General features: G+C 47.8%; 222 protein-coding genes, 1 tRNA gene, 2 pseudogenes and 1 riboswitch (2 of these 226 only partly in view). Of the genes and pseudogenes, 70 read left to right on the forward strand and 155 right to left on the reverse strand.

Annotated features, from left to right (window positions below; genetic code table 11):
• From EDC33_RS04190 to EDC33_RS04205, 4 genes are all read right to left on the reverse strand, one after another.
• Nucleotides 1-526, reverse strand: the 5' end (the start) of a protein-coding gene (locus EDC33_RS04190) for a dihydrolipoamide acetyltransferase family protein (RefSeq protein WP_124010256.1). It extends 821 nt beyond the left edge of the window; the window shows 526 of its 1347 coding nt (coding positions 1-526); the start codon lies at nucleotides 524-526; the stop codon falls past the left edge of the window.
• Nucleotides 527-546: 20 nt separating this feature from the next.
• Nucleotides 547-1524, reverse strand: a complete 978-nt coding sequence (locus EDC33_RS04195; protein ID WP_040107001.1) for an alpha-ketoacid dehydrogenase subunit beta — start codon at nucleotides 1522-1524, stop codon at nucleotides 547-549.
• A 3-nt stretch (nucleotides 1525-1527) separates the two neighbouring features.
• Nucleotides 1528-2637 (reverse strand): pyruvate dehydrogenase (acetyl-transferring) E1 component subunit alpha, encoded by a 1110-nt coding sequence (pdhA, locus tag EDC33_RS04200; RefSeq protein WP_040107000.1) that lies wholly within the window; start codon nucleotides 2635-2637, stop codon nucleotides 1528-1530.
• A 170-nt stretch (nucleotides 2638-2807) separates the two neighbouring features.
• Entirely contained in the window at nucleotides 2808-3434 is a 627-nt protein-coding gene (locus EDC33_RS04205) for a YkyA family protein (protein WP_124010257.1), read from the reverse strand.
• 108 nt (nucleotides 3435-3542) lie between these two features.
• Between EDC33_RS04205 and def the strand changes: the two genes are divergently transcribed.
• Entirely contained in the window at nucleotides 3543-4094 is a 552-nt protein-coding gene (gene def / locus EDC33_RS04210; protein ID WP_040106998.1) for a peptide deformylase, read from the forward strand.
• A 49-nt stretch (nucleotides 4095-4143) separates the two neighbouring features.
• Here def and EDC33_RS04215 read toward each other — a convergent pair whose 3' ends face one another.
• Nucleotides 4144-4407 (reverse strand): hypothetical protein, encoded by a 264-nt coding sequence (locus EDC33_RS04215; RefSeq protein WP_124010258.1) that lies wholly within the window; start codon nucleotides 4405-4407, stop codon nucleotides 4144-4146.
• 280 nt (nucleotides 4408-4687) lie between these two features.
• Between EDC33_RS04215 and EDC33_RS04220 the strand changes: the two genes are divergently transcribed.
• Together EDC33_RS04220 and rnjA are read left to right on the forward strand one after the other, a co-directional pair.
• Nucleotides 4688-4903, forward strand: coding sequence for a DNA-dependent RNA polymerase subunit epsilon (locus EDC33_RS04220; protein ID WP_040106996.1), 216 nt, complete (start codon nucleotides 4688-4690; stop codon nucleotides 4901-4903).
• Nucleotides 4903-6582 (forward strand): ribonuclease J1, encoded by a 1680-nt coding sequence (gene rnjA / locus EDC33_RS04225; protein WP_040106995.1) that lies wholly within the window; start codon nucleotides 4903-4905, stop codon nucleotides 6580-6582. Before EDC33_RS04220 ends, rnjA begins: the two co-directional genes overlap by 1 nt.
• A 34-nt stretch (nucleotides 6583-6616) precedes the next feature.
• Here the strand turns inward: rnjA and EDC33_RS04230 are convergent, their stop codons facing one another.
• The 10 genes from EDC33_RS04230 to auxA all read right to left on the reverse strand — a co-directional run bounded on the left by EDC33_RS04230 (nucleotide 6617) and on the right by auxA (nucleotide 17259).
• Nucleotides 6617-7276, reverse strand: a complete 660-nt coding sequence (locus tag EDC33_RS04230; RefSeq protein WP_040106922.1) for a potassium channel family protein — start codon at nucleotides 7274-7276, stop codon at nucleotides 6617-6619.
• A gap of 24 nt (nucleotides 7277-7300) precedes the next feature.
• Entirely contained in the window at nucleotides 7301-8326 is a 1026-nt protein-coding gene (locus EDC33_RS04235; RefSeq protein ID WP_124010259.1) for a cytochrome d ubiquinol oxidase subunit II, read from the reverse strand.
• Nucleotides 8323-9678 (reverse strand): cytochrome ubiquinol oxidase subunit I, encoded by a 1356-nt coding sequence (locus tag EDC33_RS04240; RefSeq protein WP_124010260.1) that lies wholly within the window; start codon nucleotides 9676-9678, stop codon nucleotides 8323-8325. Before EDC33_RS04240 ends, EDC33_RS04235 begins: the two co-directional genes overlap by 4 nt.
• A 149-nt stretch (nucleotides 9679-9827) precedes the next feature.
• Entirely contained in the window at nucleotides 9828-11123 is a 1296-nt protein-coding gene (locus tag EDC33_RS04245) for an MFS transporter (protein WP_124010646.1), read from the reverse strand.
• 78 nt (nucleotides 11124-11201) lie between these two features.
• Complete coding sequence (ptsP, locus tag EDC33_RS04250; protein WP_124010261.1) at nucleotides 11202-12929, reverse strand: phosphoenolpyruvate--protein phosphotransferase; 1728 nt, start codon at nucleotides 12927-12929, stop codon at nucleotides 11202-11204.
• A complete protein-coding gene (locus EDC33_RS04255; RefSeq protein ID WP_094905896.1) occupies nucleotides 12929-13195 on the reverse strand; it encodes a phosphocarrier protein HPr in 267 nt (88 codons plus the stop codon). The genes ptsP and EDC33_RS04255 overlap by 1 nt, the downstream gene beginning before the upstream one ends.
• A 228-nt stretch (nucleotides 13196-13423) precedes the next feature.
• Nucleotides 13424-13876 (reverse strand): hypothetical protein, encoded by a 453-nt coding sequence (locus EDC33_RS04260; RefSeq protein WP_124010262.1) that lies wholly within the window; start codon nucleotides 13874-13876, stop codon nucleotides 13424-13426.
• 75 nt (nucleotides 13877-13951) lie between these two features.
• Nucleotides 13952-15130 (reverse strand): class I SAM-dependent rRNA methyltransferase, encoded by a 1179-nt coding sequence (locus tag EDC33_RS04265; protein WP_124010263.1) that lies wholly within the window; start codon nucleotides 15128-15130, stop codon nucleotides 13952-13954.
• Nucleotides 15130-16032, reverse strand: coding sequence for a formimidoylglutamase (hutG, locus tag EDC33_RS04270; protein ID WP_124010264.1), 903 nt, complete (start codon nucleotides 16030-16032; stop codon nucleotides 15130-15132). Before hutG ends, EDC33_RS04265 begins: the two co-directional genes overlap by 1 nt.
• A 3-nt stretch (nucleotides 16033-16035) precedes the next feature.
• Nucleotides 16036-17259 (reverse strand): lipoteichoic acid stability factor AuxA, encoded by a 1224-nt coding sequence (gene auxA / locus EDC33_RS04275; RefSeq protein ID WP_094905900.1) that lies wholly within the window; start codon nucleotides 17257-17259, stop codon nucleotides 16036-16038.
• A gap of 195 nt (nucleotides 17260-17454) precedes the next feature.
• Here auxA and EDC33_RS04280 point away from each other — a divergent pair, with 195 nt between their 5' ends.
• Nucleotides 17455-17643, forward strand: a complete 189-nt coding sequence (locus tag EDC33_RS04280; protein WP_040106913.1) for a hypothetical protein — start codon at nucleotides 17455-17457, stop codon at nucleotides 17641-17643.
• 238 nt (nucleotides 17644-17881) lie between these two features.
• Here the strand turns inward: EDC33_RS04280 and purD are convergent, their stop codons facing one another.
• Genes purD through purE form a run of 11 tightly spaced genes read right to left on the reverse strand, consistent with a single transcriptional unit; the run spans nucleotide 17882 to nucleotide 29031 of the window.
• Entirely contained in the window at nucleotides 17882-19132 is a 1251-nt protein-coding gene (gene purD, locus EDC33_RS04285; protein ID WP_124010265.1) for a phosphoribosylamine--glycine ligase, read from the reverse strand.
• 55 nt (nucleotides 19133-19187) lie between these two features.
• A complete protein-coding gene (gene purH, locus EDC33_RS04290) occupies nucleotides 19188-20666 on the reverse strand; it encodes a bifunctional phosphoribosylaminoimidazolecarboxamide formyltransferase/IMP cyclohydrolase (RefSeq protein WP_124010266.1) in 1479 nt (492 codons plus the stop codon).
• Nucleotides 20647-21234: a phosphoribosylglycinamide formyltransferase gene (gene purN, locus EDC33_RS04295; RefSeq protein ID WP_124010267.1), complete on the reverse strand. Its 588-nt coding sequence runs from the start codon at nucleotides 21232-21234 to the stop codon at nucleotides 20647-20649. Before purN ends, purH begins: the two co-directional genes overlap by 20 nt.
• Nucleotides 21224-22246: a phosphoribosylformylglycinamidine cyclo-ligase gene (gene purM / locus EDC33_RS04300; RefSeq protein ID WP_124010268.1), complete on the reverse strand. Its 1023-nt coding sequence runs from the start codon at nucleotides 22244-22246 to the stop codon at nucleotides 21224-21226. The genes purN and purM overlap by 11 nt, the downstream gene beginning before the upstream one ends.
• A gap of 1 nt (nucleotide 22247) precedes the next feature.
• Nucleotides 22248-23666, reverse strand: coding sequence for an amidophosphoribosyltransferase (purF, locus tag EDC33_RS04305; RefSeq protein WP_124010269.1), 1419 nt, complete (start codon nucleotides 23664-23666; stop codon nucleotides 22248-22250).
• A complete protein-coding gene (gene purL / locus EDC33_RS04310; protein ID WP_124010270.1) occupies nucleotides 23645-25822 on the reverse strand; it encodes a phosphoribosylformylglycinamidine synthase subunit PurL in 2178 nt (725 codons plus the stop codon). Before purL ends, purF begins: the two co-directional genes overlap by 22 nt.
• The gene (purQ, locus tag EDC33_RS04315; RefSeq protein ID WP_124010271.1) at nucleotides 25806-26483 is read right to left on the reverse strand and encodes a phosphoribosylformylglycinamidine synthase subunit PurQ; all 678 of its coding nucleotides are present in this window, start codon (nucleotides 26481-26483) and stop codon (nucleotides 25806-25808) included. Before purQ ends, purL begins: the two co-directional genes overlap by 17 nt.
• On the reverse strand, nucleotides 26483-26740 hold the full coding sequence (purS, locus tag EDC33_RS04320; protein WP_040106905.1) for a phosphoribosylformylglycinamidine synthase subunit PurS: 258 nt from the start codon (nucleotides 26738-26740) through the stop codon (nucleotides 26483-26485). The genes purQ and purS overlap by 1 nt, the downstream gene beginning before the upstream one ends.
• A complete protein-coding gene (gene purC, locus EDC33_RS04325) occupies nucleotides 26740-27444 on the reverse strand; it encodes a phosphoribosylaminoimidazolesuccinocarboxamide synthase (RefSeq protein ID WP_124010272.1) in 705 nt (234 codons plus the stop codon). Before purC ends, purS begins: the two co-directional genes overlap by 1 nt.
• Complete coding sequence (gene purK, locus EDC33_RS04330; RefSeq protein WP_229716635.1) at nucleotides 27441-28562, reverse strand: 5-(carboxyamino)imidazole ribonucleotide synthase; 1122 nt, start codon at nucleotides 28560-28562, stop codon at nucleotides 27441-27443. Before purK ends, purC begins: the two co-directional genes overlap by 4 nt.
• A complete protein-coding gene (gene purE, locus EDC33_RS04335; protein WP_229716634.1) occupies nucleotides 28549-29031 on the reverse strand; it encodes a 5-(carboxyamino)imidazole ribonucleotide mutase in 483 nt (160 codons plus the stop codon). Before purE ends, purK begins: the two co-directional genes overlap by 14 nt.
• 285 nt (nucleotides 29032-29316) lie before the next feature.
• Here purE and folD point away from each other — a divergent pair, with 285 nt between their 5' ends.
• Entirely contained in the window at nucleotides 29317-30168 is an 852-nt protein-coding gene (folD, locus tag EDC33_RS04340; protein ID WP_124010274.1) for a bifunctional methylenetetrahydrofolate dehydrogenase/methenyltetrahydrofolate cyclohydrolase FolD, read from the forward strand.
• Between the two features lie 124 nt (nucleotides 30169-30292).
• On the opposite strand, the gene EDC33_RS04345 is transcribed toward folD, so the two are convergent.
• From EDC33_RS04345 to EDC33_RS04360, 4 genes are all read right to left on the reverse strand, one after another.
• Nucleotides 30293-31267: a nuclease-related domain-containing protein gene (locus EDC33_RS04345; protein ID WP_124010275.1), complete on the reverse strand. Its 975-nt coding sequence runs from the start codon at nucleotides 31265-31267 to the stop codon at nucleotides 30293-30295.
• Between the two features lie 118 nt (nucleotides 31268-31385).
• A complete protein-coding gene (locus EDC33_RS04350; RefSeq protein ID WP_124010647.1) occupies nucleotides 31386-32342 on the reverse strand; it encodes a calcium/sodium antiporter in 957 nt (318 codons plus the stop codon).
• 105 nt (nucleotides 32343-32447) lie between these two features.
• Complete coding sequence (locus tag EDC33_RS04355; protein ID WP_094905912.1) at nucleotides 32448-32837, reverse strand: hypothetical protein; 390 nt, start codon at nucleotides 32835-32837, stop codon at nucleotides 32448-32450.
• Between the two features lie 152 nt (nucleotides 32838-32989).
• Nucleotides 32990-34126 (reverse strand): globin domain-containing protein, encoded by a 1137-nt coding sequence (locus tag EDC33_RS04360; RefSeq protein ID WP_124010276.1) that lies wholly within the window; start codon nucleotides 34124-34126, stop codon nucleotides 32990-32992.
• 184 nt (nucleotides 34127-34310) lie between these two features.
• Here EDC33_RS04360 and EDC33_RS04365 point away from each other — a divergent pair, with 184 nt between their 5' ends.
• Together EDC33_RS04365 and EDC33_RS04370 are read left to right on the forward strand one after the other, a co-directional pair.
• The gene (locus EDC33_RS04365) at nucleotides 34311-34721 is read left to right on the forward strand and encodes an RrF2 family transcriptional regulator (RefSeq protein ID WP_040106896.1); all 411 of its coding nucleotides are present in this window, start codon (nucleotides 34311-34313) and stop codon (nucleotides 34719-34721) included.
• Nucleotides 34722-34726: 5 nt separating this feature from the next.
• Nucleotides 34727-35485, forward strand: a complete 759-nt coding sequence (locus EDC33_RS04370; RefSeq protein WP_124010277.1) for an immunoglobulin-like domain-containing protein — start codon at nucleotides 34727-34729, stop codon at nucleotides 35483-35485.
• A gap of 151 nt (nucleotides 35486-35636) precedes the next feature.
• Here the strand turns inward: EDC33_RS04370 and EDC33_RS04375 are convergent, their stop codons facing one another.
• Nucleotides 35637-36149 carry a type 1 glutamine amidotransferase domain-containing protein gene (locus tag EDC33_RS04375; protein WP_124010278.1) on the reverse strand — a complete coding sequence of 171 codons (513 nt, stop codon included), beginning with the start codon at nucleotides 36147-36149 and terminating at the stop codon, nucleotides 35637-35639.
• A 151-nt stretch (nucleotides 36150-36300) separates the two neighbouring features.
• Between EDC33_RS04375 and EDC33_RS04380 the strand changes: the two genes are divergently transcribed.
• Nucleotides 36301-36540 (forward strand): hypothetical protein, encoded by a 240-nt coding sequence (locus tag EDC33_RS04380; RefSeq protein ID WP_124010279.1) that lies wholly within the window; start codon nucleotides 36301-36303, stop codon nucleotides 36538-36540.
• A 32-nt stretch (nucleotides 36541-36572) separates the two neighbouring features.
• On the opposite strand, the gene EDC33_RS04385 is transcribed toward EDC33_RS04380, so the two are convergent.
• Entirely contained in the window at nucleotides 36573-37016 is a 444-nt protein-coding gene (locus EDC33_RS04385; RefSeq protein WP_124010280.1) for a hypothetical protein, read from the reverse strand.
• A 92-nt stretch (nucleotides 37017-37108) separates the two neighbouring features.
• On the opposite strand from EDC33_RS04385, the gene EDC33_RS04390 reads away from it, so the two are divergent.
• The 3 genes from EDC33_RS04390 (at nucleotide 37109) to EDC33_RS04400 (ending at nucleotide 37971) form a co-directional block, all read left to right on the forward strand.
• The gene (locus EDC33_RS04390; protein WP_094905918.1) at nucleotides 37109-37303 is read left to right on the forward strand and encodes a hypothetical protein; all 195 of its coding nucleotides are present in this window, start codon (nucleotides 37109-37111) and stop codon (nucleotides 37301-37303) included.
• Nucleotides 37304-37380: 77 nt separating this feature from the next.
• Nucleotides 37381-37563 (forward strand): CsbD family protein, encoded by a 183-nt coding sequence (locus EDC33_RS04395; RefSeq protein ID WP_094905919.1) that lies wholly within the window; start codon nucleotides 37381-37383, stop codon nucleotides 37561-37563.
• Nucleotides 37564-37683: 120 nt separating this feature from the next.
• Nucleotides 37684-37971, forward strand: a complete 288-nt coding sequence (locus EDC33_RS04400) for a hypothetical protein (RefSeq protein ID WP_094905920.1) — start codon at nucleotides 37684-37686, stop codon at nucleotides 37969-37971.
• A 52-nt stretch (nucleotides 37972-38023) separates the two neighbouring features.
• On the opposite strand, the gene EDC33_RS04405 is transcribed toward EDC33_RS04400, so the two are convergent.
• From EDC33_RS04405 to EDC33_RS04415, 3 genes are all read right to left on the reverse strand, one after another.
• Entirely contained in the window at nucleotides 38024-38755 is a 732-nt protein-coding gene (locus EDC33_RS04405; protein ID WP_124010281.1) for a hypothetical protein, read from the reverse strand.
• Nucleotides 38756-38915: 160 nt separating this feature from the next.
• Nucleotides 38916-39242, reverse strand: a complete 327-nt coding sequence (locus tag EDC33_RS04410) for a cupin domain-containing protein (RefSeq protein ID WP_124010282.1) — start codon at nucleotides 39240-39242, stop codon at nucleotides 38916-38918.
• 99 nt (nucleotides 39243-39341) lie between these two features.
• Nucleotides 39342-40766, reverse strand: coding sequence for an APC family permease (locus EDC33_RS04415; protein WP_124010283.1), 1425 nt, complete (start codon nucleotides 40764-40766; stop codon nucleotides 39342-39344).
• 103 nt (nucleotides 40767-40869) lie between these two features.
• Between EDC33_RS04415 and EDC33_RS04420 the strand changes: the two genes are divergently transcribed.
• The gene (locus tag EDC33_RS04420) at nucleotides 40870-42204 is read left to right on the forward strand and encodes an outer membrane protein assembly factor BamB family protein (protein ID WP_229716633.1); all 1335 of its coding nucleotides are present in this window, start codon (nucleotides 40870-40872) and stop codon (nucleotides 42202-42204) included.
• Between the two features lie 135 nt (nucleotides 42205-42339).
• Here the strand turns inward: EDC33_RS04420 and EDC33_RS04425 are convergent, their stop codons facing one another.
• The 3 genes from EDC33_RS04425 to EDC33_RS04435 form a co-directional block, all read right to left on the reverse strand.
• Nucleotides 42340-43923, reverse strand: a complete 1584-nt coding sequence (locus EDC33_RS04425) for an SLC13 family permease (protein ID WP_124010649.1) — start codon at nucleotides 43921-43923, stop codon at nucleotides 42340-42342.
• 159 nt (nucleotides 43924-44082) lie between these two features.
• On the reverse strand, nucleotides 44083-45483 hold the full coding sequence (locus EDC33_RS04430; protein WP_229716632.1) for a YfcC family protein: 1401 nt from the start codon (nucleotides 45481-45483) through the stop codon (nucleotides 44083-44085).
• Entirely contained in the window at nucleotides 45458-46672 is a 1215-nt protein-coding gene (locus EDC33_RS04435) for a M20 metallopeptidase family protein (protein WP_124010285.1), read from the reverse strand. The genes EDC33_RS04430 and EDC33_RS04435 overlap by 26 nt, the downstream gene beginning before the upstream one ends.
• 1126 nt (nucleotides 46673-47798) lie before the next feature.
• Here EDC33_RS04435 and EDC33_RS04440 point away from each other — a divergent pair.
• Entirely contained in the window at nucleotides 47799-49100 is a 1302-nt protein-coding gene (locus tag EDC33_RS04440; RefSeq protein ID WP_124010286.1) for an acetamidase/formamidase family protein, read from the forward strand.
• 39 nt (nucleotides 49101-49139) lie between these two features.
• Here EDC33_RS04440 and EDC33_RS04445 read toward each other — a convergent pair whose 3' ends face one another.
• The 4 genes from EDC33_RS04445 to EDC33_RS04460 all read right to left on the reverse strand — a co-directional run bounded on the left by EDC33_RS04445 (nucleotide 49140) and on the right by EDC33_RS04460 (nucleotide 54091).
• Nucleotides 49140-49508: a PH domain-containing protein gene (locus EDC33_RS04445; RefSeq protein ID WP_211328324.1), complete on the reverse strand. Its 369-nt coding sequence runs from the start codon at nucleotides 49506-49508 to the stop codon at nucleotides 49140-49142.
• Nucleotides 49509-49860: 352 nt separating this feature from the next.
• On the reverse strand, nucleotides 49861-51198 hold the full coding sequence (locus EDC33_RS04450) for a sodium/glutamate symporter (RefSeq protein ID WP_124010287.1): 1338 nt from the start codon (nucleotides 51196-51198) through the stop codon (nucleotides 49861-49863).
• A gap of 95 nt (nucleotides 51199-51293) precedes the next feature.
• Entirely contained in the window at nucleotides 51294-52277 is a 984-nt protein-coding gene (locus EDC33_RS04455) for an LLM class flavin-dependent oxidoreductase (protein WP_124010288.1), read from the reverse strand.
• A 35-nt stretch (nucleotides 52278-52312) separates the two neighbouring features.
• Nucleotides 52313-54091, reverse strand: coding sequence for an SLC13 family permease (locus EDC33_RS04460; RefSeq protein ID WP_094905929.1), 1779 nt, complete (start codon nucleotides 54089-54091; stop codon nucleotides 52313-52315).
• 240 nt (nucleotides 54092-54331) lie between these two features.
• On the opposite strand from EDC33_RS04460, the gene EDC33_RS04465 reads away from it, so the two are divergent.
• From EDC33_RS04465 to EDC33_RS04475, 3 genes are all read left to right on the forward strand, one after another.
• On the forward strand, nucleotides 54332-54547 hold the full coding sequence (locus EDC33_RS04465; protein WP_040106881.1) for a hypothetical protein: 216 nt from the start codon (nucleotides 54332-54334) through the stop codon (nucleotides 54545-54547).
• Between the two features lie 82 nt (nucleotides 54548-54629).
• Entirely contained in the window at nucleotides 54630-55103 is a 474-nt protein-coding gene (locus EDC33_RS04470; protein WP_124010289.1) for a glutathione peroxidase, read from the forward strand.
• A 44-nt stretch (nucleotides 55104-55147) separates the two neighbouring features.
• Complete coding sequence (locus EDC33_RS04475) at nucleotides 55148-55768, forward strand: pyridoxamine 5'-phosphate oxidase family protein (protein ID WP_094905930.1); 621 nt, start codon at nucleotides 55148-55150, stop codon at nucleotides 55766-55768.
• Between the two features lie 109 nt (nucleotides 55769-55877).
• Here the strand turns inward: EDC33_RS04475 and EDC33_RS04480 are convergent, their stop codons facing one another.
• On the reverse strand, nucleotides 55878-57335 hold the full coding sequence (locus EDC33_RS04480; RefSeq protein ID WP_124010290.1) for a protein adenylyltransferase SelO: 1458 nt from the start codon (nucleotides 57333-57335) through the stop codon (nucleotides 55878-55880).
• 164 nt (nucleotides 57336-57499) lie between these two features.
• Here EDC33_RS04480 and EDC33_RS04485 point away from each other — a divergent pair, with 164 nt between their 5' ends.
• From EDC33_RS04485 to EDC33_RS04510, 6 genes are all read left to right on the forward strand, one after another.
• Nucleotides 57500-58684, forward strand: a complete 1185-nt coding sequence (locus EDC33_RS04485) for a M20 metallopeptidase family protein (protein WP_124010291.1) — start codon at nucleotides 57500-57502, stop codon at nucleotides 58682-58684.
• A gap of 30 nt (nucleotides 58685-58714) precedes the next feature.
• Entirely contained in the window at nucleotides 58715-59425 is a 711-nt protein-coding gene (locus tag EDC33_RS04490; protein ID WP_124010292.1) for a DUF5058 family protein, read from the forward strand.
• 24 nt (nucleotides 59426-59449) lie between these two features.
• The gene (locus EDC33_RS04495) at nucleotides 59450-60166 is read left to right on the forward strand and encodes a small-conductance mechanosensitive channel (protein WP_124010293.1); all 717 of its coding nucleotides are present in this window, start codon (nucleotides 59450-59452) and stop codon (nucleotides 60164-60166) included.
• The gene (locus tag EDC33_RS04500) at nucleotides 60167-61417 is read left to right on the forward strand and encodes a M20 family metallo-hydrolase (protein ID WP_124010294.1); all 1251 of its coding nucleotides are present in this window, start codon (nucleotides 60167-60169) and stop codon (nucleotides 61415-61417) included.
• 326 nt (nucleotides 61418-61743) lie between these two features.
• Nucleotides 61744-62811 (forward strand): LLM class flavin-dependent oxidoreductase, encoded by a 1068-nt coding sequence (locus tag EDC33_RS04505; protein ID WP_124010295.1) that lies wholly within the window; start codon nucleotides 61744-61746, stop codon nucleotides 62809-62811.
• Complete coding sequence (locus EDC33_RS04510; protein ID WP_124010296.1) at nucleotides 62808-63374, forward strand: NADPH-dependent FMN reductase; 567 nt, start codon at nucleotides 62808-62810, stop codon at nucleotides 63372-63374. Before EDC33_RS04505 ends, EDC33_RS04510 begins: the two co-directional genes overlap by 4 nt.
• Nucleotides 63375-63401: 27 nt before the next feature.
• Here the strand turns inward: EDC33_RS04510 and EDC33_RS04515 are convergent, their stop codons facing one another.
• The 6 genes from EDC33_RS04515 to EDC33_RS04540 all read right to left on the reverse strand — a co-directional run bounded on the left by EDC33_RS04515 (nucleotide 63402) and on the right by EDC33_RS04540 (nucleotide 70830).
• Nucleotides 63402-64397: an aldose epimerase family protein gene (locus tag EDC33_RS04515; protein WP_124010297.1), complete on the reverse strand. Its 996-nt coding sequence runs from the start codon at nucleotides 64395-64397 to the stop codon at nucleotides 63402-63404.
• Between the two features lie 17 nt (nucleotides 64398-64414).
• Complete coding sequence (locus EDC33_RS04520) at nucleotides 64415-65809, reverse strand: sugar porter family MFS transporter (RefSeq protein ID WP_124010298.1); 1395 nt, start codon at nucleotides 65807-65809, stop codon at nucleotides 64415-64417.
• 44 nt (nucleotides 65810-65853) lie between these two features.
• Nucleotides 65854-67275 (reverse strand): L-arabinose isomerase, encoded by a 1422-nt coding sequence (gene araA, locus EDC33_RS04525; RefSeq protein ID WP_124010299.1) that lies wholly within the window; start codon nucleotides 67273-67275, stop codon nucleotides 65854-65856.
• Nucleotides 67276-67288: 13 nt separating this feature from the next.
• Entirely contained in the window at nucleotides 67289-67990 is a 702-nt protein-coding gene (locus EDC33_RS04530) for an L-ribulose-5-phosphate 4-epimerase (RefSeq protein ID WP_031548215.1), read from the reverse strand.
• A gap of 13 nt (nucleotides 67991-68003) precedes the next feature.
• Nucleotides 68004-69599 carry a xylulokinase gene (locus EDC33_RS04535; RefSeq protein ID WP_124010300.1) on the reverse strand — a complete coding sequence of 532 codons (1596 nt, stop codon included), beginning with the start codon at nucleotides 69597-69599 and terminating at the stop codon, nucleotides 68004-68006.
• Nucleotides 69600-69747: 148 nt separating this feature from the next.
• Nucleotides 69748-70830 carry a GntR family transcriptional regulator gene (locus EDC33_RS04540; RefSeq protein WP_037342183.1) on the reverse strand — a complete coding sequence of 361 codons (1083 nt, stop codon included), beginning with the start codon at nucleotides 70828-70830 and terminating at the stop codon, nucleotides 69748-69750.
• Between the two features lie 185 nt (nucleotides 70831-71015).
• Between EDC33_RS04540 and EDC33_RS04545 the strand changes: the two genes are divergently transcribed.
• Nucleotides 71016-71243, forward strand: coding sequence for a DUF3953 domain-containing protein (locus EDC33_RS04545; protein ID WP_124010301.1), 228 nt, complete (start codon nucleotides 71016-71018; stop codon nucleotides 71241-71243).
• A 150-nt stretch (nucleotides 71244-71393) separates the two neighbouring features.
• Complete coding sequence (locus tag EDC33_RS04550) at nucleotides 71394-72509, forward strand: M24 family metallopeptidase (RefSeq protein WP_124010302.1); 1116 nt, start codon at nucleotides 71394-71396, stop codon at nucleotides 72507-72509.
• Nucleotides 72510-72556: 47 nt separating this feature from the next.
• On the opposite strand, the gene EDC33_RS04555 is transcribed toward EDC33_RS04550, so the two are convergent.
• The 4 genes from EDC33_RS04555 to EDC33_RS04570 form a co-directional block, all read right to left on the reverse strand.
• Entirely contained in the window at nucleotides 72557-74560 is a 2004-nt protein-coding gene (locus EDC33_RS04555) for a CocE/NonD family hydrolase (protein WP_124010303.1), read from the reverse strand.
• A 1-nt stretch (nucleotide 74561) separates the two neighbouring features.
• Nucleotides 74562-76079, reverse strand: coding sequence for a BCCT family transporter (locus tag EDC33_RS04560; RefSeq protein WP_124010304.1), 1518 nt, complete (start codon nucleotides 76077-76079; stop codon nucleotides 74562-74564).
• A gap of 266 nt (nucleotides 76080-76345) precedes the next feature.
• Nucleotides 76346-77083 carry an SDR family NAD(P)-dependent oxidoreductase gene (locus tag EDC33_RS04565; protein ID WP_040106869.1) on the reverse strand — a complete coding sequence of 246 codons (738 nt, stop codon included), beginning with the start codon at nucleotides 77081-77083 and terminating at the stop codon, nucleotides 76346-76348.
• Nucleotides 77084-77243: 160 nt separating this feature from the next.
• Nucleotides 77244-78167, reverse strand: a complete 924-nt coding sequence (locus tag EDC33_RS04570; protein WP_124010305.1) for an AEC family transporter — start codon at nucleotides 78165-78167, stop codon at nucleotides 77244-77246.
• A 179-nt stretch (nucleotides 78168-78346) separates the two neighbouring features.
• Nucleotides 78347-78443, forward strand: a riboswitch (TPP riboswitch).
• Between the two features lie 80 nt (nucleotides 78444-78523).
• Here EDC33_RS04570 and EDC33_RS04575 point away from each other — a divergent pair.
• Entirely contained in the window at nucleotides 78524-79108 is a 585-nt protein-coding gene (locus EDC33_RS04575; RefSeq protein ID WP_124010306.1) for a YkoF family thiamine/hydroxymethylpyrimidine-binding protein, read from the forward strand.
• A gap of 45 nt (nucleotides 79109-79153) precedes the next feature.
• On the opposite strand, the gene EDC33_RS04580 is transcribed toward EDC33_RS04575, so the two are convergent.
• On the reverse strand, nucleotides 79154-79579 hold the full coding sequence (locus tag EDC33_RS04580; protein WP_124010307.1) for a VOC family protein: 426 nt from the start codon (nucleotides 79577-79579) through the stop codon (nucleotides 79154-79156).
• Nucleotides 79580-79757: 178 nt separating this feature from the next.
• On the opposite strand from EDC33_RS04580, the gene EDC33_RS04585 reads away from it, so the two are divergent.
• The gene (locus tag EDC33_RS04585) at nucleotides 79758-81245 is read left to right on the forward strand and encodes an aldehyde dehydrogenase family protein (RefSeq protein WP_124010308.1); all 1488 of its coding nucleotides are present in this window, start codon (nucleotides 79758-79760) and stop codon (nucleotides 81243-81245) included.
• Between the two features lie 260 nt (nucleotides 81246-81505).
• Here the strand turns inward: EDC33_RS04585 and EDC33_RS04590 are convergent, their stop codons facing one another.
• From EDC33_RS04590 to EDC33_RS04600, 3 genes and pseudogenes are all read right to left on the reverse strand, one after another.
• Nucleotides 81506-82165: an O-methyltransferase gene (locus tag EDC33_RS04590; protein WP_124010309.1), complete on the reverse strand. Its 660-nt coding sequence runs from the start codon at nucleotides 82163-82165 to the stop codon at nucleotides 81506-81508.
• 79 nt (nucleotides 82166-82244) lie between these two features.
• Nucleotides 82245-82928 (reverse strand): annotated as a pseudogene (locus EDC33_RS04595) (MFS transporter); the annotation flags it as partial.
• 172 nt (nucleotides 82929-83100) lie between these two features.
• A complete protein-coding gene (locus EDC33_RS04600; RefSeq protein ID WP_124010311.1) occupies nucleotides 83101-83616 on the reverse strand; it encodes a DUF1572 family protein in 516 nt (171 codons plus the stop codon).
• A 363-nt stretch (nucleotides 83617-83979) separates the two neighbouring features.
• Here EDC33_RS04600 and EDC33_RS04605 point away from each other — a divergent pair, with 363 nt between their 5' ends.
• From EDC33_RS04605 to EDC33_RS04625, 5 genes are all read left to right on the forward strand, one after another.
• On the forward strand, nucleotides 83980-84897 hold the full coding sequence (locus EDC33_RS04605) for a DUF7916 family protein (RefSeq protein WP_124010312.1): 918 nt from the start codon (nucleotides 83980-83982) through the stop codon (nucleotides 84895-84897).
• Between the two features lie 135 nt (nucleotides 84898-85032).
• Nucleotides 85033-85215, forward strand: coding sequence for a helix-turn-helix transcriptional regulator (locus EDC33_RS04610; protein ID WP_094906064.1), 183 nt, complete (start codon nucleotides 85033-85035; stop codon nucleotides 85213-85215).
• A 23-nt stretch (nucleotides 85216-85238) separates the two neighbouring features.
• A complete protein-coding gene (locus EDC33_RS04615; protein WP_124010313.1) occupies nucleotides 85239-85736 on the forward strand; it encodes a hypothetical protein in 498 nt (165 codons plus the stop codon).
• 40 nt (nucleotides 85737-85776) lie between these two features.
• Entirely contained in the window at nucleotides 85777-86130 is a 354-nt protein-coding gene (locus EDC33_RS04620) for a hypothetical protein (RefSeq protein WP_124010314.1), read from the forward strand.
• Nucleotides 86131-86259: 129 nt separating this feature from the next.
• Nucleotides 86260-86550: a hypothetical protein gene (locus tag EDC33_RS04625; RefSeq protein ID WP_124010315.1), complete on the forward strand. Its 291-nt coding sequence runs from the start codon at nucleotides 86260-86262 to the stop codon at nucleotides 86548-86550.
• A gap of 35 nt (nucleotides 86551-86585) precedes the next feature.
• Here the strand turns inward: EDC33_RS04625 and EDC33_RS12620 are convergent, their stop codons facing one another.
• Nucleotides 86586-86744 carry a hypothetical protein gene (locus tag EDC33_RS12620; RefSeq protein WP_170156349.1) on the reverse strand — a complete coding sequence of 53 codons (159 nt, stop codon included), beginning with the start codon at nucleotides 86742-86744 and terminating at the stop codon, nucleotides 86586-86588.
• A gap of 108 nt (nucleotides 86745-86852) precedes the next feature.
• On the opposite strand from EDC33_RS12620, the gene EDC33_RS12625 reads away from it, so the two are divergent.
• Nucleotides 86853-87029: a hypothetical protein gene (locus EDC33_RS12625; protein WP_170156350.1), complete on the forward strand. Its 177-nt coding sequence runs from the start codon at nucleotides 86853-86855 to the stop codon at nucleotides 87027-87029.
• Nucleotides 87030-87074: 45 nt separating this feature from the next.
• On the opposite strand, the gene ric is transcribed toward EDC33_RS12625, so the two are convergent.
• Nucleotides 87075-87767, reverse strand: a complete 693-nt coding sequence (ric, locus tag EDC33_RS04630) for an iron-sulfur cluster repair di-iron protein (protein ID WP_124010316.1) — start codon at nucleotides 87765-87767, stop codon at nucleotides 87075-87077.
• A 207-nt stretch (nucleotides 87768-87974) separates the two neighbouring features.
• Here ric and EDC33_RS04635 point away from each other — a divergent pair, with 207 nt between their 5' ends.
• The gene (locus EDC33_RS04635; protein ID WP_124010317.1) at nucleotides 87975-88835 is read left to right on the forward strand and encodes a PPK2 family polyphosphate kinase; all 861 of its coding nucleotides are present in this window, start codon (nucleotides 87975-87977) and stop codon (nucleotides 88833-88835) included.
• A 175-nt stretch (nucleotides 88836-89010) separates the two neighbouring features.
• Here EDC33_RS04635 and EDC33_RS04640 read toward each other — a convergent pair whose 3' ends face one another.
• Nucleotides 89011-89844, reverse strand: coding sequence for a dihydrodipicolinate synthase family protein (locus EDC33_RS04640; RefSeq protein ID WP_124010318.1), 834 nt, complete (start codon nucleotides 89842-89844; stop codon nucleotides 89011-89013).
• Between the two features lie 203 nt (nucleotides 89845-90047).
• Here EDC33_RS04640 and EDC33_RS04645 point away from each other — a divergent pair, with 203 nt between their 5' ends.
• The 4 genes from EDC33_RS04645 (at nucleotide 90048) to EDC33_RS04660 (ending at nucleotide 95620) form a co-directional block, all read left to right on the forward strand.
• Nucleotides 90048-90734, forward strand: coding sequence for a DUF1028 domain-containing protein (locus EDC33_RS04645; RefSeq protein WP_124010319.1), 687 nt, complete (start codon nucleotides 90048-90050; stop codon nucleotides 90732-90734).
• A 182-nt stretch (nucleotides 90735-90916) separates the two neighbouring features.
• Nucleotides 90917-92437, forward strand: a complete 1521-nt coding sequence (locus EDC33_RS04650; RefSeq protein ID WP_124010320.1) for a hypothetical protein — start codon at nucleotides 90917-90919, stop codon at nucleotides 92435-92437.
• A gap of 370 nt (nucleotides 92438-92807) precedes the next feature.
• Complete coding sequence (locus EDC33_RS04655; protein WP_094905957.1) at nucleotides 92808-93881, forward strand: YkvI family membrane protein; 1074 nt, start codon at nucleotides 92808-92810, stop codon at nucleotides 93879-93881.
• A gap of 161 nt (nucleotides 93882-94042) precedes the next feature.
• Nucleotides 94043-95620 (forward strand): multicopper oxidase family protein, encoded by a 1578-nt coding sequence (locus tag EDC33_RS04660; protein WP_124010321.1) that lies wholly within the window; start codon nucleotides 94043-94045, stop codon nucleotides 95618-95620.
• Nucleotides 95621-95714: 94 nt separating this feature from the next.
• On the opposite strand, the gene EDC33_RS04665 is transcribed toward EDC33_RS04660, so the two are convergent.
• Entirely contained in the window at nucleotides 95715-97214 is a 1500-nt protein-coding gene (locus EDC33_RS04665; protein ID WP_124010322.1) for an aldehyde dehydrogenase family protein, read from the reverse strand.
• A 294-nt stretch (nucleotides 97215-97508) separates the two neighbouring features.
• Here EDC33_RS04665 and EDC33_RS04670 point away from each other — a divergent pair, with 294 nt between their 5' ends.
• Nucleotides 97509-98558 (forward strand): RNA polymerase factor sigma-54, encoded by a 1050-nt coding sequence (locus EDC33_RS04670; RefSeq protein WP_170156351.1) that lies wholly within the window; start codon nucleotides 97509-97511, stop codon nucleotides 98556-98558.
• A 20-nt stretch (nucleotides 98559-98578) separates the two neighbouring features.
• Here EDC33_RS04670 and dapA read toward each other — a convergent pair whose 3' ends face one another.
• The 5 genes from dapA to EDC33_RS04695 are packed head-to-tail and all read right to left on the reverse strand — an operon-like array spanning nucleotide 98579 to nucleotide 103814.
• Nucleotides 98579-99460: a 4-hydroxy-tetrahydrodipicolinate synthase gene (gene dapA, locus EDC33_RS04675; protein WP_124010324.1), complete on the reverse strand. Its 882-nt coding sequence runs from the start codon at nucleotides 99458-99460 to the stop codon at nucleotides 98579-98581.
• Complete coding sequence (gene nhaC, locus EDC33_RS04680; protein ID WP_124010325.1) at nucleotides 99444-100865, reverse strand: Na+/H+ antiporter NhaC; 1422 nt, start codon at nucleotides 100863-100865, stop codon at nucleotides 99444-99446. The genes dapA and nhaC overlap by 17 nt, the downstream gene beginning before the upstream one ends.
• Before the next feature lie 17 nt (nucleotides 100866-100882).
• Nucleotides 100883-101626 carry a hypothetical protein gene (locus EDC33_RS04685; RefSeq protein WP_124010326.1) on the reverse strand — a complete coding sequence of 248 codons (744 nt, stop codon included), beginning with the start codon at nucleotides 101624-101626 and terminating at the stop codon, nucleotides 100883-100885.
• Nucleotides 101623-102639, reverse strand: coding sequence for a proline racemase family protein (locus EDC33_RS04690; protein ID WP_124010327.1), 1017 nt, complete (start codon nucleotides 102637-102639; stop codon nucleotides 101623-101625). Before EDC33_RS04690 ends, EDC33_RS04685 begins: the two co-directional genes overlap by 4 nt.
• The gene (locus EDC33_RS04695) at nucleotides 102636-103814 is read right to left on the reverse strand and encodes an NAD(P)/FAD-dependent oxidoreductase (RefSeq protein ID WP_124010328.1); all 1179 of its coding nucleotides are present in this window, start codon (nucleotides 103812-103814) and stop codon (nucleotides 102636-102638) included. Before EDC33_RS04695 ends, EDC33_RS04690 begins: the two co-directional genes overlap by 4 nt.
• A gap of 126 nt (nucleotides 103815-103940) precedes the next feature.
• On the opposite strand from EDC33_RS04695, the gene EDC33_RS04700 reads away from it, so the two are divergent.
• From EDC33_RS04700 to EDC33_RS04715, 4 genes are read left to right on the forward strand one after another with little or no spacing between them, the layout of a single operon-like run.
• Nucleotides 103941-105317 (forward strand): sigma-54 interaction domain-containing protein, encoded by a 1377-nt coding sequence (locus EDC33_RS04700; RefSeq protein ID WP_249036073.1) that lies wholly within the window; start codon nucleotides 103941-103943, stop codon nucleotides 105315-105317.
• Between the two features lie 51 nt (nucleotides 105318-105368).
• A complete protein-coding gene (locus tag EDC33_RS04705) occupies nucleotides 105369-105644 on the forward strand; it encodes a (2Fe-2S)-binding protein (protein WP_040106845.1) in 276 nt (91 codons plus the stop codon).
• The gene (locus EDC33_RS04710) at nucleotides 105637-105969 is read left to right on the forward strand and encodes a (2Fe-2S)-binding protein (protein ID WP_124010330.1); all 333 of its coding nucleotides are present in this window, start codon (nucleotides 105637-105639) and stop codon (nucleotides 105967-105969) included. Before EDC33_RS04705 ends, EDC33_RS04710 begins: the two co-directional genes overlap by 8 nt.
• Nucleotides 105962-107143 carry an NAD(P)/FAD-dependent oxidoreductase gene (locus tag EDC33_RS04715; protein WP_124010331.1) on the forward strand — a complete coding sequence of 394 codons (1182 nt, stop codon included), beginning with the start codon at nucleotides 105962-105964 and terminating at the stop codon, nucleotides 107141-107143. The genes EDC33_RS04710 and EDC33_RS04715 overlap by 8 nt, the downstream gene beginning before the upstream one ends.
• 178 nt (nucleotides 107144-107321) lie before the next feature.
• On the opposite strand, the gene EDC33_RS04720 is transcribed toward EDC33_RS04715, so the two are convergent.
• The gene (locus EDC33_RS04720; RefSeq protein WP_148087048.1) at nucleotides 107322-107522 is read right to left on the reverse strand and encodes a hypothetical protein; all 201 of its coding nucleotides are present in this window, start codon (nucleotides 107520-107522) and stop codon (nucleotides 107322-107324) included.
• Between the two features lie 168 nt (nucleotides 107523-107690).
• Here EDC33_RS04720 and EDC33_RS04725 point away from each other — a divergent pair, with 168 nt between their 5' ends.
• Nucleotides 107691-107888: a hypothetical protein gene (locus EDC33_RS04725; RefSeq protein ID WP_148087049.1), complete on the forward strand. Its 198-nt coding sequence runs from the start codon at nucleotides 107691-107693 to the stop codon at nucleotides 107886-107888.
• Here EDC33_RS04725 and EDC33_RS04730 read toward each other — a convergent pair.
• Nucleotides 107872-108510, reverse strand: a complete 639-nt coding sequence (locus EDC33_RS04730; RefSeq protein ID WP_124010334.1) for a hypothetical protein — start codon at nucleotides 108508-108510, stop codon at nucleotides 107872-107874. The two genes, EDC33_RS04725 and EDC33_RS04730, sit on opposite strands and share 17 nt — an antisense overlap.
• A gap of 234 nt (nucleotides 108511-108744) precedes the next feature.
• On the opposite strand from EDC33_RS04730, the gene EDC33_RS04735 reads away from it, so the two are divergent.
• Complete coding sequence (locus tag EDC33_RS04735) at nucleotides 108745-110313, forward strand: hypothetical protein (RefSeq protein ID WP_124010335.1); 1569 nt, start codon at nucleotides 108745-108747, stop codon at nucleotides 110311-110313.
• A gap of 45 nt (nucleotides 110314-110358) precedes the next feature.
• Here EDC33_RS04735 and EDC33_RS04740 read toward each other — a convergent pair whose 3' ends face one another.
• The 3 genes from EDC33_RS04740 to EDC33_RS04750 all read right to left on the reverse strand — a co-directional run bounded on the left by EDC33_RS04740 (nucleotide 110359) and on the right by EDC33_RS04750 (nucleotide 112272).
• Nucleotides 110359-110913 carry a GNAT family N-acetyltransferase gene (locus EDC33_RS04740; RefSeq protein WP_124010336.1) on the reverse strand — a complete coding sequence of 185 codons (555 nt, stop codon included), beginning with the start codon at nucleotides 110911-110913 and terminating at the stop codon, nucleotides 110359-110361.
• 72 nt (nucleotides 110914-110985) lie between these two features.
• Nucleotides 110986-111558 (reverse strand): DUF6241 domain-containing protein, encoded by a 573-nt coding sequence (locus EDC33_RS04745; RefSeq protein WP_124010337.1) that lies wholly within the window; start codon nucleotides 111556-111558, stop codon nucleotides 110986-110988.
• Between the two features lie 156 nt (nucleotides 111559-111714).
• Nucleotides 111715-112272 carry a GIY-YIG nuclease family protein gene (locus EDC33_RS04750; protein WP_170156352.1) on the reverse strand — a complete coding sequence of 186 codons (558 nt, stop codon included), beginning with the start codon at nucleotides 112270-112272 and terminating at the stop codon, nucleotides 111715-111717.
• A 281-nt stretch (nucleotides 112273-112553) separates the two neighbouring features.
• Between EDC33_RS04750 and EDC33_RS04755 the strand changes: the two genes are divergently transcribed.
• Nucleotides 112554-112763: a helix-turn-helix transcriptional regulator gene (locus EDC33_RS04755; protein ID WP_124010339.1), complete on the forward strand. Its 210-nt coding sequence runs from the start codon at nucleotides 112554-112556 to the stop codon at nucleotides 112761-112763.
• Nucleotides 112760-113182, forward strand: coding sequence for a hypothetical protein (locus EDC33_RS04760; protein ID WP_094905970.1), 423 nt, complete (start codon nucleotides 112760-112762; stop codon nucleotides 113180-113182). Before EDC33_RS04755 ends, EDC33_RS04760 begins: the two co-directional genes overlap by 4 nt.
• A gap of 200 nt (nucleotides 113183-113382) precedes the next feature.
• Here the strand turns inward: EDC33_RS04760 and EDC33_RS04765 are convergent, their stop codons facing one another.
• Nucleotides 113383-114075 (reverse strand): copper homeostasis protein CutC, encoded by a 693-nt coding sequence (locus EDC33_RS04765; protein ID WP_170156353.1) that lies wholly within the window; start codon nucleotides 114073-114075, stop codon nucleotides 113383-113385.
• Between the two features lie 102 nt (nucleotides 114076-114177).
• Nucleotides 114178-115368: a DUF5780 domain-containing protein gene (locus EDC33_RS04770; protein ID WP_124010341.1), complete on the reverse strand. Its 1191-nt coding sequence runs from the start codon at nucleotides 115366-115368 to the stop codon at nucleotides 114178-114180.
• A 112-nt stretch (nucleotides 115369-115480) separates the two neighbouring features.
• Between EDC33_RS04770 and EDC33_RS04775 the strand changes: the two genes are divergently transcribed.
• Nucleotides 115481-116377, forward strand: a complete 897-nt coding sequence (locus tag EDC33_RS04775) for a phosphotransferase family protein (protein WP_124010342.1) — start codon at nucleotides 115481-115483, stop codon at nucleotides 116375-116377.
• Nucleotides 116378-116436: 59 nt separating this feature from the next.
• Here EDC33_RS04775 and EDC33_RS04780 read toward each other — a convergent pair whose 3' ends face one another.
• From EDC33_RS04780 to EDC33_RS04790, 3 genes are all read right to left on the reverse strand, one after another.
• A complete protein-coding gene (locus EDC33_RS04780) occupies nucleotides 116437-116697 on the reverse strand; it encodes a GlsB/YeaQ/YmgE family stress response membrane protein (protein WP_124010343.1) in 261 nt (86 codons plus the stop codon).
• A 193-nt stretch (nucleotides 116698-116890) separates the two neighbouring features.
• Nucleotides 116891-119011, reverse strand: a complete 2121-nt coding sequence (locus EDC33_RS04785; protein WP_124010344.1) for a bifunctional glycosyltransferase/CDP-glycerol:glycerophosphate glycerophosphotransferase — start codon at nucleotides 119009-119011, stop codon at nucleotides 116891-116893.
• Nucleotides 119012-120598, reverse strand: coding sequence for a glycosyltransferase (locus EDC33_RS04790; RefSeq protein WP_249036075.1), 1587 nt, complete (start codon nucleotides 120596-120598; stop codon nucleotides 119012-119014).
• A 209-nt stretch (nucleotides 120599-120807) separates the two neighbouring features.
• Between EDC33_RS04790 and EDC33_RS04795 the strand changes: the two genes are divergently transcribed.
• Nucleotides 120808-121731: a YsnF/AvaK domain-containing protein gene (locus EDC33_RS04795; RefSeq protein ID WP_124010346.1), complete on the forward strand. Its 924-nt coding sequence runs from the start codon at nucleotides 120808-120810 to the stop codon at nucleotides 121729-121731.
• A 53-nt stretch (nucleotides 121732-121784) separates the two neighbouring features.
• Here EDC33_RS04795 and EDC33_RS04800 read toward each other — a convergent pair whose 3' ends face one another.
• Nucleotides 121785-122546, reverse strand: a complete 762-nt coding sequence (locus EDC33_RS04800; protein ID WP_124010347.1) for a LolA family protein — start codon at nucleotides 122544-122546, stop codon at nucleotides 121785-121787.
• Between the two features lie 305 nt (nucleotides 122547-122851).
• On the opposite strand from EDC33_RS04800, the gene EDC33_RS04805 reads away from it, so the two are divergent.
• The gene (locus tag EDC33_RS04805) at nucleotides 122852-123274 is read left to right on the forward strand and encodes a hypothetical protein (protein WP_124010348.1); all 423 of its coding nucleotides are present in this window, start codon (nucleotides 122852-122854) and stop codon (nucleotides 123272-123274) included.
• A 40-nt stretch (nucleotides 123275-123314) separates the two neighbouring features.
• Here the strand turns inward: EDC33_RS04805 and EDC33_RS04810 are convergent, their stop codons facing one another.
• The 3 genes from EDC33_RS04810 to EDC33_RS04820 form a co-directional block, all read right to left on the reverse strand.
• On the reverse strand, nucleotides 123315-123677 hold the full coding sequence (locus EDC33_RS04810; protein ID WP_124010349.1) for a hypothetical protein: 363 nt from the start codon (nucleotides 123675-123677) through the stop codon (nucleotides 123315-123317).
• Nucleotides 123678-123690: 13 nt separating this feature from the next.
• A complete protein-coding gene (locus EDC33_RS04815) occupies nucleotides 123691-124215 on the reverse strand; it encodes an acyl-CoA thioesterase (RefSeq protein ID WP_124010350.1) in 525 nt (174 codons plus the stop codon).
• Between the two features lie 117 nt (nucleotides 124216-124332).
• Nucleotides 124333-125211, reverse strand: coding sequence for a LysR family transcriptional regulator (locus EDC33_RS04820; RefSeq protein WP_124010351.1), 879 nt, complete (start codon nucleotides 125209-125211; stop codon nucleotides 124333-124335).
• A 220-nt stretch (nucleotides 125212-125431) separates the two neighbouring features.
• Here EDC33_RS04820 and EDC33_RS04825 point away from each other — a divergent pair, with 220 nt between their 5' ends.
• Nucleotides 125432-126742 (forward strand): S8 family peptidase, encoded by a 1311-nt coding sequence (locus tag EDC33_RS04825; RefSeq protein WP_124010352.1) that lies wholly within the window; start codon nucleotides 125432-125434, stop codon nucleotides 126740-126742.
• A gap of 415 nt (nucleotides 126743-127157) precedes the next feature.
• Here EDC33_RS04825 and EDC33_RS04830 read toward each other — a convergent pair whose 3' ends face one another.
• Together EDC33_RS04830 and nadX are read right to left on the reverse strand one after the other, a co-directional pair.
• Complete coding sequence (locus tag EDC33_RS04830; protein ID WP_124010353.1) at nucleotides 127158-127892, reverse strand: MBL fold metallo-hydrolase; 735 nt, start codon at nucleotides 127890-127892, stop codon at nucleotides 127158-127160.
• Nucleotides 127893-127935: 43 nt separating this feature from the next.
• Nucleotides 127936-128712: an aspartate dehydrogenase gene (gene nadX / locus EDC33_RS04835; RefSeq protein WP_124010354.1), complete on the reverse strand. Its 777-nt coding sequence runs from the start codon at nucleotides 128710-128712 to the stop codon at nucleotides 127936-127938.
• A 148-nt stretch (nucleotides 128713-128860) separates the two neighbouring features.
• On the opposite strand from nadX, the gene EDC33_RS04840 reads away from it, so the two are divergent.
• Entirely contained in the window at nucleotides 128861-129166 is a 306-nt protein-coding gene (locus EDC33_RS04840) for a monooxygenase (RefSeq protein WP_124010355.1), read from the forward strand.
• A gap of 59 nt (nucleotides 129167-129225) precedes the next feature.
• On the opposite strand, the gene EDC33_RS04845 is transcribed toward EDC33_RS04840, so the two are convergent.
• The 5 genes from EDC33_RS04845 to EDC33_RS04865 form a co-directional block, all read right to left on the reverse strand.
• Nucleotides 129226-130767 (reverse strand): maltose/glucose-specific PTS transporter subunit IIC, encoded by a 1542-nt coding sequence (locus EDC33_RS04845; RefSeq protein ID WP_124010356.1) that lies wholly within the window; start codon nucleotides 130765-130767, stop codon nucleotides 129226-129228.
• 34 nt (nucleotides 130768-130801) lie between these two features.
• The gene (locus EDC33_RS04850; RefSeq protein ID WP_124010357.1) at nucleotides 130802-131629 is read right to left on the reverse strand and encodes a MurR/RpiR family transcriptional regulator; all 828 of its coding nucleotides are present in this window, start codon (nucleotides 131627-131629) and stop codon (nucleotides 130802-130804) included.
• Nucleotides 131630-131648: 19 nt separating this feature from the next.
• On the reverse strand, nucleotides 131649-132341 hold the full coding sequence (locus tag EDC33_RS04855; RefSeq protein ID WP_124010358.1) for an N-acetylmannosamine-6-phosphate 2-epimerase: 693 nt from the start codon (nucleotides 132339-132341) through the stop codon (nucleotides 131649-131651).
• A gap of 212 nt (nucleotides 132342-132553) precedes the next feature.
• Nucleotides 132554-132733, reverse strand: a complete 180-nt coding sequence (locus tag EDC33_RS04860) for a hypothetical protein (protein ID WP_040104852.1) — start codon at nucleotides 132731-132733, stop codon at nucleotides 132554-132556.
• 43 nt (nucleotides 132734-132776) lie between these two features.
• The gene (locus EDC33_RS04865; RefSeq protein ID WP_124010359.1) at nucleotides 132777-133322 is read right to left on the reverse strand and encodes a dihydrofolate reductase family protein; all 546 of its coding nucleotides are present in this window, start codon (nucleotides 133320-133322) and stop codon (nucleotides 132777-132779) included.
• A 195-nt stretch (nucleotides 133323-133517) separates the two neighbouring features.
• Between EDC33_RS04865 and EDC33_RS04870 the strand changes: the two genes are divergently transcribed.
• The gene (locus EDC33_RS04870; RefSeq protein WP_124010360.1) at nucleotides 133518-134558 is read left to right on the forward strand and encodes an acyltransferase family protein; all 1041 of its coding nucleotides are present in this window, start codon (nucleotides 133518-133520) and stop codon (nucleotides 134556-134558) included.
• Nucleotides 134559-134643: 85 nt separating this feature from the next.
• Here EDC33_RS04870 and EDC33_RS04875 read toward each other — a convergent pair whose 3' ends face one another.
• Nucleotides 134644-136083, reverse strand: coding sequence for a 6-phospho-beta-glucosidase (locus EDC33_RS04875; protein ID WP_124010361.1), 1440 nt, complete (start codon nucleotides 136081-136083; stop codon nucleotides 134644-134646).
• 176 nt (nucleotides 136084-136259) lie between these two features.
• Here EDC33_RS04875 and EDC33_RS04880 point away from each other — a divergent pair, with 176 nt between their 5' ends.
• A complete protein-coding gene (locus EDC33_RS04880; RefSeq protein WP_124010362.1) occupies nucleotides 136260-136964 on the forward strand; it encodes a GntR family transcriptional regulator in 705 nt (234 codons plus the stop codon).
• Between the two features lie 128 nt (nucleotides 136965-137092).
• On the opposite strand, the gene EDC33_RS04885 is transcribed toward EDC33_RS04880, so the two are convergent.
• Nucleotides 137093-138028 (reverse strand): nucleoside hydrolase, encoded by a 936-nt coding sequence (locus tag EDC33_RS04885; RefSeq protein ID WP_124010363.1) that lies wholly within the window; start codon nucleotides 138026-138028, stop codon nucleotides 137093-137095.
• 112 nt (nucleotides 138029-138140) lie between these two features.
• On the opposite strand from EDC33_RS04885, the gene EDC33_RS04890 reads away from it, so the two are divergent.
• Nucleotides 138141-138602: a hypothetical protein gene (locus EDC33_RS04890; RefSeq protein ID WP_124010364.1), complete on the forward strand. Its 462-nt coding sequence runs from the start codon at nucleotides 138141-138143 to the stop codon at nucleotides 138600-138602.
• A 61-nt stretch (nucleotides 138603-138663) separates the two neighbouring features.
• Here the strand turns inward: EDC33_RS04890 and EDC33_RS04895 are convergent, their stop codons facing one another.
• The 22 genes from EDC33_RS04895 to EDC33_RS12855 form a co-directional block, all read right to left on the reverse strand.
• Nucleotides 138664-140598: an aconitate hydratase gene (locus EDC33_RS04895; protein WP_124010365.1), complete on the reverse strand. Its 1935-nt coding sequence runs from the start codon at nucleotides 140596-140598 to the stop codon at nucleotides 138664-138666.
• A gap of 184 nt (nucleotides 140599-140782) precedes the next feature.
• Nucleotides 140783-141214 (reverse strand): RDD family protein, encoded by a 432-nt coding sequence (locus EDC33_RS04900; RefSeq protein WP_124010366.1) that lies wholly within the window; start codon nucleotides 141212-141214, stop codon nucleotides 140783-140785.
• Between the two features lie 139 nt (nucleotides 141215-141353).
• Nucleotides 141354-141424: transfer RNA gene (locus tag EDC33_RS04905), tRNA-Thr, on the reverse strand.
• A gap of 210 nt (nucleotides 141425-141634) precedes the next feature.
• Nucleotides 141635-142441: a LolA family protein gene (locus EDC33_RS04910; RefSeq protein ID WP_124010367.1), complete on the reverse strand. Its 807-nt coding sequence runs from the start codon at nucleotides 142439-142441 to the stop codon at nucleotides 141635-141637.
• Between the two features lie 107 nt (nucleotides 142442-142548).
• Nucleotides 142549-143001 (reverse strand): hypothetical protein, encoded by a 453-nt coding sequence (locus tag EDC33_RS04915; protein WP_124010368.1) that lies wholly within the window; start codon nucleotides 142999-143001, stop codon nucleotides 142549-142551.
• A gap of 412 nt (nucleotides 143002-143413) precedes the next feature.
• Nucleotides 143414-144538, reverse strand: a complete 1125-nt coding sequence (locus EDC33_RS04920; protein ID WP_124010369.1) for a M24 family metallopeptidase — start codon at nucleotides 144536-144538, stop codon at nucleotides 143414-143416.
• Nucleotides 144531-145946, reverse strand: a complete 1416-nt coding sequence (locus EDC33_RS04925; RefSeq protein WP_124010370.1) for a sodium:solute symporter family protein — start codon at nucleotides 145944-145946, stop codon at nucleotides 144531-144533. Before EDC33_RS04925 ends, EDC33_RS04920 begins: the two co-directional genes overlap by 8 nt.
• 240 nt (nucleotides 145947-146186) lie before the next feature.
• Entirely contained in the window at nucleotides 146187-146756 is a 570-nt protein-coding gene (locus tag EDC33_RS04930; protein WP_124010371.1) for a YdcF family protein, read from the reverse strand.
• 108 nt (nucleotides 146757-146864) lie between these two features.
• Nucleotides 146865-147872, reverse strand: coding sequence for a GNAT family N-acetyltransferase (locus EDC33_RS04935; RefSeq protein ID WP_124010372.1), 1008 nt, complete (start codon nucleotides 147870-147872; stop codon nucleotides 146865-146867).
• A gap of 55 nt (nucleotides 147873-147927) precedes the next feature.
• A complete protein-coding gene (locus EDC33_RS04940; RefSeq protein ID WP_124010373.1) occupies nucleotides 147928-149082 on the reverse strand; it encodes an aminotransferase class I/II-fold pyridoxal phosphate-dependent enzyme in 1155 nt (384 codons plus the stop codon).
• A gap of 151 nt (nucleotides 149083-149233) precedes the next feature.
• Nucleotides 149234-150403, reverse strand: coding sequence for a glycosyltransferase family 4 protein (locus tag EDC33_RS04945; protein ID WP_124010374.1), 1170 nt, complete (start codon nucleotides 150401-150403; stop codon nucleotides 149234-149236).
• A 62-nt stretch (nucleotides 150404-150465) separates the two neighbouring features.
• Nucleotides 150466-151770, reverse strand: a complete 1305-nt coding sequence (locus EDC33_RS04950; RefSeq protein WP_124010375.1) for a hypothetical protein — start codon at nucleotides 151768-151770, stop codon at nucleotides 150466-150468.
• 12 nt (nucleotides 151771-151782) lie between these two features.
• Nucleotides 151783-152991, reverse strand: coding sequence for a lipopolysaccharide biosynthesis protein (locus EDC33_RS04955; RefSeq protein ID WP_124010376.1), 1209 nt, complete (start codon nucleotides 152989-152991; stop codon nucleotides 151783-151785).
• Nucleotides 152981-154828 (reverse strand): polysaccharide biosynthesis protein, encoded by a 1848-nt coding sequence (locus EDC33_RS04960; RefSeq protein WP_124010377.1) that lies wholly within the window; start codon nucleotides 154826-154828, stop codon nucleotides 152981-152983. Before EDC33_RS04960 ends, EDC33_RS04955 begins: the two co-directional genes overlap by 11 nt.
• 299 nt (nucleotides 154829-155127) lie before the next feature.
• On the reverse strand, nucleotides 155128-155844 hold the full coding sequence (locus EDC33_RS04965; protein ID WP_124010378.1) for a CpsD/CapB family tyrosine-protein kinase: 717 nt from the start codon (nucleotides 155842-155844) through the stop codon (nucleotides 155128-155130).
• A 28-nt stretch (nucleotides 155845-155872) separates the two neighbouring features.
• Nucleotides 155873-156547, reverse strand: coding sequence for a YveK family protein (locus EDC33_RS04970; RefSeq protein WP_124010379.1), 675 nt, complete (start codon nucleotides 156545-156547; stop codon nucleotides 155873-155875).
• A gap of 216 nt (nucleotides 156548-156763) precedes the next feature.
• Nucleotides 156764-157417 (reverse strand): PIG-L deacetylase family protein, encoded by a 654-nt coding sequence (locus tag EDC33_RS04975; RefSeq protein ID WP_124010380.1) that lies wholly within the window; start codon nucleotides 157415-157417, stop codon nucleotides 156764-156766.
• A 15-nt stretch (nucleotides 157418-157432) separates the two neighbouring features.
• On the reverse strand, nucleotides 157433-158338 hold the full coding sequence (locus EDC33_RS04980; protein ID WP_229716629.1) for a methionyl-tRNA formyltransferase: 906 nt from the start codon (nucleotides 158336-158338) through the stop codon (nucleotides 157433-157435).
• Between the two features lie 14 nt (nucleotides 158339-158352).
• Nucleotides 158353-158937 (reverse strand): sugar transferase, encoded by a 585-nt coding sequence (locus EDC33_RS04985; protein ID WP_229716628.1) that lies wholly within the window; start codon nucleotides 158935-158937, stop codon nucleotides 158353-158355.
• Between the two features lie 88 nt (nucleotides 158938-159025).
• Complete coding sequence (locus tag EDC33_RS04990; RefSeq protein ID WP_124010381.1) at nucleotides 159026-159793, reverse strand: formyl transferase; 768 nt, start codon at nucleotides 159791-159793, stop codon at nucleotides 159026-159028.
• Nucleotides 159793-160764: a polysaccharide deacetylase family protein gene (locus tag EDC33_RS04995; protein WP_124010382.1), complete on the reverse strand. Its 972-nt coding sequence runs from the start codon at nucleotides 160762-160764 to the stop codon at nucleotides 159793-159795. Before EDC33_RS04995 ends, EDC33_RS04990 begins: the two co-directional genes overlap by 1 nt.
• Nucleotides 160765-161531: 767 nt before the next feature.
• Entirely contained in the window at nucleotides 161532-161660 is a 129-nt protein-coding gene (locus EDC33_RS12855) for a hypothetical protein (protein WP_282957576.1), read from the reverse strand.
• Nucleotides 161661-161928: 268 nt separating this feature from the next.
• On the opposite strand from EDC33_RS12855, the pseudogene EDC33_RS05000 reads away from it, so the two are divergent.
• A pseudogene (locus EDC33_RS05000) lies at nucleotides 161929-162369 on the forward strand (IS30 family transposase); the annotation flags it as partial.
• Between the two features lie 115 nt (nucleotides 162370-162484).
• Here the strand turns inward: EDC33_RS05000 and EDC33_RS05005 are convergent.
• Complete coding sequence (locus EDC33_RS05005) at nucleotides 162485-162865, reverse strand: hypothetical protein (protein WP_124010383.1); 381 nt, start codon at nucleotides 162863-162865, stop codon at nucleotides 162485-162487.
• A 261-nt stretch (nucleotides 162866-163126) separates the two neighbouring features.
• Between EDC33_RS05005 and EDC33_RS05010 the strand changes: the two genes are divergently transcribed.
• The 3 genes from EDC33_RS05010 to EDC33_RS05020 all read left to right on the forward strand — a co-directional run bounded on the left by EDC33_RS05010 (nucleotide 163127) and on the right by EDC33_RS05020 (nucleotide 167042).
• Nucleotides 163127-163846, forward strand: a complete 720-nt coding sequence (locus tag EDC33_RS05010) for a GntR family transcriptional regulator (protein WP_124010384.1) — start codon at nucleotides 163127-163129, stop codon at nucleotides 163844-163846.
• A 178-nt stretch (nucleotides 163847-164024) separates the two neighbouring features.
• The gene (locus EDC33_RS05015) at nucleotides 164025-165431 is read left to right on the forward strand and encodes a sodium/glutamate symporter (RefSeq protein WP_229716627.1); all 1407 of its coding nucleotides are present in this window, start codon (nucleotides 164025-164027) and stop codon (nucleotides 165429-165431) included.
• 15 nt (nucleotides 165432-165446) lie between these two features.
• Nucleotides 165447-167042, forward strand: coding sequence for an amidohydrolase (locus EDC33_RS05020; protein WP_124010385.1), 1596 nt, complete (start codon nucleotides 165447-165449; stop codon nucleotides 167040-167042).
• 540 nt (nucleotides 167043-167582) lie between these two features.
• Here EDC33_RS05020 and EDC33_RS05025 read toward each other — a convergent pair.
• The 15 genes from EDC33_RS05025 to EDC33_RS12630 form a co-directional block, all read right to left on the reverse strand.
• Nucleotides 167583-167795, reverse strand: coding sequence for a hypothetical protein (locus EDC33_RS05025; protein ID WP_124010386.1), 213 nt, complete (start codon nucleotides 167793-167795; stop codon nucleotides 167583-167585).
• Nucleotides 167796-168098: 303 nt separating this feature from the next.
• Nucleotides 168099-169238, reverse strand: a complete 1140-nt coding sequence (locus tag EDC33_RS12920) for a transposase (RefSeq protein WP_428842415.1) — start codon at nucleotides 169236-169238, stop codon at nucleotides 168099-168101.
• A complete protein-coding gene (locus EDC33_RS12860) occupies nucleotides 169192-169665 on the reverse strand; it encodes a transposase family protein (protein WP_084185067.1) in 474 nt (157 codons plus the stop codon). The genes EDC33_RS12920 and EDC33_RS12860 overlap by 47 nt, the downstream gene beginning before the upstream one ends.
• A gap of 94 nt (nucleotides 169666-169759) precedes the next feature.
• A complete protein-coding gene (locus EDC33_RS05040; protein ID WP_124010388.1) occupies nucleotides 169760-170473 on the reverse strand; it encodes a hypothetical protein in 714 nt (237 codons plus the stop codon).
• A gap of 566 nt (nucleotides 170474-171039) precedes the next feature.
• Nucleotides 171040-171927 carry a UTP--glucose-1-phosphate uridylyltransferase GalU gene (galU, locus tag EDC33_RS05045; RefSeq protein ID WP_124010389.1) on the reverse strand — a complete coding sequence of 296 codons (888 nt, stop codon included), beginning with the start codon at nucleotides 171925-171927 and terminating at the stop codon, nucleotides 171040-171042.
• A gap of 24 nt (nucleotides 171928-171951) precedes the next feature.
• A complete protein-coding gene (locus tag EDC33_RS05050) occupies nucleotides 171952-172971 on the reverse strand; it encodes a GDP-mannose 4,6-dehydratase (RefSeq protein WP_170156354.1) in 1020 nt (339 codons plus the stop codon).
• On the reverse strand, nucleotides 172964-174322 hold the full coding sequence (locus tag EDC33_RS05055; RefSeq protein WP_124010391.1) for a UDP-glucose dehydrogenase family protein: 1359 nt from the start codon (nucleotides 174320-174322) through the stop codon (nucleotides 172964-172966). Before EDC33_RS05055 ends, EDC33_RS05050 begins: the two co-directional genes overlap by 8 nt.
• A 301-nt stretch (nucleotides 174323-174623) precedes the next feature.
• On the reverse strand, nucleotides 174624-175715 hold the full coding sequence (locus EDC33_RS05060) for a polysaccharide pyruvyl transferase family protein (protein ID WP_124010392.1): 1092 nt from the start codon (nucleotides 175713-175715) through the stop codon (nucleotides 174624-174626).
• A gap of 64 nt (nucleotides 175716-175779) precedes the next feature.
• Complete coding sequence (locus tag EDC33_RS05065) at nucleotides 175780-177072, reverse strand: lipopolysaccharide biosynthesis protein (RefSeq protein WP_124010393.1); 1293 nt, start codon at nucleotides 177070-177072, stop codon at nucleotides 175780-175782.
• A gap of 31 nt (nucleotides 177073-177103) precedes the next feature.
• Complete coding sequence (locus tag EDC33_RS05070; protein WP_124010394.1) at nucleotides 177104-178021, reverse strand: glycosyltransferase family 2 protein; 918 nt, start codon at nucleotides 178019-178021, stop codon at nucleotides 177104-177106.
• A 140-nt stretch (nucleotides 178022-178161) separates the two neighbouring features.
• Nucleotides 178162-179064 carry an ATP-grasp fold amidoligase family protein gene (locus tag EDC33_RS05075; protein ID WP_124010395.1) on the reverse strand — a complete coding sequence of 301 codons (903 nt, stop codon included), beginning with the start codon at nucleotides 179062-179064 and terminating at the stop codon, nucleotides 178162-178164.
• 239 nt (nucleotides 179065-179303) lie between these two features.
• The gene (locus EDC33_RS05080) at nucleotides 179304-180380 is read right to left on the reverse strand and encodes an EpsG family protein (RefSeq protein ID WP_170156355.1); all 1077 of its coding nucleotides are present in this window, start codon (nucleotides 180378-180380) and stop codon (nucleotides 179304-179306) included.
• Nucleotides 180381-180433: 53 nt separating this feature from the next.
• A complete protein-coding gene (locus EDC33_RS05085) occupies nucleotides 180434-181615 on the reverse strand; it encodes a glycosyltransferase family 4 protein (RefSeq protein WP_124010397.1) in 1182 nt (393 codons plus the stop codon).
• Between the two features lie 248 nt (nucleotides 181616-181863).
• Nucleotides 181864-182658, reverse strand: coding sequence for a glycosyltransferase family 2 protein (locus EDC33_RS05090; RefSeq protein ID WP_124010398.1), 795 nt, complete (start codon nucleotides 182656-182658; stop codon nucleotides 181864-181866).
• Nucleotides 182659-182885: 227 nt separating this feature from the next.
• Complete coding sequence (locus EDC33_RS12630) at nucleotides 182886-183074, reverse strand: hypothetical protein (RefSeq protein WP_124010399.1); 189 nt, start codon at nucleotides 183072-183074, stop codon at nucleotides 182886-182888.
• Between the two features lie 69 nt (nucleotides 183075-183143).
• On the opposite strand from EDC33_RS12630, the gene EDC33_RS05100 reads away from it, so the two are divergent.
• On the forward strand, nucleotides 183144-184103 hold the full coding sequence (locus tag EDC33_RS05100) for an IS30 family transposase (RefSeq protein WP_124010400.1): 960 nt from the start codon (nucleotides 183144-183146) through the stop codon (nucleotides 184101-184103).
• Nucleotides 184104-184225: 122 nt separating this feature from the next.
• Here the strand turns inward: EDC33_RS05100 and EDC33_RS05105 are convergent, their stop codons facing one another.
• The 8 genes from EDC33_RS05105 to EDC33_RS05140 all read right to left on the reverse strand — a co-directional run bounded on the left by EDC33_RS05105 (nucleotide 184226) and on the right by EDC33_RS05140 (nucleotide 191879).
• Complete coding sequence (locus tag EDC33_RS05105) at nucleotides 184226-185110, reverse strand: ATP-grasp fold amidoligase family protein (protein WP_124010401.1); 885 nt, start codon at nucleotides 185108-185110, stop codon at nucleotides 184226-184228.
• An 11-nt stretch (nucleotides 185111-185121) separates the two neighbouring features.
• The gene (locus EDC33_RS05110) at nucleotides 185122-186210 is read right to left on the reverse strand and encodes a glycosyltransferase family 4 protein (protein ID WP_124010402.1); all 1089 of its coding nucleotides are present in this window, start codon (nucleotides 186208-186210) and stop codon (nucleotides 185122-185124) included.
• A complete protein-coding gene (locus tag EDC33_RS05115; protein ID WP_124010403.1) occupies nucleotides 186210-187079 on the reverse strand; it encodes an NAD-dependent epimerase/dehydratase family protein in 870 nt (289 codons plus the stop codon). Before EDC33_RS05115 ends, EDC33_RS05110 begins: the two co-directional genes overlap by 1 nt.
• Nucleotides 187076-187690, reverse strand: a complete 615-nt coding sequence (locus EDC33_RS05120) for a sugar transferase (RefSeq protein WP_124010404.1) — start codon at nucleotides 187688-187690, stop codon at nucleotides 187076-187078. Before EDC33_RS05120 ends, EDC33_RS05115 begins: the two co-directional genes overlap by 4 nt.
• A 159-nt stretch (nucleotides 187691-187849) precedes the next feature.
• Nucleotides 187850-189664: a polysaccharide biosynthesis protein gene (locus tag EDC33_RS05125; protein WP_124010405.1), complete on the reverse strand. Its 1815-nt coding sequence runs from the start codon at nucleotides 189662-189664 to the stop codon at nucleotides 187850-187852.
• A 21-nt stretch (nucleotides 189665-189685) separates the two neighbouring features.
• The gene (locus EDC33_RS05130; protein ID WP_124010406.1) at nucleotides 189686-190480 is read right to left on the reverse strand and encodes a tyrosine-protein phosphatase; all 795 of its coding nucleotides are present in this window, start codon (nucleotides 190478-190480) and stop codon (nucleotides 189686-189688) included.
• 2 nt (nucleotides 190481-190482) lie between these two features.
• Nucleotides 190483-191190 (reverse strand): CpsD/CapB family tyrosine-protein kinase, encoded by a 708-nt coding sequence (locus tag EDC33_RS05135; protein ID WP_124010407.1) that lies wholly within the window; start codon nucleotides 191188-191190, stop codon nucleotides 190483-190485.
• Between the two features lie 2 nt (nucleotides 191191-191192).
• A complete protein-coding gene (locus tag EDC33_RS05140) occupies nucleotides 191193-191879 on the reverse strand; it encodes a YveK family protein (RefSeq protein WP_124010408.1) in 687 nt (228 codons plus the stop codon).
• A gap of 280 nt (nucleotides 191880-192159) precedes the next feature.
• On the opposite strand from EDC33_RS05140, the gene EDC33_RS05145 reads away from it, so the two are divergent.
• The 5 genes from EDC33_RS05145 (at nucleotide 192160) to EDC33_RS05165 (ending at nucleotide 197769) form a co-directional block, all read left to right on the forward strand.
• Nucleotides 192160-193209, forward strand: a complete 1050-nt coding sequence (locus tag EDC33_RS05145) for a YkvI family membrane protein (protein ID WP_124010409.1) — start codon at nucleotides 192160-192162, stop codon at nucleotides 193207-193209.
• Between the two features lie 84 nt (nucleotides 193210-193293).
• Nucleotides 193294-193914, forward strand: coding sequence for a flavodoxin family protein (locus tag EDC33_RS05150; protein ID WP_124010410.1), 621 nt, complete (start codon nucleotides 193294-193296; stop codon nucleotides 193912-193914).
• A gap of 67 nt (nucleotides 193915-193981) precedes the next feature.
• The gene (locus EDC33_RS05155; RefSeq protein WP_124010411.1) at nucleotides 193982-194422 is read left to right on the forward strand and encodes a YtoQ family protein; all 441 of its coding nucleotides are present in this window, start codon (nucleotides 193982-193984) and stop codon (nucleotides 194420-194422) included.
• Nucleotides 194423-194902, forward strand: coding sequence for a pyrimidine dimer DNA glycosylase/endonuclease V (locus EDC33_RS05160; RefSeq protein WP_124010412.1), 480 nt, complete (start codon nucleotides 194423-194425; stop codon nucleotides 194900-194902).
• Nucleotides 194903-195093: 191 nt separating this feature from the next.
• On the forward strand, nucleotides 195094-197769 hold the full coding sequence (locus EDC33_RS05165) for a CDP-glycerol glycerophosphotransferase family protein (RefSeq protein WP_124010413.1): 2676 nt from the start codon (nucleotides 195094-195096) through the stop codon (nucleotides 197767-197769).
• On the opposite strand, the gene EDC33_RS05170 is transcribed toward EDC33_RS05165, so the two are convergent.
• Together EDC33_RS05170 and tagD are read right to left on the reverse strand one after the other, a co-directional pair.
• Complete coding sequence (locus EDC33_RS05170; RefSeq protein WP_124010414.1) at nucleotides 197766-198929, reverse strand: CDP-glycerol glycerophosphotransferase family protein; 1164 nt, start codon at nucleotides 198927-198929, stop codon at nucleotides 197766-197768. The genes EDC33_RS05165 and EDC33_RS05170 overlap by 4 nt on opposite strands.
• The gene (gene tagD, locus EDC33_RS05175) at nucleotides 198922-199317 is read right to left on the reverse strand and encodes a glycerol-3-phosphate cytidylyltransferase (protein ID WP_124010415.1); all 396 of its coding nucleotides are present in this window, start codon (nucleotides 199315-199317) and stop codon (nucleotides 198922-198924) included. The genes EDC33_RS05170 and tagD overlap by 8 nt, the downstream gene beginning before the upstream one ends.
• Before the next feature lie 117 nt (nucleotides 199318-199434).
• On the opposite strand from tagD, the gene EDC33_RS05180 reads away from it, so the two are divergent.
• Genes EDC33_RS05180 through EDC33_RS05195 form a run of 4 tightly spaced genes read left to right on the forward strand, consistent with a single transcriptional unit; the run spans nucleotide 199435 to nucleotide 203684 of the window.
• The gene (locus EDC33_RS05180; RefSeq protein ID WP_124010416.1) at nucleotides 199435-200628 is read left to right on the forward strand and encodes a CDP-glycerol glycerophosphotransferase family protein; all 1194 of its coding nucleotides are present in this window, start codon (nucleotides 199435-199437) and stop codon (nucleotides 200626-200628) included.
• A gap of 36 nt (nucleotides 200629-200664) precedes the next feature.
• Nucleotides 200665-201486, forward strand: a complete 822-nt coding sequence (locus EDC33_RS05185) for an ABC transporter permease (RefSeq protein ID WP_040104900.1) — start codon at nucleotides 200665-200667, stop codon at nucleotides 201484-201486.
• A gap of 11 nt (nucleotides 201487-201497) precedes the next feature.
• The gene (tagH, locus tag EDC33_RS05190; protein ID WP_124010417.1) at nucleotides 201498-202844 is read left to right on the forward strand and encodes a teichoic acids export ABC transporter ATP-binding subunit TagH; all 1347 of its coding nucleotides are present in this window, start codon (nucleotides 201498-201500) and stop codon (nucleotides 202842-202844) included.
• 54 nt (nucleotides 202845-202898) lie between these two features.
• Nucleotides 202899-203684, forward strand: a complete 786-nt coding sequence (locus EDC33_RS05195) for a WecB/TagA/CpsF family glycosyltransferase (RefSeq protein WP_124010418.1) — start codon at nucleotides 202899-202901, stop codon at nucleotides 203682-203684.
• A 44-nt stretch (nucleotides 203685-203728) separates the two neighbouring features.
• Here the strand turns inward: EDC33_RS05195 and EDC33_RS05200 are convergent, their stop codons facing one another.
• The 6 genes from EDC33_RS05200 to EDC33_RS05225 form a co-directional block, all read right to left on the reverse strand.
• On the reverse strand, nucleotides 203729-204157 hold the full coding sequence (locus EDC33_RS05200; RefSeq protein WP_124010419.1) for a GNAT family N-acetyltransferase: 429 nt from the start codon (nucleotides 204155-204157) through the stop codon (nucleotides 203729-203731).
• 114 nt (nucleotides 204158-204271) lie between these two features.
• Nucleotides 204272-205408, reverse strand: a complete 1137-nt coding sequence (locus EDC33_RS05205) for an O-antigen ligase family protein (RefSeq protein WP_188358169.1) — start codon at nucleotides 205406-205408, stop codon at nucleotides 204272-204274.
• Between the two features lie 245 nt (nucleotides 205409-205653).
• Nucleotides 205654-207675, reverse strand: coding sequence for an acyltransferase family protein (locus EDC33_RS05210; protein ID WP_170156356.1), 2022 nt, complete (start codon nucleotides 207673-207675; stop codon nucleotides 205654-205656).
• Between the two features lie 169 nt (nucleotides 207676-207844).
• Entirely contained in the window at nucleotides 207845-209023 is a 1179-nt protein-coding gene (locus tag EDC33_RS05215; RefSeq protein ID WP_124010421.1) for a glycosyltransferase family 4 protein, read from the reverse strand.
• Nucleotides 209024-209128: 105 nt separating this feature from the next.
• On the reverse strand, nucleotides 209129-209764 hold the full coding sequence (locus tag EDC33_RS05220; protein WP_124010422.1) for a P-loop NTPase family protein: 636 nt from the start codon (nucleotides 209762-209764) through the stop codon (nucleotides 209129-209131).
• Between the two features lie 10 nt (nucleotides 209765-209774).
• Nucleotides 209775-210269, reverse strand: a complete 495-nt coding sequence (locus EDC33_RS05225; RefSeq protein ID WP_124010423.1) for a hypothetical protein — start codon at nucleotides 210267-210269, stop codon at nucleotides 209775-209777.
• 207 nt (nucleotides 210270-210476) lie between these two features.
• On the opposite strand from EDC33_RS05225, the gene EDC33_RS05230 reads away from it, so the two are divergent.
• Nucleotides 210477-211601, forward strand: a complete 1125-nt coding sequence (locus EDC33_RS05230; protein ID WP_170156357.1) for a glycosyltransferase family 4 protein — start codon at nucleotides 210477-210479, stop codon at nucleotides 211599-211601.
• 28 nt (nucleotides 211602-211629) lie between these two features.
• Here the strand turns inward: EDC33_RS05230 and EDC33_RS05235 are convergent, their stop codons facing one another.
• The 7 genes from EDC33_RS05235 to EDC33_RS05265 all read right to left on the reverse strand — a co-directional run bounded on the left by EDC33_RS05235 (nucleotide 211630) and on the right by EDC33_RS05265 (nucleotide 219905).
• Nucleotides 211630-212541, reverse strand: coding sequence for an SGNH hydrolase domain-containing protein (locus tag EDC33_RS05235; protein WP_124010425.1), 912 nt, complete (start codon nucleotides 212539-212541; stop codon nucleotides 211630-211632).
• Nucleotides 212542-212637: 96 nt separating this feature from the next.
• Nucleotides 212638-214077, reverse strand: coding sequence for a hypothetical protein (locus EDC33_RS05240; protein WP_124010426.1), 1440 nt, complete (start codon nucleotides 214075-214077; stop codon nucleotides 212638-212640).
• A 63-nt stretch (nucleotides 214078-214140) separates the two neighbouring features.
• Nucleotides 214141-216321: a glycosyltransferase family 2 protein gene (locus EDC33_RS05245; RefSeq protein ID WP_170156358.1), complete on the reverse strand. Its 2181-nt coding sequence runs from the start codon at nucleotides 216319-216321 to the stop codon at nucleotides 214141-214143.
• Nucleotides 216314-217177, reverse strand: coding sequence for a hypothetical protein (locus EDC33_RS05250; RefSeq protein ID WP_170156359.1), 864 nt, complete (start codon nucleotides 217175-217177; stop codon nucleotides 216314-216316). Before EDC33_RS05250 ends, EDC33_RS05245 begins: the two co-directional genes overlap by 8 nt.
• An 11-nt stretch (nucleotides 217178-217188) precedes the next feature.
• Nucleotides 217189-217554 carry a hypothetical protein gene (locus EDC33_RS05255; RefSeq protein ID WP_170156360.1) on the reverse strand — a complete coding sequence of 122 codons (366 nt, stop codon included), beginning with the start codon at nucleotides 217552-217554 and terminating at the stop codon, nucleotides 217189-217191.
• Nucleotides 217555-217747: 193 nt separating this feature from the next.
• Entirely contained in the window at nucleotides 217748-218554 is an 807-nt protein-coding gene (locus tag EDC33_RS05260) for a hypothetical protein (RefSeq protein WP_124010430.1), read from the reverse strand.
• A 97-nt stretch (nucleotides 218555-218651) separates the two neighbouring features.
• The gene (locus tag EDC33_RS05265) at nucleotides 218652-219905 is read right to left on the reverse strand and encodes a nucleotide sugar dehydrogenase (protein ID WP_124010431.1); all 1254 of its coding nucleotides are present in this window, start codon (nucleotides 219903-219905) and stop codon (nucleotides 218652-218654) included.
• 319 nt (nucleotides 219906-220224) lie between these two features.
• Between EDC33_RS05265 and EDC33_RS05270 the strand changes: the two genes are divergently transcribed.
• Entirely contained in the window at nucleotides 220225-221424 is a 1200-nt protein-coding gene (locus EDC33_RS05270; protein ID WP_124010432.1) for a DUF6270 domain-containing protein, read from the forward strand.
• A 28-nt stretch (nucleotides 221425-221452) separates the two neighbouring features.
• Here EDC33_RS05270 and EDC33_RS05275 read toward each other — a convergent pair whose 3' ends face one another.
• From EDC33_RS05275 to EDC33_RS05295, 5 genes are all read right to left on the reverse strand, one after another.
• Nucleotides 221453-224071 (reverse strand): glycosyltransferase, encoded by a 2619-nt coding sequence (locus EDC33_RS05275; protein ID WP_124010433.1) that lies wholly within the window; start codon nucleotides 224069-224071, stop codon nucleotides 221453-221455.
• Between the two features lie 22 nt (nucleotides 224072-224093).
• A complete protein-coding gene (locus EDC33_RS05280) occupies nucleotides 224094-225194 on the reverse strand; it encodes a hypothetical protein (protein ID WP_124010434.1) in 1101 nt (366 codons plus the stop codon).
• Between the two features lie 26 nt (nucleotides 225195-225220).
• On the reverse strand, nucleotides 225221-228067 hold the full coding sequence (locus tag EDC33_RS05285; protein ID WP_124010435.1) for a glycosyltransferase family 4 protein: 2847 nt from the start codon (nucleotides 228065-228067) through the stop codon (nucleotides 225221-225223).
• 106 nt (nucleotides 228068-228173) lie between these two features.
• Nucleotides 228174-229829, reverse strand: coding sequence for a heparinase II/III domain-containing protein (locus tag EDC33_RS05290; protein ID WP_229716623.1), 1656 nt, complete (start codon nucleotides 229827-229829; stop codon nucleotides 228174-228176).
• 106 nt (nucleotides 229830-229935) lie between these two features.
• Nucleotides 229936-230686 carry the 3' portion of an ATP-grasp domain-containing protein gene (locus EDC33_RS05295; protein ID WP_249036077.1) on the reverse strand. Its footprint extends 395 nt past the window's final position, so 751 of the gene's 1146 nt are visible here — the last part of the coding sequence; the start codon falls outside the window, past its right edge; the stop codon is at nucleotides 229936-229938.

A 230686-nucleotide genomic window follows, 5' to 3' on the forward strand; every position in this document is an offset into this window, starting at 1 on the left:
CTACATCCTCTTTCAGAACCCGGCCGTTTTTGCCGCTGCCTGATACTTCAGTGATGTCGACATCATTGTCGCGTGCGAACTTGCGTACGGATGGCATCGCGATGACGCGTCCACCGGATTTCTCTTCGCCGGAATCCTTGTCGTCCGTTTCCTCTTCAGAGGATTCCTCTTTTGTCTCTTCTTCTTTTTCTTCTTTTTTATCGGAAGATTCCTTTTTCTCTTCTTTCTTGTCCTCTTCCTTCTCTTCTTTCTCCTCTTTTTCCGGTTCTTCTTCACCGGAATCTTCGGAGCCGTCGTCGATCGTCACGATCGTCTCGCCGACGGTCGTTACTGTACCCTCTTCAACATGCAGTTTCTTGATTGTGCCGTCCACTGGGGATGGGATCTCAACAACCGCCTTGTCGTTCTGAACTTCCGCGAGTACATCGTCTTCCTTGATTTCATCGCCTTCTCCTATGAACCACTTGACGATTTCACCTTCATGGATACCTTCACCGATATCCGGCAGTTTGAATTCAAATGCCACAGTATTTCCTCCTCTGCTGATTAAAAGTCCAAGACTTGTTTTGCACGCTCGACGATGTCTTCCTTATTCGGGAGCCATACGCCTTCTGCCTGTGTGAATGGATACACTGTATCCGGTGCCGTTACACGCATGATCGGTGCTTCCAGGCTCAGTATCGCACGCTCGGAAAGTTCTGCAGCGACATTTGCTGCAACACCCGCCTGGCGCTGTGCTTCCTGGATCACCACCGCACGGTTCGTCTTCTCTACGGATTCGACAAGTGTTTCGTAGTCGATCGGGGAGACTGTACGCAGGTCGACGACTTCTGCAGAGATGTCTTCTTCTGCAAGTGTATCCGCAGCCTTGATCGCCTCCTGCACCATTGCACCGTAGGCGATCAGTGTGATGTCATCACCCTCGCGCTTCACATCAGCTTTGCCGATTTCCACCGTATAGTCCTCTTCAGGCACTTCTTCGCGGAATGAACGGTAGAGCTTCATGTGCTCGAGGAAGATGACCGGATCGTTCGAACGGATCGCCTGGATGAGCAGCCCCTTCGCGTCCACCGGATTGGAAGGGATGACCACTTTCAGACCCGGTGTCTGGGCCATCAGGCCTTCGAGGGAGTCAGCGTGGAGTTCCGGCGTGTGTACGCCGCCGCCGAATGGCGCGCGGATAACGACCGGCATTTCCTTGCTCGCCCCTGAACGGTGCCTGTGGCGCGCAATCTGGCCGGCGATACCGTCCATCGCCTCGAATACGAAGCCGAAAAATTGGATTTCGACAACTGGACGGAATCCTTCAAGTGTGAGGCCGAGCCCCATTGAAGCAAGTCCACTTTCGGCAAGGGGCGTATCGAAGACGCGCGCTTCGCCAAATTCTTTCTGCAGGCCTTCTGTTGCCCGGAATACCCCACCGTTTACGCCGACGTCTTCACCGAAGACGAGAACGTTCTCATCATTTCTGAGTTCAGTGGCCATCGCATCAGTGATTGCCTGGATCATTGTCATCTGTGCCATTGATTATTTCGACTCCTTTTCTTTGTAGACTTCATACTGCTCTTCCAGATTGGATGGCATTTCGTCGTACATGAGTTCCATCAGTTGTGTAACTGTCTGCTTTTCAGTATTGTCTGCTTCTTTTATCGCTTTCTTGACATCTTCCTTGGCCTGCTCCATCACTTCGTTCTCCTTCTCTTCGTTCCAGAGGTCCTTCTCTTCAAGGAACTTGCGGAAACGTACGAGGGGATCCTTCTTCTCCCAGTCGGAATCCTCATCGGAAGTCCTGTAACGGGTCGGGTCGTCCCCGGCCATCGTGTGCGGTCCGAAGCGGTAGCAGAGCATTTCGATGACTGTCGGTCCATCTCCTGCCACTGCACGGTCACGTGCATCCTTCGTCACCTTATATACTGCGAGCGGATCCATGCCGTCCACGAGCACACTCGGTACGCCTGAAGCTACACCCTTTTGTGCAAGTGTCTTCGCAGCCGTCTGCAGTTCACGCGGCGTGGAAATCGCATAGTTGTTGTTCTGGATGACGAAGATTGCCGGCGCCTTGTAGGCACTTGCAAAGTTGATGCCTTCATAGAAGTCGCCCTGGGATGTACCACCGTCACCTGTGTATGTGATCGCTACAGCATCCTTGCCACGCTTCTTGATTCCGAGCGCCACACCGGCAGTCTGTACATACTGCGCGCCGATGATGATCTGAGGGCTGAGGGCGTTGACGCCTTCAGGGAACTGGTTCCCTTTGAAGTGTCCTCTTGAGAAGAGGAATGCCTGGGTCAGCGGAAGGCCGTGCCAGATCAGCTGGGGCACGTCACGGTAGCCCGGCAGGATGTAGTCCTCCCCTTCAAGTGCGTATTGGCTGCCAAGCTGGGAAGCTTCCTGCCCTGCCGTCGGCGCATAGAAGCCGAGGCGTCCCTGGCGGTTGAGGGAGATTGAACGCTGGTCGAGCACCCGTGTCCATACCATACGTTCCATGAGTTCCACCAGATCTTCATCCGAGAGGTCAGGCATGTAGTCTTCATTCACTATCTTGCCGTCCTGGTCCAAAATCTGAAACATTTCAAATTTGCTTTCGATCTCTTCAAGTGTCTTGACCGGATCGAAGCTCTTTTTCTTCGGTGCCATAAACAGTTCACCATACCTTTCAAATTTTCATTTATCATCAGTTATCTTACCATATGCTGTTATAATAGTAAATAAAACCGGACTGTAACAGAGGCTTCAAAACCCCTTTAAATCAACGTTCACTGTACTAAAACAGTAATATCTGTTATATAATACAGCGCTTCCATCACTTATGATTCGATCAGCGACTCGATCTCCTGTTTGATCTGGTTCACATTCTCGGTCTGCTCGCTGAACGTCTGTGCATCCTCCTGCACCTGCTGGTACTCTTCGTCCAGGTTGTTCAGCCTTTCGTCGACTTCATCCTGGGAAATGTCCTCGTCACCAAGATATTCGAATATATCCCTTTCACTTTCAAGGACCGTCTTGTAGCTGCCGATCATGTCTCCATGCTCATTGTATCTCTGGTCCATCGCGTCCACCAGCGACTGTGCCTTATCGCGGTTGGACTCATTCGATATCTCGCTGATGTACTGTTCCGATGCTTCCATGCGGCTCCGGCTTTCACCCATGATGGCTATTTCCTCATCGAGCTGGGCAATTCTGGCATCAGCATTTTCGACCAGCTGTCCGCTGATTTCAGTCAGCTCATCCCTGGTGGCGGATTCTAGGGACTGCTGGAGTTCCGCCTTTTCGGCTTCCAGCTCGTCAAACGTCGCTGTCACATCCTCTATCTCCTTTTCCACCTCGACGGTCTCTTGAAACGCATTATAAAAATCCAATAGCTCATCTTCGTCCGATGAGCATCCAGCAATCACTACTGAAAAAATCAGCAGGCTCCCTATCATTTTCTTCATTTCCCTACCTCCGATAATTTTTTTGAGTCTATATGTTTGAGAAATTCACGTTCCCCTGAGTATTATAGTATAATAAATAATAGTATAGATAAAACAGGAGGGTTTATTTTGTTGACAATGAAAGATATCGTACGGGACCCCGATCCGATGCTCCGGACGAAAGTCGCGGAAGTCGAAGATATAGATGAAGAGACGGTCTCGGAGCTCAAGGAGATGAGGGAATATCTCGTCAATTCACAGGATCCCGAAGCCTCTGAGAAGTACGGCCTCCGTCCCGGCGTCGGCCTTGCAGCACCACAGGTCGGCCTCAATAAGCGCATGCTCGCCATCTATATGGAAGGTGACGAAGGGGAGGTCCTCCATGATTACATGCTGATCAACCCGAAGGTGAAAAGCCATTCGGTGACCGAGACCTATCTCCCGGGCGGTGAAGGCTGCCTCAGCGTCGATGAGGAGATCCCGGGCCTCGTGCACCGCTACCAGAGGATAAGGGTCACTGCCACAGACATCCACGGCGAACCGGTGGAAGTGAAGGCGAAGGGCATGCTTGCAGTCGTGCTGCAGCATGAACTCGACCACCTCGATGGCATCATGTTCTATGACCGCATCGACGATGAACTGCCGATGGAGCCGAAGAATGGAGCTACTCCTGTAGAATAGAGATGAAGCGGCTCGATCGAGCCGCTTCTTTTTTCTGCAGTGGATGCGGTCAGATGAATTCATCCCGCCTCTCCCTGAATGGTACATTGTTTTCATACAGCTTGTCCTTAAGTCCCGCGAACGTTTCATGGTCCATGATCTCCGGGTCGTGGTCATGGCGCTTCTTGTGCACATCCTCGACCGTTTCATGCGCATCATAGATGTAGTTCATGACCACCATGTCCGGATGGATGTTGAACTCCACCATCGTCATATTCCTATCCTGGCGCTCCATCTCGAGGAGCACCCCTTCCAGTATACGCTTGTCCTTCATCTCTCTCCCCCCATTCCCCACCATTATAAAGTCTTTGCATGTCTTCCGTCTATAATGTAAAATAAACTTAAGCTGATAAGGGATGTGGTCTTATTGCTCAAACGGTTGAGAAAAAGGCTGAAGCAGAGGCTTGGACGCATTCTCGGTAGGAAAGGGTTGCTGAACAACGAATTCATGAAGAGGGACTGACCCACCCTCTTTCCTGTGCTGCTTCTTACAGCGCACATTTTTTTAATGGTTTGGAAATCATGCATATAAAAGCAAAAGGAGAATATATTAAATGGCAGTATTCAAAGTTTTTTTCCAGGAAGCACTGGATAGCCGCATCATCCGTGAGGACACCCTCACACGCTATTACGAAGCGGAATCCGAAACGGAAGTCCGCAGCATTTTAAGCGATTCATCATACAATATCGAATTCGTACAGGAATTGAGTCCCTCACACCTGGAATACGAAAAAGAGCATAACGAAGATTTCAAGGTTGAAAACGCCTGATGGGACTTGAAAACGGAGAAGTAGGCGTTTTTGCCCTCGGGGGACTCGGGGAAATCGGCAAGAACACCTATTGTATCGAATATAAAGACGAGATCATTATGATTGACGCAGGCATCAAATTTCCGGATGATGAACAGCTTGGCATCGACTATGTCATTCCGGACTACACCTATCTCAAGGAGAACAAGGAACGGATCAGCGCACTGATCATCACCCACGGCCACGAGGACCACATCGGCGGCATTCCTTTCCTGCTCAAGGAAATCAATGTTCCAATCTATTCCGGTCCGCTTGCGCTCGGCCTGATCCGCAACAAGCTCGAGGAACACCACCTTCTGCGTACTGCAGAGCTCAACCCGATCAAGGAGGACACGGTGCTCAAGTTCAAGCATATGTCCGTCGAGTTCTACCTCACCACCCACTCCATCCCGGAGGCATATGGTGTGATCGTACGGACGCCGGAAGGCAACATCGTCCACACGGGCGACTTCAAATTCGACTTCACACCGGTCGGAGAACCTGCAAACATCGCCAAGATGGCAGCACTCGGGGAAGAAGGCGTACTCTGCCTCCTGTCCGATTCGACGAACGCGACTGTACCGAACTTCACGATCAGTGAAAAGGAAGTCGGCCAGAATGTCGAGGACATATTCAGGAAATGCAGCGGCCGCATCATCTTCGCCACATTCGCTTCCAACATCTATCGTGTGCAGCAGGCGATCGACGCTGCGATAAAATTCGACCGCAAGATCTGCATATTCGGACGCAGCATGGAAAACAACATCAAGATCGGCCTTGAACTCGGCTACATCAAAGCACCGCCTGAGACATTCATCGAACCGAAGATGATCAACAGCATCGAAAAGCACAAGGTCATGATGCTGTGTACGGGATCCCAGGGCGAGCCGATGGCAGCCCTCTCGCGGATTGCCAACGGTACACACCGTCAGATCAGCATCATCCCGGACGACACCGTCGTCTTCAGTTCATCTCCGATTCCGGGCAACACGCTCAGCATCAACCGTACGATCAATGCATTGTACAAGGCCGGCGCAGATGTGATACACGGCAAACTGTCGAACATCCACACATCCGGCCACGGTTCCCAGGAAGAGCAGAAACTGATGCTCCGCCTGATGCGTCCGAAGTACTTCATGCCGATCCACGGCGAGTACCGTATGCTGCACCTCCACAAGGAGCTTGCAGTGAACACCGGGATGGATCCAGACAACATCTTCCTCATGGAGATCGGTGATGTGCTGGCACTGAAGCGTGACAGCGCAAGGCACAGCCATAGAGTGCCTGCCGGCACCGTCTTCGTCGACGGCATCGGCATCGGCGATATCGGCAACATCGTCCTCCGGGACAGGAAGGACCTCTCCGAGGAAGGTCTTGCGATCGTCGTCGTTTCCATCGACTTCGAGACGAAGACGCTGCTCAGCGGTCCTGACATCATATCGCGCGGGTTCGTATACATGCGTGAATCCTACGGTCTCATCCGCAGTGCAGAGAAGAAGATCAAGGGAGATGTCATCAACCTCCTGAATACGAAGGAAAATGTAGAATGGTACCACGTAAAACAGCTCATCATCGAAGAGCTGAGCAACCATCTATACCGCAAGACACACAGGAAACCAATGATCCTACCGACGATCATGAGAGTCGATCAGCAGAAATAAAAAAGAACATCCGGCGCTGCCGGATGTTCTTTTTTTATCGGGTCAATGACTTTTCAAAGCGTGTCAGATCATCATCGTTGCCGATCATGATGAGTATATCCTCCTTCTGGATATTGACCGTCGGATCGGGGCTGACGATGATGTCCTCACCCCGTTTGATCGCAATGACGCTGACTCCGTACTCTGCCCGTATATCGAGGTCGAGCAGCGACTGGTCCGAGAGCTTCTCCTCGGCCATGATCTCGACGATCGAATGTTCATCGGACAGTTCCAGATAATCAAGCACCGAACTCGAGGCGAGCTTATGGGCGACCCTGCGTCCCATATCCCGCTCCGGATGGATGACGACATCGGCGCCGATCTTCTCAAGCACGCGTGCATGGTAGTCATTCTGGGCCTTTACGCTTACCTTCTTGACACCAAGGTCCTTGAGCAGCAGTGTCGTCAGTATGCTCGACTGGATGTTGTCGCCGATCGCCACGATGACATTGTCGAAGTTGCCGAGGCCGAGGTCCTTCAGCACCGTTTCGTCAGTCGTATCGCCGATGACGGCCTGGGTTGCGATGTCTATGAACTCATTGACGCGGTTCTCATCCACGTCGACCGCCAGAACATCCATTTCAAGCACCCTGAGTTCACGGACGATGCTCCCCCCGAACCGGCCGAGCCCGATGACTGCATAATCTTTATTCATCTTATCACCTGTCCATCCTCAATGTTAGTACTTGCTGTTGTCCTTTCCCTGTACATACTCCTTGTCGAACAGGAACAGTCTCATGAGAAGGACAAGACTTGGCACCAATAATAGTAAACCTAAAATGAAGACGACTGTCAAACTGAAAGCCATGCTCTCATTGACGACGGCCGTATTGATGTCCACATACGGATACAGGATGTAGGGCAGCTTGCTGATGCCGTATCCGTAGAAGGCAAAGGCAAACTGAAGCATGATCATGATGAATGCAAGTCCGAATGCGCGCTTCCTCCAAATCAGGAAGACTGCAATGCCCATTGAAGCGAGGCTCAGCCCGAACAGGTACCAGTAATCCTGGGCACGGATGAAGTGTTCATAGTTGTGTTCCCGGAGCCCCAGGAAGACGAACTGCGAAATGAACAGCATCGGCAGCGTCCATATGAGGAACCATCTGCGCACAAGGTGCAGTGCCTGCGAATCCTTGGCCCGCGCCGCATAGAATGTCAGGAAGCCGCTGGAGACATAGAGGACGGTGATGATGGCCAGGAATACGACCGACCATCCATAGGTGCTGAACAGCAGTTCCTCGAGCTGCAGCTGGATGCCATCCCCCTCCTCGATGATATAGCCTCCCTCCGATATGACAAGGGCTATGGAAAGCGAGGCTGGTATCAGCAGGCCTGTGCCTCCGTAGAGGAATGTCCAGGACAGTTTCGGCTCCTTGTTGTAGGAGTTGAAGGCATAGTAGCTGCCGCGTATCGCAAGCAGTATCAGCGCGATGCTTCCGGGAATCAGCAGTGTCGTCCCATAGTAGTATGCCGTATCCGGATAGAAACCGACGATGCCGACGAAGAAGAAGACGAAGAAGACGTTCGTCACTTCCCATACTGGACTCAAATAGCGTTGGATGATCGGGCTGATGACGTTATCGTCCCCTGTGAGCTTCGAGTAGAAGTTGAAGAAGCCGGCACCGAAGTCGATCGATGCCACGATGATATATCCGTAAAGGAATGTCCACAGCACGGTCACCCCGATGATTTCATAGTTCATGGCAGCCGACCTCCTTTGTAGTCCTCCCCGTACATCTTAAGGCGTTCCGTATCGGCACTTTTGCCCTGGAACATCCTGAGCAGTACGTAGATGCATGTGACGCCGAGCACTGCATAGAGCAGTACGAATGCAATCAGGGTCAGACCGAGGCCGTCGGCGTTGGTCACAGCCTCAGACACCCGCATATAGCCGCGCAGGATCCACGGCTGGCGGCCCATTTCTGCCAGGAACCAGCCGGATTCTATTGCCGCCATCGATAACGGACCGGTCAGTACATAGGCATAGAGGAGCGCCGGATGGTGTTCATCGAACTTCGAGAACTTCGCCAGGAAGTAGATGAGGGCCACGGTCAGCCCGTACATCCCGAAGAACACCATCATGTCGAAGAAGTAGTGGATGATCAGCGGCGGCTGTTCATCCTCCGGTATGTCGTTCAGGCCGGTCACCTCGGTATCGAAGGAATTGCCGGCGAGGAAACTGAGCACACTCGGTATCTTGAGCGCGTAGCTGACCTCCTGGGTCTCCTCATCGAGGACCCCGAAAAGGATCAGATCCGCATTGTCTTCGGTCTCAAAGTGCCACTCCATCGCCGCCAGCTTTTCAGGCTGATGCTCATGCAGGAATTTTGCCGAAAAGTCTCCGGCGAGCACTGTCAGGGAAGCCATGACCAGGCCGAGCACCATCATGACTTTGAGCCCCTTCTTATGATATTCCCTGTCCTCCTTGAACTTGGAACGGAGCAGCTTGAAGGCACCTATCGAAGCGATGATGAATACCGCCGTCATGTATGCCGTGACTACGACGTGGAATATCCTTACCCAGCTGGAGGGGTTGAACATAGCTGCAAGCGGATCCACATTGACCAGAGCGCCATCCACAAGATCGAACCCTGCCGGCGTGTTCATGAACGAGTTGACTGTCGTGATGAACACGGCGGACAAAGTCGAACCGATGACGATCGGTATGTTGAGCAGCCAGTGGTGCCATGGGTTTTTGAAGCGGTCCCATGTATACAGGAAGATGCCGAGGAATATCGCCTCGAAGAAGAAGGCGAATGTTTCCATGAACAGCGGCAGCGCGATGATCTGTCCGCCGAGCCGCATGAAGTCCGGCCATATCAGGGAGAGCTGGAGACCGATGATGGTCCCGGTCACGACGCCGACGGCGACAGTCACCGTATATCCTTTCGCTATCCTTCTTGCCATGGTCAAGTACATGGCATCCTTATTCTGCAGTCCCAGAAATTCCAGAACCATGAAGACAATCGGTATGCCGACACCGATCGTCGCAAAAATTATATGAAATCCCAAAGTGGATGCAGTCAGTACACGACCAATGATTACCTCATCCATTCGATCACCTCTCAATTAATGTATCCTGAATATAAGACGGATTGTCCCTCTATGGCATTCAAGATCATGATGAATTCATGACAATTTTGTGAAATAATTATCATTCTCATTTTATTATTCTACCGTATCATGCCCTGAATTACAATTATTTAAACTGGTGATCCGTCCTCCTTGACCCTAAGGTGGAACAGTATCCCGATCACAATCATGACGATGAGGCTCGTGATCGCCATGCGGGATGCCAGCACTCCATAATCCGCCAGTATCAGTGTGATCGAACCATATATGAAGGGACCTATGACAGCACTCATTTTTGCGCTGAAGGCGAACAGACCGAAGAACTGCCCTTCTTTTCCTTCTGGGGAAAGTTCTATGATCATCGTCCGGCTCACCACCCAAGTCGATCCCATCGCAACGCCGAAGAGCGAAGCCGCGATCCAGAAAGTCCACATCGGCAGCGGTATGGCCGCTATCGCCACCGCGACCGCCAGCAGCACGGCGATGATTACGAAAGTGCGCTTCGAACCGAATCCCCTATTGATGAAGCTGAATACGATCGCCCCGATGATGCTGAACAGTGTCGCCACCATGAAGATGATGAGGAAGGTACCCGGCTCGAACCCGACGACCGTCGTGGCATAGGGCTGCATCATCGCGATTGCAGTAGCCAGGGCGTCGTTGACGAAGAAATAAGCGATCATGAAATAGAATATGGATGGATACTCCCGTGCTTCGACGAATGTCCTATAGATGTCCCGGTACCCTTTCAGAAAAGCCTGCTTCGGCTTCTGTGCTCTTGGCGGGTCCCTATTGATGAGGAACAGCGGCAGCGCAAAGATGAGGAAGAGCAGCCCGGACAGCCAGAATGTATGATGCACCGCCCCGTCCCCGATGATCAGGAGAACCGAGAAGATGCCGAACAGGGTGCCCATATACCCCAGCGCAACCCCATAGCCCGAAATGAGGGGAATCTCCTTTTTATTGCCTAAACTCGAGAGCATGGCATCATAGAAGACATTGCCCGAGTTGAAGGCGAACTTTGCGGCGACGAAGAACAGTATGGTCAATACAAGTCCGTTCGGCAGTCCGAACCACCTTGCTGTGTCCATGCCGCCGAACATCCCCATGCCTACAGAGACGGTGACACACAGCAGTGTAAATAGGATGACATACCGCCTGCGCCTGCCGGTCCGGTCCATCGTCACCCCATAGAGGGGAGCGAATGCGATCAGCAGTATCGCCGCCACGGCATTCGCATAGGCGATGATGGTGGATGCTATCTGTTCGAGCCGCGGGTTGGTCCCCACCATCTCGGTAATATACTGGGGGAAGAACAGGGTGACGATGTTGGCGCTGAATATGGTGTTGGCAAAATCATAGAGTGCGAAAGCAAGAATCGGCAGCGTAAGATAGAGTTCCATCGGACGGCGCACAGTTTCCTTCATCATCTGATCCTCCTCAGCCCTTTTCTGCAATCATGACGGCAAAAAACACGCACGGATGCATCCGTGCGTGTGATGTTTCTATATCCTGCCTGTATATTCCTCAACCAGTGCAAGCACTTCTTCCGAATCCTTGCATTCGATTGCGGATGCGGCCAGACGTTCCATATCCGTCTTCTTGAGTTGGGAAATCTGCTTGCGTGCCTTCAATACTGAAGATGCGCTCATGGAGAACTCATCGAGTCCGAGCCCAAGAAGCAGTGGCACAGCCTGTTCATCGCCGGCCATCTCTCCGCACATACCGGCCCATTTGCCTTCCTTGTGAGCTGCATCAATGACCATCTTGATGAGTCTGAGAAGTGCAGGATGGTGCGGCTGGTACAGATAGCTTACGGACTCGTTCATCCGGTCTGCAGCCATCGTGTACTGGATCAGGTCATTCGTTCCGATGGAGAAGAAGTCCACCACTTTCGCAAACTGGTCTGCGAGGATTGCCGCTGAAGGGATTTCGACCATGATACCGACTTCGATATCCTCTTTGATCTTCTCACCTTCATCGACGAGCTTGTCCTTCTCTTCGATCAGCAGTGCTTTCGCACGGTTGAATTCATCTATCGTCGCAATCATCGGGAACATGATCTTCAGGTTGCCATGCTGGCTCGCACGGAGCAGTGCACGCAGCTGTGTCCTGAACAGATCCGGGTTATCTAGCGTCATGCGCACGGCGCGGTGGCCGAGGAAAGGATTCATTTCCTTCGGCAGATCCAGGTAAGGCAGTTCCTTGTCTCCGCCGACATCCAGTGTACGTACGACGACCGGCTTGTCATCCATATCCTTAAGCACCTTCTTGTAGGCTTCGTACTGTTCCTCTTCAGTCGGCAGCTCATTCCTGCCCATATAGAGGAACTCGGTACGGTAGAGGCCGATGCCTTCGGCGCCGTTCGATTTCACGCCGTCCAGGTCGTCCGGCGTACCGATGTTCGCAGCGAGCTCCACAGCGATGCCGTCCATCGTTTCGGATGGTTCATCTACAAGCTTCTGCAGTTCCGCCTTCTCTTCTTGTACACGTGCTTCCTTGTCCTTATAGACCAGGACTTCCTCTTCAGTCGGATTGACGATGACTTCCCCTGCGCTGCCATCCACGATGATATCATCGCCGACTTTCGCAACAGCCGTTATCTCCTTCGTTCCGACGACAGCCGGTATCTCGAGGGAACGGGACATGATTGCAGAGTGGGACGTACGTCCGCCCACATTCGTCACAAAACCTTTGACGAAATTCTTATCCAGCTGGGCTGTGTCCGAAGGCGTCAGATCTTCTGCAACAATCACAACAGGTGTATCGATCTTACTCGGGTCAGGCAGTTCCTTTCCGAGCATATGGGCGAGGACGCGCTTGGATACATCTTTGATATCCGCCGCCCGTTCCTTCATGTATTCATTCTCCATATTCTCGAAGATTGCAACGAACTGGTCACGCGTTTCCAGAAGTGCCTGAGGCGCACTCTTCTGGTCGTTGCGGATATGGGCTTCAATCGGTCCGAGGAACTCCGGATCATCGAGCACAAGCAGGTGTGCGTCGAATATCGCGGCATGCTCCGGGCCGACAGCCTCTTCCGCATGATTCCTGATTTTGGTGATTTCCACTTTGGATTGGTTGAAAGCAGCCTTGAAACGTTCAACCTCGGCATTTTCCTGGCCGGGTTCAATCTGTTTGCCGTCAAATGACAAATCAGGCTCTTCCAGGGAGTATACAGGTGCAATCGCTACACCGTCACTCGCACCAATTCCTTTCAGCATGTTTGACATCAGTCGGTCAGTCCTTCTTTGGAGAGAGTTTCAGTAATCGCTTCGATTGCCTCAGTTTCATCTTTGCCTTCCGCGTAGACTGTCACTTCGGAATCCTTGCCTACACCAAGTGACATGACGCCCATGATGGATTTGAGATTCACTTTCTTGCTGTTGTATTCAAGCTGGATGTCGGAATCGAATTTGGATGCTGTCTGTACCAGAATTGTAGCTGGCCTTGCGTGAATTCCTGTTTCGTCTGTAATGAGATAAGATTTTTGTTCCATTGCGTTAGTCTCCTTTAGAATGCGTTATAAGTTTACATGATAGACATACATGGTTAGCTTCATTGTACCACGTATAATTGCGATATTCTAATATACCACCATCGTTGCAGGCATAAACTTTTCACTTTTTGTCCCACATGGGTCAAAAATTATATTCCTACTCCAGGCCAGGCCCACATTTAAAAAAACCTCTTCGGGAAGTTTCCCCGAAGAAGGAGCATAAATCTGTCAGACCGTCTGGCTTTTGGCCACTTCGACACATTTGTCGACGTAGTCGTTGCCAAGTTTCTGCATCACTTTATAGCTTACTGCAGCACCGATGACCCTGCTGAGGAGCGGGATGATCCCAAACTTAGTGAGCTTGGAATTCTTGGACCCCCTCTTCAGCAGCATCTTGGTCGTCTGGCTGCCTATGAATTCGCTCCCGATGCTGGTCGCCATCACGGCCGCACGGTTCATCAGGTCGTCGGAAATGTCATTCACCTGATTGTGGTCGAAGCCGAAGATCTCTTCGGCCTCCTGTTTGATATCCTTCATCAGCTTCATATCCGTACCGACATCGAGCAATGGTATCGGCAGGGCGGCTGCGATGGAAGAGTATAGGGATTTCTGATGGACCATTTCACGGGCTTTCTGTTCTTTTTCCTCTATCTGCTGTTCGGTGAGCGGTTGGGCGCACATATTCAAAACTCCTTTGCACATTATTTTGATCATTGTCGCTTTGAATATACCCATTTTGCTCCACTGATAACCAACCTACTTGTTGATCTGAACTGTAACCACCTTGAGGTACTTGCCGTTCTTGTATCCCTTCACTGTCGGATAGTCCTTGGGCAGTCCCTTGACATCTACAAGCGTATAGGAATATCCGGCATTGGTCAGCGTCTTGTCGATCTGACGCTTGAACTGATTCAATGTAAAGGACTCCAGGTTCTGGCTGAGTATCAGATGGCCCCCTGGCTTCAGCACTTTAAGCGCCTCCCCGATGAGCTTCGGGAAATCCCGCTCCACTTTGAACACCTTTTTGCCGAAGCGTGAGAAGCTCGGCGGGTCGATCAGTATCGCATCGAAGCGCTGCCGGTTCCGCTCCGCATATTTCAAGAACTCGAAAGCTTCCATTATATAGATGCTCTGGCCCTCAAGCGACATATTGTTGGCATTGAAGTTTTCTGTAATCAGTTCCCTGCTCCGCTTCGCCAGGTCGACGCTTGTCGTCATCATTCCACCCTCTCTCGCTGCGATTGAAAATGTCCCGCTGTAGCTGAAGAGGTTGAGGAAGGATTTCGCATTGGATGGGTTGTGCATCAGCGTCTTGCGTGTTTCGCGCTGATCCAGGAACAGCCGAGTCATCGGTCCTTCATCGAGATGGACACTGTAGATCATCCCGGATTCCTTTACAGTAATGGGAAATTCGACATTCCCCATGATGCGTCGGTTTATCGTCTCCATCTTCCCCTGATTGCTGAAACGCGTCTGCTCCGTAATGGAGTCCGGTTTCAGCTCCACCATCAAAGTCTTGATGATCAGGTCGCGGATCTTGTAGATGCCCCGGGAATAGAAGGTGATGAGGAGATGGTTGTCATAGTTGTCGACGGTGAAGCCGCCGATGCCGTCCCCGATTTCATTGAAGAGGCGGAATGCCGTCGTATCCTCCTGATTGTATAGGGGCGCGCGCTTCTCCAGTGCTTCCCTGATCCGCCGGCCAATGAAGGCATCGTCTATCGCCTCCTGCTCATCCCGCGTCAGCACCCAGCCCTGGGCCTTCTGCTCAAAACTGATCATGGCGATGCCGATCAGCCTGCCATAGGTATCTTCTAGCTTGACGATTTCGCCATCCTTCAGGAATGTGTCGTCGCTCAAGTCTTCTCTATCTATGTTCAGCTGCCCATTCATATAGGCACGTTCGTGTCCTCTTTTCAGCTGTATCGTATTCATCAAAACGTCTCCCTTTCTGTCATGAAGGTGTGGAATAGACTTGCGGCCAGACTGCTTGTCCGGTCATCGGTATCAAGGGCCGGGGCCACTTCACTGATGTCGAAGCTTACAAGATTGGAAAGCTTGGCAAGTTGTGCCACCATACCATGAATTTCCTGCGCCGTATAGCCGTTCTGGGCAGGCATGCTCGTGCCGGGTGCCACACTCTGCTGCACCGAATCCATGCAGAGCGTCCCGAACACAGCATCATATTCCGACAGCTTGGAGAGGGTGCGTGCGTATACGTCTGTGGACCGCACTTCATCCATCATTGCATAGTGCACGCCCAATGCATCCGCCGTATCGAACAATGTCCTGGTATTTCCGGAAGACTGGATTCCGAGGACATGATAGTCGATGTTCCGATCTTCGGATAGGATCTGGTGGAACATCGTACCGGAAGACGGCCTTTCATCCCGCAGGTCGAAATGGGCATCGAAGTTCACCACCGCAATCCGCTTGTCCGGATAGGCATTCCGCACACCGAGGTAATGGCCGTAGAGCGTCTCATGACCGCCGCCGATGATGAGCGGGAACTGGTCGCAGGCGAGCACCTCCCTCACACATTCACCGAGGGCCTCCTGGGAAGCTTCCAGATCCTCATCTCCCACGACACTGCCGTAGTCGTATACAGGTTCCGTATAAGGCAGTGATGCCATCTTCTGCCGGACTTTCACCGGCCCATCGAATGCACCGGTGCGCCCCTTGTTGCGCCGCACCCCTTCATCAGAGCGGAAACCGATGAATACCGGTACGCTGGCAGGCGTCTCTTCACTCCACTGGCTGATGACCTGATGCACACGTTCCTTCACATCCGGATTGTCTGTTCTCCCTGTAAAAGTATGATGTTCAATATGCTTCATCTGTTATCTCCCCTTTTCATGAAATTCCTTGAATATGCTTATGATGAGCAGCGGTGTCGTCAATAGGACGAGCAGGATGTTGAATGGCAGTATGAACAGCGACAGTTCCACGTCCCTGAAGAGGGTGATGAAAAGGCTGACCGTCACTTTCAGCCACAGGGCGGTGATGACGATCATCTGACGGTGGTAGTACTTGTTCTGCGTCATGTTGAAGAATGTCGTGAACAGGTAAGCCACTGCCAGGGCGAGGGCGATGAACAGGTTGACCCATTCATATATATACTGCATGTCGGATATTCTGAAATACCCTTCTGTGAAGACCCCATGCCGATTATTGAATTCAATCAGGACGAAGATCAGCACAAGCGTCCCGAGCAGCAGTTCCATATAATTCGGCCTGAGCCAGGATGGAAACTCGATTTCCATGAATGTCTTCACCCTGTGCAGCAGCCCATTGCGCATGTCATACAGCTGTTTTGAAAATCCCAGATATTCATCCGGGTGCAGCCTGCGCTTCCTGTTCTTCCGGGATAATGTCGCCTGGTCCCCCTTCTTCGGCTTCTTGAGGAGGTTCTTCGACTTCGACAGGAAGACCCCCACCCAGAGTGCCATGAGCGACAGCACCCAGAGGATGCCGAAGAACATGTTGATCGATAAAACATCCGTCGGGGACAGCGTCCTATCGATATTCGAATAGACGGCAGTCTGTGTAAAGAAATAGGCCAATCCATAAAAGGCCAATATGACCATGTAGTGCTCCTTGCGGTGCCTCGGATCCAGCTGCTCATTGAAGATGTTGTAGAGCATATGTACGATGAATGCCAGCAGGAACAGGAGTGCAAACCATCCGTACACCTGGAACATCAGCAATGTCGTCAGCAGGAACAGGAAGAACGAGAGACCGATGAAGAAGAATGACAGCTCCGTATCATATTCCGTTGTTTTCCGTATGAGCTGGGCGACCTTGAACATCCCAAGACCGAAGAGTATCGACAGGATGCCCGCGATGATCGGAAACCCGCCGATGACCATGCCCAATATGTTCAGGACCTCGACAAAAAAAGCATCGAACAGATCAAAGAACGTATCTATCTGCGGCGTCTCCACGGCATCTCCATTGCCTCTGATTCTGCCTGTATTGAACAGTATGAACAATCCCAGAATGACAAAGAACACCCCCAGGAGGACGCTGATTATCACTTCACTTTGTTGCTTCAACCACTTCATTTGATTTCACCTCAATATCCCTTCCCATTATAGATGAATTCCTTCCCGAATGCATGGAATGACCCATCACCGGAAAAAGAAATATCAAAAGTTTGTTTAGGAAATCCCAGCCATGGGTATACCTCAACTAACAGCAGATAAGTAATTAATATATATGATATCAACCCAAACTAAGTATCCCTAGGAGTGATTTCAATGGACTTTAAAGATAGAGATAAGAAATCCGAAATCGAAGATGCAGCACAGGAAGCCCGCACCAAGGAAAATCCATCGGAAGAGATGGATACCGAAGCGGACAGAAAAGTGGACAAAGGGAAAGATCTTGAGCGGGACGAATCCGGTTCTGAAAAGACTGAGGATGAAATCCAGGATTCATTCGAATAGCAAAAAGGCGTTGCCATTACACGGACGGTGTTCTGGCGACGCCTTTTTTGTGGATTTTTATTTTTGAATGGCCCAACTGTCACTCGTTGTCTTCACCAATGACAATTGGAGGCCCAACTGTCACTCGTTGTCTTCACCAGTGACAATTGGAGGCCCAACTGTCACTCGTTGTCTTCACCAATGACAATTGGAGACCCAACTGTCACTCGTCAAATGCATCTATGGAGATAGATGCTGATCATTCCCGGTTCAATGCCCTTTTGGCGATATCCCTTCTCAGGAAAAGGGCCCCCTCGTCAAATTTCACTTTGTCCACATTGGAATAGGCCGCTTCTACAGCCGCTTCGATCGAGTCGCCTTCGCCGGTGACGAGGAGCACACGGCCGCCGCTTGAGTGCCATGCATCTTCCGCCTGCTCAAGACCGCTTACATAGCACGCATCGCGTACCGCATCAAAATCGATGGTATGCCCTTTTTCATATGCCATCGGGTAGCCCGCACTTGCGAGCATGACTCCCACCTGATATGCAGGCGAAAATGTCAGCTCAAATGGCTCCTTTTGCTCCACCTTTTCAAGCACATCAATGAAATCATCCTCCATCAGTGAAAGCAGGATCTGCGCTTCGGGGTCGCCGAAGCGCGCATTGAATTCAATGACTTTGACGCCATCCTCCGTCACGATGGCACCGAGGTAGAGGACACCGAAGTAGTCGAGTCCTTCCGCCACCATCGCACGCGCCATCGGTTCGACGATCTGTTCGACTGCGGCCCGCCTCACCGGCTCTTTTATATGCTCGACCGGGGCATAGGCACCCATGCCGCCGGTATTCGGTCCTTCGTCACCATCGAATGCACGCTTATGGTCCTGGGCGATGATTTCAAAGGAATGCGTGTACTCGCCGTTGACGAGCACCATCAGGGAGAACTCCTCCCCTTCCAGGAACTCTTCTATGACGACCGGCGCATCCGTATCTTCCATCAGTGCATCCAGACCCGCCAGCGCCTCATCCATATCCGTAGCGACGACGACGCCTTTGCCTGCGGCAAGCCCATCCTTTTTCAGCACAATCGGCGCCCCCACCGATTCTATGTATCGATAGGCAGCATCATAGTCAGTGAAGGATTCATACTTCGCCGTCGGAATCCCGTGACGCTCCATGATGTCCTTGGCGAATGCCTTGGAGGACTCGACCTTGGATTCTTCCTTCCTGGGTCCGAACACTTTGATGCCCTTCCCTTCCAGAAAATCCGCCACGCCGCCGCTTAGCGGTGCTTCCGGACCGACGATCACCCACTCCACCGCATTACTTGTGCAAAGATCCGCCATCGCTTCGAAATCGGTCTCTCCGATTTCCGGATGCACTTCTGCAACATCCCGCATGCCGTCGTTCCCGGGCATGACGAAGACCTTATCCACACGCTCCGAATCGGAGAGCTTCCTTGCGAGTGCGTGTTCCCTGCCCCCGCCACCGATTACAGCAACATTCATAAAAACGCTCCTTCCGATATTAAAACAGCCGGACGCATCCGGCTGATATCCATTATTAGTGTTTGAAATGCCTCATGCCTGTGAAGACCATCGCCATGTCATTCGCGTTGCAGAAATCGATGGATTCCTGATCGCGCTTCGAACCGCCCGGCTGGATGACCGACCGGATGCCATGCGCATGGGCGAGCTCGACGGTATCCGGCATAGGGAAGAAGCCGTCACTTGCCATCACGACATTGTCGCCGAGCTCAAGTGCACGGTCGATGGCGATCTTTAGCGCCCCGACACGGTTCATCTGCCCGGCACCGATGCCGACGGTCTGCTTCTCATTCGCAAGGACGATCGCATTGCTTTTGACATGCTTGGACACTTCCCAAGCCAGTGCCATCGCCGTCATCTGTTCACGCGTCGGTTTATTCTCCGTAACGACCTTGATCTCGTTCTCCTGGAGTGCGCCGGTGTCCTGAGACTGGACGAGATAGCCGCCGGATACGCTGACGAACTCCTCAGCATGCTCATCCTCACGGAAGTCCGCTTCGAGCAGTCTGACATTCTTCTTCTGCGTCAGCACTTCGAGTGCCGCTTCATCAAAACTCGGCGCAATGATGACTTCAAGGAAGATGGAATGGAGCTGTTCGGCCGTTTCGCGGTCGACCGTCTTGTTGAGCGCGACGATGCCGCCGAAGATGGATTGGCTGTCCGCTTCATGGGCGTTCCTGAAGGCTTCGGCAATCGTCTCACCGGTGCCTACACCGCAAGGGTTCATATGCTTGACGGCGACTGCCACCGGCATCGTGAACTTCTTGGCGAGCTGGAATGCGGCATCGGCATCACGCAGGTTGTTGTAGGACAGGGCCTTCCCGTGCAGCATATCCGCATTCAGGATCGTATTGCGGTCCTCCGTGGTCCGGACGAGCCGTGCCGACTGGTGTGGATTCTCGCCGTAGCGGAGCGTCTCTTCAGCCTGGCTGAAGTGGTTGACGATCGCCTGGTCGTAGTCGTTCGTATGGCGGAACACTTTGATCATGAGGGAGCGGCGGTATGTCTCATCGAGCGTATCCGATTCTATGCGCTGGATGACTTCACCATAGTCTTCCGGCGAGACGATCGTCGTGACATGCTTGAAGTTCTTCGCAGCCGCACGCAGCATGGTCGGTCCACCGATGTCGATGTTCTCGACCGCATCATGCTCCGTCACATCCTCCTGCGCCACCGTCTCCTTGAATGGATAGAGGTTCACTGCCACCAGGTCGATCGGCTCAATGCCCTGGGATTCGAGCGCAGCCATGTGTGCTTCGTTGCTGCGATCCGCCAGGATGCCGCCATGGACGGCAGGGTGGAGCGTCTTTACACGCCCGTCCAGTATTTCTTCGAACCCTGTCAGTGTGCTGACATTCTCTACCGGGACCCCGAAGGATTCAATCGCCTTCAGCGTGCCTCCTGTGGAATAGATTTCATAGTCATTGCGTGCAAGACCGCGCACGAATGGTTCAAGTCCTCTCTTATCAGAAACGCTAATGAGTGCTTTCTTCATCATCTCTCTCCTTTAGAACTTTTTTGATGGCTTTTGGATAGAGTGCATACTCCGTCTCATGTATTTTGTGTGCGACCGCTTCAAGCGTGTCCCCTGCTTCTATCATCACGGGCATCTGGTCGATGATTTCCCCGGTGTCGATGCCGGCATCGACGAAATGGACGGTCACGCCGGTCACCTTCACCCCGTACTCATAGGCATCACGTATGCCGTCCCTGCCCTTGAAGCTCGGCAGCAGGGAGGGATGCACATTGATGATGCTGCGTTCGAAACTTTCGATGAAGCCGGCCGACAGGATCCGCATGTACCCGGCGAGCAGCACATATGAGATGTCATATGTCCGGAGTGTTTCGATGATCGCCGATTCATGCGCCGATTTCGACGAATGCTCCCCCCGTGGATGGACCACATATGGAATGCCGAGCCGTTCTGCACGGTTGATGGCAAAGGCATCTGCGCTGTCGGTGACCAGTACGGCGATTTCGATGCCGATGTCCCCGGCCCGATGCGCCAGATTTTCAAAATTAGTCCCCCCGCCGGAAGCGAGGACGGCGACTCTAGTAGCCATGGATCGTCAGACCGCTTCCATCGGTCACTTCCCCGATCACAAGCGGTGATTCTCCGGCTTCTTCCAGGATTCCGAGTGTGCGGTCCACATCGTCCTGAGCGACACAGAGTATGAATCCAATCCCCATGTTGAATACATTATACGCTTCTTTACGGTCCATTTCCCCCAAGGAGATGAGCCAGTCGATGATTTTCGGCACTGCAATTTTAGACACATCGATGTCGATCCCTGTGTCTTCACGGAATGCACGCGGGATGTTCTCAAGGAATCCGCCGCCTGTAATATGGCTCATCGCCTTTACATCGACCTCTTCCAGGACGGAAAGTACACTCTTTACATATATGCGTGTGGGTTCGAGCAGCAGGTCCATGATCGGTGTGCCCTCCAGTGTATCGTCTACATCCACCGAATAGTCAGTGAGCCATTTCCTGACGAGGCTGTAGCCGTTGGAATGGATGCCGCTTGAAGGGAGGCCGATGATCCGGTCGCCCGGCTCTGCATTCGAGCCGTCGATGTATTTCGTCTTCTCCACCGCGCCGACGCTGAATCCGGCGATGTCATATTCGCCTTCTCCATACATGTCCCCCATCTCGGCAGTTTCGCCGCCGATGAGCGCACAGCCCGCCATCTGGCAGCCTGCTGAAACGCCTTCGACGATCTGTTCGATATGTGTCGGGACCACCTTATTGACCGCGATGTAGTCGAGGAAATAGAGCGGCTCTGCGCCTGTCGTCAGGATGTCGTTGACGCACATCGCCACGGCGTCGATGCCGATGGTGTTATGGCGGTCATGATCGATCGCAAGCTTGAGTTTCGTGCCGACCCCGTCCGTTCCGGAAACGAGGACTGGGGATTTCATATTCAGGCTGGACAGGTCGAAAGCCGCACCGAAGCCGCCGAGTCCGCCGATGACCTCCTTGCGCATCGTCCGTTTGACATGTGATTTGATCTGGTTGACTGCCTGGTATCCGGCCGTGATGTCCACGCCGGCATCTCTATACTGTTCTGACATGTCAGACCCCTTTCGTTTTCAGATCCTTCTCCTGTGGCAGGAGGCGATCGATGATTTCAATAGGATAATTGCCTGTGAAGCAGGCGTCACACTGGCCTTTGGAGCCATAGGAATAGTATACATCATGCATCGCATCAACCGACAGGTACGTCAGCGAATCGGCACCGATTTCATCCCGGATCTCCTCCGTGGATTTCTGGGATGCGATGATTTCTGCATGCGTCGAGACATCGATGCCGTAGAAGCAAGGATTCTTGAGCGGCGGGGAGGATACACCCATATGCACTTCCTTCGCGCCGGCCTTCTTCAGTGCCTTGACGATGAAGCGGCTTGTCGTACCCCGTACGATGGAGTCGTCGATGACGATGATGCTTTTTCCCTCGACGACATCCCTTACAGGAGAAAGCTTCATGCGCACTGCACGTTCGCGTGCTTCCTGCCCTTTCGAAATGAACGTCCGGCCGACGTAGCGGTTTTTGAGGAGCCCCTGCTCCTGCGGGATGCCGGATGCTTCCGAGAATCCTTTTGCCGCTGCCAGGCTCGAGTCGGGTACACCGACGACGATGTCCGCATCGACATCCATTTCCCGGGCAAGCTCACGCCCGAGCGATTTGCGGATGGTATATGTCGAAGTATTGCGGAATTCGGAATCTGCACGTGCAAAATAGATGTATTCCATCGAGCACATGTTGGGATGGCGGGAATCCGTGTAGTAGTCATACTCGATGCCCTTGTCACTCAGTGTGATCAGCTCTCCCGGTTCGATATCCCGGATATACTCTGCACCGATGGCCGTGAAGGCACATGTTTCACTCGCCACGCAGTAGGCCCCGTCCACCATGCCGAGCATGAGCGGACGCACACCGTGGTCATCCAGCGCGATCGTCAGTGAATCCTCATCCAGGATGACGAACGCGAACGCACCTTTAAGCTGGCGCAGCGCCGTCTTGATGCGCTGCTTCCTGTCCGGGCTCTTATTTTTGCGGATCAGGTGCGCCAGCACTTCGGAATCGGAGGACGTCTGGAAGATCGCCCCGTCGTCCTCGAGCGCCTCACGTACACTGATGGCGTTCACAAGGTTGCCGTTGTGGGCAAGTCCGAGGTCGCCCTTGTGGCTTTTGAACAGGAATGGCTGGACATTCGATATCTCACTGCCGCCCGTCGTGGCATAGCGGACATGTCCGATGGCATGCGGAAACGTTTCAAGAGACATCAGCTGCTCCCTCGACAGTGCTTCCGTCAGAAGTCCCATGCCGCGGGCACCGAAAAGGTATTCCCCGTTCGAACAGACGATGCCTGCACCCTCCTGCCCCCGATGCTGCAGGCTGTGGAGTGCCATATACGTCAGTTCGCTGGCCTGCGGATGGTTGAATACGCCGAATACGCCGCATTCTTCATTCAGTCCGTGGATGTCATACATTGCGGGATTGCCCCCTCCCAAGTATTTGAAATCGCGTCTATGCTCCGGTCGATGGTCAGGTCGTGTGTACCGATATGGAATCCTTCGTCCGTCAGTCTGCCGATTTCTTTGCCGTCCCTGATGTCCAGGCCGGCGGGTGCAATCACAATGTAGCGGGAAGCATTCTCTGCGAAAAGGTCCTCCCCGTCAAGGTCGATCTCCACTTTCATGCCGAGATGGTGGAATGCTGAAAGCTGGGCCAGTTTGATGGCGATGCCGCCGCGGCCGACCGGTGCTATTTTCTTCACTTCACCATTGATGAGGCGTCCGCGGAGATCCATGCCGCGTGCATACTCGAGTTCCAGATCGATGTCGCGTGTCTGCTTCCTGATGTCATTGTCGATCAGTTTTTCGATCTGGCTGCCGGCAAATGATTTGGTCGTCTCACCGACGAGGTAGACTGCATCACCAGCTGAAATTTCTATGCCGGCCATGAAGTTGACATCTTCGATCAGCCCGACCATACCGATGACCGGTGTCGGGAGGATGGTGCCCTTGGATTCGTTGTACAGGCTGACGTTGCCGGATACGACAGGCGTCGACAGCATTTCGCATGCTTCCGCCATACCGCGCGTGGAAGCTTCAAGCTGGTGGTAGATCTCAGGTTTTTCCGGGCTGCCGTAGTTCAGGCAGTCCGTCATCGCAAGCGGCAGTGCACCAGTCGAAATGATGCTGCGGAATGTCTGTGCCACCGCTTCCTTGCCGCCGTTCAACGGATCGGCATAGACATAGCGGCTCTTGCCGTCGATTGCCATGGCGATCGCCTTATCCGTGCCCTCCACTCTGACGACGCCTGCGCCGAAGCCGGATTTCTGGACGGTGTTCGCTCCAACCTGGTTGTCGTACTGTTCATATATATAGCGTTTCGAACCGTGCGTCGGATGGCCGATGAGCGCATCGAACACTTTGTTCAGATCCTGATCGCTGTAGCTGTATGTTGTTTCATCCTGCGCCGGCGCCTCGCCTTCGAGGATGTAGACCGGTGCTTCATCGGACAATGGCTGGACCGGAATATCCGCATATTTTTCATCATGGAAGAAAAGTTCCAGATGGTCGGTATCCGTCACTTCACCGATGACAGCAGCATCGAGCTCGTAACCTTCGAACATGTCGAGGAACTTGTCCTCGGATCCCGCTTCGACGACGAGCAGCATGCGCTCCTGCGTCTCCGACAGCATCATTTCATACGGTGTGATGCCTTCTTCCCTGACCGGCACCTGATCGAGGTGGAGCGCAATGCCGGACTCGCCCTTAGCGGCCATTTCAGCGCTTGATGAAGTGAGTCCTGCCGCACCCATATCCTGGATGCCGACGAGTTCCGGCTGCCTGATGGCATCAAGTGTCGCCTCCATCAGCTTCTTGCCGGTGAATGGGTCGCCGATCTGGACCGACGGGCGCTTCGATTCGGATTCATCCGTCAGTTCCTCTGAGGCGAATGTCGCCCCATGGATGCCGTCGCGGCCTGTCTTGAGCCCGACGTAGATGACCTTATTGCCGATGCCTTTGGCTGTGCCCTTCTGGATCTTGTCATGGTCGATCGTACCGACGCACATCGCGTTGACGAGCGGGTTGCCGTCATAGGAAGGGTCGAATTCCACTTCGCCCGAGACCGTCGGGATGCCGATGCAGTTGCCGTAGCCGCCGATGCCTGCAACGACACCGCGCAGCAGCCGGCGGTTGTTCGATTCTGAGAGTTCGCCGAAACGCAGGGAGTTCAGGAGGCCGATCGGGCGCGCACCGATGGAGACGATGTCGCGGATGATGCCGCCGACTCCCGTGGCTGCGCCCTGATAAGGTTCTACAGCCGATGGGTGGTTATGGGATTCCACTTTGAATACGACTGCCTGGTTGTCGCCGATGTCGACGACGCCGGCACCTTCGCCCGGCCCCATCAGTACACGGTCGCCCGTCGTCGGGAACTGCTTCAGGAATGGCTTCGAATGCTTGTAGGAGCAGTGCTCGCTCCACATGACCGAGAAGATGCCCGTTTCCGTGTAGTTCGGCTGTCTGCCGAGGATCTCGACGACCTTGTCGTACTCGGAATCGGTCAGCCCCATATCGGCGTAAAGTTTTTCATTCAGTATATCCTGTTCAGTCGGTTCAGTGAATGTGATCATGATTAGCCTCCCAAGCGTTCATTTTTTCAAAAAGCCTCAATCCATCGTCGCTGCCGAGCAGCGTTTCGAGCGCACGTTCAGGATGCGGCATCAGGCCGAATACATTGCCCGCTTCGTTGACGATGCCGGCGATGTCCGCCCTGGAGCCGTTTGGATTGTCATTATATGTGAGTACGATCCTGTCGTTTTCGACAAGGGTGTCGTATGTCTCGTCATCGCAGTAGTAGTGCCCTTCGCCATGTGCAACCGGGAAGGTGACGGCCTCTCCCTTTTCGTAACCGCTGGTGAATGCCGTTTCATTGTTCGTGATTGTAAGCACTTCGTTGCGGGAGATGAACGTATGCGTATCGTTGAAGATGAGTGCTCCCGGCAGCAGGCCGATTTCGGTCAGTATCTGGAATCCGTTGCAGACGCCGAGCACCGGCTTGCCTGCTGCCGCCGCCTCTTTTATGGCCCGGGTGATCGGTGACACACTCGCCATCGCGCCGCTCCTCAAATAGTCGCCGAATGAGAAGCCGCCCGGGATCAGTACGCCATCATATGCTTCGAGGGAAGTCTCACGGTAGTCGACATACTCCGCCTCGCCGCCTGCCTTGATGGCCGCGTTCAGCATGTCCCTGTCACAGTTCGACCCTGGAAATTTCACGACTGCAAATTTCATTATTGGGACACCTCGTCAAGGATCCTGTAAGTGTACGTTTCGATGACCGTATTGGTGAACAGCTTCTCGGACAGCTGGCGCACACTGTCGTCGATCTTTGCATCATCCGTTTCATCTATGTCGAAATAAAGGACCTTGCCGACGCGGATGTTGTTGATTTCATCATGGTCGAGCTCGTGCACCGCGCGGTTCAGTGCCTCTCCTTGCGTGTCCAGTACCTGTGGTTTCAGTGTGACGATCAGTTCTACCTTTTTCATTATCTAATGGCCTCCATCTTGTTATAGAATGCGGTGTACGTATCGAGCAGTGAGCCTGTGCTGTTGCGGTATACATCCTTGTCGAAGTTCTCCTTCGTCTCCATGTCGACGATGCGGCATGTATCCGGTGAAATCTCATCTGCAAGGACGATGTTTCCATCCTGGTCCTTGCCGAACTCTATCTTGAAGTCGATGAGGGAGAGGGACATCTCTGCCATCATGCGACTGAGCACGCTGTTTATCTTCAGTGCAGCTGCCTTCAGGGCTCTGATCTCCTCAGTTGTCGCAAGCCCGAGCATCAGCACGTGGTCGTCCGTCAGGATCGGGTCGCCGAGGTCGTCATTCTTGTAGAAGAACTCGACGAGGGGCGGATCGAGCGGCTGGTGGGATTCCAGTCCAAGGCGCTTGACGATGCTGCCTGCAGCAAAATTTCTGACCACAACTTCGAGCGGGATGATGTCGACGGCGCGGACGAGCTGTTCCGTCTCGCTGATGCGTTCCACAAAGTGTGAATCGACGCCGTTTGATGCCATGTATTCGAAGATGTCGGCGGAAATCAGATTGTTGAGGCGGCCCTTCCCTTCAAGGAAATCATGCTTCTCACCGTTGCCTGCCGTCACTTCGTCCTTGTATTCGATGCGGTAGACGCCATCCGTCTCCGTCCTGAAGACCCGTTTCGCTTTTCCTTCATATAAGAGCATTATGCTTCGACTCCCCTGATAAATTTTTGTTCCAGATGATCGAGTGTCGTGTCGACATCATCCGTAAGCAGTGTCACATGGCCCATCTTGCGGGCAGGTTTGCGGCCCGTCTTGCCATATACATGTACGTGCCAATCCGGCTGGCTGAACAGTGTATCCTCCAGACGATTGAGATCGTCGCCGAGCAGGTTCATCATGATGGCCTGCTGATGCTGGCGGACTTCCGGCATCGGGTGGTCGAGCAGCGCCAGGATATGGGCATCGAACTGGCTGATGCTGCAGGACTCGATCGTGTGGTGGGCCGAGTTGTGCGGCCTCGGCGCAATTTCATTGACATACAGCCGGCCGTCCCGGTCGATGAAGAATTCCACTGTGAACACGCCGACGAAATGCATCGCTTCCATGATCTGCTGCACGGCGCGCTTCGCCTCTTCTGTGTAGTCGATGCGTGAAGGGGCAATCGTACGGTAGAGGATCTGGTCCTTGTGGAGATTCTCCTGCAGCGGGAAATGGGTGACCTGGCCGCTTGTGCTGCGTGCCGTCGTCAGGGAAACTTCACGTTCCAGTCGGAGATATTTCTCCACCACCCATTCCGCTTCGTCGAATGGGATGGATGCTTCTGCAAGGTCCGCTTCCGTTTCAATCACCATCTGGCCCTTGCCGTCGTAGCCGCCCGTCGTCGTCTTGACGATGACCGGCAGGCCGTGTGCATCGATGAAGCTGTCCAGTACGTCCTTATCCTCAACTTTCTGATAAGGTACGATGTCGGCGCCCGCCGCCTGTATCGCCGTCTTCTCGAGATCGCGGTTCTGGAGGGTGAGCACCGTTTCCGCACCCTGCGGCACGTTATAGTCATGGACGAGCGTCCGGAGAATATGCGCATCGATGTTTTCGAATTCATAAGTGACGACGTCGGATAGTTCACACAGTTGCTTCAATGACTCGAAATCACTGAAGGGCGCGTGGATGAACGTATGGCACGTCGCTCTTGCCGGTGCATCCTCCGATGGATCGAGTATGGCCACCCTGTATCCCATCCTGAGCGCACTTTGGGCGAGCATCTTGCCGAGCTGGCCGCCCCCGATGATTCCGATTGTACCTCCGAGACTAATTGAGCTCATCCTGCATCGCCTCCACTTTCTCTTCCAATGATTTCGTGTATGCCTCGAGTTTGTTATAGATTTCCGGTTCTCCCACTGCAAGCATCCTCGCCGCCAGTATACCGGCATTCATGCTGCCTGCCTTGCCGATCGCCGTCGTCGCCACCGGGATGCCACCCGGCATCTGGACGATGGACAGCAGGGAATCCAGACCTTGCATTGCCTTCGATTCGATCGGTACGCCAATGACTGGGATGTTCGTCATCGAAGCCACCATGCCCGGGAGGTGTGCAGCCCCGCCAGCGCCCGCTATGATCACTTTGATGCCGCGCGATTTCGCACTCTTAGCATATTCCATCATCATTTCAGGTGTACGATGGGCACTTACCACTTTCTTTTCGTACGGTATTGAAAAAGTATCCAGCATGTCACCTGCATGCTTCATCGTCGGCCAGTCCGAAGAACTGCCCATAATTATTCCAACTGTCATGAATAAATACCCTCTCTATATCCAAATGTTTTTTTCTCAAGTTCAGCTTAACAATATGGGTGCCGATAATCAACATAAAACGAACATTTATATATATGTTTATTTAATAGTTTGTGTTTAGTTATATTAAAGCTTGTGTGTACAAATGATTATACGGTATTTGCACTTAATGGGAGGACCCTGATTAAAATGTGATAAAATAAGCAATTTCATTAAATTGATATGGAAATCTTCAATAAACTCATGGATAATGGAGTAGGAAAATCTTTTAGGAGGCGTTTCTAGATGACAGCAGAACTTTTGAACGGCAGGGAAATCGCGAAGGAATACCGCGCCGGCCTTGCCGAAGAAGTTGAGAGATTAAAAAGTAAAGGCATCACCCCGAACCTGACGGTTGTGATCGTCGGCAATGATGGTGCCTCTTTGAGCTATGTCCGCTCAAAAAATAAAGCAGCCGAGAAGATCGGCATGACATCAGATATCGTCCACCTTGATGAGGACACATCTGAAGAAGAGGTGCTCAGCACCATCGACCGCCTGAACAATGACGATGCAGTAAACGGCATCCTCGTCCAGGTCCCGCTGCCGAAGCAGGTCAGCGAGGAGAAAGTCTTGGAAGCGATTGCACCGCACAAGGACGTCGACGGCTTCCATCCGGTGAATATCGGCCGGCTCTATACAGGCCAGCGCACCTTCGTACCATGTACGCCGCTCGGCATCATGGAACTGCTCAAGCATACCGGCTCCCTCGAAGGGAAGGACGTGGCAGTGATCGGCCGCTCCCACATCGTCGGCCAGCCTGTGGCCAAGCTTCTCACCAATGAGAATGCCACTGTCACACTCATGCATTCCCGTACAAAGGACATGACGGCAAGACTCAAGGATTATGATGTCATCGTAAGCGCCGTCGGTGCACCAGGCCTCGTGACTGGCGAACACCTCAAAGAAGGCGCCATCGTCATCGATGTCGGCAATACAGTCGTCGATGAGAAGCTCGTTGGAGACGTCGATTTCGACTCCGCCAAGGAAGTCGCCAGCTACATCACGCCAGTACCAGGCGGCGTCGGTCCCCTGACCATCACAATGGTACTCAACAACACACTGCTCGCTGCAAAATGGAACAACGACATCGAGTAGCTTCATTTTATGTATGAATAAAGCCCGGACGGCATGAGCTGTCCGGGCTTCTGTGTGTGGAATCATATGACAATTAGACCTCCAATTGTCATTGGCGGAAATCACGAGTGACAATTAGATCCTTTTATTCCTGATTCCAGTCCTTATACCTGAAGTTCATCCCTCCAAACAGGTACTCCATTACTTCACCCGGATTTACATATGCAGCATGCCTGCCACGCGCCGCCACCCTGAAATATTTGATCAGGATCGAACGGATGTACCGCTCCCCCACCGTGCCACCCAGGAAATGATGGATGTCCGCCACACGCAGCATACAGTCATTGCGGATGACGCCATATTCGCAGATCGACCGCAGCACCGCCTTCTCCTTCGCCTCCCGATATCCGCAGCCAAGACATCTGAAATGATAACGCATCATTTCATGCTCAAACTCCCCACAACGATGGCAGCGCACCCCCTTATCCACCTTCAAATAAAGGGATGCGTCACATCGAGGTGGTGGATACGGACAATCGATGAAGAATGCTTCGATCTCCCTGCACAACACATCAATCGGCATGCGTAGCCGCGGCTGCGCGCCATCCATCTCCAATATATGCTTCTTCAGCACATGGCGCATCACCACCCTGTCCTGGACCGCACCTTCTGCCTCAAACGAAAGATGTTCGTTGATGAAGACGATCCTCCCTTCAGCCGGCACTGACGGATCGATTTCCCCGAGCATAAACGTCACCTTTTCCATCGACCGCTTCAACTGGACGAATATGTCCTTGATGAGCGGCCGCCCGTTCACCGACCAATTTCCACCACTATACGCATACTCCCCAGAATAATTCTTTACATCAAAAATGAAGATCCCAGCCTCACTCACGGTCATCGTATCAATTTGTGTCGGTCCGCCGGCATCAATCCACACATCACGATATACCCGCCACCTTTCATCACCGAATTCCTCAATCCAACCGTCGAATTCACACTCCCCCGCATGACCAATATCAAGTGCACCAAGGCGCCGCCTGCCCGATTCGTCCAACCCATTCCTTTCCGCCATGACCCTCAGCCACTGATGTTCCTTCGTCTGCTTTCTTTTCTCCATAATAAAAACCCCCTTACCCTATATATGGAGGAAAGGAGGCATTCTCATTTTTTTTATCTGCAAATATTTTATTTAATCCAAGTTAATAAATTGACTCTCACTTACACCTCAGACTTCCCTAGTTCCTGATGATGATGTAGACCAGATATGTGATGTAGGCAAGAAGCAGGACTGCACCTTCCCTCCGGCCGATCTTGAAGTGTGTACGTGAGAAGATGAGCAGCAGGACGGTCAGTCCCACCATCACCCAGCCATCGAAGAACAGCTTCGATTCTGCAGCAATCGGTGCCACAGTGGACGCTGTACCCGTAACGAAGAAGATGTTGAAGATATTGCTGCCGACGACGTTGCCGATGGCCATGTCGCCCTTGCCCTTGAGGGCTGCTGTGACCGATGTCATGATTTCAGGAAGTGAAGTACCGATCGCAACGATCGTCAGACCGACGAGTGCTTCGCTCATGCCGAGTGACAGCGCAATCTCGGTTGCACTGCTGACGACCATCTCACCACCGATGATGATCGCGATGAGACCGCCGATGGTGAAGAGTATATTCTTCAGCCAGGATTCGCCTGTGTCCACATCGACCTTCTCCACTGTACTGGAACGGTTCTTCATGGCCATTTCGAATACATAATACAGGAAGACCGAGAAGAACAGCAGGATGATGATCCCGTCACCGCGGTTGATGATGTTCGCACCGGCCCCCTGCAGTGCCACGTCGGCCATAAGTATCATCAGGACGATGGCTGCAAGCATCGCAAATGGAATCTCCTTGCGGACGGTTTCACTCTGGACGGTCAGCGGTGCAATCAGGGCCGTCAGACCGATGACTACCGTGATGTTCACGATGTTGCTGCCGATGACGTTACCGAGTACGACACCCGGGCTGCCCTCAAGGGCCGCAAGGATCGCCACTGTCGCTTCAGGGGAACTCGTACCAAGTGCAACGATGGTCAGCCCGACCAGGAGCGGTGATACATTGAGCTTCACTGCGATGTTCGAGGCGCCCTCGACGAAATAGTCCGCCCCTTTGATCAGCAGCACAAAGCCGATTACCAGAAGTATATATTCCAAAGACGTCATCTCTCTTTCTCTCTATATTTTATTTAATACATTCCCTCTGAATCAAAACAAAACACAAAAACTTTTCTTTATAAGAGGAGAATCCTCCTCCACCCGTCATTCCTTTTCCACAAGGAAAGTGATGATGAGGAAGAGCAGGAAGGCGATGAGCAGGATGCTGCCGCCGACGATGAAATAGATCATGTTGAATGTTTCGTTGAAGTTGAACGGGTTGAGCATATAGAAGTACATGCCGCTTGTAAGTGTCACTGCACCGACCATCCCCGTGATGCCGTGGATATGTACAAGCAGCTTATTTTTAATGGTGTAGACGCTGTAGAATATTCCCCATGCAAACATGGACAGCCATCCGACAAGCAGCACATGCGTATGGATTGGACGGATGCTGTAGTCCATCTCCCCGGCCATCTGCGACCCGATGAATACACCGAGCAGGCCGAATACCGATGCCACCCGTATAAAGTTGATACCCCATTTTCTTTCCATTATGAAGCCTCCTGAATTTTTAAAAGTCGTCTGGAAGATTTTCCTTCTTCCATCCATCATTATAATATAAACCATTTTTGGACAAAAAACACACCCATCCGAATCTGGAACGGATGGGTGCATTCTATATATGAAAAATCGTTGGACACATATTAAACTTTCTGCATGCTCATCTTCGGACCGAACGGCTCGAAGTGGATGCGCGAATTATCGATGCCCATGCCATTGAGCTCGGCAATCATCGGGTTCATGAAGCGCATGGAGCCGCAGAGGTAGATTTCACGGTCGTCACTGCCTGCAAAATTGCTGCTGTTCAGGTAACCCTCAGTATCACTGTACTTCACTTGGATATCTGCACCTGCCGCCTGCAGTTTCTCGAACTGGTCCTTGAACGGCAGATGGTCCTCGTTGAATGTGCTGTATACGAATTTGACATCTTTGCCTTTGGAGACCGCCTCTTCAGCCATGGCCATGACCGGTGTCGCACCGACACCTCCTGCGATGAAGAGCAGTTTGTCGTGGTCTTCCTCAACCTTGAAGTCGCCTGCCGGTGCAGAAAGGAAGAGTGCGTCGCCTTCTTCGATGCCGTCGTGGAGATAGTTGGATACTACACCCTTATTATCATCGACGACTTCACGTTTGACTGCGAATGTGATGCCATCCTCTGCATCATTTGAACAGATGGAATAGTGGCGCAGTGCCTCATAAGGATAACCGGAAGGCTTCACCTTCACCGTAATGTACTGTCCCGCTGTGAATGCCTTGTCCACATCACCGGAATCCACTGTGAACCTGACGATATCAGGCGTCATGACTTCCTTCTTCCTGACGATGAATGGTTTGAAGCCATCCCAAGCAGCAGCCTGGTACATGTCAGCCTCCACATCGATGAATACTTGGGCGATTTGATTGTAGTAGTCTCCCCATGCATCGATGATTTCAGGTGTCGCCTGGTCGCCAAGCACTTCCTGGATGCCTTCAAGCAGATGTTTCCCGACAATCGGATAGTGTTCCGGTCTGATCTCAAGGGCACGGTGTTTGTGCGCAATGCCGACGACGTGAGGAACGATCGCATCAAGATTGTCGATGTGCTTAGCTGCAGCCAATACCGTCATCGCAAGTGCCTTCGGCTGGTCGCCGATCTTCTGATTCGTCTGGTTGAAGATGTTGAGCAGTTCAGGATGGGCCTTGAACATATTCTGATAGAATGTGGAAGTGATTTCGGTGCCGTGTGCTTCCAATACTGGAATCGTCGCTTTGATGACCTCTTTTTTCTCTTCAGTAATCATATTAATAAAACCCCTTCGGTCATAAGATATATTTTCAATACATCTTTATAATACGTTAATATGAAATGGTTTTCAAGTGGTTGTGCTCTATTTCACAATTTGTTCACAGAATAGTTCCGTTTCGGTGAGCTTTATTTATATAGGGAATGAATGCGTGTATAATTATATGAAGGAGATGATTACAGTGAAACTGACATTGTATACGGACTACTCTTTGCGTGTACTGATGTACCTCGGCATGCGTGATGAGGAGAAGATCCAGATAGATGAGATCGCGGGCTACTATAATATTTCGAGGAACCATCTGACGAAAGTGGTGCACCACCTGGCAAAGCTGGGCTACATCAAAACTGTCCGTGGCCGTGGCGGGGGGATTATGCTAAACTATAGACCAGAAGCGGTCAATATAGGGGAAGTCGTCCGTCAGACGGAAGATAATTTCCATATGGCCGAATGCTTCTCGGAAGGCAACGAATGCGTCCTGACACCCGTGTGCGGGCTGCGTTTCGTGCTGAATGATGCCCTCAAGGCATATCTTGAAGTACTCGATAAATATACATTGCAGGATATTATTCCAAAAGCAATCCCGAGGTGACCATAATGAACTCAAGTACAATAATAAAATTCATGGCCGGCCTGCTGCCGGTAGCCCCCATCACAGGGGAACTGCTGGATGAAGAACTTCAGCAGGCCGAAGTTTCCGAAACAAAGACGGAATCGGAAGACCAGACTGATTCCAAGTACGCCGACTATGAGGGTCCGACGATGGAAGAGGAAATTGCAGCCCACAGCGGCAATGTGCCAGCCATCAAAGGTACCGGAGGGTATAACGTTCAAGTCGGGGACGATTTCGACCCGCTTGCCGGCGTCTATGCGGTCGACAATACGGACGGGAACATCACCGGAAACATCGAAGTGACATCCAACAATGTCAACACCAATCAGCCGGGCACCTATAACGTCTCATACCGTGTTGAAAACAGCCGGGGGGCCTATTACGAGTATACGCGTGTGATTGAAGTATCGAATGCTGCCAGTGATCCGGTGCCGATGATTCCACCGACCGAAGCACAACTTTCAGGTGACACCGGGAAAACTGAATCAGCTGAGGATGACGTCTCCAGCAGTTCGGCCATCACATTCCTCGGGCTCGAAGATGTTACCATTCCGCAAGGATCCGAATTCAATCCCAAGGAAGATGTCGCAATCATCGATGTGGACGGCAGTGACATCACCCACCGCACCCATATCTCAGGCGAAGTCGACACCGATACACCGGGCGAATATACGATCGCCTATGCGGTGTTCGATCATTTCGGCGACCCTCACGCTAAGGCACGGACGATTACAGTCGAATAGATGGAATTGCAACGCTCCTGGGCTCAGGAGCGTTTTTTGGTGCCATGATCCCCCAGCATCGTCCGAAAATAAAAAAATCCAACCCGGGAAAGGGCTGGATGAATTTACTGCTTCATGATTTCAAATCTTTTTTTGTGGACACTCAGTCCGATCAGCCGAGCTGGGCTGAAATTTCGCGGTTAAAGTCTTCCAGGTCATCCGGTTTGCGGCTCGTGACCATGTTATGGCAGACCACAACGGATTTGTCATGCACCTTGGCACCTGCGTTCTCAAGATCCTTCCTTACAGAGATGAAGGAAGTGATGTTGCGGTCCTTCAGCATGTCGGTATCTATGAGTACTTGAGGACCGTGGCAGATGGCGAATGTCGGCTTGTCTTCCTGCAGGAAGTGTTTTGCGAATTTGCCGAAGCGGCCCTGCTCGTCACTGCGCAGCAGGTCCGGGGAGAATCCGCCTGGTATCAGAATCGCATCATAGTCTTCAGGCTTTACATCTGCAATGCCTTTATCCGCCTTGAACTTGCCGCCCTGCTTACCTTCTATTTCTCCGGCTTCCGGTGCAATGACTTCCACCTCATGGCCTTCATTCTGAAGCGCCTCGACCGGGCTTGTAAATTCTACATCTTCTACCATGTCAGTCATGATTACTGCGACTTTCTTTGCCAAAATCAATCACTCCTTAATAGAATGTGGTTACAATATATAGTGTTCCACATTTCAAGGGTCTTTAAACATAAATCCATGGCATCTACATATAAATTTATGATATTGACAAATAGAACAGATGTTCCTATACTGGTCTGGCAGGAGTGATCATATGCAATATTCATACGATAAGGATTTGGAATATAAGATCCTATATAATGTAAAGAATCATCTTTTCGAATATCCCAACACGAGCATGGCGGAATATGACATCCGCACCGTCGACTTCCAAATGAAGCTGATGGAGCAGAAAGGCCTGCTCATACTGACACCATTCGAATACGACTTCTACTACAGCAACATAGAGCTGACGGATGAAGGTGAAGCGATGCTCGGTGAGAAAGCCCGTTAGCCCCACCCCTCCCGATTACGGGAGGGGTTTTCTCATATGGAAAGGTTGAAGGCCTTGAGGAGTGCCTTCTCCATTTCACCATCAAGCACAATGACCGGATCATCCGAATCGAACCTCCCGACCATCTTCCCATCCTCCACCGAATCCACGATGGCCAGCCATTCGACACGGAATATATACTCCTCTTTTCCGAAATGCAGGTTGATCCGCTGGATCTCCTTGAAAGGATAGGCATCCTGCTCAACCAGCAGGCCGCCCTGGTGCATCCTGAAATCCTGGAAAGGTACGGCAGAATCGACCACCCTCCCCACACCGAGCCAACCCTGGCGTGTACTGTACAGTGCAAACAGGTCCCCTTTTCCGGGGCCCATGATACTTCTTTTGTAGCGTGTCGTCGTCACACTTACAATACCGAGCCTCCGGTAAGTCTCGAAATCCCGGAATGTGCTGTTGAACTTTCCATTTATTCCATACATATAATCACCTCACCCCACTCTACCCAAAAGGGTAATGTTTCACTCCGATTCGCAGGGGGTACTGAGTAAAAAAGGAAAGGAGTACTGGTATCATGGCCAAAAAGGATAAGAGCGACAGAATGTTCGAAGAATCATCCGAAGATAAGCTTGGACGACGTGATTCCAAAGATGACTCCATGGAGGATGTCCTTTCCGATATAAATAAAAAGCGCAAGGAATTCTATGTGGATGAAGAGACGGACAAGAGCGTGTTCCACGACAATCGTTACGATTCCGGGAACCGATAGAGGTTTAACTTTTCAGTGAACCGGGAATGGACTTGTGGAAAGTAAAACAACAATAATCAAGAAGAGGTGTTCTATTCATGGCTGACGATACAAGCAAAAAAGACAAGCTGATGGGCAAGGCAAAGAAAGCTGCAGGCGACTTGATGAATGATGAGAAGACGAAAGAAGAAGGCAAACGTCAGGAAACGGAAGGCAAAGTGAAAGATGCTGCCAACGACGTCAAAGATAAAGCCACCGATGCCTTCAACGACAGAAAATAGCATCCCCCAGCACCGTCCATTGGACGGTGTTTTTTCTATGGATTTGTAGAATCATGTTTAGCCTCCTGTATATATAGGTAGAGTCATTATGTAAAGATAACAACAAAGGAGATGTTAATGATGGCTGAAGAGAAAAAAGGATTATTTGATAAGGCAAAAGATCTTGTTAATAAGGCGAAGGATGAAGATACTCGCAGAAATGTATCCGAGAATTGGGACAACGTAAAGGAACAGGGCGATAAATACTCAGATAAAGTCGGTGCCGGCGACAAATGGGATAAAGTAAGTGAAACAGGTGACAAGGTCGTCGACAAATACGGCATTGATGGAGATCCGGGTGAAGGCGAAAAAGATAAGACAACCCGCGCCGGCGACAATGCCAATGATAAGGGCAACGATGGCAAATAACAGTGTATTAACAAAAAGGTGGATTCTATATAGAATCCACCTTTTTTATATGCTATTCATCGGCAACAACGAGTTCGTCATCCGTGCTGCCTGTATCCACCTTCAGGCTTTCAAGCTGGTTGAGTGAGCGCGATGCACTAGAGAGGTACTTTCTGCTGTTCTTCAGATGAATATCGAGCATCTCTTCATTCATGGCGTGCTCTTCTTTCTGGTTCATCAGCTTGAATTCGATCAGTGCAAGCGTACGGTTTGAAATCGCCAGATACAGGTCGGCCTTCACCCGTTCAAACAGTTCTTCATGCTCAGGCACCAGAAATGACGGCGCCTCAAGGCCATCCACCTGCATCTCAAGATCCTCATAGGATTCGTGCATCGCTTCCAGATTCGCTGCCAGCGTCTTTTTGTCGAGCTCATGCCACAGGAACTGATTGTACATCGGCGTGAAAGTCTCGGCCCATACAGTGGAGATTTCATCCTGTATCTCTTCTGCGTCCTGGGTCATGTCCTTTATATGCACCGCTTCTTTTTTGGAATAGTCGACATCGACTGCGAGCATGTCCTTGCTGCTTACGGCATCCGCAGCGTGTTCCTCGTAATCATCCAGGTTCATCTTAGTTGTCCGGTCTGTATATTTTATGGAGTCATCCAACTGGATGCTCTTATGTGTAATCATGTTCACCATCGGTCTTTCAGATTTGAAATCCTCGAAGTCGACATTTTGTTCCGCATCAGCACCACATGCTGTCAGCAGCCCTACTGCGAATAATAGGAATATCGGTCTCAATTTGGTCGTCTCCTTCATCTTTCTGATGCTTCCCCTATATACCGAACCTATTGTAACATAACTGTAATATTAGCAAAAGCCCGATAAAAGCACTCTGATTTTACAGGAATATGAAAGGCTCCCGGACAAGCGTCCGGGAGCCTGGATGAAGTGATTTGGGTCAGTGCTGTTTGGGGAGGCGCGTCATCGTCACATAGATGGATGCCGGCTCCGTACCATCATTTTCGAAACTGATCTTTTCTTCAGAACCAATATGGATGACATCCCCTTCAGCAACGCCACTGGTCTCGTCGTCCACTGTAAACCGCCCTGTGCCGCGGGCCACATGCAAATAGAGTTCGTGGCCGGGATGATTGTGTTCAGGCAGCTTCTGCCCCGGCATAAAGTTCAGGACGAACATCGTACTGTTGTCTTTTTTGAAGACATTCACCTTTGTGAATCTCTCTTCATTGAATTCCTGTGCAGTGACAGCAGATTTTTTCTCCATATATTCCAACCTCCTTCGATTCGACTGTTCTCCTCTGCAGTATGACGGCTGGAACCATTGCAGGCAAGTCTGACACCTTTCTCTTCCACCGGCCCGGTACTATTCATCCTTGTTCAGGATGAGATAGTCCAGCTCCTCTTTCGTCAGGGCCCTAAGCTTCTTCAGCTGGAACAGGAAGAAGATGGCGCCGAGTGCGACCCAGGCACCGAGCGCGATATAGGACGGCGCGCTGAGTGACGCGGGTGATCCCGGATACAGCAGCAGTATAAGGAAGGTCAGAGAAATCAGCGCACCCAATACACCAAAGATGATATAGAGGATGTTGTAGTTCTCCTTTCTGCTGAAGAACTTGACCGCTACCAGGCTTGTGATCAGAAATGCAACCGACACGCCGGTCGATGACATGTCGACGATCCAACTGAGCGCTGTACGGCCGAGCCAAGGCGCTGCGAGACACACGGTCATGATGAAGAGCACTGAGACATAAGGTGTTTTATTTTTGCTGAGCTTCATGAACACAGGCGGGATGAAACGCGCCCGCCCGAGGGCGAACAGCAGCCGGGAAGAAGACAGATAGAAGCCGTTCAATCCCGTAAATACCCCGAATGAGATCGCAAGTGCGAGCAGTGTCATTCCAAGACCGCCCATTCCAGACTGGACGACGGATCCCGTCACCCACAGTGCCCCATCGATCGACTGCTCGTCCGGGTACACCCAGGAAGTGATGAGGATCATCAGCACGTAGGTGATGATGGAGGCGATGATACCGAAGACGATGAGCTTGAACGTCTTATCCGGACTGAAGTTGAATTCTTCAGCCGCCTGCGGGATGTTGTCGAAACCGACATACATCCAGGGAGCGATGGCAACGATCAGGATGATCGAAGTCCATACACCATTCTGATCATTAAACAGCGGCTCAGCATTCGACAACGCAAACTCTCCCGAGAAGAATGACCATCCGAAGAGGACAGACACTACAAGCGCCATGAATATGCAGAAAAGGAACTGGAGATTCCCAGACAGGCCACTTCCCTTGATCGATATGAATGCAAATAGGATGAGTACGAGGGAAGACAGGATGACTTCCATGATATAGACATCCCAGCCTGCAATCGTATATAAATGGCCGATTTCAAGAAATTCAGGTAGAATGAACTTGAACAGCAGACTGAAGGCGCTGGCATTCAGTGCGACCACACATATGTATCCGAGTGCCAGAAACCAAGATGCGATGAAGCTGACGTATTTACCGAAACCGACATAGCTGAAGGCGAACTCACCACCCGAGACCGGAAAGCGCGTCGTCAGACCGCCATACGCCACAGCGATGATCAGCATCAAAATGCCGCCGATGGTGATGCCGAGGGTCGACCCTAGCGTACCCGAAGAAGCCAGCCAATCCCCCGGGAGTATGAAGGCGCCCCATCCGATGCTTGAACCATAGGCAATGGCCCAGATGAAACGTTTGGACATGGTATTGTCGAGCTCTGTCCGCTCGACGTTGGATATTTTTGTTTCCATACTTTTAATCTCCTCTGTTTGTTTTCTGAAATATAGCCTAACAGAGCAGCCGGCAAACGTAAAATGTACATATTGCACAATTATAATGACAGGAGGAAGAAATATGACATTACTGCGCTTGATGAAATACTCGATATTATCAGGAACACTACTCATTGCAGCATGTGGAAACGCTGAAGATCAGTCCGCTGAAGAAACGACGGAGGAACCGACCGAAGAGGCAACTGGGGAGGTCGCGGAGGAGACTTCCGAGGAATCTGGCGATATGCAGGCTTTCGGTGCAGAGGAATGGACTCAGTACCGCTTCAACCCTGAAAAGAATGCCGTCATCGATTCCGGGCATGAACCGCTCGAGAATATGAAGTTCAAGACGGAGGATGAAGTCCGGGCGACACCAGTAGTCGCCGATGGCAAACTGTTCATCGGCAACCACAACTCCGGCGACATCCTTGCCTTCGACCTGGAATCCGGCGACAGGATATGGGAGGAGACGGCACCGAACTGGATCCACTCGGAAACCATCTATCACGAGGGCACAGTATATGTCGGATATGGCAACCGCCACTTCCAGGATGATGGCGTACGCGGCACCGGGGAAAATGGTGTGATGGCACTTGATGCGGAAAGTGGCGAAATCCTCTGGCAGTTCGAAACAGACGGGGAAGTCATGCCGACACCTGCCATACATGGCGATCATCTCTACATCACGACCGGAGACCGCCACCTCTACAAGCTGACACTTGATGAGGGGGAGCTTGCACATCAGCATGAACTCGGCTCCACCATCAGCATGTCCTCACCGAACATACATGAAGACACGCTCTATGTCGGCGGCAGCGGCCCGATGCCATATACTTTCTATGCATATGACCTCGAGCAGGATGAGTTGAAATGGCAGACCGAGTTCGATGAAGTCGTAATGGGACTCGATGATGTTCCCCCTGCCGTAAGTGGAGGCACTGTCGTCACCACTGCCCTCGTCGAAAATGAAGAGGGAGAATCCGAGCATGAAATCTATGCGATGGACATCGAATCCGGAGAAATCCTTTGGGAAGACAACTGGGGAACCGGCCAGCCCGTCCAGAACAACAAATCCGGTGCGCCTATGATATATGAGGGCACCGTATATGTTGCCAGCCCAAAAACGAAGACTTACTATGCATATGACCTGGAGACGGGTGAGCAGCTGTGGGCGTATGAAGATGAGGCAGCCAAGGCACCGCCGGTGGCGAAGAACGGCATCGTCTACTTCTCCAACGTTGAAGGGCGGGTTGTCGGCATGGATGCCGAGACCGGTGAGCCGGTTAAAGAAAAAGTGCTCGGCGGCACCCTTGCTCCGTCAGGCCCGATCATCGTCAACGATACCCTCTTCGTCGGCAGCCAGGACAGCTACGTCTATGTCGTCCCGTTGAGTGACTTTGCAGACGCCAAAGAATAGGATGATGTAGACTGAAGGGTCATATACAGACCTTAATTGTCATTCACCCGGATGCTCAGTGACAGTTGCCGTCCCATTAATCATAAGAACCAAAAAAGTGGCCCCCTCGTAATGAGGCGGGCCATTTTTCATCTGTTATCCACTATAGTTCAACAGGTCGATGCCGAAAATGAAAGGCATCAGCAAGTATACGAATGTTACGATCAGGACGACTCCGACGATGTTCAGGGCAAAGCCTGTCTTGGCCATCTCCTGGATGCTGATCTTCTGTGTACCGAAGACGATCGCGTTTGGCGGTGTCCCCACCGGCAGCATGAATGCACAGTTTGCAGCCATGGCGGCCGGCACCATCAATGTCAGCGGGTGCACTTCCAGTGCAATCGTCAGACCGGCGAGTACCGGCAGGATCATCGTTGCTGTTGCGGTATTGGATGTGATTTCCGTCAGGAACAGGATACCAAGTGCGACAATGAAGATGATGATGACGATATGAATGCCTTCGACAGCCGTCAGAAGTTCACCGAGCCATTGGTCGACCCCCGTCTCCACAATCGCTGCTGCCAGTGCGAGACCGCCACCGAAGAGCAGCAGTACGCCCCATGGCAGGTCACGGGCAACAGACCAGTCGAGTATGCGTTTCGACTTCCTTTTTGTCGGCAGCAGGAACAGGATGACCGACGCCATCATTGCAATCGCGCCGTCCGTAAGCATCTCCGTCACAGACCAGTTCGACCAGATGAACCCACGGGTGATCCACATGAATGCTGCGAACAGGAAGACGATGAGGACAAGAATCTCTTCCCGTGTGATTTTTCCGAGTTTATCGAGCTCACTGGTGATGATCTCACGTCCGCCCGGCAGATGGTCCATGCCATGCTTGAATGAGAAGAAATGCATGTAGGCCCATGCCAGGAGCAGGAAGATGATGACGATCGGAACACCGAATAGCATCCACTGTGCAAAACTCATCTCGATGCCGAAGAGCTCCTGGAGCTGGCCGGACATAATGATGAGCGGCGGCGTACCGATCAATGTGCCTAGGCCGCCGATCGTTCCAGCATAACCGATGCCGAGCACCAGTGATTTTTCAAACTTGCGCAGGTTCTCGTCAAGATCATTCTTCGACAGCGAGTGTGCTTCGCTGATGATCGCCATACCAATCGGGATCATGATCATGACTGCTGCGGTGTTGCTGACGAACATGGACAATATGCCCGTTGCGATCATGAAGCCGAGCAGGATGGTCGCAGTCGTCGTACCGATTGCCTTGATGATCGTCAGTGCAATCCGCGTATGCAGATTCCACCTCTCCATGGCAAGTGCGAGCAGGAACCCTCCAAGGAAGAGGAAGATGATGTCGTTGCCGTATGCGCTTGTCGTCGTCCCGCTGTCCATGACCCCGCCCAACGGGAAGAGGAACAATGGCAGAAGTGATGTTGCCGGGATCGGAATGGCCTCCGTAATCCACCATGTCGCAATCCATAATGTGGAAGCCACGACGAATACCCCGGCTGAATCGAGCCCCTCGGTATTCAGGAAAAGGAGCGTGAGTATGAACAGCAGCGGCCCGAGGATCAGCCCCACCAACTGCATGCGTCCATAGGAGTGCTCCGGTCCTTCATTTACAGGGCCACGGTTGCCCTGTTCAGCGTGCTTCTTGGCTTCATCCACACTGAAGAATTTGAGCAGTGACTTCGTCCTTTTGGACTCCCGCCACATATTCTGATATGTATTCTTAAACTTTGACAATTTCTCTACCTCCCAGAAAACGCTTTCTATTGACACTAGATGAAGATATCATATTTTTTAGAATATTACCATATGAATTTTACACCATATGGAAAACCGGCATCGTAAAATCGATGCCGGCGCTTCCGCCTATAGCGGTCCCCAGTTGATCCAGACGCCGATGGCAAGTACAGACATTGCAATGACCGACCAGATGAGGAACAGCGGCAGCAGCCACTTTGCCCACTTGATCCATGGCACGCCTGCGACTGCGAGACTCGCCATCAGTGGCCCGGAAGTCGGGAAGATGCTGTTGGAGAATCCGTCGCCGAACTGGAACGACTGGACGGCCACCTGTCGTGTGACCCCGATCATGTCTGCAAGCGGTGTCTGGATCGGCATGATGATCGCTGCCTGACCACTCCCCGAAGGAACAAAGAAGTTGAACACGGTGTTTGCGATGAACATGCCGATTGCTGCCAGCACAGGTGTCAGGGCACCGAGAGGCACGGACAGGGCATTGACGATGGTATCCAGAATGTTTGCCTGTTCCATCACGACAAGCACCGCACGGGCCACCCCGATGATCAGTGCGCCGTAGACCAGATTCTTGCACCCTTCAAGAAACGTCAGTGTGAGCTTGTTATAGTTCATGCCGGCAATGATACCTGCTACAAGACCAATGATGATGAAGAACGCTGCCATATGGTTCGTCGTCCATTGGAACTGGATGACCGCGAATACGAAGAAGGCCAGTGCTGTCGCCACCCAGGCCAGTATGAGTTTATGGCGCAGGGTGAACGGCGCATCCTTCATTTCCACCACGTCCCCTTCATCTTCAAGGATGCCCATCAGGCTGCGTGACGGATCACGCATGATGCGTTTGGCATAGACCCACGTGTACCAGATGGTCACACCGACCAGCAGTATGAATGCAATGACCCTGAAAAGCATGCCGGAGAAAAGCGGCAGCTCTGCAATCGCATGCGCGATGCCGACCGTATATGGGTTCAGGAACCCAGCTGCAAAACCGATGAATGTCGCGCCAAACGTGATGGAGACCGCAACAATCGCATCGAGCTTCAGGGCACGTGCCAGCATGACGCCGATGGCGACGAATGGAATGACTGAGTTCGCCACGGCCCCGGTTGCACCGCCCAGTGCAAACAGGATGGAGATGACAGCAATGAGCAGGAATTCCCTGCCGCGCATCTTATCCACCGCACTCATGATGCCTCCGGTTATCGCCCCGGAACGTTCAACCACTTCGAACATGCCTCCGGCAAACAGCACAAGGAATATGAGTCCAGCCGATTCGACCATCCCGGTCTGCAGGGCCATGAATACATCCATGAAGCCGACCGGATCCTGTGCAGTACTCTCGTATGTGCCTGAAACCACACGCTCGACACCGTCCACCTGTTCCCTCTCAAATGCCCCGGCAGGTACGAAATATGTTGCGATCGCCGTTGCCACAAGTACAAGGAACAGGATGACATATGTATCCGGCATCTCAAGACGCCTTTTATTTGGATGCTTCTGCTGTTTCACAATCCGCAACCTCCAATCCATCCATATGATGCAGCACTGCAAGGATGAAGACTTTACCGATTTCAATCATGGCACGTTCATCCACATCGAATTTGGGATGGTGGTGTGGATGGACTGCATCAATCTCCGGGTTGCGTGCCCCCACGAAGAAGAAGGAGCCCGGTACATGTTCAAGATAGTAGGCAAAATCCTCAGAAGTCATCATCGGCGTCTTCTCCTCCACCGTCATATCCGGCAGATGCTGTTCCGTAAGCACTTTGAGCTGCTCCGTCTCCGCTTCACTATTGATCAGCGGTACACAGCCGTACGTAAAGTCAACCTTTGCCGTCGCGCCATTCTGTGCGGCCGTCGATTCACTCATCATTCGGATCCACTGCTCCATGACATCCTTCGATTCCGCATCGAATGTACGCGTCGTCCCAGAAATCGTTGCCGTATCCGGGATGACGTTCGTCGCTTCCCCGCTATGGAATTTCCCGATTGTGACGACATTCGCCGTGTTCGGGTCCATCTTGCGGCTGACGATCTGCTGCAGGTTCACCACAAGCTGACTCATCGTCACAAGCGGATCTACTGTAGTGTGGGGAATGGCGCCGTGTCCGCCCTTCCCCTGGATGGTGATTTCAAAATTATCCCCGCCTGCCATCGCCGGTCCCGGTATGAAGCCGATTGTTCCATAGTCGTCATCTGCCCATACGTGGGCGCCATATATGTAGTCCACACCTTCCAGACAGCCATCGGCAATCATCAGCTGGGCACCACCCGGTGGCAGCTCCTCTGCAAATTGATGGATGAACACCACAGTGCCCGCCAGTTCCTCTTTCACACCTGCAAGCACAGTCTCAACCGCCATCAATGCAGCTGTATGCACATCATGTCCGCATGCATGGCTCACGCCGTCAATCGTCGATTTATACGGAACATCCTTCTCGTCCTGGATCGGAAGGGCATCAAAATCCGCACGCAGCGCCACCGTCGGTCCCGGCTTCCCCCCATGCAGGGTGCCGACTACACCGTTGCCGCCGACATGGGTCCTGCATTCAATCCCGAGTGATTCCAGGTGCTGCCTGACATACTCCGGCGTAAACTGCTCCTTGAAGGATAGTTCCGGGTACATATGCAGATGCCTGCGCGCCTTCACCATCTCGGGGTATAGATTCTCCAGCTGCTCAAATAGTGCGTTCTTCATTACAATCACTCCAATTTTATTATAATACGTATTATTACATAATTATTCATAAATATAAATATGTTTTTGGGTTTATATATAATAAAAACACCTCAATAGATGAGGTGCCCCTTTGGATATATGGTCGAACAATAAAAAAAGGCATCTCAAATGGCTTCTTTCTCTTCTACATTTGGGATGCATATATCTCCTGATTCAATAATTCATTTGTGGTGTGGATGAGACCACAGTAGATGTTACGGACGGAGAATAATCCTATACTGATCCTCTTAGCCTATCTATATCTTCTACTCAGTTCATTTTTTTCTTACACAAAGTATTCCCTCTAAATTGCCCTTATACCAGCTGTTAAACCATTAAGGCCCCCGACCAAGGAACAACTGGCCTGTAATATACAGTAACGATTATAATGAAGAATTCATGAGGCAATTTTCGCTCCAATGCACTTGCGTCAGTGTATAGATATGTGATTTTAAACTATTTATTATTATAATAAAGTTTCATACACCCTTCCCTATCCTCCTTCCCCTCGGTTTGAAACTTTATAAATAATTAAATAACGAAGTAAAGTTTCATGTATTACAATGTATGTCGTCACATTCCGATGCAATCATTAATCTGATATCATTATATACCAAGGGGCGTACCTTTTCAATACAAATTATACAAATATTCTGAATCATTGAAATATTTACAAATGATCACTTTGATTTTATTAAGATGATATGAAATTATATGTCTAATGCAGAAGTATTATGTACTGCCCCTTTTTATGTTTAAAGGAGAATTATGCACATTTTATGAGAAATAATGTATATAGATGTGTACCATGCGGTTCACTATTATAGAGGTACTATCTTTGAAAGTTTTTTCATCAAAAAATTCAGTATATTCATTACATAATTTGGATATGCTGTTACACCTACCAACTTACTAATGATTACAAGGTTTTATTTTTGTAAATTATTTTAAATTAGAAGTTTCATGGAAGATTATTAAGTTTTTCCCTGATTTGTCTCCTTAATTTAAAGTGTCGTTAAATTTTCTGAAAATTATGTACCTCCGACTCTCTCCTTCCTTCCGACCGTGGTAAAATAGAGATAACACTATAAAGGGGATGGTTCAAATGTCAGAACGGCAAGCGAAGCAGACAGTCTATGTCGACCAGTTCACCAATGGAATCCTCGATCCAGGCGATGAGATGCGGTATACCGTCAAAGATGGCGGTCATATCGTCGCCAACACGGCCCCCGGCTGCTGGGGCCCGATGATCACTCCTGAACTTAAAGGCGGTCATGAAGTGACGAAACCGGTATTCGTCGAGGGCGCAGAAGTCGGTGATGCCATAGCAATCCACATTAACTCCATACGTGTAACTTCGATGGCTACGGCTTCCGGCAACGATAAGCCTATGGAAGGGAGATTCACAGGTGATCCATTCGTCGCCGGCATCTGCCCGAACTGTGGTGCTAAGAACCCTCGCTCAAGGATCGAAGGCATCGGCCAGGGGGCAGTCAGGTGTGTGGAATGCGGGGAAGACGTCACCCCCTTCACCTTCACCAATGCGTATACGATGGCTTTCGATGAAAAACGGACGCTCGGCCTGACATTGGGCCAGGAAGGGGCGGAAAAGATTGCGCATGAAGCGAAACGCTACATGTCGACGCCGGAAAACTCCATACAGAATCCAGTCGTCACCTTTGCGCCCCACGATATCGTCGGCGCCCTGGCACGTGTCGTTCCATTCCTGGGGCAGTTGGGTACAACTCCTGCGAGGCCTTTCCCGGATTCCCACAACGCCGGGGACTTCGGCCAGTTCCTGATTGATGCGCCCCATGAATACGGCATTACGGAAGATCAGCTGGTCGACCGCACCGATGGCCATATGGACATCAACCGGGTCCGTGAAGGTGTGACGGTCATCTGCCCCGTCAAAGTTCAGGGGGGCGGCGTCTATCTCGGAGATATGCACGCCATGCAGGGGAACGGTGAAATTGCAGGCCACACGACGGATGTATCAGGCATCGTCGACTTGAAGGTCGAGGTCATAAAGAACCTCGTCATTGAAGGCCCCATCATCCTTCCTCTTGAGGAGGACCTGCCTGTACTCGCTAAACCATTTACCGCGAAGGAGATCGAGAGGGCGCAGGCTCTGGCAGCAGAGTGGCATATTGAAGAAATCGAGGAGACGTACCCGGTTTCTTTCGTCGGTACAGGCGCCGACCTGAATGGAGCGACGCTCAATGGCATGGAACGCGCAGCCGCCCTCTTCAAGATTGATGTGCCGGAAGTCATGAACCGTGCGACCATTACAGGCTCCATCGATATCGGACGGAATCCTGGTGTCGTCACCGTCACGTTCCTCGCCCCGATGGACTATCTGAGTAAGGCAGGCATTCTGGATCAGGTTGAAGAAATGTACAGGTAGCACACAGAAAAAACGCCTTCCCTCGTGGAAGGCGTTTTGCTATTTCAGTACCGCTTCAGCGATGAGCCGGTCAAATTTGCGTATATCCACTTTCTTGCCGAGGTTGATTTTGATGTGTCCCACCTTCGTCCACAGTTCCACTTCTGCATTCACATCGAACATGCCTGCCGCATTCTCCGTCGACCACATGTCGATGGAACTGTACGGGAGGGAATACATTTCCACCTTCTTGCCCGTCATGCCCTGGGCATCACGGATGATCATACGTTTGTCGGTGAAGATTGCTGCGTCCCTCAACGTCTTATATGCAGCAATCGGACGTTCGTCCCCTATCAGAATATCATCGATGTCATTTGGGATATCCGTCTCGAACTGTAGCGTCCATGCAAGTATATTTGCCGTCTCCATAATCCGCCTCCATTCATATTGTATATTTCCAGTATAATACAAATACTTGATGCTTGTCTCGTTCCAGCAGAGCAGTTAGACCTCCAATTGTCATTGGTGGAAACTACGAGTGACAATTAGCCCTCCAACTGTCATTGGCGGAAACCACGAGTGACAATTAGCCCTCCAACTGTCATTGGCGGAAACCACGAGTGACAGTTAGCCCTCCAATTGTCATTGGCGGAAACCACGAGTGACAATTAGCCCTCCAATTGTCATTGGCGGAAACTACGAGTGACAATTAGCCCACTTCCCTCTCTTTTCCATCATAAAAGCCCGCCCCTCATCGGGAGCGGGCCTTCTAATTCTACATCTATGCATTCCTCTTTAAATGGAGCCATCCTCTTGTATACGAGAAGATGATGATGGCAATGCTCAAGGCGATTGTGATCACCGTGAACAGCCAATGCTGGCCGTTCAAAATGAAGAGCGGCGCGAAAGTGATCAGCGCAATTTCAACAGGTGCGATCGGGATATAGGCAAGCCCGTAATCTTCGAGTGTGCCACTTTCGAGCTTCGGATCGACGATGCGGAGCAGGGCGATGCCCATTGCGACGGCGCCTGTAATCCAGCCGAATGTGAATATCCCTTTTTCAAACCATTGCTCCTGAAAATAATACTGGGAGACGAACCGGTAGAAAGTGTATGTGAACAGGATGCCGAACGCCATCAATATGAGGAACGGCACCAGGTTCTGGGCGACGACCGTCAAGTTGATGGAGGCGATGCCGAATGCCACGAGGACATCGGTCGCACTGCCGCTCACCTTAGCCATCACACTCTTATCGATGTATTTGTCCATGTCGGCTGCCTGCAGCAGCAGGCTCAAGGCCAATCCGACGAGGAAAGCGAGGGAGAATGCAGGTATGGCGAGCCCTTCATATAGAGATTCTCCGAACTGGCTCAAGTAGTAGCCGATCATCGTGACGAAGACGACGAGTGCCATATGGAAGACGAGCGGATCGATGGAGATCGCGGATACTGTATCCTTTCCGCCCCACTCACGTTTGTTTTCCGGGATGAGGCCGGTCCTCAGTTCCTCCGGCAACTCATCGAATCTTGAAATGTAGTTCGCATAGCCTTCGTTCGCACTCTTCCTGATCAGGGCCAGACCGACCCCGATGGCCAGTATGGCACCGAGCGTTGCAGATGTCATCGCAAGGGAAGTGGCTTCTTCCCAGCCCTGCTGGGCAAATGCATCCCCGAGTGCAGCGGCGGTGCCATGTCCGCCGACGAATCCGGCGGCAAGGATGAGGCCGAAGCCTGTGTGCACATCAAATGCCGGTACGAGTAACACCAGTGCAAACAGCAGTCCGAGCCCCCACATCAGGAGCATCGCAATCTGTGAATAGGACCACAGTCCGCCGACCTTATTGATCATCTTCCTGATGTTGAAACGTCCCGTAGTGAGCGGAATCGCAGCGAACACGATTGCAATCAGGACACCGGGATAATCTCCGATGAACGCTGAAAACGGCAGCCAGCCGAGCATGTTCGGCCCAAGAATCAGACCGAGTATGCCGGCGATGATGCTTGCCGGCATGAATGAACGCTGCAGCAGGCCGATGCGCGCACGCAGGAACATCCCGACGAGCAGCAGCATCGCAATGAGACCGAGATCGGTCACAAGATTCCATATTGTAAATTCCATGATGCAACACCTCTTTCTAAAGTCAACTAAGCTAATATAGCATAAAGATCGTTGACGATGAAAGCGATTAAGAGAGGCACTTTTACAATATCATATCAGGGCTGCTGCAGATAAATTCCGGCAAGCCGTTCGAATGAACGCTGCTTCTCCTTCCAGTCGTGGAGATTGCACAGGATGAGCCAATCGTCGCATCCATAAAGCTCCCGGTAGTGGTCGAGCTCCCTTTTGACTGTCTCCGGCCCGCCGATGATCATGCGCCGGCGGTTCTCCGCCACTTTTTCACCTTCCTTGCCACTCAGCGTTTCATACTTCTTCTGTGCCGCCTCCGGCGTCGGAACCTGACTGTCGAGCCCCTTCTCCACGTTCAGGAGCCAGATGTCCTGTTCCTTTGCGAGCGTCTCTGCATGGGCATCATCCTCACCGCACACTACGAAGACACATGCACGGGCGACAGGCTTTTCCATGAACCCCGGTTCGAATGCGTCATGGTAGGCCCGGAATGCCTCCACGCCGCGGTCCGGGCGGATGAAGTGGCCGAATACATAGCCGATGCCGAGTATGCCTGCAAGTACAGCACTGTTCTCTCCAAGGCCGAGCGAAAAGAGCTTCGGGCGTCCAGTGGTACGTGGCGCGGCCCGAACCTTCGCACTGCCGTCCAGGTGCTGGATCAGATCCTTCAATTTATCCGGATATTCGGCCATCTGGTTCGGCTTGCCGTCAGCCAGCAGCCTGCGGAGGAACTCCCCGCCGCCGGGCGAACGCCCGACACCCGCTTCAATGCGGCCGGGAAAGAGCGACTCGAGCTGTGTGACCTGTGAAGCGACCTTGAACGGGCTGTACTGCGGCAGCAGGATGCCCCCGCTGCCCACTTTGAGCCTGCTGGTCCGGGAAGCCACTGCCGCCATCATAATCTCCGGCGCGCTCGATACCATGCCGCGCGTAGCATGGTGCTCTGCAAACCAGTAGCGTTCATATCCAAGGTCCTCCGCCTTCTGTGCCATTTCAATCGTATGTGATGCCGTCTCTTCAGCCGTCTTGCCCTTCGGCTGCGGCATTTGATCCAGGATGCCCAATTTCATCTTCTTCTATCCTTTCTTTCTCCGTGTACTTTATTCTAGAACCATACGGTATAGATGATCAGTGTGGAAATCACCATCGTCATCAATGACAGCGGGGCGCCCACTTTGATGTAGTCTGTAAACTTGTACCCGCCCGGCCCATAGACGATCAGGTTCGTCTGGTAGCCGATTGGTGTGATGAAGCTTGCGGAAGCCGCGATGGCGATGGTGACCGTTAGGCCCATGTAGTCCATGTCCATCTGTGTGGCCATCTCCATCGCAATCGGGAACATCAGTACGGCTGCACCGGTGTTGGTGATCAGTTCAGTGAAGATGTTCGTCATGATGTAGAGGATCGCGATGACGCCGATGACACCGAGCGGCCTTGCGATCATCAGCATATTTTCAGCAAGGAACTGGGCGAGGCCCGATTCCATCATCGCCGCCCCCACGCCGAATGCACTGGCGATGAGCAGGATGACGTTGAACTGGATGTAGCTCAGCATCTCGTCGGCATCTATGAATTTGAAGAGCATGAGTAGGATGACCGCTATCAGCATCGCTTCGAACATCGACAGGAATCCGAGTGTGACCGATGAAATCATGACGAGCAGCAGCGCGAGTCCTGCCCAGCCTTTGGCGCTGCTCTGATTCAGCGGTTCCGGCGGCGACAGCGAAGTGACGACATAGAAGTCGATGGAATGCATATGCATCTCCATGAAGTCATTGCCGGCGAGCAGCAGTATCGTATCCCCCGGCTTGAGCATGATTTCGCCGACGCGGCCCTTGATCCGTTCATTATTGCGGTGCACAGCAATGACGCCGGCGTTGTACTTGGAACGGAAATGAGCCGATTTCACCGACTTCCCCACCAGGCCGGACTGGTGGGAGATGACTGCCTCGATCAGCTCGAACTTGTCATCCTTCAGACTGTCGAGTGTCTGGTCAGTACCTGTCTTCAGGGTGATGCCCTTCTGCTTCTGCACGGATGCGATCGTATTGAGCGTTCCCGAGAACAGCAGGTGGTCACCTTCTTCTATGATGGTGTTCGGTGTCACGGGGAAGATGCGGGTGTCGTTGCGGATGATCTCGATGATGTATATGCCCTTCAATGAGTTGTTCACCGCATCGACGATCCTGCCATTGATGTGTTCATAACCCTTTTCGATCACCGCCTCCGCCAGAAACTCCTTCACTTCTTTGCGTATCTGCTCCTTGGCGCCGAGCGTGTCCGGCAGCAGGCGGTAGCCAAGGGTGAAAATATAGATCAGGCCGGCGACCGCAATCGGCAGACCGACGACTGAAAGCTGGAAGAAGCCGAAGCCTTCCCGCCCGGACTGGATCAACAACCCGTGCACCACCAGGTTCGTCGATGTGCCGATCAGTGTGATGGTGCCCCCGAGAATCGTCACATAGGACAGCGGGATCAGGAATTTCGATGGTGCGATCCCATTCTGCTGGCACCAGTTCTTCAGGATCGGTGTGAGCGTCACTACAATCGGCGTATTATTGAGGAAACCGGAAAATAGTGAAATCGGGGCGAGGAGCTTGATCATCGACCGCTTCGTCCCCCTATGGTCACTGAGCAGACGGTCGATGTAGTTTTCTATGATTCCATGCTTCTGTATGGCACCCGCAACGATGAAGAGCAGCAGGACGGTGAGCATCCCTTCATTGGAGAAGCCGCTCAATGCCTGTTCCGTTGAAATGATGCCTGTCAGCAGGAAAACCACGAGAAAGAAGAATACGATCAGGTCGGCCCGGGCGGCTTCAAACAGCAGACCAAGCAGCATCAGCACTATCATCAGGGCAACAAAAATCATTTCAGCTGTCATCGGCAATCCCCCATTTCATACGGATGAGTAGTTAGAATATATCATAGCATAATCACATGTCCCGATAAGATGGATTTGTTTGAATATAACAGACAGGCAGCTGTTTTTTTATAATATGAAAACGTTTTAATTGTAAAAGTTCACTTCAGGATGATTAACTGTTCCAAAAACGGATATGTAACACTATCAATGCATTGAAGAAAATTCATGGGATACTCATACAAAGAGGAGGAAAGGACAATGGAAAAGTACGCAAGTGAGCAGATTAAAGACATGCTTGCGGAAAAGCAGAGTAAAGGCGATCTGAAGCGCAGCGAGGATTGCATGCACAAAGATATCGTCAAATGTTTCCTTGAGGGGAAGGCACATAAATACGTATGCATGGAATGCGGCTTTGCCGACAGCAGCAGGGCAGCCTTCTTCTCCTATCCGCAATCAGACCAGGAAATGGGATAATCTCAGATCGCGAGCCGAATCAATGGAGCTCGCGGCCGGGATTACATATAATATAGATATCATCCCATAAAGGAGCAATCGTATGAGTATCTATGATATAGAAGTCAAGAAGGCGAACGGAGAAACCTATTCACTCGACAAGTACAAAGGACGGCCCATGCTGATCGCGAACACGGCAAGCCAGTGCGGACTGCGCGGACAGTACGATGACTTGGAAGCCCTCCATCAGGAATATAAGAATCAGGATCTCGTGGTCCTCGGCTTCCCATCCAACCAGTTCAACAACCAGGAGCCGGGATCGGGGCAGGATGCAGAAGAGGCATGCCGCATCAACCACGGCGTCACCTTCGACATCCATGACATCATCGACGTCAACGGAGAAAACGCCCACCCACTTTTCAAGCATTTGAGAAAAGAGGCGGATGGCCTGATGGGCGACAAGATCAAATGGAACTTCACAAAATTCCTTGTCGACCGTGACGGCAACGTCATCTCCCGTGTAGCACCGACGACATCCCCGCTCAAAATGAAGAAAGACATCGAAAAGGTACTCTGACATGATAGTGAGCACGGATCATCACATCCGTGCCCACTCTTTTTATGTCTACATATGAAAGGAAGACTCCCATGTCCCAAGGCGAACGCACCCTCCAGTCACGATACGGCACGAAAAGACGTGCCGATGCATTCTACACGAACCAGATGATCGATCACCTGAATCCTGATATGGCGCAGTTCATTTCAGACCAGGAAATGGTCTTCATCTCGACGGCCGATGCCAAAGGCAACTGCGACAATTCACTCCGAGCCGGCGACCCTGGGTTTATGAGGGTACTCGATGCATACACCCTCCTCTACCCCGAATACCGCGGCAACGGCGTCATGGCAAGTCTCGGCAACATCTCCGAGAACCCCCACATCGGACTGATGTTCATCGACTTCTTCACCCACCATATCGGTCTGCACGTAAACGGCAGTGCCGCAATCATCGAAAATGAAGACCTCCCCGCCATCGGGCTCGATGCCGACGAAATCAAGCAGATGCATGCAGAAGAGCATGGGCGTGCCGAGCGCTGGGTGAAGATCAGTGTGGACGAAGCCTACATCCATTGCTCCAAGCATATCCCCCGCCTGGTGAAGAAATCCGATGTCACCGACTGGGGCACTGATGACGAGAAGAAGAAGGGCGGCGACTTCTTCAATGTGAAAGGCCGGAAATAGAAGCTTTCCCAGAGTGTCCAACTGTCACTGAGCATCCCACTCAACAACCATTAACCTACAAAACCACAAAAAGCGTATTCCCGCGGGGAATACGCTTTTCTTCATATCATCATGTGCCGCAAAATGTCATATGGACCTTGTCGTCATCATCCGGCGGCATCTTGTATTCTTTATCATGCCCATCATCGAACGGATTCGACAGCACTTCGATGAGCTTGGACGCCTTGCTGTAGTCGCCCTGTTCCACGGCGAGGTCGAGTGCCTCCTCCACCAGGTGGTTACGGGGGATGACCGCCGGATTCACACTCCGCATGAGTATGTGGGCGGCCTCGAGTGTCGCGTCCTGCACCTCAAGACGGGCCGTCCATCTGCTGTGCCAGTCCTTGAAGCGCTCACTGCCACTGAACTCTACATCCTCCGGGGCATCGAGCGCCAGCATTCTGAATGTCTGTGTATAGTCCGCCTTATGATGTGCCATGAGGTCGAGCAGCTCCATCGCAAGGTCGTCATCCGCCTTTTCTCCGCTGATCAGCCCAAGCTTATCACGCATCCCGGCCTGCCAGTATTCATTATAGAGCTGGCCGAATGCACTCAGTGATTGCTGGGCGATCTCCACCGCTTTTTCCTTATCCGGGTCGAGGAGCGGCAGCAATGTTTCTGCAAACCGGGCAAGGTTCCACTGGGCGATGCCCGGCTGGTTGCGGTAACGATAGCGCTTATTGATGTCGATCGAACTGAAGGATGCCTCCGGGTCGTAGGTGTCGATGAAGGCACACGGCCCATAGTCGATCGTCTCGCCGCTGATCGTCATATTGTCCGTATTCATCACACCATGCACGAATCCCGCCAGCTGCCATTTGCTGATGAGCGATGCCTGGCGGTCGATGACAGCATCCAGGAATTTTTTATATTTATCCTCATCCGCTTGATCAGCAATCTCCGGGTAATGCCGTCTGATGGCATAGTCGGCAAGCACTTTGACATTTCCTTCATCTTCCGTACGTGCCGCATATTCGAACGTACCCACCCTCAGGTGGCTCTCCGCCACACGGGTCAGCACCGCACCAGGCAGCATCTTCGAACGGCTTACCGCCTCCCCTGTCGTCACCAGGGCGAGGGCACGGGTCGAGGGGATGCCGAGTGCGTGCATCGCCTCGCTGATGATATATTCCCTGAGCATCGGTCCAAGCGGTGCCCGGCCGTCACCCATCCTGGAGAATGCCGTGCGTCCAGCCCCCTTCAACTGGATGTCGAACCGTTTCCCGTCCGGCGTCACCTGTTCCCCGAGGAGGATCGCCCGGCCGTCGCCAAGCATCGTGAAGCTGCCGAACTGGTGACCGGCGTAGGCCTGTGCAATCGGCAGACCGCCTTCCGGAATCGTATTGCCGGAAAAGACCTCACTTGAAGTCAGCTGCAGACTTCTTGAATCAAGACCGAGCGTTTCAGCCAGGTTCCAGTTGAACAGTACAAGCTCGGGAAACTCGGCACGCTCCGGCTGTGTTTCTTTATAGAATATCTCAGGCAGACTGGCATAACTGTGTTCCAAGTGCCATCCACTTTCTGTCATATGATCCCTTCCCTTTTTAAAAAACATGTTATTCACCTATATCTTAACAAAATATGAGCCAGAACCATAATTTTGCCGATTTGCCGCTTCAATAGTGCCTTGACAGTGGATACAATATTAAATATTCTGAATTATAAGAAATATGAAGCAGGGGGATGATTATATTGCAGGAGAAACTTTTTGAACGGCTCGAAGCACTCTACCCGGACATGGTCGAATTCCGGCGGGATCTGCATATGTATCCGGAGCTTTCCTTCCACGAAGTCGATACACCGAAGAAGGTCGCCACCTTCCTGAAGGCGCTCGGACTTGAAGTGCAGACGGAAGTCGGGGAACGCGGCGTGGTCGCCACCCTCCACGGCGGTAAACCAGGGAAGACCGTCGCGCTCCGTGCCGACTTCGATGCGCTCCCGATCCATGAGGAAAATGAAGTGCCCTACCGTTCGAAGGTGGACGGAGTCATGCATGCATGCGGCCACGATGTCCACACATCCGGCCTGCTCCATGTCGCGAAAGTATTGAGCGAGTTCAGTGAGGAACTGACGGGGAACGTCGTCTTCATCCACCAGTTCGCTGAGGAGCTTGTGCCAGGGGGTGCCAAATTCATGGTGGAGGACGGCTGCATGGAAGGCGTCGATGCGGTATTCGGGGCCCATGTGAATTCCAAGGAGCCGCTTGGTCGGGTCGGCCACTGCGCCGGCCCGTCAATGGCGAATGGGGACAATTTCGAAATCACCATACACGGGGCCGGCGGACACGCCGGCATGCCGCACCTGACCGTCGATCCCGTGGCCATCGGGGGCCAGCTGATGGCATCACTCCAGCAGATCGTCAGCCGCCAGACGGATCCCCTCGAAGCGGCTGTCGTGACCGTCGCCACCTTCCAGGCCGGCGACAGCTTCAATGTCATTCCCGATACAGCCTTCCTCAAAGGGACCGCCCGGACTTTCAAGCCGGAGGTGCGTGAAAACGTCGAGGCATCCATCCGCTCGGTGGCCAGATCGACATGTGAAGGCCTCGGGGCTTCGGCCACCGTGAACTACATCAAAGGCTATCCGGCGGTCGTCAATGACGAAGCCGAGACGGCACGCATCGCCCGCGTCGCCAATTCCCTGTTCGGGGACGAGCTGGTGTACGAAATGACGCCGATGATGGGCATGGAGGACTTTTCCTACTATCTCCATAAAGCCCCGGGGGCGTTCGTCTGGGTCGGCGGTGCCATGCCGGATCCGTCCGACATATACCCGCACCACCATCCGAAGTTCAACGTCAACGAGGAGTCGATGCTGTACATCGGCAAGCTCTTCATCGGCACCGTCCTCGACTATCTCGGGGAAGAGGCGTCATAGGAAGTACCATAAACAAAGGGAGATTCATCAATGGGAGATATTCTACAGATCGCAAATAGTACCGCATTCTGGATTTTCGCATTCATCATCGTCGCCATCGTGGCTTTTCAGGCCATCATATTCCTGTGGATCGCAGCACGTTCCGCACCTGAAGCGGACTTGACGAAAAAGGAGGTCAAGACGGCCATCCGCGCAGGATTCATCAGCTCCATCGGCCCGTCGTTCGGCATCGCCATCGTGCTCATATCATTGATTGCCCTGATCGGCTCGCCGATCACACTCATGCGGATCGGCATCATCGGATCGGCCGCGACGGAATCCAGCGCAGCATCAATCGGGGCATCGGCATTCGGCGTTGAGCTCGGGGCCGAGAACTTCCCAATCGAGGCGCTCGCCGCCGTCATGTGGACGATGTTCCTCGGCGGTACAGGATGGCTCGTCTTTACGATGGTGTTCACGAAATCGATGGGTAAGACACAGGAGAAGATCCAAAAGCGCAATCCGAAGATCATGGCCAGCGTTGCACTTGCAGCAATGCTCGGGGCATTCGCCTACCTGGCCAGCCAACAGATGGTCAACGGACCGAACCACACGGTGGCAGGCGTCGTGGCGCTTACCGCCATGGTCGCCATGATGAAATATGCCGATCACCGCGACATCAGCTGGCTTAAGGAATGGGCCCTCGGCTTCGCCCTGCTCATCGGCATGACCACCGGCTATCTGACCACGTTCATCATGTAGAATAAAGAACAAAGGGGTTTTTATATGAACAATGCAGCAGATCAGACAGCAAATGTTGCCGCTGATCCACGGATCAGCGGAACTGAAGCTTCATCCATGGAGATGTTCTACAGACGCTCCCACTTCTGGGGCCGGCTGACGCTTCTCGTCATCATCATCATGTCACTCATTCCGCCACTTTATATTTCATTCGTTCTGGATGCCCATCCGGGCTGGGGCGTCATCGCAACCGGCCTCGTCGGCTATGCATCATTCATCGGCATCATGTGGGTGCTCGAACCAATCACCTACTACCCGACACTCGGCGTTGCCGGCACATACCTTGCCTTCCTGACAGGCAATATCGCCAACATGTGCCTGCCCTGCTCGTCTGCAGCGCAGAAGTCGGTCGACGCAGCGCCCGGTTCCCAGAAGGCGGAAGTCGCCGGTGTATTCGGCATCGCAGTCGCGTCACTCACCAACATCATCCTGCTCGTCATCATGATCATCGGTGGTACATACCTGATTTCCATGTTCCCGCCATTCGTGGAAGGCATGTTCGGCTTCGTCCTGCCGTCCATCTTCGGGGCCGTGCTTGGACAGTTCGCATATCGCACACCGAAATACGGCGTCATCGCACTCATCATCGGTATGGCGGTGCTCTTTTCACCCATCTTCAGCCTGATCAAGATTGCACTCTGTGTGGCACTCACCATCGCAGTCGTGCTCTTCATGGAGAAGAAGAAAGGAAATCTAGAATAGATGAATAATACGACGCACACAATCAATGCATCACGGCTATCGGAACGCATACATGCACTCGCAGAAATCGGAAAGATCGAGGAGACCGGCGTCAACCGCCTGGCCCTCTCCAAAAAATATAAGGAAGGCATGGACCTCGTCCGGAAATGGATGGATGAGGCCGGCCTCAAGACACGCTACGACAACTTCGGCAACCTGATCGGACGGATCGAGGGCAAAAATGAAAATGCTCCAGCCGTCATGCTCGGCTCCCACATCGATTCACAGCCATATGGCGGCCGCTTCGACGGCACCATCGGTGTGCTCGGCGGCCTTGAAGCGGTACAGACGATGATGGAGCAGGGCATCGACCCCGACGTTCCAGTCGAAGTCATGTCCTTCTGCGATGAGGAGGGCCATCGCTTCGGCGTCGGCCTGTTCGGCTCCCGTGGCATCCTCGGCAAGCTCGAACAGGGAGAGCTTGAACGGACGGACGCTGAAGGTGTGACCCGGCGGCAGGCACTGATCGAATTCGGTGCCGACCCCGGTAAGCTCGAGGAATCGGAATACAATCCCGATGACCTCAAGGCCTATGTGGAGATGCACATCGAACAGGGCCCGAATCTGGAAGCGGCGGATGTACCCGTCGGCATCGTCAGCGGCATCGCCGGACCCAGATGGCTCACCGTCGAACTGACAGGCGACTCCGGCCATGCCGGCACAGTACCCATGGAGAAACGCCGTGATCCGCTCGTCGGCGCCTCCTACATCATCGCCGCCTTCAACAGCCTCGTCCAGTCCGAAAAGGACGCGCCGTCCGTCGGCACAGTCGGCGACCTCGAAGTGTTCCCGGGCGGGCGTTCCATCATCCCTGAGCGCGTCACCTTCACCATCGATCTCCGGGACAGTGACCTCGAACGCAGGAACACCTATGAAGAAGCACTCATGAACATCATCGAAAGGACCGCATCCGAACACGGACTCGAATACACCATCCATGATGACGGCGGCACCACACCGAAGGATGCCAGTCCTGAAATCATGGATATCATGAAGTCGGAGAGTTCTGAAATGGGCATCGAGCCTCCCGTGCTCATGAGCGGTGCCTTCCATGACGCCAGCAACATGGCGGATGCATGCGACATGGGCATGATTTTCGTCAGATGCAAAGACGGCATCAGCCATAACCCTGCAGAGTACTCCACAGACGCCGACATCGCCGTCGGCACCGAGCTGCTTTACCGTACCATGCTGCGCCTCGTGAAGGAATAAAGATCGTGAAACTCCAGTCCGTCCCCTTTTTGGGATGTGCTGGAGCTTTTTATATGGGCAGGTCTTGTTCGCCAATTGTCATTCGTCACTTCCGCCAGTGACAGTTGGACCGCCAATTGTCATTCGTCATGCCCGCCAGTGACAGTTAGGCCCCCAATTGTCATTCGTCACATCAACGAATGACAATTAAGCACTGCCCTCCCCAAACATCAGTCCTAGGCCGTATTTTTATTCCCACCTGTCCAAATCCGGACGGATTATTTCTCATTTCATCCATTTCATTACATAATGAAAGTAACAACCTGACATATGAAAGGACGACTTCAATGGAACAGTACCGCATCAACAAGGACAACGGCCTGGAATTCGGGCTCTACACACTGGGGGACCACCTCCCGAATCCACAAACCGGAACGAGGATCTCCGCCCAGCAGCGCATCAATGAAATCATCGAAATCGCGAAGCTCGCAGAAGAAGCTGGCATCGACTTCTTCAGTGTCGGCGAGAGCCACCAGGACTATTTTGCAACACAGGCGCATACCGTAGTGCTCTCCGCCATCGCCCAGGCGACCGAAAAAATAAAGATCTCAAGCTCATCGACCATCATCAGTACATTGGATCCTGTAAGAGTTTATGAGGATTTCGCCACCATCGACCTCATCTCGGGCGGCCGTGCTGAAATCATCGCCGGCCGTGCTTCCCGCGTCGGCCTCTTCGACCTGCTCGGGTACGACCTCAGCGATTACGAGGCACTGTACGAAGAGAAATTCGACCTGCTTCTGAAGATCAACGAGAATGAAACGCTCAATTGGGAGGGAGAGTTCCGCTCCGCACTCAAAGATGCACGGGTCCTCCCCCGTCCGCTTGATGGCACGCTGCCGATATGGCGGGCTGTCGGCGGTCATCCTGCGAGTGCCGTAAAAGCCGGTGCCGCGGGTGTACCGATGCAGATCGCGATGCTCGCCGGACCGACCCAGAACTTCAAGGAAACGATCGGCACGTACCGGGATACGGCACGGCAATATGGCCATGATCCGGAGCAGCTCCCCGTCGCCACGGCCGGCTTCTTCCATGTCGCCGAAACGACGCAGCAGGCACAGCGGGAGGTTTACCCGCACATAAATGAAGGTATGAAATTAACAAATGGTGCCGGATTCCCGAAACGCGGCTTCGCCATGGGCGCCGACAAACGCAACGTGCTGAACGTCGGCAGCCCGCAGGAAGTCATAGAAAAAATCCTCTACCAGCATGAACAGTTCGACCATCAGCGCTACATCGGGCAGATGGACTTCGGCGGCGTACCATTCGACCAGCTCATGCGCAACATCGAATGGATCGGTGAAGAAGTCCTTCCTGCCATCAGAAAATACACCAAAAAGGAGACTGACCAATGAAAATCGTAGGACTCTCCGGCTCGAACGTCGGCTCCAAAACACGCACGACCATGAAATATGTTTCCGAAAAATTGACCAGCCAGTACCCGCATGTCGACTGGACGTTCATCGACCTCGCCGACTACACCATGCAGTTCAGCGACGGCCGCAACTACCTCGACTACGAAGGGGATACGGCATATATCACAAAAACCATCATGGAAGCGGACGCTATCATCATCGGCACACCGATCTTCCAGGCTTCCATCCCGGCGACACTGAAGAACGTCTTCGACCTGCTGCCGATCAATGCACTGCAAGACAAGATCGTGAGCTTCTTCGTCACCGCCGGCACATCCAAGCATTTCCTCATCCCGGAAACCCAGCTCAAACCGATTCTGAGCTACATGAAGGCACAGACTGTGAGCACATATGTATTCATTGAAGAGAAGGATTTCATGAATAAGGAGATCATCAATGACGACATCATCTTCCGGCTCAATGCACTGGTCGAGGATACTGTCATGCTGACAGATACGTACAAGCGCATACGCGAAGAGAAGGAATCGATGTATGATTTCTGAAACAAAAAAGGCGCTATAAGCGCCTTTTTAAATTAAAGAAAATTCAAATGTAGTTTTTCTTTCGTACTTCCGTTTATCCAATATTCTTTCTGGACTTATCTTTAATCCATCAAGTATGGGAGGTTCTTGAGCCTCAAAACATACCCCAGCATGTTTCCCATTTATATTTTTATTGAATTGCTTGCTTTCCATTGCATTACCGGTATAGAAAACCATACCAGGGAAAGTTGTAGTCATTGTCATTCTTCGTCCGCTATTTGGTTCTGTAAGAACAGCTTTTTTATTTTCGAGATAAAAATAATGATCAAATCCGCTTGATGCAATCTTTATTTGTAAGTGATCATCATTATAAATATTCTCAAGTGCAGTTGGTGAACTGAGATCGAAAATTCCTTCAGTATGCTTTTTTCCTAAAGGTAACAATTGTTCGTTTAATGGATGAAACGATTTACTTCCAAAATTCACAATATGATCCTCTGTTCCATCGTTTCCCGAAAGATTGAAATAAGTATGGTTTGTAGGAGAAATGATTGTATCACTGTCGACTGTAATCTTATAGTCAATGTTCAGTCTGTTTTCATTATCGAGAGTGTATATGATGTTCATTAGAGGATGACCAGGGTGCCCGTCGACATAACAGGACATCTTAATCGAGCATACCTTTCCGACGACCACATCCTCTATATTCCAGTAATCATTATGAACCCCATATTCACCGCTGTGCAGCATCGTCTGCCCTTCATTTCCACGAAACTGATATACTTCATCTCTTATTTTTAACTTCGCATCCGTTACCCTGCCAGCCAATGGCCCGATAACAGCACCTAGATAATCGGGATTTTCAATGTAATCTTCTATATCCTTATATGCAACAACTACATTATCGATTCCGCCCTTTTTATCCGGCACATGAATCCCAGTAATAGCAGCACCTATATTTATTACACTTACAGACATACCAACATCATTTTTCAGTGTATACTCCTTGATGCCTTCAGCTAATATGCTTTCAGTAATATTCATCGCATACCCTCTCCCACTTACTTATTTTGGGATGGCGCTTCTTGCCAATGTCCTTCTATTTTTTTATTGCTGAAACGATTATCGAGGTACAGTTCAATCTCTTCAAGTGTCTTTCCATTCGTTTCATAAAGTACATATTTTGCAAAAAGGAAACCGATTGCGCAAATAGCTGCAAAGAGGAAGAAGATGCTGCTCAAACCAATACTACTCATAAGAATAGGGAAGAAAAGCGCCACTACAATGTTCCCAAGCCAGTTGACCATCGATGCAATCCCTGTTGCCATCCCTCTCACATTACTAGGGAACAGCTCTCCGACTACTATCCATGTAACTGCTGCCCATGAGTATGCGTAAAAGATGACGTATAGACAGATGAATACGAAAACAAGAGTGATGGCCCACGTATATCCGCTTTGTGTGTAGGGATAGATCAATCCTACAAGAAGGAGACAAGTCCCCATCCCCAGCGATCCCGTCATGAACAGGGTTCTTCGTTTAAACCTATCTACAACTAATAGTGTGATGATTGTAGCGACTACAAATACAACACCGACCCCTACTGTTGAGATTACACCACTAATGGTGGAGCCGAATACATCTCCCAATATTTGAGAAGAGTAGTAAAAGATTGTATTTGCCCCTTGGATCTGTTGAAGGAAGGTTACCGAACAACCTACCATCAGAGAAAAACCGATTGCTTTGGTCCATTTGAACTTCTGGTCGGTATTCAATACCTGCTCATGCATTGTGATGATTTCATCATATTCCTTTTTGGCTTCTTTAGAGGTACGCAACCTTTGCAGGTTTTTCAACGCTAAATCCTTAAAGCCTTTTTTCACAAGATATCTAGGAGATTCAGGAAGAAGGAAAGCGCCTACAAAAAGTACTATAGCAGGGACCACTGCCCCTCCAAGCATCCATCTCCATCCTTCGAAAACACCAATGAAAGCATAGTTGACTCCATATGATACAAGCATACCGATAGTGATCATCAACTGGTTCAACCCTGAAATCTGACCCCTTAATGCAGGAGGGGAGATTTCTCCCATATACATTGGCACAAGGGCGGATGCCGCTCCAACGGATATTCCGAGTATGAAGCGTGAAACAACCAATAATTCTGGAGTTCCAGAAAAAGCACATGCCAGTGATCCCAGTGCAAATATGATCGCCGTAATCATAATCATCATTTTTCTGCCAAATTTATCTGCCAAAGGCGCCATGGAGACTGCGCCTGCCATAGCTCCAAGGAAGAGGATTGAAGTTATCGTCCCTTCCATAAGAGGCGTTATGTCCCAAGTATCCTTTATACTGGGAAGTGCTCCATTGATGATGCCAATATCGTAACCAAACAGGAATCCACCAAATGCACCAAATGTATATATCATCTTTGTCGATGGTTTTTTATTCATGAATCTATCCCCTTTTAGAATCAGTAATGGTGAAACAAAGTGATCTACTCAATGATGGTATAGTCGAGCCCCATCATTTCTGCCAACATTTTCATATGCTCAACATTTAAACTAAGAGAAAGTACCGTATGATGGCCTCCTCCTGCCTGAATCCATTTTTCTATCCCTTCTTTGAAATTAGGTTTTGTTTCCCAAATAACTCTTGCAACAGGCAAGTGTGGTGCTTCCTCAGTCGGTGTAGAGGCGCTGACCTTATTTATGATCATTTTAAAGCTTTCACCCATATCGGAAATACTGCTCACGACACCGTCTCCACTTTTTCCATCAAAAACCATTCTAGCCGGATCATCTTTGCCACCGATTCCCAGTGGATGCACAACAATTTTAGGTTTTGATGCTGAAAATGTTGGATCAACTTCGAGCATATGTGACCCAAGTGTCTGCTCATGCCCTTTCCGCATATCATAGGTATAATCTTCCATAAACCCGGTACTTTCATTGTCGGACATGATTTTAAGCAAACGATCAAGTGCTGCAGTTTTCCAGTCCCCTTCTCCCGCAAAACCATATCCTTTCCCGTTCAGTCTTTGAACAGCAAGACCCGGAAGCTGTTTCATATTGTGAAGATCCTCGAAATTAGTCGTGAAGGCTGTATAACCTCCCCTGTCCAGGAACTTTTGTATCGCAATTTCATATTTGATTTGCTCTTTAACGGAAGCATCAAATGCTTCTTCATCATTATCTCCATACTCCAGGTCATATAAGTTCTGATATTCCTTATACATTTCAGAAACTTCATGACTACTGACCTTCTCTATTTCTTCGACTAGATCACCTATGCCAAAATAATCCACTGTCCAGCCAAGCTTAATCTGCGCTTCAATCTTATCTCCTTCAGTCACAGCAACATTCCTCATGTTATCTCCAAAACGTGCAACTTTTATATTGAAGCTTTCATTAAATGAATGGGCAACTTTCATCCAATCAGATATTTGCTTTTGAGTATCTTGATCTTTCCAAAACCCAACCACAATTTGATTATTCTTCTGTAGACGTTTGTTGATGTATCCATATTCACGATCACCATGAGCCGACTGATAAAGATTCATGTAGTCCATATCAATAGTTTCCCAAGGAATACCTTCATAGTATTGGGTGGCCAAATGCAGTAGCGGCTTCTGCAATAACGCAGTCCCTCTGATCCATAGCTTGGCAGGAGAGAAGGTATGCATCCAAGTGATTACACCTTGAATGTCATCCCTGTAGTTGACGGTCTTCATAATATTTGTAATTATATCTGAATTTATAGCCAGTTCATCATGGAGTTCGACCGGATATGGAAGGTTACCGGACTCATTAAGTGTTTTGACCATGTTTTCTGCATTTTCCTTCACTTTAATCAGTGCCTCTTCCCCATATAATTCCTGGGATCCGACTACGAACCAAAACTTCTTCTTTTCTGTCATCTTTATAACTCCTCTATCTATTTTTTTGACCGTAATAAGCATTTTCACCATGTTTTCTTTCGAAGTGCTTATCAAGGATAAAGTCTGGTAAAACATGCGCATTGGGATTAAGAGCTTGAGTATAATAGTTCATCTTACATACTTCCTCTAGCACGACGGCATTCATTACAGCTTTCTTAGCATCTGAACCCCAAGTGAAAGGCGCGTGACCGTGCAGTAGGACGCCCGGAACAGACACTGGATCTATACCGCGCTCATGAAATGTTTCCACAATGACATTTCCTGTTTCTTTTTCATACTCAGTATTGACTTCTTCTTCACTTAAATATCTGGCACATGGAATAGTTCCATAAAATGTATCAGCGTGAGTAGTACCTAACGCATCTACGTCTTTGCCTGCCTGTGCCCATATGGTTGCCCATGGGGAATGGGTGTGGACAATGCTGCCTAATCCTTTGAAGCTCTGATACAATACTGCATGTGTAGGCATATCAGATGAAGGGTTCAGATCTCCTTCGACAACTCGGCCATCCAAATCACAAATAACTATATCGTCCGGTGTCATGCTCTCATAATCGACACCACTTGGCTTGATGGCAAAGTAGCCTGTCTCTTCGTCAAAAGCACTTACATTTCCCCAGGTATACTTTATAAGTCCACGTTTCGGCAGTTCCAAATTAGCATCGAACACTTCTTTTTTTAATGATTCAAGCATATTCCATTCCTCCCTAACAAAACTGTGCAGCTTGCCGTTGAATAGGCAGTGATTGCTTATAGAGTTCTATATATTTTCGATACCTTTCCACTTCCTCTGGTTCTGCTTCCAAGGTATAACTTCCCACACTTCCAAATACTTCATCATTTAAATAATCCTCAAGGGTCATGCCTGTATCATTCATAAGAAATTTAGCCAGGACTGCCATTCCCCATGCGCCCCCCTCATTTGCAGTATCCATAACTGTTACTGGGCTATCAGTGGCAGCAGCAAGAACGGCCTGTGCGACATCTTTTGTTTTTAGAATGCCCCCATGGGCCACTAGGGAAGCAATTTCGATGTTCTCATTTTCCTTCAACAGATCCAGTCCGATGGTCATGGTGCTGAAGGCGCTATAAAGATGAGTCTTCATGAAATTCGCCAAGTTAAGGTTACTGTCAGGCTGTCTTAAGAAAAGAGGCCGTCCGTTTTCTACATCAGTAATATTTTCTCCTGAGACATATCCATATGAGAGCAAATTGCCTAAATCATTGTCGCTGGTGTTTATGCTCTTGAATATTTGTCCGTACAACTCTTCTTGTGAAAATTCCACTCCCATTGTGCTCAGAACCTCACTGAACAGTCCCATCCATGCGTTGATATCGGAAGTACAGTTATTTGTATGGATCATCGCGACATCATTGCCATCGGGAGTGGTTACAGTATCAATCTCTCTAAAAATATTTTTGAGAGGGGTTTCCAGCACAACCATCATAAATGCACTTGTTCCGGCAGATATATTCCCTGTTTTTTTGGCTACACTGTTTGTGGCGACCATTCCTGTGCCTGCATCCCCTTCTGGCGGACAAAGTGGTGCCCCAGCCTGTAGGGCTCCGGTAGAATCAAGGAGCCTTGCACCTTCTTCACTTAAATTTCCTGCAGTCTCCCCAGCGAGCTTAATACTAGGCAAAATTTCTTTAATCCTGTATTTAATACCATTCTTCTCAAGGAGTCCATCCATATCTTCCAATAGGTCGTACCTATAATCTCTCGTCGAGGTATCCACCGGGAACATCCCTGAAGCATCCCCGATGCCAATTACTTTCTTCCCTGTAAGGTACCAGTGCACATATCCTGCTAACGTCGTCACATATTTCACTTTGCTGATGTGCGCTTCCTGATCGATTACTGCTTGATAGAAATGGGCTATACTCCAGCGTTCCGGGATATTCACATTAAATATATCGGTCAGTTCTTTTGCCGCTTCTTTTGTATTATTATTTCTCCAAGTCCTGAATGGCAACAACAAGTCATCCTTGTCATCAAAGGCCAGGTAACCATGCATCATCGCACTTACACCCATGGCACTTATTTTTCTTAAAGGAACTCCATATCTCTCCATCATATCTTCTGTCATATCCGTATAACTTTTCTGTAGGCCGACCCATATATCATTTAACGAGTAGGTCCAATAGCCATTTTCTAGACGGTTCTCCCATTCGAAATATCCTGATGCAACAGTCTGATACGATGAATCGATAGCTACGGTTTTTATTCTTGTCGAGCCCAATTCTATCCCAACAGTGATTTCACCATTTTCGATTTCGTCTACAACTTTTTTCTCGCTCAATTATCTACACTCCCCTGCAATCGCTTACAAAAAGAATATTAGATTATTTATACGTACATGTCAAACTATTTTAAAAATTAATACGTACAAATTTATATAAAAGAAATCCAAGTATGTTCAAGCACACATACTTGGATTTCTTTTATGCTTAATTTAAAGCCTTCACACTATTTCTTTCTATAATAGAAGTGTCCAAAATTATTGAATCACCCTCTACGCCATCCTGAATTGCCTTTACAATCCAGTTTGCCGCCTTCATACCAAGATCCTCCTGGGGATGGGAAGTCGTTGTTAACAAAGTATCTTCCAGGCGACTCAATATGGAATTATCTTCTCCTATGAGTGATATGTCCTCCGGTATCTTATAATCAATATTTCTAAGCTTTTTATTCAAGTCATATGCTATTTCATCGTTATAACACACTATGGCAGTAACATCCAATGTCCCCATTTCTATATGCTCCACCACCTGATTCACTACTGCATTACGGCTCTCTGTAGAAAATGTATATATGTATTCTCCCTTAAAGACCGTATCATGTTCTTCAAATGCCTTGATATATCCTTTCATTCTCAGCTTTCCCTGAAGATCATCAATTTTAGTAATGAGAGCAATATCCTGGTGACCGTGCTCAAGAAGATATTCAGTGGCTATAAACCCTGATTTTGTATCGTCTATGCTTATGAAAGGAATATTGAGTTCCTCATATCTTGCATTTATCATCAGCGTAGGGATTTTTTTCTTCTTGAGTAGGGAGTAATATGATAAATTCGGATTAAATGTATTACTTTTTGTCGGCTCAATAATCAACCCCTGCACTTCTTGGTCCAGCATCATCTCCAAGCAGCGCCGTTCCTCTTCGTGATTATTATTCGTACTTGCAAGAATAAGCGAATATCCATTCTCCCTTAGGACCGTTTCTATTCCCCGTATAATGCTTGGAAATATATAGTCTGAAAGATAAGTAACTATAACCCCTATTTTTTTCACTTGCTTTTGGCTGCTCTTGCTTAGAAAGGCATTACTTACATATGAACCTGCACCTTTCCTTTTCACTGCGAATCCATCATTCACAAGGATTTCCATGGCTTGCCTTATTGTGTGTCTGCTGACATCGTATTGGACTTGCAGCTGTTTCTCAGTAGGCAGCAGTGTGCCAGCCCTGTACTCTCCATCAATTATTTTATCTTTAATGGCTATGGCTATCTTCTGATATTTTGGTATTTGCATTGGTCGATCCCCTACTTCTGTATGCATATTATTAAAATTTCAACTTTATATATTAAGACGAGTATATCATAAAAATTTTTTAGATTGCTTCAAGAATAAGCCTATCTGCTTCTAGTGTATGTTACATTGAAACCAGTAGACCTATCACATATCACTCTTTTTAAAATGCAGACTGGAGGGATTATTTGATCTTTGTACTTAGACTTATTTTTGCTGCAGCAACAGCTGGACTGGCCCTCTATAGCCTGTTCACTGACAACTATGGATTGATGCCATGGATGCTCCTTTCCATGTCTTTCCTCCTTCTGACTATGGGGATCGACGAGTACCTCAAGGGGCGTAAAGTATTTGGCGTCTTTTCCCTCCTTGCTTTTGTACTTTACGTCTCACTGGACGGATTCATTCTATCCTAAATTTCAGGTGTGGGAGTTCTTGATGCCATTTTTGATTTCAAACCGGTCCCTGGTACCGGTTTTTTTCTCACCATATAATATCTCCACAAAGCAGAAGTCGTCCTGCGGGAATGCTATAATGGGGAAATGAATACATATAGGAGGAATCATATGCCAATCGACTATAATCGAAGAAAGCAGACGCTCTTGGAGCGGCTCGAAAAGGAGACGCTCGATATTGCTCTCATCACCGACCCGACAAACATCTTCTACCTCACCGGCTTCTACGCCGATCCCCATGAACGCTACATGTCACTCGTCATCGACGCTGGAAACAGGAAGTCAGCACTGTTCCTCCCCGCCCTCGATGAAGAACTGGCAAAGGCGTCCGCAGAAGTGGATGCCATCCATCCGATATCTGATGAAATGGATCCTTTTGATGTCGTCAAAGGGGTGATGCAGGAAGACATCTCAAAAATCGGCATCGAAATGGATGTGATGACGGTCAGCCACCAGAATGGCCTCAAATCCATCTGTCCCAATGCGGAATACATGGACATCACCCCTGAACTCAACCACATGCGCACGTTCAAGACCCCATCGGAAGTCGAGGGCCTCAGACAGGCGGTGGCCATCATTGAGACAGTTCTTGAGGAAGGGCTTGCGACCATCCACGAAGGGATGACAGAAGCGGCGCTCACAGCCGAATTCGAGTATCTGATGAAGCGGCACGGTGCAGCAGGCCCTTCATTTTCCACCATGGTGCTCTCAGGTGAGAAATCCGCCATGCCCCATGGCAAGCCGGGGGAACGCAGACTCCAGGAAGGGGATTTCCTGCTGATTGATTTCGGTGTCATTACAAATGAGCGGTACTGTTCCGACATCACACGCACTTTCGTCATCGGTGAGCCGACCGCGAAACAGAGGGAAATCTATGAAACGGTGCAGAAGTCGACACAGGCAGGCGTCGATGCCGTCAGATCCGGCATACCGCTGAAATCATTCGATATCGCCGCCAGGGAGGTCATCGAATCCGCCGGATACGGTGAATACTTCAACAACCGGGTGGGACATGGCCTCGGAATAGAAGTGCATGAAGCCCCTTCCATCCACCATGAAAACGAACAGCTCGCAGCCCCGGGCATGGTCTTCACGATAGAACCTGGCATCTACATCCCTGGGTTCGGCGGCGTCCGGATCGAGGAAGAAGTGTACATCAATGAAGATGGTGAGCCGGAAGTGCTGACCTCCTTTCCACGGAATCTCAGAAGCATAGAACTCAAATAAGAAGATAAAAATAAGCCTCCGACGGTGTCGGGGGCTTATTCTTTAGTCTATGTGTAGTGCCTTCTGATCTTCTTCTCCCATGTCTTGGAGAAGCATTCTTCACCGTTGTTGTAGGCGACTAGCTCATTCACGAGATAGTAGTAGTCTGCGTCACATGACATGACACTCTTCGTCTTCATCTCCGTATCGATGTCATCATCCTTCACGATCACGTTCCAGTCGCATTCCACTCTGGCTGAAATGGGGTCGTTTTCCTTGATGATATAGGCATTGCGGTTTTCAGTACCATAAGTGATGTTGAGGCCTGGCAGTGTCCGCAGACCTTCGTCTGAATAGTCTTCCAGCACCCATTCATCCTCCGTCAGCCGCTTGATGACTTCACGCGTCCTGGATCCTTCACGATGGATCTCCTTCTCAAGCGGTGCTGCCGTTTCCGCCTGCTCATGCTTCAGCGAAACCGCTTCGAAATCATTGACGACCGGCAGTTCGAGCCTTGAAGCTTCAAGATTTACAGTGAGCCCTGCGATTTCCTTCGCCGGCCAGATCTGCGGCCAGTATGTCGGCGACAGGGAGACCTCGATCGAATGGCCCACCGGTACTTGATAACCGATGACATCGAGTGTGAATGCGACATCAATATATTCATCGACCGGCAGGTCTTCAGGGAATTCATGACTCCTGTAATGGTTGAGGTTCATCTGTCCCCTTGTGATGAGCGTCTTCTCGCCATCCGGATGCACATCTGAAATCCTTGCATGGACATTCGCTTCCTTGACATCGGATTTCACCTTCAATCTTGCCACTGGCTGACCGACGATGTTCACCGCTTCCTTCTGCGGCTCCAACATGATGGAAGTAGCCAGCGCGTTCTCGATCGTCTGGTCATCCGGCAGGTCGCCATCCTGTCCGAATGGGCAGTATACTCCTGAATAGAGGCCATGGTGCTGGATGTTCTTCAGACGCTGTTCCCCGGTCTGGCCATCGAACAGGTCGTGTATTTCCTGGTCCTCCTTGAACAGGTCGAGCCACCTGCCTTCACGATACTCATAGGAAGTTGCAGGTTTTACGCTGTCCTGGAGGTAGACGAGGAATTCATCAGTATGATCGACATCTCCATCAGCATCCATCCATTTATCCAGCCATTCCACCACTTCCTGCAGGTAGCCGATCTGAGGGCCTGGAATGGCCATATCAGGGAATTCGTGTGCCCACGGTCCGACAATGCCCTTTTTCGGCACGTCGAGATTATACATCAGGCGGAAGAGCGCATCCGGATAACCGTCCGCCCAGCCGCTCATCGTGAGGACCGGTATCTTGATGTCACTGTAGTTTTCAGCCACAGAGCCGTGCTTCCAGTACGCATCCCGCGTCTGATGGGATACCCATTCCTCTACGAATGGCGGTGTATTCTCCATCCTATCGAGCCACATGTCATACCAGCGGTCTCCGACGAATTTCGGGAAAGGCGGCCGTGCATTATAGGCGAACATCGTCGATGCCCACCAGAGCATGTCGGAGGCCATCATTGTGCCGCCCCTATAATGGACATCATCCGCATAACGATCATCTGTCGAGCATAAGGAGATGATCGTCTTCAGTGCCTTGGGCTGATGGGCCGCGACCTGAAGGCCGTTGAAGCCGCCCCAGGATTTGCCGATCATGGCAACCGCGCCGTTCGACCATTCCTGATTCTCGATCCAGCTGATGATCGCGAGTGCGTCATCCTGTTCCTGCTGCGGATACTCATCTTCTATGATGCCTTCGGAATCCCCGGTGCCGCGTATATCGACCCGGATGGATGTATAGCCGAATCCGGCAAAATACTTGTGCCGGATTTCATCTCTGAGTGCCGTGAATTCATCTTTCCTGTACGGAAGGAACTCGAGGACGGTTCCTTTCGTCGTACCCTTGATATCTTTCGGCTTCCAGAGCTTGGCAGACAATCTGATGCCGTCAGGCATCTCTATCCAAGTATGGTGTGTGACTTCCACTTCATACGGAAAATCTGTACGTTCATGTATCTTATTATAATCGACATCGAAAACGCCCAATCTATTTGTCCTCCTCATAAATATGTTCATCATTCTTCAGCCATTTCATCAATGAAATGACGAGCAGTGCATATATGATGACGACAGGCACTGCCACGACTACAGCCGATGTCTGGACGACACTGAGTCCGCCTATGAGCAGCAGTGAAATGGACAGAAACGCCATAATCAATCCCCACAGGATGGTATGCCATACCGGCGGTTCAATGCCGTCCCCTACTTTAATTGAAGCGGTGGATGCAAGGATATAGGACGCTGAATCCAGTGAAGTCGCGAGGAATATGAATCCCAGTACGACAAAGAATAGGATCGCAATATAGCTGAATGGCAATGTTTCCAGCACGTTGATGATGGTGGATGCATCGCCGAATTCAGCCATGCTGCCGAGCACATCCAGTTCACCCGTCTGTTGCAGGTTCATCGTATATCCTCCGAAGATGCCGAAGTACAGCCAGCTGCCGAGGGAACCCCAACCAAGGATGTGGAGTATCAGGCTCTTCAATGTGCGTCCCTTTGAAATACGTGCAATGAACAGTCCCATGAACAGGGCTGTTGCAGCGAACCATGCCCAGTAGAATACCGTCCAGGCCTGCGGGAATCCGCCGCCGCCAATCGGATCCGTATAGAAGCTCATCCTCAGGAAGTTTTGGGACATGATGCCGAAGCTGTCTGTGAAATATGTCAGTATGAATCCCGTCGGTCCTACAAGGATGACGAAGATTGCGAGTGCAAGTGCTAGATAGACGTTGAGGTTACTCAACCTGCGTATCCCCTTATCCAATCCAAGGGATGCACTTGTGATGTAGATGACAGCCCAGATGATCATGATGATGATGCTGAGTGTAACGGACTGCTCCACTCCAAGAAGATGACCGATGCCGGCAGAAACCATCGGAACTCCGAGGCCGAGTGATGTACCCAGTCCGCCGACAAGACTCCAGATCACAAGGATGTCTATGATCTTGCCGAGGATGCCGTCGGAATATTTGCCGAGGGCACCTTTTACTGATTGGCTGACCTTCAAGGATTTGTTCTTTTTATTGAAAAATGAATATGCAATGACGATCGTCGGGAAAGCATAGATGCACCATGCGGAAATGCCCCAATGGAACATCCCGTATGCTACAGACCATTCAGCTGCACTTTGGCTTTCCGGTTCAAAGCCGAACGGCGGTCCCTGAAGATAGTACATCGGTTCTATGATGGACCAGAACATGATGCTCGTCCCCATGCCCGCACAGAACAGCATGGCACCATAGCTGAAGTTGTTGAACTGGGGCGGTCCTTCCCCGAGTTTGACCCTGCCGTATTTGCCGAATGCAATCCACAGCAGCAGGACGAACAGTCCGAAGGTCATGAACTGGAAGATCCAGTCCATCCGTGTATTGATTGCCGTAAGCATCCCGTTGAGCATCGTTTCTGCTGAAGACTGGAACACGACCAGCAGTATGGTCAGCGACAGCAGCACGACGATGGACGGCCAAAAAATGAATGAATCCAATTTTGCCTTTTCTTTCATCAAAAACCTCCTGATAATTTAATTGTTGACTTAAAAATATGTAATATTACGTTTGATATTCTGTCCCAACCTAACAAATTTATAAGGCCCAATCAACACTATTGTGAAAAATAAACAAATTTAAAATGTTGAGAGTATACTAATAATTTAACCATTAAGCTATTATATTACTTTTTACAACAAAGATAAAGACTTTAATAAAAAGAATTGAGAAAAACAAAAAAAGACACCAGACTTTTGGTCTGGTGCCTGCACTATCCACTACATTACTGGGCTGTGTAGCCGCCGTCCACAAGAAGTGTGGTGCCTGTAGTGAATTCATTTTCCGCCAGGAATACGACCGCATGTGCGATTTCTTCCGGTTCACCAAGTCTGCCGATTGGGTGCTTGTCTACGAGAGTTTCGTAATAATCTCCCAATGCTTCCCTGTTCACCATACCGGACTCGACGTAGCCGGGAGCAACTGCGCTGACTCGGATGTTGTCCTTGGCATATTGTAAAGCGACGGATTTCGTCATCAGATTCACGGCGCCTTTGGACGCATTGTACGCGAATGCTGTCGGCTCGCCGACACTGCCGAGGATGGAGGCTGTATTGATGATTGCACCGCCGCCCACCTTCTGCATTTCAGGGATTGCGTATTTTGAACCGAAGAATACGCTGTCCTGATTGACTTTGATTACTTTGTTGTAGTCTTCGTAGGAAAGCTTGTGCGTCTCGCCCTGGACACCGATTCCGGCATTGTTGAACATGACATCCAGTCGTCCAAACTTTTCAACGGCGAGAGCAACGACGTTTTTGACATCCTCTTCAACGGAGACATCCACTTTCTCAAACAGGATATCCCCATATTGTTTGAGGCTCTCTTCTGCTTTCTTACCAGACTCTTCATTGTAATCAGCCACAATGACTTTCGCGCCTTTATCCAGGAACGCCTTCGCTGTAGCTAAACCAATACCTGATCCGCCACCTGTTACAATCGCAACTTTATCCTTAAGTTCCAAAATCATTTCCCCTTTCGATGACTCCATCTGACTCACTATACATATACCTCAGCCAGAGATGACTGAAACACGATAAGTGTGTCTGAATTAAGGCAGTTGGACCTTTCAATTGTAATTCACTCGGACACTCAGTGACAATTAGCCCTCCAACCGCCCCCATCTAGAACAGCTGCATGGACAGATAGATGACGAATGTCACGGTGATGCTGCTGAGTACCGTGGAATAAAGGACCACCTGGGCATGGAGTTCCGGTTCGACATCATATTCGAGTGCGAGGGTCGCAGTATTCCTCGAGGTCGGGAACGCGCTCGCAATGAAGAGCGATTGGGCGATGACGCCTTCGATGCCGAGCATGAATATGATGGCCAGGGCGACTGCGGGTCCGATGACCAGCCGGCCGAGTGCGCTCCAGGCGATCACCCTGTGGAAGGAACGGATCTCGATCTGTGCAAGCTGCATCCCGAGGAGGAGCAGCGCGAGCGCGGCGAACCCACCGGCGAGCTGCTCGACAGGCACGCTGATGAAACTCGGCAGTTCGACGTCAATTGCCTGCAGGATGAACGCGGCCGCCAGTGCATAGATGATCGGCAGCCGGAGCAGTTCCCGGAAGAGTTCCACGACGGATTTCGCATTGGACCGCAGATTGTACAGGCCATATGTGAACGTCAGCAGATTCTGGACGACGAGCACGATGATCTGCACAGATACACCCACCGGGTTGGCACTGAATACGAGATGGCTGACGGGCAGCCCGTAGTTGCCGGAGTTCATCAGAGAGACACTGTTCTTGAGCGCGGTCCGCTCCCCTCCGCGAAGGCCGAGCCCCCGGGCGAGCAGTTCACCGACCACCATCATTGCAGTAATGAACAGTACCAGATACAATGCGAGCTGTCCCAGCAGTTCAAAGTCGATGTCCGCTTCATATATGTTCAGGAATACCGCGGCCGGCAGGAAACAGTAGGTGACGAGATTCGCAATCGGACGCAGACGGAATTCGAACTTCTTCTGGAGGATGACACCGACGCCGAGCAGAATCAGGATCGGCAGTATGACATCCAGAAATACAAGGGAGATATATGCCATATCCTCCCTCCTTTCTACTCTCACCCCTATATTCTACCACTTTGCGCGGGGCCCGCTCCAAAGCACTGCCTCTTCAAGCGCTTCCACTTCAGAATATACATCCCGGGGCTGATTCCCATACCGCTTTACACGCCAGGCCCCAATCCACTATCATGGTAACTGTAATGAAAAACTGCATACCGATGCACTGGGGGCGCCTTAGGCTGAGACGGAGATACCGGACCCTTACCACCCGATCTGGATAACACCAGCGTGGGGAAGTGCAGCCTTGTATGTCCGCACCACTCCATACATCTGCTGCATTCCCTCGGGAGTGCAGCTTTTTCATTTTCAATAAAATCATTGGAGGCATGATTATGGTACAGGAATGCGGAACAGAACGGATTGCGGGCTGCCAGTTCAACTTGAGTGTGATGAGCGATGATTTCGCGGAAGTGATCCTCGGCGCACTGGATCGGGTCGACACATCGAAGGTGTGGAAAGAGACGGATGACGTCTCGACGTGTGTGCGTGGACGGATCGAGCATGTATTCGATGTCGTCCAGGGAATCTACCTTGAGGCGGCCAAGACGGGGAAACATGTCGAGATGAGCGGAACGTTCTCCATCGGCTGTCCGGGTGATTCTTCCGGGGATGCCTACATGGATGCATCCCCGGATCGGTTGAATGCACCTTCAAAAGACGTCCAGCAGAAGGCAGGATGCAAGTTCGCCCTCTATCCGATGAATACGACCGACTATATGGATGTCATCTACGAACAGATCGACTTGTCGAAGGAGGCCGGCGTCACGGTGAGCCCATCCCATTACGCCACGCGGCTCGACGGGACGGTGCCGGACATCTTCAGCGCCATGGAGTCATCCTTTACGAAAGTACAGGAAGCGGTAAGCCACACGACGATGACATTCACGATTTCAGCAAACAGCCCGTCGAACAGCTAGGACGATATGAAGAGGGGAGCCCGGCCGGGCTCCCCTCTTTCTGTATCAGATGATCAGCATGTCATTATCGTCGAATTCCCAGTCCGCGCCATATGCCACTTCCCAGTAGTGGCCGTCCGGATCTGTGAAGTAGCCGCTATAGCCGCCCCAGTCCGTCGGGGCCGCCTCCTTCACGACCATCCCTCCGATTCTGCCGGCAGTCTTCAGAACCTGGTCCACTTCCGATTCGGACTTCGCATTATAGGCGAGCGTCACGCCATTGAATCCACCATCAGGTACCGGCTGTCCGGTCTCCTCCGCCAGTTTTTCCAGCGGATAGAGGGAGAGCTTTGAACCCTTCATCCTGAAAAATACGATTTCCAGCGCTTCTTCACTGCCGACCAGTGATGCTTCAAATCCAAGCTTGCGGTAAAAGTCGACTGCAGTCGACATATCTTTTACACCGAGCGTAATCAGATTGATCCTGTCCATGGCAATTCCCCTTTGCGAATAGGATGCGTAAATCCGGAGCATTTTCACACTTCCAATATACCATAAAATAGAAATGCGTGTGGGGCCGGCCGGCCCCCGCTGCATGATGTTTCACGCACCGCCCAACCGGGAAAGAACGACAATGGATAACCAGTAATGATACAAGGAGGCAATCACATTGGCACTTAAACTTGAGACACCACTGACAGTGAATGCATATATAAATGGCGAAATAGTCGAAGCACAGGATCACGCCCCCCGTGAAAATCCGGCAAAACCGGAGGAAACGGCAGGCTATTGGCCGAAAAATACAGTCGAAGAGGCGAAGCAGGCGATCGACGCTGCAGATGAAGCCTTCAAATCCTGGAAACATTCAGAGATGAAGGATCGCATAGAACGCATGCAGAAAGGGATACAGAAGATAAAGGACAACCAGGATGATCTCGCCAAACTGCTTTCCAAAGAGCACGGCAAGCCGATCTATGATGCACAAGGTGAATTGACGGTTTCCCTCATGTTCATGGAGTATGCAGTGGAGAACGCAGAACGCGTATACAAGGAAGAAGTCAACGAAGACGAGCGCGGCAAGAACATCCTGCGCCATGACCCGATCGGGGTGGTATCCGCCATCAGTCCATGGAATTATCCATTGGCACTCTCCACCGAGAAGATTGCACCGGCGCTGCTTGCCGGCAATACGATGGTGATGAAGCCGAGCCCGATGGCGCCGCTTACTGTGACGCTTGTGACACAGATGGTCGCAGAAGAATTCCCTGAAGGCGTGCTGAACATCGTCAATGGGGATGCAGACATCGGTATTGAGCTTACTTCAAACGACAAGGTACGCAAAATCGCCTTCACCGGCGGTACGAATACAGGCCGCCACATCATGAAGGCGGCAGCAGACACGATCAAGAACGTCACGCTCGAACTCGGCGGCAACGACCCTGCCATCTTCCTCGACGACTTCGATGTGAATGATGAAGCAGCCATGCGCCGTGTCGTCATTTCGAACTTCCTCACAGGTGGCCAGATCTGCATGATCGCAAAACGCATGTATGTGCATGAATCCATCTACGACCAGTTCGTCGAGAAGTATATGGAAGCCGCAGAAAAATGGCTGCGCATCGGCGATCCGACGCTCGAAGAGACGACGGTCGGCCCGGTCAACAACAAGGCCCAGCTCGAATTCGTCCAGGAGCTCATCGAAGACTCCAGACAGAACGGCTACGACATCAGGGAAGTCGGCAACGTTGCAGATGAGGAATTCTTCAACAACGGCTACTTCATGTATCCGACGGTCGTACTCGGCGCCGACTACGATGCACGCATCGTGGCAGAAGAACAGTTCGGCCCGGCAGTGCCGATCCTGAAATTCAAGGATGACGACCATGCGGTCGAACTCGCAAACGACAGTGAACTTGGACTGACAAGTTCCGTCTGGGGCGAGGAAGCGCACGCAATCGAAATCGCGAAGCGCATCGAAGCCGGTGTGACGATGGTCAACACCGCAGCGATCCAGGGACTCGACATCCGCTATCCATTCGGCGGCGTCAAGCAGTCCGGCATCGGCCGCGAATACGGTGAAGAAGGCATGCTCGAATATGTGGACTCCCATTCCATCAACATTCCGAAGACGAAGGACCTTCCGCATATTCCACAATAAATCCAGCATATCCAGGTGACCACTCCAGGTTGCCTGGATTTTTTATTTTATTCTACATAAAAAAATCCCCTGTGAACGGGGGACAATCCGTTCACAGGGGCAGACAACGCATCTGGGTGCATTGAAACCAGTTGATATTTATAAGGGATCTTGGGGGGCATCAGATATCCGGAGGTGGCTCTGATGCTGATTCCATGATATCAACGGAATGTTGATATCCTTTTAAGGGAAAGTAAAGATTCTGTTTAGATGAATGCCCTCTACTTCACGACCCCCATCAGGAAGCCGTCATAGCCCTTCTGTCCAACGGTCTGTATGGCGGTCGATTCGATGCGTCCATCATGCTCCAGCATATCGAACATCTGACGGATATAGGGGATTGCCTTCTCTTCAGTATCATCGATGATGCGTCCCTGCCGGACCACATTGTCGACGATGATGACACTGCCCTTGTGGGAGAACTTGAGCGCCCATTTGAGGTACTCCACATTGTTCTCCTTGTCCGCATCGATGAAGATGAGATCGAAACGCGAATATCCCCGCTCCATCAGCTTCGGCAGCCGATCCAGCGCCTGCCCTTCAATGACATCCACCGGTGCCGCAAGCGCCGCTGAAGCGATGTTCCGCCGCGCCACTTCCGCATGATTCGGATCCGCTTCAATCGTCGCCATGCGCCCGTCCTCCGGCAGCGCACGGGCAAGCCATACGGTACTGAAGCCGCCGAGGGTTCCGATTTCAAGGATGGATTTGGCATCGATCATCTTCGCCATCAGATACAGCATCTTGCCATGTGCCTTCGACACTTCGATCTGCCGCATGCCGGCATCATCCGTCTCCTTCAGTATATGCGCCATCGTGTCGTCCGTCGTCTTGAGCTTCTCTTCGAAATATTCATCCACTGCTTTCCATGTCTCTTCCATTTTCCGAGCCTCCATCATTTTATTTTTCCTCGTTTACCCGCACAGACAGGGGTGGAAAACTCGAAATTCTCTGCGCTGATCAATATTTTTCCGGGTGCATGAGATAGAGTGCCGGTATGAGGCCGAGTGCGAGCACACCGCCTGAAATCGACAGGAAGCCGAACCCGGCGCCCGCAGCCACGATGCCGGATAATGCTCCGCCTGCTGCACCGGAGAGCGCAATCAGCACATCCACCGTCCCCTGCGTCTTCGCCCGGGAATCGGGGACTGTCGCATCAACCAGGATCGTCGTCCCACTGATCAGGCCGAGGTTCCATCCGGCACCAAGCAGTGTCAGGGAAACGGCCATCATGGCAAACGACCCCCCTGGTGCGGCCGCTGCAATGATGCCTGCCATAAGCAGGATGATCGCCGCCGCAATCGTCATCGCCACGCGCCCGATCTTGTCGATCAGTATCCCGGTGAAGAGCGACGGCAGATACATGCCGGCGATATGGAAACCGATGACCATGCCGATGGCCCCAAGGTCGTGGCCGTGGTGGCCCATATGTACAGGCGTCATCGTCATCACCGCAACCATGACGATCTGTGTCACGACCATGATGAGGGCGGCAAGCATGATGCCGCGCTGGTCGTTCTCTGTCCGCTCCGTCGCGTCGAATGTACCAGCCCTTTGCCGTTCCGCTTCAATCACCTGGGCCACTTCGAATGGGTCCGGACGCAGGAAGAAGGTCAGGATGAGCCCCGCCGTGATGCCTGCAGCCAGTCCCGCGCCGCCGAAGATCTGTGAGATGACGACGATCAGGAGCGTCCGCCGGTACAGTCCTGCCTTTCTGTTTGGATCACCTATGTATACCTCGAGCCCTTGATTTCTAGCCATATCTCCCACCGCTTTCATAAAATAAAGGAAGCGTCTGCTACGCTTCCCCGTCCGTCTACCATTTCAAGTATTCCTCCGATTTCCCCTTCGGTATGCTCAGCGATTGCCAGTCGTCGCCTTTGATCTGCTTGCCGATGAACATCATCTGTCCGATATGCGTCGCATAGTGTGAATGTTGGCGCTCCAGCGCTTCCAGGATCGTATGGTCCTCCCCCCGGATCTTCTGGGTGCGTAGCAGGTCATCCACAGTGAAGCTGTTCAGTGCATTGAAGAATATCTGCCAGCCATCCTCCCAGGCGGCGATCACATCCGCTTTTGAATTGAGGTCATCCTCGAATTCATCATCCCGGCCGCGATCCGCCTTCTCCCCGTCCGACGTGAATACGTCCGTCCAGCGGGAATACATGTTGCCCCTGAGATGCTTCGCCAGCACCGCAATCGTATTCGATGCCTCATTGTACCGCCAGTGCATATCTTCATCCGACAGCTGATCCAGCGTCCGGTCACCGAGCCGTTTGATCTCCTTGAACCGTGCCCGGATGACATTCAGGAACTCCTGTTCAAATTTCATGGCGCTCTCCCCTTTGTTTTTGGAAAATTACTACTTTCACTATAGCTGAAATGGAAGCCGTTGCCAATGGTTTGGAAGGATGGGAGGGGGGAGGCTTAATTGTCACTCGTCACTTCCGCGAATGTCAGTTGGAGGTCTAATTGTCACTCGTCATACCCGCGAATGACAGTTGGAGGCCTAATTGTCACTCGTCACACCCACGAATGACAGTTGGAGGCCCAATTGTCACTCGTCACTCCCGCGAATGACAGTTGGAGGCCCAATTGTCACTGGCCGCACCCACGAACGACAATAAACCTTCCCACCTATCAAAATATCCTGCAAACCGATAAAATGAAGTTAATATGAAAGGGGACGATATACATGAAAAGACTGCTCGACTGCACCGCTTCCGACTTCCTCAATATGACAGGCCAGGATCTGAAGCAATCGATCAAGGCAAGTGAGGGCCGGACTATGCTGGCCGAGACAATGGCGACCGTACCGCCGCTCTATCCGGATGTGACGAATGCGGAACTCACGGCATCATTCGGCGCCGACCTGCTGCTCTTCAACGTATTCGATGTCTTCAATCCTGAAGTCAGGGGCTTCACCCCATCAAACCCGGAAGAGGTCATCCATGAAATAAAAAGACTCACCGGCAGACCGGTCGGCCTCAACCTGGAACCGGTGGACCTCAATGCCGAACAGATTGAAACCTTGGACGCCATTGACCGAGGCCGCATCGCTTCAGAGGAGGCACTTGCACAGGCGAAATCGCTCGGCTTCGATTTCATCTGCCTCACCGGCAACCCGAAAACCGGTGTGACGAACGTCGAGATCACGAACGCCATCCAGCGTGCACGCAGAACCTTCGGAAGTGACGCGCTCATCATCGCCGGCAAGATGCATGGTGCCGGTGTGACGAGTGAGACCGGCAGCGGCATCATTTCGGAATCCGCACTCGATGCCTTCATCGATGCCGGTGCAGACGTCATCCTGATGCCGTCACCCGGTACTGTGCCGGGCATCACAACTGAAGATGCACAGAAATATGTTTCATACGTCCATTCAAAAAGCGCACTCGCCATGCTCACCATCGGGACCAGCCAGGAAGGCGCGGATGAATCGACCATCCGGCAGATTGCCCTCGCCGCCAAGATGGCCGGTGCAGACATCCATCATATCGGTGATGCAGGATTCTACGGCATCGCGGTACCTGAGAACATCATGGCTTATTCCATCACCATCCGGGGGCGCCGCCATACTTATGTACGCATGGCCCGCTCCATCCACCGCTAGAATCTCTGGGAGTTGAATGTTTATACTTCTTCTTCCCGGGTACTTGTATACTAAAAGTAATATATATTTTACATTTAGAAATTTATTTATTACATTTGAATTGAAAGAGGTGATTTCTTGGCGAAGAATCTGAAGATGAAGAGCGCACGTGCCAGCCGGGATCTCACCCAGAAAGCACTGGCCGAACAGGTGGAGGTCAGCCGCCAGACAATCAATCTGATCGAAAAGGGGGAGTACAACCCTTCATTGGCATTATGCATTAAAATCTGCAAGGCACTTGGATGCACATTGGATGACCTCTTCTGGGATGAATATTAATAAGTTAAAGGATGGAGATTTTCATGGAACATCTGCTCAATCGGTTCATAGGGGATGAACGTGCAAGAAAATCAGCTGGCAAGGCCGCCATCACCACCCTGCTGCTCATGTGGGCTTATATGATTACCCGCATGCTGCTTGTGGCGATGGGGGTATGGGAAACCGACATGGTGATGAACGATCTATACTTTTTCATGCTGTCATTCATCATATTTACCACTATATCCGTACGTGATGAATCCGATGCGTTGATATATTCTCCAATAGTGAAAAAGGAACTTCCCTATAAGAAAGGCCGTTTCTTTGGCCGTTTTGGCATCTACTTTATGGAATCCATCATCGGTGCCATCTTTATGACACTTGTTGAACTGCTCGTAAAGAGCCTGATTGCAAGCAGTTTCAGATTTGACCTTTTGATGTTCATCAGCAGCATCATTGCCTTCACCATTATCCTAATATTTGTTAACATCGTGTTAGGAGAAACAAGAGTAAGACGCTACCGCAAAATGGAAGAGGAATAAGGAGGCAACGTCTATCAGCAAGGTTCGACCGCTACAGATTATGGGCTATGGTCTTATCGGATTTGCGCTCATCATGGACCAGTTTCCGCAACTCCCCTTTGCCACATGGCAGACGCAGCTGATTAATGCATTATGTATTATTGCGCTGATTTATATGGTCACAAAGCTCAATGATGGAGACTCGGAGGAAGAGAAGACAGATTCATGGATGGAGGAACTGAACTATTATTTGTGCATATTCGGCTTCATCACCTTCCTGAATCTGATCGGCGGTGAGTCTTCGATCGGTCTGGACTTCGCCAGTGAAGGGTTCTGGTTTGCAGCCATTGGGGCATTCATAAAAATCTACGGGACATACGAGGCCGGTAACCGCTCCAAAAGACAGCTGAACTAGCATCGCATACTACTTAACAAAGGGGGGGGTGAGGACATCACGATTCAGAAGATACTTTCAGCATTTGTAGTCATCATTTTTTCAGTCGCCATCATTCTCGATCAGTTTCGCACACTGCCCTACTCGAACATGCCTGTAATTCTCACCCTGTTTGGCGTCATCATCATTCTGGCAATCATCGGCAGCTTATTCGGTCATATTGACCGGAAGAAGACAGGGAGGAAACAGGAGGAATCATGGCATAATGTACTGATTTTCGAATTATACTTCATATCACTCATACTTATACTGACCCAGCTCGGCGGGGAATCCCGATTCGGCCTCAACCCGGATTCCGGCCCTTTCTGGATACTTCTGTTCTCAACCACACTCAGCGTCTTCTTTTCCTATATTCGTGAAAAGAAGATGGCAGAACAATAGAAAGCACAACCGGATTCGGTTGTGCTTTCTTTTTTCTAGCGTATGAACAGGTGTTTAATGAACGTGCCTACCATCCAGAGCCCAAATTCGATGAAGCCCTCAGGGTGCCTCTGGATTTCAAGCCTTGAAGGCACATAATCATTGTGCGCATGCGTCCCAACGTAGCCATCCGGTCCATTATAGTTCCGGTGCATCCTCATACCCCCTTTGATTCATTATACCCTTTCCTCCGCCATCCAAAAAACATTTCTGAATATTATGTAAAATATAGAAGGAAATCACCATACATGAAAGGACACCCCATGAACAATAAATTATTCGATGACAAGAAAGTCCTTCTCGGTTTTGCGCTCTCCTTCCTCCTCAGCATCACCGCCATAATACTTGCTGCAAATGACATCGGCTACTGGATCGTCTGTGTCCTCCTGGCATTCATCCTGCTGTTCGCAAGCACAACCAGGGTCCAAAAAAGACAATGAACACAAAGAATCCCGGGAGATTGCTCCCGGGGTTCCCCATGCCTCTTATATTGCTTTTCTGACACGTTCGAACAGCTCATGATTCTCAAGATGCACGTGATCGAATGTGTCCTTTTCAAGTTTCTCTAGCCGTGCATATACAAGCTTGTACGTGCCACAAGCATTCGCATGCGGCGTAAAGTCGCTTGTTATGTCACGGATCTCCTTCAGGATATCTCCCACTGCTTCATGCTCCCCTTCGAGTTCACTGACATGCGGACGCACTTTTTCGGCCAGTTCAGGTGTCGGATTCTCCATGAATTCGATGATCATCGGGAACACATTGTGATCCTCATCCTCCGTATGTTCGATCATTTCATTCTTGAGCGTCTTATACAGTTCCTGGATCCTCACGAGATGCGGTTCGTTCGGTCCATGTTTGCGAGCAAGCTTCGTCACGTATGGTGTAAGGGCGGCGAACTCGTCCATAAGTTCCTGGTGGTACCTGTTCTGGATGAACTTCACGATCCCCTTCTCATCCAGATATTTCGGCTGGATGCCAGCCTCTTCATGCTGCTCGATACTGTTGATCTCTTCAATCATGCCTTCGAGGTCGAGTCCACGTTCCTCCACTGCCTGGGAAATCGGCATCTTGCCGCCACAACAGTAGTCTATTCTATTTTTCCTGAATATATCTGCACTCTTCGGGATGTCTTTGACGATTTCACTGACCCACATTTCACGGTTTACTGTAGTCATATTAACCCTCCTGGTTTAAACATACATTTTAAATACATGTTTAATATACCATATCATAATATGTTATGAAGTCCTTTCCAATGTGAAGTCTTGAACATTTAGTGACAGCGTTTCCCATGGAAATGAACTTCCCACTTCATGCAGTTCGGGTTTAATCACATGTCTTCAGGGTACATTTCTATAAAAAGTCCAAAGGAGTATTTTTAGATGAATATAAAACCATATAGAGTACCGCAAGATGAAAAAGTGAACCTTTCTGATTATCCGACAACAGAGGGTAAAAAGAAGGAAAATGAAACCATCAGGGATGAAGTCGTCCCGCCTCTCGTAGAAAAACTTAAAACTCTGCATGAGAAGCTGAATGCAGAAGAGAAGCACGGCATTCTCGTGGTTCTTCAGGCATTGGATGGCGCCGGGAAGGATGAGTCCATCAGCTACATCTTCTCCAACCTGCATGCTCAGGGCGTGAAGACCACCAATCTCAGCAAGCCATCTGAAGAAGAGCAGAAGCACGACTTCCTATGGCGTCTGCAGCCGGCAATCCCAAAGCGCGGAGAAATCGGGATACTGAACCGTTCCCATTATGAGGATGTCATCGCACCGCGTATCCATGACCAGTTGGATGACGAGGACATTCCCGAAGGCCACGACAAGGATTCGATCTGGGAGCTCCGCTACCGCCAGATCAACGAATTCGAGAAGTATCTCAGGGAAAACAATATACACGTGGCCAAATTCTTCTTCAACATGTCTAAGGATGAGCAGAAGGAACGCCTTCTTGACCGTATGAAGAATCCCGACAGACAGCACGAGTTCTCCTTCTCCGACTATGAGGAACGTCAATATTGGGATGACTATCAGAAGGTCTTCCAGGATATGCTCGACAACACATCCACAGACTATGCCCCATGGCATGTCCTGCCCGCTGATGACGAATGGCATACCCGCCGCCTCGTGAATGAGATCATGATCGGTCTGCTTGAAGAGATCGATCCAAAGTTCCCGGAAATGACCGGCGAAGAGAAAGAGAAGCTTGAAGAATATATAGATAAACTTGAAAATGAATAGTGGAGAATATGTTGATGCTCTCACCACCAAAGCCCTGCTTTGGTGGTTTTTCATTAAAGCTTGATTCCCATCCCTGTATACCTGCTTTCCATAAAAATAAAAATCCCGCCTCCACTTGGAGACGGGGTCGAACAATCATTTCCCTCTTCCCTTCCACATCTTTTTTAAACTGGCATCATCCCTCTGCATTGCCGATCGGTGCCCTGCACCTTCCCATCGATGCGTCTGCTTGATTGAGCAGCCTTTTCAGGTTCACGACGGCATTGCCCCTGTATACCTGCGCCATGATTTCCTTCACCCGGTCCTCCTCTCCTGCACCGGCGTCCTCTCCGGTGCGGAGGCTTTCGAACCAGTTCCTTATTTCCAGCGGGGCCACATTCCCTGCAATGGAGGACAGGCGGTCGTATCCGTAGGCAGTCTTCTCCCGGAGATCCTCTTCCCCGCCGGCATAGAAATAAAGTTTTGCTCCATTCACATCTTCTTGAACCTGTTCGATCTTCTTCCTGTCCCCAGCATCCTTTATACCGATCACAGCATCCTGCCGGGCAAGTTCGATGATGCTTTCCGCCGACAGGTCGAAGCCTGTGCGTCCATGGTTATTGTATAGGATGACAGGCTTCCCGGCCAGTTCGATGATGCGCTTCGAATAGGTCAGCGCTTCCGCCTGTGACGGTCGTATATAAGGCGGATACCCGAGCATGACGCCTGCTATTTTCGTCTCCCCCACTGCCTTGGCCAATTGCTCCGCCTCCTTCTGGCGTATGGATGCGACACCGAATATGATCTCCATATCATCGACGAGTGTGCCCTCAGATTCCAGCGCCTCGACCATCTCCAATTTTTCCTGGAGGTTCAGGCTGTGCTGCTCCCCGGTCGTTCCAGAAACAAGCACCGATTTGACGCCCTGCCCCTTCAGATTCCTGATATGGTCCATCGTCCCCTTGATATCGAGGGATTCATCTTCGAAAAAGGCGGTCGGTACCGCAACATGAAAATGTTCTTTCAGCATTTTAATTTCTCCTTCATCATTTAGTCAGCATGAATGGATGCCTTCGTGAAGCGCTTCAACAGCTAAAGTGTAACACTCCATCAGATTTTTTCTACAATATGAGGCGTTTTGCGATGATTAGGATGCATACAACCTGGCTATTTATATAATACAGGTGGTTTATGGGATAAAACCCACATCCTACATATAAGGGGGATTCATATATGGTTGAACTCAATACATTTTCCATCACGGCACGGTGTGCCAGGACAGGCCAGCTCGGGGTCGCGGTTTCGACGAAGCTGCCCGCGGTCGGCATGCTGTGCCCGTTCGGCAGGGCCGACACCGGTGCCATTGCGACCCAGTCATTCGTCAATCCATACATCGGCATCCAGGGCATCAAGTACCTCTCCCGCGGGATGACCGCGGAAGAGGCGATGGAGAAGATCATCGCATCAGAGCAGGACCTTGAACTCAGACAGTTTGCGATCGTCGACCGGCACGGCGGCACCGCTGCATTTTCGGGTGACCGTTGTGTCGGCTACTATAACCATTTTGAAGGGGACGGCTTCGTCGTCGCCGGCAACATGCTGGTAAATGAAAAGACGCTGACGGATATGAAGCGCACATTCGAAATCCATTCCGATCTGGAGCTCTCCGAGCGTCTGCTGCGTGCGCTCCAGGCCGGTCAGAAGGCAGGGGGTGACAAACGTGGAAAGCAATCTGCGGCACTGAAGGTATATGGCGTGGAAGACTACCCGCTCGTCGACCTCCGTGTCGATGAACATGAAGATCCGGTAACAGAACTCGCCCGTATCTACGATGTCGCCAGAAAAGAGCTCTTCCCATTGTTCCCGCAGATGCCGACCAAGCAGAATCCGGGAGGCAGCTTCGAACCGGATAAAATCTAGCCAGTACACAAGGGAAAGGAGGATAAGCCGACCGAAACGACAGGTGAAGAGGACATGGTGGAGTCGACTGACGAGCCAGATGCAGATTAACCGAGGCACTTCCGAAGCTTTAGGGGACGGGCATCCGGTCACATGCAACTCTGGGTGCAGTCCAGCAATGTCAAAATATAAAGGGGTATTTGATGAAGAATCTGCTGAGTCTGCCACTGATGACATTGATGTTGCTTATGCTTGCAGGATGCGGCGGTAATGAAGATGGGGCCGAAGACGCGATGCCCGATATTGAAGAGGAGACGACCGAGGAAGTCACCACTGAAGAAGCCGCAGCCGGCGGTACAGGCAATACCGAAGATAATGAAGCGTCAACAGAAGAATCCCAGGAGGAAACGACGGAAGAAAGTGCATCCGATTCAGGCACTTCTGAACCTTCCACGGAGGAAGGCGCGATGGGCGGTGCTTCTGCATCCGGCCCATATGAGCAGAACATGGTGCAGAACCCTGCGGGTGAGCAGTGCATCATGAACCGGCTCGCTGCGGAATATTGTGATGGCATCACCATGCAGGAGAAGTTCCTCGCCTATCATCACCTGACCTTCACCAACGAACTGCCGATACCGTCGAACATCGGCTGCCTCGAATGTATGGTCGATTATTCATTCGCAGTCATGGACGGCAACCAGGAACCCATCTCCAAAAATGAAGTCGATCAAAAAGGGGTGCCATTCAGTCCAGAACTTGAGACTTTCATGGAATCATATGCCTATGAACTCGCCAACTTCTTCAATGGCCACCCGAGTGCACTGCTCGAATATCTGGACCGGGATGGTCCGGCGATGTGGAACATTCACGACAACCGGCTCTCCGGCAACTACGCAGACCATACCACCCATTCGGTTGATGTTCAGAACATCGAAGATATGGGGGATGGCACGTATAAAGTCACCATGTACCGTGAGTATGAGCATGTCACCTCAAAAGGCATCGGAAGCGGTACTGTAGAATATACTGTCAATGAAACCCCGCATGCATTTGAGATCGTCACCTTCCAGGCAGTGGACACTGCTTCAGATGATGCTTCGACAGGTGGTTCCGGTGGCGCCGTCTCCGGTCCATATGAGCAGGATTTCGTACAGAACCCTGCCGCCGTCGACTGCATCCTCAGCCACCTGGCGACAGAGGAATGTGAAGGTTTCACGATGCAGGAGAAATTCCTCGCCTACCACCATCTGAACTTCACAAATGAACTGCCGATATCACCGAACATCGGCTGCCTCGAATGCATGGTCGATTATTCATTCGCAGTCATGGACGGCAGCCAGGAAGCGATCGGCATTGAGGAAATGGATGCGAAAGGGGCACCATTCACTCCGGATCTCGACACTTTCATGGAATCATATGCCTATGAACTCGCCAACTTCTTCAATGGCCATCAGAACCGCTTGATGGACTATATCGGCCAGGGCAGCCCGGCGATGTCATATCTCGACAACAACCGCGCTTCCGGCAACTTCGCAGACCACACGACCCATTCGGTTGATGTAAAGAACATCGAAGACATGGGAGATGGCTCTTACAAAGTCACCATGTACCGCGAGTATGAGCATGTCTCCTCCAATGGCGTCGGAAGCGGGACAGTCGAATATACAGTACGTGAAACCCCGCATGCTTTCAAAATTGTGGATTTCATGGCTGTCGGCAGCTGATACGCACAGCCGAACGGCAAAAGGCCACCATTTTAATGGTGGCCTTTTACACTTTTCTGAGACTTGAAAATTACACTTTGGAAAATCGAAAATTTCATCTTTGATGAAAATCGCGGTAAGCCTTGATGCCCCTTGCCCAGTGCACTTTCATAAAAACGCTTACAATTTCACAATTAAAACTATATTTCAGTTTATATAACACATAATTTCACCAAATATTTCTTCAAATCAATTTGACATCGCCACAACTGTTATGTTTATTATAGATAGTGTGAAATAACTTTCAAAAGAAGTATATAGTTTTTAATGCACCATCCCCCCTCTCTTACATATCGGGATGGATTTAAACTTGTGAAAATGGAGTGATTATTTGAGTAGTCAACAGGAACCACTCAAGATTGGATTCGCCTACGTCGGCGTCGTATTGGGTGCAGGGTTCTCCACTGGACAGGAAATGCTGCAGTTCTTCACCAACTACGGAACAATGAGTTATTGGGCAGTCATACTGTCCGGTCTGGTCATCATGTTCATCGGCCGCCAGGCATCAAAACTTGGAAATCGGCTGGAGGCGGAATCGCACCTCGAGCCGATCAACGAAATGTTCGGGGAAAGGCTTGGGAAGATCATCGACTACATACTGATCTTCTTCCTCTATGGCGTCATGGTCATCATGCTCGCCGGTGCAGGATCGGCCTTCTATGAAAGCTTCGGCATCCCTTCATGGCTCGGATCGCTGATTCTTGCGGTAGCGGTATTCATCACGCTGAACCTCAGCTTCAACAAGATCCTCGTTGCACTCGGTGCGGTGACACCGTTCCTGATCGCATTCGTCATGATCATTGCGGCATACAGCTTCCTGAACCCGAGCGTGCCGTTCAGTGAAGCAAATACCTATACTGATGTAGCCAAATCCCCATCCGGTGTATGGTGGTGGGACGCGCTGACATACAGCGGCATCGTCCTCGCAATGGCATTCAGCCTGCTGTCCATCATGGGCTCCCAGGCTTCAGGCATGAAGGCTGCACGCAAGGGCGGACTCTTCGGCGGCATCATGCTGCTCATCCTGCTTATACTGTTGAACGGCGGTCTGTTGGCACGCATCGATGTGACCAACGCAGCAGAAATACCGTCACTGATACTGGCTAGGGAGATCCACCCGATCCTCGGACTCGGACTCTCACTCGTCATGCTGCTGGTCATCTACAACACCGCAGTCGGAATGCTCTATCCATTCCTGACACGCTTCTCGGATCCATATACGAAACGCTACAGGATCCTGCTCGGCGGCGGTCTCGTCATCGGCTACTTCCTGAGCCTCGTCGGCTTCGTCGGCCTCGTGAACTTCTTCTATCCGATCCTTGGATATGTCGGACTTCTGCTCGGTGCCGCACTGACTGTCAGATGGCTGAGAAGCAAGTTTGCAGTAAAGCAGACGGCACAATAATATCAACGAATAAAGTGGACACCATCAGGTGCCCACTTTATTTTATTTCTGCTTCATGTTCACAAACACGCTCTTCACTTCGATATAATCGTTTGATTTTCCATAATCTGCACAAACTTTGCATTTTATAATGTTATATATATAAGCAAGAGGTGAAGAATATGAACAGGAAAATCATCGGAAGCATCCTCATCGCCATTTTATTGGGTGTGCTTGTCTTCGGGAGCATACTATTCAACCGCAGTCCTTTCCCTGGTATGGGCCCTGGTTCCAGCCAGAGTGAAGGTGGGGGTGGTCCTGAGAGTTCTGGAGTTCTCGATGAATCGGAGGGCACCAGCATACTCGATGTCAATGCACAGGACCCCGGTGACCGGCCGGTAAAATCCTTCGAACTGACAGCCCAGGAAACCGAATGGGATACAGGGGACGGCGTCGTATCGGCCTGGACCTACAACGGTACTGTGCCCGGTGAGATGCTCAGGGTGACAGAGGGCGACTTCGTCAGAATAGAATTGAAAAATGAATTGGAGGTTCCCGTCACCATCCATTGGCACGGCGTCATCCTGCCAAATCGGATGGACGGGGTCCCCGGGCTCACCCAGGACGCCGTACAACCTGGTGAAACATTCACATATGAATACATTGCCGAGGACGCAGGGACATACTGGTACCACTCCCATCAACACAGCTCCCTCCAGGTCGATAAGGGATTGTATGGAGCCCTCGTAGTCGAAGAGAAGGAAAAGGAATATGACCGTGATGCGTTCTTCCTTCTTGATGAGTGGGCTGTGGATGTCGAGGATCAGGACACAGCTAATATGCCTGGGATGATGATGGGCGGCATGACGGGCGATGGAGAAGCAGATACAAAACAGCTTTATGATACTTTTACAGTCAACGGAAGGACTGGTGACGCCATCGAACCATTGATGATGGAAAACGGCGAAACCATGCGTCTCCGTTTTGTGAATGCTGGCTATCAACAGCACCAGCTCGTCTTCCCGGAAGGATCCATGATGGTCATCGCCAATGATGGTGAACCGGTGGAAGACACTGGCAATTCGAATGTGCTTGAGGTCGCCCCGGGGGAACGCATCGATGTCGCCTTCACAAAAACTTCGGGGTCTTCACAGACGATTGCCCACCGGATGGATGTGGATCATGCAGAAGGCATGCGCATCCCGGTGGTTTCGGAATCAGACACGGAAGAGGAAGCAGAAGTGGCAGAGGCCGCTGATGTATCCGACGGGATTTCGCACGGCAGTGAAAATCTCCTGTTCGAAGCACCGCCAGAACCTGATGTGACCTATGATATGGACCTTGATATGGGGATGGGCGGAAACATGGGAGAAGGCATGAATATGCTTGAGGGGATGGAATTTCTCATCAATGGGGAGACGTTCCCTGACACCCCGCCCATTGAAGTCGAACCTGGGGATATAGTGAGAGTGAACATCACCAACAATGGCAGGATGAACCATCCGATGCACCTGCATGGCCACCGCTTCCAGGTACAGTCAAAAGATGGGGAACCATTCGATCAGCCGATCGTCAAGGACCTCATCCACGTCAAGCCGGGGGAATCCTATACCATCTACTTCGAAGCCGATAACTCAGGGGAATGGCTGTTCCATTGTCACGACAACAATCACGCCGGTCAGGGCATGATGACCATCGTCGATTATCAGAATACCCATTCACCTTTCGAACTTGGCGGTGAACACGAAAATAACCCATAATAATTATATTTTATTTCCAGTTCATTTCAGATACAAAAACCCCTTCAGGATGCTCCTTCCTACCGAGCACCCTGAAGGGGTTTTATTTTCACCTCTATTTCTGCTTCATGTTCACAAACACGCTCTTCACTTCGATATAGTTGGAGATGCCGTAGTCGCCGCCCATCTCACGGCCGACACCGGACTTCTTGTAGCCGCCGAACGGCATCGTTTCCCACTCGAGGCCGAAGTCGTTGATCCATACTGTGCCGCTCTCGAGCTTGCCTGAAATATAGTGGCCGGTACGGATATTTTCCGTCCAGACGCTGGCGGCGAGACCGTACTCGCTGGAGTTCGCACGTGCAATCACTTCATCGACGGTATCGAACGGCAGAATCGACATGACGGGGCCAAAGATCTCTTCTTTCGCAATCGTCATCTCATCCTCGACATCGGCGAATATCGTCGGTTCGACGAAGTAGCCTTTACTGCCAGTATGATTGCCGCCCGTGATAAGACGTGCCCCCTCTTCCTTACCCTTTTCGATATAGCCCATGACCGTATCGAGCTGTTTCTTCGAGACGAGCGGTCCCATATCAGTTGAGGATTCAATGCCGGGACCGAGTTTCACCGCTTCTGCCCTGCTCTTCATCTCCTCGATGACCTTCTCATATATCGGACGCTGGACGAACACACGTGTCGTCGCACTGCAGTTCTGTCCGTGGTTGTACATCGTGCCGTCGAAGATGCCATCGAGGGAGCTTTCAAGATCCGCATCCTCAAGTACGATGCTCGGGGACTTGCCGCCGAGTTCTAGTGTCACACCAGTGACATTGTCCGCTGCATTCCGCATGATTGTGCTGCCCGTCTTCGTCGAACCGGTGAATGCCAGCTTGTCGACTTTCGGGTGTACATTGAGTGCTGCTCCGGCCACGCTGCCCGAACCGGCGATGACGTTGACGACCCCTTTCGGGAAGCCGGCTTCATTGATCAGTTCGCCAATATAGAGCATCGACAGCGGGGTTTCGGAAGCCGGCTTGATGACGATGGTACATCCGGCTGCGAGTGCCGCACCCATCTTCCAGCCCGCCATCGCAAGCGGGAAGTTCCATGGGATGATCTGCCCTACGACGCCCACCGGCTCATGCAGTGTATAGGTGACATAGTCCGGTGAGACATTCGTCGTCTTGCCGAATATCTTCGTCGCCCAGCCGGCGTAATAGCGGAAATGCTGGACGGTGCCATCGATGTCATCCTCCAATGCCACATGATACGGTTTTCCGTTATCCAGTGCCTCGAGTTGTGCCAGCTCCTCGCGATGTGCTTCCAGAAGATCCGCAAACTTATAGATGATCCTTTCCCGTTCCGCCGCTTCCATCTGCGTCCATGGTCCTTCATCGAATGCCTTCCGTGCAGCCTCCACCGCACGGTCCACATCTTCCTCCTGCGCTTCACTCAGCGTCGCAATCACTTCCTCCGTTGCAGGATTCACCACATCAAACGTCTTGCCGCTCCCGCTTTTGACATACTCCCCGTCAATGAAGAATCCTTCCACCTGGTCGAGGAATGTCTTCACCTTCGGCTTCAGTTCTGTTGCCGGTTTGTAATCTGTCATTCTTAACCCTCCTATAAATTTATTATGAATCTTTCATACTTAAAATATACTGCTTGGCATAGAAATTTCTTGTTGTACATATAGACGTTCTGAAAAATACTCTGACAAGTTGTATAATTATAATCACAGTGCAAAGGGGAGATTCATATGCTTATACTGGAAAACCATGTTACCAATACTACTTCTCTATCCCTTAATCATTACCTTTATCACGGCATCAAGCTTTTTAAGGCGAGTAATTATGAGCTGACAATATACATACGCAAGGTGTGCAACGACAATCCACTCATGTATATGGACGAAGGGAAAATCCCATTGGAAGTCCTTTCCTACCATCATACAAGCAAGGCTGATTCCATCATGGATGAGCTGCTCATGCACTTCAATTGCTGTTTGTCCTCACCCGATAAGGAAATCATGCATACACTGCTCTACTCTCTAAATTCATCCGGATTTTTGGAAACGTTTCCAAAAGAGGTGTCAGAGCTTTTGTGGGTTCCTGTAAATAAGGTGAATGAAAATATCGACAGGCTGAAATCCTATGAAAACCTCGGTATTGGCTGTCTGGATGTAAAAGAATTTCTCGAATTCCAGCTGAGGCTGAAAGATGAATATGATGAAGTATGCTTCTCGCTCTTCTTCGAACACCTTGATGATATTCATCAGGGACAATATGGCTTCCTTGATGACACTCCCATGGATATCAATACTTTTGAGGATTATATGGAGGTCATTAAAAACTGCAGCCTTTCACCTCTCATGCCTGATACGAATGTTTTCATAGAGCCCGATGCCCATATAGAGACAACTGCCGACCGCACCCTGAAAATAAAGCTATCCGATTACCTGATGGATGATATCGTCTTCGAACCTATTCATCTCCGTACGGACGACCCTGCTTTCAATGAGACGATTACACGTTATAAACAGGAATATGAAGAGCTACTCTCCATCGTGAACGCCCGGACACTATATCTGAAGCAAATTCTCTCCGTCATAATCCACGTGCAGAAAGAATACCTTCTTCAAGAAAAGGATTACCTTAACCCCCTGAACCAGACGGAACTTGCTGATCAGACTGGGTTGAGCCCTGCTACAATCAGCCGTCTGATGACTGATAAATACATTTCCACCCCAAGGGGTGTCCTGCCGATCAGAGCATTGCTGTCGAAGAAGGTCACAGGCAACATTTCTGCAAGCTTTGTAAGATACATGATCAGTCATACCGAGAACTTCAGAACAATTTCCGACAGCAGGATAGCCGAACAGTTGAAACAATACGATATCCATATTTCACGACGTACAGTGAACAAATATAAAAATGAGTTGCTTTCCGGATTATAAGAGGTTTAACGCCTCTTTCTCTAGTCCAGCTTCTCCATATGCGACTTCAGCTGTTTTATTTCTTCATCTGACAAGCCAAGTCTCGGTTTTCTGGATGGTCCTCCGTGCAATCCTTTCAGATCCATCGCTTTTTTGACGATCTGCACGAATTTACCGGAGTTCTCGAGAAATTCACATAGTGGCAGCAAATCCTTATATATCTTCTTAGCTTCATTATAGTCTCCCGCTTCCACATGCTCAAGCATTTTGGAAGCGCTGTTCGGAGCGATATTGCCGGCGACTGACACCCAGCCGGTGGCACCATGCAGGAATGATTCGAGTGCCAGATCATCGGAACCGCAGAATATGGTCAGATCAGTGCTTCTCGCAACATCACGCAGTTTCCTGATGTCACCGCTAGATTCCTTGATGTAGCTCACATTTCCAAGCTGTTCATCCATTTTGACGAGTGTATCGAGTTCGATGTCGATTCCTGAAGTGAATGGATTGTTGTAGATCATCACTGGTGTCGAAACTTGATCATTCACATCCTTGAACTGATGATAGATTTCATCCATCGTCGGTCCGCCATAGTAGGAGTTGATCAGCAGGAGTCCATCAGCATGATGTTCTTCTGCATGGGCCGCAAATTTCAATGCCTTGTCCGTACGTTCATCGGATATGCCGACGAGCAGCTGTGTATCTGTATCTTTGACCATACTGCCCACCATTTCGACGATCTTCATCTTCTCTTCATCATCCAGTGATACGAACTCTCCTGTACTGCCGACAATGACGATGCCTGACACTTTCTGTTCCAGATAATGTTTTACGTTTTCCTTCATCCCATCGTAGTTCACGGAAAAGTCCTCATTCATCGGTGTAATCAGAACTGGGAATACCCCTTTAAGCTGTTTGTTCATTTATATTCTCCTTTTCTGTTTTAGTTTTTTCCTTGCCTAAAATGAATTTGCCTGTGTAGCCGTAGATCAGAGTGATGATCATGACGAGGAACCCATACCAGAAGAATGGAAGATACGCCAATGTGGATACACCCAGCGTAGCAGCCATGAACACGCCCCCATCAGACCACGGCACCATCGGTGTGGTCACTGTCCCTCCAGCTTCCGTGTTTCTCGATAGCAATGAGCGGTCAAGGTTGAGGCGGTCGTAGTTTTCTTCGGTGATCTTTGTACCTGTAAGCAATGAAACGTATGCTGCACCACCGAAAAAGACACCAAAGAAGGCGGCAAGCATCGTAGTCAGTGTTACATTTCCGGTATTTGTCGCCCAATTGGCGAAAATATTGCCGATGACCTCCAACGCGCCGATTGACTGCAGCAGTCCTCCGACGCCCAGTGCAAGGATGATCAGCAGGATGACTTCAAGCATGAAGGTAATCCCTCCACGGTTGAGCAGATTATCGATGAAGGCGATTCCGGTCGACAGGCTGCTGCCTGAATAGAGTGCCTGGATTGCTTCAATGAAGCCGTAGCCCTGGAACCAAGTCGCCCACAGGCTGCCAAGTAGTGCACCAAACAGGATGACCGGTACCGAAGGCATCCTCATGACAAGCAGTGCAATGACAATGGCTGCTGGAATCAGCATCACCCATGAGATGTTGAAGGTGCTTGCAAGTCCAGTCATCGTCTCTTCCGCAATTGTAAGGTCACCACTGCCGCTGTAAAGAACGGCCCCAACGATCCAATACAGGATTGCCGCAATCACAAACGCTGGGATTGATACATAGGACATTGACCTGATGTGACGGAACAGGTCCACTTTCGACAACGAGGCTGTCATCACTGTCGTATCCGAAAGCGGAGACATCTTGTCCCCCACATAGCACCCGGAAATTACTGCACCTGCAACAAGGTATATCGGCAGTCCAAAACTTTCACCGATTCCCATCATTGCGATGCCCGCTGTGCCTGCCGACCCGAAGGAAGTCCCCGTGGACAATGCTGTTATGGCACATATGATCATGGCAGCCATCAGGAAGATGCTTGGGCTGATGATGTTCAGGCCATAATAGATCAGCGTTGGAACAACACCGCCTGCAATCCAAGTTCCTATCAGCGCACCTACTGCGATAAGGATAAGTATCGCACCCATCCCCTCATAGATGCCTTTCAAGACCCCCTTTTCCATTTGGAAATATGAATTCCCCAGATAGAGCCCTACTGCCATGATCATGAACCAGATCGTGAGCAGCGCGAGTTGGATGGGCAGTTCCAGCAGCAGTATGAACGAGAACATGATGACGACGAACATCACGAGGATGAGTGCCAGTATCTTCCCGCTCGGAAGTTTTCTCTCCTTTGTCATAATAAAACCCCTTTGTATTATTTGATGATGAATCCCTTAGAATAGATATCCGTATCGTCAATATAGAACTGGGAATTGGAAATGAAGTAGAATGGATGATCATATTTCTTTCCGGAAGCATTGATGCCCACTTCCGCACCATTGATATGGGTGATGGATTCCCATCTTTTCAGCTCATGCAGCATTGACAGCACTTCATGCACAGGGTGTGGGACCACTCCTCCGTGCCGATCGATCACCATCAGGCTGCTTCCATTGAGGTAGACGGTGTAGTCCCATTCATTTTGTGCAGTGAGCCGCCTCTTGATCTCAGAGATGTTCTCTATTGCCAGGTACACATCGGTTTCAAGCACCCCGACCGTTGCGCCGCCGACTTTATACGTTCCCTCCAGCTGCACGGCATCTGAAAGGGCCGAGGCATCCAATTGGTCCCGATGCAAGATGAAGCTGTCCCCATCGTATATGACCTCATACGCATCACCTTCAGGCAGACCCCCCCGTTCAATCAAAGTGTGGACGAGCCCTTTGAGCATGACTCCGCTGTTGTGGACTTCCGAATGTGTTTTAATCGCTACATGAAGCCTCTCCTCTCTGAATTCATAGATTACAAGGTTCATATACTTACTTCCCCTCGGTTCGTTGAGCAGAAGTTCCTGTACATCGTAATCCCCTGTTGTATACCTGACTTCGTCCCCATGCACTACACGCATCAATTGACCATGGACATGCAAATCATAGCCATTCACAACTTTTCTTATCATACTTCCACCTCCGGCAGTTCAGGAATGAGCAGATAGCCCTGTCTGAGTGGATCATCTGCGTTCATATAGAAGTCGTGGCGTCCCATAAGCCATGCAGAGCCCGTGATCAGCACCCTCAGATGAACGGCTTTGCCAGAGGAGTCCTCTGATAGTATCTTTGCAGTAAATTGTGAACCGGTGATGCTCTCATGTATGAAATCTTCCCCAACTTCCATCATCCCCAGATGATGCAGGGTCGCCGCCTTCGCACACGTTCCTGTACCGCATGGCGAGCGGTCTATCCCGCCTGGAGGGACTATGACTGTATTTTTGATGGGGTCCCCATCTTCATAAAGTTCCATATGGGTCAATTTGTCGATGAAGGGATAGGAAGGATGTCTGACTTCATGCGCATCATTTATGATGTCCCTGATCTCCATCGCTTTCATCACGATTTCCTCGGATTGGTCCACTTCCAGTTCCAGGCCTATATCCGAGGCTTTGATGATCCCATAGAAGTTCCCGCCATATGCGATGTCACACCTTATATTCTCCACTCCACCATGGTCGACATGCACAGTTTTCAAATGGAAGGAATCAGTGCTGATGAAACTGACCGATTCAACTTTTCCTTCCGAAACTCTGCACTCTGCTTCAACAATTCCCGCTGGTGTATCCAGTACGACTTTGGTTACAGGTTCCTGTCGAGTCACATAGCCGAGTTCTACAAGTGCAGTACATGTACCGATCGTATCGTGTCCACACATTGGCAGATAACCGCCTGTCTCGATGAATATGGCACTGAAATCAGCTTTTGGATCCAATGGCGGGAGCAGGATGGTGCCGCTCATCACATCATGCCCCCTGGGCGGATTGACCAGAAACTTTCTTATATGATCATGGTTCGTCTTCATATCTGCCATCTTTTCCTGAATCGTTGCACCTTTCAGCGGGGGCATCCCTGCCATCACTGTCCGGGTGGGGTTGCCGCCGGTATGGGTGTCTATGGTGATGAACTGTCTGCTGTTTATCATGAGTATGCCCCCTCCTTGAACCGGTTGATGCTGAGTGGCGTCAGATCCTCACTCAAATCGTCCATCAGCATTTCAGCCATCCACTTTCCAGTGATTGCACAGAGGCCGATGCCGTCCCCTTCATGCCCGGCAGCCACGTAGAATCCTTTGATATGAGTTTCCGATATTATCGGCAGATGATCAGGTGTCCACGGCCTGAGTCCGGCATAACTTCGGATCAGGGACATGTCCTTCATTTCAGGAAAGAAATGGATGGCCCTTTTTGCGATCAGCTGTACTATCCGATGGTTCACCCTGGTATCGTAGCCGACGAATTCCCTGCTGCTGCCAAGGAGGAAGTTTTGACTTTCTGTCGCTTCATGAACCAGTGCGATGCCATAGGCGTTCATTTCTTCATCAGCCACCCTCTCCCTGCCGAACTTTGTCATAAGATATCCAAACTCCTGAATTTTCCTGGTGCCCATCAACTCCGTCCTTGATGAAACGAGGATGTGCCCCTTTCTTGGCTTGATTGGAATATCAACACCCACCTTCCGCCCGATCATTGGTGCAAAAATGCCGGCTGCATTGATGACCTTATCCGCTTTGAAGCACTTTTCATGGGAATGGACGATGAATCCGCCCTCCATCTCCTCAATATCGGTTACAGGTGTATGTTCATAGACTTCACATCCATAACGTTCTGCCTCGTGGGCAAAAGAGAATGTAAGCATATATGGATTAAGCGTCGCATCATTGATGCATTCTATTCCTCCGACAAGGTGATCTGAAAAATATTTGGAATCATTATTCAAATCTTCTTTCGTCAGTTTATTGAAGAGTGGTTTACCTCCATTTTCATGATTATGCCTATCGACCCACTGGTAGGCCTGTTCGAGTTCTGCATCATTTTCACATAGGAAGATGCTGCCTGGTCTTCGGTACTCGAATGGCATCTCCAGCATGTTGGGCAGATCATCAATCAATGCCTGGCTTTGGATGGCCATGCGGCTGTCGAATCCGGGCTCCTTGTCAATCAGCAGTACATTTCCATCACATTTTGATGATGTACCGGAAGCAAGCGTATCCCTCTCAAGCAATGCCACCTTCATCCCCTGCTTTGCTGCAAAATAGGCGATGCTCGTTCCAATGATCCCTCCCCCGGCAATCACCACATCATATACTGCATGGTTCATATACTTTCCTCCCTCCTTAACTGAGATAAAGAAATAAACATGCCAACCTAAAATCATCCGTTTCCTTTTTAAATTTGATTAATAGTGTAAAGAATCATATAATTAGTTAAAAATTCTGACATAGGGGTGCAGGCATTGTTTGAAAAATATCTGATTGAAGAGCTGATCAATTTCCACAATCATTCATTTACCATCATCGATAAGCATGAAAGGATACTCCATTTCAGCAGACGCGCCGAAGAAATCTTCGACCTTGAACAGAAGGATGTAATCGGGCGGCCCATTACAGAAGTGTTCCATAAGGATAAACTCATCATGTTGAAGTCACTGAGGGAGAACCGCACCATCGAAAAGAAGATGCATCTGGCGACACCGAATGTATACGTAAATATCAAATCCGTCCCACTCATCATCGACGGGAAAGTGGAGGGCGCAATCGTCTCTGAAGTGGATGTCACTGAAGAAGTAAAGCAGAAAGAGGAAATCAAGAAGCTTCAGGGACAAGTCCAGACACTGTCAACAAATGTGAAGCAGTTGAATAATGACGAAAGTTTCAGGGGAATAATCTATAAAAGTTCTGAAATTGAAAGCGTCAAAGCCCAGATTCAGAGGGCAGCAAGTACACAGGCAAATATTCTCATCACAGGGGAGACAGGAGTAGGAAAGGAATTATTTGCGCGCGCCATCCATAATTTGGGGAATAAGGAAAAGGAGTTCATACCAATCAATTGCGGCGCAATCCCCGGCCACCTTTTCGAATCAGAATTGTTCGGTTACGAGAAAGGGGCCTTTACAGGCGCAAATCGCCAGGGGAATAAGGGAAAGGTGGAGCTTGCTCAGGGAGGGACACTGTTCCTCGATGAAATCGGTGAAATGCCGATAGATATGCAGGTGAAGTTTCTGAGGGTGCTTCAGGAGAAGCAGTACTTCAAACTGGGGGGGACGAAAGAGATGAATGCAGACTTCAGACTCGTTTCTGCCACCAACAAGAAGATATCAGATCTGCTCAATGGTGATGATTTCAGATCAGACCTCCTCTATCGGATCAATGTCGTCAACATCCACATACCGCCATTGAGAAAGCGACCGGATGATGTGGAATCCCTTTTCTTCTACTACCTTTACAGCATTTCCGAGAAGTATGGCATCGAAATGAGGTATGCAGGCCAAGGGCTCCTTCAACAGCTTAAAACCTATCATTGGCCCGGCAACGTTAGGGAACTGATCAATGTAGTCGAAAGGCTGGTCATCTTCTCCAGCGACACGAAATTGAATGGTGAGATATTCACCCAATACCTTGAGGAGGTCGGTGAGGATTCTGCCGCCCTTTATCCACAGTTGCCTCAGGAAGATATCCAGCTGAGGGATTTTGTCGACCAGACTGAAGCGGATTATTTAAAGCATACTTTAGAGAAATATGACAACAACATCGAACAGGCATCAAAAGTCCTTGGCATAAGCCGTCCGACACTATATGCGAAAATAAAGAAATATGAACTGTAACTGGCATGTATCTTTCTTATATATTTTTAATATTAAGAAGGAGGACTGAAAATGAAGAACCAAGAAGATTTCATCATCTGTCGCTGTGAGAATATCCATATGTCTGAAATAGAAGAGATTCTTCAACAGGGTGCTGATAATGCGCGTGAATTGAAACTTAAATCCAGGGCGGGTATGGGTTTTTGTGCTTCCCGGACATGCGGTCCCTTCATAGAATCTCTGACCCAGGACCGCGACGAGACCCCCAGCTACATCAATCTGAAATCCCAACCTCCCATCCGTACAATTTCAATGGAGGATTTCATCAAGGAGGATTTCCATGACTAGACGCATCACCAACCATAAGATACTCGGCTCCTTCGAAGTGGACCTTGTCACATTCTATTGGAATGGACAGGAGCTTCACGGACACAGGGGGGAAAGCCTCACCGCCGCGCTCCTTGCAAACGACATCCGTACCCTCCGGTTACATGAAAAGGACGGCAGTCCAAGGGGATTATATTGCAACATCGGACATTGCTCGGAATGCCGAGTCACGATAGATGGCAAAAAGAATCAACGTGCATGCCTCAACACCGTAAAGGAAGGAATGAGGATAGAATCACAAAGCATGTTGCCGAATCTCACCAAGGGAGGAAGGAACAATGCTTGATACGATCATAATTGGGGCGGGTCCTGCAGGGCTTGCAGCGGCCAGCACCCTTAAAGGTCACCGGAGTGTAATGATCATCGATGAATACACACAGGCAGGCGGCCGACTGCTTGGACAGTTATATGAAGAAGACAGGGGGAAATGGTGGAACGGCCTGGAAATTGCAGAACGCATGTACAAGGACATCGAAGATGAAGTCCAAGTGAAACTTAATACTTCAGTCATCAATATTGAGAAAGATACCCACTTCACCATCCATACGACAGATGGCATTTTTACATCCAACCATCTGATCGTCGCCACTGGAGCACGTGAGAAGTCTACACCACTGCCTGGATGGGATCTGCCGGGCGTGATGACGGTCGGTGCTGCTCAAGTACTGACAAATTTTCAGCGTGTAAGTCCCGGGGAACAAGGGGTCATCATCGGAATCAATCCCCTCTCCATGGTCATTTCACTGGAATTGGGATATGCCGACATACCGGTCAAAAAGATATGTATGCCTGTTGCCAATGCCCTTAACCACCAGAAGCCCGGGGATGCTTTTGAAACACTCTTATCACTGGGGGGGCTGGCACCTTCGAGGATGATATCCTACGGCAGCCGGACATTAGAACAGTTACCTAAGGTACAGGAATTCTTGCTGAAAGCCTTTCCGAAACGTGGCATCAGAGCGATGGGGCTTCCCATCTCCATCAAAGAACAGGTTATACGCATCAATGGCACGGACAAAGTCGAATCTGTAACCGTACAGAAAACGAATGCAGATGGTGAACCGATCGAAGGCACTGAGAAGGAGATCACCTGTGACTTCGTCTGTCTATCCGACGGCTTGGCTCCTTTAAGTGAAATCTGTTCCCTTTTGAACATGAAGCACGTTTACATCAAATCACTCGGTGGATATGTACCGCTTCACAGCAGGCATATGGAGACGGAAATAGATGGCTTATATGTGGCTGGTAATATAACCGGCATCGAAAATGCCAAAATCGCCATCATGCAAGGCAGACTTGCAGCCTCTCAAATTTTGGGCGACACTGCTGCTGCCGAAGAATATTTGAAGAAAATAAATGATGAAAGACAGAACGCCAAAGTCAGATTTCATCCTGACCTTGTCAACGGAAAAGAGAAGCTTCAAAGCTCATGGATGGATTTCAGTCATTCCCTCAACTAGAGAATTCCCCGCTGCAATACAGGCAGCGGGGAATCTTTCTGATGTTCACGTTATATTCAACCCCTACTTCTGTGCCTTAATCCGCCCATTGACATCACGGCATTCCACTTTTGATTACATAGCTTTAATACTGTTGCTCCAAATCAAAAAACACAGCCCCTTAGGGCTGCGCCTGTTTCTATAATAGATTTATCACTACTGAGATGAGATAGCTGATGAGGCCGCCTCCGACCAGTACAGCTGTGTTGATCCAGTAGCCCCTTGAACTGTATTCGACTACACCCAGTTTACCAAGCATCAATGTGATCGACGCAAAGGCGAATGCGATCGCCCCGATGCCGAACATGATGAAGGAGACTGTGATGAAGAATCCTGCCAAATGAATCACCTGTTTCCGTATTATGCTATCTGTACTCTACCAGAGACCGCCCCGCCATTCCACAGGAAATTGAACGTCTTCAACAAACAGATGCTTACGGGGTGAATATGGTGTAAAATGAAAATAGAAAGGTTCGACATAAAATTTTTAGAATGGAGGATGATCTGTATGGTTGAAAGAAAAGACTTCATGGATGAGGAATACGACTACCCCGGCAAAAAGCGGACGAACCGGAGGTTTGGCCATAATGTTCGCGTTAATCATGGGCCCAGCCCCGGTAATGACGAAGAGCTCTCTACCGACTCGGTAAAAGGTAATGGGCAGGGTCCTCTGCCCCGTTCCATCTTCCTCAACGATGAGAAGTAGGGTCATAATCCGATTTGCTATTGGGATAGTTGATGAAGTAGATGATCATTTCCTTATCAAAATCCATCATATGTGAAGCTTCTGTTGGATCCAGTGTCTCGAAACGTTTCTTGAACTTGGCATAGTCGAGGTTGCTCTGTCCGTCGGGGTAGAGGATGAATCCATTCTCGCTGTATGAGTAGTACTTGAGATATCCTGATTCCACAAATGTGTGGTTGAAATCGAAGAATATGCACTGGATGTATCCACCCACCGCTGGTTTTCCATCATGTATGCGGTCCATGAAAGGTATATTCGAACGGTTCTTCTGTCCCGTCTTCTCAAGATGATCCTCAAGCATTCTGCGGCCATTTCTGATGACAAACGGATAGATCCAGAATGTCAGCAGGAGGGTAGTGCCAACTATAATAAGAAATCCGGCTATGCTCATGACTTCCAAGTTGAATGATTCCAAAAGCAGCAGGATGACAGCAATGTTGGTCAGAGAAAGTAGCCCGATCAACATTACCTTTTCATCTGTCTGATCTTTCGTATAGAACAGAATATTCCTTTTCACCAGAACAACATACGTGAAGAATCCCGGAAGCCCCAGTCCGATTATGGCAAAAACTGTTTCACCCATTAAACTCCCTCCTCTGTATGGTTGGATATGTCACCCACTGATCTATGGCGTTCAACCAATCCTTAACCTTATATTCCCCCTCCCATCAAAATAATGTATAATTTTACACTTAATTGTTTTGTTTCACCCACTTATCCTTTCATTCTTCATTCCATAAGTAAATGCCTCCATATAGGGTAAAATTATATGAATGCGATACGTATATAATTTATAGAGGATTGTGAGGTGAAAACGATGAAACGTCCATATGCTGCTGCATCCCATGCGGCATTGAAGGCAGGACTCCACGAGCGGGCACTTGAACTGTTCAAGAAGGGACTGAGCTACCAGATCGGGGCGGATGAACCGGTCATCAGGATATATTTGAGGTTCTCCCAACATGCATACCTGCACAGCCAGCTGGATCTGTTGGCGCTGGAGGAAGGATACAGAAGCTATCTCAGAAGTCTGGTCTTCCGCCACGAGAAGAACTATCAGGCAGCCTGGGAAGTGATCGAGTGGATTTCCGACGAGGCACTCATCCCGCTCAAGGTGGAGATTCTCTGTGATATGAAGAAGGTGGAGGAACTGATCGAACTTTCCGAGGCTGGTGTCGATGTGCTTTCGCACCTGAAGGTTGAACGGAAGGAAGCACTTATCCGGTATATGATCCGGAATCATGATAGCCTAAGGGCCAAACGGCTCATCGACAGTACAGAAGTCGACCAGAAACGGCTGCTCATCCTCTTCGAAACGGAAAACAGCCATCCGGTCGCCCGGTTCACGTGGGAGGCGTTCAGGGATACACACCTTGGAATGACGGAGGACCCTGTGCCCCAGGACTTCCCTGCACTGGTCACTACGATCAAAAATCTGGATGCCACCCTTCAGGATGCGGCCCATATCCACCTCATCAACCGCTTCTACGATAACCCGCAGTACCACCGGGCGCTCAATTTGAATTCGGTCCCCCATATGAAGGAAAAGGCCGACCTCATCCAATACATCATGATCGAGGCACTGTATACACTGAAATTCGATGCTTCACTTCTCGGCACACCGGCTGCACAGCTTGATATGCTGTTTGAATACTATCATAGCGGCAACCGCAGCACGGCCGTCATCCGGGCCATACACCAGCTGCTTCCGGATGCGAAGTTGACCGACAGCCACATACGCTCCATGCGGAAGATGATACTCTACGGTACTCTCGACCTCTATAACGAACGGCTGATCCAGATGTTCCGGGAAGATAAGAAGGCCTTTACTGTATTCCAGTATCCGGCCCTCTTCCTGAATACAAAGATAAACAGAACTGTCGACAATTTCGTGTACTACCACTTTACGGCCAAAGTGCGGGAGAAAATCTTCCGTCCCCTTGTGACGGAACTGGTCGAATCGACCGAGAAGACCACCCTCCCCCGCTACTTCGTCCACTACCTCGAACGGACGAGGCACAGAAGCTTTTCAAGCATGTGCATCCTCGTCAGGCACACATATCGGCGGGGCGACTACAAACAGGTCGAAAAGTACATCAATGAACTCATACCCGACAACCAGTTCAGGATGAGGCTCTACCTGGCGAAGTTCCTCTACGGTTTCGGCGAATTCGAGGAAGCACTGCATGAAGTCAAGGTAGCCGAGAAGCTTACCGATCAGCATGCCGAGCTCTATATGCACTTCATCAAAATCTACAGGCGCCTCGGGGACCCCGAGAACCTCCTGAAGTATATGGACAAAATGAAGGCACATTACCCGAAGGCGCTGTCGGACCGTGAATATGAAAAGGCGAAAGCCGCATATGAGAAAATGAACAAAAATTAAAATGAAGAAGCGGATACCATGATGGTATTCCGCTTCTTCCTGATTCTACGCTTTATAGTCACTCCGCACGATGGCGTAGAGTGCGCTGTCACAGATTCCCTGATTGTTGCGGTCCGCCTGCCGCTTCGTCCCTTCATACAGCAATCCGCACTTCTCCATCACCCTGCCGGAGCCGGGATTCCTCACATCATGCTGCGACTCGATCCGGTTGAGTCCTACATCTTTGAAGAAGAAAGAGATGAGACGTTCGAAGGCTTCCGTCGTATACCCCTTCCCCCACCATGCCCTGCCGATGCAGTAGCCGATGTGGACCATCCCGACAGAATCATCCGCATCCACCACACTGATCGTCCCGACCGGTTCACCCAAGTCCTTTGGCATGATCGCCCACTGATAGAAATCCTCTTTTTCGTACTCCTCCATCCAATGGCCGATCAGCTGTCTGGTCACTTCAACCGATTCATGCGGCGGCCAGGTCAGATACTCCGTCACTTCAGAATCCGATGCCCAGTTGTTATACATCGCTTCCGCATCATCCAAAGTGAGCTTTCGGAGCACGAGCCGCTCCGTCTCCAATGTCTGCGTACCAAGATGCTGCATATGTATCTCCCCCTGAATGTACAAATCGATGCTACTACTATGATTATACTAAAAAAGCAGGTCCATGACCTGCTAATCAAAATGCCTGATCTTATAATCCATCTCTTCTTCCGGTGACATCAGCCCTCTTGCCTTGCCGATGGTGCCATCCTGTTCATTCCAGATTGTATTATGTACCTGCACTGCGTTCGTGAAATCGCCTTCCATCCAGTCCTCGAGCGCTGCCATATAGAACTCCCGATATTCATAATTCGATTTCTTGGCCGTTTCGTACTTCTGTTCGATGCGCTCGTCAGTGATTTCAAGATGGCCCCATTTCTGCTGGGCTTTGACCTTCTGGTGTGTCATATGGTGGATGCTGTCTGCGAACTGCCGTTCACTCGGCAGGCCGTCACCAGTCTTCTCATCCGACACCTCGAACGCCTCCTTCGCCTCTTCAGATTCCTTCGAACCGGAATTCGCCAGTGCAGCAAGCTCCTCATCCTCTTCTGGCATCTCCGCTTCATCCGCCACAGAGCGATCGAGTGCATTGCCGATACTGTCCTTCACACCTGAGAAGTTGAAGGCGATGACTCCCCCAGCGATGATTGCTATCACTACAACTGTCGATAGCGTCCATAGAGCCACTTTCGTAAAACTGCTCATAAAACCGTCCTTTCATGATGTTGTGTTTCTTTGGCTTACTTGCCATAATATGGTTATATTCACTCTAACATTCCTTGGTAACAAAATGTAACCCTTTATGATAAAAGAGTAGACTTTTCTTTGAAAACAAAAAAGAGAGCCTTCTGGCCCTCCCTGTTACGCCGTCGTCCGCTTATGGCTCGTACGTATCTTCTGTTTTCTTACATCTTCATCTTCACCTGACCCATATGCCCACTTGAGATATTCCGGAACATAATTGTAGGTGATGATCTTCTCCAGACGCTTTCTGAACATGTAGTTCTGGTCATCTGTAATCCGATAGATCACGATGCTCATATTCCGCTTCTCCAGCACACCATTGAATGGCTTCAACTGCTTTTCCTTTTTCGACGGCTTCTTCTCGAATGGCTTGCTGAAGTGGCGCTTCAGGCGCCGGGCGATATTCGTGCTGTGTCCGACATAGAAGAGGTCCGAACCTTTATAGATCAGATAGACCCCGACAAGCGCCTCATCATCGGACAATTTGAACTGCTTCTGGATCTTTTCATCGAGATCCTTATGGTCGACTGCCCGTCGGCCATCACTCGTCTTGATGATTGAAGGTGAGATCTCCGCTGACTCGATGCCCTTCTTCCAGATCCTTTTCGATTCCTTACCGAAGTTCTTCATTAGCCTATCCAGCTGCTTATTCATGCTTCTCAGCTGTCTTGCCATAATTATCACCTCAGGGTACCTATTCCCCAGGAGCTGGAATCCACACATGAATGATAAATCAAATTGACAGACTTACTTTAGAAGTTAACGTTGATGTTATAAAGAAATGGCATGATCAGAAATAAGAATAGTACATACTACATAAAATTAACAGGCTGAAACTGCTTCAAAATATCTGAATGTCATATTCAGCCAAATAATATGTAAAGATATATTTACATAGATCAATCAGGATGATAATATAATAGTAAAGATATCTTTACTATTCTGGAGGCCCTAAGATGCCGGCAACCAATAAGATAAGAGAAATTCGTAAGGAAAAGAGGATTTCGCAAGTTAAAATGGCTGAAGATCTACAGGTCACGCGTCAGACAATCAATGCGATTGAAAAGCATAAATATAATCCCAGCCTTGAGCTGTCTCTTAAGATCATCAAATATTTTAATATGCCTATTGAAGCAGTGTTCACCTTAGAGGAGGATGACAGATGAAGGTACAGGAAACAAAATTCCAAAATCATAAAATGAAGACTTGGACGCCTTATTTCATAATTGCATGCGGTTTTATCGGAGCAACAATCGGTTCTTTTCTCGCCTACTTTATTCAGGGGGAGTTTCCATATAGTGTGATGATTGGTGCCGCAGTGGCATCTTTCATACTATGTGTCATTCAATTTATTAAGCAGACTAGTAAAAAAGATCGTTTACCTGAAGCTGATGAACGCACCATTAAAAATCTCAAGCGTTACTTTGCAGCAACTTCACATCTTACTGTGGGGGTTCTTTTCATCTCTTTGACTGCATTTACTCTTATTGGGTACGATTCTGTTCCCCTCCTTTACCTATGGATCTTATTCTTTTCTTATATATGGATCGGCGGGATTGGTGCCATCATCGTCAAAAGACGATAATCTTCATGAATGGCGGACAGAAGCCTCCATCCCTGGCATCACTAGGAATGGAGGCTTTCCTTACGATTAGCCGATAGATTTCAATCATATATCCCAAGGGTGAACTTGGCTGCATAAGTTGTAACACTAATCATCAAAGCTTATCATCTATCATGCTTTCATTGGATATATTGAATTTGGATTCTTTCATGGGTATTTCTTTACCTCCTGTTCCTCCCGGCACTTCTGATGAACGCAAGCTTCTCCCCGGAAATCCCCGCCTCATAGGATTTGAAACTTCTGATACCCGTACCGAAATGGAGACTCTCCGGTTTCAACTTCTCAACCATTTCAGTGACATTGTCTGTATTGAGCCCGCCACCCGGCATGATTGTAATATGAGTACCTTCTGTTTTCTTCATCAGTTTCTGCAACTTCCCGAAATTATCAGTGACACCACCGGGGCCGCCTGAAGTGAGGATGGTTTTCACCTCCGGATATTTGAGGAGCATCTTTAGGCCTTCAACTTGATCATCCAATGCATCGAATGCCTTGTGGAAGGTGATATCCATCTCCCCACAGATCGAAATGAAACTCTCCAAAGCGTTGGCGTCGATACGTCCATCTTCTGCCAGTGCTCCGATGACGATGCCGTTTGCACCATAGCTTCCCACTTCCCTTATCTGATCTTCCATCTGCATGACTTCCCGATCAGTATAACGGAATGATAGATCATGGGGCCGGATCATGACATTAATCGGAATACTGGAAGCTTCGACCGCTTCCTTCACCAGAGCCATTGCCGGGGTAAGTCCATCCTGTTCCATACCGCTACAGAGTTCAATCCTGTCTGCGCCGAACCGGTTCAGGTCATGCACATCCTGTATGTTGGTCGCGATGCCTTCTATAATCATACCGTCACCTCCATATATGACTTTTACACGGTGGAAATGCATCAATTTGATGATGAATGAAATGAAAACATCCCTTAAGTTTTAGAAAAATGTTTAGGACTTCTATAAATCAGTAAAGTTTTTGATTATGAAAGTATCATTCTCAGGCTGAAAGACCAGATCATATCCCGTAACAAATACATGAGTGCCCTCAAGATTATCATGTGTTCTTTCAGAAGAAACTTCCATATAGATCTGATTACCTTCTTCGCTGTACTCAGTCACTTCAACCGCCCATATTTGCATGTTCGGGAAATTCTGATTCTGAACATTGTTCCTCAACGTATTATATATGCCGCTTCCTGCTTCCAGATAATTTTCAACATACGAGAAATCGTCCTCTGTATATGCCAACTGCAAGTCATTCAAATATTCATTAATGAATGCTTCAGCTGCCGGACCGTGTTCACCATGACTTTCAGTTGAATTTGCCACTTCGGTTTCTTCTGGCTTCACGGTGGATGTTGATCCATCTCTATTGTATATGAACTCTTCATGCCCCTCTATATCCGCCAATCTTTTTCCCTCATATATATCTAGAAAGTCATTCAGATAAGGGTTCTCCCATGACTCTCCATTGAAACCTTCATAGCTGACGGCAATCGCTTTTAAGGTATGGATATTATCAATGTCAGAATCTATGCCGAAACCATAATCCCTTCCATGTACTTCACCAGGGGCAACGTTTATCGCTTCGCCAGTGCCCCCATGGAAGTATGAACCATCCGAGAAATCTATATCTCCCTTCAGGCGTACAGGTAGACCGTTCTTGTCCCATGCAACAAATCCATAAGTCATATTTTTTATATCTACATTTGAATTATTCCTGATGATCGCTGAAAGCATGTCAGGATAAAGATTTTTATATTCTGAATCCTGGATGATATAATCCACATCTTCTACAACCAGTTCCTGATTCATGAGTTCTTCTTCGAGCTTTTCTGCAGTCATATCCCCCGGAGAAGCGGTCTGCTTATTCTTTGCAGCAGATGTTTCCGTTTCTTCCTCAGGCTCCTCCTCTTCAACTGATTTATCCTGTCTTTTGCTCTCCTCAACTTTTTCTCTTTCTTCTTCTGTTGGCTCCTTGTCTTCCTCACTCTTTTCTTCTATGGCTTCTTCACTGGTCACTTGCTCTTTCGAGTCGGCAACTACTTCTTCCGACGGCTCTTCTGTCTGGTTTACGTAGATCATCCCAAGGAACACGAAAATGCCAAGGAGCAGGAAGACAATTAATCCAAGCATTACATTTTTCATCAGTTTCCGCCCTTTCTATTTTATACTTAATAGTATACTTATTATAATCTCAAAAGACGGAATTTGATATACAATATTTTACATAGAATCTAATTCAAAAAAGGAGGATACCATGCATACAATCAGGAATTCATTCCCGCACCTCGCCATCCATCATATTGAGAAACTGGATAAAGGCTGGTCGGACGACGACAAGTACATCCTCCATGTTGACGATGAAAAGTACCTGCTCCGCCTCAGCAATCTGGATCAAAAGAATTTCAAGATCCGCGAATATGAGCTGATCCGGAAATGCTATGAAGCCGGACTCCCTGTGCAGAAGCCGTTTGAACATGGGGAAGCAGACAGCTATTACTATCTCCTGCTCCAATGGGTTGAGGGTCAGGAGGCGACAATCAGATTGCCTGAACTGCCCGAACCGGAACAGTACAGGTTGGGTGTTGAAGCGGGGAGGAATCTATGGAAGCTTCATCAGCTGGACGTGCACCAGCCTGAAGAATCCTGGGAGTCGAAGATGAACAGGAAAATTGATCGGAAAATCAGTATGTACAAAGCGTGCGACTATAAATTTGAAAAAGGCCACCTGTTCCTTGAATATATAGAAGCACATCGTCATCTCCTCCACAATCGCATACAAGTGCTCCATCACGGAGACTACCATGTCGGCAACATGATCATCGATGCTGATTATAGTCTCCACATCATAGATTTCAACCGGCATGATGTCGGCGAGCCATGGGAGGAATTCAACCGGATCGTCTGGAGTGCCCAGGCAAGTCCAGCTTTCGCCTCGGGACAGATAAGTGGTTATTTCAGTGATGAAGTTCCCGAAGCTTTCTGGCGGCTGCTCCTCCTCTATATCAGTGCGAATATGCTGTCATCCCTGCCATGGGGCGTTCCATTCGGACAGACACAGATCGAAATATTCATGGAACAGGCTGATGAAATCTTGGACTGGTACGATGATTTGCGGACAGTCATCCCTTCCTGGTATCGCAGTTTTTCGTAACGCATCATTTCTGCGCAAAAAAGGCCATCCCCTTTTTGGGAATGGCCTATCGTCATCGTCTATGCTCTTTTGTTTCCGCCAAGCGCCTTCATGATGAAGGATACGATCAGAATCAGGATGATGGCACCTAACAGTCCACCAATGATGCTGACGCCGCCGAGTTCCGGACCAAAGCTCAGTCCAAGTGCATTTGCAATTGCAGCACCGACAAGTCCTGCAATGATGTTACCGATGATACCGAATGGTACATCTTTTCCGAGAATAAGACCGGCGAGCCATCCGATGATGCCGCCTACGATTAATGTAATAATCCAACCCATTAGTAAAACCTCCGTGAAATTTTTAATATTATAACTGAATACATGAATTAAATACCCCGCACATCCACTCCAAAACTAAAAAATCCACGATGTAAATACTTGTCATCAAACAGTAATCCCCATGTAATAAATCTGAAAATGTCGTGCAGACATAAAATAAGGGCAGGAGATTAAGTATCTCCCGCCCTTTCATTTATTCCTCAAACACCGCTTCCACGACCTTTTCTGATGCCCTGCCGTCATCCCAGCTGCAGAAGCGGTCGTAGAATGCGTCGTATCTTTCCTGATATTCTTCCTCGATCTCGCCGATGTTTTCTATCGCATCGACGACTGCGTCATTCGTCATCAGCAGCGGCCCAGGGAGCTCGGTCTCCATATCGATATAGAATCCGCGCAGCTGTTCTCCGTACTTTTCGATGTCATACGTAAAGAAGAGCACCGGACGCCTGAGGTTGGCATAGTCGAAGAAGACGGATGAATAGTCTGTGATGAGCATATCTGAGGCGAGATAGAGTTCGCTGACGTCATCGTATTTGGAGACATCATATGCGAAGCCTTCCAGGCCGGTGAGGTTCATCTTGGATGCAACGACATAGTGCATCCTGAGGAGGATGATATATTCGTCGCCGAACTTCTCCTTCAGCCGCTCCAGATCCAGCTGCATCGAGAACTTGTATTTGCCGACTTTGTAGTATTCATCATCCCGCCACGTCGGCGCATAGAGGATGACCTTCTTATCTTTCGGCAGGCCGAGCTTCTCCTTGATGTCCTGGATGATGACGGGGTTGTCGTCGGTCATCAGGATATCGTTCCTCGGATATCCGGTCTCGAGCATGGTGTTGGTGAACCAGAATGCCCGCTTGAATATGGCGGACGAGTACGCATTCGGTGCGATGAGGTAGTCCCACTTGTCGGTCTCCTTGCTGAAGTTCTTCTTATACTTTGCGGCATTCGTCCCGGGCATATGTACATCATCCATATCCCCTGCGAGCCGCTTGAGCGGCGTACCGTGCCACGTCTGGAGATATTTCTGCCCTTCCCTCTTGATGTAGCTGTTCGGCATCCTGACGTTGCTGACGATATACTTTGCACGCGCCATATAATAGTAGTATTTCAGCGAGAAGCGCTTCACGGTCACCGGATCGCCGGGGAGCTTCTGCTTCTTGTTCAGCACCCAGACATGATTGTAGCCACTCCGGCTCTTGAGCATCTGCTGGTATATATACTTCGGGCTGTCGGAATAGGATTTGCCCTGGAAACTCTCGAAGATGACGAGGTCATCCATCAGCGGCTTCTTCATATATGAATATTTATAGATGAATTCCTTGCGGCCGTTCCGTTTCGTGAAGCCCCTCTTAGCATCCCGGAGGATATCCCGGACCCGGCTCAGCCTCTTGAATGTCCGCCTGCTTCGCGACTGGATGGTCCGCACATCAAGCTGCAGCACCTTGTCCTTCGTCTTCAGCACAGATGGATTGACCTTCCGGATCGTCTCCTGCAGCCCTTCGAAATGCACATCGATCTCATCCTTATTCTTGAACTTCACGATCAGATGCTTCCGGTAGAAGTTCAGCAGCAGCGTATCAAGCAGTGTCTCCGCTTCGAAACTGAGGCGGGACTGCTTGAGGCGGTTGTAGATGGCGAACATGTCATGCATGCGCTGTTCGATGGGCATCTGGCGGAGTGACGGATGGGTGATCGGATCGTTCCTTCTCCTCCGAAAATAAAGTGCCTCATAGACGAACGGCACCACTTCGACCGCTTCAAGCATCGGGATGACGAACATCAGGTCGGAATATGTCTGCTCCGCCTCGGCGAACTCCAGGTCCAACCGGTCGATCAAGTCTTTTTTGATGAGGAAGTGGAGTGCCGAATGATTCCGCACCAGATTATATCTGTTCCGGTGAAAGATGGTGGTCCGCCGCTGTTCGGCCGCACTCTCGATCTCGCTCGAATCGAGCTCAGTCCTGCGCATCCTGCCGCGGACGACCGGATGCCCGTCCATATTTTCGATGAGCATCTGCAGCGCATCACTCGAGATGTAGTCATCGCTGTCCAGGAAATATACATATTCGCCAGCCACCGCTTCAAGTCCGATGTTGCGGGCGGCGCCTGCCGTAATGTCTTTCGGTGTTTCGATGAAGCGGAACCGCGCGTCTTCAATGAACTTCTGTCCGACTGCCCGCTTCAGTGCATCCGTATCCGAATGGAGGATCAGCGCTTCAAAATCCGCATATGTCTGATCCACCACCGATTCCAGTGCCCTGTCTATATAATTCTCGTTCTTTTCTGCAGGTATAATGATGGAAATCATCTATTCCTCTGCACCTCTACTTTCATCGTTCCCCAACAGGTGGTCCACCAGGGAGAACCATTTATTCTGATAGCTGTCGATGCCGAACTGCGTCCGCATCGTCCTGCCTGCGGCGATGCCCATCTCCCTTGTCTCTTCAGGATGCTGGAGCATATGGATCATCCTTTTGGCAAGTGCGTCCGTATCGCCTTTTCTGATCAGGTATCCGTTCTCCCCATCTTCGATCATATCCGACGGGCCGTAACGGATGTCATAGCTGACGACCGGCGTCTCATTGACCATGCTTTCCATGACGGAGAGCGAGAAGCCTTCCGCCTTCGACGTGACGACGGACAGCGCACCGGAACGGTAGACGTTCTCCGGCCGCTGGGTGTAGCCCTTCACCTTTACGCTGTCTTCAAGGCCGAGCTTTTTGATCAGGTCCTTGTACTCCTGCTTCTTATCGCCCTGCCCCCAGATTTCGAGGGTCGCCTCCGGCACGGCCGCCACCACTTCCTTGAATGCCTTGATGGTATGGTCGATGCTCTTGATGCTGGAGAAGCGGGAGACGATGACGACCTTCTTCATATCCCGTTCGATCTTCCGGGTGCGCTGCTGCAGATTGATGATGAAAGTGCGCATGCCGGTGATCTTCGGCGGGCTCGGATCATAGTAGTTCGGTACGACGAACACCTTCTCGGGATGCCCGAAGCGCTCGACGATGTCCTGGCGCTGCTTCTCCGTCAGGACGACGAGGCCGTCGACGTCCTTGACGCTCTCGACGGCATACTTGTTGCGGCGGTTGAGTTCCGATGCTGGATCATCCGGATTGCGCAGGTGGTTGCTGTGGGGGCGGATGAGGCCCTTCACCTTCTTGTCATCGAGCAGCACCACGAGTTCATCCGTCGGCCGTGTATCCGAGATGACCACTGTATCACGGTCCGATTCAGCGATGACCTGATCCAGCCAGTCCTTCCTGTACGGCGTCTGGTCCCCGTCGGTTTCGGAGAGCACCCTGTCGTCCTCCCCGAAATTCTTGACCTGGGTGATCTTGTCCGTCTCCGGGTCATGGCGCATAGTGAGGATCACCTTCCCCTCCCGGTTGTAGAAGATCTCCTCCGCCACCTTGTTCTCTTCGGGGGTGAAGTGCTGGAGCCGCGTCATCTGGCCGTAGTAGTCGTAGTACTCCCTTTTCTCGCGCCGTTCATGCGCATCAAAGTAGTCGATGAAATCAAGCGTGTCATCCTCCCTCAGGGAGATGTACTTCATATACGCGTCGTCCCTGTACAGCCTGTAGGCATTATGCTTCGGACGCTTCGACACCCTGTAGTCCTTTTCATATTCCGAGATGTCGACCTTGACGCGCTTCCGGCTTACCTTGTCCGTCGGCCTGTACAGTGCACGCTCATGGAACAGGTTCCGGATGTGCACATTTTTGCTGACCTTGCCCATGCGCACGAGCTTTTTGCAGATGACCGGGAACCGCGGGTCATATCTGAAAGTCAGCAGTTCGGTCTCATAACCGGCATCGGCGAAAGTGCTCGCCTGCCGCAAGGACGCGTGCGTGAGCCCGCCCCGGTTCACATCCACGGAATTGAGTAAAAACAAGATTCTCGGTTTCATAGGATCATCCTTTTCCCGGCACTTTATTTGAATACATGCAGTTTATATTAATCCAATTATATATCAAATGGAAAGAAATAAGAAAGTCATGGTGCCGATTCCCTGCCGCTCCCCTGTTTAACCGTTTCCGACAGGGGTAATGAACTACTAAGATTGGATGCTTTTGAAGGACACATATACTGGAGGCAGAATCCATGGGAAGAATTGAAACGTTCGACAATAACAGCGATCTGCTCGGCAGGATCGAACACCTCAAGCTGAATGGTGTCGATGAGGCCCGGATGCTGGTGATATCAAAGGAGAATCTTGATGAGACGCTGCTCAGGCACCTCGACGTCAGGCGCATCAGTACCGAAGTCGACACGTGGGACCGGATCGTCGCGTGGCTGGCAGACGAGATTCCTGGCGATGAGGTCATCGGCAGCATGCCGCTCACGCCGGCTGAACAGAAGCGGTATACGGAAGAGATTGAAGCGGGCAGACTTCTGCTCCATATTGAAGACAGTGGAAGGATAGGTGATCAGCCAATGAGTGAAAAGGAATCCAGAAGGGTTGAACGCAGACAGGGTGCATCAGTCGACGAATACGACTACAATACGACCCGCGGTGACATCAACAGGATGGAAGATTTCGATAAGGATGAGGACTTGGTTTCCCGTGCATCCGAGGGCAGGGTGGAAAGCCCGGACCGGGAAAGGCGCATGGATGATGAAGACGAGGAGCGGATGACACTCCGTGAGGAGCGCCTCAATGTCGACAAGGAAAATGTCCAGGTGGGCGAAGTCGGCGTCGACAAGCATGTGACGACACGGCTTGAAGAGTTCGACGTCCCAGTCGACCGCGAGGAAGTGACGGTGGAGCGCCGTCCGGTGGACGGCAATCCGACGCTCGATGTCTACAGCAGGGATGATGCGGGCGACGATGAGAATGTCATGCGCATCCCGCTCACGGAGGAACGCGTGAAAATCATCAAGGAGACGGTCGTCACTGAGGAGATCGTCATCCGCAAGAATATCGTCACGGACAACCAGCATATCGCTGAAGAACTCCGCAAGGAGGAAGTCGACATCTCGGAACACAACAATACGCGGGAAAACTTCGATGACCATAGGAGATAGACAAAAGGGACAAGGCCCCCCGGGGCCCTGTCCCTTTCTTATGCATGGCGCAGCTACTGGTCGATGACCTCCACACCTTCCGGCAGATCCAGCCGGAAGAGATCCATCGCCGGCTCGATGCCAACGACAAGTGTGCCGACCTCATACTCCATCCGCGTCTCCCCCTGGTCGAGGACCTCCTTCAGTGTCAGCCAATGTTCCGCGTCAATCCAGAGGTCCATCGTCGTCCCGCTCTCCCGGGCTTCTTCCTTCGGGGTGAAGACGAGATGGTGGCCTGTGCGGCCGTTGACCGCCTCCTTACCCACCAGTTTGGAATCATGAGACATCCTGTAGCTTGAGAGCCGCCCCTTCATCGCTTCCGATGGTGAGGGCAGGCTCGACCCTTTGACCAGATTGGCTGTCCGTATTGCGGTATCTTCACCCTCCGTATAGAGCATCGAATGCTCATCATTGCCCACAATGTACTGGATCGGCGCATCTGCCTGCTCCACCTCCTTGCGGAAATGAAGTTCCCCATCCTTCCAATAGAACCATTCGCGTGTCAGCGTTTCGTCGGTCCGGCCGTCCATGTACGTCGTCACCTTCGACTCAAGATAATAGTTTTCCAACTGCTGATCCACCTCCGATGCGTTCTCGATCACTGCCTCCTTGCTGATATCTTCCGACGCCTCAGCCTGATTTCCTGAAGCCGCCGTCGTCTCCGTCTTATCCTCGGTCTGCTGATCCATTGGAGCACCTGCTCTCTCTTCTGATGTGCAGGCCCCGAGCATCAGCAGCACTCCGATCAGTACTGCTGGAATGAACTTCCGGTTCATCCTCTCCCTCCTTATTCTATCTCCTTCTTATCTTGTCACAAATTTACTTTATAGAATAAAGTATACATTAAAACACCATATATTATTACAATTTTCTGAAAATATGGGTCTTGTTGATACAATTTTATTTATGCCGTAACTTAATACATGCATAAATCATCCTTTTGACTTATTTTATAGGAAAGAGTGCACGGTTGTTGATAATTGCTGACATCTGTCGAATAATGGAAAATAAGCAGGCGCCTACTGATGTCCACACACCTTTGAGCCTTTAGGATAAGAAATTCTGATCGAGGGAGAGAAATATGAAGCGGTTCATTAATAAGCTGAAGCGGCCCAAGCTCCGGGGCATGAAATGGAATAAACGTATCGGAAAACCCGGCTGGCTCTTTAAGAAGATCCGGCGGTCCGCAGCCGCTTTCATCCAGCGCAGGCGGCAACAGAAAAAATTTCGGGAGACGGCACTTCACCAGTACTATTGGCAGTTCACGAATGAACAGCTGCAGGAGATGCATGACCGGACCGATTCGATGCGGACCCAGGGAGCCATCAAGCGGCTGATGAAGCAGCGGGGCTACAAATACGACTTCGAAGTCGATCTGTTCGTTCCGAATGATGCCGCCAAAGTGGAGAAGAGCGGGAAGGTCCACCTGCTCGAGAACCGGAAGATCCGAAGCTATGAGGAGATCGAATCCCAGCTGCGGGCGCGGGAAGAGGAAAAGGGATAGACCAAAAAACCCAGGCAGAGATGCCTGGGTTGATTCATGATCAGCTGATGATTGCGTTGTTCACGACCGCTTCCGGCTTTGCACCGAGGATCAGCAGGAATATTTCCGGCGCATCCGTATGCCTGTTCCTGTTGAGCAGGTCGCAGAACACTTCAAATCCCGGTGTCTTCTGGAGTTTCTCCACTTCATCGATGAGGATGTTCAGTACGGACAGCTTGATGAAGGCCGGCTGCGGTTCACGCGTCCCTCCCGTAATGAGGTCCGCAAGGTATCTGTACTTCACCTGAAGCTGTCTGGCGAAGCTTGTGACATGCTCGATTCTTGCGTAGAGTTCCGGGTGGTCTGTACTGATTGTGCAGAGGTCCTTCTGTACCTGATTGATGGTTTCCTGATTTGCATACATATATGTCCGCCCCCTATAGATTCCATGGTTTTTCGATGCTGATGTTCGTCGTCAGCTCTTTGCTGTGGTTACGGCGCTCCCGGCGCATGGCCGTACGCTGTGCGTTGGATTCATAGAGATATTTCTCCTCATCGGTTTCAGGCACGATGCCCGGTACCGGAATCGGACGCTTCGTCTCCTCATCGAGTGCAACGAAAGTGAGGAAAGCCGTCGCCGCCACTTTCCTATCCTCCGTCACGAGGTCCTCGGTGATGACCTTGCAGAACACTTCCATGCTGTGGTTGCCGGTCGAAGTCACGAATGCCTCGATGCATACGGATTCTGCCTGTGTGATGGGATGCAGGAAGTCGATGGAGTCGATGGAAGCCGTCACGCATTCCTTCACCCTTGCATGCCTTCTTGCCGCGAGTGACGCGACATTATCTATGCGCTTCATCAATACGCCGCCGAACAGCGTATCGTAGTTGTTCAAATCATTCGCAAACACCTGGTCGATGCTGATCACTTTACTGTCTTTTGGATTTTTGAAATCTGCCATAATGTTTCTACCTCTCATTCATCTGATGGACCCATCCTACACCTTGAAAACCCTTTCCAGAAAATAGTGGTATTTCATGGGGTCCATAGATAAAAACTATGAAAGCGGTATTAGGTGCTATTCATAGTACTGCTGGAAGAACTTCAGCCATTCCTTCGTGATGAAGTTCATGTAGCGGTCGCGGTTCCATATGACGCCGAGCCGCCATTTCAGCACCGGCTCATGGATGTCCACCGTCACCGAGGAACTCTTGAGCAGTGCCGCAACGCTTTCAGGCAGGATGCAGACACCAAGCTCCGCATTGATCATCTCCTCGATGAAGTGCCACTGGGCGGTGTTCGAGACGACCTTCGGTGTAAACCCTGCATTCTTGCATGCGGAAGTGATGATTTCATTCAAATAGAAATCCTCGTTGAACATGATGAAATGCTCATTCTTGAGTACCTTCAGATCGATGGAATCCTCATCTGCAAGCGGATGATCCTTATGCACCACAAGCTTCATCGGTTCCGTCAGGAAATTGAAGGCATCGAAGTCCTCCCCCTCTGTCGGCAGCACCGTAATGCCGATGTCGATCGTGTCCTGCCTAAGCCGCGTCTCTATCGTGCCGCTGCCGCTCTCGATCAGCTGGAACGTGATCTCAGGGTATAGTTCATGGAAGTCCTTGACGATGCCCATCAGCCTGCCGACATCCATGATCGGTGGCAGCCCGATCTTTATTTCCCCCTGGCGCATGCCGACCATGTTCTTCAGATCATTCTTCAGCTCCGAATGCCGGCGCAGTATCTCCTCGCACTGGTCGTAGAACACCTTGCCCGCATCCGTCAGCACGAACTTCCTCCGGTTGCGGTCGAACAGCTGCATCCCGAGCTCCGTCTCCACATCGTGGATTGCCTTGCTGATCGTCGGCTGCGATATGTACAGCTGGTTGGACGCCTCCGTCATGCTGCCGTGTCGTACGATGGCGGCAAAATAGCGCATATGCTTGATGTCCATTTGAAACACTCCCCCTCACTCTCATTTTACAAAGACCTTTCATATTATATACCCTTTCATTCCCAAGTGAACAAAAAAATCCAGAGAGATATTCGCCCTTGATCCCATGCGCGACTGTCACTATAAATATTTCAAATGTTTAGATAATTTCAATTCGGAAATCTATTAGTAAATGGACTTATAGATGAAAGCTGCATCCAAATATAAGGAGGCGAAGCATATGAGCAGGAAAGAAAGAGTGTGGTATGAAGAGAGCGGCGACAGGCTCGATCCGGGCCTGATCGAACAGCTGCGCAAGGACCAGAGGAATGTCTACCAGGCAACGGGAACGAGTGAAATCCCGATCATCATAAAATGCAGACAGGGATGCCGCGACGAGGAGAAGGATGACCTTTTCCAGAAATGCAATGTCGATTCCCATAACCATCTGGACCAGGAAATGCGCATCATCAACAGCATGAAGGGGACGCTGACACCGGACAAGATCAGGCAGATCAAAGATCACGAGGCCATCGAACGGATATACTATGACCGCCCGGTCTCGGCATACCTGGATATTACGGATTCGCAGATCGGGTCCGCACAGGTCAGGACCGACCATAACCTCAGCGGTAAAGGGGTGACGATTGCCGTGCTCGATACCGGCATCCACCCCCATGATGACTTGACCACACCTGAAAACCGCATCATCGCCTTTCATGACGTCATCAATGGAGAGACGGAGCCTTATGATGATAACGGCCATGGCACCCACTGCGCCGGAGATGCAGCAGGGAACGGCACAATGTCGGATGGTGAATACAAGGGACCTGCACCGGAGGCCTCCATCGTCGGGGTAAAGGTGTTGAATGGTTCAGGCGGCGGCAACCTGTCCAACATCATCGAAGGCATCGAATGGTGCATGGAAAATAAAGAAGAATACGGTATACAGATCCTCTCCCTGTCACTCGGTTCGGAAGCCTACGAATCATTCAGGAGGGACCCTCTGTCACTGGCAGCACAGGAAGCATGGCAGGCCGGCATGATCGTATGTGCCGCAGCCGGCAACAGCGGTCCGGCACCGTCCACCATCGGCACCCCGGCCATCAATCCATTCATCATCACCGTCGGTGCAGCAGACGACCGGGATACAGTCGAACGTTCGGACGATGAAATTGCCGAATACTCCAGCCGCGGACCGACCATCGACCAGTTCGTCAAACCAGACATCTATGCGCCCGGCACAAACATCGTCTCACTGCTGTCACCCGATTCTACAGTAGCAGCCGAACGCGCCGAACAGATCGTCGATGAACATTATATCCAGATGTCCGGCACATCCATGGCCACACCGATATGTGCAGGCGTCATCGCCCTCATGCTTGAAGCAAATCCAGACTTGAGCCCGAATGATGTGAAGAGCATCCTCCAGATGACCGGCGACCCGGCATTCGGCAGCGGATGGGGCTACATCGATGCACAACTCGCTGTCGAAATGGCACTCCGCCAGGCAGAAGATCGCCAAGCCTCCGCTTCAGCAGACGGGCAGTGATGAATGAAAATGGGGTGTGGGGGTTTTATTCACAGTGGGAAGCGCTCCGACTGTGAGTTAAGTCTCCAACTCACCCTCGCAGGCAAAACGACGGCAAGTTAACGTCCCAACTCACCGTCGCAGGCAAAACGATGGCAAGTTAACCCTCCAACTCACCGTCGCAGGCAAAACGATGGCAAGTTAAGTCTCCAATTCACCGTCGCAGACGAAACGACGGCAAGTTAAGCCTCCAATTCACCGTCGCAGACAGAACGATGGCAAGTTAACGCCCCAATTCACCGTCGCAGACAGAACGATGGCAAGTTAACGCCCCAATTCACCGTCGCAGGCGAAACGATGGCAAGTTAACCATAAATAAGGCACCCTCTGCCATTATTCGGTAGAGGATGCCTTATTTTTATGAATAAAACCTCGTCTATACTTCAATCTCCATTCCTACTTCCGCCAATACAACATTCTCTCCTCCTGCTGACTTGGCAGACGCTAAAAGCTCATCGAGATTGCCGTAGTGCGGCAGGTGGGACAGCACAAGTTTGCCGACACCTGCTTTTGCAGCCAGCCCACCGACTTCCTCAGCATTCATGTGCCCCATCTTCTCACCGTCTTCACCGGCGTACAGACTGCATTCCGAAATCAATACGTCGGCCCCTTCCGCAAAACGCACGAGACTCTTTCGATAGCTCGTGTCGGCGGTATAGACGAGCACATGCCCATCATCATCAGTGATCCGCATGGCGTATGTCTCGACCGTATGGGCATTTTTATGGAATTCGATCGAGAACCGTCCGACTTTGAATGTGTTGTCTTTTCCATATGCATGGAAGGTGTTGTTCCGCACCTTGTTCACCTGAGCCTCGACGCCCTTATCACCCGGTCCGTAGAAGTTGAGCGTCTTATCCACCCGGCCGAGCTGCGTGCTGATCATCCGCCCGAACAGGAATGATCCGATATCGACGGAATGGTCGTAATGATAGTGGGTGAGGAAAATATGGTGCAGGTCATTCAGATCGATGTAGTTCTGCACATGAGCAGCCACTCCGCTCCCTGCATCGAGCAGGATCGAGAAGCCGTCCTTCTCGACGAGATAGCCCGAAGTCGGTCCATTCTGCTTCGGGAAGCCGCCCCACATGCCGACAACTGTACATTTCATGTTATCCACTCCCGTTCATCATAATTGAATAAAAACCCCTCGCCTACCCGATTCTGAAGTGCCTGTTCATGCGCTCCAGTGTGCCGAGGATGCTGATGGCGGCAAGGTAGCTCGTCTTCGGATTATCGGGCAGCGGCTGGTTCTCCACTTTGAATTCCGCCTTGCCGAACGCCCCTTCTACTTCGATATGATGGATGTTGCGGTCGACATTCGGATCTGCGATGAGCAGCACTTCCGTCTCCTCGATGCCCATGCCGGCCATGCCAAGGATGATCGCCACGTTCATATTCTGCGGATAGAGTGTGATGGCCTCCTTCGCCCTGCCGTCGAACACCACCCGTTCGGACTGCAGATCCTCATAGCTGAGTGCAGCCGCGGGTTTCCTCGTCGTCAGCTTGACACGCTCCAATTCCCCATGCGACTGCGCATTCTGGATGAGGTCCAGGCCGCCGATCGCACCGGATGGCAGATGGAGGGTGTGGTCATGATGCTTCGCAATCTGCATCAATTCGGCCACAAGTGCGCCGTCCGCAAGTGCACCGACGCTGATCAGCATCGCATCCTTATGCTTGAGCACTTCCGGCATATGTGACTTCACCACTTCCCCATTTGCCGCTTCCACTACAATGTCTATATCTGACGACAGGAATGCCTCAAGGTCTGTATACAGCGTGATTCCAAACTCCTCTTCGAGATGCTGATACTTTTCTTCATTCCTTACAAAGACGCTTTTGACCTTCAGATTTTCATGGCGGTCATGATTGATCCGCTCCATCATCACATTCGCAATTGCTCCTGCACCAATGATTCCGATATCCATGTTGATCCCCCTTCACATAATCATCTATTCCTACTCTACCCGAACATCGGCCGTAAATACATAAAGATGGAATGCCTCCCGCAATCAGAAACATGAGAACGACAGAATCGGGTAGAGGATAGGGACTAAATGATTGGAGGGAAACATCATGGCAGTATTATTACAGGTGGATTTTGAAATGGAAGGCCCTTTCGGCACTGAAATGGCGGAAGGATTCCAAGACCTTGCCGAAAGCATCAATGAAGAGCCGGGCTTCCTGTGGAAGATCTGGACAGAGAATGCTAATGAAAAGGAAGCGGGCGGCATCTATGTATTCGAAACGAAGGAGGATGCCGAGAACTACTTGAAGATGCATACGGAACGGCTCGCAGGTTTTGGCATTAAAGATGTGAACGGTAAGATATTCAATATCAATAGGCAGCTTTCAAAAACCAACAATGCACCGATAGAATAGAAAGAATGCAGGGCCCGAACGGGCTCTGCATTTTTATGTCATTCCTATACAAATAATAATCACTCTGTATTTTCCTGATTCAGATATTCTTCCAAATCGTTTTTAATATTGCTGACCTGTGGTCCATAGACAACTTGAATGCCATTTCCTTTTTTGACGATGCCGGTCGAACCAGTAGATTTTATTGCTTTTTCATCAACCTGGTCCATGTCATTCAAAGTCACCCTCAAACGTGTAGCACAGTTGTCGAGCTCACTGATGTTTTCAGCGCCGCCAAGACCTTTTGCCAACACCAGGGTACGCTCGCTGGCATTGACGACCTGCGTCATATCCTCTTCTTCCCTGCCCGGCGTCTTCAATTTCATTTTCTGTATCATGAAACGGAATGTAACATAATAGAGCAGGAACCAGACGATTCCAATTGGGATGACATAAAGGAAATTCGTCTTTTCATTCCCTTGCAGAACCCCGAATAGAATATAGTCGATGAACCCCCCACTAAACGTCTGCCCGATTGTGATGCTGAAGATATCAGCCATCATGAACGCCAGTCCATCATAGACTGCGTGGATCACATAAAGGATCGGGGCCACAAAAAGAAATGAAAATTCTATAGGTTCCGTAATCCCGGTGAAGAAGGAGGTGAGTCCAGCAGAAAGCATTAGGCCACCCACCACTTTCTTGTTCTCAGGCTTGGCAGTATGATAAATCGCAAGACATGCGCCAAGCAGCCCGAACATCATTGTGATGAACCTGCCGGACATGAAGCGGGAAGTACCTTCGTAGAACTTATCGACATCAGGGTCTGCAAGCTGCGCAAAGAATATATTCTGAGTGCCTTGTATCAACTGTCCACCAACTTCCATCGTACCTCCAAGACCTGTCTGCCAGAACGGCAGGTAGAATATATGGTGCAGGCCGAAGGGCCCGAGCAGCCTTAGGATCAATCCGAAGAGGAAAGTGCCAAGTGCACCCGTTCCCGTCACCAGATCCCCTGCACTGAAGATGAGCGACTGGATGGGCGGCCAGATGAAGTACATTGCAATCCCAAGGAACATTGCAGAGAACGAAGTGATGATCGGTACGAACCTCGATCCGCCGAAGAATCCAAGGAATTGGGGCAGCGTAATTTTGTAATATCTATTATGTAGGATGGACGTCAGAATACCAACGATGATCCCACCGAATACACCCGTCTCGAGACTCTGTATCCCTACAGTCGTTCCTTGTCCCACAGCTGCCAGATTGTCTTCTGCCAGGCTGCCGGTAATGCCAAGTATCGCATTGATCGTTGCATGCATTACGAAGTACCCGAGAACTGCCGCCAACCCTGCAGTGCCCTTATCGTTTCTGGCCAGTCCGATGGCTACCCCTACCGCAAAGATGATGGGGAGGTTGGCAAAGACGATGCTGCCGGCAGAAGCCATTATCGTAAAGAGACTTTGAAGCCAGGCTATGTCCAGAATCGGATATGCAGAAATGGTATTGGGGTTGGATAAGGCACCACCGATACCCAGGAGCAGACCTGCTGCTGGAAGTATCGCTATCGGCAGCATGAATGATTTACCGAATGATTGTGCTTTCGAGAATAGATTTTTCATAGGTTTCACCTCTCACAAATAGTTTTATTATCTTTTAATATAATTTGTCCGAAATATTTTCTGAGATATCCAACTTTGTTTCTTCTGCCATTTTGAAGTTCTTGATGGTAAGTCCAGTGCAGATCAGGTCGATGACGAACAATTGGGAGACTTTGGATGTGAGGGAACCGCTGTCCAGCGGGTTCTCCTTGGCTGCAGATTTGAGGATGCAGTCGGCATGCTTCGTCAAAGGGGATTTGCTGTAGTTGGTTATTGCCACCACGCTCGCACCCTTTTGCTTGGCTGCAGCTATACTGTCTACGGTGTCCTTTGTACTGCCTGTTATACTGATGGCCACTACAGCAGTTTCACTGTCCATCGAAGCCGTCCGCATAACTTGGGAATGCGGATCACCAAACACTTCGATATTCTTTCCGATTCTGAGCAGCCTGTTCTGCATGTCAAGTGTGGCAATGGATGAAGCGCCTACTCCAAAGGCGACTATGTGCTTTGCCCGATCTAATATCCCTATCGCCTTTTCGAGCTCATCTTTCTCTATCACATGGTATGAATTTTCTATCGCATTGACCATGTTCCGTTTAACCTTGAATACGTATGACTCCTCATTCTCTTCCTCATCTTCTTCGTCGACTTCTTTGGCAAGTGAGAACTTGAATTCCTGAAACCCCTTATAGCCGATTTTTCTGAAGAATCTCAGCACAGTGGCTTCTCCGACCTCACACGCTTCAGCCAGTTCCGTCAGGGAATGGTAGATGACCAGGTCGGTGTGTCCGACGATGTAATCGTAGATTTTCAACTCAGATTTCGTATAGCCATTCTTATATTGCTCCAACCGGATGGTCGCCTTCAGATTTTCTGTCATATATTCCACTCCTTTACCATCAGAAGTCTGCAGCCTGTGAAGGCTGTAATGCTTTTGCGAACTTCTCTGTAATAAGTTGGGGACGTGTGATTGCACTGCCAACTACAACGGCATGGGCACCGAGTTCAAGTGCTTTTGCCGCTTTTTCAGGCGTGTCCATGTTGCCTTCGGCTATCACGGGAACAGAGATCACTTCCATCATCTTCTGCAGTGTTTCGAGCGGGATGTCTTCATCTGAATGTTCGGTGTAGCCCACAAGTGTGGTCGCCACGATATCCACTCCCGCCTTTTCCGCCTCAATTCCTTCCTCAACGGTCGAGACATCGGCCATGAATAGCTGCTCAGGATATTTTCCCCTGACCTTTGCAAAAAAGTCTGCGAAATGGCTGCCATCAGGCCGCCTCAGCTTGGTTGCATCCAGCGCCACAATCTCCATTCCTTCCTCAACCAGTGCATCCACCTCTTCCATTGTAGGTGTGATGTAGACACCACTATCATCAAAGTCCTTTTTTATGATGCCAATGATCGGAAGATCCACCTCCTGCTTTATCGCTCCTATATCTGCTACAGTATTTGCTCTTATCCCTTTGGCTCCCCCCTGCCGGGCTGCCAATGCCATTTTGCTCATGATATATGGACTATGTAACGGTTCTTCCTCAAGAGCCTGGCAGGAAACGATCAATGCATCTTTCAAACTTTGCAAATCAAACATTTTTTATACCACCTTTACAGTAAACGCTTTCACTGAATATATCATTTTGATACTTAGTTGTCAATATAATTTTATTTTTGATAGTTAAAAATCATTTAAAGGATCTGGTACGATTCAATAATAAAAACCTCCCAACCATTCAGGTTGAGAGGTCCATCCAAACTATCAGACATTCGTCCATTTCATATTTTCAAACATTTTATAGGGGTTCCTCAATCATACGCCTTCTCCTGGTACTCCGGATGGTCTTCATCCGGTATCACAAGGCAGTTGGCCGGATAGTTCACGCCGCTTGAGAAGCCCTCTTCCTCCTTGTATACGAGCAGCAGGTCCGCTTCAGGAATCGTCTGTATGATCGTATAGACGACCCCTTTATATTCGATGGTCCGCATGCCATTCACCTCCTTTTTCAACAGGCGCCCCTTAAGGCACTTCCTACGCCCTTCCGTAGATCAGCTGGACGACGCCCGAGTCATATCTGTTCACCTTCTGGAGATCGAGGTCGAGCCGATCTTCAATATCCTTGAAAAGCGGCTTACCCCGGCCGAGGACGGCCGGGTGGACGGAGAGCCGGTATTCATCGACAAGCCCAAGGTTGACGCATTTGGTGATCAGCTCAGCACCGCCGTACAGCCAGAGGTCCTTTCCTCCCTGCGCCTTCAGCTTCTCCACCGTCCCTCCAATATCATCGGAGAATGTCACATCCCCCTCCGTCCCCCGCTTTGAGCGTGAAAAGACGACCTTCTCCTTATCTTCAATCATCTGCATCATCTCTTTGTCGAGGTCGGACACTTCCCCTTCCGGAACATAGGATTTCCACAAGTCATAGCTCTTCCTGCCGAAGAGTATAGTGTCCACCGATTCGAGGAAGGCCGTAAAGTCCATCTCCGGATCCATGATGCACCAGTCTATTTCCCCGTGCGCCCCTTCAATGAAACCATCCAATGTTACAGCAAGGTCCAGTACCACGCGTCGCGCCATGGCAATCCCCCTTCTCTTTTGCCCCCATCATATCATATAGCGCTGTCACGCGGGTGTAACGGCCATGTCATTTTCGTAACGGATTCTTAATACCCTTTCCAATTGAAATCCGCTCAAAAGGGGGTATATATTAGGTGGCAATGAAACCTGAAAAACCCCATGTGTGTACATGGGGAATGATGGGAGCGCATGACCATGTCACAGAAGAAACGCTTCACAGAGATTGATGCACTGAGGGGGATCGCCGCCATTGCGGTCATCCTCTTCCACTACACGACATACTATGACGACCGGTTCGGCCACTTGAAGGATGGATACATCGACTGGTTCTGGTTCGGTGAATACGGTGTGCAGCTGTTCTTCATCATCAGCGGATTCGTCATCTATATGTCCATCATGCGGGCACGGTCGTCCTCCGACTTCGCCATCAAGCGGTCCATTAGGCTGTATCCGTCATATATGTTCGCCGTGGTCCTCACGTTCATCATCGTGTCGATGTCGGTGATGGATGACCTCAAGGTCGGATTCGGCGAAGCCCTGATCAACATGACCATGCTCCAGGACTTCTTCACCGGCATCGACCGGGTCGACGGCGTCTACTGGACACTGCGCGTAGAGCTGACCTTCTACGTGCTGATGGGTGTACTGCTGCTGTTCGGGAAGGCGAAGCACATCATGCCCGTCACACTCGGCTGGTTTGCAGCATCCGTGCTGATCCAGGTCGTCCACCGCACGGTGGATACGGAACTGACCTCGATCATCCGCGAATACTCCATCGCAAGCTTCAGCCATATGTTCATCATCGGCATGATGTTCTATGCCATCTGGCAGCACGGCCACCGGTTCAAATACCACATGGTGATGGCGATGGCGGTCATCTACGACATCTTTTTCCAGAGTGTCGAGAACGCGATGTTCACACTGCTGTTCATCGCCGTATTCCACCTGATACTCGCCGGCAGGCTGAAGTTCCTGAGTTCGAAGGTCTTCGTCTTCTTCGGCACCATCTCGTATCCGGTCTACCTGGTCCACCAGAATATCGGATATGTCATGATTAATCGGATGGAATCCTTCGGCCTCGTTCATGAGATTTATCTGCTGATTCCAATCGGTGTCAGCATACTGCTGGCATACGCCATCCACCGCCTCATCGAGCAGCCGAGCCACAATGCGCTCTACAGGCTGTATAAGGAGAGACGCGACGCATATCCGGAAGGCGCCATGCTGAAGCGGTAACCATCCCTTCCACAAAAAGAGAGATGTCATAGGCCCAGTGCCCATGGCATCTCTCTTTTCATGTTTTATTCCTCATCATACAAAGCTACACTTCAGCACCGTTCGAAGCGATGACTTTCCTGTACCAGTCGAATGATGCCTTCCTGCTCCGCTTCATCGTACCATTTCCTTCATTGTCCCGGTCGACATGGATCATGCCGTACCGCTTCTTCATTTCACCCGTAGTGAATGAAACGATGTCCATGATTCCCCATGGTGTATATCCGATCAGTTCCACACCGTCATAGTTGACTGCTTTCTTCATTTCCCTGATATGGGCGCTCAAATATTCCATCCGTGCATCATCCTGGATTGTTCCGTCCTCCTCAACATGGTCGACGGCACCGAATCCGTTCTCCACGATGAACAATGGAATCTGATAGCGGTCATAAAGACGGTTCAATACATAGCGCAGCCCGACGGGGTCGATCGTCCAACCCCAGTCACTGGCGCCGATGTATGGATTGTCGACCTCCTGCGGCAGGCCGCCACTCACGATGGCGCCTTTATGTTCAGTGGTGGTCTGGCTGTCCACCGTGGCGGACATATAGTAGCTGAAGCCCAGATAATCGACCGTACCGTTACCCAGTATTTCCTCATCTCCTTCAAGGATCGGGATATCCAGCCCTTCCCGTTCAAATTCCTTGAGTGCATACCTCGGGTATTTCCCCCGCACATGCACATCCGGGAAGAAGAAGCGCTGCCTCATGTATTCCTCGGCAAGCATCACATCCTCCGGCCTTGAAGAGTATGGGTAGATCGGGATATGGGAGACCATGGCCCCGATCTGGAATTCCGGATTGATCTCCCTTCCCTTTGCCACAGCGAGTGCGCTGGCGAGGAGCTCGTGGTGGCCCGCCGTATACATGACGGCTTTTGCATTTTCGCCTTCCTCTACAGTGACGCCGGAATTCGTCCAGAGGAAGATGGGGTTGCTGTAGTCCATCTTGTTGTTGATCTCATTGAACGTCATCCAGTACTTCACCTTATCCTTGTATCGCGCGAAGACGGTCTCGGCGAATTTGACGAAGAAATCGATCATCTTCCTATTTTTGAAGCCGCCGTACTCCCGCGCAAGATGCAGCGGCATTTCGAAGTGGGAAAGTGTGATGACCGGTTCTATGCCGTATTTGAGCAATTCATCGAAGAGATCGTCATAGAATGCGAGACCCGCCTCATTCGGTTCCGCTTCATCCCCTTTCGGGAAAATGCGTGACCAGGCGATCGATGTCCGCAGGCACTGAAGCCCCATTTCGGTGAACAGCTTCACATCACTTTTGTAATTGTTGTAGAAATCGACCGCTTCATGATTGGGATAGAACCGATCCGGCTCGATCGTCTCCGTAATCTCCCTCGGCACCCCGTGGGCACCTGCCGTCATGACATCCACGACGCTCGGACCCTTGCCGTCCTGGTCCCAGCCCCCTTCGAACTGATGGGCGGCAAATGCCCCGCCCCATTTGAAACCTTCAGGAAATGTATTCATATGAATCCTCCTATTCATTGTCAGCACTCATTACTTGTTTGAGTTCATTATAATTGTATCGATACAATTAATCAAGTAATATATAATTTCTATAAATCAGGAAAATACGGCTCAGGGATGATATAATACAGGATGAATATACGCCCGATGAAGGCATGTTGCAGGAGGATGAAAAGATGCTGAAATACCAGAGGATCGCTGAAGATATGGAACAGTACATCGTCGACAATGAGTTGCGGCAGGGGGACAAGCTCCCCGTCCTTGAAGACCTCAGGAAGAAATATGAAGTCAGCAAGAGTACGATCACGAAGGCACTCGAACTGCTCGAAATGAAGGGCATCATCTACCAGGTGCGGGGAAGCGGCATCTTCGTGAGAAGGCACAGGAGGAAGGGCTACATCAACCTCGATGAGAATCAGGGCTTCAGATCCGGCCTCGACGACTTCCAGCTTACATCGGAGGTCCTGGGACTGGAGGTCGTGACACCTTCAGAAGAAGTCATGGCCAACCTGTCGATTTCGGCAGAAGAGCCGGTCTATCAAGTGAAGCGGCTCCGCTTCATCCACGGACAGCCGCTGTGCATTGAGGAATCATATTACAAGAAGTCCGTCGTCCCCTTCCTGAATGAACAGATCGTCTCCGAATCCATATTCACCTACCTCAGGGAAGGATTGAAACTGAAGATCGGATTCTCGGACAACTTCTTCCATATACGCAAGCTTGATGAAGATGAGGCGGAACTGCTGTCACTCGATGCCGGTGATCCCGCCCTGTACTACGAATCGGTCTACCATCTGCCGAACGGGGAGCCATTCGACTACTCGAAGCTTGTATACAATTACCAGGAAGCCCAGTTCTACCTGCAGATCAACAGTTTTTGATGCAGTCGCGGAAGTCCTAGGGATGTTTACCTCACACTAAACTCAGCCATAAAAAAGTGCACCTCTTTGTTGGACATACTCCAACAGTTGAGGTGCACTTCATATTTTTAAGATGGGTTTCTACATATCTATCCTTCTCTACCGAGCATCTCCAGGAAATGCGAAACGAACGCTTCTGCATCAACACCCAGGCAGACATTCACGTTCGGTTCCCTGCCGAGGAGATTGTTGAAGTCGCACACCGTCTGCCCATAGTTGAGCGGACTCACCGTTTCGACATCGACATGGTGTTTCTCGGTCTTGAGGAAGTTATTGTTCAGTACATAACCGACAGTCAGCGGGTCGTGCAGTGCACAACCGTCGAGGTTGAACTTCTCCTTGCTGAAGGCGCGGTAGACTTCCGTCGACTGTTTGACGAAGTCATGATACTTCCTGCCTTCGAGCCTCTTGATGTCCCGATTGGACAGCAGCGTCTGCTTCGTCACATCGAGGCTGACCAGCGTCGTTTCGGCCCCGCTGTGGAAGACGATCTGTGCCGCTTCGGCATCGGTATAAATGTTGAATTCGGAGTTCGGCAGCTTGTTGCCCCGCCCCATTTCGGATACCAGCCCGCCCATGATGACGACTTCATCAAGCCATTCGGAGAGCTTTGGCTCCTTCCGGAATGCCAGTGCCAGGTTGGTCAGCGGCCCAACGGCGATCAGCGTGACTTCTCCAGGGTGCTTTTCCGCCTGTTCGATGATGAAGTCCGCTGCGAACTGTTCTTGGCACTGGTTGCTGTAGCTGAAATCATCGAGTGCATTGCCGATGCCGTCATCCCCATGGATATGATGGACATGTTCTGATGTCTTCATCAACGGCCGGTCTGCACCAGGGTGGACGGGCACGTCCGCCCTGTCAGCCAGCGACAGCACCTTCAGCGTATTTGCATTCACCATCTCGAGCGGCACATTGCCGTTCACCGTCGTGATGCCGAGCACATCGAGCTGCCTGCTTTCCAGTGCATAGAGGATCGCCAATGCATCATCCACCCCGGTATCGACGTCCATGATCACTTTCTTCATATGTATCCCTCCTTCACCCTAGATTATAACAGACGACCCGCTTTTTCTTTCCATCCATCCCCCGTACTGTGCTAATATGCATGATGTATATCGAATAATGGAGGTTCATGTTATGAAAAGAAAAATGATGATGGCAGGACTGGCATCTGCGCTCCTGCTTTCTGCGTGCGGCAATGGGGATGAAGCCACTGACGCTGCTGAAAATGAAGACCCGGCTGCTGCGGAGGAAACTTCAGGCAGCGGACAAGTGGATATCACCGCTGAACAGCAGCAGTCCCTTGATGAGAAATTCAACGGCATGGCGAATGATGCGTTCATCGATGCCATCGAGCCGCAGAATGCGGACTACTCCGAGATCACCATCACAGTGAGTGAAGAAGCGGCCTCAATGAACGGCGACGCCCTTCGAGGCAAGATGCAGGGCATCGGCGAATCCGTTAGAAGCGGCACGGCAGGCATCCTCCACGACGGTGCGGATGACAAGCTGCCCCTCGTTGAATTCGAGAATCCCGAGGGCGAGATCATTGCACATTATGACAGCCACGAGCGGGATGCAGGTCTGATTATGAATTGACGCCACACAGTAAAGTGGACATACATTGAATGTATGTCCACTTTTTTCGTTGATCCGATTGTTATTGCCTCTGCTTCGCCCAGTTGATGATGCCGCCGGCGAGCATGAGGTCGAGATGACGTTTCGTCATGCTGTGCTTGACGGTGATTTCTTCACCGGAGTCTTTCAGTTTGACTTTGAATGTGTTGCCGTCCTGGATGGCCTGGTGGACATTCCTGAACTCGATGACATCCCCTTCGTCAATCTTCTCGTGGTCTGCCGGATCTTCGAATGTCAGCGGCAATATGCCGAAGTTGATCAGGTTCTGCAGGTGGATCCGTGCAAAGTCCTTGGCAAGCACAACTTTCAGGCCGAGGTAGCGCGGCGCCAGCGCCGCGTGTTCGCGGCTGGAGCCCTGACCGTAGTTGTTGCCGGCTACGACCATGTGTCCGCCTGAATCGCGTTTTCCTTCAGCCCGTTCGGTGTAAGTGTCGTCGACACCTTCGAAAACGAATGTACTGATCTTCGGTATGTTGCTTCGGAAAGGCAGCACTCTCGAGCCGCCGGCGAGTATTTCATCGGTGGAGATGTTGTCGTCCATCTTCAGCAGTACCGGCATGTCGAAACTGTCTTCGATCGGGTCGAAGTCCGGGATGGTCGAGACGTTCGGTCCCTTCACGATTTCGATGTCGCTGGTGTCTTCCGGTGGATCCTCGAGCATCTTGTTCGTCTTGATAGCTGCGGCTTCCGGTATTTCCGGATAGTCCATATCGAGTGTCCGTGGATCTGTAATGACACCTGAAAGCGCAGAGGCAGCTGCGGTTTCAGGACTGCAGAGGAAAACCTTGTCCTCTTTTGTTCCCGAACGTCCCGGGAAGTTCCGCGGTGTCGTCCTCAGACTGTTCTGATCCGTCGCCGGTGCCTGTCCCATACCGATGCAGCCGTTGCAGCCTGCCTGGTGCAGCCGCGCACCGGAAGACAGGAGGCTTGCGATATGCTTATTGTCCACCAACTGCTGGAGCAGCAGTCGCGATGTCGGGTTGATGTCGAAGGAAATACCATTGGCAATCTGCTTGCCTTTGACGATTTCCGCTGCGACCGCAAAGTCCCGGTAGCCCGGGTTCGCGGAAGAACCGATGTATGACTGGTAGATCTCCTCTCCTGCAATCTCTTCGACCGGTACGACGTTATCTGGGCTGGTCGGCTTCGCAATCAGCGGCACCAGTTCAGACAGGTTGATCTCCTCGTGATCATCGTATTCCGCGCCTTCATCCGCCTTCAGTTCAACCCACTCGTCTTCACGTCCCTGGGTCTCCATGAAACGCTTCACTTCATTGTCAGATGGGAATACCGATGTCGTCGCACCGAGTTCGGCACCCATGTTCGCAATGACGTGCCTATCCATTGCGGAAAGGTCATCGAGTCCTGGACCGTAATATTCGATGATTCGGCCGACACCGCCGTTCACCGTATGGCGGCGGAGCATCTCGAGTATGACATCCTTCGCGCTGACCCAGTCCGGCATCTCCCCGGTCAGCTTCACACCCATAATACGGGGCATCTCGATGTAATACGGCTCTCCCGCCATCGCCATCGTCACGTCGATGCCGCCGGCGCCCATGGCCAGCATACCCATGCAGCCGTTCGCACATGTATGGCTGTCCGAGCCGAGCAGCGTCTTGCCGGGTATCGAGAGCTCCTGCATATGCACAGGGTGGCTGACCCCGTTGCCCGGCCTGCTATAGTGCACGCCGAACTTCTGTGCCGCACTCCTCAAGAACAGGTGGTCATCCGGATTCCGGTGATCATCCTGTATGAGGTTGTGGTCGACGTATTGTGCGGATACTTCCGTCTTCACCTTATCTATCCCCATCGCTTCCAGTTCCAGCATCACCATCGTGCCCGTCGCATCCTGCGTCAACGTCTGGTCGATCTTCAGACCGATCTCTTCACCAGGCTTCATTTCACCCGATACGAGATGATCCTGAATCAGTTTCTGAGCCACATTCAATGGCATGTTCCCTTCCCCCTTATCGTATTTTATGGCATTATGCCTAAAGTGTGTCTTATACTTACTATTGCACTAAACGGGGGATTGTAAACTGAATATCAGGACTTTAATATCTGTAGAGGATGAGACACCTCAACTTTAACGGAAAAATGCTCCGGGACAGCAAAGTCCCAGAGCATCATACAATAACCTATTCTTCCCGCTTCCAATGTTCCGGACGGTCATGTGTGACATACGTACCGGCAATGAGATCGTGGATTCCGCGCTTGTCGCGCCTCAACCCCACCATGAAAGCGGAGACGATCAGCGCAATCCCGAATGTGATGGTATAGAGGAAGCCCCCGAGGACTTCCCGCAACACCATCGTCCAGAGTCCCACATTCGAACCATCCATCTTTACGATTCTTATATCAAGTACACGCTTGGCAATCGTATAACCATACAGGAAGACCGGCACCAGCACAAAGTACAGCATCGCCATGACGCTCTCCGCCGTCTGCACTACCTGACTGCCCGTATCGAGCTGGAGCACGAAGATGAGCGTCCCCACCACCATGCCGACCAGCAATCCATCCAGCAGCCGTGCTGCAAGTCTTACCCAGAACCCTGCTATGTTCGTCATCTGTAAACCTCCATACTATTTCTCTTTTACCCATTGTAGCACTGCGCGGCAGTCGAAGGATATATATTCACATAATAAAAACCACCGCCCCACCTGCTGGAGCTCCAGCAGGTGAAACGATGGTCATGATGTTCAAGGAAGCCGACAGCGAGAATCGAACTCGCATCGCAGCCTTACCATGGCTGTGTTCTACCATTAAACTATGTCGGCACAATCCAGATATGTATTGGGAAAATATCCAAATTGATTATAGCATACCCAAGTCATGATATTCCACCGGCCCCCTGAACTTTTTATGATATTTTTACCCCTTCCAGCCATTCCGTTACAAGAATATCAATTCATCTTCCCGTGTGGCTTACCAAAAAAGAAGGCCAGAAAAAAGAAGCCCCGATCAGGAAACTGGAGCTTCATTACATATCAGAAACTGTCGAGGTCGGTATCAGGTTCCGGTTGGGACATATCATTGATTTCCACATCTTCTGGCAGATCGAGCGTATAGCGTCCGGCCGAGTGTTCAATGTCGCCGTCATACTCAAGCAGCTCATACACCATCTGGTGGCCCTCCTGAATCATGACTTCTTTAAGGATCAGGCCATTTTCGATATTAAGGTAGACATCGAGTGCCGTACCACCCGTCTCCTCATTCGGTGTGAAGGCGATATGGTGGCCTGTATATCCGGCGATTTCCACAGTCTCCTCGAGCGCCATCGTATGGCTTTCCTGATAGCTGCGGAGCCGGTTGCCGATGGCACTGGAAGGACGGCCCGTCATGTCTCCACTATGCATCGCATCACTGACGTATGCCACTGCGTCTCCTTCTGAGTATTGCCATGTCTTTTCCCCGTCGCTCACATAATACTGTACAGGCAGATCTTCAGTGTGTACTTCCCGGCGGACGAAACTCTTGTCATCTTCCGTATGGTACCACTCCTTCGTTTCGGACATCTGCGTCTCCTCCTGATATTCCATGGTGACGCGGGTATGGAGATAGTAGTTGAGATTCTCTCCAGCCCGAGCCTCCACCGCATCGACGATCGATTCGGCTGTCATCGACTCCAGTGAAATGGAGGACTCTTCCGTCTCCTCCGAAGGGGCACTCGCTTCTTCCTCCGTCACTTTTTCAGTTGTCCTTTCAGGTGGGGATTCTTCCTCTTCATTTTCCTGCGTGCCGCAGCCCGAGAGATAAAGGATTGCTACAATCAACATCAGCCATCGTTTGTACATACAGCACCTCCCCTCCAAATACTTCCTCTTATCATATACCCTCTCTGATCCAGCCCCGCACATCAATAGTGTCAAATAAAAAAAGAGCAGTTCTCATCTGCTCTTCATCACACCAGCCGCCCGTTCCATATGGAGGTGCCCTTCTGCTCTTCGTATTCCGATTCTCCCTGAAGACGTCCGGACTCCACTTGACGGAACAGCTGCTCCTGCTTGCGGAAAAGGGTGATCGCACGCTTCCTGTTTGAGACGATGATGGATTCATATTGATGGGCCAGTTCAGCCATTCTTGCTTCGATGGCATCCACTTCCATCTCGGCACTTCGTTTCTGTACTTGTAGATGCCGTTGCCCAAGGATGCAGTCGGTGATCATCCATGTCAGTCCGATGCCGCTGCTCAATGCGACCAGGAGGAGCATTCCCACGAGCCCAAAATCCAGGCCGAGATACAGTATATGGGCGAATGCCAGCAGAACAGCCGCGATGACTGTCGCTGCTGCACCACGCATGAAGCTGCCGCAGAAAGCCATGAAGTTTCCCTTTTCCACCAGACATTTCAGCATCGGAAGATTCCGACAGGCGGTCTGCCTTCAGGTTTTCATACCATCGCAGCGTATCTTCATACTGATGACTCAGATCATTGTCATGGTAGGCAAAGAGCCTTTCTTCATAATACGCTATGTTCTCCTGGCAGACGTCGATTTCATTTTCGATGCGCCTCAATGCTTTTCCAATATGCTGACCAGCTGCATACTGCGATTGAACTTTATGGACCACGACATTCTCCCCCATGATGTATGTACAAGTAATTTTACCCATTCAATACATTATAGGGTATTTTATCGTAATTGCCTATCATATATTTCCGAAAAGGCGAAGAAAATGAAAAAATAAAGGGGATTATACACCTCACCCTCTCTTTCTGCATGAAGAAGCCCCTCCATGCACCATGTGCCGGAAGGGCTTCAAATTCGGTTATTTTATGATCATGCTTTCAAGATCCCTCGGATATTCCGTGATGATTTCAGCACCCTCCTCCGTCAGTACGACGGTATCGGAGTGTCTGAACCCGCCGACGCCCGGGATATAGATGCCCGGTTCGACGCAGAATACCATGCCTGCTTCGAGTACAAGGTCGTTGTCGAAGCGGAGCGATGGCTCTTCATGCTGGCCGATGCCGATTCCGTGGCCGGTGCGGTGGGAGACGTAGGCGTCGTACCCCGCTTCCTTGATGACGTCGAGGGCCGCCTGGTTCACGGCCTTTGCGGTGACGCCCGCCTTGATGAAATCGAGCGCGGCGAGGTGCGCCTCCAGCATGACGTTGAATGCCTTCTCCTGTTCCTCCGTCGGTCCGCCGATGAAATATGTCCGTTCACATTCCGCCCGGTAGCCGTTCAAACCGACTTGACGGCTGTGTATGATGACATCACCCGTCTCCAGTTTCCGTGTATTAGAGAATACATGGGGCATGTTCGTCCGCTCGATGCCAGACGGCGACATGACAAAGTAGTCCAGCGTGGAGTCGGTGTTATTCTTTGAAATCTCTTCAAAGAGATATTGGTTGCCATGGTAGTCGATCTCGAGCTCCGACTTGCCCGCTTCCGATTGCTCGAGCGTGTGTTTCAGTGCCCCGGCGACAAGCTTGCCGGATTCCTTGATCATTTCTATTTCTTCATCACTCTTGATAGATCGCATCCGGACGATGTCCCCTTGAATATCAATGAGGTCGTGGTCCTTCTCCTCGATGCTTGAGGCAAGTTCAGCCGGCAGCGCACCGAATTCGATGCCCACCTTGTCACCTTCAATACCGTCCATCACTTCGTCGAACAGCGCGTGGTAGTCCGTGCTGCCCCGTCCTTCAACTTCATGGTAGATGTGGAGCGCTGCATCCGTCTTCTCACCAGCATGCTTCTCCTCAAGCGAAGGGATGATCAGACTCTCTTTCTTCTGTTCCACGACCATGATGATCGGCCGGGAATAGGTGATGGCCTTGAGACCGCTGAAGTAGAACTGGTTCTCGAAGTTGAATATGACGGCGGCGTCCAGGTTCTTTTCTTTCATGATCTGCCTGAGATTGTCCACTCTTTTTGCCCTATCCATTCTCAGGCACCTCCTTCATTTCATTATGCTGTCCTTTTGTAAGCAGTGTCACGGCAAACAGGACGATGAACGCAATCGGTACTGAAATCAGTGCCGAATTGATGCCTGTCGACTGTACAAAGAAGAATTCCCAGAACAGTGTGGAGACGAGACCTGAAGCCATTGATGCGAGACCCGCCGGTTTCGTAACTTTCGGGAACAGGAAGACTGCGAGCAGCGCCGGTGTGATGCCTGCGCCATATACCGTATATGCATACATCTGTACGGAAAGTACGGTCGGGAAGTACATCGTCAGCATGAATGCTATGATGCCGAGTATCGGAATCAGTACCCTTGTATAGACCAGTCTTTGATGGTCATCGATGTCCTTCTTCAAGTACTTGCCGACGAAGTCGTAGACGACGCTTGTCGCAGCAGACAGCAGGTACGAGTTGCCCGTCGTGACGATGAATGCCGTCAGCGCAGCAATCAGTATGCCGCCGATGACGACTGGCAGCACACTCGTGATGGCGATAAGTGCCATGCCCGGTTCAATATCCGGGAACATGGAGCGTGATATGAATGCCAGGATCGAAATCACCGGTGTGACGATGATCAGGCCGATAATCCAGCCCGCTGTACCCAGCTTCGTAGATTTGTCGTCCATTGAAGATGACATCCGCTGATAGATGTTCTGGTCACCGAGCAGCAGGAAGAGCGTCGGGATGTAGTACCCCATCAGCTGCAGGAAGCTCAGTGAACCCGTAGCGCTCAAGTGACTCTCCGGCACGTTGGATGTGATTTCACTCCATCCGCCGCCTGAAGATAATGCGATCGGCAATGCGATAATCAGACCGAAGATGACCAGGAATGCACTGAACGCATCCGTCGGTGCCACGGACATCAGTCCGCCGATGCCTGCTAGGAATATGATGATCACTGCAGCGATGATCGTTCCTGTGCCTACCGGTATGCCAAGCGAGATGTTGAGTATGTAGGCGAGACCCTGGTACTGGTAGGAGACGATGCCCACGAAAGCGAGTATGATGATCAGGGCTGCAAGCAGGCTTGCCACCTTGCCATATTTCACTTCCAGTATTTCAGCTACCGTATATTTTCCGTAATGTTTGATCTTTGAAGAGATGAGGAAGATCGTCGCGATACCGATGAGCGACGGCAGCGTCGACATCAGTGCCGGCCATATCCCGAATGAATACGCCAATGAGTTCTGTCCACCCGTCACGGACCCGCTTCCGACCCAAGTTGCAAGCAGCGTCCCCATCAGGACGACCGGTCCCAGTGACTTGCCGGCGAGTATGAAGTCCTCGCTCGAACTGATCTTCTTGGAGTAGTACATGCCGAGCAGCAGCATGAATACACCATAACCTACTACAAACCATATGAGTATGGGTTGATTTGAAAATTCCATTGTTTTCCCCCTGTGTTTGGATTGTGTCCTTAATCAACCTAACATATTGAAATTTTCATTTCATCTTCTCATCCGGAAAAAATTTCACAAATCCTATAATATCAATTGATACGACGACAAAGTAAAAATTTTCAGTAATATATTATTTCATGTATATACAAGGTATTATGTAAAAATTAAAGCATCCTGACACTCTGGTTTCCAGATGCCAAGATGCACTCACTTCAATATTCAGCTTCCCTACTCACTCCACCAGTATATCCCCATCCTGTACACCCACAATTTGATGTATTCACTGTACCAGACATAGAAGCCATCGCCGCCTTCATGCCATCTGCCATCCTGGAAGGGCAGCGCCGATATATATTTGAAGTCGAAGCGGCCATCATTCAGCTTGTCATAGATGTACTTGGTGCGTTTGATGTGCCAGTCGCTCGTAACGATGAGCGCGGAGTCCATATCGCGTTCTTCCATGATGTCCATGGTGATGGTCGCATTAGTGTAGGTGCTGATCGCTTCGTACTCCAATATCAGTGCTTCTTCGGGGATTCCGTATTCCATTGCGAGCGCCGAACTCTGGTTGAGGTCGCCGGACTCGACGACCGGAGTGATCAGGACACGATCTGCATAACCTTCGTGGTAGAGGTGGGCGGCCTGCTGCATCCTGGATTCTTCGCCGCCCCCAAGCATCACGATCAGATCACTCTCTACAGGCTGATCCGTATAGCTGTGGTCAAAACTGTCTATGATGGATACGACGATCAGCATCAATGAAATGCAGAACAGAATGATTAAGATCCTTATTTTCATATGTCCTCCTCGCCGGGCAAATGATGCAGGCGCATCCTGTTGTCCACCACCAGTCCTTCCAATCAGAACTGCATTCCAAAGTCCTGTCGTGGAATGCAGTGCGCTGTGCTAATATTTCTCTTTTATCGCGTTCTGTGGTGTACGGTAGGCTGGGAAGAAGTCCGTTTCCCTATAGATGCCCTTCTTTCTGCACAATGCATCATACACATCCTGGTTCCACACTTTTCTGCCGATGTGGAAATCAAACTCGGTATGGCTGGAAAAGCGTTTCTTGAACTTGAGTACGGAATCCTCCGCATCATTTGAAACGCCACCCCCGTAATGGACCAGTGAGAAGCTATTTGCCTTCGCCCAGTTCATCATCGTGTACTTCAGGAGGTAGGCCGGTGAATGATGAAGGTACTCGGCCAGTGTACCGTTCAGATGGTCATGGATGATGTCATCAGACATGAAGTACAGCCCCATGGCGATGATCTTACCCTCGAAGAACACACTCGTCGTGAGCAGTTCATCCCCGAACTGCCATTTCAGCCTTTCGAAATATCCACGATCGAAATAATAGTAGTCCGTGGCATGATGACGATCCATCGTATCGTTGTAGATTTCGATGAAGTCTTCAATATCCTCGAATTTTGCGGCCACCAGACAGGAGAACCTGTCATCCTTTATCAGCTTCCTGACACGCCTGCGTGCCGTTGCATTGAACTCGCTCTGGAATACATCGTCGTAGCTCATCAGATCGGTCCCTACAGTCTTCCTCAAATACTGCACATCATAGATGCTTCTGAATGGCTCCTGGTTCTGGAAGACTGGATGGAACCTTACGAATTCAGATACGATATTGTGCCTTTCACAATACTCCACGAGCGTCTTTTCGAACACTTCCACAAGCCTGTCCAAATGCGTGTATTCATGGATAATCGGTCCCCCATATCCGTAAGGGGTGACCAGGTCATAATATTTTTCACCATCAACTTCAATGCCGATTTCCCTTTTGATGGCGCTGTGGGTGATGTGGCCATATTCGCATTCGACTTCAATGAAGACCGCTTCCCCGTGTTCTATCAGTTCGTTGACTTGTGCATATCCTTCAGTAAAGTATATGTCCTTATTCACTGTACGCCCTCCATTAGGTAGATTCGCATCCCCGGCGCCCTTGGCACCATGGAAATCATGCAAAGAGCTCGTGTGTCAGTATGCGTTCCCGGCACAGCTCGATGACCCGGTCTATTTCTTCATCAGTCATCTTCGTATCCGATGGAAGGCAGATGCCATGTTCGAAGAGGTACTTCGAATTGTCTTTGGCCATAGTGAAATAGGCAGCGCCCTCGAACAGCGGCTGCAGGTGAAGCGGCTTCCACACCGGTCTTGCTTCAATGTTGTGTTCTCCAAGATACTCGATCAGTTCCTTGGCGCTGATGCCCAGCTTTTTAGGGTCGATGAGCATAGTGGAAAGCCATCTCGTATGGTAGGACCCCTCTATTTCCGGCATGAATTCAATGCCATTCATATCATCAAGTCCCGCCACATACTTGTCGAAGATATTGCGCTTCTGCTGGATGCGTGTTTCCAGCACTTCCATCTGGCCGCGTCCGATTCCTGCACACACGTTGCTGAGCCGGTAGTTATATCCAACCGATTCATGCTGGTAGTGTGCGGCCGGCTCCTTGCTCTGGGTCGCCTTCTTGAGCGCTTCTTCGATGAGCACTTCATCGTTGGAAACGATCATGCCGCCGCCGGACGTTGTGATGATCTTGTTGCCGTTGAACGAGAATATGCCGAACTTGCCGAAGGTGCCGCTCATCCTGCCCTTGTAAATTGCACCGAGGGATTCTGCCGCATCCTCTACAATCGGTACACCATACCGCCGGCATATCTCGCTGATTTCATCCATTCTCGCAGACTGGCCGTACAAGTTGACCACAATGACCGCTTTCGGCTGTTTCCCTTGCATCCGATAGTATTTCAGCGCCTTCTCCAGTGCTTTCGGGCACATGTTCCAGCTGTCCATCTCAGAATCGATGAAGACGGGTGTACCCCCCCGGTAGAGTATCGGATTCGCACTTGCCACGAAGGTGAGTGAGGAACAGAGCACGAGATCTCCCTGCTCCACCTTCAGCAGATCGAGCGCAAGATGGATGCCCCCTGTACCGCTGGCAAGCGCGCACGCTGCCTTCGATCCTGTAAATTCCTTGATCTGATCTTCAAATATATTAACATTTTCTCCCAGTGGTGCAATCCAGTTCGTGTTGAATGCCTCCTGGACATACTTCCTTTCCGTACCGCCCATATGAGGTGATGACAAAAGAATTCTGCGCTGAGACATAACCTGGTCACCTCTCCCCTTAATTGAATTATTTTGCGCGTTGACCCCCACATCATGCAGCTTCCCGACAAAGCTTATGATGCGTCTTCTTCATCCAACCTCTTTCTCTCTATGATTGGTTATTTTATTGTGACGCTTTCTGCTGTCCGGCTTACGCCTTCTGGTACTCCGGATCCGTGTCGTCTGAAGCACCGAGTGTATTATAGAAATCGAGCACCTTCTGCTGGATCAGTTCACGGTCGAAGTGCTCTTCGACGAATTTCCTGGCGTTCTCCCCCATCTCACCCCGCTTCAATGGATGGCGGATCATGTCCTCAAGCCCCTCCTTCAGTCCTGCCGTATCATTGGTCCACACGATGAGGCCGGTCTGATCATGTACGATCGTATCCTTGACGCCAGTCGAATTGAACCCGACTACTGGTACCTGCATCGCCTGGGCCTCTATGCTGACCGTCCCGAACCCTTCTCGGTATGTGGGGAATGCAAATACATCCATCATGCTGTAGTAGTATTCCGGTTCATTCGTATAGTCACAGTGGATGATCCGCTCATGCCCTTGGATGATCTCCACATTTTCAGGCAGGATCGGATCACCGTCCTCGATGTCACCGACCAGCAGCAGCTTGATGTTCCTATACTTGTAGCTCAATTCGGTGAACGCCTCGACAAGTTCGTTGGTCCCCTTGTCCTTCGTGATGCGGCCCATATAGCCGATGATGACATCATCGGGCTCAATACCCAGATCCGCCTTCATCTGCATGAGGCGCTGCTGCTCGACCGCCTCCGGCCGGAAACGCTCCAGGTCGATGCCGTTTACACTCCCTTTGCCGAGCCTGACGACCTTCTCCTGGTCCACAAGGTTTCTGCGGACCATCTCCTCTTCCAGGCTGTCGGATATTATGACGGTGTGTGTACTGAGCTTGCATGTCAGCTTCTCCGTCGTCTGCAGGATGACCTTCTTCAAACCGGTCACCGTTTCAAGACGCAGCCCCCATTGTGCATATATCCGGGTGTCCGTGCCGTTCAGGTAGCCGGCAACCATGCCGAGCAGTCCCGCCTTCGGCGTACTGAAGAATATGATATCCGGATCCTCCGCCTTCAGATACTTGTAGAGGGAATACAGGGTCGTCACATCCCTGTATGGACTGATTTCCCGTTCGAATGGAATATGTTTGAGCTTGAGACCGTCGTATTGCCTTTCAGGATCATTGTTGCATACCACTTCCACCTGATAGCCGTTCTTTTCGATGAAATGCACCTGCTCATGGAGGAATAGGGCACTCATGGAGGAAGTGACACCATGAATCAATTTCTTCTGCATAAGCTACATCTCCAAACCCCTGTTTTTTTGGCAGCCGCACCCGTGGGCTACCCGATTGATGCCTAAGGGACCTCTTTTACCGGCATCCCCTGACGGTTTTTTTCTTTCTCTTTTGCTGCATACGTCCAGATGAGGCCGAATGCCACGATGATGATATAGAAGATCTTGAACCTGTGCCTGAGTGCCGTGCCTGCATTCGAAATGCCGAACCCGAAGATGAACCATATTACGGCGATACTGAGCAGTATGACGCCGAGTATCGGGCGCTTCTTGATGAGCGCATAATTTTTGACGAATACGGCAAGCGCGAAGAGGTAGAATACCCCATCGAGGAAAAAGGCGATCAGATCGTTGAAGTTCCTGATGGTCCACGGCATCGGCGAACCGATGAAGTAGAAGACCTTGACTGGTGAGAATAGAAGCATCTGATAGATGTTGTCGACCATCAGCCCGCTCAAATAGGCGCTCTCCCCGATATCGTCGGTAAAAGCTTCGTAGATGTTGTCATTGTTCCGCTGCACCTGATCGATCTTGTCGTAGATCGGCAGTGCAGATATGCTTTCCGGATAGGCCAGGACATAAGTCACGGCCATCGTGAATATGGCGAAGGGGATGATCGATTTCAGTGTGAACCTGAACGCCTTCTTGTCATGCTGGTAGAATATGAATCCGAACAGGTAGCCGAACATCACCCCGCCGATAGCCGTATGGAAGGAGGCCCCGATCAGAACGAACACGATGCTCAGAACTGCACTGCTCCATTCCCTGTACTTGAACCATCTGACGAAGCTGTAGAGGGAGAGGGCCACCATCAGTGTGATGATCGCCTCCCGCATCAGTATGCTTGAGAAGATGAGCGAATGCGGGAAGAAGGCCATGACTGCAGTCAGCACAAGCTGTATATCGTTCGGTACATCAAGCATCCGGAATATCTTTATGACGACGATGATGGCCGTCATCATCATCAGTACATTAAGGAATTGGACGAACACCCGGTCATCCCCATACATATGGAAGATGAGGGCCAGGAACTTCGTATACAGTCCCCCATACATCTCTGCACCCATCAATGCCATACGTTCACTGATATATTGCGCCGTCTTATAATAGTTCTCTGAGTCGACCCCGCTGTGCGGGAGGTCCGGCACCCTTTCCTTCAGGTCATAAAGCACCATCCCGAGCCGTACCAGGAACCCCGTGTAGATGATCACGAGGAACTTCGTATACTTCAGGTACAGCAGGAAGAACAGCAGGATGGACGTAATGACGATGAAGAAAACCGTCATCAATGTCGTATCCGTAATATGGGCCCTGAACAGGTAGCCCAGAACCAAATATGCAAGTGCAACAAGCCAGATGATGAACATGTCCCCCGCCTCCTAGGAACGAACTTTATATTTCCAATGGTGGATCAGCACGCCGATCTGGCCTGCAGCCAATATCAGATACGTAAGGATTACCACAATGAATGCACCGGTCAGACCGTATGGAACGATGATGACGAATGATAATATGACTGCTGCGATGAAAGTCGTGCCTTGCAGCAGCACTTGCAGATTGTAGATGTTGAATATGCTGAGTGCCATCTCGAAGAGCTTCGTGTATACGGTGAAGATGAGCAGGATGCCGAGGAGCAGGATTTCAGTCTGATACCCGTCAAACCGCTCTCCGTATACGAGCACGAGCAGGTTGTTGCCGAATGTGAGCAGTATCGCCTCGCCCACGATGATGAGGATCAGGAATATGCCGCACAGCTTGAGGAATGAACGGTAGAACTTAGCTGCACTTTCCTCCGCCTCCTTCGACAACCCCGCCACGACACTCTGACTGATGGCGACGACGATGTTGTTGGTGATGATCACGAAATACATGATTGTTGCGAAAATACCGAGAGTCTCGACACTGTGGAAGTATTCAAGCGCATATCTTGGAATGTTGGATACGAGCGAATTGAGCAGTTCCACGATCGAAAGGCCGAGCCCGAGAATGAAGATATTCTTGAACTCCCGCCACCTGATGCCGAGCTTTGCCCGCTTTTTGGAAAATGAAAATCTGCAGTCATACACATAGTAGATGAGCATCTGTGAAATGAGCAGACTCAATATCGCCATCAGCAGGGAGTCGAAGATGAACACCGCTGCTGCAAACAGGACGATCGAGACGATGCTTTTGTATATCTTCGAATAGGCGAGAAAACTGATTCTGGCCTCCGCTATATTTTCTGTATAGATGAAGTCCTCCTTATTCTCATAGAACTTGAAGAGTACGAATATGAAGAGGCATAGGCTCTCATATATGTTCAGGTCCACAAACAGCAGGACGAGCAGTGATCCGATGATGAACCCGTAGTTTGCAAGGTTCCTGAATTCATGGAAGATCACATAGTCATATGACAGCTTCTTCTGCGTCGGCACCAGGACGATGAGCATGAACCGGCTGAACAATACAAGCGGGGCCGTCAATGCAAGAAAATATGAGAACAGCCCCACTTCGTAGAGACCGAGCATCCGTGTGATAAGAATCACCTGCATCCATTGGTTGAGTGCAAACAGCAGGGTCCCTACGATGTTCAGGATTTTAGCTCGCATTTTCCTGTCCTACTTTTTCAGGCTGCAGATTTTCCTGTCGGACGAACTTGATGATCCGCTCCTTCATTTCATTCTCATCGATGGACAGGAATGATTTGATCTGCGCCTCTATGAGACTGAGTGAGGATTCGGAGACCCGGCCCCGGTAGATCTTATCGTAGACCTGTTCGGGATGGATCTCATTCTCCTTCAGGAGTTCCTCATAAAGCTTCTCACCCGGCCTTATGCCGACGAATTCGATGCCAATCTCATTCTCAGTGAAGCCGCAAAGCCTGATCATGTTCTTGGCCAGGTCGACGATCTTCACAGGCTCACCCATGTCGAGCACGAATACCTCACCACCTTCAGCAATCGTACTCGCCTGGATGACGAGCCGTGACGCTTCCGGTATGGTCATGAAGTAGCGTGTCATCCGTGGGTCGGTGACCGTAATCGGTCCGCCCGCCTGGATCTGCTTCTTGAACTTCGGCACGACGGAGCCACGGCTTCCGAGAACGTTTCCGAACCTGACTGCAACAAGTGTCGTATCCCTGCAGCCCTTGTCCAGTGCCTGGACGATCATTTCTGCCATCCGCTTCGTCGCACCCATGACGTTCGGTGGGTTGACCGCCTTGTCCGTTGAAATCATGACGAACTTCTTCGATTTGAAATGACATGCGGCTTCAGCCGTATTCTTTGTTCCGATGACGTTGTTCTTCACCGCTTCACGGGAGTTGTACTCCATCATCGGCACATGCTTGTGTGCTGCTGCATGGTAGACGATGTCCGGCCTGTACTTCTCGAACACTTCAAACATGCGCTGCCTGTTCTGTACGTCGGCGATGATCGGCACGTAGCTGATATTGTCGTCCTTCTTCTCCAGCACCTCTTCGAGTATGGTATAGATGCTGTTCTCACCATGCCCGAGAAGCAGGATCTGACGCGGATGGAACTTGGCAATCTGCCGGACGATCTCTGATCCGATGCTGCCCCCGGCGCCTGTGACGAGGATGGTTCTGTCCGTCACCTGCTCCTCGATGCCTTCGATGTCGAGCTGCACCGGTTCCCGTCCAAGCAGGTCTTCCACCTGCACCTGCCGCAGGGCATTGACTTCCAGCCTGCCTGAGAGTACATCTCCGATATTCGGCATGGTCAGGACGTCCACACCATCCAAGTTCGCGAGTGCATGGATTTCCCTGAGCTCCGTCTTGCTCAATGAAGGGATGGCGATGACGATTTTGGTGATGTCATATTTCTTCACCAGCCGTTCAATGTTATTCCGGTTTCCTTCCACCCTGACACCGCCGCAAAGCTCCAGATTGTACTTGAAGGGATCGTCATCCACCACAACAATCGGATTCATTCCCATCGTCGGGTGGTCCAGCATCTGCTTGATGAGGATCGATCCGCCTTTTCCGCCTCCGAAGATCATCGTACGCGTCATCTTGGTTTCATGTGATCTCCTGCCATTCAGTTCATAGATGAGGAGCTTCCACGACAGCCTTGATCCGCCTATGAGCAGCATATGCATCATCCATGTCACGAGCATCAGCCGGATGAACGTGCTGTCGAACAGCAGATAGATCAGGATGGTCGTCGCCAATATGGAGGCACTGACCGCCTTTGTGACTGAAATCAGCTCCCTGACGCTCGCATACTCCCATGCCCTGTGATAAAGGTTGAAGATATAGGCGAAGAGATGGTGGTTTACAAGCAGTACGACTGCGGTGACGCCCAGTACAGTCAGCGAATAATCTGAGAAGAATGGCATGAGGATGTAGTAGCCGATGAACACTGAAAAAGTAACGATCAACGAGTCGACAAACAGAAAGAGAAAATAACGCTTTTTAGCACCCATAGTATCCTCTTCTTTCCTTTTAAAATACCCTTATTCAATTGTTTGATGATGCACCCTTTTAACTTCTTCCGACCTTTTTTGTGCAATTCCGCCCTGACCTCACCAGGTGGAACCGCGCGTTCTTCCTAATAAATTCATGTTTTCCTACCCAAACGCTTTCCCTTTGTCGAACGTCTATTCAATACGGTCAATGGTCATTGTGTAAAATAGTGCTTACCCGTTTTCAACCACCCCCTTTAGATCCTGAATGGCTGCACCCTTGTAGTCATTCAGGACGATCCGTGTCTGCCTGGTGCATTTCAGTTCTCAGTGACCGCCTCCGTGTAGTAGTAGGGTTCGCTCGAACTCCGCTTCTCCTCACGGTTGTTCAGGACCACTCCGATGATGTTCGCACCGGACTTGTCCAGCAGATCCTTCGCCTCAAGCAGATGATCACGGTTGTTGTTTTCGACATCGGTGATGAGTATCACACCATCCGCGTGACTGCAGAGCAGCTGCGAATCCGTTACCGCAAGCAGCGGTGGAGAATCGATGATGAGCATTTCATACTGGATCGATAGTGCATTCATCACCCGCCCCATGCTTTTCGATGCCAGAAGCTCCGCCGGGTTCGGCGGGATCGGTCCGGCAGTCATCAGGTCAAGATTGTCGAACTCAGTATGAATGACCATCTCCTCCGGCGGCACATCATTTATGATTGCTTTTGAGAGACCGTTCCTGTTGGTCACTTCGAATGTGTAATGGGTCGTCGGCCGCCTCAGGTCCCCATCGACCAGCAGCGTCTTCACGCCTGCTTGCGCATAGGCAATCGCCATGTTGGCCGCAACCGTCGACTTGCCCGCACTCGATATGGCGGATGTGAAGAGTACCGAACGGATTGGGTCGTCCACCCCCGAATACATGATGTTCGTCCGCAGCGTACGGAACTGCTCACTTGCAGTCGCATGCGGCTGTCTGGCAACGATCGTCTTTCTCGGTGTCATATCCTCTTCCTTATGCGTCTTCTTTCTGTTCATGAAAGCTCCCCCTTAATTTCAAAGCTACTTAATCTTCAATCCTCGTAATGGACCCGACCACAGGCAAATCGAGAATATTTCGTACTTCACTTTCATTCCTGACCGACTTGTCGAAGTGATCCCTGGCGAATGCCAATATCAAGCCGAGCATCAGTCCGGAAAACAGGCCGATTGCGATATTGAGCAGTGGCTGCGGTGATACAGGTTCCATATCCGGACCAACACTCGCCGGTGCATAGATGGAAAGGTTATCGACATACATGATATCAACGATCCTCTCCTGGAAGGCTTCCGCAATTTCATTGGAAATCGCCACCGCTTCCTCCGCCGACTCATCAATCACCCGGATGGAGAGGACCTGTGACTGTTCCTGGTTCGTGACTGAAATCCGCTTGGACAGCTCCTTCACCGTCTCATCCAGTTCAAGATTGGTGATCACGTCCTCAAGGATCGTCCTGCTCAGCATGATTTCCCGATATGTGTGGATCAGCTGCAGGTTGGTTTCGATATTCTCGGAATCCACCACTACAGCATCACCCGGTGAGCTGACGAGCATCTGTGTTTCCGATTCGTATTTCGGTGTCATGATAAAATAGGTAACAAGTGCAGCGAGAACACCCACTACAACCATTGAACCGATGATCAGTGCAATATTCTTCTTGATGATCTCGAGCGCCTTGTCAATGTTTACTGACTCTTCCATACCATCCCTCCCCCTAATAAGGAAACTTTATCTCTTTATATAAGTTTGCAACCAATATAACACGAATTTATAATTTTTGGAATATTCTGTTTGCTATTATTTCAATTCAATTGTAATTTTATACCTGTACAGACAAATAATTTACAGCCAAAACATTCAAAATTTGAGTAATAAAAATGCCATTCACACGGGTTGAAACCGGTACAGAAGGCATTCTCATCTCTTTATCGAACGGATCAGCATGAAGCTTTCAGCATGCTCCGCACATATTGTCGTCCCCCGCACCATGGACAATGCACGGATTGCCTCAAGGGACCTCGGGTGTGGATAATCTTTAAGTTGTGAGCCATAGCATTCCATCGCCTTGAGCTTTCGCTCTATCGTTCCGGAAATGTCCACATAGACATTCGGCATGAATGCATTGTCCATGGTCGGCGTATTCCACTCCGTTTCAGACAATGTCTCATAGACCAGTATTTCACGCAGATTCGGCACATTGAACGGGCGGAGGGCCACCATCGCGGCATAGGTCGTCTCCGCGTGGTCGAAATTCATATCCCCCTTATGCGGCAGGAAGACGATCTCCGGCTGCACCTCTATGACGATTTCGTGGAACTTCGCATTGATCTCTGCAGTCGGTGTATGGCGGAGGGCGATCATCGGCAGTTCCAGGAAACGGACATCCTTCACACCGAGTACCGCATGTGCCGCCCGTGCTTCCGCCTTCAGCGCCTCCACCTTATCCGGCTCCGGCCCACTGGTCACTTCGCATATATATACGTCGTGCCCCTTACCGGCATACTTCGCTATGGTCCCGCCTGCTCCCAGTACCTCATCATCGTTGTGTGGTGCAAACACCAGTATGTTCATGATCCCCACATCCTGTCATTTGAATTTATTGCCATCAATGAACTGCACATCCTCATCCGTTTCGTAGTCCTCGATCCGCAGTATCCCGTCCGTACAAAGCACATCGATCGATTCTGAATCGGAACGGATGATCTGCCCCGGTATTCCGATATACTGTGTATTCGGTTGCACACTCGCCTGCCAGATGATGACCTTGTGCTCCTTGTAGAAAGAGAATGCCCCTGGGTAAGGCCGCGAAGTCGCACGGATCAGCCGGTGGATTCCTTCAGCAGAATCCACCCACTCTATCCGCCCATCCTCCGGTGTCCGCTTCAGCAGATACGTTGCCCTGGAATGGTCCTGCCTGCGCGCCTCCACACTGTCCGTCCTCACCTTCTCCAGCACCCGCCCGAGCATCTGCCCGAGCGCTTCATTCGAAGCATGATACACATCAGCAGCATAATCCAACTCGCCGATCATGTAGGTCTCCTGGTCGACGATGTCCCCGGAATCCATCCCTTCATCGATGAAGAACAGCGATGCCTTCGATTCCTGTTCACCCAGGAGCACGAGCCATGGCAGCGCCGCCCGCCCCCTATACTTTGGCAGTGCCGTCGGATGATAGCCGATGACACCTTTCCCCGCAGCACCTATGATGTCTTCCCTGATAAGCTGGGAAATGCCCACGACAAAGATATAGTCCGGCGCAATTGCACGGATCTGCTCCACCACTGACGCATCATTGATGTTCTTGAATGTCATAGAAGGAATATCATTCTGTTCCGCAAGAACAGATAGATTCACATACCCCGAGACATTCTCCGAATACTTCTCATCCAGTCCGAAGACCATTTCAGGCGGATAGTCATGCCTGACCATTTCTTCAAGTACAATCCTGCTTGACTCGACCGACCCGATCAGGATTGTTTTAATCTCCTCCATCTTCCCGTCCCCCTTCAAGTCTTTCCTGGATTCCGTTTGAAGCTGCCCTCTCCGAACAACACAATCAGTACAGTCTTTAAAATGATCTTCACATCAAGCCAGAGGGAGTAGTGCTTCACGTATGCCACATCATATTCGATCCGCTCTTCCCACGTCAGATGTGTGTTTCCATTCACCTGTGCCAGCCCCGTCATGCCAGGCCGCATCTCCAGACGCTGACTCTGGAAGTCATCATACTCCTCTACGTACTGTTCGATCGACGGCCGTGGCCCTACAATGCTCATATCCCCTTTAAGTACATTCAGCAGCTGGGGCAGCTCATCGATCTTAAGCTGCCGGATGAGATTGCCGAATCCGGTCAGACGCTCTGCATCCTTGTCGAAATCGAAATTCTGTTCAGCCGAAACATCCACCTTCATGCTCCGGAACTTGTATATATCGAATACTTTATGATGCCTCCCCACACGGCGCTGCCGGAAGAAAAGCGGACCCGGCATCGTCAATTTGATGATGCCGCCTGTCACCACCATCAGCGGCGTGAGCACCAACAGGAAAACGGTACTGAAGACGAAATCAAACATTCTCTTGACCTTGAGCAAAGCGACCCCCTTCTTTCCAAGAATTCCATGAATATTTATAGAATATTCAGAAAATTGATGATAAAAATTTTTCCATATGCGTTATTTCCTATTTGACCTTGCTTGTTATCCTTCCGTATAAATAGCTGATGATCGTCGGGTGGGACCAGATTGCACTCTCCTGTGTCATCGGCTGCTTCACCTCATAATCATCATCCAGAACAGAGCCGATGATCTTGTTGTAGTCCATCATGGCATAAGCTTCCTGCAGATGTGAGTAGGTCAGAAAGTTATCTGCCTGCGTCAATTCAATCACCTTCTGGTCCAGCACCTCGCCGGAGTCTATCCCTTCATCCACGAAATGCGTCGTCACACCCGCCAGTCCCGGATCACCATTATAGAGCGCCCAGTAGCCCCCGTGCACCCCTCGATATTTCGGTGTGATGCCGACATGGACATTCACAAACTTCGCGTCCGTCGAGCGCAGAATATCCCCTTTAATGATCGGCGTCCCATTGATGATGACCAGATCCGGATCCACTTCCCGTATCCGTTGCTTCATCTCTTCGGAGTTCACCGAAGCCACACGAACCACCTTGTCTTCAGGTATATCCGTATCATCCAGCCCGTACTTCTTCTGTATCTCATCGATTCTTGACGCTGCTTCCTTCTTCAAGTAGGTTTTGGAGTATATTGAAAAGATAATTTGACCCAGCACTTTAAACAGACCCAGCCGTTTGATCCTCCGCTTTAGAAAGACCATCCTGGAATCCTCCCCGACAACGACCACTTCTTCAACAGGATACGCCTTGACTACATTGTTGTATATATAGCTCGAACTGACATCCAAGGTGCAGATCATCATTATCCTTTTCATTACGCCCTCACCTTTTCCACATAGGATTCCATGCTTTCCGAACTGAAACCGTATTTCTTCTCCAGCATTTTAAAATGATTGATGATATCCTCTAAAAATCGAAAGTTCTCCTCCGGAGATATCGAGAAATTATGCGGATGCCACCAGAGATGATAATACTTATTGTTCTTCGCTGCCTCTGTCATCTCGTTCTTTATCCGTCTCAGCTGCAGCGCCCGCAGCACCTTGGGTGTCCCATTCTGTGGCTTCAGGAAACGGCTCGCCTTTATATCGAATAGTTCTTCATAGGGAGAAGGTTGGTCATGTGTGATATTCCCCGTAATGTTCAAGTATGTGTCCACCAGCCGCATCCCCCGTATAAGATAGTTATCATGCCTTCTCGGCCTGAAGATGAGATGGTCCGGCGTCCCCCTGTAGATATCGATACCGTATTCCTTCAACAGACCGAGATAACTCCTATCGAACTGGTTCCTTGGGAACACGATGCTCCGCATCTCAATCCCCCTCTCATCCGCAATCTTTTTCGCCATCCTGAGATCATCCGTAAACTCCCGCACCGTCTGCCCATCCTCGAGGCAGTAGTAGTGTGAAAAACTATGGGTGCCGATGGTCTGATGTTTGCTGTTATTGAGTTCCTCCACCACTTCGCTTGCAAAGAAGACTCCTTCCAGAAAATTGTCCTCTTCGATCACATGTCTGAAGTTGAAGTAGTTATCCAGTTCCCGCCTCTTATATTCCGGTTTGTCTATTTGGGGGATGAGCGCGTTTAACCGCTTCGAGTCCTCCAACATCAGAAAGCCCACCGTCGACCAACTGACCTTGATTTCATTCTCATCAAATATCTCGATCATCTTTGAAGCGATATCACGCACCTGGTTGAACCGTTCGAATTCCTTATCATAGTCCGTAATCCCCAAATATCCCCAATACAACTCAAAATCCAACGAGATGATAAACGTACCGTTCTTCATACGACACCTCTATTCTGTTTTATAACTCTTATACATCTTCCTTCCAAATGTCTTGTCACCTTGTCAATCAATTAAAACTAAAAGATGCTTCAATTTTTCTACCCATTAGCTTAGACTCGAGTTTTCCAATAAATTCATGTTTTCCTACCCTACTTCATACATTTACATGCACCCTCATACATAATCTTACAAGTTAATAATTCTATTACCTTCTCCTATTAATCACCCCCTTTAATGGTCGTAAATTCCTTATAAAAAAACCCAATCAAACTGCGCGCAGATGATTGAGTGACATGATGTATAAATTTTATTATCCTATCAGTAAATTAACTGGTAAGCTCCCGCATAGTTTAATCCAATATAACATGAATTTTATTATTTTGTAATATTCTAACAAAATTTTCTTGAACTAAAACTTTTCTCTTCGGTAAACTTGGCAAGAAAAGAGTCTAGTACCGTTTTTGCGCTATCAAATCCATGATAGATTTCTTTGTTATTAGAATATACCATGGTTCATATTGCACAGTCTGTTACTTTATCGACGACTTGCGGCGCAGCCACAGTGATAATCGTCTGGATAAAGGTTACGACCGCCTAACACACCCACCGGGAGAAACCCAAGTCGACTTTGGCACGATGGAGACCGTACAGGATGGCGAGTTCGTCGATGTCCACACCTTGGTCATCTCGTTCCCCTACAGTAACGCCGCAGTGCCGTCCCCCAGCCGGGTAAGAACCAGGTATGTTTCCTACACGGGCTAAAAATATTATTCCATCAGTGCGACGGTGTGCCGAAACGGATCCGGATCGATAATCTGACAACGGCTGTCAAGAAAATCCGATCCCGGTTTGGCGAAGCTGAATTGACAGATGCCTTCATCTAGTTCCAGAACCATTACGGCTTCGAGGTCCAGGTGTGCAACCCGTGCAGTGGGCACGAGAAAGGCAGTGTAGAAAACAAGGTGGGCTACATCCGTCACAACTTCTTCAGTGCCTCCCCGGTGATGGAGAGTTTCGAGCAGCTGACAGAGATATTACACTCACAGCTTGTGCTAGACCGAAGTCGCCTGCATTATGAGAAGAATGTGTCCATTGAAACGCTTTGGAACGATGAACAGCACCATCTGTTGTATCTACCAACGACAAACTATCCCACTTTCAATGAAGAGTTCGGTCATCACGCTAGTTGAGCGTCTGTCAAAAGCCATCATCAAATTAAAACCCAAAGGCAGAACCCCACTGGGTATTGATTCTGCCATTAATACATGGTGTTAAAAGATGCCTAGAAACCTATTCAAATCCATCACCTTCGATTGTGGCAAGGAGTTCTCCAACTGACAGTCAATGAGCAATCGAAATGATCTATCCATCTACTTTGCCGATCCGGGCACACCATCACATTAGGGATTAAACGAACATTCCAACGGCTTGCTCAGAAGAGATGGCCTGCCTAAAAATATGGATTTCAACACGGTCGACCAAGCTTTTATCTCATCGGTTGCCGCCAGAAGGAAACATATCCCAAGAAAATCATTGAACTATCGTACACCATTGGAAGTCTTTTTGGGTTACATGGGTGAGAAAGAACTGTCTAGCTTATTTTGACAAACGAAACCTCATAAAAAATGAGCGTACCCTTAACGATTTAAAGTGAGTGATACGCTCATCTTATTATTCCTGAAAGTTTCATCCAGGTTTTTTGATTGTTCAGTTTACCGCCTTATTCCTGCACTGCTTCCACCAGCTTCACTTTCTGCACCACAACTTTCAGCATTACTACATCATCAGCCACCGCAAACAAGCCCTTCTCCCACTGCAGCCAATCCACACCCTCCTGATCATCCACCACTTTGGTCTCACCGACAATATCTAGGTAGTTCCCACTCCCTTCATCTCCACCTAATGTGATGTCGATTATAGGGTCGTGCTCGATGCCTCTTATAATCAGGGAGTTCTTTTTTGTTTCAGTGTATAGTGCATAATCCTTTATATAGAAAGTCATATATTCTCTGAGTGTGGGACTGACTAATGTTGACATGGTACCTGCTTTGGACATCTGGAGGATCAGATCAATCTCGTCCATCAATTTTTCGGTTTCCATCTATATATCACCTCTTGTTTAAAAGATAAGCCTTTATTGGTTAGAGAAGCAATAGCAGTTTTGAAAAATAAAACCATTTCCTCATTAAATCCCATTGAAGTTAAGAAGAGCTCGCTCGAACAATACCGATCAACATTTCACTTACAAGATTTAATATCTTTGGCATGGAAGTTCTGTACTTTTCTCAGCTCATTAGATTCCACATTATATGGTAAAATATGAGTATAATATCAATATAAATATCAAAGGTGGGGACTCATTGTGCCATTAGATTATACAAATTCTATACCATTATATGTACAATTAAAGGAAAAAATTGAAGGAAAAATCATGGACGGGACTTATTCAGGAAAAGTACCCAGTGAACGAGAACTTATGGACGAGTTTTACATCAGCCGAAGTACGGTTCGTCATGCTATCGATGCCCTTGTACGAGAAGGTAGTCTTGTGAAAAAACCGGGTAAAGGGACATTTGTCGCTGTCAAACCCATTAATGACTGGCTTGGGATCCTTAGCAGTACGACTGAGACCATACAAAATATGAATATGAGACCCGGGGCAAAGTTGATTAAGTCCCGTACTCTGACTTTGCCCGCTTACTTGCAAAAGATTACAGGGCTGACTGAAGCAGTTCATATCAAACGTATACGTTTTGCTGACAACATTCCAATCGGTATAGAGAATAATTATTATCCTGTGCAACTTGGTGAGAAAATCATACAATACGATTTGAATAAAGCAACATTATACGATTTACTTGAAAAGGAGCTTGGTATCATGTCTATTGAGGCTGCTCAGACTATCAGAGCAGACCAAGTTAAAAAAACAGATGCCAAATTGTTGAAAGTTCCCTCTAACACAAGCACGCTCATTGCTGAGAGGAAGCTTGTTGATATGAGAGGTGACTTCATAGAATATGAACATGCCGCTTACAGGTCAGATATGTACTCCTTTAATATAAAACTCTCCAGAAAGAAATAAATTACGTGAGCCCAGCTACTATCCTTCAATTCAAATATATTTTTTATTATATTATTCAACTGGTACGGACGTTCCAACCATGTTGTGAACCAGTCATTTCCTAATTAATATAAAATATGCAACCAAAATTTTCGAGAGTTTAAAATATTTTAATGTCTGTATTGAAGGAGGAAGGAATATGAATTTTATGATAGCGTTTGGTCTCGCCAGCATCATGCTTACTATAGGCCTGATTATAAGAACAAAAGTCGGGCTTATTAGAAATATGTTAGTCCCTGCTAGTGTGATTGGAGGTATCATTGGTCTCATCGTGATGAATACTGGTCTCATCACTGCGGTGGAATCCGATATGTTCATACAGATTGTTACCTTATTATTCACGGTAACATTCATATCCGTCGGGTTGACAAGTAATCCAAGATCTAAAAATACCGCTTCTGACGGAAAAACTGTCGCACGGGGCGCAGTGGGTATGGGCTTCACATGGAACATACTCTACGCATTGGCACCTGCGGTTGGAGTTGTTATACTTTTTCTGATTGGCGGTTATTTTGGAATGGATTACGTTTACGGACTGCTCATACCCTTCGCTTTTGCACAGGGTCCGGGTCAGGCTGCAACATTTGGTGCAATCATGGATAATCAGTATGGTATTGCTGATGCAGCCACTATTGGACTAACATTTGCAGCTATAGGTTTCATACTTTGTTTTCTGGTCGGTGTACCGCTTGCTAGGTACGGTATCAAAAAAGGGCTGGCTAAAAATATGGAATCAAGAAATATTGAAGGTTCTGTCATACGGGGATACTACAAAGATGAAGAAGAAAGACCTTCACTCGGTAAAGAGACAATGTACAGCGGCAACTTGGATACGATGACATTCCATTTCGCAATTATTGGCATCTGCTTCATGCTTGCTCTTGGCTTAGCTGAACTCTTTTCCTACATACCTGGCATAGGGCCGACAATCAGCGGTATGCTTTTCATATTCGGTATGGTGGCTGGCTATTTGGTCAAATTTATAATGAAGAAACTAAAAGTTGAGCATATGCTTAACAATACTTTCCAGTCCAAGATTACAGGCTGGTCTACTGATTATCTTATTGTTGCCTCATTCATGGGTGTGCCCTTCAGTGTCATTGGCGCCTGGATTGTACCGATTAGTATTATGTCGATTATCGTGATGCTGCTCAGCCTTGGCATCTGCATCTACTTCGGTCAGCGCTTTGGGGCAGGCAATGATTTTGAAAGAACATTGGGCCTGTACGGGACATCTATGGGCACAGTACCAAGTGGAATTGCTCTAGTCAGAATTGTCGACCCTTCACTCAGGTCTCCGACTGCAGTTGAGCTCGGGTTAATGAACCTGCCAATGATGACTTCTTACGTCACTCTGGCTACCATAATGGCCATTGCCTCAGGTGCATTATCACTCTGGACAGGGGTATTATTACTGCTGGCTCCGATTCCCGTATATCTACTAGTCATGAAGATTTCACGTGCCTGGGGCCCTAAAACATATATGATCAAAACAGAACATTCAAAAGAATTGAATAACGTGGGAAGTGCACATCAAAATTTTTAAAGGAGTTTTTTAGGAATGAAAAAGCTGTTTTATAACGGAGACATCATCACAATGGAACATGATTCGAATCAAACTGCAGGAGTTCTTGTTGAAGATGGGTTAATCAAGAACGTTCTAAGAGAAGAGGAAACTACGTCATACCTCAAAGGTTCGGATGTTGAAAAGGTTGATCTTCAAGGAAAAACTTTACTGCCAGCTTTTATCGATCCCCACAGCCACCTTTCAATGATGGGACCAATGTCACTACTCGCAGATCTCAAGGGCTGTGGAAACTTTGAAGATATACAGAACATGCTAAAGGAATACATTAAAGTGAATGAAATTGAAAAAGGTGAACTGGTCGTTGGTTTCGGCTATGACCACAATTTTTTGGTGGAAGAAGCTCATCCTTTGAAAGATGTACTTAACACAGTTTCAACAGAGCATCCAATTTTGCTTGTCCATGCCTCAGGTCATATCGGTTCTGCCAATGATGCAGCATTAGAAATGGCAGGAATTGATGAGCAAACGCCTGATCCTGAAGGCGGGATAATAGGACGTGTTGAAGGTACAAATGAACCGAATGGCTACTTGGAAGAAACACCAATCATGGCTTTACAAAAAAAGATGTTTCAGAATAATAAAATGAATCCGATGGAGGTCCTTGCACTTGGGGAAGAAGTCTATATCAAAAATGGTATAACTACAGTGCAGGATGGCGCGACTTCAGAGGCTACCGTCAAACTTTTCAATTCTTATTCTGACAAGTTTAAAGTAGATGTAGTAATGTATCCTCTCGTGGCTGAAAATCCAGAAAGTCTTGAAAAAAACCGCGATATGGTCGGCAGGTACAAAAGCCGCATTAAAATCGGTGGTTATAAAATGTTTCTTGATGGTTCACCGCAGGGTAAAACTGCATGGATGACTGAACCCTATGAAGGAGAAGAGAGCTACCGTGGATATCCAAGATATCAGGATGAAGAAGTAAAGCAATATATTGAAACAGCTATAAAGGCAGATGTTCAGCTGCTGACCCACTGCAATGGGGACGCGGCGAGCGATCAGCTTCTCGAAAATTATATCACAGCACTGGAAGAATCAGATAACCCTAATAAAAATAATTTGCGTCCGGTGATGATTCACTGTCAGACAGTCCGTAATGATCAGCTGGATAAGATGAAGGATATTGAGATGATCCCTTCTTTATTTATTTCTCACGCCTATTATTGGGGAGACGTGCATCTTAAAAATTTCGGAGAGACTCGGGGAAACCGAATCAGTCCGGCGAAGTCCGCATTCGACCGGGGCCTGGTAGTTAACTTCCATCAAGATTCGCCTATAGTCCCCCCTGACATGCTTCACACTGTGTGGTGCGCAGTCAACAGAATTACGCGCAAGGGCGTAATTATTGGTCCTGAAGAACGTGTTTCCGTCTACGACGCGTTAAAAGCTGTGACCATCAACGCCGCTTATGCTTACTTTGAAGAGGATAGAAAAGGTAGTATAGCACCGGGTAAAATTGCAGACCTGGTCGTCTTGGATTCCAATCCGCTTAAAGTAGATAAAAGGAAGATAAAAAATATTAAGGTGTTGGAGACGATTAAAGAAGGAGAGACAATTTACCGAGCATGAAATATTGCTTTTTATATAGAGTGAAAAGCAACCATAAATCTCTGTTCATAAAATTTGATAAAAAAATAATCCTTGAAGGCTAGATATTCTGACCTCCAAGGATTATTTTAAAGGTTTTAATATTAACCCAATAATATATGAATATACCCAAACTTCTTAATTAATTTTGCGTAATTCTACTCCCCAAAAACTTCACTTTCTTTGATAAAATCCTTACCTCATCATACCTGAAGCCAACGGTAGTCACCATTTCTTATACACAATCCAAAAGATGTACTTTTAGCCATTTACTAATTTGGTTTAGCCAATGATTTCCAAGTAAATATTACTCTATTTCTCCCCTCTAATGTAATACAGATTGAAGTGTTGTGAATGATGTCATCTATATATGATTACAGTCAAGAGATATTACCGCCCTTGCCATCTTTTTTACCAGAGAGTGACAACGTATTTACCACTCAGCGTCATGTAGGTTACCACTATATAAAAAGTCCTGCAGAATCTAGTTGAGACTAAGATTAGTAGGACTTTTCCAGTGACCTATTGATTTGTATCGTTAAAGAAGGCACTGATGATTTTCCTGGTGCCTTCATGAATGTCCTGATCTGTCCATTCATAGGGGTATGGTTCTGCGCCATAAACATCCAGCAGTTTCGACTTGAATGCTTCTAGAAAGGGGCACCAGTGCGGTTGTCCTGTCCAGAAATAATAAGCTTCCATCTCTTCAATATCTTTTCTAGTGAGTAAGATCATGAGATGCCGTACCACCCAGTCTATGACGTTCTCGCATAGAAACTTCGCCATCGATCAATATTTGATAAGAGTCATGAATAAAACGATCTAATATGGCTTCCGCAATGGTTTCATTCACTAATTTCACATAATAGAGGATTAGGTGTGTATGCGTCATCCGATTTTGGTGGTGTCAAATGCAACGACGCAGTGGTAACATTAGACCGCCGTAAGCAAGTGTAAATGGCAGTATTAAAATGGTTCTTACGCTAATTTGGTGAATATATGCGTATGTATTTAACTAATATCTCAATCATTTTTAAATCAGGCTATTCTGTAAAGCATCCGCTGTCGTAACAATTTAAATCCTGCACGGCCATACATCATTCTTTTCAGTGTTTTCAGTCGGTTGACATTGCCTTCCACAAATCCATTACTCTCTGTGTACACGATGGCATTCACCGTGGATTTGAAGTCACTGAGCAGTCTTCGGATGAAGTGTTTCGTCAATGGGTCCTTCCGCTCTTGCTCATAGAGTATCAGCTTGATAAATCCGGTATGGTCTTTCAGAGCAATGGTTTCACGGAAGCCGGAGATGAATGCATAGACGGGCTGAATTTGTGGATATTGTTTCAAGACACGGTTGATGATTTCCCGTTCCGAATCGTCTTCCAGATGATTCTGCCAGAGGATACGGCGAATGTCCCGCCGGCTGTGATATTCAGTGTCCATTGGCGCTTTCGCCCGTTTTTTCTTCCGGATCTCTGCAATAAAGACTTTGACCGCGCCATATGCCCCTGTATAGCCGATGCCCTGGAGTTTCTCATAAATGATATGAACGGGATGCCCCGCAGCTTCCCAATCAATGATCTGGGTGTGATAGACATCCAACGGTTTGGCCCGTTTCTGTCTGGACGTGTCCGGTGGACCGGTCATCTCAAGGTAGCGTTTAACTGTCTTCCAATGCAGATTGGACTGCTTCGAAATCCGGGTGATCGAGTATCCATCCGCATAATATTTCTGAAGTATTTGGGCCTGCTCCCATTTGTTCCTGGCATTTTCTTTCTGCCGAAGTTCTGCTTTTGACTGCGTGCGAGGTGGATCCGGCCGTGGCAGGTGTGTGCCCAAGTCAACGCGTGCAGGCAATATTTTCCGGATAATCTGGTCATGCAGAGACCATAGATTCTGAATCAGATGAAACCGGTCATGGATCTGAATGACATTCGAAGCATGGGTAGAGATGACTTCCTGAAAACGGGGATACCGATCTCGTGTAACGTGCGTCAGTTCCGGGTGACTGCCCAGCCAATCCGTCAGTGTCTCAGCTTCCCGATCGGGCAGGAGGTCGATGGGATGATGAGTCATGGCATCACAAATTAGGATGCCGTACCGGTGGCCTTTTTTCCAGGCGAAATAGTCAATGGCGACAAAAGGGGCTGTGTACCGTCGGCATCTCTGTTGTATGGATCAAACGGAGCAGTGTGTCATGACTCACCGGCATACCCAGCATTCGAGTGACATGTGCCGCCTCGATACAATTGGTGGAGAAAGCAATGACCCGGAGCGCAGCATCCAGACGGACCGTTCGCTGTCTATGGGGCAGGAGCCATTCGAAGCGTTCCGTAAACACTTTTGCTTCGCAGAAACTGTTTGTACAGAACCATTTGTGGGTTTTCAGATACAACTGGACAGACTTGCCCTGGATGGGCAAATCATCAATAACCCGCATGTAGGCACTATGCCGCTTATGGGACCCGTACTGACACTTCGGACATCGGCCTGTTTTTGAAACTACTGTAACGACACAGGTCAATGTATTAGCATCTTCGATGCACGACAAGACAATCAGGCGAGAATCAAGATCAGCAAAGTGGGTATACATGACCATCATTCCTTTTTACTGATATATACCCCGTTCTCCCCAAATTAGCGTAAGAGCCATTTTAATACTGTCATTCCCATAATATTAAGTACGTATAAATATCTTAAATTAATTTTTTATAAGTACCTGTTCCTTTTTCATGATTTTCTATTTCTTTTGAGTTAATCATTTTATAAATAACACCAGATATCATACCATCTGTCACATTAGGATTATTTGCAAAGTTATCTCTAAGCGATTTTCTTGTGAAAATGTCATTAGTATTAATTTTACTGTATATATAATTTCTTACTTGAGTTGATCCGTTCTCTTCATTCATTTTATTATTGTCGGCGTCTTCAGGTAAATCATTATAACCTTTGTAAAAATCAAGAAATAACTTAGTTAAATTCTCAATATCTTCATTTTTTATATTTTCAATATTTGAAGAATTCTCTTTACTGAACTCTTTAAATTGGTTTATTAAGTCTTCAGCTTTGTAAAAGTTTTGAACATCTATTCTTCTGGTTATTTCACCAATCTCTTTAGAATTACTATCCAAATTTTTAACTTTTTCATCCAATTTATTAATATTATTTTCTAATGATGAATTAAACTTTTGACCTTCTTTTACTTCAAAGAATGCTATAACAAGAGCTATGAAAGCTAAAAGAGTTGATATAGCACCTAAGGCAAAAACTATATAATTTAACACTAGCTCTTCAGTACTTACAATTGTTATGAAAGAGATTGATGATAGAAGTAATGCTGTAAAAATGAAAGTCAGAACAACATACCATACAAGGGCCCCTAAGGTATATCTTTTTTCTTGTGTCATTACAATTCCTCCCTATGGTTAGTTAATGGTTTATATTCAATGACCTTTAATAATCGTCTATTGTAAAATTAAGCTAGACACCTAAAAAGGGTCACACATGCTCCACTCAAAATTCGTTTTTCAAAAAAGAAAATCATAAGAGTAATCACGCATGACCTCCCCCATATTACCATTGAAAACTAGAAATTATAGATCCCTATTTCCCTCAAAAGACACCAACTTCTCGTATTGCGAGACTGATTTGTTTCATCTGTCAAACGGTTCATAATATCGTCGCATATCTCAGGGACGTCACACCGTGGTGGATAAATATTAGCACTATAAGTAAAACAAAAACGGTGTGTTAGGAAACGGATTGTCCTGCCGAGGACTAGCAGAAGTATGTTGAGACGGCAGTGGTTCAGGGATGGACATCAGATGTCATCACCGGCGACAGGAAATGCTGATTGACAGCTCGAGCCGTCCACTGTATCGAATGTTTGAAAGTTCCCGCTCATGTAGATCCACATATCAGCTCATTGAGACATCTGAAAGATACCTCTTAAATTAGAAATCTTTTTCTTCCTTTACTTAAACACTTTGCTTCTATGTTTTTGCAATGCCTCTTCCATGTAATCCAATAATTCATCTTTCATAGAAGACTTAAGAGCATACTCGAGCGTTGTAGTGACAAAACCGGTCTTATCTCCCACATCATAACGGGTTCCCTGAAAATCATAGGCATAGACGGAACGTTTTTGACTTAAATCTGCCAAAGCATCAGTTAATTGTATTTCTCCACCTGCACCAACCTTACCTTTTTCAAGTTCATCAAAAATATCTGCTGTAAGTACATATCTCCCCATAATCGCTAGTCTAGATTCTGTCTCAGATAGTGCAGGCTTCTCATACATTTTAGACACATTGTATAGATTTTCTTCTTCGTCCGAGTACTCTATAATTCCATAACGTGACACTTCATTATCTGGCACTGTCTTAACTCCAATAATAGGATCTTCAACTTGATCATACATATCAACTAACTGCTTTATGCCTGGAGTATCACTTTCTACAATATCATCACCAAGTAAAACTGCGAACGGTTCATCACCTATAAATTGCTTCGCAGTTTGTATTGCATGACCAAGACCTTTAGGCTCTTTTTGTCTTATGTAAAATATATTGGCCAGGTTAGTTGAAAAATTAACCTTTTCCAAAACATCGTGTTTCTCTTTTCTTTCTAAATTCATTTCCAATTCAATCTGGTGATCAAAATGATCTTCAATCGCTCTCTTATGCCGACCTGTTACAATAATGATATCTTCAATCCCTGCTGCTACCGCTTCTTCAACGATGTATTGAATAGTCGGCTTATCCAGAATTGGTAACATTTCTTTAGGCATCGCTTTTGTCGCCGGAAGGAACCTCGTCCCCAAACCAGCTGCAGGTATAATTGCTTTTTTTACTTTTGACATTTAAATCCCCCATAAATTTTTAGCTTATATATTTTTATAATAGTCTACATACCAATTAACGAAATTCTGTAATCCTTCTTCTATTGGTGTAGTTGGTTTGAAGCCTACGGCCTTATATAATTTAGCTGTAGATGCATATGTCGCCGGCACATCACCAGGTTGCATTGGCTCAAAGTGTTTTTCAAATTGAACTTCTTTTCCAAGCTTATTTGATAATGCATCTTCTAAAGCTGTTATGAATTTCATTAGCTTTACCGGGTTATTATTACCGATGTTATAAACCTCATGTTTTACACTTTCTGTAGGTGGATTTGGTATCAGTTTCACTATACCTTCCACAATATCATCTATATAAGTGAAGTCTCTGTAAAGATCATTTTCAAAATCACCGTTATTGAATATCTTGATCGGATCACCTTTAGACAACTTATTTGTAAAACCAAAGTATGCCATATCAGGACGCCCCATCGGACCATATACAGTGAAGAAACGGAGCCCGCTTGCAGGGATATCGTAAAGATGGCTGTATGTGTGAGCAATCAACTCGTTTGATTTTTTTGTAGCTGCATATAATGAGACAGGATGATCAACGAAATCTGCCTCTTCGAACGGGACCTTTTTATTGGCACCATAAACAGAGCTGGAAGATGCATAAATGAGATGTTTTACCGTGTAGTCTTTGCATGCTTCAATTATATTATGAAAACCAATAATATTACTTTGAATATACGCGTCAGGATTTTCAAGTGAATATCTGACTCCTGCTTGAGCTGCCAGATTGATAACAATTTCAGGTTGTCCTTCTTTAAAGACCTTCTGTATATCTTCTTTACTGGAGATATCACCTTTGAAAAACTTGAAATGCTCATACTCTTCAAGCAATTTAAGTCGGTCTACTTTAAGATTTACATCGTAGTAGTCATTTAAATTGTCAATTCCCGTTACACTGTAACCAGCTTCCAACAAATTTTTTGATAAGAAAAAGCCTATGAACCCGGCACTTCCCGTTATAAGAATATTGGCCCCAAAAAAATTATTACCCAAGATTTGTCACCTTCTTCTTAGCAACCTGGTTAGTTACTCGTCTCCCAATCGAATGGTACTCAACACCTGCTGCTTCCATAGAACCAACATCATAAATATTACGACCATCGAAAACCAGTGGAGTTCTCATAAGACCTTTATACAATACAGGAGAGGTTTCTTTCACTTCTGGCCACTCTGTAAATATAAAGCAAACATTGGCCTCCTCTAGCGTTTCTTCTACGCTGGATACATATTTAATAGATCCGTTACTATTACGTCCTTCTGGATAATGCTTAGCAAAGTTATTTGCACCAACAGGATCATAAGCAATAATGTCTGCCCCCTGCTCCAATAGAAGAGGGATATTTTCCAAGGAAGGCGCTTCACGTAAATCATCAGTCCCTGGTTTAAATGTCAGTCCAAGTACTGCCACTTTCAACCCATTAAAAGTGATTAATCGATCATTTGCTTTTCTATACAACAAAGTTTTTTGTTTATCATTCACTTCAATTGCTGATTGAATTGTTTTCAGCTCGTAACCATTATGTTGAGCAAGGTGATTTAAAGCTTGCGTATCTTTAGGAAAACAAGAGCCGCCAAAACCTATTCCTGCATTTAAAAATTTACTTCCAATTCTTTCATCATAACTCATGCCCTTGGCTACATCCTGAATGTCTGCTCCCACCAATTCACAAAGGTTCGCTATATCATTCATATAAGATATCTTAAGAGCTAAGAAGTCGTTAGAAGCATATTTAATCATCTCAGCAGTCCTTCTGTTAACTGAGACTATAGGAATATCAAAGGGTTCATATATTTCCGTGAGTATCTTTTCAGCCCATTCACTTTCAGTACCGATGATGAATCTTTCTGCTTGCAATGTGTCATGAACAGCCGATCCTTGAGCTAAAAACTCAGGGTTTGAGGCAACTTCAACTCTTACATCATTGATTAAAAAATCTTGAATAAACTGTTCAACTTTATCGTTAGTGCCTACTGGGACTGTAGATTTAACTACTACTAAACAATCCTTTTCAACAGACTCTGCAATTTGTCTTGCGACGGTTGCTATGTATGAAAGATTAGCAGATCCATCCGCCTGTTCTGGCGTACCTACACCTATGAAGATTGCATCGGCATCCTTATAAGCAGAACGATAATCAGTAGTGTAGTTCACTCTTCCTGCTTTATAGTTATTTCTCATTAGTGCTTCAAGGCCGTCTTCATATATAGGTGAAGTACCGGACTTCATAAGTTCAACTTTTTCCTCATCAATATCAACGCAAGTTACATTATGTCCCTTTTCTGCGAAAGTTACTCCGGCTACCAAACCAACATAACCTGTTCCTGCTACTGCTATTCTAATCATCTATTCATCCTCCTAAGTTAATATCCCTTTAACTTGACATCCTATAACAGGCTTGCAATTTAAAATGAATTTATATGGTCTTTTAATATTATAAAATATGTTATTCACATTTTTGTTGATTTCAAAATTCATTTAGGTAGTAGTGTGTATAATCGTAAACTTCTTATTTCAGTGAACATCTTATAATAAAATTTGGCTTTGTTAGACTGTAGTAAAGTGCACTCCTAATATTAATCTAACAGCACTCTCTTTCTTAATACTACTGTCTTTAACCTGTTTTCCAATATAGTATTAAAATCAATCATTTATTTGAATACATCAAAAATTTATCAAGTTTTTTAAAATGCACTTCTGAATTTTTAGCTTGACTAGAAATATCGACACTATTTTTTTTCATACTTTCAAATACTTCATCCGGATTTAATTTATCTATTTCTTTTAAATTGATAAACGTTCCTGTATGTCCTATGTCCTCCATTACATTATTCATTTTTTCACTATATGCAATAGGAAATACTGGTTTATTGTAAGCCCATCCTAATATCATGGCATGGAACCTAGTAGCGACAATAAACGAAGAAGCAGCAATTACATCGAGGGCTTCATCCATATTAAATAGGTAATGATACTTGTAGACGTACGCTCTTTTTTGAATAGGTAGCAATTGGCTAATTTCTTCTATTGCTTTCTTGTCTCCTTCTCTTTCACAAAATGACATCAATATTACTTTGTACCCCTTGTCTAAAAAATAGGCAGCAATATCTTTGATTTTTTTATAATATACCTCATCATAATCTTGTAAATTCTCCCTAAATGATGGTTTTATAACTGAGATCACTACAGAATGTTTAGATGCAATTTTTTTTTGGTCACTTAACTGAAATATAATATCATCGGCCATTCGTACGTTTCTTAAATCCTTGAATAGTTCGTAAGAATATTTATCTCTAAAACATATATCGGTATATCTCTGAAATAATTCATGGTGATATTTGTAAAATTGCTCTGTTTGGTAGGGTCCAAAATTTGCTCCTAAAACATAATAAGGTTTCTTCACATTTTTTTCTTTTTTAACTTTTGAATCTAAGTACTTTTTCCGCTCTATAAAAATCGATCCGCCTATTTGTACAATAGCATCGACTTTCCTAGATATTATTCTTTGAATGGAGATATCACTTTTTATTTTTCTCAAAATGTAATTAAATATTCTATTAAATAATTTATTACTTGGAAATATAAGAATGTTATCAATATTTTTGAAAGTATACTTGTACTCTTCGGGAGCATAAATTAAAAAATTTGTTTCAGGGTATCTTTCACATAATACTTTTATAAATAAATCGTCTCCTAAATTAAAATTGGTATATGCATTTATCATTACTTTTTTTTTCATTTATCAGATACCTCCCAAGCTTATTTTTATTTCATAATATAGCTCATATCAAGAGAGTCTTAGTTTAAACCCTATTGAATTCCCTTCTTTTACATATCTTAAGAGTTATTAAAAAAAGGAAAATATTCATGATTACACTTGAGATCCCAAATAAAGCAATAGCTATGATATCACTATTAAATACAGCGAAGCCAATTATGAGCCCCAGAGTGCGAATTATTACTAGTATAAAAGTATATATCAAATGTATGCTTTGAGCATTTAGGACAGGCATTGCCCTAACACTTGGTTTATTAATGAGAACCATAAAAGAGGTAAGTGAAATCCACCTTGCATACTCTCCTGCTCTACCCCACTCGGACCCAAACACAAGTTCAAATAACCAAGGCCCAAAAATAATAATTAGCCCGAATGGTATAATTCCTATAGCTCCTAAAGAAAAGGTTGCTTTTTTTATTAAGTGGCTTACATTCTCTCCATTGTTTGCTGCCTCGGTGATACGCGGATAAAATACATCTCCTATTGATTGTCCTATAAGATTTGAGGGAAGACCTAATACTGTTCTGCCAATACTATAGAAACCAGCGGAAGCCGGTCCAAAAAATGATGTTAGAAGAAGAATAGGTAAGCTTTCTGACACTGCTGTAATTAAAACTTGCGGTGCTCTATATATAGGAAAATCTCTGTGTTTATTAGCCAATTCTTTTAGAGAATCCCCTTCTTCATGTGAAGATTTGGCACTTTTATAATTGGATTTTCTCGCTAACATTACAATCATCAACGTTTTTATACCATTCCCTAGCACTTGTAACACGACTAAAACAGTCGCAGTCGGATAAAACGTTCCAATTCCTACTTTGCTACCATTTGTGACAATTGATTGTAGAAACTTAACATTAGCATTAATTGTAAATTGATTTGTTCTAATAAGCCATTGCTCCGTGACTTGAACTGTTCCAGCAAAAATGATAATTAAAGGAATAAGATATAAATAAGATGCTATTTCTTCTAGTTGAAAAAGTACCACAATATCATTATGAAAAAATGCTAATATTATCAATGTAAACGCTGTTATCATCGTTGTAATTAATAAAGATAACTTAATTAAACCTTTTGCATCCTTCTCACTTTTAGGTAAAACTATTGCAATAGGATAGCACAACGCAGCAATAGGAACGATTATACTGGTTAAAGCAGAGAACGTCCCCATGATTCCAAATGCTTCTGGACCATACATCCTTGTTACAATAGGGGATAATGCCATAGTCACAGCTTGTGCACCAGCAGCTCCACTTGCCATTATAAATACATTTTTTACAAATTTTGATTTCGTGAAATTTTTAAATTTATGATTCATAATGGCTGCTTAATCCCTCTCTCTATAACCTTCATTTGACCTTTGCAGATAATAATCTAACTAATTTAAAACTTGATAAATAAGCTTTAAGTAAAGTTTTTCTATTGCGTTTTGTCTTTCTATACCTCCAGAGGAGTGCTCTAGCTTCTTTATTATTACTTTGAGATATTAAAAATCTTGCTTTCTGTATCAACCTGCTTATCATATACTCTTCAAAATAAACTGAAGTTTCTCCTTTTTTCTTTTCATTTTTTAAAATATCTTCTACATAGCTCATAAAACTTTTGTTGTACTCAATCTTTTTTTGAGTAGCTGTATTTTCTATATCGTTATAGTATGTGGCAAGAGATTTATTAGAAAACACAATATCGTAATTTAAGGCTATTCTACACCACATGTCTAAATCTTCCCCTCTGGTTATTTCAAGGGGAAAACCTCCTATTTTATCAAAAACCTCTTTAGGTATGACAACCGAGGAAGCAGAGATAAGTGGAGTTTTAATAGACTCCTTAAAATAATCTCCTACTATACCTTCCCAATTTGGTTTAAAACTATTTTTCTTAGTAGCAGGATCCGAAAATCCATCTTTTCTGATAACCTCGTAAGAGGTAGCATAAGCTCCATTCATCGGATAAAGATTTATCAATCTGTTTATTGTCTCTAAGAAAGTTGGAGTCCATTCATCGTCCGCATCTAGAAAAGCTATATAGTCAAAATTTGCATTGGATATACCTTTATTTCTAGCTGCTGATACTCCAGCATTTTCTTGCTGAAATATACGTATTTTAGGATTATTTAGATCGTTAACTTTATCCCAACTTAAGTCTGTGGATCCATCGTCTACAATAATAATTTCATAATCACAATGAGTTTGATTTAATACAGAATTAATAGCTCTTAAAATATACTTTTCCTTGTTATATAAAGGAATCACTACTGTAAAATACACTTAATCACCATTTTCCAATCATATTAGTTCCACACAAATAAGAACTGTTTAAACCCCTAAGCTTTCATAACACTTTGAGATTTTAAAGAATAATTTTATCGCTCTATATTATTGTAGATTTTTCACAAATATAATATTAATTAAGGTTGACTAATCCACTCACCCATCAAATAATCCAGTTCTTTCGGTTGAATAATTCCATGTCCTGATTGATGATAAAAAGTCATTTCTCCAAAATAAATTTTCTCATTTATATTGTAAAAGTCTACCCTGACATGAGGAATCCCTTTTGATAAAACCTTACTTAAGTTAATCATTCTACTTAGCTCACTTGGGGGTTTTATTTTTTTTGACAATTCATTAGGATAAGAAATTTGACCTTCTAATAAGTTCCATTCTAAATCATATAAGTTCCTTCGAGTTTTAGTTTTATCAGTAATATTAAAGTCTACTCCAATAAATTTTGGTTTACCATCAAAACAAAAAAACCTATAATCTTTAAGTTCAATATTGTCTTCATCATTTAAAAAGTGTTCACAAATAATTCTAGGTTCTAAGTTTTTATATGGCCATTCTCTCCCGCGATAAAAATAGTTCCTCTTTAAACTTTTATTAATTTTTCGTTTTGCCTCCTCTATATCTAATTTACTTTTATCTTTGCAAATCACTAAGCCACCTGAATCGTGAGTAACTTTCAGTACAAATTGATTTGGCAATGCATCAAAATCAATATCCTCAAACTTAGTCCAAGTACCAATCATGGGTATTAAATACTCACCCCCAATTGTTTCTGATATATATTTTCTGACTTCATATTTATCAACCAGCTTTTTATATTCAGGTTTTCTATCATGTAATTTTAACCATTGGAGCTTTTCATTGTATGTTTTGGGGTGCTTAAGATTTAACTTTTCACCTGTGACCAGTTTAAATTTTATTTTTAAAAAGATATCGTCAGGAATAAGTTGAAAGATTTTAAACCTTAAGATATATAACATAAATAACTTTGGATTTTTTAAACCTTTTATAATTTTCCTTAACATAAATATTACCTCCTCTTTTCACCTTAAATTAGTATCCTCAATCATTAAAAAGGATTTATGAAGTTTTTAACAATTTCATCGTTAGATAATCTACATCATGATAAAAGTCTTTACATATTTTTTATAAGACTAAACTTCAAGGTCAAAAAATATAGTAATAATAATTCTAGTATTAATACTCTACTGAGGAAAGGTAGTTTCTTTGTATGTCCTCCAGTCTTTGAAAAGACTACCAAGAATTATTGTGAAAAAATTGTTCTAAAAGGAATTGTTTCATTTTGTCCAAGAAAGATATAGTTATAAAACCAAAGACTTATAATAAATAGTATAATAAGCATTCCTAAGAAGTACTCGATTTCATTTTTTTTCAAATACTTATAGTAATAAGGTACAATCAAAACTACCGCTATAAAAAAAGGATCAGCTACCCTATTAAGATGATCGGCACCAAAATACCCTACAAACTTTATCAGCACCCCAACTAAAAGAAAAAAGAAATAGAATCTAAATCGTTCATCATTTTTTACTAGTCGTTTATAAAATAAGATTCCTGGGATGATAAGAGGAGCGTTAAATGCTATTAGACCTAACCCTAAACCACCTACACTTTGGTCAGGAAGATATTTTGAGTAATAAGAAAAATCTGTAAAAATATTTAAAAGAAAGTCTAATATCACTCCGTAGTTAAAAATCAATACTACCGTTATAAGATACACTGCTATTCTGAAGATACGATTTTTATCCCCTAGCACATTATATATGTAATAAAATGGTAAAAGGACTAGTGAGCTAAAGTGCATACTTGTAGCTAGTATCGTGTATAAAAAAAACTTCCAAAATTTTTTTTCTACTATAAATGTTAAGCTGTATAACGATATTGCTATTGCTAACCCTTGCCTAACACCATTTAAAGAATCGTGATAAAAAAAGAGTAAAAAGACAAAAATCCCTAGTCCTATACTGATACTATTTCTATTTTTATATAAAGTTAAATATATAAATGCCATAGTCAAGAAAGATACTATAAAGAATAAAAAATGTACATCCCCACCTAATTTAGCTATTAGGACATTTAAAAAGTTAAACCCAAATTCAGTTCTAACAGGATTTCCTGCTTCTAAATTTGAAAAAATTCTCAAATAAGAAAAATAATCAGTCCCTACATCATACCTAATGCCGGCAAACAGAGAAGGCGTTAACAAAGTTAAAAAAGCAAAAGTAAAGCGCAGTATTTTACCTTTGAAACGTATTGAAAGTTCAGCTGATATAGCAGTTATCAAAAAGATTGAAAAATAAAGTAAAAATGAAGTGACCAACTTAATAACCCCTCCTCAGTAGTCATTTACCTATCTAAATGTCAAATAGATATCTATTTAAAGTCTTGAAGCAGAGTTTCATAAAGGTCGTAATATTGTTGCGTGATTTTGCTTAAAGAATATGACTCAATCGCTTTCTTTTGAGCATTAGCAGCTAGATATAAACGTTTATCTTTATCGATAATTAAATCAGTAAGTTTTTCTGTGAGTTTATTATAATCGCCTACCGAAAATAAAACTCCATTAAAACCATCCTTAATGATCTCATTATTGCCACTAATGTCTGATGCTAATAGTGCTTTTCCACTAATTGCACCTTCCAAAAGTACATTGGGTAGGCCCTCAGAATAAGAAGGTAAAACAAGAATGTCTGACAATTTTATATAATCTTCTATATTATCGACACTTCCCTGATACTTAACTTTTTTATTCGATCTTTTTTTATTTATAGTTTCTAATAGGTCTGAGAAGTAGTTTTCATTTTCATACATTGGCCCACAAAGAAGCAGTAAAATCTCATCTGACATATTAATGTTATCATAAGCTTTAAGTAAGTCATAAATCCCCTTCCTCTTTGAAATTGAACCAGAAAACAGAATGACAGTTGCTGAGGTACTAATAGAATTAACTTTCCTTAATGATAACTTTTCAGATTCCCCTGCTACCGTAAAACGATTTTCGTCAACAGCATTTGGAAGTGCTATTATTTTATGGTCTGGTACGTTACGGCTTCTCAATCTTGTTTTTATATCTTTACTTATAGCTATATACTTATCGGCACTAGTAATTATAGGATATCTGATTTTTCTTAATGCTTTTTTTATAGGGTTTGCTGAAACTATTTCTCTATCACTGAGTTCATTCTCTACAATTTTTACAATCACAGGATTCTTTATAATTTTACTAGCCAAAATAGTAGCAATTGCTTCTGGTCCTGCTTTAATACCATGTATTATATCGGCTTGATTCTTTTTAAGTATAACTCCTATAAAGGTGCTTAAAGCAAAGGAATAAAATCCTAGTGAGGGGTGTAGCTTCGTTAATCGTTTGCTTCCCATACGGCGTATATTTAATCTTTCTTTATACTCATCCTCAATATTTGGAAATTTCCCACTAATAATTTCAAATTCAATATCTTTGTTAGTATCTATCATTTTATTAATTATGGTCTGTAATTGTTTTCCGTACCCTGAGTATGCAGGCGGATATTTATAGCAAACAATTAAAATTTTCATGTCTAAACTTCTCCTCAAAGATAAAATTTCCAATTACGGGTGATATAATTTTAGTAAATCAAAGAAATCTTATACCTAATAGCGTCTTAAAAGATTAGACTTATGAACTGAATAAAACTAGTTACATATTTAGGTTTTTAATTCTTAGAAATTATATCTTATACAATTAGATGAATATGATTATAAATTATATAGAGACTTAACTTTCATCTCTTTATGAAATTACAATTTTTTCTTAATTAATTTTCTTAGCTTTTTAGGTAGAAAGCCATAAAAAAACTTAATATATATATATATACATAATAAACTGGAGGAAGATTCAAAAATTTAATTTTGTTTTTGTTTAATTCGAGGGCGCTTGCTAAATACTTAACTCGATTACCTGCTTCAAATGATTGATTAGAATGCATTCTTTTAGTGGCCAATTTCATTGGAATTAAAGCTATTTTATATCCTTTGAAAGAAAATCTATTAAAGAGTTCTGCATCAAACTGTATGCTTCTAGACTCATCATATTTTCCAATGTTGATCAAGTCACTTTTCTTGAACATAACTGAACTATGATTAATTGCTTCTTTACGAAAAGGTTTATTTCTCGTAGTAGTAATATCTACTGCTTCTAAACTTATACTATTTGAATTATATAATTCCCAGCTTACCTTTTCATCCTCAACAATATAAATAGATTGTGTGACTGATAAAGAGTATTCCCTATTATCGTCCAAGAATTTTTTTTGAAATTGGGCTCTTTGTGGATGAGAAGGGTCATCAACATCAATATTTGCTATATACTTTCCACTAGTATTTTCTATAGCTAAATTAAGAGCTTTTCCTCTCCCTATTCCCCCAGTTGTGATTAACTTTATTCTATTATCATTCTCGCATATACTTTTTACAACTTCTATTGTGTTATCAGTTGAACCATCATCAACAATAATATACTCCCACTTACCAAGGGTTTGCTTCTGAACACTTTCAATAGTCTCTTTAATAAAGACTTCTGCATTTTTGACAGTTGTAATAAAAGAAACCTCAATTTTCATAATACTACTCCTTACTATCTTTTTGCTGACTAGGCAATACGATGTCTGCTAATTCCTATAGCTTCTCCATTATTAGACTTTTAAAGTCGTACGTGAATTTTATAAATATTATAAAATGACTTTTAAACTCATTAATAAGTATTTTGTTTGAAGGTCATCGATTATTTTGATGAAAGTTCAATATGTTCCCCCAATTTATAATCCATTTCCTCAAGCGGGAATACTTTTCATCCACCTGAAGGATAAAGTGTCATTTCTCCAAAATAGATTTTGCCTTCAATATTATAAAAATCATTTATTGTGATTCTTGAAAAATTATACTTCTCTTGAGGATTTATCTCTTTAACCCTTATTAATGCTCCTACCTCATCAGCTATAATTTTATATCTCGCCGATTGTAAAAATAAGCTAGACACATAAAGAAAGCCACTCGTGATACACTCAAAATGTATTTCCGACCAAAGAAATCATAGGAGTGATCACGAATGACCTACACCCATCTTAGCACGGATGAACTTGTAATTATAGAATCTTATTTCCATCAGAATGCCTCTGTATCAAAGATTTCAGAACAGATTGGCCGAGCACGTCAGACCGTCCACAATGTGGTCACTTTCCTGAAAGACGGTCACACCGCATTGGATTTCTATAAGCGCTACAAGGCAAACAAGCAGCGTTGCGGTCGAAAACAGACGGTGCTGTCGAATGATCAACGCGCATATGTGGCAGAAAAGGTCGCGCAAGGATGGACGCCGGATGTGATTGTCGGTCGCCGTGAACGGCCGATCAACTGCTCCAGCCGCACATTGTACCGCATGTTCAAGCGCAAAGACTTTGATGTTTCCACCTTGCCGATGAAAGGAAAGCGAAAACCCAACGGCCATAAGGAACGCCGTGGGAGACAGGCTTTCAGACGGAAACTCTCTGACAGAAAGACGGACTACCCAGCATTCAAAGAAGAATTTGGACATCTGGAAGGCGATACCATTGTCGGCATCCATCATAAAAGTGCCGTTGTGACACTTGTAGAACGGCTGTCGAAAGTGATCATTACCCTCAAGCCCGAGGGCCGGACTGCAAAGGATATTGAAACAGTCATCAACGCATGGTTCCATCAGATCCCCAGAAATGTGTTCAAATCCATTACTTTCGACTGTGGCAAGGAATTCTCAAATTGGCAGTCAATGAGCAACCGAAATGATATTGATATTTACTTTGCCGACCCGGGCACGCCTTCCCAAAGAGGATTGAATGAACATTCCAATGGACTGCTTCGGAAAGACGGCCTGCCCAAGCATATGGATTTCAACACAGTGGATCAGAGGATGGTTGCTTCAGTAGCCTCCAAGAGAAACCACATACCCAGAAAGTCTTTGAACTACCAGACACCGCTGGAAGCATTTATGAGTTACATGAATGTAGGCAGGCTGTCTAGCTTATTTTGACAAACGAAGTCTATTAAACAAATTATTATTATGAGCAAGCCCATAATAATTGCTCTCACTGTCTTTCCTTAAAGGCCCATCATGCACAAATAATACTTTCATAAAATTCATATGCCTCCCTTCTAATTATTTAAAATAAATTGTTCTCCTAATATATAGTCAAACTCATCAGGCACGAAAAGCTGATAACCTGAGTTATCGTAAAACGTAAATTCACCAAAGTATATTTCTCCCTCCAAGTTATATAAATCCACCCGAACGTGTGGAAAATCTTTCGATAGAGTTCTGCAAATTTCTACCATTTTATCAAATTTTTTTGGCTCCGGTAAGTTTCTCTCTATTCCCTTTACCCCATCCGTAAGATAAGGGAGTTTTTTAAATTCTAAATCATAAAAGCTATTGTTAGTTACATTATTTAAATTTTCGATTAAAGATATTTTTATAAATTGAGGCTCTCCATTAAAGCAATAAAACTTATAGTCAATTAGACCTTCCTCAGATTCCATGAATTTCTCAATTATTATTTTAGGTTCTATATTATAATATGCCCATTCTCTTCCTGCTTTTACAGTACGATTTTTCAACCAGCTATTTATAATATTTTTTGTTTCTTCTATATTTAAGTTTTGTTTAGACTTACACAATATGTTAGTACCACTTCCGTTGTTGAGCTTTATTACAAATCGATTGGGAAGCTTATCGAAGTCTATTTCATCTGCATTATTATAAATCCCGTATAAAGGTATGAGTATTTCTTCTAAATTTTTACTCTTTATATAATTACGAGCTTGGGCTTTGTCCGCTAACCTTGTCATCATTTCTTCTCGACAGTACAATTTATAATATTGTATTTTTTCAGTAAATCTTTCTGGTTTTTTCAACCTAAGTTTTCTTCCTGTCTTAAGATAATACTGAAGTTTAATCATTATCTTATCAGGTATATATTCCGTAGATTTTAAAATCTTCAATCTTACATCTTGGTTCGGTATTATTTTTTTATAATTCATTTTAGACACCTCTAAACTTTATCTACTTCTTTAAGATATGCATCCACTACAATCCCTCTATCAAATTCTTTTTCAACTTTTCTCCTACCTTCTGTACCCATTTGCTTTTTAAGTTTATGATCTAATTCTAGAAATTTCTCTATAGCTTTTATAAGAGCTTGGCTATTTTTTTGCTCTACCATATAGCCATTTTTCCCTTCTTCTACAACTTCGCGACAACCACTTCGATTAGTAGTAATAATAGGCCTGCCACTTGCTGCACTTTCAAGCAGTACATTGGATAGACCCTCTGGATAATATGTTGGATGAATAGTACAATGACTTCTTTTTAAAATCTCACTTACGTTTCTGACCATTCCATGATAATAAATAATCCCTTGCTCATGAAGCTCATTTAATTGGTCTTCATATGCCTCTTCACAAAATCCACACACGTGAAATAATGTGTTTGGATACTTATCTTTTATATATTGAGCAGCTTCTAAATACTGCTCAATACCTTTTTCTTTCATAATTCTAGAGATAAAAACAAATTCTGTTGTTTTATCATGAGGATACTCTAGTACATCAAAACGATTTAAGTTTACTCCTGAGCCGGGTAGTAACTTATGTTTATCTACTGCAATATTATAATTATTAAAGAACTCCATATTTTCAGTGTTTTGGAAGAATACACAATTCACTTTTTTAAAAGCCATTTTATAGAGGCGGATAGATATTCTCTGCATTATACTTTTGTTTTCGACTGCTGTACCTAAACCTGTAATATTAGCTATTAAAGGAACATTCAATAACCTACATGCTATACCACCGTATATATTGGGCTTGATAGTAAAAGAAAGAACTACATCTGGTTTAGTCCGCTTTATTGTTTTTATATAATAAGACAATAGTTTTAGTTCTTCTACAACATTTGTTCCGTGGCGATTTATGGTTAAGTCCACATGTTTACAACCTAATGCACTCAGTTCCTCTATTTTTTCACCAGCTGGACTAGAGATATAAACTTCATATTCCTTTTCAATAAGACGCTCTACAATTTCCAACCTGAAATTGTAAATAACCACCTCATGGTTAACTAAGATAAGTACCCTTTTCATTACTTAATTCTCCCTAACTCTGTCGCTTCAATAGTTTCTTTAAAATCATGAACTCTGTATTCCTTTTTATAAGTACTGATATCATCGCTGTAAACCAAATTACCGAAGACTTTATTTATAATCCCTATTTTCCCCACAAGAAGCTTTATTAATGGATTGAATACTTTTGTCAACTTTAACTTTTTGTTATGAGTTTCAGCGATTATTTTAACCATTTCGCTTGTCTTTACATAATCACTATTCTGCGGAAAGAAAGTCCCGCTTTCTTCATTATCGATCATCAGCTTAATAAATTCACTAAGGTTATCTATATGAAGAATACTTCGCTGATTATCGATATCAGGAAATATCGGAAGTTTTTGAGCTGCTTTGGAAAGTTTAGGATAATTACCTTTCGAACCTTTTCCATAAATCATCGGAGGCCTAATTATTACAACGTTGAAATCCTTAGATTCCAAAGGCTTGATGCCTTCCTCAGCCTGAAGCTTACTCTCCCCATAAAAGCTGCTAGGTTTCGGTTCCGTCTTCCTATCAATGATGCTTTTTTCACTCGTACTGTCTCCATAAACTATAATACTACTCATAAAGATGAACTGCTTAACTCCATCACGTTTGGCTTTTTCTGCAGCCTCAATCGTAAGGTCACGATTTACTTTGTAATATTCTTCTTCCATATTCGGATCAGAAGAAACATGCGCTATTCCAGCGACGTGAAAAACTACATCGTAATCCGAGAATCTTTTTGTTTTCCAAGAATTGTCTCTTAGACTGATGGTATCAATGCAGTAGTCGTCAGGATATCTTGCTAACCAACTCGATAAACTATTTCCAATATAACTGTTAGTTCCCGTTACTAATATTTTTTTCATTGAGAATAATTCTCCTTTTGAGAACTTTTTCTTCCACCTTCAACGACACCATCACTTTTTACAACACTTATTAAAGTAGCAAAGAAACATTTTGTATCCATTATAGGGCCCATATTCTCAACATATTCCCCATCTAATTTAGCTTTTATTTCAATAGGCGTTTCATCCCTCCCATTAATCTGTGCCCAGCCTGTCAGTCCTGTTGGAACATCATTAGCCTTATATTTATCACGTTCTGCTATAAGATCATATTGGTTCCACAAGGCTGGCCTTGGACCAATGATGCTCATTTCCCCCTTTAGAATATTAATGACTTGCGGGAGTTCATCCAAACTTGTTTTTCTAAGAATTTTACCGCTTTTTGTAATGAACGCATCCGGGTCTTCAAAGAGGTGGGTCGGCATATCATCAGGTGTATCTATTCTCATTGTTCGGAATTTCAATATATTGAAGTGTTTTTTATTCCTCCCGATTCGTTTTTGTTTAAACAGCACAGGTCCTTTTGAATCAATTTTTATCACTATCGCTATCAAAAGGAACAAAGGCCATAGCACCAACATAGCTAGAAGAGACAGACTGAAATCTATTAGTCTTTTTATTTTCAAATACATCTTCGTAACGCTCCTCATAAAAGATATTTAGTCTCTTATTACTTAACTATTTGTGTAAAGCGGTTATTGTTAAACCGCTTATTAACCCAATAAAATTTATCTAATCTAATGAGTCTACGTACTTCATCCTAAAGGTTAAAACAAAGAAAAAATTGTAACTTAATTTTTTGTATACTCTTTTCGATTCACAAAGTCTAGCAACAGTTCTTTGATATTATTGTTATTTTCTAATTGTTTAATCGTCTTTTCAATTTCAATAATAGGATAAGACACTGTTTTACCTCTATAAATTTTTGTATATACTTGGTTTGGATGTATTTCATCTTCACTTAAAAGTTCTTCGAATAGTTTCTCTCCCGGTCTAACACCACTAAACTTTATTCCTATTTCATCTTCTTTATAACCGCTTAATTTAATCATATTTCTAGCTAAATTCACTATTTTTACTGGTTCTCCCATATCAAGCACAAATACTTCTCCCCCTTCTGCTATTGCACCTGCTTGGATTACAAGTCTAGAAGCCTCGGGTATGGTCATAAAATACCTAGTCATTCGTTCATCCGTAACGGTAATCGGGCCTCCAGCTTCTATCTGTTTTCTGAATTTAGGTATTACAGAGCCTCGACTGCCTAAGACGTTACCAAATCTTACAGCTACCAGAGTAGTTTCTTTACAATTTTGATTCAACCCTTGCACCACCATTTCAGCAACCCGTTTTGAGGCTCCCATTACATTCGGTGGATTTACTGCTTTATCAGTAGATATCAATACAAACTTTTCAGTTTTATATTCACATGCGGCTTCTGCTGTGTTTTTTGTACCTATTATATTATTCTTTACAGCTTCTTTAGGATTATATTCCATCAACGGCACATGTTTGTGCGCAGCAGCATGATAAACAATATTCGGTTTATACGTTTCAAACACTTCAAACATTCTTTGACGATCCTGAACATCTGCAATGATTGGGATGTATTCTATATTGTTGTTTCTTCCAGTCATTTCTTCTAAAATCGTATAGATACTGTTCTCGCCGTGACCAAGCAGCACGATTTCCCTCGGCTGGAACTTGGTAATTTGTCTGACTATTTCTGATCCGATACTGCCTCCAGCACCTGTAACAAGTATTGTACGATCTCTCACCTGCTCTTCGATACCTGCTGTATCAAGTTTTACAGGCTCACGTCCCAACAAGTCTTCTACTTCCACTTTCTTGAGTGCGTTTACTTCCACTTTCCCAGACATCACATCATCGATATTTGGCATAATCATGACTTCTACACTTTCATGATTAGACAGTTCATAAATTTCATTCAGTTCTGTTTTGCTTAACGATGGAATTGCTATGACGACTTTCCGAATGTCATACTTTTTTATAAGCTTTTCTATATCTTCTCTTTTGCCCTCTACCCTGACACCACCAGCAAGTTCCATTCTTTGCTTAGTAGAATCATCATCTACCGCCACTACAGGCAGCATGTTCATTGCAGGAGTGTCCAACATCTGCTTAATCAGTATTGAACCACCCTTTCCAGCTCCCACAATTAAAGTGCGGAGTTTTTCCTGGTCTGAAGATTGTTTTCCTATTAAGTGATGCCGTGCAACACGCCATGACAATCTTGAGCCGCCAATCAATATAAGGTGCATCATCCAGGTAATGATCATCAACCTTGTAAATGTTGTCTGGAACAACAAGATGTTCAATATGTAAGTTGTGATAATCGATGCGGTAACTGCTTGGGCGATGGACATCAATTCTCTGACGCTCGCATACTCCCAAGCGCGGTGATAAAGGTTAAATACGTATGCAAAGACATGGTGACTGATCAAGAGGATGATTGAAGTGGTAATAAGGACTGGCATCGTATACTGGAGGAAGAATGGTGCCAATATGTAATAGCCGATGAATACTGAAAATGTCACAATCAATGAGTCAATGATAAGGAGAAGTATATACCGTTCTTTTGCACCCATAAATCACACGCTTCTTTCCAATTAAAATAATCCTAAAAACTTCTTCTTTTTTCTTTTCTTACTGCTTTTATAATGTGTTTCTATCTTAGATGGCCGCTTCACCTTCACTTCTTTTCCACGCAATACGGCTTCAGCATTGTGTTTCAAATCTTCCACATAGATGGATCCGAGTTCCTTCTCCACTACATCATATGCTTCCTTCAACATGAAAGGTCTCAGTTCTGCATGATGCGCATCACTGGCGATGAGATGTACCAGATGCGCCTCGATCATCTTTAAGCTTGTTTCTTTTAGGTTCTCTCCAAGCTCTCCAGCAACCGATCCAGCAGTTACTTGCGCCACTGCACCCTTCTCCACATACTCATGAAGCTTATCCGGATCCTTGATTATTGGCTTGCATCTTTCCGGGTGTGCTATTAGTGGTGTATAGCCGCTCATCTGCATGTCATAGAACATGGGACATGCATAGCTCGGCACTTCATTAAAAGAAAACTCAACCAGCACGTACTGCGATTGGTTGAGCGGGATGCCTGAACCGGACTTCAACTCTTCGACGAAGTTCCCATTCATTCTGATCTCCTGTCCGGGATGTACGTTGATGTCCAATTGATGTTGTAAAATGATCTGGTCGAGTTCGTCCAATTTTTCTAAAATCTTACTTCCGGGATTAACGAAATCCCCACTATAGTGATGTGGGGTCGCAATGATATCCGTTATGCCATTGTCGATTGCCTGTTTAAGAAGCAATACCGCTTCCTCTTCTGTCTGTGGCCCATCGTCCACCCCTATGAGTACATGGTTATGGATATCTATCATTTTCATTCGCTCCCGTAATAATAATAGTAGTCGTCCTTCTTAGTATTCATCTTCTTGTTGTTCATGACGACGCCGAGAATGTTCGCATCGGCCTTATCCAATAGATCCTTCGCTTCCCTTAATTTATCCCGGTTGTTTTCGGCTACGTTGGTGACGAGCACTGTGCCATCTGTAATCTTGCTGAGTACCTGAGCATCGGTCACCGCGAGCAGTGGCGGCGAATCGATGATGACCATGTCGTAATGCATCGAGAATGTCTTCAGCAAGTGTGTCATCTTGTTGGATGACAGGAGCTCTGACGGGTTTGGAGGAATCGGCCCGGATGAAACGATATCAAGGTTCTCTATTTCCGTTTCCCTGACGACATTCTCTACAGGCACATCATTGACGATGACTGTGGATAGGCCCCGCTGATTGGTGACCTCAAATGTATAGTGCGTCGTCGGGCGCCTCATGTCAGCATCCATCAGCAGTGTCTTCTTGCCGGACTGGGCATAGGCGACAGCGAGGTTCGCTGCGGTAGTAGACTTACCTGCACCTGGTGTCGCAGAGGTGACGAGAACAGTTTTTATTTCAGTATCGATATTCGAATACATGATGTTCGTCCGGACAGTCCGGAATTGTTCACTGACTGGGGATTTAGGTTGTCTTTTCACGATGAGTTCCCTCGGGCCGGATACATAACTATGGGATCTTTTTTTACCAAACATGATCAGTTTCCTTTCTGGCTCTCGAATTTTGCGATGGTACCGAGTACCGGCAGTTCAAGGTGTTTCTGGATTTCTTCATCGGTTGTAACCCGCTTGTCTAGGAATGCCCTGAGGAATGCGATACCGAGTCCAAGCAGTCCACCGAGGATCATACCGATGGCGATGTTGATGAGCGGCTGTGGAGATACAGGTGATGGCTCTTCTCCGACATCTGCCGGAGCGAGAATGGAGACGTTATCGACGTTCATCACTTCCTGCACGCGCTCCTGGAACACATCGGCGATTTCATTGGCGATGGTTTCAGCATCTTGCGGATTTTCATTGGTGACCGTCACTGTCACGACCTGGGACTGGTCCTGGTTATTCACTGTAATCTGGTTGGCAAGTGCCGCTGTATCCTGTTCCAGATCAAGGTTGCTTACAACATCATCGAGCACTGTCGGGCTCTTTATGATGTCCCTATATGTATTGATCAGCTGAAGGCTGGCCTGAATATCCTGATTGTTGACGGCTTCCGATTCCTGAGATTGACTGACGAGGATCTGTGTGTTGGCTTCATATTGCGGGGTCATGAGAAATGCGGTGGCGAATGCAGCGGCTGCACCAAAGAGCAGTACAAGGGCGATGATCATCGCCAGGTTCTTCTTGATCACTTCAAGAATGTCTTCCAAATTCAATGTTTCTTCCATGTTGGCCTCCATATTTATATGTAGAAATGTTATATATGTTTACAGTTTATTACTATATCAGATTAAGGTGGATTTTTGCACAGTATTTCGGGAATTTATCAATGAAAGCGCTTTTTATGAATATTCTATTTATTGATGGTTCCTCCCATAATTATGAGAAATATTTCACTATTTCCTTGCCTAATTCGCAGAATATTGTTTATATTTTAATATAACGTCTATATAACTAAAGTCAAAAACCAAATACGGAGGAGATTTTTTGAGTTATCGACGAGAATCAATGATGATTGGATTTGCCTACACGGGGGTCATTGTAGGGGCCGGGTTTTCCACAGGCCAAGAAATACTCCAGTTCTTCACGAACTATGGGACATGGAGCTATGCTGCAATCATCCTCTCGGCACTGATCATCATGTTTGTCGGCCGGCAAGCGGCTAAACTTGGCTATCGATTGAAGGCGGATTCCCATGAGGAGCCGATCAACACAATGTTTGGAGATATGATTGGAAAGGCAATCGATTACATACTTGTCTTTTTTCTATATGGCATCGCAGTGATCATGCTCGCAGGGGCAGGCTCTGCATTCTACGAAAGTTTCGGCGTGGCCCCATGGCTCGGTTCGCTGATCATGATGGTGGCGGTGTTCGTCACCCTGCTGCTCGACTTCAATAAGATCGTCGCGGTTCTTGGTGCAGTGACGCCATTTCTGGTGGCATTCGTACTCATCATCGCAGCGTTCAATGTATTCAACCCGGTTGTGCCGCTCGGTGAAGTGAACCAGTACGCACAGATCGACCGTACACCATCCGGCCACTGGTGGTGGGACGCAATTACTTACAGCGGTCTTGTACTCGCGACCGCATTCAGCTTCCTGTCCATCATGGGCTCTGAGGCATCGAAGCATAAGGCTGCGAGGCGCGGAGCCTTGGTGGGCGGCATCATCATCATGCTCTTGATGCTGCTGATCAACGGCGGCATGCTTGCGAACCTCAATACCGCCAACGAGGCGGCACTGCCTACCCTGCTGCTCGCAGAGGGCGTGCACCCGGCGCTGAGTGTGGGACTGTCGGTTGTCATGCTGCTGGTCATCTATAATACGGCAGTCGGGCTGATGTACCCGTTCCTGACACGCTTTGCCACCGCGTATTCCGGCAAGTATAAGATCATGCTTGCTGTGGGGCTGCTGTTCGGCTACGCCTTGAGCTTTGTCGGATTCGTGGATCTGGTCAACATATTCTATCCAATCTTCGGATACATCGGCCTGTTCATCGCAGGCGGCCTCACCATCCGCTGGGTGGCGAACAAATTTTCAAAGAAAAGGCTCGTATAGATTCATGCCGGCAGGATCTCCTGCCGGTTTTTTATTTGGTGAACAGTGGTAAAGATGAGTATTACGCGATTGGAGGTCATACAGATGAAACTGAAGGCTTTGATACTCAATACGACATTGAAATACGGTGAGGATCCATCCAATACGGAAGTGTTGGCACGTGAAGTGATGGACATCTATGAGGACCATGGGGTGGAGACGGAAGTCGTGCGCCTCAATGACTACAACATCCGCTACGGCATTTCCGACGACATGGGAGACGGAGATGAATTCCCTCAAATACTCGAGAAGGTCAAGGCGGCGGACATCGTCCTCATCGGTACACCGCTCTGGCTCGGTGAGAAGAGCAGCATTGCGACACTGGCCATAGAGCGTCTGTACGGGAGCTCTTCACTTACGAACGACAAGGGCCAATCAATCTTCTACAACAAGGTCGGCGGAGTGGTTGTGACGGGAAATGAAGACGGTGCGAAGCATGCGGCACAGTCGATCCTCTACGGCCTCTCCCACATCGGTTTCACCATCCCGCCGAACGTCGATACGTATTGGGTCGGAGATGCAGGGCCGGGGCCATCGTATATGGACACGGACCGCGACAACGAGTTCACGAAACAGCATGTAAAGATGCTCGCCTACAACACGATGCATCTGGCCAAGATGTTCAGGGAACATCCGATACCGGCAGAAGGCAATACGATGGAATAGAGTATTTAATTTGAAAGAATTCGAGTTTCAGCTATCATTGAAGTAACACACTATAGGAGGATGCGTTATGCAACTTACAGTATATTTAGCAGGACAGATTCATGACGACTGGCGTGAGGAAGTAAAGCAGATTGCGGATGAGAAGGATTTGCCACTCGACTTCGTCGGCCCGCAGACGAACCATGACCGTTCGGATAATATCGGAGAAGACATTTTGGGCGAACAGCCGAGCGGCTTCTTCAAGGATGATGCCGCTTCTGCAGTGAACAACCTCCGCACGCAGGTGCTGATGCAGAAGTCGGATGTCGTGATTGCGCTCTTCGGTGAGAAGTACAAGCAGTGGAATACGGCGATGGATGCAAGTGCTGCTGTGACGCTCGGCAAGCCACTCATCATCGTACGCCCTGAAGAACTGATCCATCCGCTGAAAGAGTTGTCCAACAAGGCGAACATCACGGTGGAGACGGTCGAGCAGGCGCTTGATGTCCTCGCCTACATCTACGAGTAGATGCAGATATTCAGAGTAAGTCCAGATCATGAAGTGAGTGCAAGGTATCTCGACAACCGGCGATTAAGCAAGCAGGTTCTGGAGCTCTATCAGATCCTGCGGGTCAATTTGAGCCTGGTCGGGGTGTTGGACACAAACACACGTTATCAGCACCACCCGATCATGAAGCATGTGTATAATGCCGGGAACCCGTACATTACAGATACCTACCGCCTGCTTGAAGAGTGCGACCTGGAGCATCAGCGGCGGGGTGGCAAGCGGAGTCCGGATTTCAGGGAAGACCTCGAATCACTGAAGAGGTTGATCGAGGGTCATCTGGATGATGACCTGTGGAACCATGACCCGCTTCCCCCACTCTATGTATTCGGGGACGATCGTGTATATGGTGATTCGGCATATGACCTATATGTATCACTCCTCCACGACAAATGGACGGCGGATACCATCGCCCCGCGGTGCGGGACGGGACTGAAGAAATGATGTTGATGTGAAAGGATTGGTTCGAAATGCCCTTTTTGGGTATTCTCGGACCTTTTTCTATTTTGCTCATTTCTATATTATAATGGAAGAAAGCATAGTGACTGATATACTGGATGATGCAACGACAATGCCAATATATGGGCGGGAATCGGGTAGAATATGAATAGGACATCAGAGAAGGAGGTGGATCGATGAACGTGCTGCAGAAGAAAGTACGGAAATTATTCAGAAAAACCGTTCCCAGACGTGTGCGGGAGCGTCTGATCAAAAAATTGATCCTGCATGACATCACTGTGCACGCGGATCATGTAATCGTAAATGTGTCATTCAAGAATTTCCTCAAGACCGGACTGGAAAGAAGGCTCCAGGTCACATTGACGAATGGCCCGGCGATCTATGAACTGGACGCCCACCGCCAGGGACACATCATCGGCATCGAGGTTCCATTTGCCGTCATCGATCAGACAGAGGGGCGGTCGACCGTTAAAATGATGCTCGGTAGAAAGAAGCTGATCGTCCAGACAGATGTGGACAATGCAGGAAAGAAACGATCATTCTTCTCGAACCGGCGATATTTCAATGTATCCATCGTCAGAGGCAACCTGCTGATTGCAAACCTGCTGTCGGACTACCGCTTCAAGACGGATCAGCCTATGGCACTTTCAAATATTGAGGCCGGCTACCGACGGCTTGAACTCTCGGCCGAAGGCATGGATGACATGAGTGATCATGCACTCGCCTTCCACTACGGCAATAAGCTTAAAATAATGGAGAACATATCCGAAGACCCTTCCATCATGCAGATTGCGGATTTTACAGATGCGGTGATGGGACGGCCGGATGTATATCTGTTGAAGGACTTTGAACTGGTACCGATACGCTACACGGGAGAACCGTTCGCCATGGCTGCATTGAATCATGCGATCACATATTTTAGACAGGATGGTATGCTGTCGGCGGAGATCACCAGCCACAAGGCACGTGTGGAGGCGTTCGAAAGCGTTCTTCACGATGATGCTGTACGGATGCACTTCTACACCGATACATCTGCAGCGCTGTCTGCACTGCTCGTGGCAGATACGGCTTCTGACGACATCATCCGCATCCCGTTTGCCGGCGATCAGACCGGAGAGGCGGCTGAAGTCAGCGTGCCGCTCGATCAGCTGATCAACAATATATCACGGAAGCGCCTCATGTTCGAGACCGCCGGCGACGCACCGATCCGTCTGCAGCTGGACATGAAGGACATTGGAACATTCGGATTCGATGGGCGGATATGGGCGGCTTCCCACTTCGAGAAGTTCCAGATATGGTTCTACCGGCGCAAGGATGGCATGCTCGGCTTCAATGTCGCGAGACGCCGGCTGAAGCGTCAGGTGACCGACATCGACGACTTCAACCTGGAGGGCTATATCCGGGGGGAAGATGCATTCATCGACAGCACCCCCCATATGGCATTCGTCGACCGGTACTCTGGAGACTTCGTGCGGGTGGAGATCGGCAACAGCTTCAACGTGGACTTGAAGGAACTGGACTTCATCGATATCAAAAGCAAGGACAAGACGATCATCGATGTATTCATAGAAATCGTCCACTCGAGCGGTGAAGTGCTGCGCCGGGAGAAGATCAAGTACAGGCATTCGGAATACAGGAAGGACAACTTCTACGCGCGCCATGAAGTGGTGGACGCATCAGGCAATACGCATCACCATCTCATTACGACGACGCCCTACAACAACCTCAAAGTCGAGACCTTCATGATTCCCGCTTCCGTCGATATACCGGAAGATACGAGCCGGAAGGACATGAACACCTGGCTGCTCGGGGAACGGTATGATACCGCCCAGGATAACGGCTATGCCCTCTTCACCTGGCTGAAGGAGAATACGGATGTCGACGCCTACTATGTCATCGAGGATACCGCCGGCGACTATGAGAAAATACGGGATGAAGACAATGTGCTCGCATTCGGATCGGATGCACACTTCGACCTCGCCTTCCGGGCGGGTGTCCTCCTTGGCACCCATGACCTTGAGAACCTGCTGCCATACAAGACGGCACGGGGCTTCTTCCACTATGAGGATACGGTCAAGGTCTTCCTCCAGCACGGTGTGCTGGGAAGGAAACCTGTTGAGTATGACAAGAAGTACTATGACCTCCCGTTCGACCTGTTCATCGTCAGCAGTACACCGGAGAAGGAGAATGTCGTCATGCGCAAGATGGGGTATGAAGAAGATGAAGTCGCCGCAACAGGGCTCGCGCGCTTCGATCATCTGCCCCACCACAATGAAACGCGCGACATCCTCCTCATGCCGACATGGCGCGACTGGATCAGCACGGACGATGCATTCCTTAACAGCACGTATTACGCCCGCTACCACAGCCTGATCCATAACGAACGCCTCAACAGGCTGCTTGAGGAGAATGATGTGCACCTGAACTTCTATCCGCACTACCGTGCCCAGCGCTACTTCAACGATGAGCATCTCGACCAGGGGAAGAATATCCACTTCATACGGCTCGGTGAACGTACGGTGCAGGATCTGCTGATCGCGCACTCCCTGCTGATCACAGACTACTCGAGTGTCAGTTTCGACTTCACGCTGATGAACAAGCCGGTCATCTACTACCACTTTGATGTCCGCCAGTTCTTCAGGCAGGGCCGGCTGCGCCCCCTCTCCCAGACATTCATCGGGGACATCGCAAAGAAGGAAGAGGACCTGGTCGATGCCATCGAAATCTATATCAGGAATGGCTTCCAGCCGCGCGAAGTGGACCTGTCCAGCATCTTCGACTACCAGGACCACAACAACCGCAGACGCATCTATGAAGCGGTGATGAAAAAAATAGAGAAGCTTGAGGACTAGTCCTCAAGCTTCTCTTTATATACTGTCTCAATCAATCTTTTCGTCGAACTGCCATCTGCATACTTGTTCCATACCGCATCAAACGCTTCGATGGCTTCCATATTGAAGCTGTCTGCTTCAATCGTTTCGATGATCCCTTCCGTCGTACGGACGACGGGACCCGGCGCCAATGATTCATAATCGAACCATAGGCCCCGTGTGGACTCGTATTGTTCCAGATCGTATGGATGGAATATCATCGGCCGGCGGAGTGTCGAGAACTCGAAGGGGATGGATGAATAATCCGTAATGAGGATGTCCGTCACACTGAGCAGGTCGAAGATGCCATGCCGCTTCGATGTATCCGTCGCAAAAGTGGTCGACTCAAAACCTTTGAAGTCCACTGCGGGATGCAGGTGCACGAGCAGATGATGGGTGTCCCCGAGTGCCTGCTCCATCCTGCTGATATCGATCGGCAGGTCACGCACCGTGAACCCATCATCCCGAAACGTCGGTGCGTAGAGGATGACGGTCCTGCCCTTTATCTGCGGCAGTGCTTCATGCATCTTTCTCCTGGCCTCATCGAGCCGATCCTCCGAATGGAAGAAGTCCGTTCGCGGCACGCCGGTCCGCATCATATTCTCTTCATCGAGGCCGAACGCCTCCTTGAAGATATCCGCCATCTCATCCGAACTGACGACCACCTTATGGAACCGGTCATAGACCTGCCTGAAGCGCCTGTGGGCGGAGTCCGGGCGGGTCTTCGTCGTCTTGTCCTTTAGGCCAAACAGCTTGACTGCCCCATTGGCATGCCACAGCTGGACGCATGTCGTCTTTTCCTTGAAGTCGCATGCAGCGAGGATCAGGTGGTAGTTGTCGACGAACACCACTTTGGCCGTAGCAAGATGGTAGATCCCCCTGATGAATTGCGGGAGGTGCTTCGGTGAGAAGCTGATGAGATTTTTATTTTCCATCCCATCGAATGCACTTCTGCATGAAGATTCCCTCAGCACGACGATGCGGGAGTCCGTACGCCGTGCCACTTCATGGCGGACTTTCTCGATGTTATCGCCGAAGGATGCCAGCATGACGGTCTTGTTTTGGACTGGAAAAACCTTGAATCCTGTGAAGATGATGCGGACCACCGTGAGGTACACGGTGATTGCGGCTTCCCTAATCATGCCGCTTCGACAGGTCCTGCTTCGTCTTCGTCGTGGATACCCCTTCGGTCCGCGGGAGGTAGATGACTTCACAGTATTCCTTCAGGAAGTCGAACTCCCCTTCCCAGTCGTGTCCCATGACGAAGATGTCGATATCGTGTTCCTTGACGTCCTGGATCTTCTGGTCCCATGTGTGCTCTGGAATCACTTCGTCCACATAGCGGATGGCTTCGAGTATCTGCTTGCGCTGTTCGAAGGAGTAGTATGCCTGCTTGTGCTTCATGGTGTTGAACTCATCGGTCGAGATGGCGACGACGAGGTAGTCCCCCATTTTCTTGGCGCGGCGCAAAATGTTGATGTGTCCCATATGAATCAGATCGAATGTCCCGTAGGTGATGACTTTTTTCATGGTATGCCCCCCTGATATACCTTGATGATGATATAATGTTGTAGATATGTCGGATATGATTATGGTGTAGATTATACCATATCCGGCTGGAAAAATTTTATTTCAGGTGTGGTGCGTATGAAATCCTTAAAAGTAATTGCATTGAAACTCTACAAATTGCTGTTCTGGTCGCTTGGGAGATGCTTCCATAAGGACCACCGGCTCATCATGTTCGAGAGCTTCCTCGGCAGGCAGTACAGCGACAACCCGCGGGCCCTGTACGAGTACATGTCGGCGGCTTACCCGGACTACCGCCTGATGTGGAGCGTCGACAGGCGTCATAAGAAAATCTTCAAGGAGATGGAGATCCCGTATGTGACACGATTCACGCCGAGCTGGATCATCTATATGAACAAGGCGACGCTGTGGATCACGAACAGCCGCCTGCCGCTGTGGATACCGAAACCGAAGGATACCACGTATCTGCAGACATGGCATGGCACGCCACTCAAGCGTCTCGGCACGGACATCGACACGGTCCATATGCCGGGGACGGAGACGGAGAAGTACAAGCGGAACTTCACGAAGGAATCCAGTAAATGGGACTATCTGATTTCCCCGAACCGCTATTCGACCGAGATCTTCCGCCGTGCATTCGCCTATGACAGGCCGGTGCTCGAGACGGGCTATCCGCGGAATGATCATCTGTTCGTGAACAACGATTCCGCGGCCAGGGAGAAGATCCGCCGGAAGCTCAGGCTTCCACTCGGCAAGAAGATCATTTTCTATGCACCGACGTGGCGGGATGATGCCTATCATGGACGCGGCAGATACAAGTTCGACCTCCAGTTCGATGTAGACCGGATGCAGCGGGAGCTGTCGGATGACTACGTCATCATCCTCAGGCTCCACTACCTCATTGCCGAGAATCTGGACCTTTCCCGATATGAAGGCTTCCTGTACGACTTCTCCAAGTACGAGGACATCCGCGACCTCTATGTCATCTCGGATGTGCTAGTCACCGACTATTCCTCCGTGTTCTTCGACTACGCAGTGCTCGAACGCCCGATGATCTTCTATACCTACGACATCGACAACTACCGGGACAAGGTGCGCGGCTTCTACTTCGACTTCGAGCAGGAGGCGCCGGGGCCGCTCGTCAAAACGACGGACGGACTGCTCGGGGCCATCCGGGAGACGGAGACGCTCGACTTTAACGAAAAATACGGTACCGCAGCCTTCCGTGAACGCTTCTGCGCCCTCGAAGACGGACAGGCGTCGAAGCGCGTCAGTGATGAGATTATTTGTCATTTAAAAGATAAAATTGTATAATTCAACAACGATGAAAGAAATGGTTGTGAAAAACTGATGAAATCCATATGGGTCGTATTGAAGGAGCAGTTCAATCACTTCTACCTTGTGAGACGCCTGTCCATGTACGACATAAAAAGTAAAAACCAGAACAACTACCTCGGCATCGTGTGGGAAGTGCTGACGCCATTGATCAGCATACTGATCTATTGGTTCGTCTTCGCCACACTGCGGCAGCGGGAGCCGATACAGATGGGCGGCATGGAAGTACCGTTCTTCTTCTGGCTCTTCATCGGCTTCGTCGTCTGGACGTTCTTCTTCCAGGGCAGCATCGAAGCCTCGAAGTCGATCTACCGGCGCCTGAAGCTGCTGTCGAAGATGAACTTCCCGCTCAGCCTCATACCGAATGTCGCGATATTCTCGAAGTTCTATACACATATACTCATGCTCGTTATTGCGTTCGTGGTCTTCCAGTTCGCCGGATACTACATCAACATATACTATGTACAGCTCGCCTACTACATCTTCGGCACATATGCCTTGGTGTTCGCGTTCTCACTGATCACGTCCACCCTGTCTACGCTCGTGCGGGATGTGCACCTGCTGCTCAACTCGCTTCTGCGCATGGCACTGTACCTTTCCGGTGTACTCTGGCCGCTGACGCTGCTGTCGGACTTCCCGACGCTGATGCGGCTCATGCAGCTGAACCCGCTCGTCTACCTGATCGAAGGCTACCGTTCGGTATTCTTCGGCACCGAGTGGTACTTCATCACCCATTGGGAGCTGACGCTGTACTTCTGGGGCCTCATCTTCGTGATGCTCGCCATCGGTGCGACGCTGCACGTCAAATTCAGACGCAATTTCATCGACTACCTATAAGAGGGATGTAAATGACCAAAACAATCGTGACCAGGAATCTGGTAAAAAACTACAAGCTCTATGAGAATCAGAAGGAGCGCATCTTCGACCTCCTCAGCCCGCGTTCCCACGGCCAGGTGTTCCATGCCCTGAACGGTGTGGACTTCGAGGCCGAACAGGGGGACGTCATCGGATTCATCGGCATCAATGGCTCCGGCAAATCGACATTGTCGAACATCATCGCCGGCATCGTGCCGGAATCCGGCGGGGAAGTCCATGTCAACGGCCAGACGGCGCTGATCGCCGTCGCAGCAGGGCTGAATGATGAACTGACCGGGCGAGACAACATCGAGCTGAAGTGCCTGATGCTCGGGTTCTCGAAGGATGAAATTCAGGAACTCGAACCCGACATCATCGCCTTCTCCGAACTCGAGAACTTCATCGATCAGCCGGTCAAGTCGTATTCGAGCGGCATGAAGTCGCGCCTCGGCTTCGCCATCAGCGTCAACGTCGATCCCGATATCCTCATCATCGATGAGGCACTGTCCGTCGGCGACCGGGCGTTCGCCGAGAAGAGCCTGCAGAAGATGATGCAGTTCAAGGAGCAGGGCAAGACGATGATCTTCGTCAGCCACTCGATCAACCAGGTCAAGAACTTCTGTGACAAGATACTGTGGCTCGAATTCGGCCGGGTCAAGGCTTTCGGCGAAGTGGGTGACGTCATTCCGCTGTACGAGTCGTTCCTCAACAAATGGCAGAAGATGTCGAAGGAAGAACGCGACGAGTATCGGACACGCACGATGAACCGTGAGACCAACGGCAACGACTACCGCAAGGTCGGCAGCCTCCTGCTGCTGGATGACGGGGAGGAAGATCTCGAAATCTCCCACAAATACACCATCCAGCCGGTCAGCAAGCTCGCCCATCTGAAGGCGCACGCCACCGACATATTCCGTGCGCCGAACGACCACGAGAGGGCGGAAAATGCAAAAAAGTACAAAAACAGGGTATATCATGTAAAAAGGGAAGCCACCTACCAGTTCGAGAACTACTACCTGCTCAGTACACGGGCGAGCGGCACCGAGGGTGTCATCGGCTGGATCCGTGCCACCGAAGCGACGGCCCACGTCCACACGCTGGTCGACCGGGACAGGAAGGACCTCACCCTGACGGGGAAAGGTTTTGCCGCAACGGCACCATGGGGCGGCAGTCAGCAGTATGTGTATGAATCTCTTGAAGATCATGCCGGCCGCAGCTTCGCCGTGAACCAAACGGTGCTCGTCGGCAACAATGTCTGGTACAGAGGCCGTATCGAAGGGGAAGACAAGGACGTCTGGGTCCATGAGAGCAGCACTTCAGAAGAAACGACGGAAACATGATACAGCCGCCGGTCGTCCTGACCGGTATTTTTCTATATGGATAGAGGGGATCTTATGACTGAACAAAACCGAAATGTCACAGTGATGGGGATCGAATTCACGAACACGACACTGGAGGGATTCATGGAGAGTACCGTCCGTCCGTGCCTTGATCATGGGGACAAATGCTTCATCGTCACCGCCAATCCCGAAATCGTCATCGCCACCCGCGATCACCCTGACTTCAAGGAAACCGTACAGTCTGCGGACCACGTACTGCCGGACGGCATCGGCATCATCAATGCCGCAAAAATGATGGGCACACCGCTCCAGGAGCGGGTGAGCGGCATCGACACCATGCGTGCGATGCTCGCCTATGCCGAAGAGAAGGGCTACAGCGCCTATTTCCTCGGCGCGAAGGAAGAAGCAAACCGAAAGGCCGTGGAACGGACAGAAAGACGCTTCCCGAAACTCAAGGTAGCCGGACGCCACCACGGCTATGCGGATCTTGATGAAGACGCACTAGTAGAGTCGATTGCGAACACGGAACCGGACATCATCTTCGTCGCACTCGGCATGATGAAACAGGAACAATGGATCAGAGACCATATGGACCACTTCGACAAAGGCATCTTCATGGGCGTCGGCGGCAGCTTTGACGTTCTCTCCGGTGAAGCCAAGCGCGCACCGGACATCTGGATCAGATTCCAGATCGAGTGGCTGTATCGGCTCATCAAGCAGCCGAAGCGCATCACACGGGTGATGAAGGTCGCCCAGTTCATGATGCTCCATACCCCAATCATCAGCAGCATCATGCGGCTGTTCGGATATTCGAAGACACGCCAACGCAAAAAGGGCTGAGAAATCATCATGATTTCCCAGCCCTTTCTTCATGCCTATTTGGTTTACTGCTCCAGTGCCATATCCACATGCTGGTGCCCCGCAATATCATAGCGCTCCGATATCCGCCTGAAGCCGAAAGTCTCATAGAAGTCCTCCAGATAACACATGGCCGTGATGGCGACCGGTGTGGACGGATATTCCTGCTTTACATGTTCAAGGGCATAGTCGAACAGTTCTTTCCCCCTGCCCTCTCCCCTGTAATCGGGATTGACCAGCACACGGCCGATGACGATCTTATCGCTCTTCGTGATCCGGCAATAGGATTTGGTCATGTCATCCTCCTGATAGAAAATGTGTATCGCTTCTCCATCTTCCCCGTCAATATCCTCAAACAGGCTTTCCTGCTCCAATATGAAGACCTCCTGCCTCAAACGGAATATCTCTGTCAGTTCTCCAAGAGATAGTTCCTCGAACCTTTTAATATTCCACATGCGGTTCCCCCTAATATATTCGACAACTCCATTGTACTACATATTTTCAGAAAATTTATTTTTCCATACAGCTGCATTAAAAAAGCACAGCAGAAGTCTGCTGTGCCAGGGATTCTATTTTCCAGATTTGGCCGCATTCATATCGGACATGTCCTCCCTGAGTGTCAAGATGTACGCCATGAACATGAACAGCAGCACGATCGGCGAGAAGTAGACGAACATGAACAGGTAGTTGTATTCGAACAGCCCGATGAAGATGTAGGCACCGAAGTACAGCAGGATGCCGAGCGTGTATTTGGTCGTCGCCAAGAGGCTGATCACCCCAATCACCAGGATGAACAGCACCAGCGGGATGATGCCATAGCGCCCGAGTGTATCAAAGAAGATGTTGTGGGCGTGGATAAGCTCCGTAAAGTTGAAGTACGCATGCCCTTCCCCGAACCACTGTCTGTTGTGCCACACCGTCGCCCACAGTTCATAGCGGTGGGAAGTGAATTCATTCATATTGAATCCCTGCTCGCTGGTACTGTATCCTACGAAGAACCGGTATATCGATCTGCCGAATATGAGGAAGACGATGGCTAATCCACCGGTGACGATGCCGAGGAACCATTTTCTCTGGGTCTCCATCGTCCTGTACAGGTTGATCCAGGCAAGCTGCAGGAAGGCGATGGCCAGATAGGTGAAGATCGCCGTCCTGCTTGTCGTAATGATATTAAGAACCAGAAACGTCGGCAGCATATAGAAGATCATCGCCCGGTTCGTCCTCGACATGAGCAGAAGCCCTGCCGTAAATACAAGCACCAGCGTCGCCCCAGATTCGTTGAGCGTATGGTCGATCAGAAGCAGTGACGGCAGGCTTGTGAGTGCGCCGATGACGAGATACACGACGAGCCGTCCTGGTATGCGGTAGAAAAGGATGGCCATCACCATGAGCAGGATCAGCGCCTCCGTCCAGACGAAGTGGCCGGCAATGACCATGCTGAGGAACAATGACCCGATATAGAGTCCCCAAAGCGTAAGGAACATTTTTCTGAGCGGGGACAGCGAAATGCGGGCGTTCTTATATAGAAATACGAGGATTGCCGCAAGCATCAGGATCATGAAAGGATCCTGTGAAGTTATCATCCTCTGGAGGTTCCGGTAGTCGATCATGAAGATGTTGGTCACCATGAACAGCAATGTAAACACTGTAGTGAATACGATTGCTTCATATGTGAAATAGGCCCGATTCACATTAATATTTGTCATGATGGTCTCTCCTCCTCCTTAGTGATTATGTCATTCTATCACGGCTGATTGAAAAAGTCCGAGGAAAACATACAGAATGATACTTTTGCACTCTTCGTCATTTAAAACTCCCTTTAAAATTAGGATTGATGTAAATTTAGAAAGTAAAAAGCGATGCATCAGTGAGATGCACCGCTCCTTTCAGCTTCCCATATCGTATCTCAAGAACTAATATCATTGGATGCTGATCCGGCATCTGCCGCTCATCATTCCAGACTTTCAAGCTTCTCCATCAGATCCTCCCTGACGATCGGTCCCATGGACTCGGCATAGCTGTTCGACATATGGAAGCCATCGAAGTAGACGATCGTATTTCCGATGATTGCCGGACAGCTGCCGTCGGGGCAGAAATACTCGGAGTAGTCATATTCGGTCACATTGGATGGCTTATCCTCGACCCTGCTCCACTTGCTCGGCTGCGGGACGTATTCATCCGCAGAAACCGTACATTCCTCGTTTTCTATATTTGCAGGATTGGCACATAGGCCCATATCGAAGAGTGGTCGCGGATTGTTCCTGATGCCGAATATTTCAATATCATGCGCTTCGAGCTCCCGATAAAGTTCGACCCGCTCAGGCTCGACTTCCGGATTGGCCGGTGTACCAAGGTCGGTATTCGTGATGATCAGATCGGCATCAAGTTCAATCACTTTCTCCTTGGCCATCTGATTCCAGTCCCGGCAGTCCGGTGCCATCTCCTCCCCTACACCTTCCCCGTTGAAGCGGCAGCTTATTTTGGTGATGTTGTATATCTTGATGCCCTCCTCTTCTGCAAAGGTGTTCAAAGTCCCGAGCCAAGGTACGACATGCGATCCGCCCACGAGTATGACTTCATACTTGGGATCTTCCAATTCCCCGTATTCACATACCGGTAGATCAGTTTGTCCTTCTTCATGATGGCATCCGATTTCGTATGTGTCAGCAACGTCGCCATCAAGGTTGGCAGGGCTCGGCTGCAGCTCGGTATTTCGATCATAGGAAAGTTCCATACCCTTCTCCACTGCCATCGCTCCCGGGAAGTCCTGGGCTGAGGCCTTTGTACTTTCATTGATATCATTGTTGATGGAACTGCTCCATACAGTGTTCGCGACCAGCACAGGCACTGCCATCATCAGAAGGGTTGTGGCCACTTTCGGACGGTAGTTCCGTTTTCCTTTTATACCTCTGATCGGCTTTTCGATGATGTTAGTCACCATCCAGGACAGTCCCAATGACAGCAGGATGATCAGTATGCCATGGATGACCGGTATTTCTGTCGTCCCCATCACCACATAATAGAATGCAACGATCGGCCAGTGCCACAAATATAGTCCGTAGGAGTAGCCGCCGAGTTTCCTCATCGGTTTCGAACCGAGGAACTTCTCCACCCCGAACCGTGTTGGATTCTCTCCGGCAGCGAGCACCAGTATTGCGGCCACTACAGGCCAGAGGGCGACATACCCAGGGAACCGACCACCCACATCAAGCAGAAGGCCGCAGCTGATAAGGGCAATCAGGCCCAACCAGCCCACTACGCCGCTCATCCAGAACGGGAGTCTGATCCTAGTGATGAACAGGAACAGGAGGCCGCCAAGTGCAAATTCCCAGACCCTCGTGCGCGTATCAAAATATGCCCACGGCTGATTCACTTCAGTCAAGTAGACCGAATAACCGAAAGAGATGAGCGTCAAAGCGGTCAGTATGACGAACAGTGTTTTTCTGATTTCTCTCTCCAACCTTTGGCTCGTCCATAAGGCAATCATGATGATGAAGAACCAGATGACGTAGAACTGCCCTTGGATGCTCATCGCCCAGAAGTGCTGGACGGGGCTTTTTGTATTCGTCTGATCCAGATAATCCGTATTCGTCATGGCCAGCTGCCAGTTCTCATAATAGAGGATCGATGCAAATACTTCTTTGATCGTCTGCGTCCATTGGACTTCAGGCAAAATAAAGTAGCTTGCTATGACGATGCTGAGAAGGACGGTGAAGGCAGCGGGGAACAATCTTTTTGCAAGTCCCAGGATGAAGTCGAAGAAATTGACGGTACCATCTTTATGCACTTTCGACAGTAGAGACGCTGTAATCAGGAAACCCGATACTACAAAAAATACATCCACACCACCCGATACCCGCTGCATCCATATGTGATAGATCGCAACAAGTAGGGCTGCTACAATACGCAAACCTTCAATCTCAGGCCTGAACCGTTTCTTCTGCAAGTCCAACTCGGAGTTTGATTTCATCATCATAACACCTTCTTTTTATATTCCTGAAGATTTGATGTAATTATACATCAAATTTTACTGAAAATTCAATAAATTTTATTACTTTATATTTCTTGTAGATGAAAGGAGTCAGATCAGGCGTTCATATCACATAATAAAAAGCGATGCACCAGTGAGGTACATCGCCTTTTCAGCTCTCCAGAAACTTCTCGAGTTTCTCTATATTGTTTTCCCACAGGAACTTTTCATCGAGCAGGGTCCGTGAGTTCTCGCGGTACGAAGCTTCAAGCTGTTCGTTGTCCCTGATCTTTTCGATCGCTTCGATAATCTCCTCGGCGGTGGCCTTCTCCTTCGCGAAACCGACCTTGTATGTATTGATCATGCTGTTGGTGTAGCCGCCGAGGTTCGTGACCACCGGGATGCCGCAGCCGATGCCGTCGATGATCTTGCCCGGCAGGACATTCAGGAAGACATCGCTCTCCTTGAGCAGTGAGAGCTGGATGCTGTGGTGGCGGATCATGTCGAGACATTCCGACCGGCTCTTCTCTTCATGTGTATGCACATATTTGAAGTTATGCTTTTTGATGTAGTGGTTGAACTTGTGTGCATTGACCCCGTAGCCGATGACGTTGAAGATGATCTCACGATCCTCAAGCATGTGGGCGACCTCAATCAGCTGGTCATAGCTCTGTGCGAAACCGATGTTGCCGGTATAGATCACCTTGAAATCTTCAGGCGGCTGCCTGAAACCGACCTCATTTTCCGTGAAGGCATTTGGGATGAAGAGCTGGCTCTTCAGCGGTGCCATTTTGGCAATGTGGGCACGGAACCCCTCATTGTTGATGACGATCCGATCCGCCTTGCGATACATCATCTTTTCCATGAACTTGAGTGTGGTATAGAACTTATCAATGTTGATCTTCTCAATATCCCGTACACTGTCCGGCCAGAGATCCCGCACTTCAAGGATCCTTTTAGTCGATTTCAGCTTCTTCTGGAAGAAGAACGTCGCCCACGGCAGAAAGATGTTCGGGGTCGTCACATACACTGCGTCATATTCATGCTGGTACTTCCTTATGTAGGTGCGCACCTTGTAGGAAAGCTCCAAGTAGTAGAGCATGCGCGAAGCCATCGTCTTGCCCTGCTTGTCACTGCGCATATTAAGGCGCATTATGTCGGTCGAATTGTTGAGCAGAGGTTCATTCCAGTACTTGTCATCCTTGTACATCTTCGCATTCGGATATGTCGGCTTTGTGGTGAGTACTGTAACCTCATGGTTCTTCGACAGCTGCGTATATAGGTTCTTGAATCTATTTGCCCCTGAGCCGATCTCAGGATAGAAGTTCTGTGTAATGAGTAGAATTTTCATCGGGTCACCTTTGGATAGTTAGATTTACGCATGCCACTAAAATTGTAACATACCGCGATTGTATAATTAACCTTCAAATCCTATTGATCATTCCGCCCCATATAATCAATTACGTCTGATAAGTCCAAGACTATGGACATTATAGTATTTGAGCTCATTTAGATACCCCCTAAGTTTCCTGTAATCGCTGGTTTTATCCTTTGAAATGGTTACAGCCCCTTCTGCGAGACCAAATATATGGCCATACTTATCCGAAAAAGCATACTCCGGACCAACAATGAAGATACAATCAAAATAATTTGAAAGAGGAAGAAGTCGCTCTCCCACCCCACTACCATTCAAAATGCTTGCCGCCTTCGCTTCCTCTACATCCTCGATGCCGATGTAGTCGATTAAATCAAAGCCGGTACCGTCAATCGCCTCGCTCAAGTAGCCAGAGGACTGCAGTGTTGAAAGTAGTCTCGGCTCTTCTTTAACATCCAAGTAATCCTTGAAATATTTCAGAGACAATGGATCCAAGTTGATAAGAAGGACTTTTTGCTTCATTCGAGATATGATGTACGCGATATGCAGCACTGCAGAAGCTACCCCTTCTCCATCGTTTATTGAACTGAACAAAAGCGTCTGAATTTTATTCCGCTCCAATGAACGGGCCAGTGATTGCGCGGTTTCATGAAGTTTTGAAATGATTTCTTCATCTAAAACGCTCTGTCCGTTGTTGAAACTCATTTTCTTTGACACTGTACCCCTCCTAGAATCTACCCAAGGTCTTTTCGCCCAAATAACGCTTTACATCTTCATCAGTCATTATCCTGCGATTAAGTGCAGCGTAAACAATGCCTACAAACAATCCTGCAATAATGGAAATAAGTATTATGAGTGCGCGAAGCTGTTCCCTATCATTTTCTGATTCAAGAACTTTTCCCGAAGTATAGATAATCACCCTCTCCTCCATAATGGTCTCGAAGCGCGAAGTTGCTGTTGCCGCAGTTTCCGGACGCTGGCCTAGAACTTCAAGCACAACTTGTTCTTCTCTTCGGTTGATTGCTAAATAACCGGGAGGGATATCCATACTCTCAGTCAATCCAGTCTCCATTTCTTCAAGTGTTGAGTCTGAAATCTCATTTCTCAGCGTATAGAAGGCCTCGTAATCATATGTATCAGGAAGCATAAAGGCCGCTGCCAAAGTCCCGATGCACCCGGCAAGAAGAGTGAATATGGATATTGTAGTAAGATTCCTTTTCATAAAGTACATTTTGTATCCTCTCTTCCCTCTTTATGTATGCCATGCCGAATGCTACAGTCTCATAAGCCCCGACATAATCTTTTAGCGTTATATATAACAGTTTGAAAAAAATATATATGTATTGCCCTTCCCTTAGAACGCACAGTATTATGTTAGAATGGGCACAAACAGTATTCTACTTCGAGTAGTATGGAAAGGGGAACTGTAATGAAGCTTTTGTATATTCTTTATTTTAAAGCACCAATGGGTGGACTTCATGAGAATGTCTATTCTTCTGCCCTATTCATGAAGAAAAAGAAATGTGATGTATATGTAGTTCTGAAACCGGGTCTTTTGCAACAGCGGCTTGAGGCAAAAGGGATTCGGACCATTTCCACCGATTTTTCGGATACGGATGCTACAGTCTCCAAAATTGAAGCAGTTGCTATAGATTTTGACCTGGTTCATTTCCACCCTGGCCCTTCCAAAACCTCTGCCCTTAAGTATGGTCGGAAACATAATATTCCTATGGTCGAAACCTTCCATGGTATGTGGCATGATCATCTTAATAAGTATATCCGGCACCTATCTGCTGTTGTGACCGTCTCTGAAGGCATCCGGAATAACCTTCAGAGCAGAATAAAGAATTACCATGAAAAGTATACCGTGCTCCCAAATGGATATGATCCTAAACTGTTCAGGAAGCCGCGTCTCTACAAACATGGTCAAGAAGAATTGACAATTGGACTCATCACACGTCTGGATCATGATAAACAGTTCATACTGGATATATACCTGCTCGCAGCAGCACATATCCGTAATAAGGACGCTGTGAAAATCAATTTCCATGTTATTGGCGAGGGAGCCTACAGGGAGGATTTCCTTCAGCTTCTCCACAAAATATTGGAAGGTAGTCCCCATACTATCGTTTATAAAGGTTGGTTGACTGACAGAGAACTGGCACGTGCCTATATGGAAAGTGATATCGTAATGGCACCTGGCAGGTCGGCAATTGAAGGCATGGTTTCAGGAAAACCTGTCATCGCTGTTGGAAGCAAGAAATATATCGGCCTCATCCATCACAATAATTGGCAGGAAGGTCTTTACAGAAACTTCGGTGGCTTTGGAAATAAGTTTAATGACTATGTCCTAGGCAGTGTAGAAGCCGACTTGGACCTGCTTTTGGATGCTCCAAAGAACATCCGGACAATTGGTGAATTCTCCCATGAAATTGCCAAACGGTATTTCAATGCTGATGAGATTAATGGCAGACTTTATGGCCTCTACAAAAGCCTGGTCCAGAGCAAGCATGTTTCAAATCAAATTGGCAGTTCTCCAAGATTGAATGAATGAAAAACTTATTCTCTAGAGTACACCCGGGTTATGCCCCAGATTCAAGAAGTTCAATGACATCCCTTCTTAAGATGGGACCAAATGTCGCGCTGAAAGTACTGGTCATATGGCTCCTGTCGATGAACCCCACTACATTTCCCAAAACTGGCTGGCAGACATCATCCTTACAGATGTAGTCCGTATAATCGACATAATGAACATTGGCTGGAGGATCCTCCAGCCGGGACCATGCGGATACTTCCGGGTACTGATCCTTTTTATCTGTGTTGCATTCATCAGTGTTCAGACCGTATACTTCGAGACAGGCCGCCACTTCATCCTCAAAATAGGGCGTATCTCTCAATGCAAGCACTTGCACGTCATGAATGGCAAACCTTTCGAATTGTTTGATGTACCCGTCTGGAACTGTCTCAGGGTTATGTATTGTATCGGCTAATGTAACTACAAGATCCGGCTTCTTGTCCATCACTTCCTTCACCACATCCCTATTCCATTGTCTGCAGTCTTCTGCTTGGCCTTCAGACAATGAAAAATTGCACCCACTCTTTGTGGCACTCAATATCCTCACATCTTCCTCATCTGCAAAAGACTCGAGCGCCGGAAGCCAATGTGCTGATTTTGAACTCCCTATCAGAGCCACCGTATGCTTATAATCTGATATTTCCCCATATTCGCAGACATTGACTTCAGAGTCACCAGGCTTAACGTGACAGCCGTCTTCATATACTATAGGTCTGTCGTCCTCGATATCGTCCAAAGCGGGAATCGGCTTTTGCTTCTCAACTTCCGGTGCGCCCTTGGCATTGATCATCGCTCCTGGGTATTTTTCATCAACCATCCCGTACGTCGTAACGCTTTCCCCTGCACCAAAAATAGATAACACAAGTACTACTGCCACCATAATAATCGCCAATATACTTAAAACAGTAAAATGCTTCATTCTACCCTCCATTTCCATCAGACGATACACTTAAGGATGATATTTATATTTTATAGTACGAAAGAGGGTTCAATATATAAAAGAAACCTGCTACTGTCACTTACTATCTTCGAGTGTATCGAATGAGTTGGCAACGAAGTAGTTCAGCGCAGGCCAATACCACTTGACTACCTTATTGAGATATGACTTTGCCACCCTGTCCTCTTTTTTAATACGCATAAAATAATCAAGCATATATCTATTGTTGATGAGCACAAATGTTTCAAGCGTTCTGTCTGTTTCCTGTGTCAGATTACTATGCCAATTCCCCATTCTGAATTCCCAATAGAGCAGAACCGGTAAGTTTGCGTTATTACTGACCGCATTTTCCAATTTAGTTCTATTGTAGTAAGCTTCATACATTTCCAGAAGCAGTTCATAATTTTCCCGTATCTCTTTGGGTGCCCAGCGCTTTATATTCCTTATCATCGTTTCATGATCCGTCTGTTTGTCCGCATACTCTGAATGAGTCATTTTGACAAGTTCATATAAGGTGGACTTGATATGAATGCCCCCTTTATTAAATTCTATATCTGTAAGATAGCTGAGAACAAAGGAATGTTTTGAACTTAGATTATACTCAAGCTTTTTTTGAAAATCTCTTGGCATTTGATAATTACCGAAAATAAAATAACGATGATTCAGGTTGAAATTGTAAACAAGATTATCCACGATTGATTTATCCTTGTAATAAATCTTCCTGAACTGGCTCATATCATCATATTTTTCTGCATTTGTAAATTCCAGCATATAAGTAAAGTAATGAATTTTTTTATTAAGCGGCTTTGTAACCGCCAATGAAAATTTCGAATCAAAACCACCTGTTAGTGACAAATGGATTTCATCATAATGTTTGTCCAACCACGATACTTGAGTCGGGAAATATTCATTAGTGCTATGAAAGATCTCTTCCATATCCAATGTGTTCAAAACCTCTCTTGGATAAATCCTCGTAAATTTCAAGTTTTTGAATGAAAAGCACATATTGGGATTAAATTTATAAATGGATTCTGTATCGGTAAAATCTAAAAATCCATTCATGCGATAATTCCTAATATCCAAATTTATACCAAATTCTCTTTCAAGTGTTTCCCGGATGATAATCTCATGGGAAGAAATGAACGTATTGTTCCAGTAGAACATTGGCCGCATCGCCGTTGCATCAGAATAAACCACTGTATCCGCTTCATCATCCAAGATAACGATAAACCTTCCGTTCATATAGGACAATTCTTCTAGAAATGCACCTTCATTATTTAAATAACAGCTCAGTAAGGCGCGAAGTATGTCTTCCGTCTCTTTCTGATCTTCTCTGATATCCAGAATATAACCAATCATAAATATCCTAGCGTCTGCATCCCCTATATTGTAAAGCCGCGTATCATTCCCGTAGTATAAATGACCATAGTTTAACTGTACGTGATAATCCAGTAGAGAACTGGTTTCCAGATAATCTTTTGTGATACTGAAGGCTTGGCTTAAAAGTTCTTTATCCACTATTTTCCCACCTTTATTACTTTATTTTACATCTTCAAGTATTTGGTGATTTCACAAGGTTTATTATTGTATGTTAACCCATTCCTTAACTTCTGTTTCAAAATAGTCTTCATACTCTGAATAAAGTCCAAGAATTTTTTGAATAAATGTCAGGGCACGGGCTTTTTCATCCTTATTGGTAATCTGATGATACTTGAAGAAATACCAGTTTCTGATATAAAAGTTGAATTTTATTTCCATATACTCCCGGATTAGATTCTGTTCCCGAAGAAACTGCACCCTTTCCTTCTCGACTTTATAAAATTTCTCGAAAAACTTGTGAGTCACAGTATTTGTAATCGACCCCTCAACGTATGCATAGTAGGAATGGATCATATGATCGACCACTTTTACTTTATCGCATCTCAGAAAAAGTTGTTGGAAGAAAAGCGTATCCTGGCCCGCAGCACCTTCCACCATCTTCAAATTAAATTCATCAATGATCTTTTTCTTCACAATTAAAGCCTGTATACTCTGTACAGTCAATTGGGTTTTTACCAAAGTTGAACGAGTGTCATCCACCAAAGAAGAAGCTGCTACTTTCTTCACTTTTCGATAATAGTTTATCTCATTTCTTTTCAGGTTGTCCTCCCTCACGATGTTCCCTACCACCATATCTATGTCCTCATCACTCTGCATTTCTTCGAGAAGTACAGTATAGCCGTCTTCAATAGCTTCATTGTCTGGATCCAAGAATGTAATGAGCGGGGCGCTTGCGAGACCCACCCCTGCATTCCTTGGCCTCGATGCGCTCCCCGACCCTTCATCAAAATGCTTATATACTATGTCAGGATAATCTTTCAACAAGTCTTGAATCATTCTGATTGTCAGTGGATCTGTAGAACCATCATCGACAAAGATGATTTCAAGCTGATTAAAGCAAGATAGGCTGAGCATACTGTTGAAGCATTTATACTTCAGATATTTACCGTTATTATGAATAGGGACAATGATACTCAGCACTTTGTCTTCATTACTTCCAGATGCCATTTCCATGGTGTACGCTTCGATATTTACCTCAATGCCTGATTCTTCACGAAAAGCCCTGCTGTCTTTGAATGAAACTCCCTCTGTTCCCATGAACAGAATTGGAAAGAGCATCGTCTTTTCTAAATCATACTTGTAATCATTGATGATCACCTTATAATCATATTGCAGAGCATCCACTGTGAAGAAAGGATTCTCTTCAAATATCTCCAATGCCGTACTGATTCTACTCTTTTTAATCATTCTCTCTCCCAATATGGAGTCAGCCATTTCATCCAGTACGTTTAAGAGTGTATAATGGTACATTACTGTGTTTCGATTTTCATTGATGATATCAAAAGCAGTTTTTCTATCATGTATCGAAATATGATAATCCTTCTGACTGATGTTTAAAATGACTGAAGGCAAAATATTGTTCAGTTCGTAATTGTAGTTCGTATATATTACCTTCGAGTTTGCAGCATAGTACAGGATATTGTCAGACGTGGTCGCTTTATATGGAGTATTCGTATAAACGAATACATAGGTACACTCCTTAATAAGTGTCTCACGATGTTCTTCAGTAAGAATAGTGATGTTCTCTGCCTCTATTTCAGGTATAAAATCCCCTTGCTTAATAAGGATATATACATGGTCGAACTTCATCACTTCTTTTATGAGCTTTTCTAATTTTAGAGTGTAGTTGCTCCCGCCATATGGTGCTTTCGTCAAGTCCACTAATATATTTTTGTTCACTTCATTGCTGTAATGGATAAAATCATTCGGCATAAGAAAGGGTTTTATTATCATAGTATGACTCAGCTTAATATTTCCTGGCATGGCATCGTATTGCGCCTCATTCATATAGACCTGTATCTCTTCTTCATTAACCATTTCTTCGAAGTAAAAGAACCATTTCGGGTTCGTGACCAGATGAATAATAGGAACTTCTTTGCTCCTTGCTTCATCCACCATCCTCTGATACTGTTCATAAAAATCTTTCATTTCTTTTTCTGTTAAAACATCCGCTTCAGGCTCTGAAAGAATAAGCAAATCAACAGAATCTATACTGGCATCTACCTCTCCGTATGAGAGCGCTAATTCTCTATAAATCAATGTTTTACTAAGCGGTTTAACAACCTTTGTTAAAGCTTCCCAGTCAAAATTGAATAGGCTATGTGTCTTTTTTGAAAGGCTGGTCCCCGAAATTTTTCGAAAATCACTCAGTTTGTCAATCATCATCGGACTCACCAACGTTACCTAAATATTTTTTCAAGTAGAGGGTTTCCAGGTCGCTTCCAATCTTAAGATTTTCCCTAATCAGATTCAAAGTTCTCTCACTATGCTTCAATTTTTTTGATTGAAGTTCACTTCTTTCTTTTAAGTATGCCAATGTATCAATTGTTTCCAGCTTATCCACATTTATATAATCTCTTTCATCTATTTCGAAAGGCACTTTTCTATTTATCCAGAAATTCTGACCCTCTGTATTTATTTTAACTTGAGCTGTCCCTTTAAAGAAACTAAGCACTTTTACTGCTTTTTCCTTCTCACACCTTGTAACCATCGAATCGAGTCTACTTGTACTATATAAAGGTGTATCTTTTGGAAGGGTGATATGGTGCGTTTCTTTTACTCCTACAAGCTTTGAAAAATCTTCGTATGGCACCGGCACTTGAGTCTTGTCTCCTATTGCCTTGAGCATGAGATAAGGTTTATCGTCGTAGGTAAAATAATATTTGGCCCTGACTACCCTACCTTTAATTCTAGCCAATTTTTCCTTAAAACATATCCCATTAAATGTGTCATTGCTGCACGTAATAACCTTCCCATGAACGTGGGGCAACCTGTATACTCGCAACATATCTTCAGATTCCACCCACCCAACAGGCACATGATCTATGTATAGATGTGAAAAATGTCTATCTCCTGAATTTATCCCAGCCTTCACTTCTACTATTTGGTTTGTTAGGCCTCGGGTCATTCCAACGATTGTGCCTTTAGAAGGCTTATCATAAATGAATTTGTTCTTCTGGCTGCAGAACACGTATAAAGATGGTGCATTAATTTTAAATTCTTCCAACGTAATATCCAATATTTCTGAATTCAATAGCTTCCCCCGCCTTCCCTGTATTCAAAAAAGCTGATATCAGATATGGTAGCATGACCGAAACCAATCAGTTTAAAGGTCAATCTACACTTATCTGTGGACTCTTCAAAACTGATCAGTTCGTCTGGTTCTGTTACTTTGTTTAACTTAATTTTTTTGCCTGCTGAGTACTCTACAATTATTGGAACTATTTGCAGAGTAGCGTCTTTCTCCACTCCTATTCTCACATAGTAGCTGGTGCCTTTAATTACCGGCATTATACTTTCTTCAGGTTCTTTATCAAACTGGTTATTCAATGTACCATATGATAAATAAACCATTTTATGATTATTCTTCTCCACCTCACACTCAAGTTGTTGCATGTGGGAGTGAAAAGTAACTTCCCTTTTGGGGCAGTAAAAATGCTGGTCTTCCAGTGGCATCCTATGTACTTTCAAACTATCAAAAAAAAGAAAAGTTGTAATCTTTAACTGTCGCGAATTTCAAATCGATTTCCTTTTGATAAATCATTTCAAATTTTTTCTTATACTGCCTTTGCTTCATAGTACATCCCTCCTACTTCTTCAGCTCCTTATTTAATACTTTAAGGTAATACGAATGGTAATTTTCCAATTTATCATCATATTGATAAAGAATACTTTCTATTAAAACTTCAGATGGATCAGTACTTCTGAAGTTATTGAAGTCATACTTAACATCTGTTGGCTCCTCAGCAATCCAGTAAGATTTTTTGCCATTTTTGAATCTCAACTTCTTCTCATCAGGAATGACGTACTGACTTCTGAATAATTGTTCTGATGGTTCAATTTCCCCTATTTTATTAATAAATCCACTATCAGAATAATAAGAGGTAGCTTCAACCACCTTAAAATCTTTAGCTATTTTTTTAAGAGGATGAATTTGTTTCGATGGGAAGAAACCGACTAGCATATTTTGTAGGGCCAGTCCTTCATGGACTTCTCCTTCATATATCGCATAATAGTTCGAGTAAAGTATTTTACTCTTCTTCACTTCAAATTCTTCATCTTCGATACCAAGGTGGGTGTTGATTGAATTGTCGAATCCAACATCTTTGACAAGCTTAACTTGTTCTCGTTCCTTAGGTATAAGTATAATACTGGTTTCCGGTACGAAATAACCTTTCACATTATTTTTGTAATTGATTTGAAAGTATAATTCATCATTTATTTCAGAAATTTCCTCGATGGCTACCACCTTATAGTTCATATGGGTAGTTCTGCCCGCTAAAAGATTCTTTTTTTTATCCATGAATATAGGTAAATCATGTTTCTCCGCCACCAGAAGGTTCAGGTGAGAAGTGTATTTATTGAACATTTTGATTGAAAATTCATTGAAAACCATTATACCACTCCCTTCAGCTTATGATTGTCATATTAATTCATACCACTTTAATTATGAACTATTAAAAAAAGAGAAGCAATTCCGCTTCTCTTTTTATTTATAGCTTTTGAATATTACCGTACGTGTAATATTCGACTTCTTTGAAATCATCTTGCATTACATTCTTCGTATCAAAAATCACTTTGTTTTTCATGGTTGAGAAGTCCTTGTCAGCCATTTCTTTGAACTCACTATGATCACTGAGTACAAGCACAAGTGAGCTGTCTTCAACCGCTTTAGTGACATCTTTTTCTACCCAGTCGAGCTTGACGTGAGGGTCATATGCCACTACATCGATTTCATCCTCTTTACGCAAGAGTTCATAGATGTCGAATGCAGGGCTTTCTCGGATGTCATCCACATCCCCTTTGTAGGTTAGGCCAAAGACCGTAACTTTCTGGCCCTTAAGTCTGTTAAGGATATGCTTCGTATAATCCACTACGTATTCTGGCATCGAGACGTTGATGTCCCGCGCCAGCTTAATCAAAGGCGACTGTTCTGGAGCTTCAGCTATGATGAAGTACGGGTCGACTGCTAGACAGTGGCCACCTACACCTGGACCCGGTGTATGCAGGTTTACACGTGGGTGCTTGTTTGCCATTTCAATGACATCATGAACATTAATATCCAGATGGTTACAGATTTTTGCAAGTTCGTTGGCCAAGGCAATGTTCACATCACGGTATGTATTTTCCATAAGTTTGGACATTTCCGCTGTTTTTGCATTGGTTTCAATCATTTCACCTTGCACAAAAGTGCCGTAAACTTTTTTGCCGGCTTCTACACAGGCAGGCGTCATGCCACCGATGATACGGTTGTTATAGATAAGCTCATGCATGATCTGTCCTGGCAGTACACGCTCCGGACAATGGACCAAATATATGTCTTCTCCAATTTTGAATCCCTGTTCCTCCAAGTATGGGGCCACATGGTCATCCATGGTCCTTGGTGCAATTGTAGATTCGACGATGACAGTGTCTCCTTTTTTAAGTAGTGGAACAATGCTCTTTACGCCTGACATTACTATGGAAATATCACATGATTTGAATTCATCATCCTTGTTAGGGGTTGGCACAGCAATAATATATGCATCCGCTTCTTCCGGTGCTGTCGAAGCCTTGAATGTGCCCTTCTCTCTGACTTCCTCCAATGCTTCCTGAAGCCCTGGCTCTTCAATATGAATTTTGCCGTCGTTCAGCATATCGACTGCTTCCTGTTTGATGTCTACACCAAGTACGTCTACTCCATGCTTGGCGAACATTATGGAAGTCGGCAGACCAATATACCCAAGCCCAATCGTCGTTAGTTTCAAATCCTGACACCTTACTTTCTGATATGTTATTTACTGCTACTCATTATACCAAACCTGGTAAAATTAAAAAGCCCCAATTTCCTTCAGTTTGGGAAGGTTTTCCCATTCTGTGCTTTACTAGCACATTGTACCAATATAAGCTGTGTTTCTGCAAATGACATCCATTTCGCTGTTTATCCTTCATAAAGCATCGAGTGCGATTATTCATCATACGGATGGCCTAGTGTCCATATTAAAATATATGTTAATATTTGATTGATGGCTTCTCACAATCTGCACAATAACCAGTACAAACAAACGATACAATAAGAGGTGCTTTATGGATATAGATATTATTGGTAGTTCCTTTACGCGAAAGCTTACCGAGTTCAAGAACTTCCCTTTTAAAAGCCGAAATATAATAGAAGGTCAGAGCATCGTTTCCCTATTCAGCGCTCCTCTTCCCACCAATATGGACGAACTTGACAGCACAGACCTGGAGGAACTGAAATACGCCTATAGGGATTTAAACAAAAGTCAACTGGCCGATTTTCAGGAAGCCTCCTCCGAATACCTGCTCCTAGACCTTGAAGGCGAACTTGGAGAGGTTGCGCATTACAACAAAAGTTATTTCACTGCTTCATCTATCGCTTTATTAAAAGATACTGTTTCATCTGACAATATGAGCAGAATAGAAAAGTTCAGAGCTTTTCAGAACACAATCGATGCTTTCCTCTCTTTTCTTACAAAGTATGAGTCAGTCATACTTCTTGAACATACAATGGAAGACGAAGCAGCAGATGAGTTCATAAAGGCGCTTTACCAGCTGATTGAACATCATGTGCCGAACCTGTTGATTGTCAGGACAGGACCGTATCCTTACAGAAAAGACATGCCGCTTGAAATCTATCATGACACCAATATTAAACTGAAAAAGCTGGGAGCACGCGACTATTCCAATCAGTTGCTTTTTGAGGAAACATTCGACACCGATAGGCTTTCGCTTTTCATGAACTATATAGGTTACAGGGAATACGTCTATGAGCTCTATAAGGATGGCTCCCCCTTCAGCACGCTCCCCCCCACTTCTGAACGGCAGTGTGTGTTCCAGCTCACTTCATCCGGAAAATACCGCATCAGGGTAACCGCACTGGATACCAATATAAATCCGCGCTTCAGCGCCATCTATGAATATTATGCAGAGTCTGAATCTGTGCAGCACGGCTATAAATATATAGTGCTCCCGGATAATATATTCGACTGGCATACCGATATACTTCTGAAAACATACGACATTGAAGGGTTCATAGGAAACCCGTTCAAGTATCCTATAGGATTCAAGTCCCTACCGGTATTCCATCGATCAGAGGTCAATTCTGAAAGTATTCTTGAGGGAGACCAGATCCAAGAGCAAACGTTTCATATTTTAAAAGACATGGAGGATGCTGTACTGGAAGAAATGGCGCGGAAATACAGGGAGGATAAAATGGCTCAAACCATGATTCAGATTGTACGCAATGAAAAGAAGCAGGAACCATAGGATAAAATGGTCCCTGCTTCTTTTGGTTCTATACCCGCGAGTTTTCATTCCTCAATGAATCCAGGAACATCTCGACTTCCTTCTCATAAACAGGTTGATATGGTTCGTATAGATCGATGATTTCAAGGAATCTTGCTACAGCCTCTTCCCGTTCTGACGGCTCGACCCTTTCCAGTCTCGGCTTATACCATTTCCTTATATAGAAATTGAACCTTTCTTCAAGGTAGACATCCATTAGGTCGTATTTCTCCAAATAAGGGATACGTTCAATTTCCAATTTGTAGTACTTGTCAAAGAACTTTTTCGAAATCGTGTTTGTTACGCTGCCCTCAACCGCTGCATAATAGACATGGATGAACTTATTAATGCCCTGTATGCTATTGCAGTTCAATACAAGTTCCTGGAAGAACATTGTATCCTGTCCTGCTGCGCCCTCAACCATGATGATGTCGTTATCTAAAATCACGGATTTCCTCACAATGAGGGCCTGGATGCTCTGCACCCTCATGCCACATCGGATGAGATATTCGCGGGGATCGGAAATAAATAGACGATTGTCATTGTACTTCTTGATGGTCCCTGTGTACTTTCCTGCTGTTCTTTTTTCATTATCCTCTTTAATGATATTCCCAACCACCATGTCGACATCCTGATTCTTCATGGTTTCAAGCATCATATGATAGCCATCTCCGAGCGCTTCATTATCCGGGTCGAGATATGTGATGTAGTCTGTGGTGGCCAGCCTTACTCCTTTATTGCGCGGCCTTGAAGCACTTCCAGATCCACTATCATACTCATAATAGACGATATCTGGATGTCTCCTTAAAAGTCGATTAATGATTTTAATAGTCGTCTCATCCGTACTCCCATCGTTCACGAAAATGATTTCCATCTTCTCAAAGCTGCTGGAACGCTTAAGGCTTGCAAAACATTTTTCCTCAAGATATGTGCCGTTATTGTGTATCGGCACAATCACACTGAGTTCCTTATCCACATACTTTTCCTGTGCTTTTTCATTATATTCATCGCGGTTTATAATCTCGACTCCATCAAGATTATATCCCGATACGAGATCAGCGAAAGATTCGACTTCCTGGAACTTGTTCATATCCATCATTGTTTTGGATTTATCTCTGATGTTATTGATATAATTATGGGCTTCTTCCATTTCGTCTTTAGTAACAAAATTCACATCAGTATATTTGAATGCACTGATCATATCTTCAAGATAATACTCTTCGTAGATGTAATTTTCAGAGAAGAAAGTGATGTAGTCGAATGATGTCAAATCTGTTTCTGCCATTTCATTCCTACTAATGCAAGTCTTATTGCCATACAGTTGACGTTCGAAATTTTCGTAGTTTGCTGCTGTATCTTCCTCCAGGACAACAAGAATATTATTGCGCTCTTCTGGAATGTCCAACCCTATGTCTTCGGCCAATGATATTATCCTGTCGAAGGTGGTATGATTGGACATGACATTTCTAATGCCCTTAGCCTGCAGATCACGCAAATCATCTTCATCCGTTTGATAGATTACCTTAAAGTCATCAGGAGCATGCGTCATCCTGACATTAGGGAACATATTATTGATGCCAGTGTTGTAGTTTGATAGGAGAATATTACCGAATGCCTGAAGTTCATATACACGGTTGGCAAACATGGTTTCAGAGTATTTGACTGAATTCATGTTTATACTCCAGCGGAATATCTTGTGCAGCTTCATGAGAAAGTCATGTGATACGGGCGGTGTCAAATATTCAAGGTATTTTGAAGGGAACTGGTATCTCGGATCCCGCAGCTCAAGGTTTCTATCTATGATTGTAAATGGTGCCTTTTTATCGACAATTGAATCGAAGAGGCGTTTTGTATCACTCATACGCACTGGATATTTGGTCAACCAACTACCGGCAAAAAGCAGCTCATCTTTATGCTTCTCTGCCATTTTGCTCCTCGAGCCTACGGGGTTATGGACCATCGGGTTGACACCAAATTGGAGGACTTTCACATTCTCATTACCCGTATAGAATTTATAGTTGTCCACAACTTCTGAGGCGGTCGTATATATATATCTGCAATGTTTGGCGAGACTTTTGAACAGGTTATAGTTCACAGGATCTTCCTTGGAGTAGAATACTGTAGGAATACCCTTTTCATTATACTGCTCCGCCAGAGTGATCATCTGTCTTCTGATCGGGCCGTTCGCAGTGGCCGCCCCTCTCCAGGATCCGTCGACCCCGCGCCATGTGGTTGCAAAAATGACGAAGTCATACTCCTTCAAATTCTCTCTTCCATCTCGTGAGATATATTCCACATCTGCAACGTCCTTGAATGATTCGAATAGAAACTCATCGGCAATCATGCCTATCTTGTAATTCAAGCGCTTATAGTAGCGGCTGCCGTTACTGTTTGGCAACTCTTCTGCCACTTTTTTAAACTTATCCAATACTTCATGGCGCTTCAGTTCTTCTATCCTCATATAATAGAATGGATCGGCATCCTGCTTGAACAGATAGTTCGGACTGTACTCATGGATGTTGATGCTTGGATTCAGGTCATTGATCATCGTATTGAGTGTTTGAGAAAAATCTTTTCGGATATCCTTCTTGTACTGTTGCAGATTTTTCTGCAGTTCTTTCCTGTCCATCGATATTCACCACCTTTGCATCTTATTTGGCCTTTTTACTTGCCTTATCTTTTAATATTTCATATTTTTCCTTAAGCGACTTGTATCTATCATTCAGGTCACTGAGTTTTTGTTCAACCAGTGTCATCCTATCTTTGTACCTATCTCTTTGCTCGGTCAACCGGTTACTGTAATCCTTCTGCTGCTCGAGTCTTCTATTCGCCAACTCCAACTGTTTGGTTGCACTTATTGCTTCCTTCTTATATTGTTCGACCTCGCTCTTCAATTCTGCGGTCTGTTTACTGTTTGTCGCATCAATTCGAGGATTTTGTGTATGCTTTTTGCCTTTCAGAAAGTCTTTGGCAGAAAGCAGGGTGGACATCATTTCCTTCGTTTTATTTCTCTCCACGTTCACACTGTAGAAGATGTCATCAATATATAGCTCGACCTCACTTTTAACTTCGTCCTCCAAGGTGGCTATCTGTTTCAAGGTATCCTCACCAACATCATCGAGCGCTACCCAGTAGAATGCGTCTTCATTGACAAGCACCTTGCCCACCCGGGCCTTTCTGAATACTGATACAAGCCTTAGAGACTCTACACTTTCAATTTCCACTGGCTTTGTCAAGTTGCTGATTTTATGGAAAGTAAAGGGAACTGCCGGATCTAATGAAATATCACAGGAAACCAGAGCATCGAGTACATCTTCATGGTGGAAGCCGTGGAATTTATTTTTTATGAAGACACTGTAATATCTCTCTCCCTGAAAGAAAACCTCTGATTTGATGTTGAGAAGCCGTCCTTTGAAATGGGAAATGAAATCCTTGTCTATCCCCATCTTCCTGTTGATATCATTAGTCGAAAATTCGTCTTCCATCACGCGAAAATGCCTTGGGCTGTGCCTGAAAATTTGTATAGAGTCCTCCAGCTCCACCCATCCGATTGATTTATCTTCATACTGCAGCTTATGGTAGACTTTTCCCTCCACATTCCTCTGAGTGACTGTAGTAACTACCTTCCAAAGATAATCATCTATATTCTGCACATCCTGATCGGAGTTTAAATTCTTATATACTTTCTTGGCTTCGTCCTCTATCAGAATGAACTGTTTTGGATAATTATATTCCTTAAATTGATTAATCATAATAGACTCCCTTCATTATCTTCTGTTCAATGTGTAACTTGTTCTTCGTATATTGGAATCAGCCTTTTAATCAATACTTTCCATTCACGGTTCTCGACGACCCACCTGCGTGCTCTTTCCCCAATTCTGTCACGTTGCAGTATACTCTCGATTGAACTGGCAAGTTCCCCTACATCATCGGCCTTGAAGAACATCCCGTTTACACCTTCTACAACCATTTCTGCAAGTGCATTGACATCACTTACTAGCACCTTCTTTTCCATGGCCATCGCCTCATAGGTTTTGATGGGGGTGACAAGGTGGCAGACAGGGGCATCCACTCTTGGGAAAGGAGCGATATCTATGACAGAGTAGTACTTTGAAACTTCCCCCCTCGGCACACGGCCTGTAAATATGACAGAGCGTTCGAGATCCAAAGCCTTGACCCTATCTAGAAGATCGTCTTTATATGGTCCTTCCCCAACAATAAGAAAGACCAGATCCTTATCTATATTGGGACTGTTTTTCAACACTTTCATTGCTTCAAAAACGAGTTCTATCCCCTCATAGCTTGTAAGGGAACCAACAAACCCAAGTACATGCTTATTGTGGAGTCCAAGCTGATCGAGAATTTCTTCATTCTTTGGAGTTGGCAACAGAGCGTGACTGTCTACGCCATTTGGAATCACTTTTATCTTTTTTTCGGGCACACCATTCTGCATAAGGTGTTTTTTCAGACTTTCACTGATACATATGACTTCGGAAGCGATTTTGCAGCATTCTATTTCATAGTCCTCCTGGAACATAAACCGCTCCGATTCATAGAAGTCTGAGTTCTTCGTGCTCTGCGTATAATGCCAAAGTCCCCTGACTTCATAGACGGTCTTAAGATTCAATGACCTGCCGATATGAAGCGCAGGGAGGGCATTCTGGAAATTAGAAGCTGCATGAATAATCGAAGGACGCTCTTTTTCAATGATATCGAGCAGTTCTTCAGTATATTTGTTGAAATAGTCTTTGAGCGGGGTCTTATTTGAAGGATAGAATTCCCCCTTGTCGATATAATATCTCGTATAGTCCGATGTTTTTGGAATCGTATAGCCTTCCTGGTTTGGACTCCAGCCTAATCTTGTAGCTACAACAGGCGTATATCCTTCTTCTTTGACACGCTTAATCATCTCATGAGACCTTACAGTATATCCATTGATGGCAGGCAACGCTTTATTCAGTACAAATAGAATCTTTTTTGGTGTCGGCACATAAGTAAGCTGTTCTATGCGTTGTTCTTCATCAGGATCCATACTCCACTTATCTTTGAACAGCTGATATTCCTGGACAGACATATCGTACTCATTATGGTAGAGCTTTGCAGGATAAAGGGCATGCATTTTACGAACATACTCATAACGCTTGGTAATATTCCCCACACGATGATAATTGCGGATGAAGTTGCGAATGACATCTGGATGGTTAGGTTTGATAACTCCCGCTCTGAATGTGTGGTCCAGAGCTTCTGCAAAATAGCCTTGATAGTACAGATACTTTATAAGATATAAACGCAGTTTAAGTTGTTTGTCGGGTTTAAAACCAGCGACTGTTTTTTCTATTCTGTCATGCTTCCCTTCCCTGAAATAATACCTTACAAGAATATAAGCATGTCTAATCCTGGGGGGCGCTGACGATTCTATATATTGTACAAAATGGGGGGGCAGTTGCATTTCAGCTCTGGAATGGATCAATTGATCCACTACAAGCCTATAGATTCTGATCCGGTCCCGCTGAGACAGATGATTCACAAGAAAGTCATCAACTTCCTGCTGTACAGCATCATCAAGGAACAGCTTAGGCGTATTGAAAACAGCATGAATTCGGCGGTCTCTCTTAATTAAATTGATAAAATTCTCATTATCCAGCCTTAATGTTCCATCTCCAATCATCATTCTGAGATGCATTATATATTGTCTGGTAACGTTCACTTCAGGGAGAAGTTTTATAATGGAGTTTACAATTGTCTGGGACTGCTGTCCCATATCGTAATAGTTCAAAAGCTTCTGCAACTCCATGCTCTTGTTGTTGTACTTATCGAGATTGAAGTTCAAAGTGTGCAGTGCCTCGAGGTCAACATATTGAATCAAATTTGGTCTTTCCTCAAAGTATTGGATTACTTTTTCATTCAGCAATTCCGAGATTCCAGACTTTCCATAGAAGGTGTTGACCAGCAGAATATAGCCCATCTCCTGGAGTTGCTCCTGCTGGCGGTCAATTTCGCTCAGGATAGCAGTGAAATTTTCAGGTGACAGATTCTCCTGAAGATGAAGCACGCCTTCTTTATAGCTTGTCCAGGTATACTTCGTGTATGTATCATTCTTTTCTTCCTCAAGGAACTCCATCAGCTCCGGCATCTGATCTGCAGTGCTCCGAACCATCAATTCTGCTTCGGAGTAATAGTTCGCCGACAGCAAATACCGCAGTAGATTGTACTTCTGATCAGTATTCAGACTGGAAAGCACATCTACCCCGTCATTTATAAGCTTGACCAGTTCCTTCAGGTGTTTCATATCATAGAGCAGCCTTACTTTGAAAGGTACGATACCCGGATGGTCCATGGATTGGATTTTACGCCAGGCAGCTTTATAGCTTCGTTCATGCTTCAATATGACGGCAGCAAGATAATTTTTGTAAGGTGCCTTCAGATTCAACTCTTCCAATTGGCCGAGCAGGTAAAAATGCTTCGACCTCCTTAAATATATGCTGAGAGCATGTTCATCTTGGCCAATCTCACCCGTCAGTCCCCACTTCAAAACCACTTTCGATAATCCGCTCTGGTTCAGCCGCCACGCTGCATAGGATGCAATGCCAGATAAATATCTCATACTCTCACCCCCTTCAATCATAATATGAAATCCCCCATTGATGCATCATGGTAAGGCGCCGCATCGAGATTGATCAACTGTCATCACTTAACTTTTCTTTCCCGGCATGAAGCACCTTCATCTGATGCTATAGATGGATTTCGATGGGCCCTTCTTCTGTATTTGTCCTGAGTATCCGCCCAGACAGCTCCACTGACGGCTGATCCAATATCTCCGGGTCATAAATCAGTGTACAAAAAACGTTCCTTTGATTGGTCGCCTTCTCAAAGCGCAGCTGATGGGTCTTTTCCGCTTTACCGAACCCGGTTGTGTTGATTGCCACAGGCTTATTGAAGTCGCCTTCCACAATGTGCTTCTCATCTGTTTTAAATACTTGCTCGATGCATAATGACTCACCATCACCGGTAAGCAAAAAGCCGTTTTCCCTACTCTTCACATCGATTTTGGCATCAAGGTTGAAATGCTGCATCAGCTTCAAGTCATGCTTCACCCTTGTATCGACAGCATCCACAATGATGGCAAAAGGCTGTGCCTTAAACACTATGATATATCGTATAAGCACCGCGTTACTGCCATTCCAATCACCATGGAATCCTTTGGTGAGTGTATAAATCTCATTTTCATAGTAGCCATCCAGTTTAATTTTCCTGTCGAAGCGATTAGATTTTTTGATGCTGTAGTCAAAATCCTTCATCTGAAAACTGCTGTGGGCTGCTCTCGATGTCATATATTTCCGCTCTTTTGACTTGCTGTAATTGTATTTCCCTGCATCGACAAGGAAATCCACTCCATTGTAGTTCAATGTGATGCTCAAATCATCTTTATGCTTATGTACCGAGCTGCTGTAGCCACAAACGTATGTCATATAGAACGGCTTTGGCGCTTCTTGCTGCAATACACATATCCCTGCTTCTTCATCGTATAACTGACGGTAGCTTTTTGCCAATTTAAGGGTAGAGTTGCCTGAATCTCCAATAGCAGGCAGCCTTCCATTTGGCTTCAGGAGAGCCTTTGGATACTCCTGCGCCAATTTCAAATAGCCTGTTATAGTATTGCCGAAGCTTTTCCCTGTACTTTCCTGAAGATACTTTTCAATATCTCTATACATCCTGACGACCATATTATGATAATCCGGGGAGTTCTCCAGATGTATGCCCTGACTGCTGAAACTGTACCAGAATGTATCAATCGCTCTGTAATATCCTATATTGAAGAGAGACGCATTCTGTAGTACATTCCCCAAGACCATGAGTGACCGGTCCATCATTAACCCGTGGTTGTTATTATTATAGTTGTTTCCGTCACTCAGTACTTCCGCATGACGCTTTAGCACATTGGTATATAGGACGAGATCTGGACTTCTATCTTCTTGTATGGCCAGATACAGGTATTGAATGATTATCTGGGTCCGGTTTGCCGTCGGATGATCATACCACACCATCCGCTCTTCAGTATCTTTCATCGAAAACGCAATCCAGGATTCGATGATTTCCTCTGCCTTCTCCAAATACCGCCCATCCTTTGTAGATTCGAACTGATTCATCAGCACTCCGCACACTCTTAAAGACTGTATATAGAGCTGATAGCTGTCCCCATATTTCGCTTTTCTGTCCGTTTCCCAGTAGTCTTCTGAAAATTTCACAGTATCGAACCCCGGAAATGGAATGATTGTATTTTCAAGAGCCTTATCTGCAATCTTTTTTGTATCTTTCGTCACTTTCAGCAACCTGAATACATCGGTTTCGGTTACTTTAAGTGGTTCTTCCTTCATTGGTTCGTTCATCAGAATTTAGCCACCTGCTCTTTTTAAATATTGATAACACATATTTTACCACAATTTCCACCTTATACGAACAACAAAATGGGCGTCCATGGACGCCCTCACATGTTTAAATACTATTTTCCCTTTGCTTCAAATGAAGCTTTTCCTGCCTGTGATGAAATTCCATGTAGTTGGTGATATATTCCATAGAATTCTTAATATCATAAGGGTTCGCTACTTCATTAAGAATCTGATCCTTTGTATAAAAAGCATTCAGAAAATACTCTGTTGGGCGGGCCGGGAGGCCGTACGTTGGGAACATCGTCAATGAAAGCACAGGAAACGGATTGATTTCGATCACCTTCGGTTCAGTATCGTCGAAATCCCGGACCATGATATCTATCCCGCCACAATACATCCCCGGCAATGCCGCCAGTGCATCGAGTGCAAGCTCCTTGATTTCATTGCTCACAAGATTAGTGATTTCAATTACTTCTCCACCCAAAGATGTATTGGATACAGAAATCAACAGAACATATTCCCCATCACGGGGGATGCTATTAAAGTCATATCCCGAATGCTTCAGGAAAGACCTGACTGCATCACTTTTCTTAATCTGGTTCTTGGAAAGGTACCCGCAGTTTTTTCTCTGTTCATTCTTCTGGTCTATCAGCGTCTCTATAGTGCTATTGCCATCACCTATGACAAACGCAGGAACGCGGGCAACGATTGAAATGAGATGCCCCTCCAAGACAGTTGCTCGGACTTCATAACCCTCCATAAATTCCTGAACAAGGATGCGATATTCCTTTCTGTTCGTCTCCTTGATGATGTCAGTACACTTTTCCCAGTAATAGCCAAAATCTTCTTCTGCCACT

It is taken from the genome of Salinicoccus roseus (assembly GCF_003814515.1).
GTDB lineage: Bacteria > Bacillota > Bacilli > Staphylococcales > Salinicoccaceae > Salinicoccus > Salinicoccus roseus.

Bases quoted from the DNA above. Each gene is read 5' to 3' on its own strand.
- EDC33_RS04195 (WP_040107001.1), bottom strand. From the start codon at position 1,524: ATGGCACAGATGACAATGATCCAGGCAATCACTGATGCGATGGCCACT.
- pdhA (WP_040107000.1), bottom strand. From the start codon at position 2,637: ATGGCACCGAAGAAAAAGAGCTTCGATCCGGTCAAGACACTTGAAGAG.
- EDC33_RS04205 (WP_124010257.1), bottom strand. From the start codon at position 3,434: ATGAAGAAAATGATAGGGAGCCTGCTGATTTTTTCAGTAGTGATTGCT.
- EDC33_RS04215 (WP_124010258.1), bottom strand. From the start codon at position 4,407: ATGAAGGACAAGCGTATACTGGAAGGGGTGCTCCTCGAGATGGAGCGC.
- EDC33_RS04220 (WP_040106996.1), top strand. From the start codon at position 4,688: ATGGCAGTATTCAAAGTTTTTTTCCAGGAAGCACTGGATAGCCGCATC.
- rnjA (WP_040106995.1), top strand. From the start codon at position 4,903: ATGGGACTTGAAAACGGAGAAGTAGGCGTTTTTGCCCTCGGGGGACTC.
- EDC33_RS04230 (WP_040106922.1), bottom strand. From the start codon at position 7,276: ATGAATAAAGATTATGCAGTCATCGGGCTCGGCCGGTTCGGGGGGAGC.
- EDC33_RS04235 (WP_124010259.1), bottom strand. From the start codon at position 8,326: ATGAACTATGAAATCATCGGGGTGACCGTGCTGTGGACATTCCTTTAC.
- EDC33_RS04240 (WP_124010260.1), bottom strand. From the start codon at position 9,678: ATGGATGAGGTAATCATTGGTCGTGTACTGACTGCATCCACTTTGGGA.
- EDC33_RS04245 (WP_124010646.1), bottom strand. From the start codon at position 11,123: ATGAAGGAAACTGTGCGCCGTCCGATGGAACTCTATCTTACGCTGCCG.
- ptsP (WP_124010261.1), bottom strand. From the start codon at position 12,929: ATGTCAAACATGCTGAAAGGAATTGGTGCGAGTGACGGTGTAGCGATT.
- EDC33_RS04255 (WP_094905896.1), bottom strand. From the start codon at position 13,195: ATGGAACAAAAATCTTATCTCATTACAGACGAAACAGGAATTCACGCA.
- EDC33_RS04260 (WP_124010262.1), bottom strand. From the start codon at position 13,876: ATGTGCGCCCAACCGCTCACCGAACAGCAGATAGAGGAAAAAGAACAG.
- EDC33_RS04265 (WP_124010263.1), bottom strand. From the start codon at position 15,130: ATGAATACGATACAGCTGAAAAGAGGACACGAACGTGCCTATATGAAT.
- hutG (WP_124010264.1), bottom strand. From the start codon at position 16,032: ATGAAGCATATTGAACATCATACTTTTACAGGGAGAACAGACAATCCG.
- auxA (WP_094905900.1), bottom strand. From the start codon at position 17,259: ATGAAGTGGTTGAAGCAACAAAGTGAAGTGATAATCAGCGTCCTCCTG.
- EDC33_RS04280 (WP_040106913.1), top strand. From the start codon at position 17,455: ATGGACTTTAAAGATAGAGATAAGAAATCCGAAATCGAAGATGCAGCA.
- purD (WP_124010265.1), bottom strand. From the start codon at position 19,132: ATGAATGTTGCTGTAATCGGTGGCGGGGGCAGGGAACACGCACTCGCA.
- purH (WP_124010266.1), bottom strand. From the start codon at position 20,666: ATGAAGAAAGCACTCATTAGCGTTTCTGATAAGAGAGGACTTGAACCA.
- purN (WP_124010267.1), bottom strand. From the start codon at position 21,234: ATGGCTACTAGAGTCGCCGTCCTCGCTTCCGGCGGGGGGACTAATTTT.
- purM (WP_124010268.1), bottom strand. From the start codon at position 22,246: ATGTCAGAACAGTATAGAGATGCCGGCGTGGACATCACGGCCGGATAC.
- purF (WP_124010269.1), bottom strand. From the start codon at position 23,666: ATGTATGACATCCACGGACTGAATGAAGAATGCGGCGTATTCGGCGTA.
- purL (WP_124010270.1), bottom strand. From the start codon at position 25,822: ATGATCACATTCACTGAACCGACTGAACAGGATATACTGAATGAAAAA.
- purQ (WP_124010271.1), bottom strand. From the start codon at position 26,483: ATGAAATTTGCAGTCGTGAAATTTCCAGGGTCGAACTGTGACAGGGAC.
- purS (WP_040106905.1), bottom strand. From the start codon at position 26,740: ATGAAAAAGGTAGAACTGATCGTCACACTGAAACCACAGGTACTGGAC.
- purK (WP_229716635.1), bottom strand. From the start codon at position 28,562: ATGAGCTCAATTAGTCTCGGAGGTACAATCGGAATCATCGGGGGCGGC.
- purE (WP_229716634.1), bottom strand. From the start codon at position 29,031: ATGACAGTTGGAATAATTATGGGCAGTTCTTCGGACTGGCCGACGATG.
- folD (WP_124010274.1), top strand. From the start codon at position 29,317: ATGACAGCAGAACTTTTGAACGGCAGGGAAATCGCGAAGGAATACCGC.
- EDC33_RS04345 (WP_124010275.1), bottom strand. From the start codon at position 31,267: ATGGAGAAAAGAAAGCAGACGAAGGAACATCAGTGGCTGAGGGTCATG.
- EDC33_RS04355 (WP_094905912.1), bottom strand. From the start codon at position 32,837: ATGGAAAGAAAATGGGGTATCAACTTTATACGGGTGGCATCGGTATTC.
- EDC33_RS04360 (WP_124010276.1), bottom strand. From the start codon at position 34,126: ATGATTACTGAAGAGAAAAAAGAGGTCATCAAAGCGACGATTCCAGTA.
- EDC33_RS04370 (WP_124010277.1), top strand. From the start codon at position 34,727: ATGAACTCAAGTACAATAATAAAATTCATGGCCGGCCTGCTGCCGGTA.
- EDC33_RS04380 (WP_124010279.1), top strand. From the start codon at position 36,301: ATGCAATATTCATACGATAAGGATTTGGAATATAAGATCCTATATAAT.
- EDC33_RS04385 (WP_124010280.1), bottom strand. From the start codon at position 37,016: ATGTATGGAATAAATGGAAAGTTCAACAGCACATTCCGGGATTTCGAG.
- EDC33_RS04390 (WP_094905918.1), top strand. From the start codon at position 37,109: ATGGCCAAAAAGGATAAGAGCGACAGAATGTTCGAAGAATCATCCGAA.
- EDC33_RS04395 (WP_094905919.1), top strand. From the start codon at position 37,381: ATGGCTGACGATACAAGCAAAAAAGACAAGCTGATGGGCAAGGCAAAG.
- EDC33_RS04400 (WP_094905920.1), top strand. From the start codon at position 37,684: ATGGCTGAAGAGAAAAAAGGATTATTTGATAAGGCAAAAGATCTTGTT.
- EDC33_RS04410 (WP_124010282.1), bottom strand. From the start codon at position 39,242: ATGGAGAAAAAATCTGCTGTCACTGCACAGGAATTCAATGAAGAGAGA.
- EDC33_RS04415 (WP_124010283.1), bottom strand. From the start codon at position 40,766: ATGGAAACAAAAATATCCAACGTCGAGCGGACAGAGCTCGACAATACC.
- EDC33_RS04420 (WP_229716633.1), top strand. From the start codon at position 40,870: ATGACATTACTGCGCTTGATGAAATACTCGATATTATCAGGAACACTA.
- EDC33_RS04425 (WP_124010649.1), bottom strand. From the start codon at position 43,923: ATGTGGCGGGAGTCCAAAAGGACGAAGTCACTGCTCAAATTCTTCAGT.
- EDC33_RS04435 (WP_124010285.1), bottom strand. From the start codon at position 46,672: ATGAAGAACGCACTATTTGAGCAGCTGGAGAATCTATACCCCGAGATG.
- EDC33_RS04440 (WP_124010286.1), top strand. From the start codon at position 47,799: ATGTCAGAACGGCAAGCGAAGCAGACAGTCTATGTCGACCAGTTCACC.
- EDC33_RS04445 (WP_211328324.1), bottom strand. From the start codon at position 49,508: ATGGAGACGGCAAATATACTTGCATGGACGCTACAGTTCGAGACGGAT.
- EDC33_RS04450 (WP_124010287.1), bottom strand. From the start codon at position 51,198: ATGGAATTTACAATATGGAATCTTGTGACCGATCTCGGTCTCATTGCG.
- EDC33_RS04455 (WP_124010288.1), bottom strand. From the start codon at position 52,277: ATGAAATTGGGCATCCTGGATCAAATGCCGCAGCCGAAGGGCAAGACG.
- EDC33_RS04460 (WP_094905929.1), bottom strand. From the start codon at position 54,091: ATGACAGCTGAAATGATTTTTGTTGCCCTGATGATAGTGCTGATGCTG.
- EDC33_RS04465 (WP_040106881.1), top strand. From the start codon at position 54,332: ATGGAAAAGTACGCAAGTGAGCAGATTAAAGACATGCTTGCGGAAAAG.
- EDC33_RS04470 (WP_124010289.1), top strand. From the start codon at position 54,630: ATGAGTATCTATGATATAGAAGTCAAGAAGGCGAACGGAGAAACCTAT.
- EDC33_RS04475 (WP_094905930.1), top strand. From the start codon at position 55,148: ATGTCTACATATGAAAGGAAGACTCCCATGTCCCAAGGCGAACGCACC.
- EDC33_RS04480 (WP_124010290.1), bottom strand. From the start codon at position 57,335: ATGACAGAAAGTGGATGGCACTTGGAACACAGTTATGCCAGTCTGCCT.
- EDC33_RS04490 (WP_124010292.1), top strand. From the start codon at position 58,715: ATGGGAGATATTCTACAGATCGCAAATAGTACCGCATTCTGGATTTTC.
- EDC33_RS04495 (WP_124010293.1), top strand. From the start codon at position 59,450: ATGAACAATGCAGCAGATCAGACAGCAAATGTTGCCGCTGATCCACGG.
- EDC33_RS04500 (WP_124010294.1), top strand. From the start codon at position 60,167: ATGAATAATACGACGCACACAATCAATGCATCACGGCTATCGGAACGC.
- EDC33_RS04505 (WP_124010295.1), top strand. From the start codon at position 61,744: ATGGAACAGTACCGCATCAACAAGGACAACGGCCTGGAATTCGGGCTC.
- EDC33_RS04510 (WP_124010296.1), top strand. From the start codon at position 62,808: ATGAAAATCGTAGGACTCTCCGGCTCGAACGTCGGCTCCAAAACACGC.
- EDC33_RS04515 (WP_124010297.1), bottom strand. From the start codon at position 64,397: ATGAATATTACTGAAAGCATATTAGCTGAAGGCATCAAGGAGTATACA.
- EDC33_RS04520 (WP_124010298.1), bottom strand. From the start codon at position 65,809: ATGAATAAAAAACCATCGACAAAGATGATATATACATTTGGTGCATTT.
- araA (WP_124010299.1), bottom strand. From the start codon at position 67,275: ATGACAGAAAAGAAGAAGTTTTGGTTCGTAGTCGGATCCCAGGAATTA.
- EDC33_RS04530 (WP_031548215.1), bottom strand. From the start codon at position 67,990: ATGCTTGAATCATTAAAAAAAGAAGTGTTCGATGCTAATTTGGAACTG.
- EDC33_RS04540 (WP_037342183.1), bottom strand. From the start codon at position 70,830: ATGCAAATACCAAAATATCAGAAGATAGCCATAGCCATTAAAGATAAA.
- EDC33_RS04550 (WP_124010302.1), top strand. From the start codon at position 71,394: ATGCCAATCGACTATAATCGAAGAAAGCAGACGCTCTTGGAGCGGCTC.
- EDC33_RS04560 (WP_124010304.1), bottom strand. From the start codon at position 76,079: ATGAAAGAAAAGGCAAAATTGGATTCATTCATTTTTTGGCCGTCCATC.
- EDC33_RS04570 (WP_124010305.1), bottom strand. From the start codon at position 78,167: ATGGCATATATCTCCCTTGTATTTCTGGATGTCATACTGCCGATCCTG.
- EDC33_RS04575 (WP_124010306.1), top strand. From the start codon at position 78,524: ATGGTACAGGAATGCGGAACAGAACGGATTGCGGGCTGCCAGTTCAAC.
- EDC33_RS04580 (WP_124010307.1), bottom strand. From the start codon at position 79,579: ATGGACAGGATCAATCTGATTACGCTCGGTGTAAAAGATATGTCGACT.
- EDC33_RS04590 (WP_124010309.1), bottom strand. From the start codon at position 82,165: ATGGAAGAGACATGGAAAGCAGTGGATGAATATTTCGAAGAGAAGCTC.
- EDC33_RS04600 (WP_124010311.1), bottom strand. From the start codon at position 83,616: ATGAAATTTGAACAGGAGTTCCTGAATGTCATCCGGGCACGGTTCAAG.
- EDC33_RS04605 (WP_124010312.1), top strand. From the start codon at position 83,980: ATGAAAAGACTGCTCGACTGCACCGCTTCCGACTTCCTCAATATGACA.
- EDC33_RS04610 (WP_094906064.1), top strand. From the start codon at position 85,033: ATGAAGAGCGCACGTGCCAGCCGGGATCTCACCCAGAAAGCACTGGCC.
- EDC33_RS04615 (WP_124010313.1), top strand. From the start codon at position 85,239: ATGGAACATCTGCTCAATCGGTTCATAGGGGATGAACGTGCAAGAAAA.
- EDC33_RS04620 (WP_124010314.1), top strand. From the start codon at position 85,777: ATGGGCTATGGTCTTATCGGATTTGCGCTCATCATGGACCAGTTTCCG.
- EDC33_RS04625 (WP_124010315.1), top strand. From the start codon at position 86,260: ATGCCTGTAATTCTCACCCTGTTTGGCGTCATCATCATTCTGGCAATC.
- EDC33_RS12620 (WP_170156349.1), bottom strand. From the start codon at position 86,744: ATGCACCGGAACTATAATGGACCGGATGGCTACGTTGGGACGCATGCG.
- EDC33_RS12625 (WP_170156350.1), top strand. From the start codon at position 86,853: ATGAACAATAAATTATTCGATGACAAGAAAGTCCTTCTCGGTTTTGCG.
- ric (WP_124010316.1), bottom strand. From the start codon at position 87,767: ATGACTACAGTAAACCGTGAAATGTGGGTCAGTGAAATCGTCAAAGAC.
- EDC33_RS04635 (WP_124010317.1), top strand. From the start codon at position 87,975: ATGAATATAAAACCATATAGAGTACCGCAAGATGAAAAAGTGAACCTT.
- EDC33_RS04640 (WP_124010318.1), bottom strand. From the start codon at position 89,844: ATGCTGAAAGAACATTTTCATGTTGCGGTACCGACCGCCTTTTTCGAA.
- EDC33_RS04645 (WP_124010319.1), top strand. From the start codon at position 90,048: ATGGTTGAACTCAATACATTTTCCATCACGGCACGGTGTGCCAGGACA.
- EDC33_RS04650 (WP_124010320.1), top strand. From the start codon at position 90,917: ATGAAGAATCTGCTGAGTCTGCCACTGATGACATTGATGTTGCTTATG.
- EDC33_RS04660 (WP_124010321.1), top strand. From the start codon at position 94,043: ATGAACAGGAAAATCATCGGAAGCATCCTCATCGCCATTTTATTGGGT.
- EDC33_RS04665 (WP_124010322.1), bottom strand. From the start codon at position 97,214: ATGACAGATTACAAACCGGCAACAGAACTGAAGCCGAAGGTGAAGACA.
- EDC33_RS04670 (WP_170156351.1), top strand. From the start codon at position 97,509: ATGGACGAAGGGAAAATCCCATTGGAAGTCCTTTCCTACCATCATACA.
- dapA (WP_124010324.1), bottom strand. From the start codon at position 99,460: ATGAACAAACAGCTTAAAGGGGTATTCCCAGTTCTGATTACACCGATG.
- nhaC (WP_124010325.1), bottom strand. From the start codon at position 100,865: ATGACAAAGGAGAGAAAACTTCCGAGCGGGAAGATACTGGCACTCATC.
- EDC33_RS04685 (WP_124010326.1), bottom strand. From the start codon at position 101,626: ATGATAAGAAAAGTTGTGAATGGCTATGATTTGCATGTCCATGGTCAA.
- EDC33_RS04690 (WP_124010327.1), bottom strand. From the start codon at position 102,639: ATGATAAACAGCAGACAGTTCATCACCATAGACACCCATACCGGCGGC.
- EDC33_RS04695 (WP_124010328.1), bottom strand. From the start codon at position 103,814: ATGAACCATGCAGTATATGATGTGGTGATTGCCGGGGGAGGGATCATT.
- EDC33_RS04705 (WP_040106845.1), top strand. From the start codon at position 105,369: ATGAAGAACCAAGAAGATTTCATCATCTGTCGCTGTGAGAATATCCAT.
- EDC33_RS04710 (WP_124010330.1), top strand. From the start codon at position 105,637: ATGACTAGACGCATCACCAACCATAAGATACTCGGCTCCTTCGAAGTG.
- EDC33_RS04715 (WP_124010331.1), top strand. From the start codon at position 105,962: ATGCTTGATACGATCATAATTGGGGCGGGTCCTGCAGGGCTTGCAGCG.
- EDC33_RS04725 (WP_148087049.1), top strand. From the start codon at position 107,691: ATGGTTGAAAGAAAAGACTTCATGGATGAGGAATACGACTACCCCGGC.
- EDC33_RS04730 (WP_124010334.1), bottom strand. From the start codon at position 108,510: ATGGGTGAAACAGTTTTTGCCATAATCGGACTGGGGCTTCCGGGATTC.
- EDC33_RS04735 (WP_124010335.1), top strand. From the start codon at position 108,745: ATGAAACGTCCATATGCTGCTGCATCCCATGCGGCATTGAAGGCAGGA.
- EDC33_RS04740 (WP_124010336.1), bottom strand. From the start codon at position 110,913: ATGCAGCATCTTGGTACGCAGACATTGGAGACGGAGCGGCTCGTGCTC.
- EDC33_RS04745 (WP_124010337.1), bottom strand. From the start codon at position 111,558: ATGAGCAGTTTTACGAAAGTGGCTCTATGGACGCTATCGACAGTTGTA.
- EDC33_RS04750 (WP_170156352.1), bottom strand. From the start codon at position 112,272: ATGGCAAGACAGCTGAGAAGCATGAATAAGCAGCTGGATAGGCTAATG.
- EDC33_RS04755 (WP_124010339.1), top strand. From the start codon at position 112,554: ATGCCGGCAACCAATAAGATAAGAGAAATTCGTAAGGAAAAGAGGATT.
- EDC33_RS04760 (WP_094905970.1), top strand. From the start codon at position 112,760: ATGAAGGTACAGGAAACAAAATTCCAAAATCATAAAATGAAGACTTGG.
- EDC33_RS04765 (WP_170156353.1), bottom strand. From the start codon at position 114,075: ATGATTATAGAAGGCATCGCGACCAACATACAGGATGTGCATGACCTG.
- EDC33_RS04770 (WP_124010341.1), bottom strand. From the start codon at position 115,368: ATGAAAAATGTAATGCTTGGATTAATTGTCTTCCTGCTCCTTGGCATT.
- EDC33_RS04775 (WP_124010342.1), top strand. From the start codon at position 115,481: ATGCATACAATCAGGAATTCATTCCCGCACCTCGCCATCCATCATATT.
- EDC33_RS04780 (WP_124010343.1), bottom strand. From the start codon at position 116,697: ATGGGTTGGATTATTACATTAATCGTAGGCGGCATCATCGGATGGCTC.
- EDC33_RS04785 (WP_124010344.1), bottom strand. From the start codon at position 119,011: ATGATTTCCATCATTATACCTGCAGAAAAGAACGAGAATTATATAGAC.
- EDC33_RS04795 (WP_124010346.1), top strand. From the start codon at position 120,808: ATGGGAAGAATTGAAACGTTCGACAATAACAGCGATCTGCTCGGCAGG.
- EDC33_RS04800 (WP_124010347.1), bottom strand. From the start codon at position 122,546: ATGAACCGGAAGTTCATTCCAGCAGTACTGATCGGAGTGCTGCTGATG.
- EDC33_RS04805 (WP_124010348.1), top strand. From the start codon at position 122,852: ATGAAGCGGTTCATTAATAAGCTGAAGCGGCCCAAGCTCCGGGGCATG.
- EDC33_RS04810 (WP_124010349.1), bottom strand. From the start codon at position 123,677: ATGTATGCAAATCAGGAAACCATCAATCAGGTACAGAAGGACCTCTGC.
- EDC33_RS04815 (WP_124010350.1), bottom strand. From the start codon at position 124,215: ATGGCAGATTTCAAAAATCCAAAAGACAGTAAAGTGATCAGCATCGAC.
- EDC33_RS04820 (WP_124010351.1), bottom strand. From the start codon at position 125,211: ATGGACATCAAGCATATGCGCTATTTTGCCGCCATCGTACGACACGGC.
- EDC33_RS04825 (WP_124010352.1), top strand. From the start codon at position 125,432: ATGAGCAGGAAAGAAAGAGTGTGGTATGAAGAGAGCGGCGACAGGCTC.
- EDC33_RS04830 (WP_124010353.1), bottom strand. From the start codon at position 127,892: ATGAAATGTACAGTTGTCGGCATGTGGGGCGGCTTCCCGAAGCAGAAT.
- nadX (WP_124010354.1), bottom strand. From the start codon at position 128,712: ATGGATATCGGAATCATTGGTGCAGGAGCAATTGCGAATGTGATGATG.
- EDC33_RS04840 (WP_124010355.1), top strand. From the start codon at position 128,861: ATGGCAGTATTATTACAGGTGGATTTTGAAATGGAAGGCCCTTTCGGC.
- EDC33_RS04845 (WP_124010356.1), bottom strand. From the start codon at position 130,767: ATGAAAAATCTATTCTCGAAAGCACAATCATTCGGTAAATCATTCATG.
- EDC33_RS04850 (WP_124010357.1), bottom strand. From the start codon at position 131,629: ATGACAGAAAATCTGAAGGCGACCATCCGGTTGGAGCAATATAAGAAT.
- EDC33_RS04855 (WP_124010358.1), bottom strand. From the start codon at position 132,341: ATGTTTGATTTGCAAAGTTTGAAAGATGCATTGATCGTTTCCTGCCAG.
- EDC33_RS04860 (WP_040104852.1), bottom strand. From the start codon at position 132,733: ATGCGGACCATCGAATATAAAGGGGTCGTCTATACGATCATACAGACG.
- EDC33_RS04865 (WP_124010359.1), bottom strand. From the start codon at position 133,322: ATGGCGCGACGCGTGGTACTGGACCTTGCTGTAACATTGGATGGTTTC.
- EDC33_RS04870 (WP_124010360.1), top strand. From the start codon at position 133,518: ATGTCACAGAAGAAACGCTTCACAGAGATTGATGCACTGAGGGGGATC.
- EDC33_RS04875 (WP_124010361.1), bottom strand. From the start codon at position 136,083: ATGAATACATTTCCTGAAGGTTTCAAATGGGGCGGGGCATTTGCCGCC.
- EDC33_RS04880 (WP_124010362.1), top strand. From the start codon at position 136,260: ATGCTGAAATACCAGAGGATCGCTGAAGATATGGAACAGTACATCGTC.
- EDC33_RS04885 (WP_124010363.1), bottom strand. From the start codon at position 138,028: ATGAAGAAAGTGATCATGGACGTCGATACCGGGGTGGATGATGCATTG.
- EDC33_RS04890 (WP_124010364.1), top strand. From the start codon at position 138,141: ATGAAAAGAAAAATGATGATGGCAGGACTGGCATCTGCGCTCCTGCTT.
- EDC33_RS04895 (WP_124010365.1), bottom strand. From the start codon at position 140,598: ATGCCATTGAATGTGGCTCAGAAACTGATTCAGGATCATCTCGTATCG.
- EDC33_RS04900 (WP_124010366.1), bottom strand. From the start codon at position 141,214: ATGACGAACATAGCAGGGTTCTGGGTAAGACTTGCAGCACGGCTGCTG.
- EDC33_RS04910 (WP_124010367.1), bottom strand. From the start codon at position 142,441: ATGTACAAACGATGGCTGATGTTGATTGTAGCAATCCTTTATCTCTCG.
- EDC33_RS04915 (WP_124010368.1), bottom strand. From the start codon at position 143,001: ATGCTGAAATGTCTGGTGGAAAAGGGAAACTTCATGGCTTTCTGCGGC.
- EDC33_RS04920 (WP_124010369.1), bottom strand. From the start codon at position 144,538: ATGGATAGGGCAAAAAGAGTGGACAATCTCAGGCAGATCATGAAAGAA.
- EDC33_RS04925 (WP_124010370.1), bottom strand. From the start codon at position 145,946: ATGGAATTTTCAAATCAACCCATACTCATATGGTTTGTAGTAGGTTAT.
- EDC33_RS04930 (WP_124010371.1), bottom strand. From the start codon at position 146,756: ATGAAAATAAGGATCTTAATCATTCTGTTCTGCATTTCATTGATGCTG.
- EDC33_RS04940 (WP_124010373.1), bottom strand. From the start codon at position 149,082: ATGTCTCAGCGCAGAATTCTTTTGTCATCACCTCATATGGGCGGTACG.
- EDC33_RS04945 (WP_124010374.1), bottom strand. From the start codon at position 150,403: ATGCAGAAGAAATTGATTCATGGTGTCACTTCCTCCATGAGTGCCCTA.
- EDC33_RS04950 (WP_124010375.1), bottom strand. From the start codon at position 151,770: ATGTTCATCATCTGGCTTGTTGCACTTGCATATTTGGTTCTGGGCTAC.
- EDC33_RS04955 (WP_124010376.1), bottom strand. From the start codon at position 152,991: ATGCGAGCTAAAATCCTGAACATCGTAGGGACCCTGCTGTTTGCACTC.
- EDC33_RS04960 (WP_124010377.1), bottom strand. From the start codon at position 154,828: ATGGGTGCTAAAAAGCGTTATTTTCTCTTTCTGTTTGTCGACTCGTTG.
- EDC33_RS04965 (WP_124010378.1), bottom strand. From the start codon at position 155,844: ATGAACAGAAAGAAGACGCATAAGGAAGAGGATATGACACCGAGAAAG.
- EDC33_RS04970 (WP_124010379.1), bottom strand. From the start codon at position 156,547: ATGGAAGAGTCAGTAAACATTGACAAGGCGCTCGAGATCATCAAGAAG.
- EDC33_RS04975 (WP_124010380.1), bottom strand. From the start codon at position 157,417: ATGAACATACTGGTGTTTGCACCACACAACGATGATGAGGTACTGGGA.
- EDC33_RS04980 (WP_229716629.1), bottom strand. From the start codon at position 158,338: ATGGAGGAGATTAAAACAATCCTGATCGGGTCGGTCGAGTCAAGCAGG.
- EDC33_RS04990 (WP_124010381.1), bottom strand. From the start codon at position 159,793: ATGAAAAGGATAATGATGATCTGCACCTTGGATGTCAGTTCGAGCTAT.
- EDC33_RS04995 (WP_124010382.1), bottom strand. From the start codon at position 160,764: ATGAAGAACGGTACGTTTATCATCTCGTTGGATTTTGAGTTGTATTGG.
- EDC33_RS12855 (WP_282957576.1), bottom strand. From the start codon at position 161,660: ATGGTTCTGGAACTAGATGAAGGCATCTGTCAATTCAGCTTCGCCAAA.
- EDC33_RS05005 (WP_124010383.1), bottom strand. From the start codon at position 162,865: ATGGAAACCGAAAAATTGATGGACGAGATTGATCTGATCCTCCAGATG.
- EDC33_RS05015 (WP_229716627.1), top strand. From the start codon at position 164,025: ATGAATTTTATGATAGCGTTTGGTCTCGCCAGCATCATGCTTACTATA.
- EDC33_RS05020 (WP_124010385.1), top strand. From the start codon at position 165,447: ATGAAAAAGCTGTTTTATAACGGAGACATCATCACAATGGAACATGAT.
- EDC33_RS05025 (WP_124010386.1), bottom strand. From the start codon at position 167,795: ATGATCTTACTCACTAGAAAAGATATTGAAGAGATGGAAGCTTATTAT.
- EDC33_RS12860 (WP_084185067.1), bottom strand. From the start codon at position 169,665: ATGATGGTCATGTATACCCACTTTGCTGATCTTGATTCTCGCCTGATT.
- EDC33_RS05040 (WP_124010388.1), bottom strand. From the start codon at position 170,473: ATGACACAAGAAAAAAGATATACCTTAGGGGCCCTTGTATGGTATGTT.
- galU (WP_124010389.1), bottom strand. From the start codon at position 171,927: ATGTCAAAAGTAAAAAAAGCAATTATACCTGCAGCTGGTTTGGGGACG.
- EDC33_RS05055 (WP_124010391.1), bottom strand. From the start codon at position 174,322: ATGATTAGAATAGCAGTAGCAGGAACAGGTTATGTTGGTTTGGTAGCC.
- EDC33_RS05060 (WP_124010392.1), bottom strand. From the start codon at position 175,715: ATGAAAAAAAAAGTAATGATAAATGCATATACCAATTTTAATTTAGGA.
- EDC33_RS05065 (WP_124010393.1), bottom strand. From the start codon at position 177,072: ATGAATCATAAATTTAAAAATTTCACGAAATCAAAATTTGTAAAAAAT.
- EDC33_RS05075 (WP_124010395.1), bottom strand. From the start codon at position 179,064: ATGTTAAGGAAAATTATAAAAGGTTTAAAAAATCCAAAGTTATTTATG.
- EDC33_RS05085 (WP_124010397.1), bottom strand. From the start codon at position 181,615: ATGAAAATTTTAATTGTTTGCTATAAATATCCGCCTGCATACTCAGGG.
- EDC33_RS05090 (WP_124010398.1), bottom strand. From the start codon at position 182,658: ATGAAAATTGAGGTTTCTTTTATTACAACTGTCAAAAATGCAGAAGTC.
- EDC33_RS05100 (WP_124010400.1), top strand. From the start codon at position 183,144: ATGACCTACACCCATCTTAGCACGGATGAACTTGTAATTATAGAATCT.
- EDC33_RS05105 (WP_124010401.1), bottom strand. From the start codon at position 185,110: ATGAATTATAAAAAAATAATACCGAACCAAGATGTAAGATTGAAGATT.
- EDC33_RS05110 (WP_124010402.1), bottom strand. From the start codon at position 186,210: ATGAAAAGGGTACTTATCTTAGTTAACCATGAGGTGGTTATTTACAAT.
- EDC33_RS05115 (WP_124010403.1), bottom strand. From the start codon at position 187,079: ATGAAAAAAATATTAGTAACGGGAACTAACAGTTATATTGGAAATAGT.
- EDC33_RS05120 (WP_124010404.1), bottom strand. From the start codon at position 187,690: ATGTATTTGAAAATAAAAAGACTAATAGATTTCAGTCTGTCTCTTCTA.
- EDC33_RS05125 (WP_124010405.1), bottom strand. From the start codon at position 189,664: ATGGGTGCAAAAGAACGGTATATACTTCTCCTTATCATTGACTCATTG.
- EDC33_RS05130 (WP_124010406.1), bottom strand. From the start codon at position 190,480: ATGATAGATATCCATAACCATGTACTCATAGGGGTGGACGATGGGCCA.
- EDC33_RS05135 (WP_124010407.1), bottom strand. From the start codon at position 191,190: ATGTTTGGTAAAAAAAGATCCCATAGTTATGTATCCGGCCCGAGGGAA.
- EDC33_RS05140 (WP_124010408.1), bottom strand. From the start codon at position 191,879: ATGGAAGAAACATTGAATTTGGAAGACATTCTTGAAGTGATCAAGAAG.
- EDC33_RS05145 (WP_124010409.1), top strand. From the start codon at position 192,160: ATGATGATTGGATTTGCCTACACGGGGGTCATTGTAGGGGCCGGGTTT.
- EDC33_RS05150 (WP_124010410.1), top strand. From the start codon at position 193,294: ATGAAACTGAAGGCTTTGATACTCAATACGACATTGAAATACGGTGAG.
- EDC33_RS05155 (WP_124010411.1), top strand. From the start codon at position 193,982: ATGCAACTTACAGTATATTTAGCAGGACAGATTCATGACGACTGGCGT.
- EDC33_RS05160 (WP_124010412.1), top strand. From the start codon at position 194,423: ATGCAGATATTCAGAGTAAGTCCAGATCATGAAGTGAGTGCAAGGTAT.
- EDC33_RS05165 (WP_124010413.1), top strand. From the start codon at position 195,094: ATGAACGTGCTGCAGAAGAAAGTACGGAAATTATTCAGAAAAACCGTT.
- EDC33_RS05170 (WP_124010414.1), bottom strand. From the start codon at position 198,929: ATGATTAGGGAAGCCGCAATCACCGTGTACCTCACGGTGGTCCGCATC.
- tagD (WP_124010415.1), bottom strand. From the start codon at position 199,317: ATGAAAAAAGTCATCACCTACGGGACATTCGATCTGATTCATATGGGA.
- EDC33_RS05180 (WP_124010416.1), top strand. From the start codon at position 199,435: ATGAAATCCTTAAAAGTAATTGCATTGAAACTCTACAAATTGCTGTTC.
- EDC33_RS05185 (WP_040104900.1), top strand. From the start codon at position 200,665: ATGAAATCCATATGGGTCGTATTGAAGGAGCAGTTCAATCACTTCTAC.
- tagH (WP_124010417.1), top strand. From the start codon at position 201,498: ATGACCAAAACAATCGTGACCAGGAATCTGGTAAAAAACTACAAGCTC.
- EDC33_RS05195 (WP_124010418.1), top strand. From the start codon at position 202,899: ATGACTGAACAAAACCGAAATGTCACAGTGATGGGGATCGAATTCACG.
- EDC33_RS05200 (WP_124010419.1), bottom strand. From the start codon at position 204,157: ATGTGGAATATTAAAAGGTTCGAGGAACTATCTCTTGGAGAACTGACA.
- EDC33_RS05205 (WP_188358169.1), bottom strand. From the start codon at position 205,408: ATGACAAATATTAATGTGAATCGGGCCTATTTCACATATGAAGCAATC.
- EDC33_RS05210 (WP_170156356.1), bottom strand. From the start codon at position 207,675: ATGATGAAATCAAACTCCGAGTTGGACTTGCAGAAGAAACGGTTCAGG.
- EDC33_RS05215 (WP_124010421.1), bottom strand. From the start codon at position 209,023: ATGAAAATTCTACTCATTACACAGAACTTCTATCCTGAGATCGGCTCA.
- EDC33_RS05225 (WP_124010423.1), bottom strand. From the start codon at position 210,269: ATGAAAAGGAATCTTACTACAATATCCATATTCACTCTTCTTGCCGGG.
- EDC33_RS05230 (WP_170156357.1), top strand. From the start codon at position 210,477: ATGAAGCTTTTGTATATTCTTTATTTTAAAGCACCAATGGGTGGACTT.
- EDC33_RS05235 (WP_124010425.1), bottom strand. From the start codon at position 212,541: ATGAAGCATTTTACTGTTTTAAGTATATTGGCGATTATTATGGTGGCA.
- EDC33_RS05245 (WP_170156358.1), bottom strand. From the start codon at position 216,321: ATGATTGACAAACTGAGTGATTTTCGAAAAATTTCGGGGACCAGCCTT.
- EDC33_RS05255 (WP_170156360.1), bottom strand. From the start codon at position 217,554: ATGCAACAACTTGAGTGTGAGGTGGAGAAGAATAATCATAAAATGGTT.
- EDC33_RS05260 (WP_124010430.1), bottom strand. From the start codon at position 218,554: ATGGTTTTCAATGAATTTTCAATCAAAATGTTCAATAAATACACTTCT.
- EDC33_RS05270 (WP_124010432.1), top strand. From the start codon at position 220,225: ATGGATATAGATATTATTGGTAGTTCCTTTACGCGAAAGCTTACCGAG.
- EDC33_RS05275 (WP_124010433.1), bottom strand. From the start codon at position 224,071: ATGGACAGGAAAGAACTGCAGAAAAATCTGCAACAGTACAAGAAGGAT.
- EDC33_RS05280 (WP_124010434.1), bottom strand. From the start codon at position 225,194: ATGATTAATCAATTTAAGGAATATAATTATCCAAAACAGTTCATTCTG.
- EDC33_RS05285 (WP_124010435.1), bottom strand. From the start codon at position 228,067: ATGATTGAAGGGGGTGAGAGTATGAGATATTTATCTGGCATTGCATCC.
- EDC33_RS05290 (WP_229716623.1), bottom strand. From the start codon at position 229,829: ATGAACGAACCAATGAAGGAAGAACCACTTAAAGTAACCGAAACCGAT.